Source organism: Kaistia algarum (assembly GCF_026343945.1).
Lineage (GTDB): Bacteria > Pseudomonadota > Alphaproteobacteria > Rhizobiales > Kaistiaceae > Kaistia > Kaistia algarum.
Genome location: NZ_JAPKNJ010000001.1, coordinates 951,296 through 1,181,981, shown reverse-complemented (window position 1 = coordinate 1,181,981; position 230,686 = coordinate 951,296). Strand labels below are relative to the sequence as shown.

Genomic DNA, 230,686 nt, shown 5'->3' with positions numbered 1-230,686 from the left:
ATGGGAAATCCCGCGCGACAGCGGCGAGCCGTGGGACAGCGGCTCCGCCAAGGCGCATGCCATCGCGCGCGATGCCTCGCGCCCGGAAGCCGAGCGGATCAGTGCGCTCGCCATCATTGCGCATAATCTCGGTCCGTCGTTCACGTTCGAAACCCTGCCGGAAAAGCCGCGCTTCCCCTGGCCGCAGGAGGCCGAGGCGGCGCATGCTCAATGGTGGGCGGCGCGCATCGCCCGGCAGAAGGAGATCGACGCCTCGATCGCAGCGCGCGCCGATGTCGAATATCTCTACGACAAGCCCTATGTCGACAATGCGCGCGTCCGCGTCGCTGGGCCGTTTACCGTCGAAAGCCTGTCACCGCATCGCGTTCTCCCGGCGAGCGAGGAAGAGCTGATCGACGAGATCGAGGCTGCCGAGGGCCGGCGTTCGGCGTCCGATGCCGCCCTTGCGGACCAGGACTTTGCGACCATCGTAATCGACTATCTCCGGGCCGAAGGCGTCAAGCAGCAGCAGAAGGGCGATCGCGTTACCTTCGAGAGCCTCGTCCCCTGGCCTGGCAATTTCATCGGCGCCAGCGGCACTTTCTTCGAGGGCGAGAATGGACCCGAGCGGCGGGCGGCGATCCTGATCGGCCCGGAATATGGCACGGTCGGCCGTCAGGATTTGGTGGCGGCGGCGCGCGAGGCCGTCGATGCCCGCTTCGACGTGCTGATCGCCTGCGCCTTCAATTTCGACGCCCATTCATCCGAACTCGGCAATCTCGGCAGCCTACGCATCCTGAAGGCGCGCATCAATCCGGACATGCACATGTCCGCCGAGCTCAAGAACACCGGCCGCGGCAACATGTTCGTCGTCTTCGGCGAGCCGGATGTCGACATCCTCGACGAGGGCGGCGAGATGATCCGCGTCAAGGTGAACGGCGTCGATGTCTTCGATCCCAACACTGGCGACATCCGCTCGAACGACACCAAGGGCATCGCCGCCTGGTTCATCGACACCGACTACAACGAGGAAAGCTTCTTCGTCCGCCACGCCTATTTCCTCGGCGACAACGACCCCTACAAGAGCCTGAAGACGGCGCTGCAATCGGAGATTGACGCAGACGCCTGGGCGACGCTCTACTCCGACACGTCGCGCCCCTTCGCGCGCCCGCAAAGCAGCCGCATAGCGGTCAAGGTCATCAACCACTTCGGGGATGAGGTGATGAAGGTGTTCAGGGTGTAAAATAATACTATTGAGGGGGCGCTGATAATGTCGACTACTGTCGAGTGGTATTCGAAGATTCGAAACCAGAGTTTGGCTCTCGCAGTTCGCGAGGCGGGATTTGATCTCACGATGTTTGAGGAATATTCCCCGGCGACTCAGAAAGAAATTCGTAAGCGCGCGGTAAAAATTGTCATCAGAAATATCGCCGCCGATTTCGAGAGTGTCACAAATCGCGAATTGTCCGAAATTAGACGAGGCGTATACGTTATATGCATATCAAACCCATTCACGATATCGTACGAAAAAGGCTGCAGCGAGATTATCTATATTGGCATGGGGAACATTGCTTCCCGTATTGAATCTTATTTTAATAATAGTCTGTTCGATTTCATGATGAGTGTCGCTGGCGCAAATTTTGATTTCTATCTGACAGAACCCAAAGGATCTACTGATGATTTATACTATAAGCATATAGAGTATATGCTTCTGGATAAATTCCAGTCGAAATACGGAAGCTATCCTCTTCTTAACACTAACGCGGGCAGCCGAAAGGAATTTGAAGGTGCTGGAAAGGGCTGGGACAAGCCATTGAAGGGCTCCGGCAAAAAGCCATATTGGGAAATTCGTCCGACTAAGCATAGCGATTTCGCGAATTTGGACGAATGATCTTCCTTATCGCTGACACCTTTACCGCCTCGTTCAGCCGTCTCTCCGGTCTCGACCAGAAGGCGGTGAAGGCGAGTGTCTTCGATCTGCAGATGGACACTTCCGGCAACGGGCTGCAGCTGCATCGCATCGACAGGAGCCGCGATCCCCATTTCTGGTCGGCGCGAGTCAATCGCGACATCCGCCTGATCGTCCACAAAACCGCCGAGGGCCTGCTGGTTGCCTATGTCGGCCATCATGACGAGGCCTATGCCTGGGCGGAGCGGCGGCGCATCGAGGCGCATCCCCGCACCGGCGCCATCCAGATCGTCGAGGTGCGCGAGCGCGTCGAGGACGTGGCGCCGCCGGCGACGTTCGACTTCGTCTTTCCAGAGGCGGCCAAGGGCGAACGGTCGGCGCCCGCCGCGCCCGCGCTGTTCGGTTCGCTGGACGACGATGCCCTGCTGTCGATCGGCGTGCCGGCCGACTGGCTCGCCGATGTGCGCGCGGCAAGCGAAGACGGCTTCTTCGCGCTGGCCGCCCACCTCCCGACCGAGGCCTCCGAGGCGCTGCTCGACTATGTCGCCACCGGCAGGCTGGCGGTCCCGGCGCTGACGCCCAGCATCGCCGATCCGTTCAAGCATCCCGATGCGCTCAGGCGGATCAGGCCGATCGCCGACCAGGACGAGCTGGAACAGGCCCTCGCCTTCCCCTGGGAGAAATGGGGCGTCTTCCTGCATCCCTCGCAGCGCGCGCTGGTCGAGCGTTCGTTCTCCGGCCCGGCGCGGGTCGCCGGTTCGGCGGGTACCGGCAAGACCATCGTGGCGATCCATCGCGCGGTGCGCCTGGCCCGGGACAATCCGCACGCGCGAGTACTGCTGGCCAGCTTCTCCGATCCGCTGGCGGCAGCTCTGGCGAAGAAGGTGCTGGTGCTGGCACCGGAGACCGGCGGCGTCGTGGCGCGGATCACGACGGCGTCCTTCCACGACATCGCTGAGCAGATGTTCCAGCTCGAGCACGGCGCGCGTCCTCGGATCGCGAGCGACGGGCTGTTGCGCGAACGCCTGCGCGCGGCGGCAGCGAACATTGGCCTGAAGGGTTTCTCCGAGCGGTTCCTGCTGTCGGAATGGACCAACGTCATCGACGCCTGGGGCCTGATGTCGCTCGAAGCCTATACGAGCGTCCAGCGCATGGGACGAAAGAGCCGGCTCGGCCCCAACCAGCGCGCACGCCTATGGCCGGTTTTCCAGGCCCTGCGTGAAGCGCTGGTGGCCGAGCGTTATACGACCTGGGCGGATGTCTTCACTGGCCTCGCCGAAGCTCTTGCCAAGCGCGAGAAGAAGCCGTTCGACCATGTCGTTATCGACGAAGCCCAGGACCTCGCCCCGGCCGAGCTCCGGTTCTTCGCTGCTCTCGTGCCCTCGACAGCGGATGCCCTGTTCCTGTCGGGTGACGTCGGACAGCGTATTTTCCAGCATCCCTTTTCATGGGCGAGCCTCGGCGTCGACGTACGCGGCCGCTCGCATACGCTCAAGGTCTGCTACCGCACCTCGCAGCAAATCCGACGTGCTGCGGACAGGCTGCTGCCGACCGTGCTGCGCGACACAGATGGGCTAGAAGACGAGCGTCGCGGCATCATCTCGGTATTCGACGGGCCTGCGCCTGAGGTGAGATCCCTTGCGGACGTTGCCGCTGAGACTGCCACGGTGCGCCAAGCCGTTGAGACCTGGCTTGGCGAGGGAAGGCGAACAGCGCAACAGCTTTCGCAAACGTCGGCGATATACGGAAAACGGCTGAGGAGCTGATTCGGTTTGCTCGAGCCGGTCATGAACCGGCTCGAGCAAACTTCCAAAAGGTGACGTCCCCGGAGGTGGTGTAGGAGCGGATGGCACTGGTGGTCATTGCCGGTCTTCGACGTAGGGTTGGGTTGCGACACACAACCTGATTTCGGAGACGACAATGACCGACGAGAGGATTGCACTGCTCGATCTGATCGAGAAGAGCGGCGATGACCATCTGATCCGCGACCTGCTCGGCTTTGCGGCCGAACGGCTGATGGAACTTGAGGTCGAGACCAGGACCGGTGCGGCCAAGGGCGCACGGTCGGCGGAGCGGATCGCACAGCGTAACGGCTATCGTGAGCGAGCCTGGGACACGCGGCTCGGGCGGATCGACCTGGCGATACCGAAGCTGAGAACGGGCAGCTACTTCCCGTCCTTCCTGGAGCCCCGTCGCACGGCCGAGCGGGCTTTGGCGGCCGTCATCCAGGAGGCCTATGTGCACGGGGTCTCGACGCGGGCGGTCGACGATCTGGTTCAGGCGATGGGCCTTTCCGGCGTCTCGAAGAGCGAGGTCAGCCGGCTGTGCGGCGAACTCGACGAGCGCGTTGCGGCCTTCCTCGACCGTCCGATCGAGGGCGAGTGGCCTTATCTGTGGATCGACGCCACCCATCTGAAGGTGCGCGAAGCCGGGCGGATCGTGTCCACTGCGGTGATAATCGCCGTGGCGGTCAACACCGACGGCCGGCGCGAAGTTCTCGGCATGGCGACCGGGCCGTCCGAGGCGGAGCCGTTCTGGACGGCCTTCCTGCGTTCGCTGGCGGGCCGCGGCCTCAGGGGTGTCAAGCTGGTCGTCTCCGACCACCATGGCGGCATCCGGGCAGCGATCGCCAAGGTGCTGCATGCCACATGGCAGCGCTGCCGCGTCCACTTCATGCGCAACGCGCTCGCCCACGCCGGAGCCGGCCAGCGCAACATGGTCGCCGCGATGCTCAGGACGATCTTCACCCAGGAGACCGAGAAGGCCGCCCGTGAGCAATGGTCGAAGGTCAGCGACAGCCTGCGCGAGCGCTATCCCAAGCTCGGCCGCCTGATGGACGACGCCAGCGACGACGTCCTCGCCTTTATGAGCTTCCCGGCCGGCCACTGGACCCAGATCTACTCGACCAATCCGCTCGAGCGTCTCAACGCCGAGATCAAGCGCAGGACCAACGTCGTCGGCATCTTCCCGACCGACAGATCCATCCATCGTCTCGTCGGCGCCCTGCTCATCGAGCAGACGGACGAATGGGCCGTCCAGCGACGATACATGACACTGGAAACCCTCAACCCGATCGACGATGCTGGCCTCGTCAGCCTGCCGGCAATCCCGGCATGACTGTCCTCGACCCAGGTTGAGGATCGGCGCTCCTACACCACCTCCAGGGACGTCACCCTTCCAAAATGGGGGCGCATTGCTGTCGCTCCGAAGCTCCTGGAGGAATGTCGGGATGCTGCGCACGAGCCGAGAAGCCTGCCAGTCGCCTCTTTGACCTGGTCTGATCGTTGGCGTCAATTCAACCACTCGCCGCGTCGAGTGGGCAAATCGGACAATTGTCCAAGACCCATCTCATGCCACAGCCTTGAGAGGCTGGAGTGTTAATAAGCGCGGAACTGAGGTCTCTGCCTAAAGCGACCTAACTATCTAATTTTCATCATAAATTCTGAACTCACTCGGGGTCATGATCGGCGCCGATCGAGATCCCGATAGACAAGGATTTTCTGACGTATTTTCAATGCGTTGAACTCATCCGGCGTGGGGTCCTGCTTGGGCGCCTGTTCACAACCTGGCCGGCCGAGCTGAGGCGCGAAGCTGGCATTCTAGCCAAGTCATCGTTATCAGGCTCGCCTAACCATATGAGATCAAACGAGAGATGTGGTTGGCGAACCACTGCAGACACTCTGCAACAGTGATTAACCCGGGACATCTGCATGGGAATGGGGCAAACCTGTTGGCCGTCGGGATGTCGTGATACAACCAATGATTCAGTTTGGCGTCAGATCTGCGATCTCGCGCCGTATCGGGGGCGCGGCCCCGCCGTCAATATAGCCCCAAACCTCTCCCTTTTTCACTGGCGCGAGTCCTTCGGAATAAGCATAGGCATCGTCATAGGTCGGGGCTAGCCATTCTGCAATGCGCCCGTTCGTCATGCTCACGAAGCCGCGCTTGTCGCCGCGACGGACCAGCGCAAGACCTTCGCGGAACGGATAGGCGTCATCGTAGGTCGGCTCGAGCAAAATCTTGCCGGTGCGATCGACATAGCCCCATTTGTCGCCGATACGAACCGGCGCCGCCCCTCCGGAAAATTCGCGCACGGCGTTGAAATTGCCGGAGATTGCATCCTTACCCTCCGCATCAACAAAACGCCAGGTCCGGCCGTCCGATGTTACGGCTCCCAGGCCGTTCCTGAACGGCCGCATGTCTTTGTACGGACCCAAAGCCTTGTCCAGTAGCCTACCGATTGCGTAGGTGGATTTGCCCACCCGACTGATGGTGTAGCCCTCTGAAAAGGCGGTAGCGGATGAGGCGCTTGTGGGATCTTCGGCTTCGCCTGTGCCTTGGTCCAAATTGTCTGTAGCTTCGGCTTCGGTTTCGTCTTTTTGCGGTAAGCTCAGTGACACCATTTCGCCCCGCCCGTCGAGCACTACCCACTCCGGACTGTCGTCGAATGACTTCTCGACGGCGGCGAATCCTCCCTCGCGCGCCGTTGCCCGTTGAAATTCGAACTTGATTTCCTCGCGCCCGGTCGGTCCGATGTAGCCCCACAAATGGTCCTTCAAAACGGCTGCCACACCGTCCTTGAACGGTTGTGCATCGTCATAGACCGGCTTGATGACAATCTTGCCGGAGCTATCGACAAAGCCCCAGCGTCCGTCGAGACGCACCGCAAATCGGCCGCCGCTGCCTTGGAGCACTTTTTCGTAGATTGGCTCAACAACCCATGCGCCGGTCCGGTTGATAAAGCCCCAGCGATCTCGTTCCATCGCTGGCGCGATGCCTTCTTGGAACAGGCCGGCATGCTGAAAACGAGGCTCGATGACCAAGTTCTGTGCTCGGGCCGCAGAGACCGTCACAGCAATTGCGCTTGCTAGCGCAACGGCGGGCATAACCCAGGATAGAAACACTTGAGTTCGGTTTGATCCGGCGCCTGGCATTTCAACCTCTCAAACGGATTGGACATCCTAATCTATCCTAGGCAAGAAATGAAGACTAAGTTTTATCAACTGGCGATTGCCGGACCAAGAAGATCTCCCTTGCGTTTCAGCCAAACACAGGTTTCACAATAGCGCTATGATACAATTTCATTTCCGCCACACAAAACATCTTACCGGAGTCGTGTCGGCCGGCGCCCGTCCGCTGGTGGGTTTGATCTTGGTCGCGCTAACATTGCTATCGGCGGTCGCGCCGGCTGGTAGCCAGGGCAGCGCGTTCACCAAGGATGCCTACGACAAGGCGCTAATCGAAGGCGCCATCGCCAGGGAGCGTCCAGCCTTCATGCAACCAGTCGGCATTACCGGAATCTCTCTTCCGCATCACCTCTTGGCCGCCGATCTGATGGCACGCGGTTTCTGGGCCGCGTCTGCGGGGACCTATCGGCGGATTATCGTGATCTCGCCGGATCATTTTCGCGCTGTGAAAGGCAAATACGCCGTCGGCGTAGATAATATCGATACGATTTTCGGGCGCATCGCAATCGACCGAAAGGCCGTCGACACGCTTCTTGCCAACCGCGCTTTGTTCGAACCTTTCGATCAGGTCGAAAGAGAGCACGGCCTCTATGCCTTGATGCCGTTCATCAAACATTTCTTCCCTGATGCGGAGATCGTGCCGATTGCCGCGTCGATCTTCACCAGCCAGGCAGATTGGGAGGCGGCGGTTGCTGCGATTCGCCCGTTGGTCGATGCCGAGACCCTTGTTGTTCAATCGACGGACTACTCTCACTACCTGCCGGTAGGAGAGGCGGTACTTCGCGATCAGGAAACGCTCACCACGATCGCAACGGAGACTGAGGACGAGGTTTCCAAACTCGTCCCAGTCAAGCATTTGGATTCGAAGGCGGCGCAATTTATCCAGTCTGCGCTCCAATACCGAACCATAGGTGCGAGTTCGGTGGTTATCGCAAACCGCAATTCGGCCGAGTATGGAGCCGTCCCTACCTCGACAACCAGCTACATTGTGACGGTGTATCATCGCGATCCCGGTGCGCTTGCCGTCCTGCGCTACAACGATCAGTCAGCCTATTATTTTGGCGGCGACGTATTGTTGGGCCGCTACCTCACGCCGATCCTCGCCAACGCGGACGCGCGCGACAAAGTGATCGCCGCAATTCGTCGGGTGACCGGCGGAGCCCCGTTGATTGTGAATCTTGAGGGCGTGCTCGTTCGCGAGCCAGTAACCGGGTTACCGCAAGGAGCACATCTGATGCTGTCTGACCTTGCCGAGCCTGTTTTTAAAGGCGCTGGCATTGTCGCCGCTAGCCTTGCCAACAATCACAGCTACGACTTCGGACAGGAAGGCATCTCAGAAACGAAAGCGGCGCTGGCGTCGATTGGCATTGGCGCCATGGAGAATGGCATGGTGACAGACCTTGGCCCATTGCGCGTTCTGCCACTGTCATTCCTGCGTGGCAAAAACGCCGGCGACAACTACGTCGCCGGCCCTGGCGCGCTTAATGCATATTGCGCAAAGTCCGCAGCGCCTCCGCTCGTTGTCTTTGTGCATTGGGGGAGCGAATATACGACAGTGACAGGCAATGCAGAGCGTCTGGCGGCGCAACAACTTGCCGCCTGCGGGGTTTCGCTCGTTGTCGGCGCTCACAGTCACACGGCTTCGCAGAGCATGGAAAGCGTATCCGGAACGCTTCAACTCGCCTGGTCGCTTGGAAACCTTGTTTTCGATCAGAACTCATCGCGCAGTTCGGGCGCTCTGCTGGAATTGCGGATATTCAAACAGGGCACTGTCGCCGCGCGGCTTATCCCGATACCCAACCTTTTCGAGGTTGGGCAGAACGCGCTCCGCTCCAGATAGCTCCGAACGAATGCGCCATGTCATCAAATCGAATAGAGCGCGGTTCGGCGCTCCGAGTTGGCGCATTGTGGTCTTCACACTGAAGTCTCTGCTGACCTCAGCACACAGAGCAGATCATGGTTCAGTGTCCGTTGACTCACCGGGCTCATCGGGTTCTGGCTCCTCAGGAAGAGGCTTTCCGTCCATGTCCGTGCCGGTCCTCCGCGGTTTGAAGTAAAGAAGGCTAACAGGCCGCGATTCAACCATACGACCATCTGCCAGCTGGATTCGAAGGCGGAAGTCATGGGTCGAACTCTTGGGTGCGTCCAACCAAAGCCGCCAGCGGGAGACTACGCCCGGCGGAATCGTGTCGCTCAGCGGCAACGCCACCTGGTACCCACCTGTGTCGAGCCGCAGTTCGAACGGTTTGGATCCCAGGTTGAATTCATTAGCCCCTTCGCCGCACTCACCTTGGAAGGGCAAGTGACCCATCACCAAGCTGGTCGTAAACTTTGCTGCTCCTTTCGTCGACGTATGTTCGGCGGTCGTCCACTGATAGTCCAGCGTTCCGGCGAGATTGAGAAAGAATGCGTCGTCGGAAAGAGTAACCGCCTTGCCGAGATCCCCGAACATACCGGACGCCACTTGCTCAGCAAGGCACTTGTCAGTATCGGTGCTCGTGCACTTGAGCGCATCTCTCTCTAGCCGCTCTACCTTTACGCCGCGGCGCATCAGTTCATTGCGAACATCAATGTCTTCGATATTGGAGATATCTGCCGTCGGTTGCACGAACGATGGGCCGACTGCGTTTTCGTTGCTGTCCACGAAATTTATCGTGGCGCTGACGGATCGGGCCGCCGACCAGCCGAAATTCTCAAATTCCAACCCGCTCTCGAATGCGCGGTCGCATTGAGCGCTAAAGCTTTCGTTCAACTCCAGAGCTGGGCGGAGCTCGCTAACGCTCTTGGCAACGTCGAGAAATGCCCCCTCAATGCCAATTGGCTGCCCCGAGGCATTTTCGACATTTAGCAGCAGAGGCACGGGTCCGTAGCGCACCGTCGGCCCCATGAAGTTTTGTTCTTCGAAGTCGTTGTTCGGACGGGCTTCAGAGCTCGGCGCGGTCTTGCCGAGCCAGACGTCAAGTAGTTCGGCATCGTCAGGGAAGATACGAACTTTTTCAGGTGTGTTCTCGGCTATGTAGTACAAGGGATTGATATCGGGAACACCAACCAGCGACCGGCGATCCACAGTCAGCGAAATGCGGACATCGTCGACCTGTGCCTGCAAGGTCAACGGCGTCAGGCGGAAGCCGGGAATGCGGGCGCGACTGCCGGACACTTCGACGTCGTTCAGCCATTGCGCGACATAGCCCCCGCCGCCCGCCATTTGCACACGCCCGACCCCGTTTCGCTTATCGACTAGAAATCCGCCCTCATAGACGCTGCCCAGGCGGTCCACAAACAAACCGTAGCCCTCCCGCTTGCCCGCTCGAAACTCTCCGACATACTCGGCGCCCTCGGGCGACTGGAGTCTGCCACGACCATCCATCAGGCCGCTTCTCCATTGTCCGCGGTAGGAAGCGCCTGAGCGGTGCAAGAACTCGCCTTCTCCGTGTGCTCGCCCTTCGACAAGCTGGCCCCTATACCGAGCCACTGTTGCTCTCGTATCATAAGTTGCCGCACCCTTGATCCGCCAGGTGAGTTGTCCTTCGCCGGAGATAGGGCCTGGCTTGTAGTTCCCGTCACGCGAGGTCCAGACGACATCAAGTTCATCTGCGGAAAGTGGGTCCCAGAACTTAAGGTCAACCCGCTTCAGATGCCTAACCGGAGTGTCCCAAACTAGCTGGTTGCTACTACGGAAATTGCCTGTGGCGAAGTTCGGGAAGGCCGAACCGTCGGTCGTTATAGTATCCTGCAGGAGTGGCTCGAGAGATTGCGCACGGGCAGCTATGTTCAATGGCAGAGCCATACAAAAAGAGACTCCGAAAACAACCGGCCGCAGCAGTCGGGTCAGAGGTCCCATCGTTTCGTTCACCTCTATCATCGCAGGCACGCAACGTGCCTGTCGCGCTAGTGAGTCCGGCTTGTAGATCGACATATTCGTTGGAAGGACACAGCTTGTGCTATTGAACGAGATATTAGACTAGTTCATGTTACACCAATTGTCTGCAGACAAAAGTGGCGCGCCACTAGTCTCCGGCTCGACAGTAACGCTAGCATGTTAGCTATGGCATCGCGCGTTCCGAATTCGATCAGGCACGCTGCTCGATTGCTCGCGGGCGGCGCCGTGTGAAAGACAAGAATGATCACTGTCCAGAGGAGGGGCGGGTTGTGGCATCTTGATGCAAGGGCCCTTTGTACTTTCTTCCTTAACTTTCCTAGACAGACTCGCCATCGTGAATCCCTGTGCTACGAATGAGCGTACATCGTGAACACTTAGCCTTACGAGCTTACGGCAGGTGAATTTCTATTGGCGAAACAGCGAAAAACACATCGGGTAAGCACGGAACGGCCTTTCCGCTTATTTCTGTCATCTCCGACGGACGTCGCGGCCGAACGTGACGCCGCTGAGCGCGTCGTGGCCCGCATCAACGCTGAACGAATCGATCTTCGAGTGTTCGAATTGATCCGCTGGGAGCACGCCTACTACACAGCCACCACTGCCGTTCAAGATCAGACCCCGAGATCGTCCGATTGCGACCTCGTCGTTTGCATCTTCTGGAAACGGCTCGGTAGCGATCTCCCTGATCAATACCGTCGTAAGGATGGATCGCTGCCAACCGGCACGGAGTACGAGTTCGAAACCGCGCGAGAGGCAGCATTCAAGCGGCGAAACAAGGTTCCTGACATCCTCGTGTATCGCAACCGATCCTCTGTACACTATGCCTCGGCTACCGTTGACCTGGAGAGAGCCCAGTACGAGCGGCTTCTAGGTTTCTGGAAACGATGGTTTGAGAGCGAGGAGGGGCATTTCACAGCGGGGTTCCACAATTACGATACCCTTGAGCAGTTTGAGGTTCAGTTTGAGAACCACCTGCGCCAATGGCTGGCTAGGCGAAGCGGGGCCGTGGTCTGGAGCGGTCAATCGCCATTTCGCGGCTTGAAGCCTTTCGACGTTAGGCATGCGGCAGTTTTTTTCGGGCGCAACCGTGAGGTCGACCGTATCCGGGCACGCTTTCTCGCTAACGCAAGTGCGGGTATTCGCTTTCTCGCCATTGTGGGCGCCTCCGGATCCGGCAAGTCTTCGGTTGCTCGTGCCGGCCTGCTCGACCGTTTGTCTCAGACAGGTGGGATGGGCGGCATCGCTGGTCCCGCGATTTATGCTGCCGTTACCCCATCATCGCTAGCCGCCGAAGGACGAAGCTGGAGAGCTGGCTTGGCGCAAGCGCTGTTCAGGGACGACGTGCTGGGTCCTGGGCTAGCCGATGGCGACTTCACTACCCCCCAGACGCTTGAAGATCATATGGGCAGCAGCGGTATAGGATCGTCGCTACCGCTCAAGAGAGCCTTGGCGCGCCTGAAGGTCGTTAACAAGGACTTGGCCACCGCTGCCGGAGCATCGCCGCTGGCCCTGGTCATTCTGATTGACCAGTTGGAAGAGATATTTAGCTGGAAGCGTGACGATGCCGAGGCGTTCTTGACCTTCCTTGAGCAACTGGTCAACCCCGCCGGGGGTACAATCTACGTCGTCGCCACAATGAGGTCAGATTTTCGTCTGCGGCTGACCGAATTCGCGCCCTTAGAACGCCTTACGGCGCTGAGCCAGCCGCTGAAGCAGGGCGAGTATGAGCGCGTGATCGACATTGCTGCGCCGTCGGGGCGGGACCTCAGTGAGATCATTGCGGGTCCGGCTAGCGCCGCTGGCCTACGCTATGAATCTGTCAGCGGGCGTGATCTCCGTGCGCTGATCGAAGCGGAGGCATCCCCTCAAGCCCTGCCCGCCCTCCAAATGCTGCTGTCCGAGCTTTATGCCCGCCGCGAGGGAAACGAACTGAAGCTTCGGGCTTTCGACGAGTTGCGCGGCGTCTCGGGTGTGATGGCTCAACGTGGCGATCAGATTCTGTCTGAGGCCGGGCCCGGGGCTCCGGCCGCGCTTGCACCTGTCTTCCGCGCGTTGATGGTATGGAGCGGCGCGGGCCAGCCCATTGCTCAACGGGTTCCGCTTGACACCTTCGAACCTGGATCTGAGGCGCATCGGCTGGCAGTCAGCATGGTCAATGCCGGCCTACTCACATCGGAACAAGGCATGGTGCGCGTCGCGCACGAAAGTCTGATCTCGGGATGGGATCGACTTCGCAACCTGTTCGCTGATGAGCGTCGACTCTTTGAGATCCGCGAAGTTTTGGCGGGCCTTTTTCGCCAGCATCAGGCAACACCGGCATTGAATGCAGCCAAGCAGCGCGAACGGCTATTGACGGGCGTACACCTCTCCGACGGGACTGATCTCCTGGAAAAATGGGGAGAACAGCCGCTTCAGGCTGTGGCCAGAGGGTTGCCGGACTTCATCCGGGCTTCGCAGGCCCGTGATCGGACGCAGAAACGCAACCGCCTCGCGCTGATCGCCTGTGGGATCGCGCTGGTCGGTGTCGCCATTGGCGCCGCGGGATGGTTGATACAGCGCAGGACGGTGGCGGAACTCCAAGCAGTCGTGCAGACGAACCTCGCACATACGTCGACCGCGCTTGGCGAGGGACGCTGGGATGCTGCGGTCTCGGTGGCGGCGGAGGCCTTTCGGCTGGACAAGAACCTCGACACGCGGTCGAGGCTCCTCGAAGCGCTTGCTGAGCGATCGGCTAACCACATATCCACCGTCGACGTCGAGGCGCAGGCAATCGACTGGCCGACGACGGATTCGTTGGCTGTGGTTGGCGATGGTGGCAAGCTATTCGTATATGGCGCTGCGGCTTTAGGTGACGCCGACCGAACTTCACAAACCAAGCTCAAGAGGCTTTCGTCTTCTGCCGCCGGAGATTATCTGGCCATAGCGGACGATGGCGCAATCTTGTCTCGCAGCGGTGAGGCTGGAGCGCAGTGGCGCGAAATTCTCCGAGCGAGCGGGCAGAAACTCGTCTATCAGTCACAGTCCGACATGCGGCGCGTTGGTGCTGGCTTCGTCGCTTTGGCAACTGACAAGGTTCAAGGTACAACGCTAACGAAATGCGCCAGTCTGGCTGCAGCCTCCTGCCGCCAGACGATAATCTCCGCTGGGTCGCCAGTCGCAGCCCTATCCGCCGACAGCACGCAAATTGCTATCGTGACGGGAGGGCCGGACCGGCCCATACTCGAATTGCGCCGCGTATCGGACCCGTTGACTGTCTCCGACAGTAGGCCGCTGGCGGCATTGGAAGGAAGGGACGCCATCCTAAGCCTCGGCCTGTCACGCGATGCGCAGTTCGCCGCCATCGGTGCTGGCATTTCCGGGCGTGCCGGGCGCCTGATCGTTGTTCCTCTCGATCCACGTGTCGCCCAAACCATTCCGCCCGTCGAGAGCAGCTCACCGGTCAACGTGCTAGAATGGTCGCCGACTTCGGACACCCTTGCGTTCTCTTGCAGCCAAGGTTCGATCTGCCGCGCGGCGGTAGGCCCAGGCATCGACCTGCACATGGCCGGACCGCTACGTGATGACGACAGTGCCTTTACGTCCATTCGATGGTCCCCTGATGGCGCATTGCTTGCCTCAAACCATGTTGGCGGAAAGGTGCGTGTCTGGCGCAATCTTCCGGTCGAGCCGGTCTTGATGCGGCGTCCAGTAGGAGGCGGGGCATCGCTTGAATCGGTTGCGGTGGACAGAGAGGGCGGGCTGGTTGCAGTAGGCACCGGTACTGGCGAAATCTGGGGTATTTCGGGCTACAACCTTGAGAACGGGTATCTCGCCGTGACGGGAGACGCCCGGATCACTCACCTCGTGTTTGGTGCGGATGGCCGGTTGGCTGTCGGTGACAGCAGCGGAACGTTGCGCTTGTTGGAAGGCAGTCCGCTGCAGCTGAAGCGCGATTCAAACATTGGCAATGAAGTTCAGCGCGTTGCCCTTGCCAAGAAGACGCTCGCTGCCTCTCAGTCCTCGAATTCCATTGCATTGCTTCCGCTCGTGGGTGAAAAGGCCAAACTCGTATTCGAAAGCACGCCCGACGGCCTTCTCGGTCTGCCCGACGGAACCCTCTATTCCAGTCATGTCGACGGTTCGATCCATCGCCGGAACATCGAAACCGACATCGACGAAATCGCCATCCCCGGCGACGTGGTGGCGGATCGTGGATCGGCGCTGAGTCTTGCTCTTGATCCGTCCGGCAGATGGCTTGCCGCGTCGCGGTTCGATGACAGGGTCAAACTATACGACCTAGCAGGCAAGGCACCGCCGATCGAATTGCCCATTTTCAGTCTCGGCAGCAAGACAGTCGCCTTCTCACCGTCCGGACAACGCTTCGCATTGCTAGGCGTCGAAGGGCGTCTCTATATCTGGGCCTTCGACGCTACAGACGCTCGAGCCGATCTGATATTGGCGCTGCCGGCTGTCCCCAGATCCGTCTTTCCCGCAGACGCCGGAACGGTGCGGCAAAGACCGGCAACGTGGATAGATTGGTTGGATTCCGACCGGATCGTTATTTCAAGTATCTTTGGCGAGCTACTAGCGTTGAACGTCAACGAAGAATCTTGGCGGGCCGCCTTGTGCGATGTAGCATTCGTCGGGAAACCCGAAGCATCGCTGCGCCGCGTCACTGCGACGCCCGAAAGCCAAGCAAACTGCGACGATGCAACCATCGGCAACCGAAACTGGGGCAGCGAGTAGCGCCGCCAATGCTCTTCGGGCGTGCCGGCTTTCTGTCAACTGGCGGCGTATGCAGAGCCCACCAACCCAGTGCGCGCGGACGATTTGATGGAAATATTCAAACAGGAGCCATCGCGAGTCCTGTCTCTGAATCCTCCGGGTCGAAATGAGAAAGTGGGATAATCGTTGCCGTGCCGAGCAACTGCTGGGCGACCGTTTGAGCATTCGCACGTATTTTGGTCGTCGCCACCTTTTGCCACCACAGCGCAGCGACGCCGGCAACGTGAGGGCAGGCCATACTAGTGCCGCTCATCATGGCAAATGCACCGTTCGCCGCGGCCGATACGATCTCCTCGCCTGGTGCACAGATTTTGGCACGGCCGTTCGGAAAGTCTGCGATCCGTAGGGAACCGCCTTCGTTGCGTACAGCCGCGACCGAGATGACACCGGCCGCCGCAGAGGGTAGCGACGCCGATATGACCTGCCACTGCATTTTTCCTCCACGGGGATTTAGAGTCCGGCCCTCGGAAGGACGGACAGATGAAGCGAGCAAGGTTCACGGAAGAGCAGATCATCGCGGTTTTGCGCGAGCATGAGGCTGGTGCGAAGACCGCCGACCTGGCGCGTAAGCATGGTGTCCGAAGCGACCCTCTATAACTGGAAGGCCAAGTTTGGCGGCACGGACATGTCCGAAGCCAAGCGTCTGAAGCAACTCGAGGACGAGAACGCCAAGCTCAAGAAGCTGCTGGCCGAACAACTGCTGGATGCAGCGGCGATGCGGGAGCTGCTGTCAAAAATGGTAGGGCCCCCCGTCAAGCGCGAGGCCGTCGCGCATCTGCAGGCATTGATGGGCCTGTCGGAACGGCGGGCCTGTTCAATCGTCGGAGCGGATCGGAAGATGGTCCGCTACCGATCCCGCCGTCCGCCGGATACGGCCCTGCGAGCGCAGTTGCGCGACCTTGCCAACGAGCGCCGGCGTTTTGGCTATCGGCGGCTGTTCGTCCTTCTGCGCCGCGACGGCGAACCGTCCGGGATCAACCGCATCTATCGGCTCTATCGCGAGGAGGGTCTGACAATGCGCAAGCGTCGTGCACGGCGTCGGGCCGTCGGAACGCGGGCGCCGATCCTCGTTGAAGCGAAGGCCAATGCGCGCTGGTCGCTGGATTTTGTCCACGACCAGTTTGCCTCCGGTCGGCGGTTCCGCATCCTGAACATTGTCGATGATGTCACACGGGGAATGCCTGGCGGCCATACCCGACACCTCGATCTCGGGACGGCGCGTGAATTGACGGCTCTGATCGAACAGCGTGGCAAGCCCGGCATGATCGTTTCCGACAACGGCACCGAATTCACCTCGCACGCCATGCTCGCCTGGGCGCAGGAGAACCGCGTCACCTGGCATTTCATCGCGCCGGGCAAGCCGATGCAAAACGGCTTCTGCGAGAGCTTCAACGGCCGCATGCGTGACGAACTGCTCAACGAGAGCCTGTTCTTCGGGCTCGACCATGTCCGAGCCAAGATCGCCGCGTGGGTTGACGACTACAACCTCCGTCGGCCTCACTCGGCGCTCGGATACATCCCACCGGCGGCCTACGCCGCCAGTCTCATCACCAACGCGCAATCCCGCGCAAAACCCGCCGAGGCTCTAATCGCTGCTGGATGACAAACCAGTGGCAGGTCAACGGCGTGATGGACCTCCATTCCAGGTCGACTGTCGAAATGATAGGACCTCGAAAATTCCTGAGAAATCATCGGGCACTCCGGCTGTGCGAAGCTTGCCCGAGAGTATATGAGTGTTAGCAGGGTACTGGGGGAGGACTGCATGGCTGACAAGAAAGTCGTTTTCGTCGCGTTTGCTATTGAAGACGAACGGCAACGCGACTTTCTAAAGGGCCAGTCGCTTCATACGAATTCGCCGTTTGAATACGTCGATATGTCGGTCAAGGACGCATATTCGATCGATTGGAAAGATCGTGTCCGCACGCGGATTCGACGATCCGCTGGCGTGCTGGCGCTGGCGAGCAAGAATTCGCTGAACTCGAGCGGGCAAAAATGGGAAATTGCATGCGCCCTTGAGGAAACGAAGCCAGTTCAGGGTATATGGGTTTACACGGGCGACCGCACGGCGATCCCAGGCGTCTATACGATGGAATGGACATGGCCAAATATCGCTAACTGGATTGATTCGCTTTGAGGCCGCGATGCGTAAGGCATTGATTGTCGGCATTGATCACTACCAACATATTGCGCCCCTCAAGGGGTGCGTGAACGACGCCTACGAGGTAAAGGCCGTCCTTGAGAGGAACGCCGACAGTACACTCAACTTCGTACAGCCACGCCTTATCGTTGGCACAGGGCCATCCGACATCGTCGAGCGATCCGAAATCAAGGATGCCGTGCGCGAGCTGTTTGCCGATGCGTCTGATATCGCACTGTTTTACTTCGCTGGCCACGGGTATATCGAGGACACCGGCGGCTTCCTTTGCGCCGGAGACTGTAAGACAGGCGACGATGGATTGTCCCTACATGAGCTCATGCTCCTCGCAAGTGAATCACCAGCCACCAACAAAGTTATCATACTGGACAGTTGTCACAGCGGCATCGTCGGAGATCGGCCGCGAATGGCCGAAACCAGTGAGATTGTAAGCGGGATGACAATCCTCACGGCGTCGACGGCTGAACAGTATGCTTTGGAGAAGCAAGGAGGCACTCCTGGCGGGGTGTTTACGGGCCTTCTCGTCGATGCGCTCAATGGGGCCGCAGCCAACTTGGTGGGCGATGTTACGCCCGGCAGCGTTTATGCACACATTGATCAATCGCTTGGACCCTGGACAAGGCAGCGGCCGATCTTTAAGACCAACGTCAAGAGTTTCGTCTCGCTGCGACGGGTCGAACCACCCATCCCACGAGCATCCTTACTAGCCTTGGCGACACATTTTCCGGCGGAGGGATACGAATTTCCATTGGATCCGTCATATGAGCCCGAGCGCTCTGCCGACCAACTGATGGACCCCACAATTCCGCCTGCTGATCCGGCCAAGGCGGCTGTGTTCGCTATTCTTCAGCAGTATGCTCAGGTGAATCTCGTGAAGCCGCTGAATGCGCCGCATATGTGGCACGCCGCCATGCAGCGCAAATCTTGCAAGCTGACAGCGCTCGGCGAGCACTACCGGCGACTTGTCGCGGAGAAAATGATCTAGCGTATGACCATCAACACAAGCGATATCGCTGCCACACTGGACGCCCTCCTCGAGGAGCTGGCGGCCATTGAGCATGCGAGGTGGGCGCATTGGCAACGGTATGTGCATAGCCAAGGCGTCCCTCAGGCCGGTGGCTCCTTGGTGATTCCAGCCGATTTGGTGGCGCTGTGGGAGAAGCAGATCGAAACGCCATATCGCTTCCTAAGTGAAAGTGAGCAGGAGAGCGACCGGGAGCAGGTGCGCCGCTATCTCCCGCTCATCATCGCAGCGCTCAGCGACGACTGATGCCGGGTCTCAATCAGTTTTTGCCTTGCGATAACTTTAGATTGGTGTTGAACGTCTTAAAACCTTCTGTCCGTGCATCGAGCGTGCGGCAACCACTGACGTTGCCCCTTCGCCCTAATCCGGTTTGAAGTTCGTTCTGGCCCATCGAGAGAACCAGGACATGAAGCGCAGCCGCTTCTCTGAAGAGCAGATCATTGGAATTCTGAAGGAACACGAGGCCGGTGTGTCAGTCGCCGACCTGTGCCGCAAGCACGCGGTCAGCGACGCCTCGATCTACAACTGGAAGGCCCGCTTCGGCGGGATGGACGTATCGGAGGCGCGCCGCTTGACGGCGCTGGAGCTTGGAGCCGGATTAGAAATCGATCCAGTGGATCGATTTCCCGGCGGAACGAACATACGGCTAAAGCGTCTGCTGGCCGACGTCATACTCGACAATGCGGCGCTGAAGGATCTCGTGGGAAAGAAGTGGTGACGTCCGCGTCTACCCAAGTGAGTAGCGCGGCCAGCTTGAACTCGATTCTCGACCTCAGTCCTAGAATGCCTTCTGATTGACCACCAGGGTCGTCGCCATGGTCTCAAGGTCCGGCAAACGCGTCTCGCGAGCCCTCGGATGCACACTGAAAGTGATCAGCATACCGATCTCCGCCGTGTTACCCGCCAGATAGATCGTTTCCCAACCAGAAACCTCCGAACCCTCAACCCTACCCTCTACCCATTCGATCCCGCCAATATGTCGTCGCGTCAGAGAGTTCAGCTGGGCTACTCCCTGTCCATCGACACGAGGGAGGGGATCGTGCAGATGGTCTTCATAGAAAGTGAGCGTGTCTTGCGCGTTACGGTATTTCATTGTGAGGATGACGATCGCGTCAGATGGCGGGCTGCCGATCCGACAGACGAATTCAGTCCCTTCGCGGCGGCAGGTCCAACCGTGGGGAAGGGAGAATGTGAAGGCGCTTGTAGCGAACCGCTCAAGCGGTGGAGGCACGACAGTCCTTCCAACAACGATCGCCCCGGCCGTGACGACAGCAGCCGTTATTGCAAAAGTCGCAAGGAAGGCGAGCCAGAAGGGTCGTTTCACGAGCGTGAACCCTCCCCGGCCGTTTGCTCGAGAAGCTGCCTGACGGCCTCTATTCGGTCCTTCAGTTTTTCCGCGGCGGATGGGTCCCGAGATAGGTGGCTGATCAATGCCTCTCCTCGCTCGCGAGCGGTGCCAGCCTGTTCGCGGCGTTCAAGCTTTGTCAGGAACAACACGGACAAACCTTCAGCTGTCGCGTGTTCCAGCACGAGTTCGGCGCTGTCATCCAACGTGGCGATTGCAGCCCACATAGCGGCACTGTTTCCGGCTGCGAGCGCCGCCGACTCGAACGAACCCGCGTCCCCGAGGCGCACCGCCGCCACCTGCAGCGCTTCGGCGGCAACGCGTCCGGGCGAGACTTCCTCAGGTATGCGATCGAGTACCCGCTTCGCATTGTCAACGAAGGCTACGATTTCGGCGTTGATACGTGATTGTTCAGGCCGAGCTATGGTCCTGAATAGGGCGACCCGCGCGATGTCGACCAGAGCGAGACCGTCGTCAGCGTCACCACCTTCGACAAATCGCTGTTCAATCTTCAACCTCGCTGAATCGACAAGCTTGTCCGCTTCATCATGCTCTTTGAGGTTGTCGCGGTAGGCAGCCCGCTCGGCCGCACAGGTCGCCAGCGGGCCGGAGGCTGGGTCCCGGCCTGATTCCGGAGCGAGCGAATCCAGCAGGTCGCAGCTTGACGTAAGCAGCTGGTCGCGTGTCTCGCCGTTCGCCATAGACCCGGCGACAGCCTGGATTACACGCTCAGACGCGAACATGCTGCGTGTCAATGCGTCGACTGCATGGTTTCGACTGCTGAATGCGGCGATCGACAGCACCGCGACCGCCGTCGTCACGGCCGCGCCAATTCCGGCGGTCGCACCAAGCCTGACTTGCTGGCGCCGCTCCTCCTCGCGCCGCAACGCGGGCATATCCTCCGGGCCAAACCCGAGAAGCGGCGCCACAAGCTTCACAGTCTCGTTCGCAAGGCGCGAAGCCCTGTATGGATTTAGAAAGGCGAACGGACCAATGCCCCGAAGATCGATAACTTCGACGTTGGGATGCGATTGCGACAGTCGTCCGGGCAACGGATCGGCGTCTCTGCCGCGCGCCCGAACGATCGCGATGTTGGCAGGGTTCGGGCCCGCGACGAACTCTTCGATCTCCCGCCTGATCCAATCCTGTTGCCCGGGGCCGCGATCGGCGGAATCCGGTGTGACTAGAACGATCAGATACTTTGAGGTCCGTAGAGCCGGCAGCGTGACCCTCTCAAAGAAGTCATCGGTCGCGCGCTCGTAGGTTGTATCGATGTAAACCTGCGGTCGCCGCGAGACGCGCGAACGAAGACTTCTTGGCGGACGATAATCCCAAAGCAATCGCCGTATGCGCTGGGCTGCGAAGGATCCGTCGGTGCGACGATAGGACAGAAATGCATCGAATGGTTCGCTCAATGCTGGTCACCTCTGCAGTCTTGAGGAGGGCGGCAAGCGGAGCAGGACGGCCAGTCGAACGATCAGGAACAGCGCAGTGACCGTCCCCAGCAGTACGAAGAGGGGTTCGATGATCGGGAAGAACGTCACCGAATTAGGCGTGGGCAGATCACGGGCGCCAATATGGTAGGTATTGTCGAAATAAGCCAACGGACGGCGCTGCTCTGGCAGTCCCGGTTCGGTGGGCGGCAGCGGCTTCGGGCTTACGAGAGAGAACAGGCCTGCATCGGGATGCGTGCATAGATGAATGGTTCGGACGTCGCAGGATTGCCCCATCGCCAGCAATTCACCAGTCGTGTAGCCAAATGAATCGCCTGTATAGATGTAAATCTTTGCCTGTCGATAGACGGCGTTCATAAAATGGAACTGGCAATAAAGCGGGAATACGACTAATAAAAACAAGGTGAGCGCCGCCGCCAGCCGGCTGCGGGTCGGTCGGTCGGGCATCGTCATATGGCCGAACCGCGGCAAGCGCATCCACCAGTCATGCAGGCGGAAGGCGCGTGCGAAGCGGATCAGCGTCAGCAGCTGAACCGGCAGCAGGGCGGCGCCGACCACCGCGCCGAAAAAGGCCGCGACGACCTGGTTTCCGAAACCGAGCGAAAGCGCGTCCGGAAAACCGTTTATGCGGTTGGCAAGCAGATGCGCGGTGACAAACAGGAAGAAGGCGCCTGAGAACAGGGTCCAGATCTGGCAGTAATAGGGACCGAGCGGACGCTGTTCGACCGGCACTTCAGGCAGCGAGCGGGCGATCGTTCGCGCCGGGATCATGAAGGCGATGCGCAACATCTCGCTGGTGTGCTTGGCGACGACCACGCCGATCGCCGCCTCGTGGCGGTAGCTCCAGACTCGACCGCCGCTGAAGCCGCCGGTTGCGAACGTGCCCGTCCCACCGGCGTCTTCGATCTGCACCCAGGACTGGTTGGTCTTCCCGGCAAAGCGGGCATCGAAATGGACCGCCAGCGTCGTGCCCATCGGCGCGCCGAAAATGCCTAGCTCGTCATTATCCGGCGCAACATTGCGGACATCCGCCAAAATGGTGACGCCCGCCTGCGCCGGGGCAGGCTTGTCGAGCCGCAGCAGGGCGATGTCGTCGCCCGGAAGGCGTCCCGGCGGCACGAAGCGGAGCACCCGGCCCATACGCGAGGCCATCTCCGTACGATTGTCGCGCTTCTCGTCCGGCGCCAAGGGAAATGTCACGGTGATCTCGGCCGATGGCGGGATCGGCGCGCGCTCGCCCGGATCGCGGTCGAGCGCGGCGTTGACCACATGGGCGCAGGTGACGACGAGATCCGGGGTGACGAGGAAGCCCATACCGATCGGCAAGGAGCTGCTGTTACGAATCTGGACCAGCCCCGCATCCGGGCTGGCGAAGGGTGGCACTTCCGGATTGGCAGGATCGTCGGGCTCAATTGTTTGGCGCACGGACCGCCCCCCATAAGACATCCTCCTGCCGGATATCGGGCAACAGCGAAGTGGCGTTCTGCCGCATCTGGCCGACGACGGCTTCGGCATGGGCAGGGTTGCCCTGTAGGCGCTGCTTCTGCAGCCAGAGGCAGGTGGCGCCTGCGACATGCGGCGTCGCCATACTGGTTCCGTCGAGCCTTTTCAGGCTGTGTCCAAGCCAGGCCGACAAGATGCCGACGCCCGGCGCCGCCAGCTTGGCGCCTACATTTGAGAACGGCGCCAGCCTGGGCTTGCCGTCGACCGGCCGGTCCAGCGCCGCGACCGAGACGAATTCGGCCGCCCGGCTCGGCGGAGAAGCGGAGATGGAATAATTTGGCATGTCGCTCTCGTTGCCTGAAGCGCAGACGACGATATTGCCCATGGTGAAGGGCGGCGCGCCGAGTGCCGCGCGCGAGAGGTTGTCGAACAGGCGCATATTGGCCAGGTAGGCATCGAGCGCGAGTGCGGTCGCCTGCCGATCGGGTAGCTCGTATTCTTTCATGAGTGCCTCCCGATAGGCGGGAAAGTCGATGCCCATCGACATCGAGATCACATCAGCACGTTCCGACTGCGCCCAGGCGAGCGCCCGGACGATGGTGTCGGTATCGGCCGGTTTGTCCTTCCCGAAGATCTTCCCTATGAGCGCCTTGGCCACGCCGCGGGCGATGCCGATGCGTTGCTCGTTTACGTCTCGGCCGAAGATCGTGCCGGCACAATGGGTGCCGTGACCGGATTGGTCCTCGTCAGGCTCATCAGTGAAATTGCAGCATTTCAACGTCACGCCTGTAAAGGCAGGGTGATCGGCCTCGATGCCGGTGTCGAGCACGGCCACCGTGACGCCCTTGCCGTCCCAGGGCGATGTGTCGGCACCAATATCGGTGACACCCCAGGCAACGGCCTCGTCGCCCAGGTCGGCGCCGGCCCCGCCGGTGTCCAACGCCTGGATTAGGATTAGCGGCATCTTCATCACTGCGTCGACGACATCGACCTTGCGCCGCTGCTCAGCCGCTTCGTCCCGCGTCATGGTCGCGGTTGTGATGTCGTAGCTGACGCTCCCCGTCGACTGGCTGATCGGTATCGCATTGTCGAACGAAGCATCCGCACCCGCCGAACTTGCCCCCGGTCCTCGGAAGGTTGGATTGCTGTTAACGACGATATTCTGGTGGAGCGGGCCGCTCGTCGCAGGCACCCGCTTCACGACCACCCAATCGAGTTTGAGTTTCTTCGTCACGCTGTCGTCCCCCCTCATTTGAACCATTCGGCGGGGACCGCCTCGAGGGCGATATGACCCCGCGCCGCGATGCGTATAGCGAGACCGTCCTTGCCGGTCGTCAGATCCGCGATGCGGAGGTCGTCGACTTCGGCTTGCGTCACTCGCAGACCCGGAACCGTGCCGGCGCGCAATTGCGCTAGCGCCACGCCGAGGTTGCGGCGGCTATCCTGCAAGGGGGCGGCAAGTTCGATCTTGGCCGCCGGACCGAGGAGGCCGATGAGGAGAGGCCCGATCCGGTCTCCGATCGGACCCTTCCCGGCGAGTTCGTCGCGCGAGCCGACGGTAAGCGCGAGACCATCGAGCTGAAGGATTTGCGTCGAAGCATCCAGGACGGGCCGAGCCTGGATCTGCGCCGTGCCGCTATAGGCGAGCGCCGGCAGGCCGGCCGGCCCGGCCGTGAAGTCGACTGCACCCAACACGCCATCGCGTTCGGCGGTGAGCCGTACCGCGCGGATTCTGACCTGAAGCGCGCCGTCCGGGCTTGAGAGAGGCTTGTCGGCGAGGCGGCGCGTCAACTGTTCGGACAGCGTCGCGTAGCGCGCGCTGGTGATCACGTCGAGTGTGAAACCATCGCCATCCGGCACGGTCAGGTCGGGTAGTGGCCGGCATTGCGGCTGTTCGGCAGTATCGGTCAGCCGCGTGAAGGCCGTCAGGCTCAACGTCACGCTGGCACCGTCGCGTGTGATGCGAAGTGAGCCTGCGCCCGCGGCCACGGGCTCGATGACGAGATAGAAATCGGCGGCAATGCCCTCGCCCGCGATTCGATGCGGACCGCAGAGATCGGCCCAGACTTTTTCCGCTGCGGCGCGCAGACCGCGGACGGCGGCGAGCCGCGCGTTGGCCTCGGCGATCGCCTGGTCGACCTCGTGGTCAAGCGAGGGCCGCAGCAGGTCGCGCAGGCTGATATCCCCGATATGGCCAACGTTCACATCTGCTTTTTTCAGCGTGGCGGCGCCGGACAGGTGCGGCTCGATCGTCCAGTTCGGCGCGAGCACCGGGGACGCCGTGAGAACCGCGTCGCCGACCAGATTTGCTTGCGTGCTGAACGGAATCTTGAAGCCGATCCGGATATTGCCGCGCAGTCTGACCGTCCCGCCAATGCTGGTTCGCGCGGTCAGGACGTCGTTTTCGCCTGAAACGGCAATCGGCGTCCGCCGTAAGGACCAGTCGAGGATGCCGTCCCTCCCAGGAGAGGGCAAGGAGACGCCTGGCGACCCGCTGGCTTCGACCGGCACCAGCCGCTCCAGCGTTGCGCCGATCGCCGACATCGGGACCATGATCGGCACCCGCACCACGGAAGGCTCCGGCGCCGTCGCATCCACGCTCTGCCGCGGGGCGTGCGCACCGCCCTGCGCTTCGGCCAGAGACAGGCCGGCGGCGAAGCCGACGATCACGACGAAGAACGATATTTTCATGTCGCTCATCTGCCGACCTTTCCGAGCCGCCCATCCAACGATTGCTGCGGCTGCCGCGCTTGCAGTCAGAGCCGGATATCGGCCAGCGACTCGATCGCCATCACAACCGGCTCGCCGCTTTCCAGCGCCTCGTGGCCGGCTGCCGACTTGCGGAGGGGATCGGCCGCCACATAGGCCGCAAAGTCATAGCCGGTCGCCTCGGCAAGGTCGGAAACGGCGAGCTGAAAGGTCCGGTATGGCCCGAGCACGAAACCCTCCTGACCTTCGCGAAGCGAACGCTTTTCCAGCAGCTTGCGAATAAGTTGGCCTTGGCTCAGCAGATAGGCGGTCGCATGCAGGCCGAGGTCGTCCGCGTCGAGCGACACAACGACCTTCCAGAATTCGAGCGGCACAACGGCGCCGTCGATGATGATCTCGTCCTCGTCGTCTGCGCCGCGGAGCACTGGTCCGGTGAAGACACAGCACTTCAGGCCGTGGACCCGGGTGCTGTCGAGAATGTAGTTCTCGAGGCCCTGCCACAGAGTCTTCCCCTGATTGAGACTGGCGTGCTGCGCGCATGCGTTGACGTAGTGGAATGTATCGTCATTAGCGAGGCGCGCCTCGAGATCGGATCCCCAGTTCGGATCCTCACGCCGCACCATATGGCCGCGATCGATCGAGAGATCGGCGAAATTGGCCTGGCCGAGCTGGATTCCGGGCGAAAGGCGTCCGTCGGAAAACCAGACATCGCCGCCGCGCTTGATCCGCACGCTGTGCTCCCCGTCGATATTGACCGCTGTGACGACCGGGACCTTTCGCTTCGCGCAATATTTGACGCCAAAATGCGTGTAGCGTAGCTCGTTCGGCTCGGCGGGGTGATCGCTCGGAACCGCGAGCTGCGCCGCCGCGTCGGCCGGCAGGCCGGGCCAAGGTGTGACCAGCCGGTCACGGTCCAGGAAGCGGGTGTTGAATCCGCCGCGATCCTTGAAATGGTCGGCCGGATGACGCCCGTCGGCACGTTCGGTCGAGGTGGCTTGCAACTGCGTCGCGACAGGGCGCTCGCCCCGCAGGAGCTTGAGAAGGGTGGCGGCGGTCACGGCGGAATTGTCCTTGCCATAAAGGCCCTGGAAATGCAGGCCAATCGCTTTCCCGTTCGCGAGACGGATCAGCGGCGAGCCCGAGTTCCCGCCAAGCGTCGTGCAGTCATGTGAAAACAACGCACCGGTATCGGGCGGCTGCAGAACGAAGCCGGGGGCGAGGCGCTTGACCTCGTAGAGATCGCGAAAATAGCGCGCCTGATCATAGACGTCATTGCGCGAGTCGAAGGCGGGATATCCGATTACGGCGACAAGTTCCCCGGGCAGGACCGGACCGTCGTCGATCTCGATCGCAGCCGGCAATTCGCCGTCTGCCGCCTCGATGCGGAGAAGGGCGATGTCGGCCGAAATGTCGTCGGCGAGATATTCGATACCCGAAAGCCGCAGCGTGCCGCTGTCGTCCTGCAGACGATCCGCCTCGGCGAGAAAATCGATCGATGCGCCATAGGACTGGCCATAGGGACTGCGCATGAAGATGGCGCTGCCATCCGCCTTGCGCTTTGCGACCAGTGCCGCGACATGGCGGTTGGTGATCACCAACCGGCGCCCGCCCGCCTCTTGGACGACCCAGCCGGTACCGCCCCATGCCATCGAATAGTTCAGGAATTCGATCCTGCCGACCGACGGGATGCGGCCCTCGACGGCTTGGATCATCGCGTCGGTGCCGGCCGGGAAATCCGGCAGGTCCTCCATGATCACGCGATTATTCTGGATCAGCAGAGGCGGTCGGCCCGTGCGCTGCACGATCGCCTCGAGCCCGGCAAGAGGCATGACGGTGGCAAGGTCGACAGGCGCTCGCCCCGGCGTCTCGCGTCCAAGCGTTGTGGCGTTGGGACGGAAATGCTCCAAGGCCGCCGCGCGGCCGCCTGGCCCGATATATTCGAGCGCCGGCTTTCCAATGACGGAGCGGAGCGGCGACGGCAAATTATCGGTCGCAATGGCTTTTTCAATCGCGGCCCGGACAGCAGGCGTGAGGCGCTTATTAAGACTCTCCAGCCGTTCCGCTTGTGATTCCATGGTTTTATTCCCCCCCCGGAACCGATTGACTACATCGCACCCAAATCCTGTATCTGTCAGAATAATTTAGCAAGGCGCATCGGTACAATAAGACTCAACGCAGAAGTAATGCGGGTCGAATTGCAGCTACATTGATCGTATCAATATACGAATATAAAAGAATGGAAGGCGCAGTGCGGCGATTTCCAGGCAGACAGTCGCCCCGCTCATTGATATTAGTATTTACACGCTTCGCGGGAACAATCAAGCCACATCGCGTCATGGTCATCGGCGTTCCTTGCTCGCCTCAGCATTGCGTTTGTTGCTCAAAAACTCATATCTGCTCGTGGATCCGCGAGATCATTCCCCCACTAGATCGGGCCGATCTCTGGAGGAAGAGTAGTTTTGAAGGTTGCATTGAGGGCACTAGAGGAAGCCAATGCCGCGCGCCCAAAAGCGGACATACTCGGCGACGTGGCTTCCTGTTCCAATTCATTCTTCGCAGGTCGTATTCTCGGTCAAACCGTCAAAAGGCTCAATCGATGAATCTCTGCCGCAATGGCACCGAACCTAGCGCCTGGCTCCCAATTTTTGGGGCCGTTGGAGCTTACAAAGTCCCGTGGCCCGACATCACCCCCAACCTCCGCCTAGTCCGAATTCATTTCGGGAGTTGGGTACTGCCGTCGTGAAGACGTCCGCCGCTATGAGCCGCTCGCCGTGTGCAGTGCGCGTGTTCTCCGCGTTGGAGCGCCTCGGGTCTGGCCATCTCCGAATTCGACAATCAGATACCGCAAGACGGCAATCCCTGTCCGCTTAACGGCAGGGCAGTACTGCGTAGCGACAGTGTCGATCCGGCATCCAGCAAAATGATCCCACAATCGCGCAAGCGGATCCCGTAATCGTGCAGTCCGATCCCGTTTAACGACAACGCAATCCCGCCAAACGACAATCGACTTTCCCTGATAGCGACGGCGGACACCGCTCCAGATGTCGAAAAATTGGCCCGTCAGTTCACAGAGATATTCAGGTAACGCACGGAAATCGCATCACTTTCCAGCGGGCACTCGACCCGAGGTCGCGAGGAAAGTGCTCTCTGGCGATTCTGCTCCGAACAGGGAATGAAGGCAGAGACGGGTTCGCAGCGGACTGCGTCCATCGCCACTAACTAACCAATTGATATTGTTATCTTTTTATCCTTTCGTCGCTGCGAATTCGCCCGTCGTTTCCGCGGCTTGCAGCCGCCCCATCCCCGTCGTGGTTTCAGGAGACGTTTTCCCGGCCGAATCCGGGCCGCTTTCTCTGCCCAGTCTCCCTGCCGGCTTTCGGCAGTCTGTGAATCGGCGCCGAATGGATGCCTCCGCTTGGATCGACCTAGCTATCTAATGTTCATTATATATCTCGATTACACCGAGGTCATATTCGGCGCCGGTCGAGACCCCGGTAGAAATAGAATTTCTGAAGTATTCTCAATGATTTGAAGCCATCGGGCGTGGGGCCCGCTTGAGCGCTTGTTCACACCCATCGTGCGGCGGGCGGCTCTTTAGCCTCAGCGCGGACCAGATAGAAATCTATCTGGGCTCTCTCGACGATGCCCCCAGCCATCTTGAACCCGACGTGGAGGGATGGACGAAGCGTCGTGAGGCGTGGCTTGGGGCCTTGGCGGTTCCACAGCATCGGGAAGACGCGTAGCGCTGGACAGGCCCCGCTGGCTGCGATTGAGCCGCCGGCGGCGGCTATGGCAGGCTGTGGAGTATGTGCAACCTCTACAGCATGACCTCGAACGCGGCTGAGATCCGGTTCTTCGCCCGTGCAATGCAGGACACTACGGGCAATCTGCCGACACTGCCGGGTATCTTCCGGGACTATGCCGCGCCGATTGTGCGGAACGCATCAGACGGCCGTGAGTTGGCCATGGTGCGCTGGGGTATGCCGACGTCGAGTTCTATCCTGGCGAAGGCAGCCGATGCCCGCGCCGAGAAGCTGGCCGCCAAGGGCAATGCGTTGAAGCCATCTGGTGCGGGATCTCGCTTGGCCGCTTATTCACACGCTGACTTGGCCTAATTCGAAATCCTGAGATGGACTACCTTGCCGCGCTCAAGCCCGCCAATCTGCCGATGGTCGAAGCGGCTTGGTCGCGATGACAGCTTGGCAAGTGCTGACCGATAGCGCGCAAATCAAGCAGGGGCAAAAGGTGCTGATCCACTCCTCAGCGCATCGCGGCGAGCGCTTGCTGGAAGAAACTCTTGCCGCCGAAATTGCCAGACTTCAGCGCCATGATCAGACCACCATGCGTGTCGCCGACCGTCCGTAGGATGGGGACGCCGGGGGCGATTTCAGGACCGATCAGAAAGGCGGGTATACCCAGGCGATCAACCGCCGCGCCCGACGTTTCCCCGCCGGCGACAACGAGCCTCCGGACGCCGCGCTCGACCAATGCAGCCGCAATGGCCGAGGTCGCGCGCTCGATGGCATGACCCGACGCCTCCCGGCCATGACGCGCCTGCAGCGCCGCAACGGCATCGGGCGACGCGCTGGCAGCGATGACCAAGGGGCCCTCGGCGAGATGGGCGTCGGCGAAGGCGATCGCCTTCGTAATCTCGGCCTCGCCGTCGATCAGCGCCTCCGGATCGAGCCGCAGCACCGGCATCGACCTCTGTGCAACATCGATCTGTTCGAGCGTAGCCCGCGAACAACTTCCGGCGATGACGGCTGCAAAGCCGCCCACCGGTGCCAGCGCATCGGCCGCAGAAGACGCTCGGTCGGCCGGCCGGAGCGCGCGCGCCAGGCCGAGCCCCAGTCCCGACGCGCCGGTCGAAACGGGGAACCGCGCCGCGACGGCCCCGAGGGCCACGAGATCGCGCTCGAAGACGGCGTCGGCGATCGCCGCCGTCTTTCCTTCGGCCACCAGGCTGGCAAGACGCGCGGCGATCGCCGCCTCGCCCTGCGCGATCGTCTCGAGATCGACCAGCCCGACTTCGCCTTTCGACTGGCGCCGAAGCACCCGGACGAGATCCGCGTCATGCATCGGATTGAGCGGATGATCCTTGAGCGGGCTTTCGTTGAGCAGCCGGCCGTTCACGAAGAGATGGCCGCGATAGACGGTGCGGCCCGTCTCCGGAAAGGCCGGGGTGACCAGCGCGATGTCGCTGCCCGCCGCGGCGACCAGCGCTTCCGTCACCGGTCCGATATTGCCGGCATCGGTCGAATCGAATGTCGAGCAGATCTTGTAGAAGACATGGCCGGCGCCGCGCTGCCGGATCCACGCCTCGGCCGCCAGCGCCGCACGGATGGCCTCGGATGCTGCAACCGAACGGATCTTCAGCGACACGACGACAGCGTCGACGTCCGGAAGGGCGAGCGACGCGTCCGGGATCCCGATCGTCTGGACCGTGCGCAGGCCGTTCCGCGTCAAGGTGTTGGCGAGATCGGACGCCCCGGTATAGTCGTCGGCGATGCAGCCGAGGAGAAGAGCCATGGTTCAGTGCCCTTCGAACGGCTTGAACCAGCCGAGGCCGTCCAGCGTCTTTCCGCGCGGATTATATTCGCAGCCGACGAAGCCCTGATAGCCGAGGCGGTCGAGCTCGTCGAACAGATAGGGGAAATTCAGCTCCTCGCCGTCGGGCTCATTGCGGGAGGGGACGCTCGCGACCTGAACATGGCCGATGATCGGCAACAAGGCGCGCAGCCGCATCGTCACGTCGCCATGAAGGATCTGGCAATGATAGATGTCGAATTGCAGCTTGAGATTGGGGAGGCCGAGTTCGCCGATTAGCGCCGCGGCATAGGCGAAATCGTTGAGGAAATAGCCCGGCATGTTGCGCGTATTGATCGGCTCGATGACGAGGTCGAGCCCCTGCGTGCCGAAGCGCTCGGCCGCATGGCGAAGCGCATGGCGATACATCGCACCGGCGTCGGCATCGGCGCGGTCGGCGATGCCCGCCATGACATGGACGCGCTTGACGCCGGTCGCTTCTGCGTAAAGGAGGGCCCGGGAAAGGCCGGCGTCGAATTCCTCGAAACGGCCGGCGAGGGCGGCGAGACCGCGCTCGCCCGCTGACCAGTTCCCCGGCGGCGCGTTGAAAAGCGCTTGCGTCAGGCCGTTGCGCACAAGCCTTTCCGCGATCGCCTCGGGCGGATGCTCATAGGGGAAGAGATATTCCACCGCGCGAAACCCGGCATCCGCCGCCGCGTCGAAGCGATCGAGGAACGGCCACTCGGTGAACATCATGGAAAGGTTGGCGGCGAAGACGGGCACGGGTCAACTCTCCTTCGTGGGCAGAACCGCACCGGACAACAAGGCGTAGACACGGGCGAGCGAGGCATCGTCCTCCCGTCCCATGCCAAGACCGGAGGCGGCGAGATACATCTGCAGCGCGGCAGCGCTGAGCGGTGCCGGATAGCGTTCGCCGCGCGCCATGTCCTGGACGATGCCGAGATCCTTCACGAAGATCTCTACCGCGCTGTGCGGGGCATAGTCGCCGGACAGCACATGCGGGATGCGGTTCTCGAACATCCAGGAATTGCCAGCGGAGGCGGTGATGACCTCGTAGACCTTATCGAGATCGAGGCCCAGCTTCGACGCCAGGGCGATTGCTTCGCTGGCCGCGACGATATGAATGCCGGCCAGAAGCTGGTTGATCATCTTGAAGGATGCGCCGATGCCGGCGGCATCGCCGAGTTCATGCACCGTCGCCGCCATCGCGCCGAGCACGGGGCGGGCCCTCGCAAAGGCTTCCGAAGACCCGGAGGCCATCACCGTCAGCGCGCCGGCTTCGGCCCGCGCGGCGCCGCCCGAGATTGGCGCGTCGAGATAGTGGACGTGCCTCGCCTCGAGCCGCGCCGCCAAGGACCGTGCCAGGGATGGATCCATCGTGGCGCAGGAAATGAACACGGCACCGGCCTTCATGACATCCGCTATGCCGCCGGAGCCGAACAGCATCGTCTCGGTCTGTGCGCCGCTGACGACGACCGACACGACGATATCTGCGCCCTCTGCGGCGTCAGCCGCGGAAGGGGCAACGCGGCCGCCCTGATCGACAAAGTGGGCCATCGCATCGGCCGATACGTCGAAACCGACCGCATCGAGGCCAGCCCGCAGCTGGGCGTTGGCGATTCCCATCCCCATCGAGCCGAGCCCGAGGATGGCGACTTTGACTTGAGATTGGTCTGTGGCGGAAGAACCCACGTCGAATACCCCTCGTGACAAGACGACATCTGGGATCGCGAATGGCAGCGCTGCCATTCCTTCTATCCGATTTTGGCAGCGCTGCCAATCATGGTTGCTTTTTATGTCCGCGCCGAGGACATTGCATCGGAGAGACCGCCGGGGGAGGCCATGGAGCAGAGGAGCGGGGCCATCACGCTGCTGGACGTCGCGAAGGCGGCCGGTGTCGGCGAGAGCACCGTGTCGCGCGTGCTGCGTGGGCACGGCTCGTTCTCGGAAAAGACCCGTGCTCGCGTCATGGCCGCTGTCGAGACACTCGGCTACGTGCCGAACCGAATCGCTGGGGCACTGGCCTCGACCGGTTCGCCGCTTGTAGCGATCGTCGTTCCGTCGCTGAGCAATATCGTCTTCGCCGATGTACTGCGCGGCGTCACGCAGAAGCTGGAGGCGGGCCGACGGCAGGCCGTCTTCGCCGTCTCGGAATATGATCCGTCGCGCGAGGAAGCGCTCGTCGCAGCGATGCTGGCCTGGCGGCCGGCGGCGGTCATGCTCGCCGGCCTTGAACATGGCGATCGCACGCGCAGGATGCTTCGGGCAGCCGGCTGCCGGATCGCCGAATTGCTCGACATCGACGGAACGCCAATGGATCTTGCGGTGGGTTTTTCGAACCTCGCCGCCGGGCGGGTCAGTGCCAAGCATATGGTGCAACGGGGTTATCGGCGCATCGGCTATGTCGGCCACGACATCGGGCAGGACACCCGCGCCGGCAAGCGCCTCGCTGGATTTCGTCAGACACTTGCCGAAGCCGGGCTGTCGCTGGCCGACGAGGCCATCCTGGCAGTCCGCTCCTCGGTCGGAGAAGGCCGCGCCGGTCTCGCGGCTCTGATGGCGCGACAGCCGGACCTCGACGCCGTCTATTTCTCGAACGACGACATGGCTCTTGGCGGCTATTTCCATTGCCTCGAAGCCGGCATTGCCGTTCCCGGCCAACTCGCGATCATGGGTTTCAACGGCCTCGATATCGCCCGGCACACGCCGCAGCCTCTGACAACGATCAAGACGCCGCGCGACGAAATCGGCCGGATCGCCGCCCAACTCATCCTCGACGATGCGGGGGAGCAGACCATTGATTGCGGCTTCCGCCTCGTCGCCGGCGCAACTGTGTGAAAAGGAAGACTTGCATGTCCGAAAACAGCCTCCGGGAAGACATCTGCCGCTTCGGCCGGTCGCTGTTCGAGCGTGGTTTGACGCCGGGCTCGTCGGGCAACATTTCGATCCGGCTCGATGACGGCGGCTGGCTGGTGACGCCGACCAATGCGTCGCTCGGCTTTCTTGACCCCGCCCGGATCACGCGCCTCGACGGCAGAGGCGAGCTCGTTTCCGGCGACCGGCCGACCAAGGAGATCCCGCTCCATTCGGCGGTCTACGAGACGCGTCCTGGCGCGCGCGCCATCGTTCATCTCCATTCGACGCACGCCGTCGCACTGACCATGTTGCCCGAGATCGATCCGCGCGCGGCGCTGCCACCGATGACGCCCTACTACCTGATGCGCGCCGGGCAGACCGCGCTCATACCCTACTATCGTCCCGGCGATCCGGCCGTCGCCGATGCGATCAGGGGGCTGTCGGGCCAGTATTCGTCGATCCTGCTTGCCAATCACGGTCCTGTCGTCGCCGGCGACAGCCTCGAAGCGGCCGTGTTCGCGACCGAAGAACTCGAGGAGACGGCGCGGCTCTATTTGTTGTTGCGCAATTTAAACCCGCGCTATCTGACGCCGGCTCAGGTCGATGACCTCGTAAAGACCTTCGGGCTGACGCTGCCCGCCGGTCATGCGCATCACGACCACGACGAGACACCGCCAGCCTGACGCGGCGACCGGACCGCGCCGCGTCGGGCGGATCGCGTCATCGGCGCGGGAATATCCGCAAATGCCCGTTCCGGATAAGGCGGGCCGGACCGGGCATCTCCGGCCGGGCACCTGGAGATCAGCGGGCCGACGCGCGGCCTGGGCGGCTCAGTCCAACAATGCGGCGCCGATCCGCCCGATATCGCCGTCGACTTCATCGGATGCGCCGCTCACCCCGATCGCGCCGATGATCACGTCTCCCGATTTCAGCAGCACGCCGCCATCCAGTGGTATTCCATTGGGTATGCACAGGAGTGCAAGGCGGCCTTCCCCCTCGACGACATCCTGGAAGGCCCTTGTCTGCCGACGAAAAAGAACGGCCGTGCGGGCCTTCAGGGTCGCGATCTCGACGCTGCCGACCTGTGCGTCGTCGTCGCGATGGAGCAGCATCAAATGGCCGCCTTCATCGACAATCGCAATGACAAGCCTTACCTGCAGTTCCTGTGCAGCGGCCTCTGCGGCCGCGGCAATGGCCTTCGCTGCCGCGATCGTCAGGCGGGGGCGGAGAACGAGAAGATCGTTGGCGCTCATCGAAGTATCCCACGGGTGACGCTGGTCCGCTGTTAGTACCAGTTGACAAGTGCAAGTCAACCACTAGTGTGCTCGCATCGTCGAGCGATCGGGTGACGAGGGGGATGGAGGCGACGGGGAGTGGCAGGTTTGATGCGGCCAGATCGCCGCAAGCATTCGCGCGATGGCGCATGCGCGACCGTGCCCGGCAACCCGCCCCTTCGTATTCGAATCGCCATGCCGGAGTATCAGAAACGTGACTGACACACTTCCCCCTCCAGAATACGCGCGCAACATGCGCCTCATCGGCCATTCGGATCAGGGCGGTCACCGCGACGGCATCCAGGTCATGGTTCAGAACGGCTTTGCCTATATCGGGCATCTGTTCAGTCGAGGCTTCACCGTGCTCGACGTCAAGGATCCGAAGAATATCCGTTTTTGCGCTTATGTTCAGGCGCCGCCGAATACCTGGAATGTCCATCTGCAGGTGCACGACAATCTGCTTCTGGTCATTCATGGCAAGGATGTTTTCGCTGACGCCGCGTTTGCCGACGAAGCAAGCTATTACAAGGCTTCGGCGGGTGCCGCCCTCGGCACCGCCAAGCCGCAATCGCCCCGCGATTGGGACGCGGGCATGGCGGTCTACGACATATCCAAGGGCGACAGCCCGCGCCGCATCGGTTTTATGCCCGTCTCGGGCGGCATTCACCGGATCTGGTATACGGGCGGCCGCTGGGCCTATGTCTCCGCCCTGCTCGATGGGTTCAGCGACTTCATCTTCATGACGGTCGATATGTCTGACCCAGCGAACCCGCGCGAGGCGGGGCGTTACTGGCTTCCGGGAATGAATCTTGCTGCGGGCGAGACGCCAACCTGGCCGGCCAGCAGCAAGTTTGGCCTGCACCACGCGCTTGTCGATGGCGACATTGCCTATGGCGCGTGGCGCGATGCCGGACTGGTGGTGATGGACATCGCCGATCGGTCCAATCCGAAGCTGATCAAGCATCACAACTGGTCGCCACCGTTCCAGGGCGGCACCCACAATTGTCTGCCGCTGCCAGACCGCGATCTGCTGGTCGTCCTCGATGAGGCGGTGCTCGATGACTACGAGGACGGCCGCAAAAACATTTGGATCTTCGACGTCCGCGTTCCTGAAAATCCGATCTCAATCGCCACGCTGCCGGCGCCCGCCGAGGCTGACTATCGCTATCGCGGCGCGCACTATGGTCCTCACAATATCCACGAGAACCGACCCGGGACGTTCCAGAGTTCGCAGATCATTTTCTCGACCTGGCAGAACGCCGGCGTACGGGTTCACGATATTTCCGACGCCTATTCGCCGAAGGAAGTGGGAGCCCTGATCCCGCCCGCGCCGAACGACTTGATGGACCTCAGGCCCGGCAAGAAAAAGATCATTCAGAGCTGCGATATATTCGTTGAATCGAGCGGATTGATATACGTGACCGACTACAATGCCGGTCTTTACATCATGGAATATGGCGGCTGACCGCCGTCCCATGGACATCACAAAGCACCGGACTGCCAAGGAAACGATGATGAATCTATTTGGATCCTACGACGTCGTGGTTGTCGGCGCCGGCTCCTCCGGCATTGTCGCCGCCATCCGCGCTGCGCGGGAAGGCGCCAGGACGCTGCTGCTGGAGGGAACGGGCTTCCTCGGCGGCCTGATCACTGGCGGCCGGTTGACCAAGCCGACCGGATTGATCAATGGCGGGATCTTCCAGGAAATGATCGACCGCTGCGTCGGCTACAAGGGAGCCGACGGGCGTATCCGCGAATCCTACTGGGGGAAGTACACCGGGACATTCGACGCCGAAGTGATGCAGCGCGTCATCATCGAGATGGTCGAGGAGGCCGGCGTTGAAGTGCTGCTGCGGGCAATGGCGACCGGCGTTGTCATGGACGGCGACAAGCTGGAGGGCCTGCTGATCCAGACGAAGTCGGGATCGAGCCTGGTGCTCGGCAAGGTCTTCATCGACGCATCCGGCGATGGCGACGTTGCCGCGCTCGCCGGCGCCGAGTTCATGCTGGGACGAAAGACGGATGGCCTCACTCAGCCGATCACGTCGTATTTCCGGCTGCTCAACGTCGATGTGCCTGCCCTGGTGGCCGATTGCCGCAAGCATAGCGACGACATGTGGGAGTTGGTTCATCCCAAGGAGGCCGGCGATCGCAATGAAGACTATGTGATGGCCGTCCTGCTGACCGGCTTCACGCGGCGGATCGAGGAGGCGCGCAAGGAAGGCTTCAACTGGATCATTCCGAAAGACCACATCACGATGAAGACCGGGCTTATTCCCGGCGAGATCAGCGTCAACGTCACGCGCTTCCAGGGCAACGGTCTCGACGATCGGGATCTCAGCCGCGCCGAGATCGAAATCCGCAAGCAAGCCTACTGCGCCTTCGACTTTTTGCAGCGCTATGTCGACGGCTTCGGTAAGGCGATCTTCCTTGAGGTCGCGCCCAAGCTCGGCGTGCGCGAGACGAGGCGCATCCTGGGCCAATATGTCCTGACGGAAGCCGATGTGCGCGGCCAGGCACGCTTTGCTGATGCCATCGGTCTCTGCAACTCGCCGGTCGATGTGCATGAGCCCGGCGGCAGCCGCGCCATCATGGACAATGTCGGAACTGGGTACGGGATTCCCTTCCGATGCCTGTTGCCGGCCCGCACCGGCAAGCTGATCATGGCGGGCCGCTGTATCTCGGTCGATGAAGTCGCCTACGGTTCGACGCGGAATGTGCCCGCCTGCACGATGACTGGAGAGGCCGCGGCCTATGCGGCGACGATCGCCGTGCGAGACGGTATCGATGTCGCGAAGGTGCCGGTTGCCGTGATCCAGGAGAAGCTGCGGGCCAAGGGTGCCGTCCTCGGCACGCTGGACGAGACAATGGAGACCGTCCCGGCGCAATAATTCGCGCGGGGAGTTCGTGTGGCTTGATCAGGCGACGAGCGCCGCAAGCGACCCGCAGGCTCGCAGCGTAACGGAAACGGGGTCGACGGCGCAGCCATCGACCCCGATCTGTATGGTGGGATACTCGTCTGGCCCGATCGCACGAACCGCAGCGTTCAGCTCTGCTGGTCCAGCTTGCCTGCCGCGCCCGGGGCTGCTCGGCCAGCTTCTGCCACGTAAACGGGCGAAGGATCATCGCGCGTCCGATAGACGTCGTCCTTCAGCGCCCCCATGCGATGAAGCGTGGCATCGGCTTTCGAGCGTCGGCTTCCCGTTGGATCCGCGTCGACGTCATCGCATCCGATGCGGGCTATATGCTCGATGGAATGGTTGAACGTATCGGCCGAAACTAGGACCGGGCGGCTCGAATGAACCTACATAATGCGTAGGATTGTCGCGTCGTTTCGCGATCGATTGGCCTTGAGGGAATATTGGTGTCCGGCGGGTACCCCGTCGCTGGACCGCAGGGAAGCGACACGGACCGAGACATGCACCGGGATCGGGACCGCCGATGGCTGGGCCCAGCGAAGCGTGACTGAGGGAAGGACGGCAACGGCAGCCCCTCCCTTCGCCCAGCGGTGTGCCCCAGGCCCTATCGGATCGGCTTTTTCTTTCCGAAGAAGAGCCGCCTGGTGCCGAGCGCGGTCGCCAAAATGACGATAATGCCGCGAACGATCATCTGCTGGCTGACCGTCAATCCTCCGAGGATGAGTCCGTTGTTGATGATGCCGATTAGCAGTGACCCGACAACGGCGCCAAACACGTTGGCCGTTCCGCCAAAAAGGCTGGTTCCGCCGAGGATCACCGCGGCAATAACCGTCAACTCGTCGCCCTCCCCGAAAGTGAAACGTCCCGCCTGCATGCGTCCGGAATAGAGGATGCCGGCAAAGGCTGCCGTGAAGCCGGACATCGTCATCGCAATGATCTTGACGTTTCTGACGTTCACACCGCTATAGCGCGCGGCGGCCTCGTTGCCACCGACCGCGAGCGCCTTCTTGCCGAAGGTCGTGTAGTTCATGATGAATAGGCCGATCGCGAGCGCGACCAGGGTCCAGAGGAAGAGAATCGGGACACCGAAGACCTTCCCCAAGCCGAAGATCAAATTGTAGTCGTCGATCGAGATGGGTATCGCGGTTGTGGCGGTGATCCACATTGCGAGGCCCTTAATGATCCCCATCATGCCCAGGGTTACGAGAAACGCGGGAACGCCAAGTGCCGTTATGAGAATGCCGTTCAGCGCACCGGTCAGCATTCCGAAACCGAGGCCGACGCTGACGGACAGCACGATGCTTCCGGTCGATTGCAGCATGAGCGCGACGATGAGGGACGCCAGAGCCGCGATGGACCCGATCGAAAGATCGATCTGCCCGGTCGCGATGACGAAAGTCATCGACACCGCCATGATCGAGATCATGGCGGTCTGCCGAGTTATATTGAGGACGTTCGTGATCGAAAGGAACTTGTCGCCCAAGGTTAAGGCGAAGAAAAAGACAGCAACAAAGAACGCGATATAAACAATGTTCTTCTGGATGTCGAACCGACTGATCATCGTGCGCATGAGACGAGACTCATTTCTGTATGGCGATTTGAATTTCTTCTTCGGAATGAATCGCTTCTCGCATTAATTCGCGGGTAATCTTCCCTTCGGTGAGGACGAGGATACGATCCGACACCGCCAGCAATTCGGTGATCTCCGATGACACGAGGATCACACTTTTGCCGGTGGAGGCGAAACTACGGATGAAGTCGATTATCTCGCCCTTTGAACTGACGTCTACGCCAGCAGTCGGCTCATCCAGCAGAAGAATATCCGGCGACGTGTTCAGCCATTTGGCGATCACGACCTTCTGCTGATTGCCTCCCGACAGAAGGGAGACGAGGCGATCCGCCGAGTCGGTCTTTATCGATAGATCCTTGATGTTCCCCTCGACCATTTCGGCGATGCGCGCCTTGGCCAAGATGCCGAGCTTGCTGAATCGTGAGAGCGTCGGGAGGGCGGCGTTGTCTCGAACGCTGTGGATGGCGATGAGGCCGCTTCGCCTGCGATCCTCGGGGACGAGTGCAATCTTGTTTTCGAGCGCGTCGGAAATGCCCGATATCGTGACGTCGCGGCCATGGATGCGAATCGAGCCTGCTGACATTCTTCTCAGGCCGAAAAGCGCCTCCAGGAGTTCCGTGCGTCCGCTTCCCATGAGGCCGGCAATGCCGAGTACTTCGCCCTTTTTCAGGTCGAAGCTGACGTCGCGCACCATATCGTCCTGGGAGAGCGCCTCGACTTCCAATATCGGCTCATCGCTGGCCGGCCTGGCTCGATCCTTCCATTCGAAGGCTTTCTCGAGCGCCTTGCCGATCATGCTGTCGATGACCCGACCCAGGTCGAGATCGTCCTTCTCTTCGGTTAAGACCCACCGCCCGTCCTTGAGCACGGTGATGCGGTCGGCAATCTCGAATATTTCCTTCATTCGATGGGAGATATAGATGATCGAAACGCCCTTCGACTTGAGCAGCCTGATGATGTCGAAAAGCAGCTTCGTCTCGGCAGCGGTCAGCGACGCCGTCGGCTCATCCATGATGAGAATTGACGCTTGTACCGAAAGCGACTTGGCGATCTCAACAAGCTGACAGTATCCGACACTAAGGCTGCTGACTTTCTGGTTCGGATCCAAATCGATCCCGAGCTCGTCCAAGAGCGCCTTGGTTCGCTTGAGCATCGCCTTCGTGTCGAGAACGAAACGCCAATTCACCTCCTCATGATTGAGGAAGATATTCTCCATGACCGTCAGTGTCGGAATGAGGCTCAGTTCCTGAAACACCATTCGAACGCCGTTTGCCATGGCGTCGTTGGGGGTCTCGATGTTCTTGACTTGGCCATCGATCTTGATGGTTCCGGAATCTCGCTGATAGACCCCGCTGAGGATCTTCATCAGGGTCGACTTTCCGGCGCCGTTCCCCCCCACCAGGGCGTGCACTTCTCCCTTGCGCAGATCGAAATGCATGTCGTGGAGAGCTTTGACGCCGCCAAAGGACTTGGAGACGCCTTCCAGTTGAAGAACGGGCTGCGTCGCTGCCGGCTGGCCCATTCGTCGGACTCCTGGTCAATTGGACGATCGATACTGGCATAGTTCAGTCAGCGTCACGACACCGGGTAAGCGCCGATGGCAAGGTCCAGCAGCCGGGCCTGGCGCCGAAGGTTCGTTCGCGGGGCTCCCGCAGAAATCGAACATCCGCCACGTTCCGGCAGTGCCTTTGCAGCTACCAGACGGCACTCGGTGCGCCGCCTGGTAGCTGCCTTGTCTGCGTGACCGGGTTACTTCTTCGCCACCAGGTCAGCTAGTTCCTTGGGCGCGTCCTTGTGATACGCCTCTTTCCAAGCCTGGAGCAGGTTGGCGCGCACGACCGGCAACGGCGGAACCGCAATGAACGCAGGCGCGGGCTTGTCGAGGAGGCCGTAGGCGGTCGCCATCGCGATCGCAACGCCCTGATCGTAGGGGCGCTGAGCTCCGAGGCCCTTGATCATGCCATCCTGGGCAATGATGCGGGCGACGTTGGCGCCGAGATCAATCGTCGTGATGACGAGGTCATCCCTTCCGGCCGACTTGGCCGAGGCCATCACGCCTTCCGCCGGGACATCCCAGACGGCGAAGACGCCGGCGAGGTTCGGATTGTTGGCGAGCATGCCGTCGGCAACCTCGCTCACCCGGTTCTGGTCCGTAAAGCCAGCCTCGGCGACGACCTTGATGTCGGGATACGCGTTCTTGATCTGGTACTTGAAGCCGTCGGAACGCTGCGTCGTCACGAAGAAATTGGCATCGAAGAAGATGACGCCGACCTCACCCTTGCCGCCGATCGCCTCGGCCATGATGTCGGCCGCGGCCATGCCATTGCCGAAATTATCGGCCGCTATGGCGCTGACATAGTCCTTGCCAGCCACCATGTTGGCTGCCGTGTTCTCGATGAACACGATCTTGGCGCCGGCCTTGGCCGCAGCCCTGTAGCTGGCCTCCGTGGAGACCGGATCAATGGGCGTGCTCAGGATGGCGTCGGGATGCAGCGCCATCAGGCTCTCGATGTTGGCGACCTGCGTCTCGACCTTCATCTGCGCGTCGGTGACGCCGACCAGTTCGATACCGAGTTCGTTGAAGACGTCCTTCATCGCCAGCAGCTGAGTATTGTTCATTTCATTGGAGAGCATGTGGAAGGCGATGGCCACCTTGAAGTGCCCATCCTTTAGCTTCTGCTTCTCCTCGTCGGTCAGCGACAGTTTCGTCGCCGAGACGGCCGGCTCACCATGCGGTCCGGTGCTCTTGATCTCATCCGTGGAAAATGCGGGAACCGCAAGCTCCGCAGCCGAGACCACGGGCGACAACGCCACGGTGCCGAGCAGCGCCAGTCCCAATATTGCCATACGCGTTTTCAAGTCAGTTTCCTCCCTGATGTAAAACCATGTTGCGATCGGCGATCCTCCAACCGCCGGCCGCCGCAGCTACGCAGCGGAACCTCAACGCATCGAGATCCAAGCAGCGTTCGCTGTCCGAAAGCGCACTCCCCTCCACTTTTCGCTCCGATCGCGCGCGCTTCGATCTGCGATCGGGACTGTCGCGTGAACCTGAAGGGTCGACATCTACTTGTCAACTGGTACCGACAGCAGGCCAGTCTATTTTTGCGCCGGATGGAGTAACAAGGTCACATAGAACCTGACGCCGCGATCCGCGGACGAATAGCAACCGGAAGCGCAACGAGCCTTCGGAGCACCGGAACCGGTTTCACAGTGCTCCTCTCCATATCCGCTACGCCGACAAATCCTCCGGCATGGCGCCGCGATGTCACGCAAGCATCTCAGTTGGTGGCCGTGATCGCGAGTTCATCCTCGAGGTGAACGCGGATGATCTCGTCGAAGTCGGCCTCTGCCTTGAAGCCGAGCTGCTCGGCGCGTTCCGCGCGAAAGCATCGTGGCCAACCCGCGATGATATCGGCGATCGCGGGATCGTACTCGCGCCGGATGAGCTTGGTTGCATCGTCACCGGCTACGCGGCGGAGCGCATCGATTTGGTCACCGACAGTGGCGCATAGTCCCGGCATCGTGATCGCCCGGCGCGCGCCCAGACGCTTAGTATCGAGGTTCGCGGCGTGAATCATGAAGGCTATTGCGGCTCGAGGGCTCGCGAACCAGTGCCTTACATCGTCTGAAACCGGCAGTATGGCGGGCTCGCCTATCAGTGGCTCCCGCAAGATGCTGGAGAAGAAGCCGGACGCCGCCCGGTTGGGTTTGCCGGGCCGAATCGATATTGTCGGCAGCCGGATTCCGATGCCGTCGAAAAAGCCGCGGCGGGAATAGTCCGCCAGCAACGTTTCGCAGATCGACTTCTGAGCGCCATAGGACGTCAATGGCGCGACGACATAGTCGTCGTCGATATACTCGGGCAGTGGCTCGCCATAAACGACGATCGATGACGTGAACACGAGCTTCGGCGTATAGGGTTCCGTCTCGCCCGCCTTTCGGATCGCTTCGAACAGCGAGCGCGTACCGTCGAGATTGACACGGTAGCCCTTCTCGAAATTGGCCTCGGCCTCTCCCGAAACGATCGCCGCCAAATGGAAGATCACATCCGGCCGTCTCGCCACAAGCGCTTCGGCTTTGCCTGGCTCGGAAATATCGGCGTCGAGGGTCTCGACCTCGCCGGAAAAGGCGATGGTGTCCGGTTTGATCACATCCGCCAGAACGAGACTGCTGATCGGGCGCCCGCTCAGCGACTCCGCCTTTACGAGAGCAGCGGCAAGTTTGCGACCCAGCATTCCCGCTGCGCCAATGATGAGGATACGCATCGCTCGACCTTATTCCTGGCTCAGCTGCCGTTTGCGGAGGACTTCATGTGAGGCTCGCCGGCGCTCAGCGCGACAGTTGTGTCGTATATTCTGACGATGTGCTGGTGGAATGCCCTGGCGACGCCATCCGGGTCCCGATTGCCGAGCGCCGAAACGATCGCCTCGTGATCGAGAAGGCTCTGCGCAATCGCGCCCGGCTTGCCCATCGCCGCTCTTCGGTGATCGAGCATGTATGTGTACAGGTCGACGACGAAATCAGCGAGCAATCGGTTGCTGGATGCGTAGTAAATTGTCAGATGAAATTCTCTGTCGCATATCAGAAAGCGGACGGGGTCATCCTTTGAGGCACGCTGTACCTCGAGTGAATCTTTGAGGCGTCCGATGTCGGCCACACTCATTCTCAATGCGGCGTCCCGGACCGTCGCCCCCTCCACCAGAAGGCGGGCCCCGTGCACGGCGTCCAGATCATATCCGTTGATGGCCGAAGGGTTTGCGATGCCGATCCGACGTGCGACGATATTCACGTCAACCTTGGCTACGCGGGTGCGCGCGCCTTGCGAAACATGCACGATGCCTTCGCCGGCCAGTCTCTGAATCGCGCCCCTGACGGTCTCTCGGCTGACCGACAACATGCTCGCAAGTTCCCGCTCGCTTGGAATTTCGTCGTCCATCTGCAGAATGCCCGACGCTATGAGCGCGACGAGCTTGTCGCGTATCAATTCCTTAGCCGTCTGTTTTTGAATGGATTCGCGCAGAGGAGAGAGAGGGACCGTCAATTGAGCACCGACAACTGGACCACTGACCAATCCAGTTACGGCACTTTTCCAGTTTTGTCACGCAATGAATGCTCCGTTGGCATTTGGCAGGCAAAGTTGGCGCCTTAAGATCCGGACTCAGAGGCGTGGATCTTGGTCGTCCGCCACCGCGTGTGTGAACAGGCGCGGAGTGGGAAGCCTTGGCTTGAATCGACCCAACTATCTGATTTTCATCAGAAATTTTGAACAAACCCAGGGTCATGATCGGCGCAGATCGAGCCCCGGTAGAAATAGAATTTCTCAAATGTTCTCAATGAGTTGCAGCGATCCGGTGTCGGGTCCCGCTTGGGCGCTTGTTCACAGGCTTGGAAGCCCGATCGCCTGGATCCGCATCGCGAAAAGCCATTTCATGGGAGCCTCCTCCTTCACGCGGACCAGCCCGTGGCTGTTCCCGGCCTCTACGCCGCCGTTTTGTCGAGTGCCTCGATTTCATTCGTCAGCCGCTGCGCCTCCCCCGATCCGGCCGCGGCATAATTGAGATTCTTGAACAGCCCCGTCAGCTTGGTGAAATGCTGGCGCGCCGCTTCCTTGTCGGAGAAGGCGTAGTGGCGCGTGGTGATCCGATGCACCCGATCGAACAGGGCATGCTGGCGCTCGATGGGCGAGGACGAGTCGACAGCGTCGTAGGCGTCCTGTTGCAGGAACACCATGTCGAGGAAGCGCGCCGCTTCGGCGGCGATGAAGTCCTCGAGGCTGATGCCTTCCTCGCCCGTCACTTGTTCCATTCGCGCGACCTCGTCGCCGCGCGCCAGCAGCGCCGTCATCGCCTCGACTTTCTCGCTCCAGTCCGGGGCGAGGTTCTTGGCGGACCAGGCGGCAAGCTGGCTGCGGTAGCGCGACCAGGAGATCAGCGGATCAATCGCCGGGTAGAAGCGGCGATAGGCGCGGTCATAGGAGAGGCCAAGAAAGCACTTCACCGCGGCAAGCGTCGATTGCGTCACCGGCTCCTCGAAATTGCCGCCGGCCGGCGACACTGAACCGATGATCGTGAGCGCACCCACCGTGCCGTCATTGGTCTTCACCACGCCGGCGCGCTCGTAGACGCTCTTCACAGAGCTGTCGAGATAGGCGGGAAACGCCTCCTCGCCCGGAATTTCCTCAAGCCGTCCCGACGTCTCGCGCATGGCCTGCGCCCAGCGCGAGGTCGAGTCGGCGATCACCAGGGCCCGCAAACCCATCTGCCGATAATATTCGCCGATCGCGATGCCGGTATAGATCGAGGCCTCGCGCGAGGCGACGGGCATGGACGAGGTGTTACAGACGATCACGGTCCGGTCCATCAGCGAGCCGCCGGTGCGCGGGTCCTTGAGGCGCGGAAATTCCGAGATTGTCTCGACGACCTCGCCGGCTCGCTCGCCGCAGGCCACGAGGATGACGATATCGACGTCGGAATGGCGGGCGATCAAATTGAGCAGCACGGTCTTGCCAGCGCCGAAGGGACCAGGAATGCAGGCAGCGCCGCCCTGGGCGATCGGGAAGAACACGTCGATGATGCGCTGTGTCGTGATCATCGGCGCATCGGGATAGAGGCGGCTGGAATAGCCTGCCGTGACGATGCGGCGCGGCAGCGGCTCGCGCACCGGCCAGTCCTGGGCGAGCGTCAACTCGCGTTCGGCGCCCGCTTCGGCCTTCAGCCTCGCGACCGGCTCGTTGACGGTCACGGTGCCATCGCGGATCCAGGTGATCTCAAAGCTCTCGTCGAGATCGAAAGGCACCATGATCTTGTGGGTGATCGGACCTTCGGGAACGGTGCCGATCGCGTCGCCGCCCCGCACCTTATCGCCCGAGCGCCGCGTCGCGGTGAACGACCATTTCGCGTCCGGATCGAGGCCCGGCGCCTCGACGCCGCGCGGCAGGAAGACGCCGTGGCCGAGGGCGAGGGCTTCGAGCGGGTTCTGCAGCCCGTCATAGACGCGGCCAAGCAGGCCCGGTCCAAGCTTGACCGAGAGCAGACGGCCCGTTTGTTCGACGGCATCGCCAAGGCCGACGCCGCCCGTGCTTTCGAACACCTGCGCATCCGCCTGATCACCCTCGACACGCAGGATCTCGGCCTTCAACCTTTGCTCGGGCTCGCGCGCCGGGCGTATATAGACGACCTCGTTCTTGACGAGTCGGCCGGTGGCGGCGTCATCCAGGCGCAGACGGACGATATCCTCCTGAACGGCGGTGATGCTGGAAGTGGGAGCCTCGGTCATGCTGCCTCCTCAAGGGATGCCGTGGGCGGAAGCGCGGCGTCGAGCAATTCCGCGAAGCGGACAGCAGCGGCATCGGCGTCGTAGCGCGCCCAGCGATCGGCGAGCTGCCAGCGCATCAGATAGAAGACTACGGCTTCGAAATCGAACTCATGGCCAAATTCGTGCCGTCCGGCCGCCTGCCACGTCACGTCCAGGATCAGCCTTTCAAGCCCGGCACTGTCTCCCGATTCGAGTTTTTCACGCGCCTGCGCCACCCATGGGAAGAAGCGCGCCATGCCAAGATCGGGCAGCGCCCAGCTCCGGCGGATCAAGTCGACATGACGGCCAATGCCCCAGGCGCTAGTGGAGGCGGGTGCCTCTTCGCCGGCATGGCGACGTCGGAGCGCCGCGATGAGCGTGCGGATTTCCAGCCTTTCCAGCGATGCCTCGCGCAATGTCGGGCTGCGGATTGCGGCGAGGATGCGCTCGGCGCGCGTCACATAGGCGGCATCGTCATCGCCCGTGTCGATGCGGTTCCAGGAGAGGATGGACGCAATGGCGAAAAGTTCGTCCCGATCCGCCGGCTCCAGCATTTTCATCCGTTCGGCAAGCCGCGCCGGATTGATCGGCAGCGCCTTTTCGCCGAGAAGCCGGATCGAGGGCAGACTCGCCATCAGCATCACATAGGGATCGCTGCGCGGGATCACGTCACCACCCCTTCAAGCAGGGCCCGGAACCGCGGCTGCATATGGGCGAGGAGAGCGTCGGCCACGGCCTTGTCGGTGACGTCGATCGAGACGCCATGATCGGCGAGCACGATGCGGATGCCGCCGGCACCATCCTCGGCGCGGCCGAACCGGACACCCTCGCGCAGCATCTCGCCCGTGAAGGCGGCGACCAGATGGGTGAGCGGCCCGTCGCGCAGCTCACCCGGCTTGCGGCGGAGATCATCGAGGCCCACGACGGCGCGCGGCAACAGCACTTCGACATCAGTGGATTGGTCCGTGCCGCTTTCCTCCCGCGACCGTCCAACGAGAGCCAGGATCATCCGCTTCAGCATGTCCTCGTCGCGCATGGCGTCCGAGACCGCCTTTCCGACATCGTCGGCAAAGCGTCGGGCGAGGCGTTCCTTCATTTCAAGAGTCACGTCGCGCGCCGCCTGCTTCAGCGCGTCCTCGCCAGCCCGCCGAAAGGCGTCGGCCTCCTTCCGGGCAGCGTCCAGCTTCGCCTTGGCTTCCTTCTCGGCACTTTCGAGAATGGCACGGGCCTTGGCCTCTGCCTCCGCCGTGAGGCGCTCGGCCTCGCTGCGACCAGCGGCGACGCCCTGGTCGCGCAGCCGGGCGATCAGGGTGTCGACGCCGGATTCCGTCTTTTGAACGCTGGTCTGCGCGGCCATGATCGTCTCCCTAGCCCTTGATGTTGCCGGCGAGGACGAGCGCGAAGACGAAGGTGAATACCGCGAAGCCCTCGACGATCGCCGCTGGGGCTAGCGAAAGGCCGAAGATCTCCGGCTTGCTCTTCGAGGCGGCGATGGCGCTGGCGCAGGCTTTGCCCTGCCAGACCGAGGCATAGGCGAGCGCGAGCCCCGTGAGAATGCCGATGCCGAAGAGACCGGCGCCGTTCTCCGGCGTAATCGTCCGCTGCAGCGAGAACATCACGACGATACCGTAGATGACCGTAGAAGACGGGATCGCGGCAACACCGACGAAGCGGCCGTAGCCGCTGTCGGTTTCCAGCATCGCTCCGATCGCAGCCTGGCCGGCGATGGTGACGCCGATGGCGCTGCCGATCGCGCCGAGGCCGACCGGCGCGAAGACGCCCAGCCAGCCGAGAATGACCATGAGCTCATTCATTCTGGGATCTCCCTCTTGGCGAATGCGCGGAACGGATAGCCCTCTTCCGAGAGGCCCCAACCGAAGAATTCGATGTAATTGAGCCGGAGGCCATGGACGACGCCGCCCATGATGCCGATGACGAAGTTGATGGCGTGGCCGAACAGCAGGATCAGGATCGAGGCAAGCAGGCCGAGGCCGGGGCGGGAGATCTCCAGCCCGGTAGCCATGCCATTGAAGGTGGTGGCGAGCGACGCGCTGGCGAGGCCGAGCGCGAACAGGCGCAGATAGCTGAGGATATCGCCGAAGAGCTTGGTGATCGAAGTCAATCCCATGAGGCCGTCCGTCGCCCGTAACAGCCAGTCCGCCGACTTGCGGATCGGGCGGGTGGCGGCCGAACCGACGAAGACAGCGACGAGGCCGGCAACGAAGCAAGCCGTGCCGCCATCCGAGAAGGCGCCGCCGCTGAGCCAAATCACCAATCCGCCGATAATGACGGCGAGCCAGCCGACCGGCACCAGCGCCTTGGCGCTGGCCCGCGCCAGCCAGGCCGTCGCCACGAGTGCGATGCCGATATGGACGGCTCCGATCACGACAGAGAGCTTCATCATCTCGTCGAAATTCGTGATGTGCACGATCGCGATACGCGCGAGGAAGCTTCCGGGACGCGGCGCGACGCCGAAATAGGACCCGGCCAGCACGCCATAGACGAGGCATGCCACGGTGATCGCGGCCAGCATCACCCTCGTGCGCCGGCCGCCAGCGGTCTTGCCCATCCGCTTCCAGAACCAGAGAACGACGAGCCCGATCACCGCGGCATAGCCGGCATCGGCCATGATCATCGCGAAGAAGATCGCGAAGGAGCTGAACACGATGAAGCTCGGGTCCCAGGCGCCATAGGCCGGGGTCGTATAGAAATTGGTCAAATCGGCGCCGCCCCCGAGGCGGGCGTCCTTCGGGCGCAGGAAGGTCGGCGGCCTGTCGGTTAAGGTCGGCTGTTCGGCGAGGACGGCTAGGCCCTGGTCCGAGCCGAGCTGATCGATCGCCGGGACACTTTCGCTCGGTGCCCAGCCCTGGATGGCGAAGAGACCGTCGGTGTCCAGCGTCTTGCCGGCGATGTCGTGGCGCTCGTCGGCGTCTTCGGCGCTCGCCAGTTCAGCCCCAAGCAGCAGGCGCCAGCGAGTCAACTCGCCGCGCTCGGCCCGCGCCTTGTCGAGGTCGATCTCGATCTCGTCGAATTCTGTCGTCAGCTCGTGCAGCGGCCGGGCGCCGAAATGGGTGCGCGGCACCGGCAGCAGGTCGATGGCCGGCTCGTCCGGCGTCACGACCACGACAAAGAGGCGCGTCGTATCCTTGCCGACGATCGCCCAAGGGAGCGAGACCTTGTCCAGCGCCGCCCGATCCTTGATCGGCAAGACGTAGAACCAGAGCCGCTCCCCACCGAGCGCGGCCAGGGGCGGAAGCTCGATATCGCCCCAGACCGAGACATCGCCGATGCGCTGGATCAGTTCGTCGCGCCGGTCCGACAGGCGGCGCAGCTTTTGGCGGTTATCGGTGATCTTGCGGACGATGTCAGCCAGATCGAATTCCGTCCCAGGGCGATAGAAGCGGCGCTGCTCGGGCGATTCGACCAGATGGCGGAACGCCGTCCGCGCCCGGTTGCGCTCGGCCGCATCGGTCGGCGCCAGGGGATCGGCGGTGGTGAGCGGGATCAGATGCAGGACGCCGAGACGTTGCAGCGCCTCGACCACGGCGTCCTTCTCGGCGAGCGGGCCGCAGATCGCGACCTTCTGCATAGGGACGATGCTCATGTGGCACCTCCCGCAGCGCGTTGGCGCTTGGCGATCTTGCCGCCGACGACGGCCGCCCGCTCTGCATCGCCGAGATAGACCATGATGCGGCGGATATTGGCCTCCGCCTCCGGGATCAGCACCTTGTCGAACAGGTTGACGCGCTGCGTCGTCGTCGCCACCGCCTTCTCAAGCTTGGCGAGGCGCTGCCGCGCGACATCGACCTCGATCCGCAGCCGGATCGCCTCTTCCAGACGTTCGACCACCGCGTCGACCCAATGCGGGCGCACCATCCTTCCATAGGGCACGCGGATGATCTCGACCGAGCGCAGGATTGGCAGGCTGACGCCGGCGACGTTCTGCGTGCCGTATTCGATCTTGCCGAGCGTGACGAGACCGGAGACGTCGATGCGGCTGTCGGCGAGCATCGGAAGCGCCGCGCCGGCCTCGGCGGCCGCGCCGACGACCTTCGCCTCCGCATCGCGGATCGCCCGAACGGCGTGAACCCGCTCACCCATCAATTGCTGGCGCTTCAAATCGAGCGCTGGCAGATAGCGGCGATAGGAGACGAGGCTTTCCTTCTCCTTCCGAAGTTGGGACTTGCTGAGCGGCACGCGGGCCATTTCAGGGCGCCTCTGCCGGATAATATTTGTCAACCAGTGCCTGGCGAACCAACAACTCCTCGGGCGGGAAGCACTCGGCCATCGTCTTCCAGCCGAGGTCTAGCGCCTCGTCGAGCGGCATCGACACGGCGAGGTCCATGAAGCGGGCTTCGAACAATTCGCCGAACTTGAGCGAGCGATGGTCGAGATCGGAAAGCTCGAACGCCATCGCCTGTTTGCGCTGGGCGTCCCGCGCTCCGGAATAGAGGCGGATCATCGTGTTCATCACCGCGCTGTGGTCGTCGCGCGTTTCCTTGCCGATGACATGCTGCTTGAGGCGTGACAGCGAACCGAATGGATCGATCCGGCCGCCCCGAAGATAGAACTGCCCCTCGGTGATGTAGCCAGTGTTGTCCGGTACCGGATGCGTGACGTCCCCGCCGGGCATGGTCGTGACGGAAAGGATCGTTACCGAGCCCGCGCCGGGGAAGACGGCTGCCTTCTCGTAGCGGCGGGCGAGCTGCGAATAGAGATCGCCGAGATAGCCGCGATTGGACGGAACACGATCCAGCGCGATGCCGACTTCCTTCAGCGCGTCGGCAAAGGCGGTCATGTCGGTCAGCAGCACGAGGACGCGTTTCTTCTCCTCCGTGGCGAATTTCTCGGCGACGGCAAGGGCCATGTCGGGCACGAGGAGGCGCTCCAGCACCGGGTCCGAGGCCTGGTTGACGAACATGATCGTGCGCCCGAACACGCCGGCATCCTCGAAGGCCGTGCGGTAGCGCCAATATTCGTCGAAGGTCAGGCCGAGGCCACCAAAGACGACGACGTCGGCGTCGGCCTGAATGCCGATGCGCGCCAGCAACGTGTCATGCGGTTCGCCGGACGTGGAGAAGATCGGGATCTTCTGGCTCTCCACCAGGCAATTAAAAACGTCGATCATCGGCACGTCGGTGCGGATCATGCGGGAGGCGAGGGCCCGGCGCGCCGGATTGGCCGACGGGCCGGCGATCTCGACTTCCGGCTCCTGACCAAGCTCTGGGCCGCCGTCGACGACGGAACCGGCGCCCGAAAAGACGCGGCCGAGGATGTTGGGAGAGAACGGAACGCGAGGCGCATGGCCGAGAAACTGGGTCTGCGCCCGCGTAGACAGGCCCCGTGTGCCAGGGAATACCTGCAGCGACGCCTCGCCCTCGGCGATCTTCACCACCTGAGCGAGTCTCGGACCGCTGCCGCCCTCCTGAACGAGGGCCAGATCGCCGAAGCGGGGACCCGCGGGATCATCCCGCGTCTGCGCCGGCAGCGCGACACGCATTACATCGCCAATGATCGAAAGAACGCGATCATATCGAATGGGTACTACGGACATGCAAAACTCCGCCGGCGCCCTAAAGTTCAGACTATAGAATGGATATTCCGGATACCACACATTGACCTAGATCAGTTACAAAACGAATGTAGCCGATAATCTCGAAGCGGAACGACCCGCAATTATCATTGCGATGCAGAAAGACTATTTAAGACCGCGTGCAATGCGGAACGCGTTAGCGGCGTATTTTCTATTCGCGATAGGAGGCTGAACTGATCGTTTGTTTGCCATATGATCGTGACGCCCCCACCGGCATGGATGCGGCGCGTTCAATCGAGCGCCGACAGCACTCAAGGCGGTCGATCGCATCCCGCCTTGCCGGCATTGGCTTGCTGCTGGTGGTCTCAGGCTGTTCCGACAAGGAAAAGGCAGAGGCTCCTCCGCCGCCGCGGCCGGTATCGGCCACGCAAGTCGGCGTGGCGACCGCCCTCGGCCAACGCCAGTTTCCGGGCCTCGCCAAGGCGGCACAGGAGGCCATGCTCACCTTCCGCGTCTCCGGCCAGATCTCCGCTCTGCCGATCAAGGTCGGCCAGAAGATCGAACCCGGAACGGTCGTGGCGGCGCTCGACGACAGCTCTTACCGCTCCGATGTGACGCGGCTTCAGGCCGATCTCGACCAGGCCAATTCCGACCTGCAGCTGAAGTCCGATCAGTATGAGCGCATCCTGCCGCTGGTGAAGAGCGGCACCTATCCAAAGGCGCGGGGCGACGACGCATTGAGTGCCCGGGAAGGCGCGGCGGCCCGCGTCGAATCCGTGCGTTCCGCGCTGCAGCGCGCGCAGATCGACCTGGACCAGACGATCCTGAAGGCGCCCTTCGCCGGCCGTGTCGTTGCCGTCTATCCCGAAGTCTTCGAGGAAGTCCGCGCCCAGCAGCAGATCGTCCGCCTGCTCGATCTGCGCCGCCTCGAGGCGGTGATCGATGTGCCGGAGACACTGATCGCGCTCGTGCCGCTCGTTGGTTCGATCGAAGCCCGTTTCGACGCCTATCCAAACGTCGTGCTCAAGGGCGAGGTCGTCGAGATCGGCACCGAGGCTTCGCAGCTGACGCGTACCTTCCCGGTCACCATCGCGATGGACCAGTCCACCGATGCCAATGCCGCCATCCTTCCCGGTATGGCCGGCAATTTCCGCGTCGCCAGCGTGAATGAAGGCGAAGCGGCGAAACAGATCGTCGTGCCACCCGATGCCGTACGGCCGCTGGAGCCTGGTAAAGAGCCGCTCGCGGTCTGGGTCGTCGATCCGGCGACAGCCAAGGTCGCGCTGCGTCCGGTCCATGTCGGTCGCGTCGTGCAGGGCGGCCTCCAGATCACGGACGGGCTCAAGGCCGGCGAATGGGTGGTGACCGCCGGCGCCAACAGCCTCGCCGAGGGCGAAGCCGTCCGCCTGCCGGCCGAGGCGGCGAAATCGCCGGAGGCATCCAAGCCATGAAGATCGTCGAATTCGCAGTCGACCGCCCCACGGTCACCTGGTTCGCCGCGGCGCTGATTCTGATCGGCGGCCTCGCCGCCTTCTTCACCCTCGGCCAGCTTGAGGATCCGGAATTCACGATCAAGACCGCTGTCGTCATGACCAGCTATCCTGGTGCGAGCCCGGAGGAGGTTGAGCAGGAGGTCACCGACAAGCTTGAGATCTCGCTGCAGAAGCTGAAGGAACTCGATTCGCTCGAGAGCTTTTCCAAGGCCGGGAGCTCGCGCATCAAGGTCAATATCAAGGCATCCTACGGCTCCGAGGAATTGCCCGGCATCTGGGACAAGGTGCGGGCCCGTGTCGACGAGGCTGCGCGCCAACTGCCGCCCGGTGCCGGCAAGCCGCAGGTAATCGACGATTTCGGGGACGTTTTCGGCCTACTGCTCGCCGTCACCAGCGACGGCTATTCGCCGAGCCAGCTCAAGACTTATGCCGACGATCTGAAGCGCGAACTCAGCCTCGTCCCCGGCGTTGCCCGCGTCGATCTCTGGGGCGTGCAGGATCGCCGGATCTATGTCGATGTCCGCCAGAGCCAGCTTGCCCAACTCGGCATATCGGAAGCGACTATCGCCGCCGGCCTCGCGACGCAGAACGCGGTGGTCGATGGCGGCCAGATGTTTGTGGGCGACAGCAAGCTGCGCATAGCCCCCACTGGCACCTTCAACCTCGCCGAGGAGATCGGCGATCTGGCCTTGCAGCCGACCGCGCTCGATCTTCTGCAAAACGCCAACCGTCAATCGCGGGGTGGCAACAATGAGGTCATCCGCCTGCGCGACGTCGGCACCGTTCGCGAGGGCTATATCGACCCCCCGACGCAGATCATGCGCTTCAACGGCCGTCCGGCCATCGGCATTGCGATCACCAACCGCCCCGGCGAGAATGTCGTCACGGTCGGCGAAGCGGTCGACAAGCGGCTCGCCGAGCTGGTGCTGGATCTGCCGATCGGAATCGGCGTCGAGAAGGTCAACTGGCAGTCGACGACCATCGACCAGTCAGTGAGCGGCTTCTTCATCAGCCTCCTCGAGTCGATCATCATTGTTCTCGTCGTGCTCACCGTCCCCTCGGGTTGGCGGATGGGCGTCGTCATCGGCACCGCGCTGATGCTGACGGTGATGGCGACCTTCCTGCTGATGGGCATTTTCGGCATCGACCTGCAGCGCATGTCGCTGGGTGCGCTCGTCATTGCCCTTGGCATGATGGTCGACAACGCGATCGTCATCGCCGACGGCTATGCGGTGCGCATCAACCAAGGCATGGAACGGCGCGCGGCGGCGATCGAAGCGGCCAGCCAGCCGGCCATGGCGCTGCTCGGCGCCACCGTGATCGCCGTCATGGCCTTCTACCCGATCTTCGCCTCCCAGGAGAGCGCCGGCGAATATTGCGCCAGCCTGTTCTCCGTCGTCGCCATCTCACTGCTTGTCTCGTGGGTTCTATCGGTCACGATCACGCCGCTGCAGTGCATCGCGATGTTGAAGCCGGCCAAGAACCAGAGCGCCGAAGCCTTTGGCGGCCCGTTCTTCAACGGGTTCCGCGCTCTGCTGCATCTGGCGATCCGTTTCCGTTTCGGCACGATCGCGATCGCGGTAGCGGTGCTGATCGCCGCGCTTGGATCGTTTGGCAGCGTGACGAAGCTGTTCTTCCCCGATGCCGCCATGACCAAGTTCATGGTCGACTACTGGATGCCGGAAGGCACGCGCATCGAGCGGGTCTCGGCCGATCTCGACGCGATCGACAAGCATCTGCGCGCCGATCCGCGCGTCGCCGAAGTTGCCACCTTCGTGGGAGCCGGTCCGCCGCGCTTCTATCTTCCGGTCGAGCCGGAAGCGCAGAACTCGGCCTATGGCCAGCTAGTCGTCAATGTCCACGATCTTGGCGAGATCGACGGCCTGATTGCCGACCTTCAGCCCTGGCTGGCACAGAACTACCCCACGGCTCTGACGCCGCTGCGCAAGTTCGGTGTCGGTCCTGGCGATACTTGGAAGTTCGAGCTCCGCATCAGCGGCCCTGGCACAGCGAGCCCCACCGTGCTGCGCGGCCTCGGCGACGAGGTTCTCTCGATCCTGCGCGCCAGTCCCGATGCCGGGCTGATGCAGACCGACTGGCGCCAGGCGGTGCTGGAGGTCAGGCCCGACTACAATCCCGTCCGCGCTGCCTGGGCCGGAATCAGTCGCGAAGACCTCGCGCGAACGACACGTCGAACCTATGACGGGCTGCCGATCGGCCTCTTCCGCGACGGCGACGAACTTGTCCCGATCGTGATGCGCAATGTCGCCAGCGAGCGCGATCGGCCGGGCGATATCGACGTGCTCGGCGTGCGCGGCATAGCCAATACGAATAGCGTCCCGCTGGCCCAGGTCGTCGATGGCGTCAATGTCGCGCCGCAAGAGGCGGTGATCGCCCGCTATGACCGCCGTCGGACGCTGACGGTTCAGGCGAATGCCGCGCCCGGCAAGACGTTTCCGACGCTCTATCAGGACGTGAAGGCGAAGATCGAGGCATTGCCGCTTCCGCCCGGCTACAGCTTCGAATGGGGCGGCGAACAGGAGAACAGCAGCAAAAGCCAAGCCTCGCTGCTTCCCGGCGCGATTCCGGCGCTCGGCATCACGATATTCATCATGGTGGCGCTGTTCAATTCGCTGCGACCGCCGCTCGTCATCGCGCTGACGATCCCGTTCGCGCTCGCCGGTGTCATCTTCGGCCTGTTGATCACCGGCGTACCCTTCGGCTTCGTCGCCCTGCTGGCGGCGATGAGCCTCGCCGGAATGATGATCAAGAATGGGCTGGTGCTGCTTGATGAGATCAATGCCGGAATCACGCGAGGACTGAGCCGCTATGACGCGACGATCGAGGCGGCCGTCTCGCGGTTGCGGCCGGTGCTGCTTGCCGCCGGAACGACCGTACTGGGCGTCATCCCGCTGCTGTCGGACGTGTTCTGGGTCGGCCTCGCCGTCGTCATCATGGCCGGCCTCACCTATGGCACGTTGCTGACCATGGTGCTGGTGCCGGTGCTGTATTCGACCTTCTATGGCCTGAAGCGGGGCAAGGCCACAGCCGAGGCGCCGCCGCCTTCAGCCGCCGTCGCGCTACCGTCGGCCGGAGCTGCAGCATGATCAGCGCGGGCGAAGCGAGAGAGGGCGCAATCCGCCGTCTTCTCGGCGTCGCTGCCCGTATCGACCGTTGGGCTCCAGGGATCACGGCGCTCCGCCACTACGACCGTGCGGATCTTCCGGCTGATCTCAGGGCAGGGGTCGCCGTCGCGGCCGTCGCGATCCCCGTCGGCATCGCCTATTCCGAGCTTGCCGGGTTCCGCCCCGAATATGGTCTCTATGCCTGCTTCGTGCCGCCGCTCGTCTATGCTGTCTTCGGGTCCTCCCGGCAGATGATCGTCGGTCCGGACGCTGCGACCTGCGCCGTGCTGGCCGCAGCCGTCACCCCGCTCGCCGCCGGCGATCCGGTCCGCTACGCCGCGCTCGCCGGCATGCTGACCTTGCTCGCCGGCCTGATCTGCCTACTGGCCAGTCTGCTCCGACTCGGAACGATGGCCGATTTCCTGTCGAAGCCGATTCTCGTTGGCCTCCTCAACGGCATCGCGCTCACCATCGTCCTCGGCCAGCTCGGCAAACTCACCGGCATCCCCCTTCAGAGCCAGGGCCTTGTGCTGGCGCTCGAAGCCGTGCGCCGGGCCTCGGAGGCCGTGCCGATCACCGTGGGGATCGGGCTCGCGGCCCTGCTCGTCGTCGGACTGCTGCCGCGACTTTTTCCGGCCTTGCCGGCTGGGATTGTTGCGATGGCGCTTGCCGCCTCCGCCGTCGCGCTCCTTGGGCTCGATCGGATTGGCCTTGCGACGCTTGGACCCGTGCCCGGCGGTCTACCGCATTTCGCGTTTCCAAAGGCCGGGCTCGCCGACATATCCGATCTCCTGCCCAACGCAGCCGCGTTGGCGCTGGTCAGCTATGCGAGCCTCATCTTCTCGGCCCAGTCCTTCGCTGCAAAGAATGGATACGAGGTTGATGCGGACCAGGAGTTCGCGGCGCTTGGCGCCTCCAATCTGGCTGCAGCGCTCTCCCAGACCTTCGCGATCAGCGGGGCGGATTCTCGCACCGCCGTGGCCGACGCCAATGGCAGCCGTACCCAGCTCACCGGCCTCATCGCGGCGGCGATCGTGGGCGTGGTGCTCCTCGTTTTCACGGCACCGCTACGCTACGTGCCGCTGGCAGCGCTCGGCGCGGTGCTAGTCTTCGCTGGCCTGTCGCTGATCGACGTGAAGACACTTCGCTTGGTCTGGCGTGCCGACCGGGTCGAAGCCGCTATCTCAGTGCTAGCGACGTTCGGCGTCGTCGGCCTTGGCATCACCAAGGGCGTGCTGTTCGCCGTCGTGCTGGCGCTGCTGCGGTTCATACAGCTGACTGCGCGGCCCAGCATGGACCGACTTGGGAGCGTGGATGGCCTGCCGGGCTTTCATGCGCTCCGGCGCCACAAGACGGCGCGGCCAGTGTCCGGGCTCGTCATCCTGCGCTTCAACGCGCCGCTCGTATTCTTCAATGCCGGCCATTTTCGCAAGGAGTTGCTGGCAGAGGTCGCCGCGGCGCCGGCGCCGCTCAAGGCTGTCGTCATAGATCTGCTGCCGATCACCCGCATCGACGTCTCCGGGCTGTTCACCTTGCGCGACATTGCCGATGCGCTGGCTCGGCGCGGCGTCCGCCTCGTCGGGGCGGGCCGCGCAACCGAATGGGGACACTGGCTTGGCGAGCGAGGCTTCGATGTCCCTGCCGTTGAGATATTCCCAACCTTGCGCGGAGCCGTTCGCGCCTTCCGGTCCAAGAATCCTGACGATCAGGCCGGGAAAGCCACTGTGGTGGAAGATGCGCTTGCGCCGTCGCTGTCGGGTCCGAGAGGAGGAAATCATGATTGATCCCCATGTCGAGGAACTCGCGCTCGCCATCGACGCCATAGCTCGTCGCTCGTCCGACGCCGCAGATCTCGTCGCGGCGATCCGACGAGCCTATCCGGACGAGCCGATCGTCACCCTGCGCCGCGCTATCTACTACGCCGTCACCGATCCTGACCGGACGGACGAGGTCCTCACGCTGAGGCTGTTCGACGTGGCCTTCGCCATCATGTCCGAAGTCTGTTTGCAGGCAGCCTAGGGCGGCCGCCGAACCGAGGGAGAAGCGCCATGGGCGACAAGAGCAAGGACGACCGAAACAAGGGCGACAAGAGCAAGAATGAGATGCGTGTCGATCTCAAGTCGCTCGCCGCCGAACCGGCTGTTGCCGGCGTCAAGGACAAGGTCGGGCGCAAGGTCTACGAGGAAGAGCTGGAAAAGCTGCAGACGGACCTGGTTCGGATGCAGCAATGGGTCAAGCAGTCCGGCACCAAGATCTGCATCATCTTCGAAGGGCGCGACGCCGCCGGCAAGGGCGGCGTAATCAAGGCGATCATGGAACGGGTCAATCCGCGCGTCTTTCGCGTGATCGCACTGCCGCCGCCGACGGAGAGGGAAAAGTCCCAGCTGTATGTCCAGCGCTACCTGCCGCATCTGCCGGCTGCGGGCGAGATCGTGATCTTCGACCGCAGTTGGTACAACCGCGCGGGCGTCGAGCGAGTGATGGGCTTCTGCACCGAGGAGCAGGCGCAGAAATTCCTGGCCAGCGTCGGCGGCGTCGAACGCGCCATCGTCGATTCCGGCATCATCCTGCTCAAATACTGGCTGGAAGTGAGCCCGGAGGAGCAGACCCGCCGCATCGAGGCGCGGATCGACGATCCAAAGAAGGTGTGGAAACTCTCGCCGATGGACGTGCTGTCCTATGAGCGCTGGTACGACTACTCCCGCGCCCGCGACGCCATGTTCGCCGCGAGCGATACCGGCTGGGCGCCCTGGTATGTCGCCCAGTCCGACGACAAGAAGCGCGCCCGCCTCAACATCCTCAGCCACCTGCTGTCGAAAATCCCCTTCGAGCGCATCAAGAGCGAGAAGGTGAAGCTACCCAAGCGCCAGAAGGCCGGCAGCTATGTCGAGCCGGACCAGCCGCTCCACAGGATACCGGAGCCGTTTTAGTCGGAGTAGGGGCCCGAGAACTTCGGCGTCTATGGCGTGCGCAAGGTGTGGCGGCAGATGCGCTGGGAGAACCATCCCGTCGCCCGATGCTCCGTGGAACGGCGGATGCGGGATCTGGGCCTTCAGGGCGTAATCCGCGACAAGCCGATGCGAACGACGATCAGCGACAGGGCGACGCCGTGTCCGCTGGATCAGGTGAACCGGCGGTTCCAGGCGCCCGCTCCCAACCGGCTCTGGGTCTCGGACTTCTCCTACATCACGACCTGGGCGGGCTTCGTCTACGTCGCCTGCGTGATCGACGCCCTGGAGCAGGCGATCCACGACCGCCGCCCACCCCACGGCGGCGGCCTGATCCACCACAGCGATCGCGGCAGCCAATACCTGTCCATCAAATACACCGAACGCCTGGCGGAGGCCGGCATCGAGCCCTCGGTCGGCTGCGTCGGCGACAGCTATGAACAACGCTCTCGCTGAGACCATCAACGGCCTCTACAAGGCAGAGGTGATCCATCGACGCGGGCCGTGGCGCACCTTCGAAGCCCTCGAGTACGCTACCCCCGAATGGGCCGATTGGTTCAACAACCGACGCCTGCTCGAACCCATCGGCAACATCCCGCCCGCCGAGGCGGAACAGCGGTTCTACGCAGCCGTGGACGACGTCCCCATCGCCGCATAACGTAAACCAAATGGCCTCCGGGAAACCCGGGGCGGTTCAGAACAGCCTCAAAGCTGATCCCGTCGTGGCAGCCCTCGTCCAGATGCTCAACCGCTCCGGCTCGTCGACGTGCTGAGCGACCTCGGCGATCGGCGTGCGGCGGCGCTCGAGGAGTCGGAGACCTTCCGTGCCACGCAAACTGCGGACGGCGAGATCGGGACTTCTCGGCTTTACTCCGACCGACCGGCCTGACAATCTGCGCGCCCACAACCGACCAAGGAATCCGTGAACCCAATGGGGACCGATGCCGCCCAACCGGCACTTACGGGCAGTGCGCGCGCGGTCTTTCGGCGGCTCGTCGAGGGGGGGGCCTCGACCCGGCCGCAGATAGGCTCGACGCTGGGCCTGTCCCGCCCCACCATGTCGGCAGCCATCGCCGAGCTTGAGCGCCCCCGTTATGTCGAGATGATCGGCGCGGTCCAAGGTTCGCTCGGGCGCAGCGCAGCGCAATACAGGATCGGCGGGGGCGCAGGCCATATCATCGCCGTGGATGCGGGGTCGACGCATGTGCGGGTGCGAGTCTCGACGCTGGACCGCCGATTGCTCACCAGCCGCGTCCTGCGCCTCCCCACCAGCCAGATCGCCCTCAATGAAGAAGTCAGCCGTGCGGTCGCGGCCGAAGTGGTCCTCGCCAGGGCCGCGGCTCTGCCGAGCTGGGGACCGCTGCGCGCCATGGGCCTCGCCCTGCCGACCCGGGTCGTCGGACGCGACGGCGACGTGTCCTCGACGCGGCAGGAGGTGGTGTTCAGCGCCTTCACCCCGCCGGCCGGCGTCGAACTGGTGCTGGAGAACAACGTCAACTGCGCCGCCGTGGCCGAGCAGCATTATGGCGCTGCGCGCGGTGCCGCGAGCTTCGCCTATGTCCAGATCGGGCTGAAGATCGGCATGGGGCTGGTACTGGGCGAGCAACTCGTCCGCGGCCGCAGCGGCTCGGCAGGCGAGATTGGCCATCTGAGCTTTCCCTTTGGTCCCGGCGTCAGCCCTATTCCGGGCGAGGCCGAGCATTATTTGGGAACCGAGGCGTTGATCGGGCGCGTCCGAGCTGACTGGCCCGATACGGCCGGCGATCCGCCCGGCGACACGACCGAACTCCTCGCCATGGCCGAGGCCGGCAAGGAGGCGGCGTTGCGCCATGTCGCGGGCCACGCCGCAGACATCGGCGCGATCGTCGCCACCTGCGTCAGCGTGGTCGATCCGGGGCTGGTCGTACTCGGCGGCGGTCTCGGCTCCTCGCCGCTCCTGCTGCCCGGCGTGCGCGATACGGCGAACCGCCTCTCCTACCCGGTAGAGATCCGCAACACGCTGCTGGGCGCAGACGCCACCGTGATGGGCATTGAGCGCCTGGCGATCGAGGCCGCGATGACGCGTCTGCTCGGCGAAGACGGCTGAAGACCCTTCCCGAAATCCACGCTCCCCCTGCGATATCCGCTTGACTGTCGGTCCGATGAATTTATTAGTTAACCTGCCTAACAGAGAAATCAGCCTGCCGCGCCTTCGTGCCGGAAACAACAGGAGATAATTTTGGGAACTCTCAATACGCTTCGGTCCGGTGTGGCCGGCCTCGTCGCCCTGGCGGCCCTCGGCTCGGCCGGATCGGCCGCCGCTGAGGACGTGACGCTGCAATACTGGGTCTATTCGGATTTCGCCCAGGGCGACGCCCTGGCGCTGCAGCAGGAATTCATCAAGGAATTCACCGCCAAGCATCCCGGCGTGACGATCGAGATCGTCGGCAAGGGCGATGACGATCTGACCGCCGGCCAGGTGGCCGGCGCGGCGAGCGGCCAGTTGCCGGACGTGTTCATGAATGCGCAGTCGGTCGGCGCCCAGCTGGTCGATGTCGGCGCGCTGGACAATCTCTATTCTAAATGGATGGCGATGCCCGAGACATTCCGGGCCCAGTTCGACGCCGACGCGCTGAAGGGCTGCATGCCCAAGCCGGACGAGCTCTACTGCCTGCCCTATACCGGCTTCGGCTCGCTGCTGTTCCGCAATCTGACTGTCCTCGAAAAGGCCGGCATCGACGCCAAGACGCCGCCGGCAACCTGGGACGCGTGGTTCGCCCAGATGAAGAAGGTGAAGGAAGCCGGGATGTACGCCATTCCGGACGACACGCTGGTCTTCAATTCCGTCGCCGAGATCTATGCGACCTCGGGCGGCAATGACAGCTGGGGCTTCGACTGGGCCAACCGCAAGACGCGCATCGACCCGGCGATCATGACCAAGGTCCTGCAGAAATTCGTCGACATGAAGGGGCTGAACAGCAGCACCAGCCGCAACGACCAGGCGACCAAGGACTTGTTCATCTCGAACCAGCTCGCCTTCCACAATATCGGGCCGTGGGTTAATCCGACCTATGAAGAGGCCGCCAAGGCCAGCGGGCTCAAATACGACTTCGTGCTGATCCCTGGCGACACGGCCGGCAAGACGGGCGGCATCCGCTCCTATGAGATGATCGGCGTCGCACCCGGCAAGCATGCTGACCTCGCCTTCGAGTTCGCCACCTACATCACCGAGAAGAACCAGATGGCGCGCTGGGCCAAGCTGCTGTCGCGCTACAACGCCAATGCAGCCGCCATGGCCGACCCCGAAGTCTCGGCGCTGCCGCTGATCAAGGTGTCCGTCGAAGCGGCGCATGGCGCGATGGATGTGGCTGCGCCCTATTTCATCGGCTCGGTGCCGAGCTGCTACAACTCGACGGTTACCGACGTAGCCGCGGCGACCGCCGACGGGGAATATACGCCCGAAGCCGGCGCCAAGGAGATGATCGCGCAGCTGAACGACTGCCTGGCGAAGTAGCCCTCGCCCGCAGCGCGGCAGGACAGGCTCTTGCCGCGCTGCCACTCCGCGCCGCTGCCACGGGTGAGCCGACGCGCTGCGGCCGGCCGGAACTGGCCGCAGTCCTGAAACGGAGCGCCCATGAACCTTCGCCGTCACCTGCCGCACTATCTGATGATCGCGCCGTTCATGATCCTCTTCGCGGCGTTCTTCCTCTACCCGATCCTCAGCGGCCTCTATTACAGCTTCCACGCCTGGAACGGCGTGAAGACTCCCGAATTCATCGGCCTCGCCAACTACCAGAAGATCGCGACATCGCGCGATTTCGCCACAGCGATGCGCAATCTTCTCACCTATGTCGCGATCACCGTGCCGCTGGGCATTCTGGTCGCGCTCGGGCTGGCGCTGCTGGTCGACAACTTCACCGGCCGCTGGGCCAATTTCTTCCGCAACGCCTACTTCCTGCCCGTCGTCCTGCCCGCCTTTCTGGCCGCCACCATCTGGCGCTGGATCTACGCCCCGAATTTCGGGCTGCTGAACATGATGTTGGGCTGGTTCGGCATCCCGTCCGTCAACTTCTTGAACGACACCGGCACCATGCTCTACGCGCTGGTCGCGGTGGATGTCTGGGTCTCGGCCGGCTTCAACATGGTCATCATCCTCGCCGGCCTGAAGAACATCCCGGTCGAACTCTACGAGGCCGCCCGGCTCGACGGCGCCAGCAAGCGGCAGCAGATCGTCCACATCACGATCCCGATGCTGGGGCCGGTGCTCTTCTTCGTCGTGACCTACGGGCTGATCTCGGCGATGCAGGTCTTCGACAAGCCTTGGCTGCTGACCGGATCGTCGTTCACCACCTATGGCGGGCGGCGCAACGCGCTCCTGTTCCCGGTCATGGACATGATGGGCCGGGCCTTTGGCGGCGTCCGCTTCGGCGAGGCCGCCGCCTATGGCTTCATCCTGACGCTCTCGATCGTCGCCCTGACCGCGGCCCTGTTCGCGCTGCGCCAGTGGCGGGGGTGGAGATGAGCGGCATGTCGATCCCCCCTTTCCCGACAATCCTGAAATGGGTGCTGGCGCTCTCCATTGCGGTGATCGCGCTCTTTCCGATCTGGTGGATGATCAACGTCGTCTTTGCCCTGCCGGGCGAGCCCGTCTCGCTCAATCCCCGACTCTGGCCGACCTCCATCCCGGCCGGAATCGACAAGATCCGGCTGATCCTGACCGAGACGGATTATCTGCGCGCCTATGGCGTCTCGCTGCTCTATGCGCTGCTGACCATCGCCGGCGTGCTGATCGTCGGCTCGCTCGCCGCCTTCGAATTCGCGCTGTTCGATTTTCCCTGCCGCAAGCTGCTATTCGGCGTGGTGATGCTGTCGCTGATGGTGCCGACCGCGGTCACCATCATCCCGACCTATCTACTGACGTCGAATCTCGGCTGGCTGAACACCATGCAGGGGCTGGTCGTGCCGGGCCTCGCCTCGGCGTTCGGCCTGTTCATGCTGATGCAGTTCATGCGCGCCATCCCGGCCGACATGATCGAGGCCGCGCGCCTAGATGGAGCGAGCCATTTCCAGATCTACTGGCACGTCGCCCTGCCGCTCTGCCGCAACGCGCTGATAACGCTGGCTATCCTGACCTTCATGCAGACCTGGGGCAACTATATGTGGCCGCTAATCGTCAGCTCGCGCCCCGAAATGTACACGGTCGGTCAGGTCGTCGGCCTGTTCAATTCGCCGTTGTCGCACCAGACGGTCGACATGGTCATGACCGCCAATCTTCTGGCCGCGATCCCGCCGTTGCTCTTCTTCCTGATCTTCCAGCGCAAGATCGTCGAAGGCATCGCGATGTCGGGAACCAAGGGCTGATCGGAGAACAACCATGGCATTTCTCGACATATCAGCCGTCTCGAAGTCCTTCGGCGCCCAGAGCGTGCTCAAGGACGTGAACCTCTCAATCGAACAGGGCGAGTTCGTCGTCTTCGTCGGCCCGTCAGGCTGCGGAAAATCGACGCTGCTGCGGATCATCTCGGGCCTCGAAACTGTGTCCTCGGGCACGATCTCTATCGAAGGCGAGGTGGTGAACGATGTCGAACCCGCCCGGCGCGGCACGGCGATGGTGTTCCAGTCCTACGCCCTCTACCCGCATATGACGACGTTCCAGAATGTCTCGTTCAGTCTGCGCATGGCGCATCGGCCTCGCGCGATGATCGCTGACAAAGTGCGGAAGGCGGCGGCGATCTTGAGGCTCGACAAGCTGATGGAGCGCAAGCCCGGCCAGCTTTCCGGCGGCCAGAAGCAGCGCGTCGCCATCGGCCGCGCCATTGTGCGCGAACCGCGGGTGTTCCTGTTTGACGAGCCGCTGTCGAACCTCGATGCCGAGCTGCGCGTGCAGATGCGGGCCGAACTGATGGACCTGCACCGCCGGCTCGGAACGACGATGATCTATGTCACCCATGACCAGGTCGAGGCGATGACCCTCGCCGACAAGATGGTGGTGATGAACGGAGGCCGCGTGCAGCAGGCCGGCAAGCCGCTGGACCTCTACGACGATCCCGACAACCGCTTCGTCGCCGGCTTCGTCGGTTCGCCGAAGATGAACCTCCTGCCCGCGCAGGTGCTGTCGGCCGAAGGCGGAACGCTGCGTCTCGGCCAGATCGCCGGCTCGGGCGAGGCGACTCTGGCCTTTGCCGCCCCGGGACTGACCGGTCCCGTCGAGATCGGCCTCCGGCCCGAACGGCTGCGCCTGCTGCCGCCCGATGCGCCGGAGCCGGCGGACGGCCTCGTGCTGCATGGCAAGGTCATGCTGGTCGAGGAACTGGGATCGGAGAGCTTCGTCCACATGGATCTGGCCGACGGCACGCGGGTCACCATGCGTGCGGGGCGCGACGAGCCCGTCGACCGGCAGTCGCTGCGCGCGACCGCCGACCTCCGCCACGCCCTGCTGTTCGGCCCGGACGGCGAGCGCATCCGCAGCCAGGGCGGGACCCAGCCATGAGTTTGCCCGCACCTGACACGGCCCTGATCGTCGGCGTCGATATCGGCGGCACCAAGACGCATCTGCGCGCCCAGCCTCTCGCCGGCGGCACGGCGCGCGACCTGATCGTGCCGAGCGCCGAATGGCGCAGGCGCGACTGGGAACGCGATGCGGCGGTGCTGCTGGAGATGATCGACGGCCTCGCCAAGGGAGCGCCGCTGGCCGCCATCGGCGTCGGTGCGCATGGCTGCGACGATGCCGAAGAATGCGAGGCCTTCCGCGCTGCTTTCGCCGCCCGCACCGCCACGCCGCTCCAGGTCGTCAACGACGCCGAGCTGATGCCGCTGGCCCTCGGCTTTGCCGAGCAGATCGGCGTCGTCGCGGGCACCGGATCGATCGCGGTCTGCCGTCCCTCGCCGCAGCGCATGATGGTGGCGGGCGGCTGGGGTTGGATCGTCGGCGACGAGGGCAGCGCCGCAAGCCTCGTCCGCGAGGCGGTTCGCGCCGTCGCCCGCCACTTCGACGCGGGCGGGGCGCGCGGCGAGCCGCTAGTCGAGGCGATCTTCGACACGCTGCAGGTGCCCTCCATTCCGCGGCTCGGCAGCACGCTGACCGAAATGCGCTCGGCCGCCGTGGTCGGCCGTCATGCCGCGGCGATCTTTCAGGCGGCCGAGGCCGGCTCCAGCCTGGCGGCAACCGTCATCCGCGAAGGCGGCCGCGCCTTGGCGCAGATGGCGATCCTCCTCGACGCGCGAGGCGCCGGCGCCCGGCATGCGGTGGCCGGCGGCAGCGTGATCGCCGCGCAGCCCCGACTCTGGGAGGCCTTTGCAGCCGAGCTTGCCGAAGCTTCGGCCGGGCGCATCGCCGCGCATCTCTTCACCGGCAACCCGGTCGAGGGCGCCTGTCGCCTGGCCATCAGCCTGACCCGATCTCCGGCGACGGGCGGAACGCGCTCGGCCGCCGCCCTGTCGTGATTCAAGAAGGACCCTGCCATGAGCTATCGTTCCACCATCGCCCGCCAGCCCCAGGCGCTGGCCGATACCCACGCCGTCGCCTGGGCCGAACTTTCCGGGCTGGACGTCTCGTCGCTTGACCGCCCGACGCTGGGCGTGACCGGCATCGGCGCCAGCTTCGCCGCCGCCGTCGTCATCGCAGCCGAACTGCAGGCGCGCGGCCGCCGCGGCTTCGCCATCCGCGCGGCGGACATGGCCGCGGGCCACGACCTCTGCGATGCGCTGATCGGCCTTTCGCACCGCGGCCGCAGCGTCGAGACGGTCGCCGCGCTGGAGAAGCTGCCTTCGGCCACCCGGCTGGCGATCACCAACGATCCCTCGAGCCCGCTGGCCGCTGCCGCCAATCTGCACGTGCGTCTGGCCAACGGCACGGACGCGACTCCGTCCAGCACCGGCTACACTGCGACGCTTCTGGCTGCCGGGCTGGTGGTGCAGAAACTCGTCGGGGCAGACGGCGATGCCTTCGCCGCGATTCCGGCCCTCGCGAGCGAAGTTCTGGCCGCCGCAGCGACGAAGATGGACCGTCTGGGCCAGCTGTTCGAGGATCGCCGCGCGATCGATTGCGTCGGCGATGGTGCCTCGCTCGGGACGGCGGACGGCGCCTCGCTGCTGATCCGCGAAGCCTCCCGCGTCCCGGCTTCCGCCTATGACACGCGGCACTATCTGCACGGGCCGATGGAATCGATGGACGCCGCCACCGGCGTCGTGCTGTTCGGCGCGGGACGCGAGGTCGAGCTCGCCCGGCAGCTCGAGCAGATCGGCTGCCCGGTGCTTCTCGTCACCACCGCCCAGGGCGTCGCCGACGGGGAGCTGCTGTCCGTCATCCGCGTGCCGAAATCGGACAACCGCATCGCCCAGGGCATCCTCGACATCTTCGCGGCGCAGTTGCTGGCCGCGCAGCTTTCGGATGCGGCCGGGCTGACCGACACCAAGTTCCGCTACCGCATGTCGGACACGAAGGTGCCGCAGCCCGAGGCGGCCTGAGCCCGGAAGGAAGGGAAGCCGGATGACCGCGGCACCGAAATGGGGCGGCCTTGAAGTCGGCTTCGACGTCCCGGCGCTTCCCGGGATGCGCGAGGCCGAGATCCAGACGCCCTGCCTGATCCTCGACCTCGACGCTCTCGAGGCCAATCTGCGGCGCATGGCCGAGTTCGCCGCACGCAGCGGCTTGCGTCTTCGCCCGCACGGCAAGATGCACAAATCGGTCGACATCGCCCGGCTGCAGATCGAGATCGGCGGCGCCGTCGGCCTCTGCTGCCAGAAGGTCAGCGAGGCGGAAGTGTTCGTCCGCGGCGGCATTTCCGACGTGCTGATCACCAATGAGGTGCGCAGCCCGGTGATGATCGACCGGCTGGCCCGGCTGCCGAAACTGGGCGCGAAGGTCGCGGTCTGCGTGGACGATCCCACCAACGTCCCGGAACTGGCGGCGGCCGTCCGGCGTCACGGCACGAGCCTCGGCTGCTTCATCGAGATCGACTGCGGCGCCGGCCGCTGCGGGCTGTCCGATCCCGAAGCCGCCCTGGCGCTGGCGCGCGCCATCGCGTCGGCACCGGGCCTTACCTTCGCGGGCGTCCAGGCCTATCAGGGCCGCCTCCAGCACCTGCCCACCTTTCCCGAACGCGAAGCGGCTTTTGCCGCATCCCTGGCGATAACCCGTGCCGCGGTCGACCGGATCGAGGCCGGCGGTCTGCCGGTGCCGCTGGTCACGGGCGCAGGCACGGGCAGCTATCCGCTCGAGGCCGCTTCGGGCCTCTATGGTGAATTACAGTGCGGCTCCTACGCCTTCATGGATGCGGACTATGGGCGCGTCCGCGGGCTGGACGGCGGCCGGCTTGATGCCGAATGGCGCAATGCGCTGTTTCTGCTAACCTCCGTCCTTTCCCGCCCGGCGCCGGGGCGCGCCATCTGCGATGCGGGGCTGAAGGCGCAATCGGCCGATTCCGGCCTCCCGGTGGTGTTCGGCCGCGAGGGCGTCCGCTATACGCGGTGGACCGACGAACATGGCGAACTCGCCGACCCCGACGGCCGCCTTGCGGTCGGGGAGCATTTGCGGCTCGTGCCCGGCCATTGCGACCCGACCTGCAATCTGCACGACTGGTATGTGGGGCTGCGGGGCGGAAGGGTCGAGACGATCTGGCCGGTCTCGGCGCGCGGCAAGTTGTACTGAGGCCGCTTGCTTCGGCTTTAGTAGTGTAGCCAATGTTTTCGAATTCCGGATGAAAGCTTCTGGCAATATAATTGATGCCCCGAACTAAACCGCCGGGGTTTGCGGGACGCTGAATCAGGACCCGTTTGACCTCGTCGAGGTTCACTTTCGTCTCGTCGACGATAGTAGAGCTGTGTTGTCTTCGCAGGTGAATGGTTGGCCACGGCCGCGGCCTTTTCCAGGGCGCCGCCGTTCTTCGCTGCGGGTAGGCAGTGATGCCGGTGGCACAAAAAGTGTGATGTGCCGATCCTGGATCGGTTCCCGCCAGACCCCTTCCAAATTTGACAATCGGATATCACAAGGCGGCAATCGCTGCTCGCTTAGCGGCAGGGCAGCACCGCATAACGACGATGCCGAACCGACATGTGGCAAAGCGATCCCGCAATGGCGCAAGCGGATCCCGCGAGCGGGCAGTCTGATCCCGGCTAACGACAATCGACTTTCCCTGATGGCGACTGCGAACTCAGCTCCAGAACCGTAAAATCGGCCCATCAATTGAATAGCTGACTTCGGCCAAGTTACAGAGATATCGTCGCTTTCTAGAGCAGGTGCCGTTTAATCCGGGTCATATCAAATAGTTTGCGCACTCGGCAGGTTCGAAGGCGTCCAGGAGCGATCCTGTGGCATCCCATGGATCGGAGATGGTGCGCTCGGCCTTGGCTGGGAGCAGCGCCTTGAGCTTGCCCATCAAGACAATCTCACTCTGCAGAAGCTGCGCCGTGGCCTGCCGCTGACAGCAACCGACCTCGATCAACTGGCGGGCCTTCTGCTCGCGGCCGGTGTCGGCGACCAGACGCAGATCGACAAGGCGGCCGAACTCAGCCATGGCCTCGGACGCTTCATCCGCTCGCTCGTCGGGCTGGAGCGGTGGATGACTTAATCCGATCGGTTCCGAAGGGGTAAGGCGGTCGACCTTACGGGGATTAATCGCGATCAACGGACGGCGGCAAGAGTCCGCTCTCGACGGCAACCTTGCGATATGCGGCGCCGGCCGTGAAGCCGCCATCGATGGTGAAGTCCTCACCGGTTATGAAGGATGAGGCATCTGACGCCAGGAACAGGACGAGCTGCGCGACCTCGTCGGGCGAGCCGCTGCGCGCCATCGGCGTCAACTCGATCATCGGCCGGAGATGCGCCGCATTGGCGTTCAGTCCGGTGACGATCAGGCCGGGGCAGACGCTGTTAACGCGAATGCCCCAGGTCACATATTCCATCGCCGCCGTTCGCGTCAGGCCGCGCACGCCCCATTTGCTCGCCGTATAGGCCGGGTCGTAGTGGCCGGAGAAGGCGCTGTTCGAGGCGATGTTGACGATGCTGCCGCCGCCGGTCGCGCGCATCAGCGGCGCCGCCGCCTGGATGCCGAGGAACGTGCCGGTCAGGTTGATGGCGATCAGGCGGTTCCAGCCATCGAGCGATGTGTCGTTGGTCGATGTCCGGTTGATGATGCCGGCATTGTTGACGAGGACGTCGAGACGGCCCTTCCACGCGTGCACAAGGTCGATTGTCGAGGTCCAGCTTTCGGGGTTCGCGACGTCGAGATGCGCGAAGCGCGCCTCATATCCGTCGGCGACGAGCGCCTCCGCGAGGGCGGCTCCCTCCGCTTCGAGAACATCGGCGATCAGCACGGCGGCGCCGGCGCGCGCCAGAAGGCGCGCCTCCGCCTCGCCCTGGCCGCGGCTGCTGCCGGTGACGATGGCGACGCGTCCGGAGAGATCGGTCAAGTGGCGGAGTGCGCCATCGTCATGGCGACGGCCTAGCTCTTCCTGGCCCGCGGGGCCATCGTGCAGCAGTTTCATCGGCGTCGGTGCTTCTCGTCTTTCAGTAAAACTCGGGCGCCTTGCGCAGGCCCGCCCATTGCGGGCCGTCATGGCCGGCGACGACCAGCGCATCGGTCTTGGCCTGCACGGCGCGCAGCTTCCTGACCGAGCGGACGGCGTCTATCGTCGAGTGCAGGGCACCGGGCAGGGCGCGCTCCTCCCAATGGTCGAGCGTGTCGGCGGCGTCGACGGCGAGCAACAGATGCTGCCCCGCCGAGGTACGCACCAGGATCGACTGGTGGCCGCAGGTGTGGCCGGGCGAGCGGATCAGGATGATCGAGCCGTCGCCATAGAGATCATAGAAATCGCCCCAGGCATCCTCGAGCAGGAGCCACTTCAGCGACGGATCGTCGAAGTCCTTGCGCACATAAGCGAGGACCGCGAACCAGTCCGGCGTGAAGGCGTATTCATATTCGGTCCGCTGCACGACATGGGTCGCGTTCGGGAAGCGTCCGACCGCGCCGACATGATCGAGATGGAGATGCGAGAGCACGACATAGCGTACGCTCTGCGGACTGATGCCGAGCGCCTCCAGCTGCGCGACGCAGCCCTGCTCGACGGTCAGGACCGGCTGGAAGAACTCGGCGACCTTGCCCCAGTGGCCCATCGGATCGGTAGCGCATTCGACCGGCGTGCCGCCGTCGATCACGACATTGCCCTTCGGGTGGGTAATCAGGAAGAATGGGACGGGGATGTCGAGATCGGCATCCCCGCCCTGGTTCAGATAGATGTCGTGATACTTGCACTTCAGGATGCCCGTATCGAACATGTAGAGGCGAACCTCGGTCATTTCTCCTCCCTCGGAATTCTCTGGTTCAGGCGGGCGAATAGCCGACGAGCGTCTTGTCGTCCACGTCGGGCAGGTTCACCACGATGTTGTCCGGCGTGCGCGCCGTCAGCCAGACGAGCTCCTCGGTGGTGCTCATGTTGACTTCGACATGCGGCATGAAGGGCGGCACGAACACGAAGTCGCCCTCGGTCATGTCGATGAACTCGCCATAGTCATCGCCGTAGTAGATGCGGCCATGGCCCTTCAGCACATAGCCGCCCGTCTCCGCCTCGCCGTGGTGATGCGGGAAGGAGCGATAGCCGGGCTCGTTGGAGACGCGGCCGAACCAGATCTTGGTGGCCGGGGAGTGCTGCGGGCTGACGCCCGAGACGCGCACGGCCCCGCCCGACTGTCCGGTTCCCGTATGCTCTGCGCCGGCACGGGTGACGACGGGCACGACTTTCTCGGACATGGTATCGCTCCTTGGTTCGGAGGCTGGCGCCGCGCGCCGCGCCTCACTTGATGAAGAGGTATTTCTTGCGGTCGATGGTCGAGGCGACCGCGAGGATGATGACGAGGCCCTTCACGACCTCCTGGGTGAAGCTCGACACCTCGGTGACGTCCATGCCGTTCGACAGGATGGCGATGACGAGCACGCCGAGGATGGTGCGCTGGGGACCGCCAATGCCGCCGGACAGCGCCGTGCCGCCCATGACGATCGCCGCGATCGAATCCAGAAGCATGTTGGCACCGGCTGCCGGCGTGCCGGCGCCGACCTGCGCGGTGAGCAGGACGCCCGCGAGCCCACACAGGCCGCCCGACAGCATGAAAGCGTAGACCTTGTACCGATTGACGGGGACGCCGGTATTGGCCGCGACCACCTCGCCGCCGCCGATCGCATAGAGATAGCGCCCGAGTACGGTCTTGAAGGCGATGAAGGTCAGCACGGCGGCCGTGACCAGCGCGATCAGGATGATGTTCGGGATGCCGGGGACGAACTCGGAATTGACGAGTTCGGTCAGGCTCTGGTCCATGAACATGATCGACGAGCCGCCGCAGATCATGTTCGCGATGCCCGAGAGCACGGAGAGCATGCCGAGAGTCACGAGGAAGGACGGAACCTTGAGCGCGATCAGCGTCAGGCCGTTGACGAGACCGACGGCCACGCCGGTGCCGACGCCGGCCGCGATCGCGATGCCCGGTCCGAACGGGTCGATGGCGAGCGCGGTGACGATACCGGCCAGCGTCACGATCGACCCGACGGAGAGGTCGATCGAGCCGATCATGATCACCATGGTGCCGGCTAGCGACACGAGCAGCAGCACGGATGACTGCCGGCCGATATTCATGGCGTTGTCGAAGGTCGCGAAATAGGGGTTCTGCACCCCGAAGAACGCGATGAGCGCCAGGATGACCAGCAGCGGATAGAGCGAGACGCCATGCCGCGCGAAGAAGGATCGCAGGTTCATGGTGCCGGATGCCGTGTGGGGGACGGTTTGGGACAAGCGAGGCTCCAGTTCGGCCGTTCAGACCATGTTCGTCACGACGGAGGTTTCGGACGGCTTGTCGTGGGTGGGGGCCGGGATCTCGGCCGATATGGCGCCCGCGCGGAAGGTGACGATGCGGTTCGACAGGCCGATGATTTCGGGCAGATTGTCGGAGATCAGCACGATGGCGACGCCCTCGCGGGCGAGGCTGCGCAGGAGCGTGTAGATCTCCTCCTTGGCGCCGACATCGAGCCCGCGTCCGGGATCGTCGAGGACGAAGACGCGGACGCCGCGCGCCAGCCATTTGGCGAACACCACCTTCTGGGCATTGCCGCCGGAGAGGTTGCGGATCTGCTGGCTGCGGCCGGCTGTCTTGACGCGCAGCCGCTCGATCCAGCGATCGGTCGTCGCGGCCTGGCGCCGGCCGGAGAGGATCGGCAGGCGCGGCGCGCGAAAGCTCCGGATGCTGGGCAGGACCAGGTTCGACTGCACCGAATGCATGCCGATGACGCCGGCGATGTTGCGCTCGGCGGGCACGGAGCCGATATCGGCCGCAAGCGCCGCCGCGCGGGAGCCCGGCCGAAGGCGCCGGCCATGCACGTGGATCTCGCCACGGCTCGGGCGAAGGGCGCCCGTGATCACATGGCCGAGCGCCGTCTTGCCGGAGCCGAGGACGCCGGCGACGCCGACGATCTCGCCGGCCCGCACCGAAAGCGACACCGCGCGGAGCTGGCCGGGGACGTCGACATCGGCAAGTTCCAGCACGACGTCGCCGAGCGACTCGCGCTGGTCGTGTTCCTTGTAGTAGCCGGCCGAGCGGGGGCGGCCGACGATCGCCTCGTGCAGCAGATCGGGCGTAGCGTCGCCGATCGGCCAATGGCCGCTGACGCGCCCGTCCTTCAGTGTCGTTACCGCATCGCAGACGGCGAAGACATCGGCGAGGCGGTGCGAGACGAGGATGATCGACGCCTTGCCGCGCCAGCGGCGGATCGAATCGAACAGGATCTCGGTCTCGCGATCCGACAGCGCGCTCGTCGGCTCGTCCAGCAGGACAATCGGCTCGACCGGATAGAGATGGCCGAGCGCGAAGGCCTTGGCGATCTCGACGAGCTGCCGCTCGCCGAAATTCAGGTCGCCCGTGACGGAGAGCGGGTCGATGGCGATGCCGAGTTCGTCCAGCACCTTGCGGGCGAACTGCCGCATCGCCGTCGCGCCGAGGATGCCCGCCCGGGAGAATTGGCGCTCCCGGCCGAGCAGCATGTTTTCATGGACGCGCAGGTTGGCGACCAGCCCCTGCTCCTGGAACACCGTCGCGATGCCGGCGCGGGCTGCCTCGGCGGGACTGCCGAGGCTGACCACGCGGCCATTGACGAGCAATTGCCCTTCCGTCGGCCGCGCGGTGCCGTTGATCACCGAGATCAGCGTGGACTTGCCGGCGCCGTTCTCGCCCACGAGCCCCAGCACGCCATGGCGGGGGAGGACGAGGTCGACGCCGTCCAGCGCCGTCACGGCGCCATAGCGCTTGGTGACGGCCCGGAGCTCGAGGGCCGGGGCGGGGCTGTTCATGCTGGGGCGCGTCAGGCCTTGACCGGGCCGGACTTGTAATGCGCCGCATAGAGCGCATCGACCTTGGAGAACTCGCCGCGCTCCGCCGCGCCCTTGTAGATCGGATTGAGGCGATCCTTGCCGTCCGGGAACGGACCCCAATAGGTGTCGGGATCGATCGCCGTGATCTTGTTCTGCGGGTCCCAGGTCTCGGGATTGAGCGCGCGGCTCATCAGTGGCCAGTCGAAGGGCTTCGAATCCTTGCCATAGATCGCCGCCTCGATCTTCGCCGCGTTCTCAGCCGTCGCCAGCGCCGAGCCGGTGAAGAGCAGCCGCTCGCCGAGCGTCGGCTTCCAGCCGTTCAGCGCGTCGAAGGCGAGCACGGTGGTGAAGCCGGCGCCATAGGGCGGCAGCGAGGTGTGGGTCGCCACCATCTGCTCGCCCTTCGCAACCTCCTTGAGGCCTTCCGGCAGTCCGTCGACGCCGGAGACCTTCACACTGGTCAGCTTGCGCTCGCGCAGCACGGAGAGGACGCCGAGCGCCATATTGTCATTCTGCGCGAACACCGCCTTCATGTCCGGGTGCGCGGTGACCATGGACAGCATGACCTTGCGGGCCTGCTCGCGGTCCCAGTTGGCGCGCAGGCCCCCGACGATCTGGATGCCCGGATATTCCTTGGCCGCCTGCATGAGGCCGAGCGTGCGATAGGTGTCGGTCGGCGTCGCCATGCCGGCGATGTGCACCACCTTGCCTTCGCCGCCGATGCTCTCGAACAGCGCCTTCGCCACCTCATAGGCGCCCTCGATCGAGTTCGGCGTCACGAAGGAGACGTAGTAGTCGCCGATGTCCGGCGGCGTGAACCAGGCCGGCGATTCCCAGCTCGGCACGTAGAAGATCTGGTTCTCCTGGCAGAAGCGCGCGACGGTCGGCAGCGAGCCGGCGGGCTCGACGCAGCCGATCAGCATCTTGGCCTGGCTCGCCGGCAGGCTGCGCACCTGCGCCAGCTGCCGGGCCGTATCGTTCTGGTGGAAAAGCTCCTGCGTCTCAAGCCCCAGCGCCTTGGCGGCCTCGTCGAAGGCGCGGGTCCAGACGGCCCAATAATCGTTCGCCGGTGTCGAGACCTGGTTCGCGATCTTGCCGCGGACGATCTCCGCTGCCTCGGCCATCCGGCTGACCGCCGGAGTCATCGCCAGCGACACGCCGGCCGCACCTGCCAGCTGCAGGAATACGCGCCTGCTCAGGCCGGACGGCAATGCCAATCCGGTCGCAACGATGTTGCGCTCTTGGTCGCTCATGGGTTCCTCCCCCGTTAGAAAGCAACGAATTATCGCTATTCAATAAATTCTGAATTCTCTATATGTCAAGCGGCTACGTTGTCAGCGCTCAGACACCCGGGGGCGGACCCTGATTGTGAGGCGCGCGCGACATACGCGGAGAAGTGCGGAATTGCTGCATCTGCGTTATTGCTTTGCAGCATGGAGCAGGGCGTTCCCAGCCAGAGTGCGCGTGCTGTGAGCCGCTTGACAGGTCAATATATTAAAGATTTATCACAAAACAATAAATTGGAGGAATTTATGAGTCAGCTTGACGGTCAGGTCGCGCTCATTACGGGGGCCGCTCATCCGGCGGGGATCGGCTATGCGATCGCGCGCACCTTGCTGGCCGAGGGCGCCGCGGTTTCGATCATCGATCTCCGGCAGGAAGCCTGCGACGCAGCGGTCCGGCAGCTCTCGGCCGAACTGTCGGAGCGGGGGAAGAGCCACGTCGCGCCGCTCGCTTTGGCTGCCGATGTGCGTGAGCGCGATGCGCTTGAGCGGGCCGTGCGCCTGACGCTCGACCGGTTCGGCCGGCTCGACGTCCTGGTCAGCAATGCCGGCATCGCCCAGCCGCGGAAGGTGATGGACATCAGCCCGGAAGACTGGTCGTCGACGCTCGACGTCAATCTGCGCGGCATGCTCAACCTGACCCAGGCGGCGCTGCCACATCTCTCCGATGGCGGCCGCATCGTTGCGATCGCGTCGATCGCCGCCCAGCGCGGCGGCGGTTTGCTCGGCGGACCGCATTATGCGGCATCGAAGGGCGGCGTCTTGTCGCTCGCCAAGAGCATGGCGCGCGAGTTTGGCCCGCGTGGCATCCGCGTCAATTGCGTCAATCCGGGCGTCATCATCACGGCCATGAACGCCAATGCCTTCGACGAGGAGACGCGGAAACGGCTGATCGATTCGATCCCGCTCGGCCGCTTCGGCACGCCGCAGGACGTCGCCGATGTCTGTCTCTTCCTCGCCTCGGCGCAATCGGGCTACCTGACTGGCACGGCGATCGACATCAATGGCGGTATGCACATCCATTGAGCGGGCGTCGCTTGACCTTCGCCATGCGCGCTCCCTAGGCTCGCGGCTCAAGAGCGGTTACATGCCAGGGCCGTCTATCGAGGGGATATCGTCTGATGGACAGCCTGAGCCGGATGCTCGGCATCTTCGATCTCTTCGACGGGGATCGCACGGTGGTGACGGTCGAGGAGGTCGCCGCAGCGCTCGATTGCTCGATCCCGACCGCCTATCGCTATCTGAAGACGCTGAGCACGGCCGGGCTGATCGCGCCGGACATCCAGGGCGGCTTCGGCCTCGGCGCGCGCATCATGCAGCTCGACCGGCAGATCCGCCTCAACGATCCGCTGCTGCACCGCGCCGGCGACGTGATGAGCCGCCTGATCCGCGAGATCCGCGGCAATCTCATGGTCTGCGCCTCCTATGGCAAGAATGTCGTGTGCATCGCGCAGGCTTGGCCGGACCAGACGGTCCTGACGAGCTATGACCGGGGGCGGCCGATGCCGCTTCTGCGTGGAGCGGCCGGCAAGGCGATCCTCGCGCATCTGCCGGACCATCGCCTCCGCAGCCTGATGCTCGCCAATGCGGCCGAGATCGCCGCCGCCGGCCTCGGCCGGGACTGGACGGAGTTCCGCAAGACGCTGAAGGCGATCCGCAAGCAGGGTTATTCCGTCAGTGTGGGCGAGGTGGACGAGCGCAATGCCGGTATCGCCGCGCCGATCCTGAGCCCCGAGAAGCGCGCGATCGGCTGCCTCGTCCTCGTCGTTCCGCGAACCGATCTCGACCAGGACCAGATCCCGGACATCGCGGCCAAGCTGGTCGCGGGCGCACAGGAAATCTCTGGCTGACGGGACCAGCCAGACACCTGCATCTTTTTAGGCGCGTGGTGGGCGGGTGCGTAGGTTGTATAGACCTGCGTCGGCGTCGATCCGACAGTCCCGCGAGCCGCTTGCGTCCTCGGCGCTTTGCTGCTCCAACGGGCATTCGGATCGGGGCGGGGCGGTGCCGGATGGGAGAGCATTTCGAGCCGCGGCGATATGCCAACGCTATGCCGGCCGGATGGGAACCGGCGGATGAGCCGTCGGCGGTGGAGCCTGGGCTGCCATGACATTCCGCTTCCTTCATACTGCCGACTGGCAGATCGGAAAGCCCTTCGCCAATGTTCCGGGCGACGCCGGGGCCGCCCTTCGCGCGCAGCGGATTTCGACTGTCGCGGAGATCGCCCGCCTTGCAGAGACGCGGCAGCTCGACGCCGTGCTGGTCGCTGGCGACGCCTTCGACAGCAATGAGGTCCACGACCGCACGATCCTGCGCACGCTCGACGCGCTGAAGCTCTTCTCCGGCCGCTGGATCTTCCTGCCGGGCAATCATGACGCCGCGCTGGCTCACAGCGTCTGGACGCGGATGCGGCAGATGGGCCTTGAGGAGAACATCACCATCGCCGACCAATCCGTGCCGATCGAAGGCTGGGACGGCCGCGCCGTGATCCTGCCGGCGCCGCTCCGCCGCCGCCGCGAGAGCCTAGACCAGACGGAATGGTTCGAGGGAGCTGCGACGGCCGAAGGGGCGCTGCGTATCGGGGTCGCCCATGGCAGTGTCGCCAACCGGTTGCCGGGCATGGCCGAGGCCGCCAACGAGATCCCGGAAACCCGCGCCGAGACGGCGGGGCTTGGCTATCTGGCGCTTGGCGACTGGCATGGAGCGTTGAAGATCGCGCCGCGCACCTATTATTCCGGCACGCCGGAGACGGACCGCTACCGCGCCAATCAGTCCGGTTTCGTCCAGATCGTCGAACTCGCCGGCCCACGCGCGCCCGAGCAGGTCGAGACGATCCGGACGGGTCATTATGACTGGCACGATTGGGATGCCGAACTGGTCGACGGCACCGCCAACGCGCCGTTGGCGTTGCTGGAAAACATGGTGAGCGATCCCGCGCGCGCTGTCGTGGCGCTTCGGCTGACAGGCAGCCTCAGCCTGGCGGAGCGCTACCGGCTGAACGGCGAACTCGAAAACTGGCGCAACCGGCTACACCATCTCGATCTCGACGATTCCGGCCTCTTGGAAGACCCGACGGAGGATGATCTCGATGCGCTCGATACATCCGGCTTCGTGCGCCTCGCGCTGGAGCGGCTGAAGGCGCGGGCCAGTGACCCTGCAGATCCGCTGGCGCCGGCGGCGCGCGTGGCGCTGCGCATGGTCTATCTCGACCATCGGCAAGGCGGGTCGTGACATGAAGCTGCGTCGCATCGAGGTTCGCGATTTCCGCAAGCTCGGCCATGCCGTCGTCGGCGACCTCGCCGATGGCCTCAATGTCGTGGTCGGCGATAATGAGGCGGGCAAGTCGACCCTGCTGGCGGCGTTGCGCGCCGTCCTGTTCGAGCGTCACCGCGTGGGCGGCAGCGTCGCGGCGGGCATGCAGCCCTATGGCCAGACGGTCCGACCCCAGGTGTGGCTTGAATTCGAACGGGGCGGTGTTCCCTGGCGGCTGCACAAGGCCTTCTGCCAGAAGCCGGAAGCCGAACTGGAGGGCGGCGGTGGGCGCTGGACGGGCGACGCGGTCGAAGAGCGGCTCGCCGAGATGTTCGGCTTTACCCCGCCGGGCCGCGGGGAATCGAAGCCTGGCGAGCATCACGGTGTCTTCGGTCTCCTCTGGGTGGAGCAGGGCACGTCGCATCAGGCGCTGGGCATCGGCGCGGGTCGCGATCACATCGCCGCTGCGCTGGAACGCGAGGTCGGGCAGGTAACGGGCGGCGATCGCGGCCGCCTCCTGCTGGCGGCGGCCGAGGCTCGCAAGGCAGCGTTCTGGGACAAGCGCAACAATCCGCGCGACGCCTTCAAGGCGCTCGGCGCCGAACTCCTCGCCTCGCGTGAGCAGAGGACGATCATCCAGCGGCAGCTCGCTGCCTATGAGGACAAGGTGGCGCGGCTCGCGATCCTGCAAGAGCGCCTGAACCGCCAGAGGCGCGACGACAGCCTGCGCATCGCGGAAGATCGTCTCGCTTCGGCACGCCGCGCGGCTGCCATCTTGGCGCAACATCAGGATGTGTTGCAGAAAGCGGAGATCGCGCTGGAGCGCGCGAAGCAGCGTCATGAAGCGGAAACCGCCAGACTTGACGCTCGCGCGAAGCTGAAAGCGGATCTCGATCGCGGCGCCCTCGACCGCGATCAGGCGAACGCCAATATGGCAGAGGCGCAAAACCAGACCGGCAGGCTAGATCAGGCCGCCGATGTCGCGACCAGCCGTGCGGCAGCTGCGGAGAAGGCGGCGCGCGAGGCCGAGGAGGCCGTGCGCCGGATCGAGAGCGCAGCCGCCCGGCGTCAGGCCCGCGAAACCGCGGTTCGATTGGCCGGACAGGTCGTGGCAGCGGAGGCTGCGGATGTATCGCGCCTGCGGGCAGAGGCCTTCGTCGCTGCCGCGGCGTTGTCGCCCGAGGATCTCGCCAGGATCGAAACACTGGAACGCAATGCCGATCAGGCCCGCCTGCGGCTGGAGGCGGCAAGCGCCCGTATCACGCTGCTGCCCGATGGAGCCAATGCGGCGCGCATCGAGGGAAGCGCCGATTCCGTCGGCTCGGAATTTCTGATCGCGCGCGACACGACCCTCGTGCTGGAAGGATATGGCCGCATTCATATCCAGCCGGGGGGCGGAATCGCGGAACTGAGCCGTGCCGCCGAAGTAGCGGATCAGGCTCTGGCGCGCGATCTGGCCAAGCTCGGACAGGCCGATGTTGCCGCAGCGCGATTGGCGCTGCAGCGCATCGCCGATGCCCGCGTCGAGGCAAGGAACCATGCACAGACGCTGAAGGGCGTGGCGCCCGGGGGGCTCAATGCGCTCCGCCAGGAATTGGCACGCAGCGTCCTGCTGGCCGGCGAAGATAGCGTTGCCTCCGACACGGAGCCTCTTGATCTCGATGCCGCGCGGGCGGGTTCCGTTGCGTCAAAGGCCAGTTTCGAGGCGGCCGCGACTGAAGCGACGTCGGTTCGTGCCGCGGCGGACGCTGTCCGGCGGGACCTTGCCATATTGACCGAGCGCGCCAATGTCGCTGCTCGCACCCACCAGCGCGTGCAGGAAGACCTGATCGCGGCGCGCGAGATGATGTCCGATCCGGCACTCGACGACGAGGTATCGCAAGCCCGGCTCGGTCGCTCGGAGGCGGAAGCGAAATGGGCCGCCGCGCGCGATGCCGTCGCCGTTGCGGATCCGGAGGCGACGGCCCTCGCCATCGAAAGCGCAGTCCAGGCCGAGAAGGCCATTCGCGAGGATATGGAGAGGACCGAGCGGGAGCGGCGCGATCTCGATGTCGAGCTCAGGGCGCTCGGCAAGGATGGGTTGGGCGAGGAACTCGAAACACTCAACGGGAAAATCGAGTTGCTGGAGACAAGACTGCAGACGGCGACGCTGGAGGCCGAAGCGGCTCGGTTACTCGCCGACACGCTCGCCGAGGCGCAGCGCGAGACCAAGGACAAGTGGCTTGCGCCGGTCCGGGAACGGTCCGCGCCCTATCTGCGTCTCATACAGAACGAGAGCAGCATCGTACTGCGCGATGGCAGTTTCGAAATCGACCAATTGGTGCGCAACGGCGTCGCGGAGCCGTTTGACGGGCTCAGTGTCGGCGCCCGCGAGCAGATCGCCGTCATCACGAGGCTGGCGCTCGCCGACATCCTGCGGGAAGGCGGCCAGGAATCGTGCATCGTGCTCGACGACGCGCTGGTCAACACGGACGAGGGCCGGCTCGAGCGCATGCACCTCGTGCTGCACAAGGCCGCGCAGCGCCAGCAGATCCTGATCCTGACCTGCCGCGAGCGCGACTTCCTCCAGCTCGGCGCGCCGATACGGCGGATGTGAGCATCCGTCCGGCGGAATCCGCTTGTCAGGCCGGCTTCTCCAATTGCCGCACCAGGCTGTCGCGCGAGATGTCGGAAATCGAGCGCGCGCCCGTCAGCGTCATGGCGACGCGCATTTCCTTGGCGACGATGTCGAGGAGGTTCTCGACGCCCTTCTGGCCGGCGGTGGCCAGCGCATAGACGAAGGCGCGGCCGAGCAGCACGCCATCGGCGCCCTGCGCCAGCATGCGCACGACATCGAGACCGGAGCGGATGCCGGAATCGGCCAGAATGGTCAGGTCGCCCTTCACGACGTCGGCGATCGCCGGCAGCGCCCGGGCCGAGGAGAGCACGCCGTCGAGCTGCCTTCCGCCATGGTTGGAGACGACGATGCCATCCGCGCCGAAGCGCACCGCATCCCGCGCATCCTCCGGATCGAGAATTCCCTTGATGACCATGGGGCCCTTCCAGAAATCACGGATCCACTGCAGATCGCTCCAACCGATCGAGGGGTCGAAATTGGCGCCGAGCCAACCGATATAGTCGGCCAGTTTCGTCTTCTGGCGGCGATAGGCCGAGATGTTGCCGAGGTCATGTGGTCGGCCGAGAAGTCCGACGTCGACGGCCCAGGCCGGATGGGTGAAGGCCTGCAGCACGCGCCGCAGCGGCGCGTTCGGGCCGGACATGCCGGAATGGGCATCGCGGTAGCGCGCACCGGGAACCGGCATGTCGACGGTGAAGACCAGTGTGCGGATGCCCGCCGCCCAGGCGCGCTCCAATGCATCCTTCATGAAGCCGCGATCCTTCAGCACATAGAGCTGAAACCAGATCGGCCGGCGCGACTGGCTCTGCACCTCGTCGATGGGGCAGACCGAGACCGTGGAGAGAGTGAAGGGGATCCCTTTCGCCTCGGCGGCGCGCGCCGCCTGCACCTCGCCGCGGCGGGCGTACATGCCCGTCAGTCCGACCGGCGCCAGGGCGACGGGCATGCTCAGCTTCTCATCGAATATCGTGGTCGAGAGATCGACATCGCCGACGCCCTTCAGGACTCGCTGGCGCAGCGCCAGCCAGGCGAGATCCTCGACATTGCGCTTCAGCGTATGTTCCGCATAGGCGCCGCCGTCGATGTAATGAAACAGGAAGGGCGGAAGGCGCCGGCGCGCGGCCTCCCGATAGTCGGTGGAGGATGAGATGATCATGTCAGCTTGGCCTTCTGCGGCTGTTCAACCCTGCGGGTCCCGGAGGCGGCGTCCGAATCCCTTGGCTTGATGATGTAGCTTACGGCCGATCGGATTTCTTGATCGTTTCGGCGAGGAAATCGACGAAGGTGCGGATACGGGCAGCGAGATGCTCGTGGCCGACATAGACGGCGTGAATGCGTTCGATGTCGTCGGTGTTGAACGTCTCCAGCACAGGAACAAGCCGCCCCGCGGCGATATCGGCGGCCACGTGAAAGGCGCCGAGCCGCGTCAGGCCAAGACCGCCGAGCGCGAGCTGGCGCAGGATGACGCCGTTATTGCCAAAGGCGTTGCCGGTGATAGGAAGCGTGTAGGTTTCCCCGCTGGAGGGATCGCGAAACGGCCATTCGTCCAGGCTCCGCCGGAAATTGAAGCGCAGGCAATTATGGCCGGCGAGGTCATGAGGTATCCGCGGAATGCCGCGGGCTTCCAGATAGGGGGGCGAAGCGACGATCACGCGGCGGGTTTCGAGAAGCTTGCGCGCCATCAAGGTCGAGTCGCGCAGGGGTCCGGTTCGGATCGCGATATCCGTGCGCTCGTCGACGAGGTCGATGACGGCATCGGTCAAGGAAATGTCGAGTTCCACGTGCGGATGGAGCCGCAGAAATGTCGGCATCAAGGGCAGCAGGCAATGCTCGCCAAAGGCTACCGAGGCGCTGATCCTGAGCCGCCCGCGCGGAAGGATGCCGGCGCCGGCCGCGACCATCCGATCCGCCTCATCGATATCCGCGAGGATGCGGCGCGCCCGCTCCAGATAGAGCGCGCCTTCGGCGGTGAGCTGAAGCGTCCGGGTCGAGCGCACCAGCAGTGGCGTCCCCAGCCGGTCTTCCATGCGCGCGACCAGCTTGCTGACCGCCGAAGGCGAAAGCCCGAGCTTGCGGCCAGCTGCCGAAAATCCGCCGCTCTCCGCCGTCGCGACGAACACGGCCATCTCGCCCGCTCGGTTGTCCATGATCGATCCTATGAATTGAATTCATAGTCACTGTTACACTACCGAATATTCATTCTCAAATTCAGGCACGTCATATGAGCGGCACGACAACGATCCGGCGATCGGCCGGACGGGGTCCTCCTGGCTAGTCGATGTATTGCCGGCGCCTATGGGCCGGAGAAAGGACGCCGCAATGCCTGTTGCGCTCTATGCCCTGACGATCGCCGCCTATGCGATCGGAACGACTGAATTCGTCATTGTCGGTCTGTTGCCGACGGTAGCGGCGGATCTTGGCATCACGCTGCCGCTGGCCGGACTGATCGTCAGCGTCTATGCGCTCGGCGTCACCTTCGGCGCCCCGATTCTGACTGCGCTGACCGGCCGAATCGATCGCAAGCCGCTGCTGCTCGGCCTGATGGTGCTGTTCATCGTCGGCAATTCGCTCGCCGCGCTCAGCCCCAGCTATGAAATGCTGCTGGTCGCCCGCGTCCTCTCCGCCTTCGCTCATGGCGTGTTCTTCTCCGTCGGCTCGACCATCGCCGCCGATCTGGTGCCGGAGAACCGCCGCGCCTCTGCGATCGCGCTGATGTTCATGGGGCTCACCGTCGCCATTGTTACCGGTGTGCCGCTTGGCACCCTTATCGGGCAGACCTTCGGCTGGCGCGCTACCTTCTGGGCCGTCGCCGCGCTCGGTATCGTCGCCTTTGCCGGTATCGCCGTTCTGTTGCCAAGTTCGATCCGCAAGGCGCCGCCGGCCTCGATCCTCGATCAGGTCCGCGTGCTGGGATCAGGACGGCTCTTGCTGGTCTTCGCCATGACCGCGCTCGGCTATGGCGGCACCTTCGTCGCCTTCACCTATCTCGCGACCATTCTGGAGACAATCACAGGCTTCGCCGCGTCGCAGGTCAGCCTCATCCTGATGCTCTATGGCGCCGCCATCGCCGCCGGCAATTTTCTCGGAGGGCGTATCGCCAACCGCGATCCGGTCAAGGCGCTGACGCTCCTGTTCTTCGCCCAGGCGATCGTGCTCGTCATCTTCACCTTCACGGCTGTCAGTCCCTATGTGGCCCTGGTGACTCTGGCGGCGCTCGGATTCCTTTCCTTCGCCAATGTGCCGGGCCTGCAGCTCTATGTCGTCCAACTTGCCAAGATCCATCGTCCCGGGGCGGTCGATACGGCCTCGGCGCTCAATATCGCCGCCTTCAATCTCGGCATCGCGCTTGGCGCCTGGATCGGCGGGCTCGTCGTCGCCTCCAGCCTGGGCCTCGGCGCCACCCCATGGGTCGGCGGCATCATGGTTGCCGGTGCCCTTGCCCTGGCGCTTTGGAGCGGCGCGCTCGACGCATACGGCCATCGGGCGGTGCTGAGCCGGGCCTGACGCCGGGGCATTGGCTGGCGAAGCCGCAGCACATCCCCCAATCACCGCATATGCAAAGGAGGGACCCGATTGGACACTGTCACCGCCAAGGGCGCCACCTTCCCGCGCTCGGCTTCCCATGTTCCGCATGCGGGGGCTCGAGGGGCTCCGGATCATCCAACAGACTCTGAAGCGCGGCCTTCGCCGGGTCGAAATCGCGCAGATCTACGGTAATAAGGCCGAGGTCGGGGCCTCGAAAAATAACGCCGGGGTGAGGCTGGCGTTTTCTTTGGAATGCCCGTAAAATTCATCGTCATGTGGAGCGTCGAGGGAGAGTCGACAGCTCAAATAAAGTGTCCTTCCTACATTGAATTGAGCCGTATCGATGATGCCTGATTCTATTCGGGAAATCGGTGCGGCGGATTGTTCCCATAGTCTTTGTCTTCAAGCGGCTGGTTGACTCCAAGCTTGGGGATTGTTGCGGTGCGGTAGAGATGCCGGCCGAAAAATTTGACTCAAAAAGAGCTGAACCATGCAGCCAACGCGTCGGGAATTGATGAAATGGGGCGTCGCCAGCGGCATCACGCTGGCCCTGTCGCGAATTTCTGCGGCTGAGTCGCTTAGCTTTCTCGATCGCGAGACCCTGCCGGGACGCGGCGTGCCGCGTCTGGCGAAGGGGCGCGTCGATGGTATTGCCAAGGTAACTGGCGCCAAGCTCTATGCTTCCGATTTCCGCGCCGCCGACATGCCCGGCTGGCCTGCTGAAACGGCTCACGCGCTGCTGGTGCGGACACCGGACGCATCGCACATTTATCTCGGGCTCGACCTCGACCAACTGGATGCAGCGGCGAAGCCGACCGTTATCGTCACGGCCGCCGATCTGGAGCGGATCGGTACGCGGGTCCCGGAGTTCTACGCCGGCGATCTCTTCTGTCCGGTCGGCAACACGCCACTCTATCTCGGCCAGCCGGTCGCCCTGCTGCTGTTCGATACGTTCGACGCGCAGGATCGGGCCCGGCTCGCGTTCCGCAATGGCAATTTGCTCAAGTTCGGCGCCGAGACCGGGCCGTTGACCGGTCCGAACTATGCTGCCTTCCGCTTTACCCGCGTCGCCGGGGCAACGCCGGATGCGCCCGATGTCTATTCGCCGATCCAGGAAGGCTGGATCAGCCCCGGCTTTCTTGAGAGTTCGGGCCGGCCGATCTGGAAACCGCTGCCTGTCGCCAAGGGCGGCGAATATGTGAAAGGGGCGACTTACGGCGAAGCGATCCGTTCGTCGCTCGCGGCGCCGGATTCCGGAACGCTGGCGCTTGCCCGCGATTTCGAAACGCAGTCGATCGATCCGATGTTCCTTGAACCGGAAGCGGGCCTTGGTTGGTACGATACGGCCGGCAAGGAACTGCATCTCGTGCTTGGCGTGCAGTCGCCCTTCGAGGCGGCGAGTGCCGTCGCTTTTCTGCTGGGCGAGGCGACCGCCGATTTCAAGCCGGAGCGCATCGACGCCAATTTCGCCTATCTCGGCGGCGGCTTTGGTGGCCGTGACCACACCCCGTTTCCGCTCTACATGGCTTTGGCGGCGCTGTTCTTTCCAGGACGGCCCATCCGGCTCGCCCATGATCGCTACCAGCAGTTTCAGGGCGGCATTAAGCGCCACGCCTTCAAGATGCATAGCGAGATCGGCGTCGACCGGGCGAGTGGCAAGATCACCGCCTTTGCCGCCGACCATGTCCTCGATGGCGGTGGGCTCGCGAATTATTCGCCCAGCGTAGCCGTGGTCGGCGCGACCGGTGCGATCGGCATGTACAGCGTGCCAAAGGTCGATGTTACGACGGTCGCGGAGCACACGCGCGGCGTAACCGCCGGATCGATGCGCGGCTATGGCACCTTGCAGACCATGACGGCGCTCGAAGTGCTGATCGACGAGGCCGCCGCCGGGTTGCCACTGGACCCGATCGAATTCCGTCGCCGCAACGCCCTGACGGTGGGCGAGCGCACGCTGACCGGCAATCCCTATTCGGTGTCGGTTCGCACTATCGAGATCCTCGACAAGCTTGAGCGCCACGAGATCTGGCAACGTCGCGCCGAGGAAAAGGCGAAGGCGCGGGAAGGCTTCCTGGTCGGGACCAGCTTAGCCTGTTCGGCCAAGGATTACGGCACGGGCGCCGATTGCTCGCTCGGCACGGTCGAGATACGTCCCGACGGAAGCATTTCGATCCACGGCGATGCGGTTGAAATGGGTAACGGCATCGGTACGGCGCTGGCGAACCGCGTTGCGCAGCATCTTGGCGGCATCGCCGACGCTGTAACCGTTGCCGAAGTCAATGTGTTCGGCGCCTTGGAACTCGTAACCTCGGGCGATCCCTATTCGATGACGCAGGCCGCGCAAGATGCAGCCGCTGCGAATCCACGCTGGGTGCCGGCCATAAGCTCGGCTACCAGCGCCTCGATCGGCGCCCATGTCGGGACGCAGGCGGTGGCCGAGGCGGCACGGATCGTGTTCCGATTTGGGCTGTGGCCGGCCGCGCTCGACCTCTGGGGCATCCCGGCCAGCGACCCTCGAAACCAGCAGTTCGAAGAAGCCTTCTGGCAGGATGGCTGGCTGGTCTGGTCGGGACTCTCGCCGCTCCCCCTGGCGAAGATCGCAGCGAGGGCGCACGCGATGAAGGGCGTCACTGGCGCGATGGCCCATTCCTTTTCGCGCTGGGCCTGGGCGCAGGCGACGTTCCCGATCGGTACTGACACATGGTCGGCCGACATCGACGCCCTGGCGATACGGCGGGGCGCCGACCCGTTCCAGCGGCTCGACCGCTCCGTAGTGACTTTTCCGCCAACGGACTACAACCGGATCGGCACGTCCTTCGCGTCGGCCTGCGGTACGCTTGTTCGCGTCGAGATCGAGAAGGCGACGGGTGCGCTCCGCATCGCCAAGGCCTATAGCGTGGTTGAATGCGGCCAGGCGTTGGTGCCGGAAGTCGTCATCGGCCAGTCGCAGGGCGGCTTTGCCATGGGCGTCGGCTATGCGCTGCTGGAGACCCTGCCGCCCTTCGAGGATGGCCCCGGCAACGGCCAATGGAACCTGGAGCGCTATTTGGTGGCGCGCGGCTCCAACCTGCCGCTGCACGATCTCGAGATCGAGCTTTTGCCGCCACTGTCGCCCAAGGAGCCGCCCAAGGGCATGGCAGAAGTCGTGATGATCCCGGTCGTTCCCGCGCTGCTGAATGCGATCAACGACGCCATCGGCCACCGTTTCCAGTCGCTGCCGGTGACTGAAGCCATGATCAAGGGAGCGCTCGCGTGACGACCCTCGCCCTCACCATCAATGGCCGCGCCTATGGGCCGACGGAGATCCGCGACGATCTCTCGATGAACGACTTCCTGCGCGAGGTTCTGGGCCTGACCGGCACCAAGTTTGGCTGCGGTGCTGCGCAGTGCCTCGCCTGTGCCGTGATCGTCGATCGGGAGGATGGCACCAGCTACACCAATCCGACCTGCATCGTTGCGGCGGCGAACTTCAACGGCAAGACCATCCGCACCGTCGAGGGCCATGCGCAGAACGGTGAACTCACCGCGCTGCAGAAGGGTTTCATCGAGCACTTTTCCTTCCAGTGCGGCTATTGCACTCCCGGCTTCCTCAATGAGAGCCAGGTTCTGCTGGAGAGGCTGGCCAAGACGAAGGTAGCGCGCGCCGATCTGGAAAAGACGATCGCCGAAGCGCTGGACGGGCATCTTTGCCGCTGCACCGGCTATGTAAAATATCACCAGGCGGTGCGCGACGTCGTGCTGGCCGATCCAGATCGATATCTGGCCTGATCGCCGGCCGGCACATGTCGGTGCCGGGTTCCCGCAAAGTATCCGTCTCGCGCAGCGAGGTTCGAAGGAGAAGCGACGATGCGTTCCGGATGGCGGCCTTTCGTCCTGGTCCTCCTGTCAGCTTTGGCGAGCGGCGCGACCGTCGCCGTCGCTGCTTTCGCAGCCTCGGGAACGGCAACGAACAGCCTCGCCCCCGTCGAGAGCTTCGCTTCGATCGCCGATCCGGCCAAGCGGTCGGCGGCCTATTTTACGGAACTCGGCAAGGTCCTGACCAATCCGCGCTGCACGAACTGCCACCCTGCCGGAGACCGCCCGCGCCAGGGCGACGACGCGCATCTGCATCAGCCGCCGGTCTTCCGAGGCGTCGACGGCATGGGGCTGCCCTCGATGCGCTGCTCGACCTGTCACCAGGCGGCCAATTTCGATCCCGGCCGTGTTCCCGGTCATACGGTATGGCACTTGGCGCCGATCGAAATGGCTTGGGAAGGCAAGACGGTCTCGCAGATCTGCGCCCAGATCAAAGATCCGGCGCGCAATGGCGGCCGCTCGCTCGACGACCTCATCGACCATATCGGCAAGGACACGCTGGTCGGATGGGCCTGGGCGCCCGGCGTCGGACGCACGCCCGCCCCCGGCACGCAGGCCGAGGCCGGTGCACTGGTCGAAGCCTGGGTGAAGTCCGGAGCCGCCTGTCCGTAAGAGCTCTTCAGCATCACGGAAACGGGCGTTCACGCGGCCGGGTTCGCCCCGCCCGTCTGTCGCGGCAACATTATCTCGGCGCGGAGGCCGCCTTCTGCCCGGTTGGCGAGCGTCAACGTGCCGCCATGCGCCTTCACGATGCTCCGGGCGATGGCGAGACCTAGGCCGATGCCGCCGGTCTCGGCGTTGCGCGACGGCTCGATGCGCACAAAGGGCTGGAAGGCTTCCTCGATCCTGTCCTCGGGCAGGCCAGGGCCCTCGTCCTGCACCGCGATTTGGACTTCGCCGTTGGCCGCATGGATTGTAACATCCGCGCGCTGGCCGTAGCGAACCGCGTTCTCCATGAGGTTCCGAACCGCGCGCTTGAGCGAGACCGGCCGGCAGGCATAGGCGACCGGACCGGTCGCCGTGACCGTGACATCGGCGCCGCCGAGTCTCAGTTCTTCGGCTACGTCGCCGACGAGCCTCTCCAACTGGACGCTCACCGTGTCCTCCGCCGTTGCCTCGGCGCGGGTGAAGGCGAGCGTGGCCTCGCAGATCACCGTCAGTTCGTCGATCGTGGCGATCAGATCTTCGCGCATCGTCTCGTCGTCGATGAATTCGGCCTTGAGGCGCAGCGTCGTCAACGGCGTCCGCAGATCGTGGCTGATGCCGGCGAGCAGGCGCAGGCGATCGCGCAGAAAGAGGCTCAGACGTTCCTGCATCGTATTGAAGGCACGCGTCGCGGCCGCTACCTCGGCCGGGCCGTTCTCAGGCAGCGGTGTCACGGCTTCGCCGCGGCCGAAACGGTCCGATGCCTCGGCAAGGGTGCGCAGCGAACGCGTTTGGCTGCGGATCGCGACGACGGCGACCGTCCCAACTGCCAGCGAGGAGAGCAGGAACGACAGAAGCGCCGCCCGATTCCAGCCGGGAGGAACCCCCAGCGCCGACCGCATCGTCAGCCAGCGCCCGTCATCGAGCGGCACACGCGCCGAAACGGCGATGACACGGCGTGGATCCGGTCCGGGTCCGGACGGTGGCGGTGGTCCGGTCCCCACGTCGGTTCCGGCGCCGATATCCATTCCGTCCGGCCGGTCCGTAGGAATGCAGGGGCGGTCCGAACCGCGCATCCGCTCGATCGCGATCTGCGGTGGTCCGGCTTCGACGCCGTGCAGCATCCGTCCGAGGAGACGCGCTAGCCGCGCTTCCGTCGGGTTCATCGCACGGGGCGCTGGGGTGACGCGTGAAATGTCGGCGCAGGATTCCCGAGATCCGAACGCCTTCGCCAGTTCATCGCCGCGATCGGGAGGCAGGGCCGCCAGCAGCCGCGTTAGTGTGACCGCCTGGTTCAGCGCCTGGCCATGGACGACCTGGTCGAGGATGGCATCCTGCTCCGAGCGCAGGGTGAAGACGAGACCCACCTGCGCAAGAGCGAGGGCTGCGACCAGCAGGATGACGAGGCGCCCGGCGAGGCCCGCCGGCCACAGCCTGAAACGGCTCAAGTCTCCATCTCCACCTTGGCGGTGAAGGAATAGCCGTCGCCCCAGACGGTCTTGATCAGCGTGGGGTGCTGCGGATCGCGCTCGACGCGGCGGCGCAGGCGGCTGACCAGATTGTCGATGCTGCGGTCGAAGACCTGCGCCGAACGGCCGGCGGTGATGTCGAGCAGCTGGTCGCGCGTCAGCACCATTCCGGGCCTGTTGATGAAGGCAAGCAGCAGGCGGAACTCGGCCGTACCGAGCGGCACCTCGTTCCCCTCCTCGTCGAGCAGCGCGCGGCGGCTGGCATCCAGCAGCCAGCGATCGAAACGATAGCGCTCGCCAGGACCCTCGGCGGCAGGTTTCGGCACGCCGGCCGAGCGGCGGAGAATGGCCCGGATGCGGGCGAGCAATTCGCGCGGATTGAACGGCTTCGTCACATAGTCGTCCGCACCCAGTTCGAGCCCGACGATGCGGTCCGTCTCTTCCGAGACGGCCGTCAGCAGTACGACAGGGATGTCGCTGGTCTGCCGCAGATGCCGGCAGAGCGAGAGACCGTCCTCGCCCGGCATCATGATGTCGAGGACGACAAGGTCGATCGAAGCCGAGCGCAGGACCTGCCGCATTTCGGGTCCCCCGGAGGCGACGCTGACGCGCAGCCCGTTCTTGGCGAGATATTTCGCCAGCAATTCGCGGATCTCGCGGTGGTCATCGACGACGAGGATGTGGGGTGTGCGGTCCATGATGCTTCGAGGTGGCTGGCTGAGCGGAATGCGGCAGGCCCGTTGCGCCGAATGAGCCGGGTTCGCGCGCGGAAGGCCAGAACGAAATTGTATCAGGATGTCGCGCCGAATGGCGGCTGAGAGAGTTGACGACAAAGAAGTCATTCAAGGGGACATTCCAGCGACATCGCCTGGATAATTTCCGGTCCGTTCGATCCGCCCCATTGCGGATCTCGAGCCTGGAAACCCTCGATGTCTTTGTCCCACGTGAAGCCATACCTCATCAGCCTTCATCGCTGGGCCGGCCTCGTGCTGACCCCCCTGTTCCTCATGATCATCCTCTCCGGCACGGTCCTTTCCTTCCGGCCGATCCTGGCGAATAGGGCGACATCCTCGACGATGGGGGCGAGCATAGACGTCCCGGCGTTGGAGACGCTGCTCGACAAGCTGGGAGCCGGCGGCGCGGTCAGCTCGATTTCGGTGACCGGCGGGGGCGCTGCGGTAGACGTCGCCAGCAGCACGACGGCCGTCGCCGGCACCTGGGACATTGCCACCGGCACGAAGAGTGGCGCGGCGAGTTCCGGCATCGATGTCTTCGGCATCGCCGAGCGCTTCCACAAGTCGCTGCTGCTCGGCCTCGGCCTCCTCGTCGAGGCGGCGAGCTTCGTCATGCTGGCGATCATGATCGTCGGGCCGCTGCTGTCCTGCCTGCGTTTCCGCAATTCGGTTATAGGCTGGCACCGGGCGCTCGGCTGGTGCCTGTTGCCGGTGACCATCCTTGCACCATTGACGGCAGTCCTCATGGTGCTCGGCATCGGCGGCGGAGCGCGGGTGGCGCTGCCGGTCGCGTCGCACACGGTCTCGGTTTCGGAGGCCCTGACGGTCGCGGCCCCGACGGTCGATCTCGCGCAGCTCCAGTCCGCCCGCCTGTTCCGGGGCGGCACCGTGATGCTGCAGACCGCGGGCGAAAATGGGGGGACGTTCGCCGTCACGGATACGGTGGCGGTGCCGCTCACTGGCGGTCCGGGTCTTGTCAAGGAGATCCATGAAGGCATCTGGGCCGGGGCCTGGTCGGGCGCTCTCAATTTCGGCATCTCGGTGGTGCTGCTGGCCCTGACCGTCACCGGATTCCTCTCATGGTTCCGCCGTTGGCGGCGGGAGGGGCGCCCGGTTGGGACTATGGCTGGCGGCAAATGGTTGATCGTCCATGCCAGCCAGACAGGGACGGCCGCCAGGCTCGCCGAGGCGACGGCGCGCGTATTTTCCGCCGCAGGAATCCAGGCCGTCAGCGCCCCCCTTGGCAGCCTCTCCCCAGCGGCGCTGGCCCGCTATGCCAAGGTGCTCGTCATCGCCGCGACGACGGGCGAGGGCGAAATCCCAGATCCCGCGCGCCGTTTCTGGAGGCAGCTGACGCCAGGCTCGGCGCGCGGTGTCCATTTCGCGATGCTGGGTCTGGGCGACAGAAGCTATGAGCATTTCTGCGGTGGTGCCGAGACGCTGCGCAGCGCTTTTCTTGCCGCTGGCGCCAGCGAGTTCGCTCCATTCATGAGGGCCGATCGCGACCCGGCGCCTGTCTGGAACGACTGGATGGCGAAACTCGGAGAGATCGCCGGGATCGAGGCTCGCTCGCAGGTCGTCGGGGAGGACGAACCATCCAAGCCATTGACGTTGACGCTCACCGATCGCCGCCGCCTCGATCATCCCGAGGCGGGCGAGACGCAGGAGACATGGGCGATCGTACTGACGAGCGACACGGATCTGGCTTTTCGTCCGGGCGACCTGCTCCGCCTGATACCGGCGCCAGGCCAACGGCCGCGTTCCTATTCCGTCGGAAGCTCGAGCCGCGTCGATCCGCGCCTGATCGAGCTGACGGTGCGCCTGCATCAGTGGCAGGAGGCGGATGGTGGTTCCGGATACGGCGAGATGTCGGCGCGGCTGATCCGCAGCCTTCCCACCGGGGAAGAACTCCGCGGCCGGCTGGAGGCGCATGCTGATTTCAACCCGCCCGCTGATCCGTCCTGGCCGATCGTCATGATCGGCGCCGGATCAGGGGTCGCACCGTTTCCCGGCTTTCTCGCCGAGCGCCAGGCATCCGGCCGGGCCGGGCCTGCCTGGCTGTTCTACGGCAACCGTCATCGCCGGGCTGACTTCCTCTGGCAGGACCGTTTCGAGACGGCGCTGCAAAGCGGTGCGCTGACGCGCCTCGACACCGCCTTCTCGCGCGACCCCGGCGGCTTGCGTATTCCGGCGCAGATCGAGGCGGCGGGGGATGAACTGCGGCGCTGGCTGAAAGAGGATGGTGCTGTCGTCTATATCTGCGGACGCCGCGAGATGGCCCGCGACGCCCTGACGGCCCTCGGCAAGGTCCTCGCCGGCCCCGACAGGACGAGCGAGGTCGCTGCCGGGCAGATTGAGGCTTGGCTGGCCGAAGGCCGCATCCGGATCGATGCCTTCGACTGAGGTCAGCGGCTTGGGCGGACGGCGAAGGTCTCGGCGAGGTCGACGAGAATCTCCGCCGCCCGCACGACCTCTTCCAAATCGACATGCTCGTCAACGCTGTGAGCCATGGCGATGTCGCCGGGCCCGAAAATGACGCTGGGCGTTCCGGCGCGCGTCATCTTGCTGGCGTCCGAACCGAACGAGGCGCCGAGGATCCGCCCGGAGCCAGCATGACGCTGCGTCGCCGCGAGGAGCTCTGCGACGATGCCCGCTTCCGCCGGCACTTCCATCGAGATCGAATCGATGAAGGTCGGATGCATGACGTAGCGATAGGCGCTGCTCGCCTCGAAGCCGGCGACGGCCGCTGCGATCTCCGCCCAGATTTCGGGGCCGGTCTGGTCGGGCAGGGGCCGGCAGTCGAACGTCAGGCGCACCTTCGAGGCAAGGCTGTTCGGACCCTCGCCACCGGCGATCATGGTGCAGGTCAGTGTGCGACCGCCGAGCAGATCATGTTGGTGGGCCGAGTTCGTCCGCGCCATATAACCCTTCAGAAGTGCCAGCAGCTCCGATGCACCCTGGATCGCATCGAGCCCTTCCTCGGGCCGTGACGCGTGCGCCGCCTTGCCGATCACGTCGATATGCCAGCGCACCGCGCCTTTGCAGGCACGATAGATGTCGAGCCCGGTCGGCTCGCCGGCGACCCCGCCATCGTGGCGGCCATGGTGCCTCAGGTGGTGGGCGACACCCTTGAAGGTCACCTCCTCGTCGATCGCCGCCACAAAGGTGACGCCGACGGCGCTGCCGCGCTGCTTCAGTTCCCGCAACGCCAGCATGAACATGGCAAGGCATCCCTTGTCGTCGACAGCGCCGCGGCCATAGAGACGGTTGCCCTCGCGACGCGGCAGGAAGGGCGCGTCCATGCCGTCCACCTGCACCGTATCGAGATGGCCCTCGAACAGCAGCGTCGGCGAACCGGGCGCCCCGGCAAGCTCGGCGACAACATTGGGGCGCCCCGGCTCGACCTCGTCGAGACGGGCAGCCACCCCGACCTCTACCAGCCATCCGGCCACGAAGTGCGCCATTGCTGCCTCGCCGAACCATTCCGCCGGTACACCGTCGCGTTTCAGGTCCGGATTAATACTGGGAATGGCGATCATGGCCGAGAGCAGCTCGGCCGCAGATTCAATGTCGATCAATCGGGTCTATCCGTGTGCATTCCAGGTTTGAGCCGCCGGCTGGGCACCGCCGACGCTCCATCTTCATCCTAGTCGAGGCCGAAGCCATTGGCGAAGGGGCGGCTATTCCGATCGAGGATTTCGGCCGCCCAGGCGACTGGCTCTCCCGGAGCTGACGGCGGTGAGATGAGCTGCTACGAGGGCCGCATGGTACGGCCGGCGGCCTCAGCCGCCTGCCCTCAGCCGGGCATGGGCGCCGCCCATGAACTCGGCTCCGGCGGGCAGCAGCGCCTTGGGTACTGTGCAGGCGACCGTGAACAGCGGGTTGACCAGATTGCCGATTTTCAGGCGGCAGATCTGGGTGACCAGTTGCTGCGCATCGAATAGATCGAGCCCGCAAGCGTCAGCCACCCAGCGGATCAGACCGGCGCTGGCAATCCGCGCCGCATCCTCCAACGGCCGCGCCGCGCCGATGACGCCGATCTCCGCGTCGGTCTCGATGCGCGGCCAGTCCATCAGCGCGTCTGCAGGAAGGCGATCCAACACCAGCGTGGTGTCGAGTGCGCCCTCGATGGCGGTTCCGGCGATTTCGCCGTCGCCCTGCACAAAATGCCCGTCGCCGATATAGAGGTCCGCACCGTCGACATTGGCCTTCAGATAGAGCGTCGTGCCACCGCCCAGCATGGGCAGGTCGAGGTTTCCGCCGAAATCGCCGGGGACAACGCTGAGCCGCACCTCGCCATGGGCCGGCGCGACGCCGACCGTGCCGTGGAACGGCCGGAAGGGGACGCTGAGCGGCGGACCTGACAAGGTCGGCGTCGAGAGCGACTTTCCGTCCTCCTCCAGTTTCCAGATCCAGACGCGCTCCGCCTGCTCCGCTTGCAGGTTCGGATTGCCGCGATTGCCAGAGAGCAGGCCGAAATTCGGCGAGATCGTCGCAACGCCCCAGTTCCGCGCCGGCTTCAGCTCGATGAGGTGCACCGCGAGGATCTCGCCAGCTTTGATCCCGGTAAGCGCGATCGGGCCGGTAAGCGGATTGACGCGCGGATAGGGCGCGACGATTCGAGGTTCGCCATCGGTCGAGGTGAGCTTGCCGGAGAAGCAATCCTCGGTGAAGACCGAGAACGGCACACCGGCTTCGACGGTACGAACAGGCGCATGGCCGCCGAAATGGAAGACATAGTCGCTCATCATGCGAACCAGCGGCCATCGGCGAGCTTCTCGACGATGTCGACGAAAAGCTCGGTCGCGTCGCGATGGACGCTGTGGCCGACATCCGGCAGCGCCACGACGGCGCGATTGCCCGCCTCGGCTCGTAGCCGCGCCTGATCGGAGGGAGGAATGAAGCGGCTCGATTCCGGCAGGATCCAGACCGTCGGCACCTTGCGGACCAACGCCTCGGCCTCGCCGCGAAGGTCCCAGGGAGCGTTGCCGGCAAAGGCGGCGCGGGCGTCGTCGAAATCGATCTGCGTCAGTGAGACCACCTTCCACGCGGCGTCGAGCTGCGACCAGCCGGGGTTCAGGGTGCGGATGCCTTCGATCGTGTGCGGGAGATTGACCTCGTCCCAGTCGAGCATGCCCTTCGGCGTTTCCTTGTCGGCGAAATGCGACACAGGATCCTCCAGCACCAGCACCTTCGGGGCGATGAGGCCCGAAAGCACGGCCTGGATCGCCAACGTGCCGCCGAAGGAATGGCCGATCAGCACATCGGGGTCACGTGGGACCGCGCCGGCGATGTCGGCGAGGAGGCTCGGAAACGAGAAATCCCCGTTGCCGCGGCTGCTCTCGCCATGGCCGCGCATGTCGGGGGCAATGAAGTGCCAGCCGCGCGCAGCCATGAGCCGCGCCGGCTCCGTCATCGCGCCGCCATTGGCCGTGATGCCGTGCAGCCCGACGGCGACGCGGCCCGCCTTCGGATCACCCCAGCGGAAGACATTGAGCGGAACCGGCGTGGTCATGGTCTTGCCCTCAGATCTTGCTCGCCGACCAATCGGCCATCTGCTGCCACAGCTTGGCGTAGCCGGCCCATTCGACGAAGGGAGGCGGCGCCCAGTGCGGGCCGCAATCCGAGGCGAACGCGACCGAGCGGCCCTTGCCATAGGTGCCGGCGACGATGAGCGGGTCCTCGCCGACGGTCGCCACGACGCTAGCGTCGTCCTTGGCGGTCAGCTTGTTGTAGCCGAGCAGTGCCGGCCAGGCGCCCGAAAGACCGGCGACGATCGGATGTTCGATGGCGACCTTCGGTTCGATGCCCTGCGGCAGTTCGCGCCGGTCGTCGAAGCGATCGATCCAGACGGGGAGCGCCTCTTCGGTCGGGGAGCCGGCATATTGGCCCTTCGCCTCAATGCCCTGGAACGTGAGGTAACCGCCGACCATGATGAAGCCGCCGCCATTCGCCACATAGTCGCGGATCGACGCCAGGCGGTTCGGTAGCACCTTGGAGCGCACGAAGGTGTCGGGATGCAGCAGCAGCGTGTTGGCGCCGATATCCGAGAGGATGACGCTGTCGAAGGCGGCGAGATCTTCCGCCGTCATCGGAAAGTCTCGCGCCGCGACATGGGCCGGCTGATAGACGACATCCCAGCCGCCGGCTTCGAGCGCGTCCTTCAGCCAGCGCACGCCTTCGGCATATTCGGTCGTGGTGAAGCTGTCGAAGCCCTTCTGGTGGATCGAATGGACGGTCCAGGATTCGCCTGCGATGAGGATGCGGCGTCGTTCGGTCATGCTGTCTCTTTCGTTGAGGTTGCTTGGGAGGAGAGCCGCTCCAGCGCGGCAAGAAAGGCGTTCCGTGTCGCGGCGATGTCGAAGCCGAGCGCGATATCGGCATTAGCCGGGGCGAAGCGCATGGCGAAATCGATGACGCTGCGGCCATAGGTATGGCGGCCGGCCAGTTCGATGGCGACATGGGCCAGTACAGTCTCGGCCAGAGCCGGGTTCGCCGCCAGGAGCGGCGCGAGCGGGTCGTTGAGCGGCATGAAGGGTGGCGAGAAGCGGCCGGGGCGGAACGTCGAGACCAGCGAGCGCAGCAGCTCGCCGGCAAATACACCGGCGGCTCCGTCGGTCGCCTCGGTCTGGACTATCAGTTCTGAATCAATACCGACTGTCGACGCTGCCTCGTAAGGGATCAGCGTCCAGGGAATGCCGGCACCGGCGACGATCGCGGCGGCCTCCGGATCGCAGAGCATGTTCCATTCCGCCGCCGCCGTCTTGGTGCCGAGCCCCCAGGCGCCGGCAAGCGAAACGATGCGGCTGATTTCCTTGGAGATGGCAGGATCACGGCGAAGAGCGAGCGCCAGATTGGTGAACGGTCCGGTGGTGACGATGACGAGGCCTGGATGCGAGCGCACGCTGTCGACGATCATGTCGGAGGCGGGGCGCGGATCGAGCGGCACGGCGGCAAGATCCGGACGCTCGGGGTCGAGCGCGCTCGTGAGGTCGAGTACACCGGCGATCATCCGCTCGCGCACCAGCGGCACCATGGCGCCCGCCGCCACGGGAACCGTGCCGCCGCCGACCGCCATGGTGATCGCAGCGTTGTGCGCCGTGCGTTCAGCCGCCAGATGACCCGCGCCCGTCGTCACGGCGACGAGGTCGAGATCGGCATGGCCGAGCGCGACGAGGATGCCGAGCGCGTCGTCATTGCCGGGGTCGCAATCGAGCAGGATGCGCGTCGTCACGAGGAAGCCTCTACCACCGATGCCGGCCGGCTCTGCACGCGCTTTCGCCATTTCGCAAAGACAAGGGCAAGGATTGCCGCGACATAGGGGATCATCAGCACGAATTGCGACGGCACGGAGAATACCTGCAGCCGGTCGCCGAGGGCGCCGAAGAAGCCGAAGACGAGTGAGGCTGCCGCCGTGCCGAAGGGAAGACCCGCGCCGAACAAGGTCGCGGCGAGGCCGATGAAACCACGCCCGCTGGTCATGTCCGGCAGGAAGAAATGCAGCCGGTCCATCGAAAGCCCGGCCCCGGCAACACCGGCGAGCAGCCCGCTTATGGCGACGGCCAGTGCCTTCATCCGCCCGACATGGATGCCGGCCGATTGCGCCGCGTGCTCGTTCTCGCCAGCCGCGCGCAGGTAGGAGCCGGTGGGCGTGCGGTAGAGAAAGAAGAATGTTGCCGGTACGGCGAGCGCGGCGAGCAGAACGACGATACTCTGCCCCTCGATCGCCTTGCCGATGATAGGCAGAAAGGACAGCGAGTCGTCGGGCACATGCCAGATGTCGGGGAAGGTGAACGGCCGGAGGCCGCCGGGGTTCTGGTAGACCATCTCCAAGAGGAACAGCGTGCCGCCCGCCGCGAGCAGGTTCAAGCCCAGTCCGGCGACGATGAAATCGGCGCCGAAGACCAGCGTCACCATGGCGAGCAGCATCGAAACGCCGATCGAGGCGACGATCGCCGCGAGAAAGGCAAGGCTGGCACTGCCCGTCGCATCACCGACGGCGATCGCCGTGAAGGCGGCCGTCAGCATCATGCCCTCGACCGCGATGTTCAGGATGTTGGCTCTGAGCGTCACCATCGCCGCCAGCGCCGCGAGCAGGATCGGTGCGGTCTGTTCCAGCACGGAGCCGAGGAGGGAGGACATGTCCACGGCCTACCCCCTCGCCGCCGGCCGCAGCCGGGCCGTCATCAGGAACACCAGCAGGCCGGTGATGAGGTTGACGAGCGAGCGCGGCACGTCGGTCATGATCTGCATATAGGCGGCCCCGTTCAGCAGCATGGCGTAGAACAGCGCGGTGGCGAGCGCGCCGATCGGATGGATGCGAGCGAGCAGGGCCACGGTCAACGCGACAAGGCCGTAGGACGGCGAGAAATTCTGCTCGAAGCGGTGGCCGATGCCGAGCACATAGAGTGCCCCCGCCAACCCGCCAAAGCCACCCGAGACCAGCATCGCTCCGACGACGCGCTGTTTGGCGGGAATGCCGACCGCATCGGCGAAGCGCAGATTGGTCCCGGCGGCGCGGATTTCGGCACCCCACTCCGTGCGGAACAGCACGACCCAGGCGACAAGCGCCAGAACGAGTGCCGCGAGGAAGGCGCTGCTGGCCGCTGGGACGCCGGGCATGGGTGGCAGCCAGATCGATTGCGGGATCATCAGGCTGATCGCACCATAGGTGGTCGTATCGCGGATGACGTGATTGACGATGTAGGAGGTGATCAGCAGCGCGACGAAATTGAGCATCAACGTCGTCACCACCTCGTCGACTTCGAGGCGGACCTTCAGGACCGCGGGGATCCAGCCCCAGGCGGCACCCGCGGCGATGCCGGCGAGGACGGTGAGCGGCAGCAACAGGAAGCCGGGCAGGCCGGGGAGAGCTAGGGCGGTGAGTGTCGCTGCCATGGCGCCGAGATAGAGCTGGCCCTCGCCACCGGCATTGAAGAAGCCGGCGCGGAAGGCGAAGACCACACCAAGCGCGATCAGCGCGATCGGCGTGGCCCGGTTGAGAAACAGGGCGAAATTGCCAAGCGAATCGAAATTGGCGAACAGCAGTTCGCGGAAGGCCGCGACCGGCTGGTCGTTGATGGCCGCGACCAGCAGGAATCCGAGCCCGAGCGTGAGCGCGATGGCGCCGAGTGGCGCGCGGAGCGGGCGGAGGAGATTGGCGAGCGCTTCCATTACGCAGCCTCTCCCATCTCGTGCGGCTTGCCGCCATTCATCAGATAGCCGATCCGCGTCTCGTCGGCGTCCTTGCGATCGAAGACATGGACGAGGCGGCCGGAATACATCACGCCGATGCGGTCGGAGAGCGCGAACACCTCGGATAGCTCTGAGGAGATGAGCAGAACGGCGCAGCCGGAATCGGCCGCCGCCATCAGCCGCGCATAAACGAATTCCGAAGCGCCGATATCGAGCCCGCGCGTTGGTTGGGCGACGACGAGCACCTTGGGCGAGCGGGCGAGTTCGCGCGCGATCACGACCTTCTGCATATTGCCGCCCGAAAGCCAGCCGACGGGGATCGAGGGCTTGGCGCCGCGCACGTCGAATTCACTGATCTTGGCTGAGGCGAACGCGTCGCGCCGCGCGGTCGAGACGAGGCCATGCCGGACGAGGCCGGCGCGTTCGTAATTCGTCGCCGCGACATTCTCGGCGATCGACATGGTGGCGGAAAGGCCGCGGTCTAGCCGGTCCTCCGGGATGAAGCCGAGCCCGGCGGCATAGCGGCCGGAGACATCGACGGCGCCGACGTCGTGGCCATTGATAGCGATACGCCCGGCCTGGATCGGCATCAGCCCGACGATCGCCTCGGCGAGTTCGGTCTGGCCATTGCCGTCGACGCCGGCAATTCCAACGATCTCGCCGGCCCGCACGTCCAGCGAGACGGAATCAAGCCGACGCCTCCCATGCGCTTCGGTCATCGTCACGCCGGAAAGCGAAAGGGCAGGGGTGCCGAAGCTGCGCGCCTTGCCGTCATCCTTGCGGCCGACGAGGAAGACGTCGCGGCCGACCATCTCGCGGGCAATTTCGCGCTCGGAAATATCGGCGGTCCGATGCGTGCCGATGCTCTTGCCGAGCCGCAGCACCGTGACGCGGTCGGAGACTTCCTTCACCTCGCGCAGCTTGTGGGTGATGAAAAGGACGGTGCGGCCACGAGCGCGCAGGGCGTCGATGATGACCAGCAGTTCGTCGACCTCGGGCGGGGTCAGCACGGCGGTCGGCTCGTCGAGGATCAGGAGTTCGGCGTCGAAGGCCAGCGCTTTCAATATCTCGACGCGCTGGCGCTGTCCGACGGAGAGCGTTCCCACCGGGGCGTCGACATCGAGCCGGAAGCCATAGCGCTCGACGAGTTCGGCGGCGCGGCGCCGCATGCCCGCGCGGTCCGTCAAAAGGCCGAACCGGCGCGGCTGGCGGCCGAGGAAGAGGTTCTCCGCTACGCTCATCGACGGCACGAGCATGAAATGCTGATGCACCATGCCGATCCCGAGGCGGCTCGCCGCGATCGGGTCGGGCACGGTGATCGTCTCGCCCCGGAGCGCCATCGTGCCGCCGCTCGGCTGGTGGATGCCGACGAGGATGTTCATCAGCGTCGACTTGCCGGCGCCATTCTCGCCGGCGACGACATGGACCTCGCCTGCAGCCACAGAAAGATCGACATGCTCCAGCGCCACCTTGTCGCCGAAACGCTTGGCGATGGCGGAGAGCGTCAGGAAGGGTGGCGCGGGAGGCATGTGGTGGTCCAGTCGACAGAACAGATGAATCAAGGTCTGGTCGCTTGCAACGGGCTCTGCATGAACCCGCCCTCCAGGGGCGGGTTCAAGGTCCACGGAGAGGTGAAAGACCCTATTTCTTGAACGCCGAATCGACGCTTACCTCGCCCGCGACGACCTTCGCCTTGACGGCGTCGATCTTGGCGCGGACAGCGTCCGGCACCAGCGCATCGTTGTAGACGAGGCCGACGCCGTCATTCTTCAGGCCATAGATGACCAGCGTGCCGAAGGGCGCCGTGCCGGCTTTCACCTGACCGATGGAATCATAGATCGAATTGCCGATTTGCTTCAGCATGGAGGCGAGGATGTTCTTCGGGTGCAGATCGTTCTGGTTGGAATCGACGCCGATCGCATAGCGGTCGAGGTCGGCGGCAGCCTTGAGAATGCCGAGACCGGCGGGGCCGGCGACGTTGTAGACGACATTGGCGCCATTCTCGATCGCGCCCTTGGTGAGGTCATAGGCCTTCTGCGCGTCGTTGAACGAGCCGATGAAGATCACCTGCACTTCGGTCGCCGGGTCGATCGCTGCTGCGCCCTGCTTGAAGCCGACGATGAAGTCCTGGATCACCGGGAGATCCATGCCGGCAACGATCGCGATCTTCTTTTCGCCGGTCGAAAGCGGGAAAGTCGCCTTGTCTCCGGCCGCGGCTGCTGCCAACGCGCCGGCGAGGTAGGAGCCCTCGTTCTGCGCATATTTCACCGAAAGGACGTTCGGGGCGGCCAGTTCGTCGTCGAAGAAGACGTATTTCTGGTCGGGATGCTGCGGCGCCACGGCGGCGAGGTTGTCGTGCATGTTCGGGCCCGTGAAGATGACCTTCCAGTTGCCGGCATTCGACACGGCCTCGAGGTTCTGGCGCCATAGGCCCGGATCGCTCGGCGAAGCCTGCAGCAGGCGCACCTTGACGCCTTCCTTCTCGGCGCGGTGGAAGCCCTCGGCGGCGCTGTCGTTGAAGCCGTGATCGCCGAGATTGTCGCTCATGACATAGACAGCGCTCATGTCTTCAGCGACCGCCGGTGCCGCGAGGAGGCCGACCAGCGCGGCGACCGCAAGGCTCTTCCATAGTGTCTTCGACATTATCTTTCCCTCTGATTGCGACTGTCCCGCGCGGATCGTTCGTCCGCGCGTCAGTCTCCTGCATGGCGCCGGGCGACGGATTGCCGCTCGACGAGTTCGACGGCGAGCCGCGTCACCGGATCGGCGGCTTGCTTGTTGATGAGGCGCAGCAATTGCCGGACGCCGACGCGGCCGATCTCGGCGGCGGGCTGGCGCACCGTAGTGAGCGCCGGGTCGAGCAATTGCGAGAACGGCATGTCGTCGAAGCCGACCAGCGACACGTCGGCGGGCACGCGGGTGCCCATGCCGCGCGCCGCTCGCATCAGGCCAATGGCGATGAAATCGCTGCCGGCGAAAATCGCAGTGGGCGAGCCGGACGAGCCGAGAAGCCGCTCGGCGGATGCGGCGCCATGCTCGCGCGAATACGCGCCGAGATGGACGGCCGCCTCGGCAAGTCCCGCCTCGGCCAGCGCTCTGCGGAAGCCGGCAAGGCGCTCGCGCGTCGAGAACAGGCCCTCGGGGCCGCCGACATGCGCGATGCGGCGATGACCGTTCTCGATCAGGTGGCGCGTCGCCAGATAGGCGCCGACCTCGTTTTCGGCAAAGACGCGCGGTACCTCGGCGCCGGGTACGTCCTCGTCGAGCAGAACGACATTGGGGACGGCGGAAATGGCGCGGGCCAGCGTGCCGTCGTCAACGCGGTTGGTAAGGACGAGCAGGCCATCGACATGCCGATCGCGAAGGCGCGAGAGCGCCGCCACCTCGCGCTCGACGCTGCCGCGCGTGCTCGACATCAGCACGGCGAAGCCCTGCTGGTCGGCCTCGTCCTGAGCCGCCGCCGCCAGCTCCGCGAAGAATGGATTGGCAATCTCGGGCGCCATCAGGCCGATCGTCTCGCTTGTACCGAGGCTCAGGCGCTTGGCGAGGAGGTTTGGGCGATATTGAAGGCGCGCCACCGCCGCATCGACGCGCGCCGCCGTCTCCGTCGGCAGCTCGATGCGGCCGTTCAGATGACGCGAGACGGTCGTCGTCGATACGCCAGCCTCGCGGGCCACGTCCTGGATCGTCGACATGAAAAAGCCTCCGTGACCGAAAATTAGAGTGCGCAAGCGGTTTAGTAAAGCGGTTTGTAAGCGCAGTCTTCTTCCCAAGATTTGTTCTGGCCGCCCAGCTGGCAGGCGGCGCGGCCATTTCGGGGCTCGACTGGATTGTCGGCCTGCGGGCATAGTCCGGGCGCGCGGGGAGGGTGCTGACGGCATCGGCGCAAGGGTGAGGAGCGGGATATGACGGCATCGCAGCGGCCAGCCGGGCCGCGGGCTTCGCTCGCGCCGGAGCGGGACGGGAAGGGGGCTGATGGCCGCCCGATCCTGAGCGTCGGCGCCTTCACCTGCGATCTGATGTTCCAACTGCCGGCGCTGCCGGCGGGGCCGGGCAAGTATATGGCGCAAGGGGCGACGATGGTGGCGGCCGGCATGGCGACGAGCGCGGCGATCGCCGTTGCGCGGCTCGGCCGGTGCGTTGGGCTCTGGGCTTCGGCCGGCGATGATGGCATCGGCGACTTCCTCGTCGGCGAGATCGTGAAGGAAGGCGTCGACGCGAGCCATGTTCGCCGCATCCCCGGCATCCTGTCGGCAACGGCCTCGATCCTGGTTGCGGCCGATGGAGAGCGCATCGTTGTGCCTTTCTATGCGCCGGCGCTGATGGATGCGCCCACGCTGGTGCCGCCGATCGCCGAAGCCGCCTTCGCGGCGGTACTTGCCGATGTGCGCTGGCCGGCGGCTGCTGGCCTCGCGCTTGACGCCGCCCGCGAGGCCGGCGTGCCGGGCATTCTCGATCTCGATGTCGGCAAGGCTGAAATTCTCGCTGATCTGGCCCCATGCGCCAGCCACATCGCCGCCTCGCTCGCCGGAGCGGCGATTCTGACGGGCGCCAACGAGCTCGAGGCAGCGGCGAGGGGACTGGCGGGACGGTTCGGATCAACCGTGATCGTCACCGGCGGCGAAGCCGGCTGCGCCTTCTGGGAACCCGGCGACGGCGCAGTGCGATTCATGCCGGCCTTCGCGATCGAGGCGGTCGACACCAATGCGGCCGGCGATGTTTTCCATGGCGCGTTCGCGGTCGGTCTCGCCGATGGACTGTCGCTGGAAGGCGCGCTGCGCTTTGCGAGCGCGGCGGCGGCGATCAAATGCACCCGTCATGGCGGGCCGCGTGGCGCGCCCAGCCGGGCGGAAGTCGAGGCGTTTCTGTTGGAGAGGGCGAAATGAGTGATGTTCTGGAGCGGCTGGCGGCGGCGCGGATTGTCGCGATCGTCTCGGTCGGCGATGTCGAGGGGGCGGTGGCGCTGGTCGATGATCTGGCGGCGGCGGGCGTGGAGACGGTGGAGATCCTGTTTCGCAACGCGGACGCACCCAAGGCGCTGGTCCGCTGCCGCGCCCGGCATCCCGAAATGCTGCTCGCCGCTGGCACGATCGTCACGGCGGATCTCTGCCGGCAGGCCGTCGAGGCGGGCGCCGATCTGATGATCAGTCCGGGCCTGACCCCGGCGCTGGCGGCGGCGTCACGCACCGTGCCGCTGCCGCTGATCGCAGGCGTGCAGACGGCGAGCGAGGTCATGGCCGCCGCCGAACTCGGCCTCCGCCTCGTCAAGTTCTATCCGGCGGAGCCGAACGGCGCGCCGGCGATCCTGCGCGATTATGCGAATGTCTTTCCCGCCATGCGCTTCGTGCCGACGGGCGGCATCGGCGAGGCGCAGCTTGCCGCCTATGGCGCACTCAAGAACGTCGCTGCCGTCGGCGGCAGTTGGCTCCATGCCGGCCTTGATCCGGGGCCGGAGCGCGTGACGATCCTCACGCAGCGTGTCGCGCGCGCCAAGGGGCTTATGGGTGCGGACGGCTCATAAGGCTGACCGCCTCAGGCGCCCTCGATGAAGCGCGTCGCCGCCGCCATGTCCTCGATCATAGCGGCGAGGCTGGCGCCTAGATGGTCGAGCAGCTTGCGTCCCGCGTCCGCCGTGGCGGCCGCGGCGTTGCCGGTGACACCGCTTGGCTGGAGGTCGGCCGATTTCCAGCCGAAGCCGCCGAGGCGGCCATAGCCCGGATTGGCGGAAAGATGCCGCGTCAGCCTGTCGAGCTCGATGGCGCTGGACGGGAAATCGGCGAGATTGTCGCTGCGGACAAGCTCCGGATGGAGATGCATCATCAGGCTGGTCTCGATCGTTCCGCCGTGGAGGCCGTAGCGGACCTCCTCGTCGGTGAAGAGACCCTCCGGATAGCCGGCGTCGAACCAGCTCGCATAAGCGACGAGGAGGCCGAAGCGCACGCGCAGATCCAGCGCGGTCGGCGCCAGCAGGCCGGTCTGGCCGCCATGGCTGTTGAAGAGAATCAGCCGGCGCACCGGCGTATTGCAGACGCAGGCGAGAACGTCAGTCCAGATATCGATCAACCGGCCCGGCCGATGCGACAGGCTGCCGGCGAAATCGAGATGCTCCTCCGACGTGCCGACCGTCTGCTCCGGCAGCACGAGGAACGGAACCTCCGGTGGCAACAGTTCCAGCGCGCGGCCGATGATGCCGCGGTTGATATAGGCGTCGGTTCCGAGCGGCAGATGCGGCCCATGCTGCTCGACGGCCGTGACCGGCAGCAGAGCCACCGTCTCCGGCGGCAAGGCTGCGGCCTCGACCGTGGTGAGGTCAAGCCAGCGGCGGGACGAGGGAAAGGCGGCAGGCATCAAAAGCTCCTTGGCGAGTTCCGCAGTGCGTTTTCAGAAGTCTTGCTGTCCTTGCCGGGCAGCGTGCTGGTCTGGCGATCACGCCTCGACGATCAACGCCTCCAGACTCCCCGCCCTATTCTCGACGTCACCCCAATCGTGCGGCTCGCCGGCGATGTGCAAGCCGGCCGCGGCTGTGGCGAGACGGAGCGCGCGTTCAAAGGCGGAGCCGACGAGCAGCGCGCGGGTGAGGGCGGCGAGGAAGCGGTCGCCGGCGCCGGTTGTGTCGCGCGGCTGGATGGAAAGAGCCGGGACGAACAGTCGGCGCGAACCCTCCCGCGCCAGAACGCCGCCGGCTCCCAGCGTCACACACACCCGGTCGCCCGCCGGCTTCAGCGTCTGCGCCAGCGCCCAGGCCGCTTCAAGATTCGGCTCCATGCCTTCCCGCTCGGCGAAAGCGCGCAACACCTGGCTGTTGGTGGCCACGACACTGGCCTCGCTGGCCGCTTCACTCGCGGCTTCCCAGCCCCAGCGGTCGATTTCCGGCCATTCGAGGTCGAGCAATGTCAGCGCGCCACCTTGCCGGGTGCGGCCGAGCGCTTCGGCGGTTGCGGTCCGGTGATAGAGGTTGCTGACAACCGCGTCGCCCGGCTGCGGCGCGAGATCGGCACCGATCGCCTGCAATATCTCGTCCGGAACCGGATCGATGACGATGGCGCGCTCGCCGGCACTGTCGACGAGGATGATGGTCGTCGCGGTCTCGAAGCCGGCGACGAGGCGGGTTTCCGACGCGTCGATACCGGCTTCGCCGAGGCGCGCCAGGAGATGGCGGCCGATCAAATCGTCGCCGACCGCCGAGGCGATCGACACCGGATTGCCCCAAATCGCGAGGGCAGCCGCGACGTTGCGGGCCGGCCCTCCGGCGGCCTCGCGCTTCGCCTTGACGAACACCTTGTCGTCGGGGCCGGGCAGGCGGTCGATCTCGATCACGCGGTCGAGCACCAGCGTGCCGAGGCAGTAGATGCGCGGCTCGGTCATGGGTCGAGCCTCTCCCCCGTCTCGGCGTCGAACAGCATGACCGAATCCGGTTCCGGCAGCAGGCCGATGCGCTCGCCCGTCTTTGGGATAGCGCTGCCGGTCAGGACGGAAACGCGCTCGCCCGCGACCTCGGCATGAACGAGCCGCTGGCCGCCGAGATATTCCGACGATCGCATCTCGGCCGATATTGCGCCGGGAGCCTCCGCAGCGACGATCTGGATGCGCTCGGGCCGGAGGCCGACGATGATTTCGAGACGGCGAATATCTTGGAGCCGCGCCGCGATCGGCGGCTCCGGCCGCCACTCGGTTTCGCCGAAGCGCCAGCCTCCTTCGAAACGCTGCATCAGCGGCAAAAGCGAGGCTGGCGGGTTGCCAACGAAGCCGCCGACAAAGCGCGTCGCCGGTTGCTCATAGATCGCCTCGGGCGTGCCGAGCTGCACGATGCGCCCCTCCGCCATGACGGCCACGGTATCGGCCATGCTCATCGCTTCTTCCTGATCATGTGTCACCATCACCGTGGTCGTGCCGACGCGATCATGCAATTCGCGAATATCGACACGCACGCTTTTCCGCAACACGGCGTCAAGGTTGGAAAGCGGTTCGTCGAGCAGGAGCAGGCGGGGGCGGATGGCGAGGGAGCGGGCGATGGCGACGCGCTGCTGTTGGCCGCCGGAAAGCTCGGACGGCATGCGCCCGCCATAGCCGGCAAGCTTGACCAGTTCCAGCGCCTCGTCGACGCGAGCGGCCGATTCCGCCTTGCCGAGGCCGCGCATGTCGAGCCCGAAGCGGACGTTCTCGCGAACGCTCATATGCGGGAAGAGCGCATAGCTCTGGAAGACGACGCCGATGTCGCGCTTATAGGCCGGCATTCCGTCGAGCGGCTGGCCGGCGAGACGAATCGTGCCGCCCGAGGCATCTTCCAGCCCGGCGATGATCTTGAGCAGCGTGGACTTGCCGCAGCCCGACGGGCCGAGCAGCGCCAGGAACGCGCCCTTCGGAATAGCGAGCGATATGTCCTTCAGCACCTCGGTCTCGCCGAAGCGCTTGGAGACGCCGTCGATCTCGAGTTGTGGGGGCAGGGTCTGCGTCATGCCGCGAGCCGTGCCAGCGCCCCGAGTCCGACGCGGATCGCATAGTTCTGCCCGGAGCCCGAGCGGTGATCCTCGCCAGTGACGACATTGTCGCCGACCGAGCAGACTGAGCCGCCACGTCGGCCATAGAGGGCAGCGAGGGTCAGCACGGCCGCACTCTCGCGGTCGGTATTCAGGATACCGGCGCGGTGCCAGTAATCGATGATCTGCTTGTGTTCCTCCTGCAGATAGCCGCCCGGTCCGGGCTTGCCCCAGCCGGTATATTCACTGTCGCCCGAGCGCGTGACGCCCACATGATGCGGCGCGCCCAGCGCTTCGGCCTCGGCGACCATGGCGGCCACGACGCGGTAGTCGGCGACCGCCGGGTATTCGGCCTTCACATGCGCCTTGGTCATGCCCTCGTCACGCACGGCGCCGGAGGAGATGACGACGTCGCCGACACGGACATTCCGGCCCCAGCCGCCGCAGCCGCCGATGCGGATCACCGTGTCGCAATCCGTGTAGTTGAACAGATCCATCAGCGCGAGTTCCGCCTCGGGCGAGCCTGAGCCGCCGAGCACGACGGAGATCGGCACGCCGCGATATGTGCCGGTTAGTGTGGTGAAGAGGCCGGTGCGGGCGACGAGCTTTGCATCGTCAAGCTCGGAGGCGATCTGGTCCTCGCCGGCGCCTTCGCCGACAACCAGCGGATCGCGGACGGCCAGCACCACCGAGCGGGCAATGCTCTCGCGGCGGAAGCCGGTCAGCGACGGGATGCCGTCCTTCTCGAATTTCGGCATGCGGGCGAGATAGGGATAATCGGCGGTCATGGCATGTCTCACAGATGGCGCGACCATTTGAGGGCGTACTCGCCGACAATGGCCGCGAGAAGGATCACGGCGATGATGGTGGCGCCGATGGCGAGCGTGATCGGATCGACGCCCTCGCTGCGGAGCTGGGCGAACAGGCGCACCGGAAAGGTGATCCAGCGCGCCCCGGCGATCAGCGACGAGACGATGACGTCGTTGAACGAGATCAGCAGCGAGAAGGCGGCGGAGGTCGCGAGGCCCGGCATGGCGAGCGGGATCGTGATCCGCCTGGCAACGGCCAAAGGCGGCGCGCCGAGGCTGGCGGCGGCGGCTTCGAGGTTCGGGTCGATCCGTTCGAAGGTCGAGACCATGATCCGCACCGTATAGGGCACGGTGATCACGGCATGGGCGAGGACGAGCCCGGCGAGCGTGCCGCTCATGCCGAGCGCGGCGTAGATCTGCAGCAGCGCGATCGCCCAGACGATCAGCGGCAGCACCAGCGGCGCCAGCAGCACGGCTTCGACGAGCCGCTTGCCGGGGAAGGTGAAGCGCGCCAGCGCATAGGCGGCGAGCGAGCCGACAAGGATCGAGATAGTACCGGCGCAAAGCGCGATGATGGCGCTGGCGGACAGCGCGCTGCGATATTCGCCGCTGGCCGCCGCCGCTTCGTACCAATGCAGCGACAGGGTTTGCGGCGGAAAGCGGAAGAACTTGGCCTCGTCGAAGGAGGCGAGGATCAGCACCAGGATCGGCGCCAGCAGCAGGAGATAGGCGAGGGCGGTCCAGACAAGCTGGAGGGCGCGGGCGATCTTCATGCGAGCGCCCTCCGCCGCTTCGTCAAACGGTCGAACTGCGCCGACAGGATAAGCGTGAGGCCGATGGCGACGAGCACGACAACGGCGAGCGTCGAGGCAAACGGCCAGTCGAGCACCAGCGCCGCCTGCTGATAGGCCACGGTGCCGAAGGTGGCGATCTTGCCTTGGCCCAGCACCTGCGGCGTGACGAAGGCGGTGAAACCGGCGCAGAAAACCAACACCGCGCCGGCAACGATACCGGGCATGGCGAGCGGTAGGATCACCCGGCGCCAGACGCGGATGGGCGAGGCGCCGAGCGAGGCGGCGGCGGCTTCGACGTCGCGCGGCAGGCGCGACAGCGTATTGACCAGCGGCAGGACCATCAGCGGCAGGAACGCCTGCACCATGCCAAGGATGACGCCGCCGGTCGTGCCGAGGAGCTTGATCGAACCGCCGATGAGACCCAGCATTTTGAGGGTTCCGTTGACGACGCCCAGCGACCCGAGCAGGTGGATCATGCCGAGCGAGGGCAGCAGGGCCCCGCAGACCAGCGGCACCAGCATCAGCGCCAGCAGCAGGCCCTTCGCCCGTCCCGATCCGGTCGCGATCAGCCGCGCCACCGGCAGCCCGATGACCAGGCAGAGGAGCGTCGACACGGCGCTGAGCCACACGGTCCGCCAGAGCGCCGCAGCGAAATAGCTGTCGGTGACGAGACGCATATAATTGGCGACCGACAGCCCGTCCGCCATCAGCAGCGAGCCCTGGCCCTGCACCTTGAAGCTCGCATAGACGAGCCAGCCGAAGGGCAGCAGGAAGACGACCGTGGAGAGCGCGACGGCCGGGAGAAGGAAGAGGACTGCCTTGGAGGATGGGCCGTTCATGGCGTCTTCTGCTGTTCATCCGTTTCGATCGGATTTCACCGGCCGGCCCTCTCTCCCGCGAAGCGGGGGAGAGTTGGAGAGGGGGCTCTCCGGCAAGATCGGAGTAGGCTGGCCCCCTCCCGGCCTCCCCCTCAAGCGGGAGAGGGGAAGCAAGGACCTACTGCCCGAGCACTTCCTTGTTCCAGCGCTGCGTCCAGTCGGAGCGCTGCGTGATCACATAGGGCCAGTCCATCTGCAGCAGGCCCTTGACCTCTTCCGGCGTGTCGATCACGTCAGCCGAGACGCTTTCGGGCAGCTTCACATTCTTGTTGGTCGGGCCGAAATAAAGCTGCTCGGCATAGTCCGTCTGGTTCTTCACGCCCAGCGCCAGCTCGGCGAACTTCTTGGCGAGCTCGGGATTGGGCGAGTTCTTGACGAGGCAAAGCATGTCGCGGACCAGCACCGGGCCCGGGCTCTTCGGGAAGGAGAAACCGATATCGGGATGGGTCTTAAGCGCCGCCAGCACATAGCCGGAGATCATCGGCGCCATGGCGACCTCGCCCGCATCCATCATGGCGAAGGCTTCGTCGAGATTGGTATAGGTGAGCGCGATCGGCTTCAACTCGCCAACCTTGGCGAAGGCCGCATCGGCGTCATGCTCGTCCTTGCCGGCCAGGCGCGCGGCGACGCCGAGCAGGCCGTCGCCCTCGGAGCCCGGATAAGCGGCAACGGCGATCTTGCCTTTATATTCCGGCTTCCACATGTCGGCCCATTCGGGCGGGCTGGAAACCAGCTTCTTGTTATAGGCGATGCCGAGGCCGACGAGCGACATGGCGTAGCAGCCATTGTTCATCCCGTCCCAGATCTCGGTATAGAGCGGGCTCTTGGGGTCGGGCGCCTCGACAACGCCGTCCTTCAGCGCCTGCGGCGCCTCATAGATGTTGAGGAAGGCGATATCCATGGTCGGATTGGCCTTCTCGGCATAGATGCGCGCGAGGCGGTCGCCCGTGCCGCCGAGCACCAGCTCGACCTTGGCGCCGGTCTCGGCCTCGAGCGGGCCGACGACGTTTTGGCGCAGGAGGCGCTCGATGTCGCCGCCCCAGACGCCGACGACCAGCGTCTTGCCCTTGAAATCCTCGGCGAGAGCCGGCGCGATCATGGCCGGCAGGGCGATCGAGGCCGCAAGCGCAGCCGCAATCGCACGATTGGAAAGCGTATCCCGCATGGTTTGGGTCCTCTGGTTCTTGCGTGAACGCCATGGATTGGACGGCGATCGGCCGGGCAGAGGAAGTAGGCTTGCGCTGATAGACGGTATCAGGCGGCCAGTATGTCGCGCGGCTCCAACTTGAGCGATGGTAGCGCGCCGAAGTCGTTGAGTTCGCCAGCGACGCGGCGAACCAGGCCCCGTAGCCACCGGTTGCAGGCCGAATGTTGAGCCCGATCATGCCAGAGCATGTAGAACTTCATCGTGTGGAAATCGGCCGGCGCATCGACCAGCGCGAAGGGCATGACCGCCGCCATCTGCTCGGCGAAAGGCCGGCTCGACGTGAAGACGAGGTCGGTCCGCGCCAGCGTCGAGGGCACGAGCGCGAATTCGGGCACGGTCAGCGCGATGCGGCGCTTCTTGTCGATCTGGGCGAGGCGGCCGTCGACCGGGCTGATCTCGGCGCTGATATAGGGCGTCGGCGAGAGATGGTCGAGCTCCAGATATTCGTCGAGCGTGAGGCGGGCGCGGCCGGCCATCGGATGGTCCTGCCGCATGACCAGCACCATGTCGGTCTCCAGCAAGGGCGCGAAACGCAGGCTTTCGCGCGGCAGCGGCCAATTGCCGATGACCAGATCGATCGAGCCGGCTTCGAGCTCGCAGAATATCTCGCGCTCGTTCTGGGTCCCGCAGAAATCAACCTGCATGCGCGGCGCCTCGCGCCGGAGCATCTCGACGATGCGCGGCATGAAGAAGATTCCGAGGCAGTTGACGGCGTGGATGCGGATGGCGCGTTCATCGGTCGCCGGGTCGAAGGGCCTGTCTTCGATCACCATGCCGTCGATTTCGGCAAGGACGCGCTCGATCCGGCTGCCCAGTTCGAGACCGCGCTCCGTCGGCACGAGGCGGGCGCCGCTGCGGACCAGCAGCGGATCGCCGATGATTTCCCGAAGCCGCTTCAGCGCCAGGCTCACCGCGGGCTGGCTCTGGCCGAGGATCGCCGCCGTGCGCGACACGCTGCATTCATCGAGCAAGATTTGCAGGGTCCGCAGCAGGCGGATATCGAGGCCGTGATCCTGGTGGGCGAAAAATCATGGGACCGCCCTTTCCTGTCGACCGGCGGCGCGTTGCCGCATTCCTGCCGATTCACAAAGCACGAAACGTGCCGCATCGCCGCGGCCTGCTGAAATTCCCTTGAGAACGAGGACCGTCCGATGCCCATCCTGATCCGCCAAGGCCTGATCCATACCAATGACGGGGCCGGCACGGTCCTGGAGCGCGGCGACGTTCTGATCGTCGGCAATCGCATCGCTGCGATCGGCCCGGACCTCTCGGCGGAAGCATCGGCGCATCCGGGGATCGAGGTCATCGAGGCGGGAAACCGCATCGTCATGCCCGGCTTCGTCGATGCCCATATGCATTCGAACGAAGGCTTCGAGATGGGGCGCTACGACAATCTGCCCCTCGAGATATGGCTTTCGGAGGTCTATCCGCCCTTCGGCGCGCCGACGCTGACCTGGCGCGAGCATTATCTGCGCGCCATGCTGGTCGGCATCGTCTCGATCCGTTCCGGCGTCACGGCGCTGCAGGACGACGTCATCAACATGGCCTTCACGCCCGACGCGGTGGATGCGACGGCGAGCGCCTATCGCGACCTCGGCCTCAAGGGCTGGCTCACCGCCTCGATGTGGGACGAGGGCTTCCTCAAGAGCCTGCCCTTCCTGAACGAGATCATGCCGGAAGAGTTGAAGGGACGGCTGAACGCTCTGCATACGCCGGGCCGCAAGGAGCAGATCGAATTGTTCCACGAGCTTCACGGCAAGTGGCACGACAAGGACGGCATGCGCATCATCCTCGGCCCCTGCGGTCCGCAGCGCTGTTCGCCGGAACTTCTGGAAGAGGTCGCGGCGCTGTCGGAGGCGATGGACCTGCCGATCCATTGCCATGTGCTGGAGACCAAGACCCAGGCGGTCACCGGCGAGGTCAAATATGGCAAGACGCTGCCGGCCTTCCTCGCCGAAGTCGGCTGCATGACGCATCGCCTGACGATGAACCACGCCATCTGGCTGACCAATGACGACATCGCCATGATGGGCACTGCCGGCGCCTCGATCACCCATAACCCGCTCGCCAATCTGAAGCTCGGCTCGGGCGTCGCGCCGGTGAGGAAGCTCAAGAATGCCGGCGTCAATGTCGCGCTCGGTTGCGATGGCGTCGCCTCGGCCGATTCGGCCGATATCTTCCAGGCGATCAAGGCGGCGTCCGGCATCCACAAGATCGGTACCCACGACTATCGCGAATGGGTCTCGGCGCATGAGGTCTATGAAATGGCGACCAAGAACGCCGCCCGCTCCAGCCTGATGCAGGACGAGGTGGGTTCGATCGAAATCGGCAAGAAGGCCGACATCGTGCTCATCGACCGCTTTGACTGGGGCTTTCTGCCCTTGCACGACCCGATCCAGCAGATCGCGTTCAGCGCCAATTCCGACAGCGTCAAGACGTCGATCGTCGATGGCCGGATCGTCATGAAGGATCGCAAGCTCGCTCTGATCGACGAGGAGGCGATCCGGAGCGAGATTTCGGAAGCGGCCGAGAAGTTCCGGCGCGATTATTGCCCGGCGATGAGCGAGGGCGCCGCCGTGGTCCGCCCCTATCTTGACGAGATGCACTTCAAGGCGACGGGCCGCACGGTTCCCGCCGGCCATCTGCCGCTGCGCATGTCGCCGTCCGATGCCAAGGATCGCGGCTATCCGGTCGCCGCCGAGTAAGCTCGGCCCAAGGAGAATCGATCATGAAGGCTTTCAGTTCCGAGACGGTCGCCAGCGCCAGGGCGTTCCAGATCTCACCGACCGACACCAATTATTTCGCCATCCTGTTCGACGGCGAGAAGGATGCGATCGACAACATCTTCGTCATCGAGATTTTCAATCGCGGCGGCGCCACGCCACCGAACGAGCATTCGCATGCGCATGAGTTCTTCTACGTGTTGCATGGATCCGGCATCGCGGTTTGCGACGGCAAGGAACTGCCGATCGGGAAGGGCGACGCCCTGCTGCTCAACCCGGGCAATGAGCACGTCGTACGCAACACCGGCGACAGCAAGCTCTACACGCTGACCGTGATGACGCCCAATCAGGGTTTCGCCGAACTGATCCGCGGCGGAACGCCGGTAGTGCTGGACGCGGAGGATATGAAGGTTTTGACCGGCGCGGCGTGACGCCAGTCGAAGCCATGACGACAAGAAACCTTCCAGCGGCCTTGTGGACCGCTGGAAGGTTCTCCACCGCCGGGACGATCAGGCATGTGGGGCGCTGTTGTCGTCCTGGCGACGAAACTCGAACAATCCGACGTCGATCGAGCCGGCGCGGAATCCGCCCTCGCAATAGGCGAGGTAATAGTCCCAGAGCCGGCGGAAGCGTTCGTCGAAGCCGAGCCGCGCGACGGTCGGCCAGGCGTCGTGGAAGCGTGCGCGCCATTCGGCGAGCGTCTGCGCATAGCTCGACCCGAACGGCTCGGATCGGACAAGCTTGAGGCCGGCCTCGGTCGCTCGCTGTTCTAGGATGGCAACGGTCGGCAGCATGCCGCCGGGGAAGACATGGCGCTGGATGAAGTCCGGGCGACGCCGGTAGGTTTCGAAGCGTCCAGGATCGATCGTGATCGCCTGGAGGACGACGCGCCCGCCGGGCGCCAGGCGCTGGCGCAGCCCGCCGAAATAGAGCGGCCAGTATTTTTCGCCGACCGCTTCGATCATTTCGATCGACACGATGCGGTCGAACGTGCCGGTGCAGTCGCGATAATCCTGCAGGCGCAGATCGGCGGCGAGACCGCCCTTCGCCAGCCTGTCGCTGGCAAAGGCGAGCTGCCGTTCGGAGAGCGTCAGCCCGGTAACGCGGCAGCCGAGCCCGGCGAGCTTTTCGGCGACCGCCCCCCAGCCGAAGCCGATCTCCAAGACGCTCTCGCGAGCGCCAATGCCGAGCCAGTCGGTGATCCGGTCGAGCTTGCGCTGCTGCGCGGTCTCCAGCGTGTCGCCCTCGGCATAGATTGCCGAGGAATATTGCATTCCCCGATCGAGCCAAGTCTCGTAGAACTCGTTGCCGAGGTCGTAGTGGTAGGCGATGTTGCGCCGGCTGCCGCGCCGATGGTTCTCGTTGGCGCGGTGCCGCAGCCGGGAGGCGAAGGTCGCGAGCCGCCCGCCGCCCGCCGTCGGGCCGAGATGCGGCGCGTTGATCGCCAGGATCTCGATCAGCGCCGGCAGATCGGGGCTGGACCATTCGCCGGCGATATAGGCATCAGCGAAGCCCAGGCCGCCGCCAGCTAGGGTTCGCCGCAGCGCGCTCCATGTCTTGAGGCGGATCGTTGCTTCCGGGCCATTCTCCGCCGCCTTGATCGTCACCAGCCGCCCGGAAGGCGTTTCGACGTGGAGACAGCCGTGGCGAAGCCCACGCAGCAGGCGGCGGAGAAGCCGCTCCGCGAGGTCTGTACTGAGCGGGGACAGCCAGCCGGCGGAAAGGACGGAATAGCGTTCGCGGGTCGACATGTCTCTCCTCATGCGATCCGGGTCGATCGGCGGTCGGCGGAGCGCGGGCGTTTCGTCAGCGGCACGCCCTTCAGCCACAATTTCAGCGCTTCCCAGTGGATGCCGGCGATGACCTTGAGCGTCAGCAACGGAAAAGCGAGAGCGGTCTTCAGTACGGACGGATCGTCGAGCGGCGCCCGCTCGCCAACCATCGAGGTCGCGATCAAGGGTCCGGTCTCGTCCGAGACGTTCACCGACAGCACGACGCGCTCCCCCGGCGGGGCGATCTGGAAGCGGTAGGCGAGGTCCATGCCAAGGAAGGGCGAAACGTAGAAATCCTTGGCACAGCCGTGCCGCAGCATCGCGCCGGGCGCCGCGTCGGCGTCCACCGCCGCGACATAGAAATGACGTTGCCCGAAGGTGTTGTTGACCTCATAGAGCACGGCGGCGGGGTGCCCCTCGGCATCGTCGCAGAAATAGACGCTGATCGGATTGAAGACATAGCCGAGCACGCGCGGCATGGTCAGGATACGGATGCGCCCGCCTGCCGCTTCGATGCCGGCGTCGCGCAGCTTTTCCTCGACGAAGGCGCGCAGACCCCACCGGCTACCGTCGCCATGGTCGGAAGCATGAAACGAGATCAGGTTGAAGCGATCCAGCGAGAAGAACCGCAGCCTCTTGCCGAGCGCGCCGACTTCATCGAGGTCAAGCAGCGTCCAGAACACCCGATAGCGAAGCCGGTGCGCCTTCGGCCGGATGCGACGATGCAGGACGGCGCCGCGATAGAGAGCGGAGGCTTGGCTCATCGGGCCGTCTCAAGACCGGGGCCGGCGGGGACCAGATGAATGCGCCCGCTCTCATTGGCGACGTTCCAGGGTCGGCGCACGCCGCCCAATTGTTCGGCAACGGCGAGCCCCGATTGCAGCCCATCCTCATGGAAGCCGGCGCCGAAATGCGCGCCGCAGAACCAGGTTCGCCGCCTTCCCTGCAGCGACCAGAGCTGGGCCTGCGCCGCGGCAGCCTTCGCATCAAGGATCGGGTGCTCGTAGATTTCGCTGTGCAGCAGCCGGCCGGCGCGCGGCGCGCGCGGCGGATTGAGCGTGACGAACAGGTTCAGGCCGGGCAGTCCCTGCAAGCGGTTCATCCAGTAGGTAACGTTGAGCCCGGCGCCATCGACATAGTTCCAACTGGCCCAGACGGCACGCCGCTTCGGCATCAGCAGCTCGTCGGTGTGTAGTACGGCGAGGTTCCGGCTGTAGCGGAAGGCGCCGAGCAGGCGCCGCTCCGGCACGTCGGCATCCGCCAGCATCGCGAGCGCCTGATCGGCATGGGCCGCGATCACGACGTGGTCGAAATCCTCTTCACCACCGCTCACGTCGCGAACCCGAACATGGTCCGGATAGCGCTGGATGCGCGCGACGCCGGTCGAGAGCCGCCGGGCCGGGCCGAGCCGTTCGGCAAGGCGCTCGACATAGCGCCGGCTGCCACCCTCGACCGTGCGCCATACCGGCCGACCTGTCAGTTGCAAGAGGCCGTGATTGGCACAGAAGCGCAGGAACGAGGCGGCGGGATAGTCGAGGATGGCCTCGGCCGGTGCCGACCAGATCGCCGCCGCCATCGGCAGCAGATGATCATCGATTAGCGCCCGGCCGTAGCCGCCTTTCGCGAAATAATCGCGAAGCGTGAGTGTTTCATCCAGCCCCGAGGCCATGGCAGGGCCGGCCTCCCGGTAGAAACGGGTGAGCTCGCGCAGCATCGACCAGAAGCGCGGGCTTACGAGATTTCGCTTCTGTGCGAACAATCCCGAGAGGCCGCAACCGGAGTATTCGAGCGCCCCCTTGCGGAGCGAAACGCCGAAGGACATGTCCGATGCTTTGGTCTCGACGCCCAGATGGGCGAACAGGGCGGTCAGGTTTGGATAGGCCGGTTCGTTGTAGACGATGAAGCCTGTATCGACGGGGACGACGCCCTCCGCCATGCGGGCCGACACGGTGTTCGAATGGCCGCCGAGCCGATCGGCCTTCTCATAGAGCGTCACCTCGTGCCGGCCGGCGAGAAGCCACGCGGCTGACAATCCGGCAATTCCGGATCCGACCACGGCGATCTTCAGGGGCCTGCCGCTCAGTTGTAAGTTTTCGCTCATCGGGAAATCGTGCCATTGCTCGTGTTATCCTCCAATACGGGCGACAACAGCATTTGGATGACCGGGCGTGATCCAAATTCAGGATCGCAGCGTAGAAGGGGCATGAGTGACGATCGTCGCACCAAAAGAACAAGGGCGGGCGGAGAGACCGGGCTGGCGCTGATGCAGCACGAGGCTCCTGACTTCGGCCGATGGATCGAGGCGGTCGCGCTTAACCGCGACCGTGAGGCTTTTGCGCGGCTCTTCGACCATTTCGCCCCGCGGTTGAAGGCCTACCTGCTGCGCGCCGGCGCCACGCCGGGAGCTGCCGAGGATTTCGCGCAGGAGGCGATGCTGATCGTCTGGCGCAAGGCCTCTCTCTTCGACGCGCGCCGCGCTGGGGCCTCTACCTGGATCTTCACCATCGCCAGGAACTTAAGGATCGACGCGATCCGACGCGAGAAGCTGGCGCAGCGCGAGCCGGACCCGTCGGAAATGCCCGACGATCCCTTGCGCCCCGATCAGATCTATGGCGAGCGCGCCGATGGGGACCGCATCCGCTCCGCACTCGGCAACCTTTCGCCGGAGCAGTTTCGCATCGTCGAGCTCTCCTATTTCCACGACAAGCCGCATTCCGAGATCGCTCGCGAGCTCGGAGTCCCGCTCGGAACCGTCAAGTCGCGCCTGCGGCTCGCCCTGATCCGGCTGCGCGGCCTATTGAGCGACACGCCATGACCCTGGTTAAACATCACCCAAGCGAGGAATGGCTCCTCGGTTATGCCTCTGGAACGCTGCGAGCGCCGGAGGCGGCCGTGGTCGAGGCGCATCTTTCGTTCAGTCCCATCTCGCGCGGCTTCGTCCGCGATCTCGAAGCCGTGGGCGGCGAGATGCTCGAGGAAGGCCTGGCTCCTGCCTCGATGGATGGCGACGCATTGCTCCGCGTCATGGCGCGCATCGATGCCGATGGCGGTGAGGCGCTGAGCGCCGGCCCGCTCAATGACATGCCGGAACTTCCGGATTCGCTGCGCCGCTTCCCGCTCGGTCCCTGGCGCTGGCTGGGTCCGGGAACGCGTATGCGCTCCGTCGGAGCCCCGGCGGATGGCGATTGCCGGCTGATCCTGTTCAAGATCGATCCGGGCCGGAAGATGCCGCAGCATAGCCATGACGGCGTCGAGCTCACCTGCGTGCTCACGGGCTCCTATTCGGATGCGAGCGGCCGCTTCGGCCCGGGCGATTTCGAGGAAGCCGACCAGGCTACGGACCACCAGCCGGTCGTTGATTCGGACGTGCCCTGTCTGTGCCTGGTGGCTCTGGACGGCCAGATTCGTCTCACCGGCGCGCTGGGCCGCATCCTGCAGCCTTTCGCGCGCCTTTGATCACGGCGCTCCATATCGCTGTCACGAGCCTTTTGGCGCTTGTTCTGATCGCAGCGGCGGCCTTCATCTTTCGGGATCCGCTGCTGCGCCTCGTAACGCCCGACGGCGGCGCAACCCTTCATCGCTCGCTTGCGTATGGCGATGGCCCGCGCCGCACGCTCGACATCTATGTACCGAAGGGTGCCAGCAACGCGCCGGTCGTCCTCTTCTTCTATGGCGGCAGCTGGCAAACGGGGCGCAAGGAACTCTACGGCTTTGTCGGCAACGCGCTCGCTGCGCGCGGCATGGTCGCCGTCCTGCCGGACTATCGCGTCTATCCCGAGGTCAAGTTTCCGGATTTCGTGCGGGACGGTGCCGCGGCGACGCGCTGGACCCATGACAATATCTCCCGCTTCGGCGGCGACCCCTCTTCCGTCATTCTGATGGGGCACTCAGCCGGCGCCCATATCGCCGCCATGCTGGCGCTCGACGGCGATTATCTTCGTGCCGAGGGGCTCGACCCGGCGCGCGATATCAAGGCCCTAGTCGGACTGGCTGGGCCTTATGATTTCCTGCCGCTGACGAGTTCAACCTTCATCGACATGTTCGGCGGCGCCGAGCGTGCCGAAACTCAACCGATCCACTTCGCGACGGAAAGCGCGCCGCCTGCCTTTCTGGCCGTCGGCGATGCGGACACGATCGTCTCCCCGCGCAATACGGCCAATCTCGCCGCGAAGCTTCGGGCGCTGGGTGGGGCTCCGAAGGAGATCATTTATCCGGGCAAGGGGCACTTTGGCCTGATCCTGCCGTTTATCGGCCCTCTGCGGTTTCTGGCACCCGTCGTCGATGATGTCGCTGACTTCATCAAAGCAACCGTTGCGAAGGGGAGGCCGACATGACCTGGCCGATCGTCGCTATCGCCGTCGCGGCGATCTTCCTCGTCCTCGTCATGACTGCAGCGTGGATGACGGGTCGTACGACCGGCAATGCCGGGTGGTCGGATGCATTCTGGTCCTTCGGCGTCGGGGCGGCGGGTGTCGGGGTAGCCCTTCTGCCGGATGGGACGCCCGGTGGACCCACAGCGCGTCAGCTCGTTATCGCGGTCCTGATCGCTCTCTGGGGGCTGCGCCTCGGCCTTCATATTGCGGGGCGCTCGCGAGGCGGACCGGAGGACGCTCGCTATGCCGAGCTTCGGCGCGAATGGGGCGCGAATTTCTCGCGCCGGCTCTTCGTCTTCCTGATGATACAGGCGGCGGCCGGCACCTTCCTCGTCGTGACGTTCCATATCGCCGCCCACAATCCCGCGCCTGGCCTTCGGCCGCAGGACTATGCCGCGATCCTGCTTCTCGCAATTGCGGTTATCGGCGAGACAATTGCCGATCGCCAGCTCCACGCCTTTCGCCGTGCCGGCCATCGCGGCAAGGTCTGCGATGTCGGCCTCTGGAGCTGGTCGCGCCATCCGAATTATTTCTTCGAATGGCTCGGCTGGTGCGCCTATCCGCTGTTCGCGATCGATCTTTCGGGGAGCTATCCGTGGGGCTGGATCGCGCTAACGGGGCCGGCCTTCATGTATTGGCTGCTGGTTCACGTCTCTGGCATACCCCTGCTGGAGGCGCATATGCTGCGCTCGCGCCCCGAAGCCTTTCGCACCTATCAGCGCCGTGTCAGCGCGTTCTTTCCCTATCCGCCGCAATCAGGCGGATAGGCCGAAGACGCGAAACAGCCAGCCGCAGGCGAGAATAGCGAGAGCCGAGGCGAGCCCGCTGACAAAGGTGCCCCAGGCCATGTCGATCAGCGTGATCGCGAGGCCCCAACTGCGCAGCGTGGCGAAATTGGTCAGATCATAGGTCGCATAGGCGAAGAAGCCGAACAGCGCGCCAAAGGCGAAGGCGCTGAGGACAGTCCCGCCCCTCAGGGCCGGTGCGACAGCGAAGACAACGAGGCCGGCCGCGTAGAGAAGGTAGAAGGCGATCGCCGGGCCGACCCGGAAACCGTCCAGCAAAATGTCCCCGATCAGCGGCCGATAGATGCGCCCGGCCATGGAGCCGAGCCAGACGGCATCGATCGCGGCAAAGGCGACCAGCGTGACGAGATAGGCGAGGGCGATGGCCATGGTGTTGTCCTTTTGAGGTCAACGAGAAACGGACGGCAGGAACCATCGGATCAGTCGAAGGCAAAATGCCGCGACCCTTGGCAGAGGCCCGCTTACCTGACGCGGTATCGTGTGCTGCCATCCGTGGGCGGGACATCCGGGGCGGGCTTCCCCCTGTGCTCATGCCGCCAATATCCCAGATGGCGGACTCAGTGCCCATATTGGCGATACAATCGACCCGCCGAAGCGCCTACTAATCGGGAAAGGCCGTCGCAGAACGGCAGCGCAAGGAAGGGGAGGCATCCATGGCGGATCGCCCTCTCGCCGGGAGGAAATCGCCATGACGTCCTACCTTTTCAGGAATGTGGAGATATGGGACGGCGATCGCGACGATCGCTATCCAGGTGAGGTTCTCGTCAGTGGTAACCGCATCGCCAAGGTCGCACTGGGCCGTAACCAGATCGCGGCCGAGCAGGCGGCGGAGGTGATCGATGGCGGCGGCATGACGATCATGCCTGGCCTCGTCGAGGGCCATTGCCACCTTTCCTTCGTCGGCCCGCGCCGCAACCAGGATCTCGGCGAGATTCCGCCTGAGGAGCATCTTCTGCGGACCTGCCGCAACGCGACCTTCATCCTCGATCACGGCTTCACCTCCTGTTATTCCGCCGCCTCGGCGAAGCTGAGGATCGACGTTGTCGTCCGCCAGGAGATCGAGGACGGCTATCTCGCCGGCCCGCGCTATCGCGCCGCCGGTCCGGAGATCACCGTCACCGGCGGTCTCGGCGATGAGCGGAAGCAGCACATGCATGCCGAGAGCTTCGGCATGATCGCTGACGGAGTCGACGAGATCCGCAAGGCGGTGCGCCTTTGCTGCCGCGAGGGCGTCGACAATGTGAAGCTCAACATTTCCGGCGACGAATTCGTGGGCCATGCTCGCGCCGAGGTCGTGTCGATGACCCAGGAGGAGGTCGATGCCGCCGTTGCGGTCGCGCATGACTGGGGCAAGCGCGTCGCCTGCCACAGCCGCGCGGCGGAATCGGTCAAGCGCGCCGTCCGCGCTGGCGTCGATTGCATCTATCATTGCGACTTCGCCGACGAGGAAGCGCTCGACATGCTGGAGGCGGTCAAGGACCGCGTCATCATCGGCCCGGCTTTCGGCCTCGTGCATAATTCGGTTTTCGAAGGCGATGTCGTCGGTCTCTCTAAGGCGGTCGTGGAGCGCATGGGCCTGCCGAGGAAGCTCGAGCACACGGTCGCGACCTATCACGAGATGAGGAAGCGCGGCATGAAGGTTGTCGTCGGCGGCGACTATGGCTTCACCGTCACGCCCATGGGCCAGAACGCCCGCGACATCGGCCATTTCGTCAAATTCTTTGGCTATTCGCCGGCCGAGGCGCTGCGCTGCGCTACGGCGGTCGGTGGCGAACTGATGGGCCATAAGGGCGAACTCGGCCTCGTCAAGGAGGGCGCGCTCGCCGACCTGCTGCTCGTTGACGGCAATCCGCTGGAGGACCAGTCGGTGCTGGTCGGTCCCTCGCTCCTTGCCATGGTGATGAAGGACGGCGTCCTGCACCGCGATCCGCGCCGCTATGTGGCGCCAGAGCGCCGCCTCGCCGCCGAGTGAGCCGGATCTGACGCATAGCCGGCCTTGGCCCGTCGATTGTACCGAGCTTCCGCGATCCTATGGAGTCCCCACCTTGTCCATAGCCGGAATCGCGCTGGAAATGCGCGATATCACTAAGTCGTTTCCCGGCGTCCGTGCCCTCGAAGCTGTCAGCTTCGATTGTGCGGCCGGCGAGGTGCATGCGATCTGCGGCGAGAACGGCGCGGGCAAGTCGACGCTGATCAAGGTGCTCGGCGGCATTTACCAGCCCGACGCCGGCTCGATCCTCGTCGAGGGCACGCCGGTCGCCTTCACCCATCCGGTGCAGGCCCGGCGCGCCGGCATCAGCATCATCCATCAGGAACTGAGCCTGCTGCCGCATCGCTCCGTGGCGGAGAACGTGTTTCTGGGGCTGGAGCCGACTCGTTTTGGCCGTCTCGACCGCAAGGCGATGCAGGTTGGAGCGCGGTGTCTGCTAGACCGCCTCGGTTCGACGATCGCCGCCGAGGCCCGCGCCGGCGAACTCTCGATCGCCGAGCAGCAGATCGTCGAGATCGCCAAGGCGTTGGCCATCGACGCGCGCATCCTCGTCATGGACGAGCCGACGGCGGCGCTTGATGACACCAGCGCCCGCCGCCTCCTCGATCTCGTTGGCAAGCTCCGCGGCGAGGGCGTCGCCATCGTCTATGTCTCGCACCGCATGCCCGAGATCGCTGCGATCGCCGACCGGGTGACGGTGATGAAGGACGGGCGCAAGGTCGAGACCGGCGCCGTCGCCGACATGCCGATCGAGCGCATCGTCCGCCTGATGGTCGGCCGCGAACTCTCGGATTTCTACCCCGCCAGGCCGAATGCGACGCAGGGCGACGTGCTGATGGAGATCGAGGGTGGCGGCAACGCCGCGCTCGCCGACATCGATCTCGTTCTCCGCGCCGGCGAAATCGTCGGCGTAGCCGGGCTGGAGGGCTCCGGCAAATCGGCCTTGGCGCAGGCGATCTTCGGCGATCGACCCTTCACGCGCGGCACCATGCGCTTTGCCGGGCGGCCGATTGAATTGAAGCGCCCGCGTGCCGGCATCGAGGCGGGGATCGGCTATCTCTCGGATGATCGCAAGCGCGAGGGTCTGATCCTTCAGCAATCGCTGCGCGACAATGTCCTTCTGGTGCGCCGCGCCTTTGCCGGACCACTCCGTGCCGCCGCGCGCGGTGCGCTCTCCGATGAATTCGCCGACGACATGCTGCGCCGGCTCGACGTTCGGGCCGCCCGCTTCGACCAGGAGATCCGCCAGCTCTCCGGTGGCAACCAGCAGAAGGTGATCCTGGGCCGCTGGCTGGCGCGCGATCCGAAGCTGCTCATCTTCTGTGAGCCGACCCGAGGCATCGACGTCGCTGCCAAGGCGGCGATCTACCAGCTGATGCGCGACGTCGCCGCGCGCGGGCGCGGGGTCTTGATGGTCTCGTCCGATCTTCCCGAGATCGTCGGCGTTTCCGACCGCATCGTCGTGATGCATCAGGGCCGCATCGCGGGCGAGTGCATGCCCGATGCCGGTGAGGAGAGCGTCATGGCTCTCGCCGTTGGCCACCGCCCGGCCATCCTCGCTTCGAACGGAGCCGCGCTGTGACCATGGCCGACGCCTCGCTTCCATCCCCGGCCCGCCGGCTCGCCTTTCCGGTGCCGCTGCTGCTCTTCCTAGCCTCAGCGGTCCTCTATATCGGCGCTTCGCTCTATAGCGGCCAATGGAACCAGCTCGGTGCCACCGGCCTGATCGGCCTCGCCCAGCGCATGGTCGGATTGGGCATCGTCGCGCTCGGCCAGACCTTCGTCATTCTCTGCGGCTCGATCGATCTGTCGGTCGCCAACCTGATCAGCGTCGCGGCGGTGCTGGCTTCCTTTGTCATGCAGGGCGATCCTTCGATGATCGCCCCGGCGGTCGTTCTCGTGCTCGTTGTTTCGGCGGCCGTCGGTTTCGCCAATGGCGTCATCGTGGCCAAGTTGGGCGTCAATCCGCTGATCGCGACGCTCGGCGTCGGGTTGATACTGCAGGGGCTGCTTTCGGCCAGCTTCAACAATTTCGCCGGTTCGGTTCCCGAAGCCTTCCAGGCGCTTGCCTATGGGACGGTCGCCGGTGTTCCCTATTCGGTGATCGGCCTTCTGGTCCTTGCGCTTCTCGGCGCCGGGCTGCTGCATTCGACCCGTTTCGGCGCCCATCTTTATGCGACGGGCGGCAATGTCGATGGCGCTCGTCTCGCCGGTATCCGCACTGACCGGGTCACCATTCTCGCCCACGTGATCTGCAGCCTGACGGCCGGCGTGACCGGGCTCTATCTGGCGAGCCGGCTGCGTTCCGGCGCGCCCTGGGTTGGCCGTGACGGCGTCTATGATCTTGAATCCATCGCGGTCGTCGTCATCGGCGGCACGCTGCTCTCCGGCGGGCGCGGCGGCGTGTGGGGCACGCTGGCCGGCGTGCTGCTCTTCGCGACGCTTGACGCCGTCTTCAACATGCTGGGCGTGCCAGCCTTTCCGAAGCAGGTGTTGCGCGGCGCGATCGTCGTCCTCGCCGTCGCCGCCTATGCGGTCCGCAACAAGGGAGCGGTCGCATGAGTTCGGCGGCAGCCAGCGAACCGCGCAAGGGTGGCGTCGTGAGCGTTCTCAGGAAGCTCAACATCGCGGTGATCGTCTTCGTCGTTCTCTACGCGGCCATTGCCATCCTGCAGCCGAACTATATCGAGCCCGCAGGATTCATGAACTTCCTGAAGCGGGCGACGCCGCTCGCCGTGCTGGCTTGCGGACAGATCTTCGTGCTCGTCTCCGGCGGCTTCGACCTTTCCATGGGTGCCCTAGTCACATTGACCGTGATCGGCGGCTCGATGCTGACCGACAATGATCCGGGAAATACCGTCTGGGCCATCGGCGTGCTCTATGCCATCGGCATTGCGGTCGGCCTCGTCAACGGCTTCGTCGTCACGGTGCTGCGCGTCCCCTCGATCATCGCGACGCTCGGCATGCTGCTGTCACTGAACGGAGTCGCCATGATGTGGTCCGGCGGGTCGCCGCGCGGCTATCTCCCCGACAATCTTCGATTTTTCGGCCGCTACGCCTTTCGTGACGTGCCCCTGATCGGAACCTTCCCGATCGCCGTCATCGTGCTGGCCGTCGTCGCCGTCCTCGCTTTCTGGGGACTGCAACGCACCGTCTTCGGCAAGCGGGTCTTCGCGATCGGTGACAATCCGCGTGCCGCCGAACTCTCGGGCGTTCGTGTCGATCGGACCCGTTTCGCGGCCTTCATCCTCTCGGCGCTCGCCGCCGTCACCGGGGGCATCCTGCTTGCGGGCTTCGGCGGCGTGTCGGTTGACGTCGGCTCGGGCCTTGAATTGCAGGCGATCGCCGCCTGCGTGATCGGCGGCGTCCAGCTTATGGGCGGTCGCGGTAGCGTCATTGGTGCCGTTGCCGGCGCCCTGACCCTGTTCGCCTTGTTCACGCTCCTGAATCTGCTGGGTCTACCGCAGCCACTCAAGGACACGGCACAGGGCGTCATCCTGATTTCGGCCGTCGCGTCCGGCGCCTGGCGCCGGCGCCGCGCCGGATAGAGAGGGCCGATAGGCTCGCAACGCCGCGCCAAGCGGTATCGAACGGGAGGATTGCAATGACAAGACGATGGATTGGAATCGTGGTGGCGGCGGCGAGCCTTGCGTTCGCCGGGACCGCCATGGCCCAGAACTTCGACGATCCGAAGGAGTTCGAGGCGTCGAAACAATTGCTGGAGATGAAGCCCCAGGGTCCCGAGGGCAAGCCGTGGGAGCAGAATCTAGGCGGCAAGGAGGTCGATACCTCCCAGTATAAGAAGGCCGGCCCTTACCACATCTGCTTCTCCAATGCCGGTGTGAACAATCCATGGCGCGTCGTCGGCTGGACCGACATGCAGGCTCAAGTCGAGATCCAGAAGGCCGATATCGCCTCGTTCACGGCTGCCGATGCCGAAGGCAAGGACGACAAGCAGATCTCGGACATCAACGCCTTCGTTTCTTCCGGCAAATGCGACGTGCTGATCGTCTCGCCGAACACGACGGCGGCGCTGACGCCGGCGGTGGAGGCGGCGTGTAAGGCACTGCCCGTTGTGGTCTTCGATCGTGGCGTTCTGACCGAATGCCCCGTCACCTTCGTCAATCCCATCGGCGGCTATGGCTGGGGTATCCAGACGGCGAACTTCATCGCCGAGAAGCTGCCCAAGGGCGGCAAGGTGCTGGCGCTCAGGATCCTGCCGGGCGTCGACGTGCTGGAGACGCGCTGGTCGGCGGCGAACCGCATCTTCAAGGAGAAGGGCATCGACGTGGTCGGCGCCGAGTTCACCGATGGCGACAACGCCAAGACCAAGGCGATAGTCGAGGACTACATCAACCGCTTCGGCAAGATCGATGCGATCTGGATGGATGCCGGCGCCACGGCCGTCGCCGCCATCGAGGCCTTCGAGGATGCGGGCCAACCGTTCCCGATCATCACCGGCGAGGACCAGGAAGACTTCCTGGTGAAGTGGAAGAAGGAAGGGCTGACGGCGTTCGGTCCGACCTATCCGACCTATCAGTGGCGCTCGCCCATCATCGCGGCGGTCAAGATCCTCAAGGGCGAGCCGGTCATCGGCCCGACCTGGAAGCTGCCGCAGCCGGTGATCACGCAGGAGACGCTGGACCAGTACGTCAATGAGAAGATGCCGCCGCTGCACTACGCCATGTGCGGCTGCGAGGACATGCCCGGCTATCCGGAGACGTGGGGCGGCAAGAAATAACGAATAAAAGTGGGGCAAAGACTGGGGCACCGAGAGGTGCCCCTTTTCTTGCGCGGGGAGCGGACAGTTCAGCGTGTAACCGGATCGTCATCCATGAGGCCGGATCGGCCGTGCCTTAAGGCTTGCATGATTGCCGCCATGATTTGCACCCTCATGTAGTCGGCCCGATCTTCTTCCGACGCGGCGAGGCCGACGGCCGTAATCTTATCAACAGTGTGCTGTGCCCATTCTGAAAAGGTCCAATAGCCGTCAATCATCTCGTTTCCCCCCTTTCACCCTCGCCGCATTTTCATGAGCTCGCTGGAGAGGCAAGCGGCTACCCGCTCCAGACAGGCAGTGGCCGAACGCACTTCGCCTTCGCTGGCATTTGGTCGGAGGCCGAGCCGGAGGGCGCAGGTGAAGCCGAGCCCGGAGCGGCCGATGGTCGTCTCGACGAGACGGGGAGGGCTTTCGCCGCCGCTATCCCAGGGTGCACGTCTTGTTGCGACAATGAGCTCGCTGTCGTCATCGCGAAGTACTAGGAACGCCGAAGCATCGGTATCGTCGCGCAGGATCGGCAGCAGGGCTTCCACCCCCGTGGCGATCCCGCCAAAGCCGAAGCGCGCCAGGCCTAGTCGTCCCCCCGCTATGCCCGGCATGAGCACGCCGCCCGCGTCCCGCTCGACAAGGCCTGCGGCGTCGAGTTCTGCCACCACGGCGAACGCAGTTGAGCGTCCGATGCCGAGCTCGGTCGCTAGCTCAGCGACAGAGCCGCCCGGCGCGTCGGCGAGGCGAGACAGCATTCGCGCGACGGCGGCGATACCGGCGGTCTCATCCATTCTCTGCGCTCCTCGTCGGCTCGATCGCGGCGGAGCGGTTATAGCGATTGCCCTTGTAGTGGATGCGGAACGAGCGTGGATCGTAGGAAGGCCAGAGGCCGCTGGCGAGGATCAGATCGTCTGGCAGGTCCCAGCGCACATGTTCGTCGGCCCAAAGATCCGGCCTCACCGAGCGCGTCGCATGGCCGCGTGTCACCACGATCTCGGTTGCGACATCGACGCGGCGCGGCACCGAACGCCCACGCAATACGTCGAGGAGCACATCGACGGATCGAAGTCCCATAGCCGGCGGATAGTCGACGGCGGCGAGCGCCACGCCGTGCCGGATCGCCAGCTTGTAGGCGAGGTTGAGATCGCCGCCCGTATGAGGCGGGATTGAGCCGGAACGACCGGCGGCGATGAAAGCCCTGAGCGAACCAACCGCCTGCAGGCCGGAATCGCACCAGACGCCGTCAATCGCCGTGCCGCCTCGGGTGAGCCTCTCCCCCACAATCTCGCGGCCGCGCTGTTGCTGCCAGCCGGTCCAGCCGATGTCGAGAATGTGGATGCCGGGATAGCGCGAGAACACCGACACCGCACCCTCAAGACGCCGATGCGCGGGGTCGGCATCGAAGAGGCCCGGCAAAAGCAGGATCGAGCCATGGCCGCGCAGCCGCTCGGAAAGCCATCGCGCGGTGATCTCGCCGATCGTGCGGTCGTCGCAGGTCACGAAGCAGGCGTTCGCCAGAATATCGGGCCGGCCGCGATCCACGAGCACGGTCGGCACGCCCCGCCTCTCGGCTTCGCCGATTACCTCAATGAGTGCTTCCGATTCATGCGCGCTCAGCACCAGCCCGTCTATCCCGGCCTCCAGAAGCGCCCGGATGTCGGCAATCTGCCGCGCGGCGTCGAGACCGGCATGGTGGACCGCGAGCGAGGAGACCAGCCTCTCATGCCGAACCGCGCCATATTCGACGCTGTGCACCAGGGCAGTTCGCCATGGATGGTCGATCGAGGCATTGGAGAAGCCGAGACGAAATTTCGGCGTTCGGCGGAAGCGGCTCGTGTCGGAGACGATCGCGCAGGCTTCGTTCCGCAGCAACACATAGCTGGCGCCGGGCGCTCGGGTCAGCCGCTTGTGGCGAGGCACGAGGCGGCGTTCGTCCTCCTCGCGCAGTTGCTCCTCCCGGCGAAGCGCCAGGCGCGCCGCCGTTGGCCCGATCGAAAGGATGCCGCGAACCGAAAGATCGAGGAGGCCGTATTCCTCAAGGATCCGGCTGATGCGGCGGAGCGTCGATCGCGCGATGGCGAGGCGCCGCAAAGCCTCTCCGGTCGCGAGCTGTCCATTCGAAGCTGCCAGCAGCATCAACAACTCGATGGCAACCGAGCGCCCGATCCGCTGGTGCTGGGGCGGCCCCGGCTGGCCAGCGTCCGGGGCCGCCGCCTCGACTCTAACGCGGCCTTGGGCCGGACCGGTTCGATCCATGTGGCAAATCCTCCCCGTCCATAGGAAGGGAGAAGCCGCCCCGGCTCAAGCCCGTCGTCAATGATCGGCCGGAGGACTTCAGTGGCCGCGCTGAAGGCGGGCCGGGACGGCGGGGAGCATTGCGGGCGGAAGCGAGGAGGCGAGCAACTCGCGGATCGCTCGGGCGGGCAGCGGAACGCTGAACAGGAAGCCCTGGACCTCGTCGACTGCCGTCTCCGCCGCCACGACGTCGAGTTGCTCGGGTGTCTCGATCCCTTCGACGACGACCTTCATGCCAAGGGCGGCGCTGAGTTCAGCGACGCCGCGCAGCAGGATGAGGGCGCGGCCTGCCGTATCGACATCGTGCACGAAGGAGCGGTCGATCTTGACCGTATTGAGCGGGAAGGCGTGCAGATAGGAAAGGCCCGAATAGCCGGTGCCGAAATCGTCGAGTGCGATCCGGACGCCGAGGTCGCGCAATTGCTGCAGCGTCTGCCGGGCCTGCTCCGTGTCCTGCAGAAGCACCGATTCAGTGATCTCGACTTCGAGCCGCTCGGCGTCGAGCCCGCTGCGCCTGAGCGCCGCCGAGACGGTCGCGACCATGTCGCTTCGCTTGAACTGCACCGAGGAGAGATTGACCGAGACGCGCACGTCGCTCGGCCAGCGGCGGCATTCGGCACAGGCCTGGTTGAGAACCCAGTCGCCGATCTCGACAATGAGCCCCATCTCCTCGGCGACCGGAATGAACTCCGACGGCGGGATCATGCCGCGTCCCGGATGATTCCAGCGCAGCAGCGCCTCGCAGCCGACGATCTTCATGGTGCGGATGTTGAGCAAGGGCTGGAAGTACAGCTCGAAGCCGTCCTTCTCCAGCGCCTGGCGCAGGTCAAGTTCCAGGGCCCGCCGGGCCCGCACGGCGACATCCATAGCCGGTTCGAAGAAGCGCCAGCACGATGTCGCGGTCCCCTTCGCATGGTAGAGGGCGAGATCGGCGTTCTTGAGCAGAAGATCCGTATCGCCGCCATCGCGTGGCGAGATCGCGATGCCGACGCTGGCGCCGATGATGACGGTGTGATTCTCGATGTGATACGGCCGCGAGACGGATTCGACGATGCGTTCGGCGAGTCTCGCCGGGCCCGCATCATCGCCGAGGCGCATCTGCAGCACGGCGAACTCATCGCCGCCGAAGCGTGCCACTCGCTCGCTGGCCTTCAGTGTGCTGCGGAGCCTGTCGGCCACGGCGCACAGCAGCAGGTCCCCCGTCGGGTGGCCCAGCGTGTCGTTCACCTGCTTGAACTGATCGAGATCGATGAACAGAACGGCGAGCTGGTGCCCTGCCTCTTGATCAGCCAGCGCATTCTGCAGCTCTTCATGGAAGACGGAGCGATTGGGAAGACCTGTCAGCGCGTCGAAGCGGGCGAGCTGGCGGATTCGCTGCTCGGCATTGCGACGCTCGGTGATGTCCTCGACCACGACGACGGAACCGCCATTAACCATCGACTCTGTCGTGAAGGAAAGCGACCGTTCGCCCTCGACCTCGGAGTAGAATTCGACGCCGGCGCCCGAAAGCCGATGCTCGAACTCCTGGATGAACTCCCCGAGGTCGAGATCGCGGGCATGGCGCAACGAGCCGCTCTCGCGCAGCAATTCATGCACATTCTTGCCGGTCAGGTCCATGTCGGGCGGAAGTTCGAGCAAGGCCGAAAGCTGCCGGTTGGCGATGCGGATCCGCTTCTTCTCATCGAACATGCACAGCCCATGCGGCATGTTGTTGAGCGCCGTATCGAAATGATGGGCAAGGTCGCGCACCTCGCGCTCCGAGATCACGGCGGAGAGCAGCGTCCCGCGCAACCGTTCGGAAATGAGCTTGAGACCCAGGAAGAACGGCATCACGACGATGCCGAACATCACGTAGTAAAGGCCGCCGACATAGAAGAGCGCCGCTGACAGCGGGATGCCGGCCCCGAGGATCTGCGACATCACGAGCGATCGGCTCGCGAAATTGCGACCCGACGTGCCGATCATGTAGGCGAGTACGACTGAGAAGCTGAACAGGCGCACGAATGGATCGTCGGAAACGACGAAAGCTGCGAGGCACCAGCCACCGAGCAGGCCGACATAGATCGCCGCCCCGACGACGTAGCGTCGCTCCCAATGGCTGAATTCCTCCGCCTTGGTGAAGCTCGGACGGATCCTGCGATAGGTGCGCATGTCGAGGGCGCGAAGATAGGCGACAAGAGCGATGACGATGCCGAACGCGAGCAGCAGTGGGCTCTGCGCCTTCCAGCCCGTAATGATCGCGGCGAGCGACGCCGCGGTCGACCCAACGAACAGCGAAGTCTGTACCTCGAACAGGGCGTCGACCAGGGAACCGTAGATATCGAGCGGGATTGCGGTGTCGGACCGGCCGGTTTCCTGCCGCTGTGTTTTTTCTGTGGCCTGCGAAATCATGCGCGTCCCATCGGAGGGGTCGTCCTCACTACGCGTCGCCCGCGCGGCGCCCGGCCCTTTCTGAGGCGGCTTCGAACCCATCTCGGCACATCTCCTCGATCCGTTCGGACAGCGTCAGGCTGCCGCGGCGCCCTTGGCAGCCTTACCCCGACGCCGGGCGGGCTGGATAGACATGTCCGCAGCAAAGCGCCCGAAGATCGGATCGAAGCGGTCTGGATGGGTCAGGAAGGCGGCGTGTGCGGCTCCGCGCAATTGGAAGCAGTGCTTTTCCCAGAGGCTGGGCATGGAGAGGCCCGCGATGTAATCGAGGTTGATGAACGGGTCGAGCGCGCCGTCGACAATGGCGAGCGGAACGTCCGTTGTCTCGACGATCGCGCGCTGGTCTGCGGTCCCCCCGGTGAAGAGATTTTGCATCATCATCAGCCGCGCGAGGCCGTCTGTGCGTCGGAGCGCCGCCCGGAACTCAGCCGTTTCGGCCTCGCCATAGACGGCCTTGGCGAACGCATCGACTTCCGCTTCGCTCAATTGTTCCTTGCCGAAGAGTGCTCCGACGGGTTCGGGCCGAAAGCCAGCCTGCAGCGATTCGGGCGTCGGCCGAACGGGCGGCGTACCGCTGATCATCAGACCGGCCAGGCCGGGAAAGCGGGCGATGAGGTCGATGCCGATATGGCCGCCAAGCGACCAGCCATAAACCGCGGCGCGCTTGAGGCCCAGTTGCGCCAGCACTTCCAGCACCGTCTCAGCATAGCCCGGGATCGAATAGGTTCGTGCCGGGTCATGCGCATTGCCGGACGCGCCGTGGCCGGGAAGGTCGATCCCGACCAGTTGATGCGTGGTGCCGATTGGCCCCGCGAGCAGAGGACCGAACACCTCCTTGCAACTCGAATTGCCGTGCAGCAGAATTACGGGAAACCCTGTGCCCGAACTCAACCGTACCGCGATGTCGGCATGGCTTGTCTGGATTGTCTGCTCTGATGTCATTCTTGCCCCCTGCGCTTCTCGGTCCGCTTGGCGTTTGCCACCCGCCGCCAGGTTTCGAAACCGCCGGTTGTGTATCTACGCGCGAAACGCGTGGCTTTGAGCTGATCGTAGGAAAGGTTGACTACCAAACCTTTAAGAAAATTGCGGCTGCGTCGAGCGCCACCCGACTTGATCTTGAATATTTGCGAGCGCGATTGTTTTGATTTTATTGTCCGGGCTCTTCGAAGCGTCGTTTGATTGCAACTCCAGTGCATTCACAAGAGGCTCATTGAAATCGAAATGAAGATTGGCAGCGAGTTGGAAAGCTATGTATTGGGCCATTCGGACGAGGAACTCGTCCGGCTGGAAAGGCAGGCCGAGATATTCAGTGAGGCAACGGAAGCCATCCTGTCTCTCGCGGGTCTTCGGACTGGAATGCGCGTTCTCGATCTGGGCTGCGGCGTCGGTGATGTGTCGCTGATTGCTGCCCGTCTCGTCGGAGCCGAGGGCCGGGTCGTCGGCATCGATCGCGCGGAAGAGGCGCTGTCGACCGCCCGCCGCCGCGTCGCGGCCGCCGGCTTGTCCAACATCACCTTCGAGAGCCGCGACATCGAGGCGCTCCAAGATGTCGAACCTTTCGACGCCGTGATTGGCCGCTTCATCCTGATGCATCTGCCGCGCTCCGCCGCGATCCTCGCCGATTTGAAGTCGGTCGTGGTGCCGAACGGTCTCCTGGCCTTTATCGAGATGGACATCTCGTCCTCTTCCGCGGTGCCGCCAATGCCGCTGTTCACTCGCTGTCTGGATTGGATCACTACGCTCTACCGCCGCGCCGGCATGGAGCCGGACATGGGATCGAAGCTCTACGGCGTCTTCCGGGCGGCGGGTCTGGCTCCGCATCTTCACGGGATCTGCCGTGTCGAGGGCGGCCCGGACGCTACCGCCTACGACTATGTCGCGGAAACGATCCGCACCATGTCGCCCAACCTGCAGAAGCTGGGCCTCGCCACGGCGGAGGAACTGGATGTCGAAACGCTTTCGGCCCGGCTCCGCCAAGCGTCGCTTGAAGCGGATACCTGCTTTGTCTTCCCGCGCTTCGTGGGCGCCTGGGCCCGCACCTGACCAAGCCGTACCGGAACGGTGGGAAGCGCCCACCCAGCCAGTCTTTCACCATTGAAGCGGCCGCCGCCTTCCGCTATGAAACGCCCGGCGGTCCACCCGCCCCAGCGACGCACCCGTAGCTCAGCTGGATAGAGCGCTGCCCTCCGAAGGCAGAGGCCAGGGGTTCGAATCCCTTCGGGTGCGCCATTTCAGTACAGAACTGCGAACCGCAGAAGCCGCCGTTTCCCCGCTCGAAGCGGCGACGAGGCTTTGCAGCAGGTTCGATTTTGTCCCCATGATGCGAACCTCATCGTCTGCGACCTCAACGCGCTGGGCAAACGCGCGCAGGTGATCCCGCCGATAACCGCCTCCTTCGATCCGAAGGCTGCTGCGCGCGGCTTGCGAAAGCGCGTCGATCATCTCCGGCGTAACGCTTTGGTCGCCGGAGCCGTCGAGCGCCACCCGTATCCGCTCGGCGTCGGCCGTGGCCTGATCGCGGATTGCCTTCAGACTGGCGATCCGGTCTTTCAATCCCGCATCATCCAGCGCCGCGACGCCTGATTCGATCGCGTCATAGAGCCGGTTGAGGCGCTGATCGGTTTCCGTGATTCGCCGGTTCAGTTCTGTCAGATGCTCGCGGCGGCGCTCGGTTCGCTCCTGCCGGCGATCGAGAAGGCTCGACAGCATCGTCTCCAACCGCTTCGGTTGAAGCAGGCGATCTTCGAGATGGCTCACGACCAGATGGTCGAGCTTGTCCATTCGGATCGAACGACCTTTGCAGCCAGTGGCTCCTTGCCGAGCTTTGGTCGAGCAAGCATAATACGTGTATTGCCCGCCATTGCCCCGCCCGGTGCGCATCGTCATCGCGCCTCCGCACTTGGCGCAGAAACAGATGCCGGTGAGCAAGGTCGGGCCGCTGGTAACCCGCGCAGGCACCACCATCGGATTGCGGGATTTGAGGCGCGCCTGCACCGCGTCGAAGGTATCGCGCTCGATCAGCCGCGGCACCGTCATAATTGCCACTTCACTCTCCGGCTTCTTCTCGCGGTTCTTGAAAGAGCGCGTATTGAACCGGTGCTCGCCGATATAGGTCGTGCGGGTCAGGATCGCATGAATTTGCGCCAGCCCCCATTTCCCGCCGTCACGGGTAAATATGCGGCGTTCATTGAGGTAGGTTGTGATGGCCTTGACGCCCTTCGGGCCGGAGATGCCATCGCCCTCAAGGAACAAGCGATAAATGAGCCGGACCGTTTCCGAGTGCAGCGGGTCGATCTCCAGCTTCTTCTTGGTCTTCGATCCACGCTGTTCGGCCGCAACGATACGATAGCCGATCGGCGGCCGCGCGCCGTTCCAGAAGCCCTGACGCGCATTTTCGTTCATGGCGCGCAGGACGTGCTTGGCGTTTTCCTTCGACTGGTATTCATCGAACAACGCCATGATTTGCCGCATCATGACGTGCATGGGATCGTCGCCCATCTCCTGTGTGATCGAGACCAGCTTTACGCCGTTCTTGGCGAGCTTGCGGACGTAGAACTCCAGCTCGAAATGATCGCGGAAGAAGCGCGAGAAGCTATGAACGACGACGACATCGAAGGGGGCCGGCTTGGTCGTGCCCGCCTCTATCATGCGCTGGAATTCCGGACGACGATCATTGGTGGCGGAAGCTCCTGCTTCCACGAAGGTCTCGACCAGATCATAGCCGCGTGCCGCGCAATAGGCTTCGCCCTGCTTGCGCTGATCGGGAATAGAAACGTCATGTTCGGCTTGGCGGGTGGTCGAGACACGGAGATAAAGAGCGGCACGTTGGGCGACGTAGCGAGATTGCATGTTCATGCGCGACCTCCCTTCGCTTCCTGTCGTTCGAGGATGGGCAGGTCGAGCGCTACTCGATCGTACAGCACCTTCGGCATGAGTTTCCGGCCCTGGCCCGGCTCCATGCTGACGAGACCATAGCTCGCCATGGTCTTGAGGGTGCGCGAAAGGCTGGATTTGGCACGGCCGGTGATCTGCGCCAGCTCCTCCAGCGATCCGGGAGCCTGTGCATGGATCACGCGCAGCAGCTCTCGGTTCCCGCTGGAAAGAACCTGCGCGAAGGATTCGGTCGAGGTGAACCACACCTTAGGATCGTCCGCAGACGGCTTTTCCTCGCCGCGCGCAATCCGCTGGGTACGGGCTTTCATCTCATCATAGTCGGCAATCCCGATCTTCAGTGTGGTCATAACACGCCTCGTTCCTTCAGCACTGCGTCCACCACCTGCCAAAAGTCGGCCAGCAGCGTGGCCGCATCCTCGTAGGCATATGGCTTCACGGTCTGGAACCGGTGGCGATGATCCTGCGGCTCGCGCTTCTTCTGACGACCGACGGGATGGGCATTATCGAACCCGACCAACCGTTCGCCCGAAGGCCCGTGAAGCGTGAGCGAGTAATCGAGGCCATGTGGCTTTTCCGACGAAACCGGGACGCAGGTGACAACGAACTTCACCCAATGACCACCCTCGGGATCGACGACGAGAACCTGACCATGAAGGTCCAACAGCGTATCGAGGCTCGGGTCACGATCCTCGCTCATGGCCGATTGTTAACATCCGGTGTTAATGATGGCAAGGCCGGCTTTGAATGCTCGGCGGCGGCGGCGCTGAACAGACGGTCGAGGACATCGCCGAAATACCGCTCGAAAACGTCCACCTCGGCTTCGGTGACGGGAAGGAACTCCGGCCAATCGTCGACGACGGCCATGCGATCGATGCTGGGATCAGCATCACCGGAGGCACGCGATGCACTACGACTTTGCGGATGATCATCGGCGTAATCATAGAGATCGGCCGGAAGGATCATTGGCACCGATTTGCGGGAACGTTGTTTCCGGGGGCGCTTCATGTTCCCGGACATCACTCACCCTCAACGGTCGGCGTTCGTCGCGCCCTTGCCTTGGCGAAGCCTCGATCGGTGGCGATGAACCGCTCCAGCATGGGGACGATCAGTCGGACGGGATCGGATGCGGCCTGCCCTGCCTCACGGCCGAGGATTTCGGCATAGGCGGTCAGGTCGCGGTGCAAGCTGGCGGGCAGCTCCAGCGTGACCTTGATGGGCTTGTCGTCAGCGATCGGACCGAGCTTCAGCTTGGTCATGGCGTTCCCCCATAGGGTTCGAGCACCAGGTCGCGGGTGACGATGACGCGGACGGGAAAGCCCGGCCGGATGGTCAGCGTCGGGGCGATCTGCAACTGGCGCTGAACGATCTGCTGTCCAGCCTGATTGATGGTGTCCTGTGCGCCGTTGCGGATCGCCTGCACCAGTCGGTCATTGTCATCGGTGGCGAGTTCGGCGCCGATACCAAGCAGCGTCGAAAGGGCTGCTGCCTTGGCGAGATCCCACCAGTGGTAATCGACGCCATCCTCCAGCCCGGCATAGCCTTGCGTGTCCGCTCCCGGCTGGCGTTCCAGCACGATTGACCGGCCGTTCGGGAAGATCAGCCGATTCCAGACAAGGAGGATGCGGCGCTGGCCGAAGCCGACGCCATTGTCATACTGGCCGATGACGCGCGTGCCCTGCGGGATCAGGAGGATGCGGCCGGTCGGGCTGTCATAGATATTCTCCGTCACCTGAGCCGTGATCTGGCCGGGCAGATCGGAACGGATGCCGGTGATGAGTGCTGCGGAAATCACCGCACCAGCCTGAAGCACGTTTGGCGACGCGGGCGCGGCTACGCGATCGGAGGAGACGGTGCGCCTGTCCGGTGTCTGGTCGAGGAAGGCAAGTTGCCGATCCTGCGCCGAAGGCGTGGCCGGCTGGACACCAAGGCCAAGGCTGGCGAGGTTCGGTACAGCCGCCGTCACCGTCGCTGTCGGCGCAGCGTTGCGGGTTTCCGTCGAAGCGAACAGCCGCGCGGTCCTCGCCGCCTCCAGTTCCTGCAAGCGGCGCTGTTCCTCGGCGCTGAGGCCGGGTTGCACGGCAGGATTGGCGGGCGTGCCGACGAGCGGCGGCGTGACGGGTTGCCCGCGGTTCCGGGCGTCGAGAATCGGTCGGCCGAGATCGCCGGGAAGCGGCGGGCCAAGCACCGGCCCGGTATAGTCGCGCGGCAGGCTGTTAAGACCGTCCGGCGTCGCCCGGTTATCGGTCGAAAGCAGTTCCTCGTTCTGGCGACCGCCCTGCGATGTCTGGAGCGCGTAGATCAACGCGCCACCGACGCCGAGACTGGCGACAAGGCCAAGACCGGCAAGCACCTTGCGCGACAGGCGGGTGACGCGCGGCGGCTCGGAGCGCAGACGCATAGGCGCAACCGGCTCGCCGGTCAGCGGCCGGGCGTCGTCCGACGTTTCCGGGCCTTCGGGTTTGCGACCTTCTTCCTTTTCGGGATCGACCTCGTTCACGATGCGGGCCTCCCATCCGTGCGCGAGATGCGGACGCGCTTCTGGTTACGCTCAGTGCCGAAGCGCAGTTCGGCGGCGGCGAAGAGCCGGTCCACGATCATGTAATTGCCACGCACGCGATAGTTCACCAGTTCTGAGGTGTTGCCCTCCGGGCCGACGACGAAGAGCGGCGGCATTTCGCCCTGACCGATGCCGCGCGGAAACGCGATGAACACCTGACGGCCATCGTCGAAAGCGCGTAACGGCCGCCAAGGCGCACGATCGCCGGAAACCTCGTAGCGGAAGTTGACGCGAGAGAGATCGACGCCGGAGGCGACGGGCTGGGTTGCCTGCGCCTCGGCGTTCTGGCGGCGCAGCGCGATAAGCTGGTCCTGCGGATACTGCCAGGACACCGACGCCATATAGGTCCGCTCGGTCGAGCGCAGTTCCATATGGTAGGTACGCAGGTTGGTATTGATGACGAGATTGGTCATCAGATCGGTGCGTGTCGGCTTGACGAGGATATGGACCTGCCGTGCGGCACCTGTGCCGCTTTCTGTATCCCCGATGATCCAGCGCACCGTATCACCGGCCGCGACCGGGCCGGAGCCGACCAGCGTTTCACCGGGCTGAAGCGCGATGTCGGTGATCTGCCCGACGGCAGTATAGACCTGATAGAGCGCGCCTTGCGTGAAGGGATAGACCTGCATGGAGTTGATGAAGCCGTCGCGGACGGGCTGGATGCGGGCGGCGGCATTGGCCTGATTGACGCGCGTTGCTGGATCGGTGGACTCCGGCGTCCGGCGCGAGGTCTCGACGGGCTTCATCTGTCCGGGCAATGGCAAGGGGCGCGGCAGTTCGACCACCGTGACTGGCGCAGGCGGATCGACCGCCTGCACGGCCGGCGCGGCGTCGTCATAGGAAATTTCGGGCGGCGGGGTCGTGGTGGCGCAACCGGCAAGGGCCGTGGTGCAGATGAGGAGAGCCGGGAAAGCGGACTTACGGAAAGCCGGCCTCCCGAATTTACGGAAGGCGGGTGTCATTGTCCAAGCTCCTTCGACCAGTTGATGGCGTTGACGTAGATTCCGAGCGGATTGACCCGGAGTTTTTCCGCGTCGCGCGGGGTCTGCACGACGACGGTGAGGATGGCGGACCAGCGTTCGGTGGCGGCGAGCGAGCCGTCCTGATAGCGCCGCTCGATCCAGGCGACGCGGAAGCTGTCGGGCGAAGCCCGGATCACACTGGAGACTTCCACCGCGATCTGCTGCTTGCCGACCTTGGTGAACGGGTCGTTGGCGCGGGCATAGTCGTTGAGCGCCAGCGCGCCGGCCTGCGTCGTGAACTCATAGGCGCGAAGCCAGTTCTGCCGCACGATGATGGCGTCTGCCGGGATCGCGCGAACCTGTTCGATGAAGCGGGCGAGATGGAACGCGATCTGCGGATCGGTCGGCCGGTAATCGGCCACGGCGGGGGCAACGGCCTGCGCCTGACCGAGCTTGTCCACCTGCACGACCCACGGCACGATAGAGCCGCTGGTGGATTGCCAGACCAGTGCGGCGGACAGGCCCGCCGACAGGGCGAGCGAGCCGAAGGCCATGAAGCGCCAGTTCCTCGACTGCACGCGAGCGGAACCGATGCGGTCGTCCCAAACCTGCGCTGCCCGTTGATAGGGCGTCTCGGGCTGAGGGGATTTGCCGTAGTGGGTGGAAGGTCGTTTGAACATCAGCGATCACTTTCGGAAAGGTTGATGGAAGAGCCGCCGCCGTGGCTGTCGCCGCTGCGCACGGAATGCGCTGCGGCCTGAACGCCGTGCGAAAATTGCTGCGAACGCTTCATGCGTTTGGCCCAGGCGGGCGGACCATCGGCGGCGGATGCCGACGGTGCGGCACTGGACCCGGCTTCGGTAGCCTCTCCCCCGATGGTCCCGGCAGTCGAAGAACCGCCCGTGACCTCGAACGCGCTGCGCGCGCCGGCCTTATAGCTCTGCTTCATGCTATCGGCGGCTTTCGATGCCGCACGCTTCAAGGGGGAGACGGCAGCCTGCGCGCCGGTCGAGGCGACATTGCCGAGACCGGAGGCGACGGCGGATGCGCCGCTGTGACCGGCCGCGCCGAGGCTGTAGGCGGTCGAAGCACCGCCCGCGAGCGCAGCACCACCACGGGCGGCGGCAGCGGCTCCTCCGGCAAGAACCCCGGCTCCGCCAGCGGCGGCACCCAGAGCTGCACCACCCGCCATGACCATGCCACCTGCGGCGAGACCTGTTCCAACCGCTGCGCCCGCGCCGAGTTGCGGGCCGCCAGACACGAGACCATTGGCGATGCCGGGGCCAAAGATGCCGAGGCCCAGCAGTGACAGCGCGGCGAGCACGATCGCCATCGCGTCGTCGATCGTCGGCGTCGCGCCGCCGAAACCGGCAGTGAACTCGGAAAACAGTGTCGAGCCAATGCCGATGATGACGGCCAGCACCAAAACCTTGATGCCCGATGAGATGACGTTGCCGAGCACCCGTTCGGCCATGAAAGCGGACTTGCCGAACAGGCCGAAGGGGATCAGCACGAAGCCGGCGAGCGTCGTCAGCTTGAACTCGATCAGGGTGACGAAGAGCTGAACGGCGAGAATGAAGAAGGCGAGCAGGATCAGCGCCCAGGCGAACAGCAGGCAAGCGATCTGGATAAAGTTCTCGAAAAACGAAACCCAGCCCATCAGGTCGGATATGGATTCCAGCAATGGGCGGCCAGCGTCGAGGCCGGTTTGCGCCACCTTGCCGGGGCGCAGCAGGTCGGCGACGGAAAAGCCGGTGCCCGACGCCTTCAGGCCGAGACCGGCGAAGCTCTCGAAGACGATGCGGGCGAGATTGTTCCAGTTGCCGATGATATAGGCGAAGACGCCAACGAACAGTGTCTTCTTCACCAGCCGGGCGATGATGTCGTCATCGGCACCCCACGACCAGAAGAGCGCCGCCAGCACCACGTCGATGACGATTAGCGTCGTGGCGATGAAGGCGACTTCGCCGGACAGCAGGCCGAAACCGCCGTCGATATATTGGGTGAAGACTTCAAGGAAATGGTCAATGACGCCAGTGCCACCCATGTCAGCGCGCTCCCTCATCAGGAGAAACGGGCGGTTTCGCAGGCTCGGGCTGGATGACCGGCTCGGCTTCCTTGCGGATCGGATCTTCGGTGGGGGGCGATGGCCACAATGTCGTCGGAGCGTCCGGCGCGTCTGACGCCTGCGCACCCTGTTTCAGGAAGCGGTCGCGACTCTCTGCCCATATGGCGAGGCAAGCTGGATCGCGTGTCGCAGCTTCGCCCATGTCCCGGCACTGGCGAAGCCGCTGGCGCAGTTCGGCGGCATTGCCGCGTTCACGGGTGAGTGGGCTAACCTCTGCCGGTGCGGGCTGGCGCGTGAACTCGATCACAGCGGCGGTGATGGCGACGCCGACGAAAGCGACGGCACCAAGCCGGGCAAGCATTTTGCCGTCCATTGGCGTCGCCTCCCTCAATTGCCGCTGCCGGGGAACATACGGGCGTTGCCCGGCTGATAGCCCGCGCCCGGCGTCAGGAAGCGGCGGCGCTGCTCACGGCCCTGTTCCGCAGCGGCGGCCCGCTCGGCATCGTTGAGCGCCTGTGCGCGGCCATTGGCGGCGATAACAGCGGTGAGATCGGCGAGCTGCTGGGTCTGGAGCGCGAGAAGCTGGTTGCCGGCCTGTGTCGCCTGAAGCGCACCGGTTGCGCTCTGGCTCGCGCCCACTAATCGCGACATCTCCGTGCGGTTGGTGTCGATGTTGCCGACGACGGTGGCCTGCACCTTCATCGCGTCCTGAAGGCCACCAACCGTGTTCTGCCAGCGCGAACGGGCGTCGGAGACAAGCTGCTGGTCAGTAGCCGACAACGAAACGCTGCCGTATTTCTGCTGGAATATGCGGTCGATCTGGTGAACATCATAGGCGATGTTTTGCGCCTGATTGAGCAATTGCTGTGTGCGCTGCACCGACTGCTGAAGCTGCTGGAGGGATGAGATCGGCAGGCTCGCCAGATTGCGGGCCTGATTGATGAGCATCTGCGCTTCGTTCTGAAGCTGTGTGATCTGGTTGTTGATCTGCTGTAGCGCGCGGGCGGCCTGAAGCACGTTCTGCGCATAATTGGTCGGGTCATAGACGATGATGGCGTGCGCCGGCGTCGTCAGGATGGGAGCAACGGCGACGGATGCTGCGAGAAGCGCTGACGCAACGCAGCGGGCGCGCGAACGGGACGAGATACGAATCATGGCATGATCTCCTTGATTTCAGTGGACGAAATAGTGTTCGGGGGGACGACATTGGTGAGGTCGCCGATCATGTCGGCGGCCCAGGCAAGGCGGTTCTCGCAGAGCCATTCGTAGAGGAAGCCGTTCGTGCCCACGCGCGCATGAATATCGGCAATGAGTTGCTGATGCTGGCGCGAAGACGCGGCGCAAAGCGACAGGGCCACGTCGCTGAGGCCAAGATCGAACAGGCGATTGCCGCGCCGCGACTGGCAGTAATAGTCGCGCTTGGGCATCGCCCGTGCGATGATCTCGATCTGGCGATCGTTGAGGCCGAAGCGGCGATAGATGGCGGTAATCTGCGGCTCGATCGCCCGTTCGTTCGGCAGAAATAGCCGGGTCTGGCAGCTTTCGATGATGGCGGGCGCGATGGCCGAGCCGTCGATGTCCGATAGCGACTGCGTGGCGAAGATGACGCTGGCGTTCTTCTTGCGCAGCGTCTTCAGCCACCCCCGGAGCTGGCCGGCGAACCCTTCGTCGTCGAGCGCCAGCCAGCCTTCATCGACGATGATGAGCGTCGGCGATCCGTCGAGCCGGTCCTCGATCCGGTGAAACAGATAGGCGAGAACGGCCGGGGCCGCATCGGTGCCGATCAACCCCTCGGTCTCGAACGCCTGGACCGTGGCGGTGCCGAGATGCTCGGATTCCGCGTCGAGCAACCGGCCCCAGGCGCCGCCAATACAATATGGCCGCAGCGCCTGTTTCAGATCGTTCGACTGGAGCAAGACGCAGAGGCCGGTGATGGTGCGCTCTTCCACGGGCGCGGACGCCAGCGAGGTCAGCGCCGTCCAGATATGCTCTTTCACCTCCGGGGTGATGGCAATGCCTTCGCGGATCAGGATGGCTACGATCCAGTCGCCCGCCCAGGCGCGTTCGGCCGTCTCCTCGATGCGGGCGAGCGGCTGAAGACTGACGGAGGTTTCCGAACCGTCCGTCAGCCCGCCGCCCAGGTCGTGCCAGTCGCCGCGCATACAGAGCGCCGCCGCACGGATCGAACCGCCGAAATCGAAGGCGAAAACCTGCGCACCCCGGTAACGGCGGAACTGGAGCGCCATGAGCGCCAGCAGCACGGATTTTCCCGCGCCGGTCGGGCCGACGACGAGCGTATGGCCGACATCGCCGACGTGGAGGGAAAACCGGAACGGGGTCGAGCCTTCGGTCTTGCCGAAGAGCAGTGGGGGCGCTGCAAAATGCTCGTCCCGTTCCGGCCCCGCCCACACCGCCGAAAGCGGGATCATGTGGGCGAGATTGAGCGTGGAAATCGGCGGTTGCCGGACATTGGCGTAGACATGGCCGGGCAGCGATCCGAGCCAGGCATCCACCGCGTTGGTGGTTTCCGCCATCGCGGTGAAGTCGCGACCCTGGATGACCTTCTCGACCAGCCACAGCTTCTCGTCGGCAATGCGCGGATCGGCGTCCCATACCGTCACGGTGGCCGTGACATAAGCGATGCCGGCATAGTCCGCGCCGAGTTCCTGAAGCGCGAGATCGGCATCCGCCGCCTTGTTCGACGCATCCGTGTCCACCAGCGCGGATTGCTCGTTGGTCATCACCTCCTTGAGGATGGCGGCGATAGACTTGCGCTTGGCGAACCACTGCCGCCTGATCCTGGTCAGCAGTTTCGTCGCATCGGTCTTGTCGAGCAGGATCGCGCGGGTGGACCAGCGATAGGGAAAGGCCAGCCGGTTCAGCTCGTCGAGCAGGCCGGGCGTCGTCGCGGTCGGGAAGCCGGTGATGGTGAGAACGCGCAGATGCTGATTGCCAAGGCGTGGCTCCAGCCCGCCGGTCAGCGGTTGGTCAGCCAGCAGCGCGTCGAGATAGATCGGGGTTTCGGGAACGCGGACGCGGTGCCGGTGCGTGGAAACGCAGCCATGTAGGTAGGTCAGCGTCTCGGTGTCGGACAGCCACGCACATTCCGGCATGAAGGCTTCGATCAGCCGCAACAGCCGGTCGGTGCGATCGGCGAAGCCGCTCATCACCTCATTGGGGTCGATCCCGGTCTTCTCCCGGCCCTCATAGAGCCAGGTTTCCGCGCGGGCGGCGTCCTCGGCGGGCGGCAGATAGGTGAAGGTCAGGAAGTAGCTGGACTCGAAATGTGCGCCGGCTTCCTCGAAATCGGCCTTGCGCTCGGCATCGACCAGCGCCGATGCGGAATCCGGGAAAATACTGTTCGGATAGGTCGCGGCGGCATGGCGCTGCGCTTCGACGAAGATCGCCCAGCCGGAACCCAGACGCCGGACGGCATTGTTGAGACGGCCGGCGACGGCCACCAGTTCGGCGGGCACGGCTGAATCCAGATCGGGGCCACGAAACCGCGCGGTGCGCTGGAAGCTGCCATCCTTGTTGAGCACGATGCCGGGGCCGACGAGTGCGGCCCAGGGCAGGAAGTCGGCAAGTCGGCTGTTGCGATTGCGATATTCGGCGAGGTTCATCATCTCGGGCGCTCCCCTCAGACTGAAAGATGCGCGGGGATGCGCAGATGGCGGCGAGCGACATCGACGAAGAGCGGATCGCGCTTTGCCGCCCACACCGCCGCGAAATGGCCGATTGCCCAGATCGCAAGTCCGACCAGCCAGAGGCGCAGGCCCAGGCCGACCGCACCTGCCAGCGTTCCGTTCATGATGGCGATGGCGCGCGGAGCGCCGCCGAGCAGGATTGGCTCGGTCAGCGCCCGGTGGACCGGCACGGTGAAGCCCGGAACCTCTTGTCCCTGTTCGACGACGCCCACCATCAGACCAGCGCTCCGCCGCCGAACGAGAAGAACGACAGGAAGAAGCTCGACGCGGCGAACGCGATGGACAGGCCGAACACGATCTGGATCAGACGGCGGAAGCCCCCCGACGTATCGCCGAAGGCCAGCGCGAGACCGGTGGAGATGATGACGATCACGGCGATGATCTTGGCAACCGGGCCTTCGATCGACTGGAGGATGGATTGCAGCGGTGCTTCCCACGGCATAGACGAACCGGAGGCATGGGCGGGCGCTGCCATCATCAGGCTCACGATGGCGACAGAAGCCGTCATGGTAAGCTGATGCGGGAGGTGGAACAGCCGCCGATGGGCAAGCGATATAGGGCGCGAACGTGGGATCATGGATGGTCTCCTTCGTGGTTGAGGGCTTGGGTTGAGGATGCCGCAACGCCGTTGCCCTCGATGACGGCGGGCACGACGCGGTAATCGCCGTCCGGGCCAAGACCCTTGACGCGAGCGAGTTCGCAGAGCCGGCGTGCGGAACCACGGCCGGACAGGACAGCTACGAGGTCGATCGTCTCGGCGATCAGCGCACGCGGCACGGTGACGACGACTTCCTGAATGAGCTGTTCCATCCGGCGAAGCGCACCAATGGCGCTGCCCGCATGGATCGTCCCGACGCCTCCTGGATGGCCGGTGCCCCATGCTTTCAGCAGGTCCAGCGCCTCCGGGCCGCGCACCTCGCCGACCGGGATGCGGTCGGGGCGCAGGCGCAGGCTGGAACGGACAAGATCGGACAGGGACGCGACGCCGTCCTTCGTCCGCATGGCGACGAGGTTGGGCGCGGCGCATTGTAGTTCGCGCGTGTCCTCGATGATGACGACGCGATCGGATGTCTTCGCCACCTCGGCCAGCAGGGCATTGGTGAGCGTCGTCTTGCCGGTGGACGTGCCGCCCGCCACGAGGATGTTGGCGCGGGACGCAACGCCATTGCGCAATGCCTCGGCCTGTTCGGCGGACATGATCCCGGCCGCGACATAATCGTCGAGCGTGAACACGGCGACGGCGGGCTTGCGGATGGCGAAGGCCGGGGCCGCGACGACGGGCGGCAGCAGCCCCTCGAACCGCTCCCCGGTCTCGGGCAGTTCAGCCGAGACACGCGGCGCTCCGGCATGAACTTCCGCGCCGACATGATGGGCGACAAGGCGCACGATGCGCTCGCCATCGGCGGGCGACAGTCGTTCGCCGGTGTCGGCAAGCCCTTCGGAGAGCCGGTCGATCCAGATGCGCCCGTCCGGGTTCAGCATCACCTCGACCACGGCGGCATCTTCGAGAAACCGGGCAATGGCCGGACCGAGCGCGGTGCGCAGCATCCGTGCGCCCCTTGCTGAACCTTCCGAATGGTGATGTGAAGCGGCCATCTGATCCCCGTGTCCGCCGGGGAGACATCAGACGGTCCCCGGACGGGGATGACTAAAAGAGCCGGAAATTAGGCCGATTCAACAAGTATCTAACGCGCGGCGGCCATAGCGAAGAAACGGCGGTAATCGGCGGGGTTGAATATTGGCGGTGACCAACCAAAGATCACGGCTCTTCTCAATTTTCGCCTCCGTTTCGTCGCGAGTCGATGTCACGGGACAGGTCCTTGAGGAACCGATCGCCGGTCGCCAGCTTCCGGCCGAGCGTTTGCAGGAAGCCGTCGAACCTCTCCGTGCCTTTCGCCTTGGCCGACGCCTGCGCGCTATCGGGCAGCGGCGGCGTGACGATCATCCAGAAGCGGATGAACAGTGATAGCGTTTCGCCGAGAATGGCGAGGTCTTCGTCCATGCCGTCGATCTGTCGGCCGATCCGGTCCATGCGGCGGGCGAACACCGCCTCCAGCCGTTCCGAGGCGTCGGCGGACAGGAAGGACGCCACGGCAGCTTCGATGACAGCGGATTTGGAAACGTTGCGGCGCAGCGCCAGCGCCTCGACCTTTTTCAGAAGTTCCGGCTCGAAATAGACGTTCATGCGGGTTTTCGTCTGCATGGTTGCCACCTCACAACTCGATGCCGTCAGCGGGGTCCATCGTCGCCTGCCGGGCAACCGAAGTGACCTGCTGGCGGAGGCTACGGGCCTTGGCGGCGTCCACGTCCGGTTCATCGTCCAGCACGTCGAACTCGCCGATGGCCGGGCGTTCGACCGGCGCGATGTCCTCATGCTCCGGCAATTCCGGCTCGCGGCGGATGCCGGCATTGGCCGGATCGGCAATGGCGCTATCCGTATGGCCGGATACGGCTCCCGCAGTCGCAACCGGGATCGCCAGCGCCGACCAATCATCGGCGGGCGGCTTGGCCGGGTATCTCGCAGCGGTGGATTTCGGCGGCGGCAGAACACGTTCGCGGAACCGTGCATCCTCGTAATAGCGGGCCTTCTTCGCCCGCACCGGCGGTACACCCGCTACCAGCAGCAATTCGTCAGCGGGTGGAAGTTGCATCACCTCGCCGGGGGTGAGAAGCGGCCGGGCCGTCTCCTGCCGCGACACCATGAGATGACCAAGCCAGGGCGAAAGCCGGTGGCCGGCATAGTTGGTGGAATCGCGCATTTCCGTCGCGGTGCCGAGCGCGTCCGACACGCGCTTTGCGGTGCGCTCGTCATTGGTGGCGAAGGCAACGCGCACATGGCAGTTGTCGAGCACACTGTTGTTCGCGCCATATGCCTTTTCGATCTGGTTGAGGCTCTGTGCGATCAGGAAGCTTTTGATGCCGTAGCCCGCCATGAAGGCCAGCGCGGACTCGAAGAAATCCAACCTTCCCAGCGCCGGAAACTCGTCCAGCATCAGCAGGAGCCGATGGCGATTGGCCGATGTCTTCAGGTCTTCGGTCAGTCGCCGTCCGACCTGATTGAGCAGCAGACGGATCAGCGGCTTGGTGCGGTTGATGTCGGAGGGCGGCACGACGAGATAGAGGCTGACGGGTCTTTCGCCTGTGACAAGATCGGCGATGCGCCAGTCGCAGCGCGCCGTCACCTTCGCCACGACCGGATCACGATACAGGCCGAGAAACGACATGGCGGTCGAAAGCACGCCCGACCGTTCGTTGTCGCTTTTGTTCAGCAGTTCGCGTGCCGATGATGCGATGACAGGATGCACCCCGGCTTCGCCCAGGTGCGGCGTGCTCATCATCGCGCGCAACGTCGCCTCGACGGGACGCTTCGGATCGGACAGGAAATTGGCAACGCCAGCGAGCGTCTTGTCGGCCTCGGCATAGAGGACGTGCAAGATCGCGCCGACCAGCAACGAATGGCTGGTCTTTTCCCAATGGTTGCGCTTGTCGAGAGCGCCTTCGGGATCGACGAGGATGTCGGCGATGTTCTGCACGTCGCGGACCTCCTTGTCGCCGCGCCGTACCTCCAGCAGCGGATTATAGGCCGACGAGGTTGGATCGGTCGGATCGAACAGCAGCACGCGGCCGTGCCGCGACCGGAAACCGGCCGTCAGTCCCCAATTCTCGCCCTTGATGTCGTGAATGATTGTGCTGCCCGGCCAGGTCAGCAGTGTCGGCACAACGAGTCCGACGCCCTTGCCGCTGCGGGTCGGTGCAAAGCACAGTACATGCTCCGGGCCGTCATGGCGCAGATAGTCGCGGTCGAGACGGCCGAGCAGAACGCCATCGGGATCAAGCAGCCCGGCAGCCTTGATCTCCTCCGGCTCGGCCCAGCGCGCCGATCCATAGGTGGCGACGTTCTTTGCCTGCCGTGCCCGGATGACGGACAGGCCGATTGCGACGGCGATGGAACTGAAGCCGCCTGAAGCTGCAATGATCGCCCCTTCGATGAATATCGACGGTGCATAGGCGTCGTAGAAATACCACCACCAGAAGAAAGCGGGCGGATAGTAGATCGGCCAGCCCGCCAGGACCAACAACGGCTCGCCAAGTTGCGCCTGAAAGCCGAGACGCCACGCCGTCCATTGGGTCGCGGCCCATGTCGTCAACCCTATGATGGTGAAAACGAGGGCGATCTGCCCCCAGAGAATCTGACCTCCGCGCATACAGGCTCCGATCGGCAAGAGAGACGGAGCCGATCAGAGAATAGCCGTTCCCGCGATAGGCAACAGAAAATCCGGCAGATCGGGGTTTCGGATACTATAGCGAAAAAAAAGGATGGTCAGTTCAGCGTTGATCGCGCTTCGGCCGTCGCTTGTTCCAGTATCTTGAGGTAGCCGGTCTTGGTCATCCAGTGCGCGCGCTCAAGATGGCTTTGCCAACAGAGGCGTGTGTGTTCGGCGGATGGGTCGCGGTGCAACACGATTTGCGCCACCTCCTGCCAGTCGGCTCCGTCCGCCTCGGCGTCAAGCAGGCGCAGATAGGTGACGAAGCGCCGCTCGTCATAGATCGTGATCTCCGGCTCGGTCGGAGCCAGGTCATCGACATCGGGGTCAAGCTCAGGGCGTACCCGCATCGCTCGGCCCTCCTTCGGACCTCGTGCCAGATAAAATCCCGAAATGGGATAATCCTGAATCAGGATTAGCGGATCGGCTCCCCCTTTTCAATGGAGAGCCGTCCGGAATGCAGAAATCCCTGCGCACGCCCCGACAAATACTATTGCAATCTCTTCTTGTCGAAGCGCGCAAGGCCAAGGGGCTCACGCAGGCCGAGTTGGCGGAGGCGCTGAACAAGCCGCAGTCGTTCGTCGCCAAGTATGAAAACGGCGAACGACGGATTGATGTCGTCGAGTTTGTCGACATTACTTCGGCGCTTGGCGTCTCCACCGCCGATTTCCTTGCCAGAATAGAACCTGTCGTGATCCGATCGCGACAACCGGGCGATTGAATACCACGACCTGCGTAGAATCCGCCATGATCAAGACATGACGCAATAGGAACTGGCCGATCAAGCTGGCCTGACTGCGTGCTATGTAGGCGCGATCGAGCACCCGGACGTGTCGGCGAGCCTTACGGTGTTGGGGCAGATTGCCGATGCGCTCGGGATCGAACCGGGCGAGCTATTGAAATCCTCAAGCGGCTCGGGCTGACGATTCCATCTGAATCGCGAGGTCGAGAAGGTTCTTGAGCGCAGGGCTGCCGTTGTGCGGCGACCAGACAGCGCTGAATCGGGCCGCTTCGGGCTCATCGCCGATCGGGCGAAACACCACGCCGGGGAACGTGACATGGCTCGCGGCCTCGGTCGTCAGGGTGATCCCGTCGCCCGTTGCGACCATGTGCATGAGCGTATCCCGGCCAACATCGCGACGATGGACCTGCGGAGAAGCTCCGCGCTCGGCGACGCGACGCACCACATGGTCGAACACTTGCGGGCCGGAGGCTCCCGTGCGGACCAAAAAGGCTTCCTGCACAAGGTCGCGCCATAGGACCGAGGAAGATGAGGCCAGCGGATGAGAGATCGGCAAGGCCGCGACGATAGGCTCCCGCCACAACTCTCGGGAATGGCAATCTGGCGGCGGCGGCGTGTTGACGACGAAAGCGACGTCGAGCTTGCCATCCCGGACCAAACCGATCGTTTCCGATGACCGCCCCTCGGCGATGATTTGCTCGATGCCGGGATAGGCGTCGCGATAGCGCTGCCGCAACTCAGCGAGGAATCCGGCGGCGATCGAAGTGTGCAGGCCAATGTGAAGCCTTCCTTCGGTCCCGCGGGCAAAAGCGCCGACAGTCCTGATGACATGATCGAGATGCCCGATGCCAGCCGAGACACCGGCCACGAACTGACGCCCGGCTTCAGTCAGCCGGACGCCGCGATGACGTCGTTCGAAAAGCTGGACGCCGAGCGTCTCTTCGAGCGCCTTGACGCGCGCGCTGACGCTTGACTGCGTGACGCCGAGAACGTTCGCCGCGTGATGGAAATTTAGGTGCTCAGCGACCGCCAAGGTTTGAACCAACGATATCATTGGAATATGGCCCGTCATCAGCAACGATGTCGCTGACGATATCAGCTCTGCCTGACGGTTCCTTCTTCGCAATCCTGTCCAACCTAATGTTATTGCGCTTCTGCCTCGGAGGTCCGCGCCAGCACCTGCGTGTCAATCTACTCTCGGATAAGTGCCAGTTTGGCTGATGATCAAATTTGCTCAGTCGGCAGAACGAACAACTCGGCAACATTGACATGGGCGGGGGCCTGCGCCGCAAAGAGCAACGTGTCGGCGATGTCTTCCGGGTCGAGAAATCTGATGGCGGCTCTGTAGTCATTGAGCTGCCTGCGCTTTTCCGGATCTGTGGTCTGTTCGGGCAATTCGGTGGCGACGGCTCCCGGCTGGATGCTGGTCACGCGGATGTTGTGCTTTTTCCCGACCTCCATCCGCAGTCCTTCGCTGAAGGCACTGACGGCGAATTTCGTTGCGGAATAGACCGTGTAGCCCGGCCCGAATACCTTTCGTCCGGCGATAGAGGAGGTGTTGAAGATATGTCCGGAATGCTGGCGGATCATGTGTGGCAGAACGGCGGCCGTCATGTTGAGCACGCCCTTTATGTTTATATCGACCATAGCATTCCACTCGCCGACCTTGAACTGATCGATCTCCGCCACAGGCATGACACCGGCATTGTTGAAGAGGATGTCAATCGCGTCGAACGTTTGTATGAAACGATCGACGCCCGAGCGGACCGCATCGGGATCTGCCACATCAAGGTCGAGAGCGAGCGCCTCACCACCTTGGCCGACAATCTCCGCCTTCAGAGCATCGAGCCGATCGGCCCGCCTTGCTGCGATGCCGACCTTAACGCCGGCCTTTGCCAGTTTCAGCGCCGTTGCCGCGCCGATGCCGCTCGATGCCCCGGTGATGAGGGCAGTCTTTCCTTTGAGATTAGTCATATACATTCTCCACTTTTTTGAGAGTTCACGCGGGCGGTCCTGCCAGCAGGTATCGGTTCAATCAGGTCTTGAAAGGCGCAGCAGCCGGCCGCCAGAACCATCCTCGACCACCCAGACTGCGCCATCCGGAGCAACGGCGACATCGCGGATGCGTGCGCCCATGGCCCAGCGGTCGAGTTGGCGCGCGCGGCCTTCTGCATCGACCACGATCCGAGCGAGCGCTTCGCCGCGCAGCCCGGTGATGAGAGCGGCGCCACGCCAATCTGGGAACATATCTCCCGCATAAAATGTCAGTCCGGCCGGCGCGATAATCGGCGTCCAGTAGATCGCCGGTGCCTTGAAATCTGGCCGCGTCTCATGGCGCGCGATCGGCGGCCCGCCATAGTCGTTGCCATTCGAAACGAGCGGCCAACCGTAGTTCCCACCCGCTTCCAGCAGGTTGAACTCGTCGCCACCTTCCGGCCCCATCTCGTGTTCCCAAAGCCGACCATCGGGCGCGAACGCTAGGCCATATGCAGTGCGATGACCCACTGTCCAGACTTGGCCCCGACGACCTCCAGCAGCGCTGAACGGATTGTCTCGCGGCGTTGAGCCGTCGAGGTTAAGACGCAGGACCTTACCCAGATCGCGGTCGGGATCTTGGGCACCGGACGGATCTGTCGAAAGCCGCGAGGAATCGCGAACGGCGAGAAAAATGTGTTCTCCGTCCGGAGCAAGCGCGACTACCCCGCCCCAGAATGAGCCGTTACGATCGGTTGACTGGCGCCAGATGACCTCCAACCCATCCAGACTGGGCGCGCCCGCCGCGGTTTCGAGCAAGCGGGCGCGTGCTAGCGCGAGGCCCCGCTGTGGTTCCGAGAAGGTGAGAAAGACTGTCGGCGGAGAGTCATGGCGGCCATCGACCGCCACGTCCAGAAGGCCGTTCTGGATGCCAGCGGCCACCGAGGGAACGCCGCCTACCTCCTGTCGCTGGCCGCTCTGGGACACGAGAAACAGACGTCCTCCGCGTTCGGTGATGAGCATCCGACCGTCAGAAAGGAATGCGATTGCCCAAGGCTGTTCGAAGGTGGCGACCGATGCCGTTGCGAACGGCTTGTTCGTGTTGGGCTGTATCGCCCCAGCGTTGACGCTTTCACTTGGGGGAATCGCCCGTGCGGAGCCAACAGTCAGCGCAAGAGCCGCGAAAACGCCGATAGCCATCGCAGATGGCGTTCGACGTGTTGACGGAGCGGGGCGGACGTGGACACGCGCGTTGCTCTCCGGGCAATGTTTGGCCATGCGAACCCTCCTAACCGACGGCGCTAATCACGTTGGACCGTTCGGATAATGGGGGTTCGCTCCCCTAGAGCGGTAGCTTGAAGCTGCCTGTTTCTTGCCTATTACTCTGACAGCCAAGAATTTGCTCACGGGGTATTCAGAATCTTGGAATCAGTTGCCTCTCAGGGCGACGTTGCCACCAGTTCGCCAACCGCCACACTCTTGGACAGGATAGCAGTGACATCGCGCTTCGGCGGCGCACCAAACAGCCTGCTGTATTCGCGATTGAACTGGGTCGAACTCTCGTAGCCGACCTTGAAAGCAGCGAGGCCGGCATCGATCCGATCGTTTACCATCAGCCGCCTGGCTTCGTGCAGGCGCAGATGCTTCTGATATTGCAGAGGGCTCATCGCGGTGATCGCCCGGAAATGATGGTGCAAGGTAGATTCTCCCATACCAGCCATCGCGGCGAGCTCTTCGATCCTCAGTGTTTCGGCGAAATTGTCGCGGATCCACTGAATTGCAGTCGCGACCCTGTTTGTGCGCGCTTCAAGCTGCACGGCTTGGCGCAGACGATCTCCAATCGGGCTGATTAGAACGTGATAGAGGATTTCACGCTGGAGCGACCGCGCAAGGACTGGAATGTCCTGAGGTCGATCGAGCAGTTCGCTCAGGCGCATTGCCGCAAGGGCAAGAGAGGGTGTTACTGGACCGATAGCCATGCCCGTACTGGCGATCGTCGCTTCCGCGCCGTATTGAGCGAGTTCAGAAATAAGCTCACGCGCCAACTCGAGGTCAATGGTCAATTTGATCGAATAATAGGGCTGCGATTCGGAGGCATTCAGAACCTGAACAATGGTTGGGAGACCGACCGCCGTCATCAGGAAATGAGATTCGTCGTACACATAACTCTCGTCTCCCAGCACAACACGCTTCGATCCGCGAGCGATCAGGGCGAACGACGGATCGTAGAAGAATGATGTCGGCTCGGCGGGACCTGTCTTCCCATGAATGGTAAGGCCAGCCACCGCTGTTTCAGGTTGCCTGTTAATGTCGAGGTGACGCTTGACGATTTCGGCGATCCGGTCGCGTGCGAATGCGACCATCGGGTCTTGAACAGTGGTTTTGCTTCTGACGACGGTCATTCCAAGCCCCAAGGGATTCGCTCCACAACGATGTGATCGATCTCAAGCGTCGGCACGCATGACATACCTAGCCCTGCGCGCCGTCGAAGTTTTGCTGCGCGTCTCGCACAGCGTCCGCGTGCTCGGACGTCCATTGCAGCAGCGAGGCGACAGGTCGGTCGAGCGACAGCCCGAGCGCGGTGAAGCTGTATTCCACACCGATCTGTCGCCCCTCCAGAATGCAGCGGCGGACGAGGCCGTTGCGCTCCAGACGGCGCAGGCAGAAGGACAGGCTGCGCTGCGAAATATCGGGAATGTCGCGCTTGATGGCGTTGAAGCGCCGCACGCCGCCATGGTCGCACAGCGACCCGAGGACGAGAAGCGTCCACTTGTCGGCGAGGAGATCCAACAGGACACGGTCGCGCCGGAGGTCGGGGTCGATATCGACTGCCAGAGGTAAACTCCATGATACCAAGGGTATGTCAGGTAAGTAATTTACATCAGGTATCGATTAGTTACTAGTGGGCGAAACAAAGGAACATCTCAATGTCCACGTCCTCCCCCAAACGCATCCTCTTCAAAAGTGCCACCCTGCTCACTATGGATCCCGATGTTGGTAACTGCGACCATGCCGACCTTCTCGTCGAGGGCGCGAAGATCGCCGCCATCGGACGGAACCTCGTCGCGGATGGTGCCGAGCTTATCGATGCCTCCGACGCCATCATCCTACCGGGGTTCATCGATGCGCATCGCCATGCCTGGCAGGGCGTGTTGCGACAACTCATGCCCAACGTCGCCAGCCTGGATGCCTATGTGCAGGATACCCACATGACGCTCGGACCGCATTTTCGACCACAGGACCATCATATTGGCAACCTACTGACCGCTTGGGGATCGCTCGACGCGGGAACGACGACGCTCGTCGACGCCTCCCACAACGCGCGTAGCCCGGAGCACACCGACGCCTGCCTCGACGCGCTGGCCGAAACTGGAATTCGCGCCTTGCACATGCCGGGACGGCCACTGGCCGGCGCCTGGGCCGAACACTGGCCGCATGATCTCGAACGGCTGAAGGCCCAACGCTTCGCCTCCGACGACCAACTGCTGAGCCTCGGGATTTTTGTGACGCCCGACCCGGCGCTCTGGACCGTCGCGCGGCGAATCGGCCTGCGCATGCTGACCGAGTTTCTCGGCCCGATGGCACCCATGCTCGCGGGGGTTAAGGATCACCTCGGACCGGATAACATCTTCAATCACTGTACCGCGCTGCCGGACGATGCCTGGCAGTTGCTGGCAGACAAGGACGTCCGCGTCACGGTCGACCCACGCTCGGACGCGCAATACGCGCTGGCGGACGGTATCTTTGCCTGGCAGGCGGCGATAGATCACGGCATTCGCCCCGGCATCGGCACCGATCTGGAAACCGCCTATGGCGGCGACATGCTGACTGAGTTGCGCGTGGCGTTCTCGCTACAACGCGCCTTGGTGCAAAGCCGGCGCTATCGCGGCGAGGAGACCGCGCCCGCCCCGGTGACGGTCGAGGCACTACTTCGGGCGGCCACGATCGATGGCGCTCGCGTCGCCGGACTGGATCACAAGACCGGTAGCCTGACCATCGGCAAGGAGGCTGACCTCATCCTGATCCGGACCACCGATATCGGCCTGGTCGCCACCAACAATGCGGTCGGTGCCGTCATGCATGCAGCAGATCGGTCCAACATTGATACCGTGATGGTCGCCGGACGCTTCCGCAAGCGAAACGGCAAGCTTCTGGATGTCGACCTCACGCACCTGAGACAGGCGGCCGAGGCATCCGTTCAGCATCTCTTCGCCGCAGTCGGCTACAGGCCAGACCGGCTTGCCGAGACCTTCGGCCCTCTCTCTTCCGCGGTGCATCCGGTCTGGACGGGTGGCTGACCCCAAACCCGGCGAGATCGATAGAAGCGGCGTCAGACGTCCACGGCGAGTCCGCGCAGAACCACGGTCATCATTCTCTCGGCCTGCTGGCGTCCCTCGGCGTCGGCAGGCAGACGCCACAGGAAGCCCATCAGAATCAGGATGTCTCCACCTCGCACGCCGGCGCGCATACTGCCCTCGGCGACGCAGGCGGCGATCAACTGGTCGATGGCGGCGATCACCGGGGCGTAAGTGCTCCTGATCGCCTCCTGGGCCGCCGGGCTGTGCAAGGCTTCGCCTAAGCCATGCTTGATGCGGATGTAATCGGCCAGTGTACTGAACCACGAGCGGAACGCTTCAATAGCCGGTCCAGCCGCGAGAAGATCGGCAACGGAGGCGACAAGGCGGTCGATGTCGTGGCCGTAGACGGCGAGGATCAACGCCTCCCGCGTGGGGAAATGCCGATAAAGCGTGCCGGCGCCGATACCTGCCCGCTTGGCGATCTCGTTGAGCGAGGTTTCCCCGGACTGGGCGAAGGCATCATGCGCTACCTTGAGGATATGGTCCCGGTTCTTCAGGGCGTCGGCGCGCTTCGGTGCTAGGGCCTTGCCATCATTCGTCTCTGTCACGATCGTTCCATCAAATGGGCCTCATGCCGTGGCACTTGATAAGCGGAGAGTTCTCCGTTACGACTCCACACGAAGCGGAGAGCTCTCCGTCTGCCCGTCACAGTAGGAGACACCATGGACTACATCAAGCTCGGAACCACTGGCCTCGACGTTTCGCCGATTGCCATCGGCGCCATGACCTACGGTGAACCGAAGCGCGGCCACCCCGTCTGGTCGCTGCCGGAAGAAGAGAGCCGTCCGCTCATCAAGCACGCGCTCGAAGCCGGGATCAACTTCTTCGACACAGCTAACTTGTACTCCCAGGGGTCGAGCGAAGAGATTCTCGGGCGAGCGCTGAAGGACTTCGCCGACCGCGACGACGTCGTGGTCGTCACGAAGGTTCGCCATCCGATGCGGTCGGGCCCCAACGGCAAGGGATTGTCGCGCAAAGCCATCATGACGGAAATCGACCACAGCCTGCGCCGGCTCGGCACCGACTATGTCGACATCTACATGCTCCACCGCAACGATCCCTCGACGCCCCTGGAAGAAACGCTGGAGGCGCTCCACGATGTCGTCAAGGCCGGCAAGGCGCGCTACATCGGCGCCTCATCCATGCACGCCTGGGAATTTTCAAAGGCGCTCCATATGCAAAGGGCCAATGGATGGGCGCGATTCATCACTATGCAGAACCACTACAACCTCCTGGCCCGCGAGGAGGAGCGCGAGATGCTACCGCTCTGCCGCGACGAAGGCGTTGGGACCATCGTCTGGAGCCCGCTGGCCCGCGGCCGGCTCGCTCGCGCCTGGAGCGCGGCGAAAGCAACGATGCGCTCCGGTAGCGATCCCTTCGCCGACATGCTTTATACGGCGATGACCGTTGACAGCGATCGTGCAATCATCGACGCCGTCGGCAGCATTGCCGAAGCGCGTGGCGTCTCCCACGCCCAGATTGCGCTGGCCTGGTTGCGGCGGAATCCGACTGTCGCCGCTCCCATCGTCGGCGCCAGTTCGACGTACCAGATCGACGACGCCGTGGCGTCTCTGAAGATCACCCTCACCGACAAGGAGGTTTTGCAGTTGGAGGCCCCCTACACGCCTCGCTACGACTTCCAGGGTATTTCCGACGATCGCGAACTCCAGGCGATCATGGCGAAAATCCCCGGATTCACGACGACGCGGCCATGAACAGACGCCTTACGGCGTACAATACCGCCGTCGCAAGATCATAGTCCTAACCCGCGCTGCCGCCCCAACTGCCACGACACCGATCCGCCCTGCACGATGCCCGCGACCTCTCGGCCAAGCTGGCGGTCGATGACCGGACGCCACGGGACAAGGGTGAACTCATAGGACTTCTCGACGATGGCGAACTTGCCGCTGGATAGCTGCGCCGTTCCGGTAAGGGTGCCGGTGACGGTCTCGCCGTCAGTAGCCATGCGGAACGGCAGCGACTTCTTCGCTGCCAGTTCCTCGCCCGTGCGGGCAACCTCACGCTCCTGAAGCGCGGGGATCAGGTTGCGGCGATAGGCGATGCGCCCATCTGGCTGACGGGCGGCGTCGCCATGCTCGACATGATGTTCGTGGCGGCGGTTCATCGCCTCTCGCACCTGCTCGCCGAAGCCTGATGGCGACAGGTCCGATCCGTCGGCGCCGAGGAGCCGCCGGTCTAGCCAGGTCGCGCCATCCGATCCGATCTGACGTTCAAGGTCGAAGGTCGAGAGGACGCGGATATTGGCACGACCGTTCCGCCCCGCGTCATGGGCGGCGGCGCGCGCCTCGAAATCCTCCGGGATGCGCCATTGATCGACGTCGATACGCTCCGCGATCCCGTTGCGCCGTAGCGCCTCCAGCCGCCGGACATGGGCGTCCACGAAACCTTGATAATCGCCGTTCGGCACATGGCCGTCGAACCGCGCCTGCTCAAGATGGCGGCTCGGCCGATAGACGCCGTCCTCGGCCATGCCGGCGATGGTGCGGTCGGATGGGCGACCGGCGCTGTCTGGTGGCCCGATCTCGATCACACTGCCGATGCGTGCGTCCTCGACGCGGGCGGGGTCGATGCCGGAAACATGGTGCGTCCGCCCGTCGATGCCATCGACCACCAGCGTCAGTTTCTCGCCCAGTTCGTCGGTGAGATGCTTGTCGATGATGCGGCCGACGATCGGCGTCGCGGGCGCGGCGTCGTGAATCTGGAAGGTCATGGGATCGCGTTCGGCACCATCGGCCAGATGCGCTTTCTGCATGGTGCGGATGATGTCGCCGCGTTCGCCCAGATCGCGCAACGTCGGCTCCAGCCGGTCGTTCAATTCCCAGACGCCGGGGACGTGTTCGGCGGCAAGGCCCATGTCGCCGAGCTTGCCGAGACGGCGCAGGCGCATCGTCCGATCGGACTGGCCGCGTAAATTGTCCGGCACATGGCGCAGATCAAGGAGGCGATCTTCTGCCTCGGCGATCATCGCCCGGTCGATGCGGGTGAGCCGGTCCTGATCGATCTCCGCCATCAGCTTGCGGCGCTGCTCGATCTCGGTGACGGGGCCAAGTTCCAGCGTCGCCAGTTCGCTTGCCCGCTCACGGATGCCATTGGCGAGATAGTCGCCATTGATGACGAGATCCTCGCCCAAGGCGTCGCGGCCATTGACGATGACATGCACATGCGGATGGCCGGTGTTGTGGTGATTGACCGCGACCCAATCGAGCCTGGTGCCAAGGTCGGTTTCGACCTGCGCCATGAGTTCGCGGGTATAGCCGGTCAGGTCGGCAAGATCGGTGGCGTCCTCCGGCGAGACGATGAACCGAAACTGGTGTCGATCGTCCTGACCACGATCGAGAAAAGCACCACCTTCGGCGCGATCCTCGTTCGCCGAATAGAGGTGGCCGCGCTCGCCGTCGCGGGCCGTGCCGTCGCGCTGAATGTAGCGCAGGTGGGCGGCCGCCTTGCCGCTGCGCCCGGCGGCGCGAACCGACCGGAATTTGACGATGACGCGGCGGCTGCCGGATTGGCGATGGCTCCAGCCGTTCGACAGATTGCGCGCGCGCACGAAGGATGCACCGCGCCCGCGCTGCACACCCCGGCCGGAAGCTACGACACTCTGACCGTTCGCCGTCCGGCCGGGGCCGCCACCCTTCACCAATCGACTGCGGCCGGTCCCGGCCTGCTGCTGGCGGGCGATCTTACGAACCTTGCTGAGAAAGCTCTTGGCCTGTCCCGCCTTCACGCCGCTGGAGCGGACGCGGCCGGGCTTCGGCCGAAAATGATCGTCGTCGTCGCTCATGGCCGCCGATCCGACAGAATCCGGCGATTTCGGGCAGGAGTGCCACGAAAAACGCGGGAAATGCAGGCTTTGCCGCGTCTCGCGGCACTATGACGGCCCCGAGACGGTGCCGCCCCAAACAGTGTGCAGACAAGGGCTTGCCCTGCGGATCGGACCCATAGGGTGCCGTCCGCTTTAATCTTGCCCTCCCACCTTCCTTCCCGTTCGGCCCCTCCTGCCGACGAATGAGACTGTCGCCAGCCCCATCCGCTGCACACTGAAACCTCTCGCTGGACGGCCGCGACCACGATCTTCATGGCCACTGTCCGGCATCGGCGCGCGCAACGAACAGGCCGCCGGATTGCGGCACGATGGCAGAGACATCGCGCACCGTGGGCGTCGAAGATATGTCTTTCGGCGGCGTTCCGCTTCGTGCAGGATCGGCAACGGAAACGCGATCTCCCTGCGCGATGAACAGCGGTGCTCGTGTCCAGGACAGCGGATCGGCCGCCGCGACGACGGTGACACCGGGGTCGCCTGCACCGTCGATATGGGGCGCGACGGCGGTGACATAGGCGCGGGTTTCCGGCGGCAGCGAGCGTCCTTGCAGCGATGCCTCATAGCGACCGGGACCGGCATTATAAGCAGCGATCCAACCCGGCGAACCGTAGCGATCGAACAGTTCGCGAATATAAGCCGCGCCGGCGATAATGTTGTCATGCGGGTCGTAAGGATCAGCGCCGAGACGATGACGGTCGCGAAGGTCGCGCCAGGTCTCCGGCATGATCTGCATCAGCCCGATAGCGCCCTTGGGCGAAATCGCGCGCGGATCACCGTTGCTTTCCGCCTTGAGCAACGCGCGAACCCACGCAGTGGGAAGCTCGAAGCGCTGTGCCGCTTCGGCAATGTGACCGGCGTAGGCCTCGCGCGGCGATGGTTGGGCGACGGACGCGTTTTGCGCCAGAGCCGTGGTCGCGATGTTCGGTAAGAAGCCGGTGAACAGGATGAGCGCCAGTCGAACTGGCGTGCCGAACTGCGGCATGAAAGCCTCCTTGGGATAATGGTGATTGACAGAGCGGGCGCGGCTCAGCGCGTGGCGGCACGCCAGACGTAACGGCCATCGCCGTCCTCGTCGGTGTAGCGCGGTGTCGCCTTGCCGATGACGGTGCGCGCCGGGATCGGACCGAAGTAGCGCCCGTCGAGACTGTCCGGGACATCCGGGTTCATGAGGAAGATGTCGCCGTCTGTGATGCGGTGACAGCCCTGCCAGACCGGCAGCTCGCGCCCACGTTTATCGCGGTCGAGTGCGTTGCCGAGCAGCACGGTATCGACGGTGATGGCGGTGCCCGTGCGGCAGACGATCTGTCCCGTCACCGCGGCGATGTGCTTCATCAGCGGCACGCCGCGACCGATATAACCGCGCTCAACCATGAAATCGGCGAGCGGCTTGTCCGGCATGACGGCGACCAGATCGCCGACCGCCAGGTGGCGCGGCGGATCAAGGTCATAGAGACCGATCGGCACGCTGGCCGAGGCGTTCCAGACGAGGCGCAGCGGCGTCGGGATGATGGCCGCGACAGCAACGCCGAGCACCGCGAAATAGGTCGCCATGACATAGCCGAAGCGGGTCATTGTTCGATCTCCCGCCGCTTGAGCCATGCTCGATGACGCTCCGCCGTGTAGGGACGCGGTTCATGGCCAGTGCCGATCCGGTTGCCGACATGCCGCCAGTGATCCGGCGCGACCTCGTTCGGCTCGATGTTGGCGGCTTCTATCGCGTCGATATGCCGGAGCACCTGTTCGACCTTGGGCCAGCCGTCGAGCGTCAGCAGGATGTCGCCGCCGGGACGGACACAGCGTAGGGTCTGATAAGGCTCGCCCGGATCGACGGCGCGCACGATGTCGATGCGCGAACTGACGGTGCCGAAGTCGTTCGCCGCCCATCGGACGAAAGCGAAGACGCTCCCGGGCCGATACGAAAACACGCGGCGGCGGCGATCGAAGATCACTTCACGCATATGCCGCCCGAACCTGATCCAGTTCTCGATCCGCTTCTCGATATGCGTCAACTCGACATGGGTCAGGCTGTCGGAGGCCGATGCGGACGGCATCAGATCATTCCGTGCGCATGGTCGTGCGGCGCTGATCATGGGTGCTCTCCTTGAGTGGTTGGGGGAAATTCGCGCGCGAGCAACTCGCGCAGCATGTCGGCAACGGTGACGTCCCGCCGGAACGCGGCGATCTTGATCCGCCCGCGCAGGTCCGGCGTTACGTCGATGGTCAGTCGCGCGGTGAATGACGTGCGCTCACCGGCGGACGGCGGAACGTCCGCTGCCTTGATCCAGTGCTCGGGATCGGCGGGACGCGAGGCGAACCCACGACGGGGCGGACGTTCGCTCATGGCGTCGCCCTCCCGATGTCGAGAGCTTCGATCGCCGCCGCCAGCGCCGCTATCTCGCGCGCGGCGGGCGTGTCGTCATCGAGTTCCGGCACCAGCCGGCCCGACTGTGCGGCGACCGCGAAGGCGATGCGCTGCCCGATTGTGGCGGCAAGCACCGGCGGGTCGTGGTCAGCCAGTGTCTCGGCCGTCTCGCAGGCCAGCACGGTACGCGCGCCGCAGCGGTTGAGGATGAAGCGAGCGGCAAGCTCCGGCCGGTAGATGCGCGCCTCGGCGACGAGCGCCAGCATCTCGGCCGAGGCCCAGCCATCGAGCGGCGACGGCTGCACCGGGATCAGCACCAGGTCGGTAGCAAGCAGCGCCGATCGCATCAGGGCTGCGACACGCGGCGGGCCGTCGATGACGACATGATCGGCGTTGCGGGCCAGCTCCGGGGCTTCCCGGTGCAGCGTGTCACGTGCCAGGCCGACGACACCGAATGGGCGCGGCAGCCCCTCACGCGCACGCTGCTGCGACCAGTCCAGCGCCGAGCCTTGCGGGTCGGCGTCGATCAGCGTGACGCGCTTGCCCTGCCGCGCCCATTCGCCTGCTACATTGAGCGCCAGCGTCGTCTTGCCAACGCCGCCCTTCTGATTGAGGAGCGCGACGATCATGACGCACCTCGCCTGACGGCACTGGCACCGTGCCTTTCATGTGCGCGCGCCAACAAAGAAGAGTTAGATTCTTTGTTAGACTCTAAGTTAGCAGTCAGATTTTGCGTTTCAGGCCAGAGATTTAGCTGCGGTTCGTGCGCCCGAAGTCCCGATAGTGCTGCGCCCGAAGTCCCGATAGCGTTTGCGCCCGAAGTCACGAGCGTTTCCACAGCGCCGTCCACAGGCACTGTGGACAGCTTACAGGGTCGAACTTGCAGCATCTCGCGCCGCCCTTCGCGCCAGATATCGAGCCGGTAGCCGGGCAGCGGCTGGCGGGCGGCGATGCGGCGGAGATCCAGCGCGAAATCGGAGATGCGCGCGATGCTGCCCGACTTCTCGTGTAGATGCGCGACCTCAAACAGCCAGCCATGTTGCTGGTGCCCGGCGTGCTTGCGAGCGACGCGGTAGAGCCAGCGTTCGATGCCACCGGTCAGCCGGAAATAGGCGGGATCGATGGTCAGGACCAGCGAGCGGTCGATGACACCGCGATAGAACCAGTCGGGCAGGACGAACTCCATGCCTTCGACGCGGCCGTCGCGGGTGGTCAGTTCCTCCCATTCGTTGATCCAGGAGAATTGATGCCGCCGCCAATGTTCGCCGTGGCGGATCGTCGTGCGGATCACGGTCGATTGCAGACGAGCGAGCGCGCCTTTGAGCAGGCGGTATTCCCGCGCGCCTGTGGCGCGGCCTATCGCCGGCAAGAGCTGGTAAGGCGTGAAGCGCAGGAAGCGCGAGGTGCGCAGGCCGTGGTTCTCAGCCTCGACGATCTGGCTGGCTGCCCAAATCAGCACATCGGCGTCCCAGATCGTCGCCATGCCATGCTCGGGCATCCCGAAGACCTCGACGCGCTGGCCGCCAGCCTCATAGAGGATCGGGGCGACGCGCTTGGCCTTGGCGAGCGAGAAGAACGGCCGCTCCATGAGGTCCTGTTGGTCGCGTGGGCTGGCGTCACCCGTGGCGATCACGAACGGATCGAGCCGCTGGCGCTCGCTGCTGGCGGAAAAGCGTCGGCCATGGTGGTGATCGGCGGCCGACATTCAGCGGGACGCCTTCTCGGCCGGGGTCAGCGGGCGGGCCGGAAAAACGCGGGTGGCAGTTTCCTCGCGGGTCGATGTGCGGACGCCGATCTCCGTCCATGCCTGGAGATCATCGACGGAATAGACGATCCGTCCCCCGATCTTGCGATAGGTCGGACCGGTGCCATAGGTGCGGTGCTTCTCCAGCGTGCGGATGGAAATACCGAGGAAGCGCGCCGCATCGGGCGCGCGTAGGTATCGGGGCGGCAGCCCCGTTTTCGGGTCGATCATGATCGGGTCTCCGGTCGGGTTCGGCGGCTGTCAGCGGCGACAGCGGGCTATGGCGAACCGTGGCGGAGAACCGGCAGCGGCGAGCGTGCCGGAATCAGGAGGGTAGCGATTCCGGCACCCCGGCGGTCGTAACGACATGCAAGCGCTACGGCGATCAGCGGCGGCGCGGCAGGCGAAGAGGATATTGCAGAAGGTCGCGATAGCCGCCGCGCATGTAATGTTTGCCATCGGCGAGCAGCCGACGGGTCTGGTTCTTGCGCGGATCGGCTTCCCAATCTGCCTTGGTGCCACGAAACCCAAGCAGCGTTTCGGCGATCTTGCGATAGCTCGCGCCGTCACTGTGGCCGTCGAGCGCGCGCAGGATCAGGATATGACGGCTGCGGGTTTGCAGCGGCAGGATGTGGGCATATTCACCTGGCGGTCGTCCGACCAAGGCCCGCCAGAAGCGCAGGATCGCCAGGGCGCGCAATTCCGTGAATGCGTCCAGCGGCAGCAATACGACATAGGACGTTGCAACGCCGACCGTGGCATCGGTCATCCAAAACTGATGTGCGGTATCCCCGTGCCGCCAGAGGCCATGTTTTGCTCCATCCACGGCCGCGTGAAGATCGATGTTGGGCAAGTGGACGAGATCGATGGGCATCGCCATCCGATCGCCGGAAGCGGCAGCGACGGACTTCAATTCGAAGGCGTCAGGAAGCAGCGCCGGAAGCCAGAACACCGCAGCGGAACCGGCCGATTGATCGGGATCGGCCGGGAAATCGCAACCCCCAGCGTTCAGAGAACGCGCTGAGGGTGTCCGGCTCGTCTGTTGAACACTCGCTCACCCGACGAAAATCGCAGCGATAATCTTCGTCGCGGCGGAGATATTCCCAGGCAAAGCCGGCGGCAGGAATGCTCTTGGCATGTGCATAGGCTGCCGGCGAGCGCCAATCAGAACTCGGCATGGCGTCACCTTTCCAGTCATGCGCCTGTTAGGCGGCGCTTGAGCTGGACAGCATGAACAACCATGGGCTTATTTTGGAGAGACTGTTTCGAGATATGTTGATCGCGCAAGACGATCAAAACGGGTTAATGATTACGATCAGTTCAAACAGTTTTTGGCGAGCCGGGCCGCGCCCGGCGAGCCGCCGTTATTTGGCGCAGCCAAAATGCCGCCGATCCGCAGAGCCGGATCGGCGCAAAAACTGAAAGGCGTATGACCTGAAAGAAGGAAAGCCGTAGAACCGAAAATCCGGCTCTACGGCTTTACGGTCAGGCGGATTTCAGGCGCTGCATTCCTTCGGCCAGTGTCCACAGGGCGCGGTTCAGCCCGACATTCTGGTCGATGCCGTTGATGGGCCGGGTTTGGCTGCGGCGGATGCGGCCATCCGCGGTCTGGCGGCGTCCGGTGATCCCGCCCCGGATAAGGTTTTCCTGAATGACGTTGAAGGTCTGCCACAGGCTTTGCCCGACATCCTCACGGCGGCGGGGCTGAATGATCTGGTCCGGGCGGATCGGGCTTTCGTCCTCGCCATAGCGGGCGACAAGGCTCGCCTCCGCCAATATCCGCTGTTCGTCCTGCGAAAGCCGCGTTTCCTTCATGGTCTCGGTCGCGTCGATCAGGCGCGGGAAATCTTCCGCCACGGTATAGACGCCCTCGATGATCTGGTCCTGTATCCCGCCCTTGTGGGGCACGCGGACTTCCTCGAACCGCTCGCCCGCAATCATGCTGTTGGTGCAGACGAAACGTAGGACGCCTGCAAACATCTGATACGCCGAGGTCCCATCATGCGAATTGACGATGATGACTTCCGCCGCCTCCGGCTTGCCGATGCCGTCATCACGACGCAGACGTAGCATATGCTTGGCGTGACCCATGCGATCGCCATCGCGCGGAACCGCCTGCACGGCGAAAAACGGGAACCATCCTTCCCGGCGTAACCCTTCCACGATCTCGATGGTGGGAACGTAAACGTATCGCTCCGAACGGCTGTCATGCGCTGCGCGCGCGAAGACGGACGGGACGTGGCGAAAGAGGGTTTCGTTGTCGAGGGCTTCGCGCCCGCTGATCTGGTGGGAGTTGCGGCCGAACCGGGTGGCGAGAGTATGATGCATGATCCTGTCTCCTTGTTGGGTCTGGGTTTCCGCGCGAGCGGTACTGCCGCGCTGAAACCTTGCCCGTCGGCGAGACCGGGGGTGCAAGGTGCAAGGGTGGCCGGGGCGGAGGGGGATCACCCGGCCTGCACGGAACGGAGGAACGACGTGGAGGAAGGCTGGGGATACCGTCCCGGACGAGCGTCAGCGATCCCTTGCGCCGCGCCGGGGGCAGAGCCCCAAGCCTTCCACGTTAGCGATCGATGCCGAATGGCGGAAACAGGCCGCATGGCGTGGTTCCGGCGCAGCCGAGAGCGCGGCCCGTAAGGGTAACGCCAGTCATCCATTCTTTCGAAATCATCAGTGGAATGAAAAGCGTGCTTTCTGGTAGAGCCACGGCGAGACCTGTCGACCCTGCCGGTCGGTGCGGTTCTGCACGATCTCCTTTGACAGCGTGTCGTCGATCCGTTCACGCGCGGCGTTCTCGCGATCAATAAGTTCCCCGCGACGCATGAATTCATGTTCCCACAACAACGCTTCCTGGCATTCGAGGACGCTGGCGCGCTCAATCAACACCTTCGGATGCGTATAAAGCCAGCGCACGAAAGGGATCGCGCCTGGCGTTCGTCGCCAAAGGTCGCCGCAATACTCCAGATAGTGGCGGGCTATTTCCGGTTCTGAGAAATTCGAGCCGTGCCAGATGGCGAGCGGTGCCGGATCTGGATGGCCGGACAGAATTTCAGCGACATAGAGATTGCTCACGAACCCATGTCGCAGACTGGTCGCGGCTGCAACGGGATCGCCAGCGCGAAAACGCAGCAAGGCGCGTTCGTAATGATAGGGCGGATAGTGCGCCGCCTCGTCCGCGAAGAAACGGTCGGCTTTCTCGATATCGCCAGCGCGCAGATATTCCGAGCCGATCAGGGTGCGGATGCCCTGATTGTCGTTCGGATTCCAGGCAAGCATCTTTTCCATGAGCGCCAGTGCTTCCCGGCGCTGGCCGAGCCTGAGCTGGGAGAGCAATACGCCATGCGCGGCACGGAGAAAGGGCCGGTTTTCCAAGAAACCCCATTCGATCGGCCCTGCGAAACCGGCGGGAATAGCACGCTCGCCCACCTCGAGGCCGCGCAAACAGGCCTGAAGCGCCAGTTTCGGCTTGCCCTCCTCCATCAACGCATTGCCGAGATGGGCATAGCCGTCGATGAATTGCGGATGGTGCTCGACGATCGCCTTCAGGGTCTTCAGATATCTGGCGGGTGTGACCGTTCCAGAGTCTCGCTGGTCCAGCGCTTCGTCCAACTCATCCACGATCTCATCATAAGCATCGCCGTGGCGAAAGACGCCGCCGTCCTCGAAAATCTCCAGCGTGATCGTATCGTCCATCCTGTCCAGCCCCCTCCATACGGGCGATTGCGGGTTCTTCGATCCGCCGGTCTTGGATCAAGCGAATCAAACCCCAGATAGTGTAGCAAGGTTATCCGGGAGGTCTGTGTTTTGGCAGACTATCTTGTCACTTATGATTTCAAGGACGGCGCAAGCAAACAATGGGAGGAGTTCGTAAAATGTGCTGAACCCGAAGGTCTCGTCTATGTCTATGACCTCGGAGAAAATCTGGCTCGGCTGACAAACACAACCTTATGGGGCGTGTTCGAGAACAAGGAGGCCGTGAAGTCCGCTTTCGAGCGGGCGCAATCGGCGGCGGAAAAGAAGCTCGGCCGCACCATCACGCTGGAGAAGCGCGTCATCACGAAGATGACGGATGTGTTCGTGCGCTCCGACAAAAAGAAAAAGCCGGATGCTCGCTGGAAAAAATCGACCTCGTTCGAGACCTGTCGCACGCATCAGAAGAACGATCCGTTCTTCGCCTATTAGCCTGAGGACACTCAACCGGGGGGATTGAGCATGACGAAAGTGACCACGACGACAGCCTATGTCGATCTCGACGGGGATTACGGAACGGTCGAAGGCGTCGAAGTGACCTGTGATCGCTGCGATCATTCGGAGGAGAGTTTCGGAACCGGCGACGGATCGCTCAAGCGCTGCGCTTTTCTCCTGCGGGAAAACTGTCCGCGCGGCGAGACCAACTATTACGAAGTGGGAGCATAGGTCGCAGGCAAAGCCTGTGCCCCAGCCGTTTCTGGCGGCCCCGAGCAAGATCAGGCCCCGCTTTCGCGGAGCCTGATGGCGTGGCCGTCTCAGTTGGACGCGCGACGGCGCGACCAGATCAGCGCCCATTCCTCGCCTTCCGCCTCGACCAGGCTCGCGTAGATCGGAGCGGCGAAACTTGGGTCGTCCAGCTTCACCGAGAGGTAAGCGTTGCCCTTGTCGGACTGCTTTTTCCACGCTGCTCCGAATTCCGTCGCACCGCTGAACACGCGGAAGTCCGGAGCGCTGTCGTTGTCGCCCTCGGCGGGCACGAACTTCACGGCCTTGACGTTGAGGTTGAGGGTCTTAACCGAGCCGTTGAAGCCGCTTTCGGTGCGGGTGAAAGTGCCGATCGTCGCCATGATGCAATGTCCTTCTGCTGATCGGGCCGCGCCCACCGCGGCCCCGATAGCGGTCGCCCGGCCGGGGACGATCGACCTGCACCCATGGGCCGTAACGCAGTGAAGGGCGGCCGGCGGCCGCTTTTTGGATCGCGATGCAAAGCGCGCTGGCGCGCGGCGGAAAAAAGGGGACAGCGGACGTTGCTGGATCGAGATCGAGATGGAGCCCTCAGCGAGATCGGTCTTCGGTCAGACCAGCGTTATCGGGGCTGCATGGGTGCGGTTCTGTCAGTAGCGCCAGGGAACATTGCATCACGCCCATGATCGGCCAGCGCTTTTACCTGATCGCACTGGAAATGGCTTCTGTCGTTCGCTCGATCGAAAGACCCTTCACCTCGACGATCCCCCGGGGAAGTTGGCCCGCCGTCTTTTTTGGCGACAACGGCAGTGTTCCGGACTTGCGCCTCGATGGTCATCGGACTAATCGCGGGAGTCGGAGCCGCGTGGGCGAAGCTGTCCGCGCACATCGGGCGCAACCCTCGCTCTCGGCCATCGAAAAGCAGGATGATCTGGGTTTCCAGTTCCGACCGGTTTCACTGAGAGTCTGGTCAAGGTGGAAGGCGAGGCATCAGTATGCACATGATCTCCCATGATGTTGCGCGTAACTGAGACTTGCTGCAATCAGGCCGGGTGAAAGCGGGGCCCAATCTCGCGCAAGGTCCGCCGCCGTGCTTCCGCTAGCGATCGAAGCCGTATGGCGGAAACCCGCATTCTGGCGTGGTTACGGCGCAGCCGAGAGCGAGGGCTAAAAAAGGCAACGCACATCTTGAAACGAATTGAAGGGATGCGCAAATAACTAGCAAAAGTTGAAATACTGGGAGGGGCTCTTGGCGATCTACAATCTCTGCATTACCGATGTCACTTGCTACGGCGCGCTTTATTGTGTCGCCGGCTGGGATATCGATGACGGAGGCATGGTGCGGCCGGAACCGCCGGGAGCCGATCCGGCCCATGAGCCGTCTCGTTTCTGGGACGCGCAATACGCTGGCCCTGGGAAAATTTTTGCGGTTGGCAACATCGTGCGCTTCGATGCGTCAGGGCCACCGAACTCCTTCCCGTTTCCCCATGCGACGGAAGATCGGATTGTTAAGGCGGGCAGCCAATTGCAGATCGTGAAAAGCCTCTCTGCCGCCCAGCTCGTCGAAGCTGCCGCGGACAGTGTGTCGGAATCGCTGCAGGATGTGTTCGAGGGACATCTGGTGCGCGCTCACAGCGGCAAGGCCTATGTGCCGGCTAACATCAAGACCAACTCGTTGGGTGCGATCGAGATCGATCCCGGCCGAATTACCTTCCACGAGGACGTGACCGGCGCCGGGAAGCGGCGGCTGCGCGCCGTCGTCGATCAGGATGGTGTCGGTTACGATCTCTCTGTGCCCGCCGATCTCGCGCGCACGCGCTTTCTGACTGCAGGCTTGGATGCTTTGCAGGCGGATGCGAATTCATGCGATTCGATCCACGTTCGCGTCGGTCTCTGCCGCCCATTTCCCGACATTCCCGATGCCTGCTACGCGCAGGTGAACGGTCTATATTTTCTCTGACAAGACTGGATTGGCCCTTTTATCGACTAGTAGACTTGTTTATTCGTCCATTAGCCAGCGTTTCCATGAAAAGAACGTGCGGTTCGTCTTGCAGGGCGATATACTGGGTGGCGCATAATTCAGATGCGGGGCCGCACGCTCTTTAAGCGCTGGCAGGAGTGTGACGTCCCCGCTAGGATGGACGCACCGAAAACATGGAGATCGTATCGAACGAGCGGTCGTTGCGTGAAGGAGGCCAGAATTTGGCGGATACGGCTGTGGAGATTCTGACGATCGGGCATTCGACGCTGCCCTATGAGCGTTTTCTGGCGCTTCTCCGGGACGCGTCCGTGACCGCCATCGCCGATGTCAGGACCGCCCCGTTTTCGAGGCATTTCCCGCACTTCAACAGGGATAGCCTGCGCGACGAACTGCGTCAGGACAACGTGGCCTATGTGTTTCTCGGTGAGGAATTGGGTGGCCGTCCGAAAGGACAACGGTTCTATTGCGACGGCGTAGCCGACTATGAAAAGATGGCCGAGACGGCGGATTTCGCGCGGGGGCTGGAGCGTGTCATCGAAGGGGCGAAAAAGTTCCGGATCGCCATGATGTGTTCGGAGCATGATCCGTTGGATTGCCACCGTTGCCTTCTGGTCGGTCGAGCGCTTCACGAGCGCGGTGTTAATGTCCGTCATATTCTGAGTAGCGGGCAAATCGTCGATCATCGGCAGATCGAAGACAAGCTGATGGACATGTCGGGCAAGAGCGACATTGATCTTTTCGAGCCGCCTGAGAAGCGTCTTGCCGCTGCGTACCGGGACAGAGCTATGAAGGTTGCGTTCTCCGAGAGACCGGACAATGCTCGAAAGACAGCGGCTGCGGAGTAAGAGATTTGAGTGGTGTCAACCTGGCGACTATCGGCTTCACCAAGACCACGGCGGCGAAGTTTTTCGACCGACTGAAAAGTGCTGGCGTCAAAAAGGTAATCGACGTTCGCCTGCACAACACGTCTCAACTGGCCGGGTTCGCGAAGGCCGATGATCTTGCATATTTTCTGAAGGAAATCTGCGGTGCGCACTATGTGCATCAGCCGCTTCTCGCGCCGACGGACGATATCCTGAAAGCGTTTAAACGCGACAAGGGCGATTGGACCATCTACGAAAACTCGTTCATGCGGCTGATGGAACTGCGCAAGATCGAAGAACGGCTCAAGCCGGATATGTTCGAGGGTGGGTGCCTGCTCTGTTCCGAGGATAAGCCGCACCACTGCCATCGGCGACTCGTCTGCGAATATCTCAACACCAAGTGGGACGGCACGTTGAAAGTCCGTCACCTCTGATCCCGTTGAGCTACCGCACCATCACGCCCGTCGTTGAGGTTGATTCGCGATTCGCACCAGCGCCGACAGGCCGGTGAAGCCGCCGCCGATCAGGCAGAAGATTATGCGCCAGATTTCGGATGGCACGGCCTCGCGCGTGATGCCGTGGACCAACGCGAAGCCTGCGATGGCGGCGGGTGTGGCGAAGGCGAGCGCCACGGCAAGGCGCAGGATCGGCGGGCGGAGCACCATGAACAGGACAACCAGCAAGCCATAGGCAGCGGCCCCCGCCACCAGCCCGACCAGTCCTGCATCGATCAGGCCGGAGGCGTAGGCCCATTTCGCGGCTTCGACGCCGAGCATGAACGGCAGCGCATAGACGGCGAGCGTATAGGCCAGGACACAAAGACCGGCGACAAGCGCGACGGCCATCAGCATAAGCAAGATCATCGAACGATCCTCCTGAATCCGATGACCCTGATGGGCATCGGATCGGTCGCGCGGGGTCGATCCCCGCGCGACGCGATTTTTTGGGGTGATAGGAAAGCAGGAAGACCGGGACCGCTTGCGCGATCCCCGCCCAATCCTCACTCGGCGGCTTGCAGGTAGGCGTCGGCTTCCGGCGCGGCATCGAGCCACGCGGGCCGCGCGGTGCGCAGCACGGACGGGAGCCAGGCGGTACCAGTGAGAAGCTGTTCGGCGGCTTGCGCCATCTCCGTCTTCTTCAAGCCCGCGATCCGCTCGGCGGCGTCATCGCCGACACCATCGCGCACGGCGGCGAGGATATGCGCTTTGGTGATGCGACCGAGATAGGTCTTCTCGGTCGGGGTCCAGTGCGCCGTCATGTCCAGCGCCACCGCACCCGCCAACTTCTCCGCCGTGACACGAGCATTCGGCTTCTGCTCCCACGGCACACGAACCGCGTTGACGGTCAGCGATGCGCAATGCGCGAGCAAGGCTATGAGGCTCGCGTGATCCAGACCGACGACGAAGGCCCACAGGTCCGCCACGTCGCGCGGCATGTCCGACGCCCATCCGGCATGACGATCCGCCAGCGCCTTCGCGGCGGGCGTATCCTCGATCCCGTCCGCATGGGAAGCGAGGTAGGCGCTGGTCAACCGGATTTCGAGGCAGGAGGCTTCCCCGCCACGATAGAAGGTCTGCGCCGCCAGCGCATGAACCACGGCGACAAGCGCCATATCCGGCTGCTCGCAAAGAGCGAGACGAAGGCCAAGAGTGCGATGGGCCGTCAGATCGCGGATGAGAAGGTCCGACAGCGGCTTGCCCGCATCCCCAGCGTCCTCGTTTTCCGTCTGCGGCTCCGCTTCTTGGTCCTCGCCGCTTCCCGCATCCCCGACGATCTCCCCGTCTTCGGTCACGGTCACGCCGTCCACCGCATAGGTGGCGCTGTCCGCGTCCTTCGGCTCCGGGGCTTCGTCCTCGGCGCGGATGAAACCCCGCTCAATGCGGGCTGTACCATCATGGTTCAGGATGACGAACACCCCGCCACGGGCGATCTCGTCGGCGTCATAGGCATGGCGCTTGGCGTCGATACGCTCGATCTCGGCCTCCAACTCCGCGAGGCGCTGGTCCACCTCGTCGGGCAGGTCCAGGTCCGCGTCCTGCCATTCCGCCGATAGCGTCTCCAATTCCTCCTGCGCGGCGTCATAGGCGGCGGCATCTTCCCCCGACAATTCAACCGGATGCGGATAGCTACGGCGCAAGCCGTGCGCGTGTGGGTAGTCGATGTGAACCGAAGTCCACTTCCACCCCTCTGCTGCCTGAACCTCGGCGGCAACCTCTTCCAGCCCGGCGATAACGAGCAAGTCCAGCAGCGCGGCGTCCTCGAAATAGCCGCCCCGATCCTCGGTGAAGAGGTCGCGGATGATGATCCCGCCAGCCTCGGCATAGGCATCCGCGCCAACGAAGATCGCCCGCCGGTCGCTCGCTTCCACGTTAGCCTTAGTCAAGTCACGGCGGATGATCCACGGCTCGCGGTTATAGGACAGATTGTCGAACACCTGTTCCTGCCGGTCGTGATCCTCGGTGATGGCGAAGGCCATCAACTGCTCCAGCGACAGACCGCCATCGCGATAGACCTGCATCAGCTTGGGGCTGACCGCGCCGAGGCGAAGCCGCTGCCTGACGACATGAGCGCTGACGCCGAACCGGGCGGCAATCTCTTCAGCGCCCCATCCCCTGTTCTCTGCCAGCTCGCGGAACCGCTCGTACTGATCGGCGGGGTGCATCGCCTCGCGGGTGACGTTTTCATCGAGGGAGATTTCCGCCGCGTCGTTCTCGGTATCCAAAACGCAGCGGATCGGTTCGGTCTTCTTGATCTGCTTGCGCTTCACACGCAGCATTTGCGCCAGCCTGCGGCCTTCGCCGATGGTCACGAAATAGAAGCTGGTCGGTTCGCCTTCCGCGTTCGTCTCCGGCTCCACCACCAGATTTTGCAGCATCCCCTTGGCGGCGATGCTGGCCGCCAGCGCCTCGATATGGGCTTCGCTGTGTGGGGTCTTGCGGGCGTTGCGGGGCGACTTCTTTAGCTTGTTCAGCGGCACGAACAGCACCGCGCCATTAGTGGCGGGGGCTTCGGAAGCCGTGGGGGTGGTATCAACAGTATTGGTCATGGTCTTGATCCTTTGGCTTGGGTTGGAGCGCAGCGCTGCGCTGCAACCTTGGCCGTCGCCGAGACCGGGGGGTGCAAGGCGCAAGGGCGACCGGGACGGAGGGGGATCACCCGGCCTGCACAAGCGGATCGAAACCATTGGAGAGAGTGTGAAGCACGCATCCGCGCGGAAGGCCGGGGAGACCGTCCCGGTCGAGCGTCAGCGATCCCTTGCGCCGCGCCAGGGGGCAGCGCCCCCAAGCCATCCGCCCGGCGTGAGCGAAAGCAGAAGCCGGGCAGGAAGCCCGATCAGGACGTATAAGACTGCAAAACCTGAAAACTGTGCATCCTGATTGTCGCATTTTCTGCTACAATAGATTGCAACGATTCCGCCACTCTTTCCGGGAGAGCAGTGTTTTAGATGCCGAACGCATATTCGACGACCGCCGCGACCCCGGCGGACCGAAATAGTCCAAGAGCAATAGGGAGGTAATGCATGGCCCGGAAGGTTTTCTTCAGTTTTCACTATGCGCGTGACGTTCGCCGCGTCGTTCAGGTACGCAATTCTTGGGTTGTTCGTCCGAATAGCGAAGCACAACCCTTCTACGATGCTGCTGAGTTTGAGGAGGCCAAGAAGCGCGCCGGTGGCATCGAGAAATGGATTGAGGAGCAGCTCAAGGGGACGTCGGTCACGGTAGTGCTGTTCGGTGCCGAAACCTATGACCGCGAATGGGTACGACACGAAATCAAGCGGAGCTACGAACTCAAGAAAGGCATCCTCGCCATCGATATCCACCGGATCAAAGATCCGCAACTCGGGGCCGACGTTCAAGGAAAAAATCCTCTCGATTACTGGCATATCGAGCAGAATGGCAGGAAGGTTCCGTTCAGCAGTCTCTACAGCACCTACGACTGGGTCAATGATGACGGTTATGCCAATATGTCGGCCTGGATTGAGGCTGCGGCCGTGGCAGCAGGGCGTTGAGGTGAGGCATGAGCCTTTACGAGCTTGCAATTCTAGGAAGCCCAGCCGCCGAGGAGCGTGAAGCCCTAACCGCGACTTTGCGCGGTATGTTGGAAGATTTTGGTCTCGTGTTAGGCACCGACGTGGTCGTTTATGACGGAGCGACGGTGTCGGGTCGCGACAAGCGCGCCGCCTTTGCGGCAGCGTTTTTCGGCGCGGCTGCACACACCGACATAGAGGCAGCGCACGAACTGGTACTTGCGAGCGCGCCGATCATCCCAACTATCGCCGCCAATGGCGATTTTGCCCTGCATGTGCCAGAGTTTCTACAGTCAGCTAACGGTCTGAGGCGTCGTGCAGATGATCCAGCAATGACCGAACTCGCGGCGGCGATCCTTGAGTGCGTTGGTTTGCTACGCAGGCAGCGCCGCGTATTCGTAAGTTATCGACGGGTTGAATCTCGCGCTGCAGCGCTTCAGCTTCACGACTTGCTCAACGCTCGCGGCTTCGACGTCTTTCTCGACACCCATGACATCCGTCCAGGTGATCCCTTTCAGGACGTGCTATGGCACCGCCTAGTCGACTCCGACGTGATGGTCATGCTCGATACCCCTGGCTATTTTGATAGCCGCTGGACCCGACAAGAGATCGGTCGGGCGCGGGCGAAGGATATTCAAGTTCTTCGCGTGATCTGGCCTGAGCATGTGCCGAGCAAGCTGACCGATATGGCCGAGACAGTGTATCTCGACCCTGCCGAACTGACTGCATCGGATGGTCCGATAGCCGACCAGACGGTCGAATCGATCGTGCTTCGGGTGGAACGGTTGCGGAGCCGGAGCATTGCGGCCCGATTTATGTCGATCACGGGCAAGCTTCGCGCCGATGTTGAAAAAATTGGCGCTTCTATCGAAGGTGTTGGCGCACACCGCGCAATCGCTGTGCGGTTGATTGGGGACCGTAAGGTTTGGGCCTATCCGATTGTTGGCGTGCCGACCGCCGAGATATTGAATGATGTCGCGGAGAAGGCACGACGCGCCGAGCAAGGCGAAGTGCCGGTTCTCGTGTACGATCATGTCGGCATTCGCGACGCTTGGAGCGCTCACCTACGATGGTTGGATGAACAGATTTTATCCGTTCGCGCGATAAAGGTGTCTGAAGCAGGCTGGGCACTCGCGGCATGGGAGGGCTGAGCTTGGCCGATGCTATCTTCCTTTCCGCCGGCGTTCCCGACCCGAAACGGGGGGCGAAATATGCTGCCACAGCCGATAGTGTGGCGATAGGGGCCGCCGTGTCTGCGCTGGTCCATATTACGCTGGGACGTCGCCTTCTGGTCTGGGGCGGTCAGCCAGCAATCACACCAATGATTTGGGTGGTCGCCCATGACATTGGCGTCGATTACGGGCGCTGGGTTCAACTCTATCAGTCGAGACACTTCAAGGACGAGTTCCCTGAAGACAACGAACGCTTCCAGAACGTCACCTACACGGACGACATCGAGGGCGACCGTGAGAAAAGCCTGTTGGCTATGCGAGAGCGCATGTTCTCCGAACATGTGTTCAAGGCTGCCGTGTTTATCGGCGGCATGGGTGGGATCATTCAAGAGTACGAACTGTTCCGTCGCTTGCAGCCGCAAGCCTCCGTGATTCCAATCATATCAACGGGAGGGGCGACCTTGGAGGTGGCGCAACGAATCGGCGCGTTGCCCGCCGATCTCACCGATGAACTAGACTATGTGGCACTCCTTCATCGCCATCTTGGCGTATCGGTCAAAGAGGAGCGCTTCAGAAGTCCCGCCGAGCAGCCAGCCGCCGAGGACGAACGTTTCTGGAGACCTCGTGCAAAGGAGTAAGCGCGAGCAATGGCTTTTCTAAGGAAGAACGAGATGCGCGCACGTGCCCAGAGTCGTGCCGCAGCGCAGGGGGCGACGGTTGAAGAGGTGCTCAGTCGTGCGTCACGGCAGCGGTCTGCACATTACGACATCTTCTTGTCCCAAACGATACGCGACGCCGAGATCGTGCTTGGAGTTTATGACCTTCTCACTTCTGCGGGTTACAAGGTCTTTTGCGACTGGATTGAAGCTCCAGCAGCCGATCGCAGCGAAGTCACACCGGCGAACGCGGCGTTTGTGCGAGCGACGATGGGCGTGAGCGATTCCCTCTTGTTTCTCGATACCGAAGGCGCGGTCCAATCGCTCTGGATGTGCTGGGAGCTAGGATGGTTCGATGCGGCTAAGGGCACGGTCGGCGTTCTTCCAGTGCTGGAGAAACACGAGCGCTACTATCGTGGGCGAGAATTTTTAGGTCTCTACCCTTACGTCGAACTTGACGAGGAAGGTCGCCTTAAAGTGGTAAGGCCGGTAGTCGCAGGGCCAAGCGGTGTCATGATGTTTGAGGCGCCAAACTCCCGCTCATTCGATGCCTGGCGGGCAGATCCTCGAGACTTCATGCGTCCGCGCGTGGTCGGAGGGCTTGGACGATGAAGTGTCAAACTTGCCGTATTCGGCGAAGACACCGCGCGCGCCAGTTGACCTCCGACGCGACTAAATGGCGACTAGTTCTGCTATTTTAGACGCGACATCTGCCATCGACTCTTCGGCGGTGCTCAGCCCGGCTCGGGAGGCTAGCAGAAGACTGACCTGCTCAAGCTCTTCATAGGTGGTTCCGTGAACAACCGGGACCAGACGTTCGCGTCGAAGGAGCGCCGAAAGTTCCTTGTCGGCGATGCCTTCTGCCGGAAGGCGTCGCAGCATAGCCGGCGTCACTAAAACGATACCGACACGCGAATTCACCAAGCCCCTGTCGATCGCCCGCATCATCGGCACCCCGAGGCCGAGGTCCTTCTCGCTGAACCACACGCGGACACCGCGTGCTTCGAGCAGATCATGCAGTTCTTTGGCGGAACCCTGCCTGTCATCCCATGCGTGGCAAAGAAATACGTCTCGAAGGTCAGGCTGCGAGGCTGCCAGATTCTCAACGTTCTCTCGAACGGGCGTCAGCGCCTGCACTTGTTCGGGCGTGTACCACACAGCCGAGCCAGCTCCTGACCAACGCGGCTTTGAGGTGCGCCTCCCCGATCCGCCGCTGCTCCTTGAGGGTGAATATGAAGGGGCCGAGTATGATCCAGAGCTGCCATATCCGCTGCCGTACCCACCGTAACTGCTATAACGGCCGTACCGGCTCCCGCATGCAGGACAGTCGGCTGCGGCGGCCGCTGAACGATGCCCCTTGACTGGGGCAGTGCATCTAGCCATGTCTTTTCCTCTCCTTCATTATTCCGCCAACTTGCTGATCATGTTTTTTTCGCTTTGTGGCCCATCTAAATTGACTGGTAAATCGCATCACGGAGGTCGAAGACGAGCAATGCCTCACGCCTCACGCCTTCAATATCTCGGACAGACGGATGGCAAAGATGATCTTTGAATCCACATCCTATCCTGTAGTCACGGCCAATCTTGGAAACGCTGACCACGACGTCAGTTCCATCGGGTGCCTTTCCTCTGAGATAACCAACTCTCTTCTCTTGTGAACGAGCCAAGTGATTTCTCCTAGACGAGACCCTAGATCCGCGGCGTGATACGGGCTGCGGTGCGAATGTCTGCGATCTGCGTACCAATAGCCTGAAGGCTTTGGCGCATATCATTAAAGACCGGCTTTTCGGCGTCAGGGTCGCTGATCGTCAGGATCGCAGTGAAAGGAACGCCTTCATCAGGCATAACTTCACCGGCTCGTGTCAGATATTCAATGAACAGACGCCAGTTTGACGATGGCCCAACGCCCTGTGGGAACGTCTTTCCAAATACCTTGACCGGGCTCCACTTGAGATCATGCTCGATACGCTCAGCCTCCACCGCATGGGCACCACGAGAGGGAGGGAGGTACAATGGGTCCAATCGCCCCTTCCAACCTTTGGCTTGTTCTTGCTGGAGGGCTGCATCGATATTGATCCTTACGAACTCCGAGCCAAATCGCGCGTCCAGCGGAGGTGTAGTTACGAGAGTGAGCTTCGCGCGCCCCCGGCACTTTCCTCCTGGGCCGACAAGTGAGGCCGGCCACGGAAATCGGAAATTAATCTGCTGGCCGTGCTGAATACGAGAGGCAAACACCAGAGTGATGGAGTGATCGCCAGTCTCCAAAATTCGCTCCGCAGAAGGCGGCATTCCAAAGCCGACCAAATGTCGAGCTACAGCTCCCAATTCCTTGGCGCGTAACGGCTCAGGTATCTCCGCATGGTGGACAAGCAAACCAATCAGCGTTTCGCGGGAAACTTCACCTTCGATTGCATGATCCAGAGCCGCCGCAGTTTTGGCGACCAATGGCGAGGCGTAACTTGTCCCACAACCATCAGTGACCGTGCCATCTGGCAAAATAGAGAATAGGCCATGCCCTAATGTCGGATGCAACGTACCAGAGCCACCGACATGAGCGAGATCAGGCTTGACGCCAGAACGAAGCCCTGGCCCCCTGCGGCTGAAGCGGGTGGGCGCGAATGGCAGGCAACCCGCATGATCAGGCGGGTTAACAGCCGCCACAGCGACGTTCCGGGCGCTTTCTGCCGGAGTGAGAAGTCCATCGTTACGAGCAAGCGCCAGGTTAGCTAGAGCTGTCGCGGTGTCAGACGGCCACTCCGCCCGTAGATCCTGCGGCTGGATATTGCCTGCCGAAACGAACACCACAGCGTTGTTTTCCTCCGCGAGGCGATCCAGACGGACGGCGTGCGGACTATACCTGTCGGGCGCAGCAGGCTGAAGAATGTTCAGGCTCATGTTAAATACGCGTACACCGTGTCGCGCACGGGCATCTGCCACGGCGGCGTCCATTTCATCGAAGAAATGTGGGAGGCCGCCGGAGTAATAGGATGCGAAAACACCTGCTTTTCTCTCGTTGGGAAAAATCGCGAGATCGACAAGCTCCGTCCCATCTGTCTCCGGGCATGTGGCTGTACCGTTGAGGCTGGAGCCCGCCACAGCAAGACCGCCAATAAATGTGCCGTGGGACAGGTCCATGTCTTCATCCGCAAGAACATCCCATCGATCGATGACCCAATCCGCCAATGCCGGGCTGAGACCTCCGTCAATGATTCCCAACCTCGGATGAGAGCGCCGACTATCGCGAACGGGCATGGTGGCATTGGGCGGGCGGACACGCGCAGGTGCCGGAGGCTGAGCCGAACGCACGACAATGCCAGGCAGTTCAATGCGCTTTACCAGCGGGTGCTTGTCCAGAAAATCCAGCAGTCTACCGTGGCGCTGACTATCTGGATCGAAAGGAGCCAGATCACGTCGCTCTTTGGTCGGCGTTCCTGTAAGGCGCAGAATTGCACCATCACCGGCCTGATCAAGGCGTACCGCCAGCATCGGCAACTTGTTTCGGCCGATGGGCAAGCGCTCGACTGACATGCTGTAACCGAGGCGGTTAAACCCATTTACGAAGGATTCAACGAGACGGCGATGGGAGGGGTCAAGACGATCCCACTCAGATCGGGGGGGCACCGCGTCGAACAACTCCACCTCATATCCACTGCCGGTCATCGGGTTAGAAAGCCAAGCAACGGCGTCCTCGACGGAAAACCTTCGTTTGTCGGATGCCCCATAGAGTTCGATCCGCTCGATGGCCCCGGCCTCGCTCTTCTGAGCAGAAGGGTTAGGTACTTCCTTTCCTTTGCTTTCGTCGAACTTCATGCGCGTCAGCGTTTCGGCTTTCCCGATCTCAGCCTTGATCTTCGCAAGCGCCGATGGATGCCCCTCGACAATCATGACGCCAAGGTCGCCACCTCCAACGACTGGTGCGCGGTCATTTCGGAACAGCGCCCCGACGGGACGATGACTTTTGGCCCAAGCCTCGCGTTTCAGGATTACCTTCACATAACCGATCGGACCTTGCGATTGCGCAGAAAGGACATCGGATATCGTGTCGAGCTGGCTCATGAGCGCAGCCTTGTGTGCGCCAAAATCGCGATCCCGGTTGGCGAAGAAATCCTTGCGTCCGCCGCCGCCGCCGGCCTCGCGCGCCTCCTCAAAATTCTCCGGGTTGAGGACGATCTGAATAGGACTAGCCATGCGTCACCTCGCCATCACCCGATTTTCCGCCCTGACGACCAAGCCATCTGCTGATTGTGGATTTATCCTTCCCGGCGATATCCCCAATATCGCCCATGGAAAACGCAAGTGCGGGATCCTCATGCATCGCTCGAAAGAGGTTGGCCGGATCGTCAAACAAAAGTGCTCGCCGCTCGCTTTGAATGCGAGCTGCATTAAGCGTTGCGAATTGCCGGAGCGTATCTAGCAAGCCGCGACGATCCTCCTCTCGAACCGTCGTGGCTTTCTTGTAAGTACGGACAAGCGCCTCGATTTCCGCGCCAGTTGACCCTTCGGTAAACCACGCAATTAATCGGAGATGACTGTCCGGAGCCTGGACCGGCGGCATGAAGTGCTGCGCTATTGCCTTTCTCACAGCAAAATCTGGCTTCGGAATCTCTAGCTGGATCTCAAAGCGGCGCCAGACCGCAGGATCAAGAAGCTTGGGATGGTTGGTGATACCAATGGTGAGGCCAATATTCTGACGCACGTCCAAGTTTTGAAGCAGCGCATTTACAACACGCTTTATTTCGCCGACCTCTTGCGGATCGTCCCGCACCTTCGCAATTGCGTCGAATTCATCCAGCAGCAGAACACAGCGATAGCGGTTGGCGAACGTAAACAGATTTCCGATGTTTCTGGCCGTCGTCCCAAGGAACGAAGAGACCAGCCCATCCAGCTTAACAAGTATAACGGGCAAGTCCAGCTTGCGCGCAATCCAGAGAGCCAAACGCGTCTTCCCGGTGCCTGGTGCTCCATAAACCAAGCAGGTTTTCGCCGGCGAAATATCAACGACTGACAGGGCTTCAAAATTTGTCCACTCATCAATGATCGTGCTCACAGCTTGAGCAACGGTTGGATTGAACAAGGGCGAATCAGCATTGATCTCTGCTGGAAAGATAATTTCCGCCAGCGGTGCCGAAGTTTCACGATCTACGGGCACTGGCGTATTACGGCCCAGCACTTCACCGGAAAGCGTTGCGCGAGAGCGCTCGATACGGCTGGGGGCCATCTCCTTCAGGCGCTCTGCCGCAGCCAGAATGCTCCCAAGGGACGCCGCCTGCTTCTCTTCCCCATCCTTACTCAACGCATCGCGCAAGCGCTCGACCTGTTTGCGCAATGCCGGGGACGGCTCCGCCATGGCTGCCCGACAAAGGGCCTGAATGATTGAGAAGTGCTCCATGTGCGCTTAATCCGTGATTTGATGCATACTTTATGTCGTGCGATGCATATAGCGCGACGATTGTTGCGCGTCAATCGAAATCGTTGTATGAACCTTCTTGTCCGATGCGCATCGCCGAGCATTCGTTGCACTCGAAGTGAGGCTTGTTGCAAAATCGGACATGGATCACGGCAAAACGAAAGGAACTCGCCAATGTCCAAAGGTAAGAGCAGCGGGGGCACCCATCACGTAGTCCCGAACCCGAACGGCGGATGGGATATCCGTCGAGGAGGTAGCGACCGATCGAGCGGCCACTTCGACATCAAACAGGATGCAGTGGATCGCGGTCGGCAAATCAGCAGAAATGCCGAGACGGAACTGAAAATCCATAACCGAGACGGTCGGATCGGTCAGTCAGACTCCCATGGAAATGATCCCCGCAACATCAAAGGGTGACCAAAACCTCTCCATGGCTACCCAAAGACGGGCGGTCACCGCCGATAACCACCGACCGCCCGTTTTGTTGGGGGGGCACTCCGCGAGACGTGAGGAATTTAGCCCAGCTTAAAGGAGGGCTATAGCGTAGGCATAGTTCTCGTCTTCACCCGGTGCGGCGCGCCAAATTCCGCCGATTACCCTCCGCAGTACGCCATAGCCACCGAACCTACGCCTTTATGTCTGGCAGGGGTCGGATCGCGGGAAAGAGCGTAGGAACGGCGGCATTCGGCGGCGGAAAAGTTCGAATCGCTTTCGGTCGAGTGATTGTCACAAGAATACGTTGCGGCCTAGTATGGCGGGAATGTGTCCTCATTCCGGCCGTTCGACGGACACTTGAGACCTCCCAAAAGCCGACATTGCTTGTGAAGTAGCCAAGCATCAGCCGATTACGTCGGCGTCTTTGTTCGAATCTCACGCGGTCAGCTACATACCGCCGATTATGCTCTTTGATCCGATCGACCTCGACTGTGGGTATTGGGGGCCAACTGTTGCCAGCAGACGTCATCCTCGTTTGGTGGCAGGAGCTGATCCCTGAAATGGGCGCCGTTCCATCGAAAGTGGATCGAATAATTTTCAGCGCGCTGGTGCCGCGAGTCGGCGCAGGTCATTATTCTCATGAATGTTATAACCGGATGCCGCCTGTCCGATGAGTGTGACGATTGCATCGGCCACGGTATCTGCGGGGATAGCGCCGTACCGCGACAATGGGCCAACCAGTATCGGCGTGAGCACTGCGAAAATCCTTTGGCCAATCGCTTCCAACACTCGCCGCTCGCCGCGTGTGCCGAGTAGGAAGCCGGGGCGGATAATATCGACCCGTTTGAAGCCGAGAGCCGCGACGGATTGTTCGATCTTGACCTTGGTCTGAAGATAGAATCCCGGTCCGCCGGCCCCTGCCGCGGTCACGAGGATGAACTGGCGCGCGCCGAGCGCTCTCGCACCTTGAGCGACCGCGAGAACATAGTCGTGATCAACGCGGAACATCGCGGCTTGCGAGCCGGCCGTGGCTATCGTCGTTCCCAGGCAGGAGATAGCGATATCGAAGCCGTCAGGCGCGACCGACTCCAATACGCCTGCGGGCTCCTGGCAAAGCCGCTCGAAATCGATAGCATGATCGGACGCCCCTTTTCGTACGAGGCGGATAAGATCAACGTCGGGTCTGCCAGCCAGCCGTGTGCCAACGAGGCCGCCCACCAATCCGGTGCTACCGGCAATCAGGATGCGACGGGTCATCTGGCTGCTCCTTTTCCAAGAGGATTACAATCAAGCCCCTCCCGCGCGGCTTCACCGCGTCAATGGAGACCGGCTGTTTCAGGCGCGTGAGGCCTCTTCATGTTCGATTCGCGCCAGCGGTTCGGCGGCATACCTTCCCATTCCCGGAATGCGCGGTAGAAGGATGTGGTGTCCTGATAGCCGAGCAGGCAGGCCACTTCATCGATGTCCGTAGCCGGGTCGATCAAGAGATGGCGACCCAGATGCCGGCGCGCTTCTGACAGCAAGTCACGGAAGGTCGAGCCTTCTTCTGTGATGCGACGCTGGAGGGTTCGATCGCTCATGCCCAGTTGCTTCGCCACGTCGGAAAGGCTAGGCTGGCCGCTCGCAAGGCTGCGCTTCAGCACGATCTTCACCTGTTCAGAAATGGAGCTTTGCGCTTCCAACTCACCGAGCGCCGCGCTCAGCGCCGGGGTCAGCATCTCGAGCATCTCGGGATTGTGTCCCGGGAACGGACGATCGAGGTCGGCGGTGTCGAGTACCAGAAGGTTGCGCGGAGCCTCGGTGCGGATTGGGCAGCCGAAATAGTCCGCATAAATGGCGCCCACCGGTCCCGGTCGGGTTAGATCCAACCGTCGTGGCACGATGGCGCGCCCGGTAGCGCGCCTTCCCAGCTCCACCAACGTGGCGAACGTAATATCGACGGAGATGCCGGGTTCTGCTGCGATGGCGAAGGGCCATTCTGCGGATATGATGCAATCTCCATTAGCCTCGACAATCTGCAATTGCTCCGGCGTGCACAGGCGCTTGAACCGCGCGAGCCGGGTCAGCCCGTCGCGATAGTCGCGGGCATAGAAGGCAGCGAGGCTCGACGGCGGATGAACCGCCGTATCGACCGATTGCACCATCCGGATGCCAAGCGCGGGGTCGCCTGACAGGTCCGCTATTGCCTGCATCAGTGCAAAATATTGCGCCGTGGTGACGAAGGCCTGTGCGCCTAGATGAAGCGTTGCCGGCAGCCGGGCCTGCCGCAACAGCGCGGCGGGCGGGACACCGAACTGCTCAGCCGCCCGCCAGAACGCTTGCGGGACCTTGCATTTGTCGACCTGCACCATCATCGACCTCCTACGATCGCCTTCGTCTCCAGATATTCTTCAAACTCGCCAAGCCTGGCGGCGGCCGTTGCCGGATTGCTTTCAACCAACGGAAAGGCACCGCAAGAGCGAGCCTGAGCGCCATTCAGGATCACCTGAGCCGCTCGCAGTCGACTCGTCACCGGGCAGGTGGCCGGATTAATGATGTCCTGCGTATCAACTCCCGCTGAAGCGACCCGGGCGTCATCGATGTCGTTCTTCAGAATATCGCGCATCAAGGACACTCCGACTAGACTTTCTGGCTCTTCATGGCCTTGGCGATGCCGGTCGCCATCCGCATCATGCCGTCGAAGGCGCGATCGGACAGGATGCCGCGCATGAAGATCATGGGCTTGGCCCCAAAGCCGATCGCATAGCGGGTCTTGGGCTTTGGCGCAGTCACCGCCTTTGCGATCGTGTCGGCGATGATTTGCGGCGGAGACTGGCGCTTGACGCTGGCTTCGCCGATCATGGATTGCGCCATGGCATTGGCCTGCACGGCGTAAGGGCCGTGACCGGACGTTTGTTTCAGTTTGTCGGCGGCAATGCCGGCCCATTCGGTCTTGATACCGCCGGGTTCGATCACGACGACATCGATGCCGAAAGGCTGTACTTCCATGCGCAGGCAATCGCTGATCGCCTCCAACGCAAACTTCGTGCCGTGATACCAGGCGCCGAGCGGCGTATGGATCTTGCCGCCCATCGAGGTGATGTTGACGATCGTGCCCGAGCGCTGCGCCCGCATATGCGGCAGGGCAAGCTGGATCAGCCGCACCGCACCGAAGACGTTGACGTCGAACTGGGCGCGCGCCTCTTCCATCGGCACGTCTTCGACGGCACCGTAGGAGCCGTAGCCGGCATTGTTGACGAGAACGTCGATGCGGCCCGCCTCGGCAATGATCGTGTCGATCCCGGCCTGCATGGAGGCGTCATCGGTGACGTCCATCGCGAGGATCCGGATATCGGACTTCGTCAAATGCTGCATCCGGTCGACGCGGCGGGCCGCGCCATAGACTGTGTAGCCAAGCTCCTTGAGCTTGAGCGCGGTGGCTTCACCGATACCCGACGAAGCGCCGGTGACGAGTGCAACTTTGGTGGCCATGTGCGTCGTTCCTTCTGTTTGAACCGATTGCTTTTGCCGCCGTGCCAAGGCGGTAATGTCTTCTGGACATCAAATAGCGAAGACGACACGCCATCACATTGGCGCAGTATGCCACAAAACTTGCTCATTGCGCCAAGATATTGACGGGAAGCACTCGCTCTGCGGCGCGCATTAAGGTGCCTGTCAGCGAATGCTGTCTCATAGAGCCATTATCGAGCGCAGAAACGGCGATAGCCGAGCGGGCGACACCGTTAGCCAAGTGTCGCAGCAGGGAGCAGAGCGCTCAGAGGAGCGCGGCGGACAATACGATAGACCGCGGCAGGCGGCACGTTCTGCATGGTCTTACCGACGAAGCTCGCCTTGAGGCCGAGCCGATCGAGGATCGGGCGTGATACAGGGCAGCGCGGGCCGTAGGTGAACTGATAGAATGCGCCTCCGGCTCGCAGATGCCAGAACGATCCCGCAAGGATTGCCATGACTTTACGAGGCGGCATGCTGAGAAGCGGCAATCCGCTTACCACGGCGCCGACCATCTGCGGTTCGTCGAAGCTGACGCCTTTAAGTCGGGCTGCATCCATCTGGATCACTCGTGCACCGGGAAATCGCGAACCGAGGAGATCGGTAAATGCGGAGCCGTACTCGATCAGCGTGAGGTCGTGCGGCGCCACGCCACGTCCCAGAAGGGCACGGGTAAAAACTCCCGTTCCAGGGCCAAGTTCGATCACCGGCCCGGTCGAGGGGCCGATCTCACGGGTCATCAGATCGGTGAGCGCGCGGCCCGACGGCGCAATGGCGGCCACTTGAAGCGGCTTTGCCGCCCAGGACTTGAGAAACGTCAGCATATCGCTTTGCAAATAGGTCTCCGGCGGGTTGGAATAGGGTGCGCAAGTGGACGCCTCCCAAACTCGCAGTGATGCAGTCACTTGATTGGAAGCGGCGATCCGCTTCGGCTTCCAGGTAAAATGGCCCGCCGCCGCCACGTTAGCCGTGGCGGCGTGGGGACAGCGTGGCTTCAAAAGCGGTGAAACTCTCTGGTCTGCCCCAGAAGCGAAATACCGAGATAGCCTCTGAGCAACATTTTGTTGCCCTTCATCTCGACGTTGCAGCGATAGGTCCTTCCAGACGAGGCGTCATAAAGCGAGCCTCCGGTCCATTCGCCATTATCCCAACGCAGTCCTTGGATGAATACGATGTTTTCGAGCGAACGGCTTCGCAGGGCAGGATAAGGGTTCTTGGCGTCTCTCTTGAAGGTCGTATTGTCGCCTTCCATGATCTGGTTCCCGAAGAGAAGGTGCGCCTGAAACTCTGCTCCCGCTTTGAACATCTCGAGCTTTACGCTGCCGTCATCTGCCGCCCACTTGCCAAGTACGGCTTCTTGCTGTGTCTGCTGAGCGAACGTGGAGCCAGCCATGGCCAAGCTTGTCATGGCCAACGCCGCGAGAAGCAGCGATCGGCGGGATGCCGTCAATGTATGCATTCTAGTAATCCTCGGTACTTGGCCGTATGGCGTGAATGTTTCTGGTCGATCGGCTCTTACAGCGCCGCAATGGCATGCTGTTTGCCGTTGCCTTGAGCGGCGTTGGATTCGGCCTCCCATGCCTCCCAGGTCGAAAGCCGCGCCGAATAGGCGGCGCGTGCCACCGGCAGACCTTCGGTGCCGAGGAAAAACCGCAATGGCGGGGTTTGCTCATCCACCAGCTTAAGGATGGCTGCGGCCGTCGCACGCGGATCGCCGAATTCCATCTTCGCTCCGGCGGCGAAGGCTTGCTCCCGCAGCGGCGCATAAGCCTCAAGGCCTTCTGAAATCCTGAGGGAGGTTGCGCTGGCAAAGTCCGTGGCGTAAGCGCCGGGCTCGATCAGCGTCACCTTGATGCCGAAGCCTTCGACCTCCTGGGCAAGCGCCTCGTGCATCGCTTCCACCGCCCATTTGGACATGTTGTAGGCGCCTGCGATCGGATTTGCGACGATGCCTGCCACGCTGGAAACGCTGACGATGTGACCGTTCCCCTGCGCCCGTAGATAGGGAAGAGACGCCCGGATGACGCGGAGCATTCCGAACACATTGGTGTCCAGCTCGGCGCGAAGATCCCCTTCATCGATTTCCTCGATCGCACCGACCAATGCATAGCCGGCATTGTTGAGGACAATGTCCAGCCGTCCGAAGTACCGGTGCGCGTCTGCAACGGCTTGCCTGACGCCATCGGCATCGGTGACGTCGAGCGGAAGGGGCAATACGTGATCGCCGAAACGGCTGGCGAGTTCCGAGAGGCTCTCCGTGTTGCGGGCTGTGGCGGCAACCTTGTCGCCACGTTTTAGTGCAGCTTCGGCCCAGATGCGGCCGAAGCCCCTGGACGCACCTGTAATGAACCAGATTTTTTCCGGCATGCTGTTGATCCTTGTTGCTAACAACGCCAACAAGAATGGCAGGCGGACCAGGCGGAAGCATTGGCGCAAGGCGCCGACACTTTTGCGTAAGACGCCAATCGTGGCTTTGGCTCAGCTCGCATCGAGCCAATAGTCGCTCCGGGCACTCCCGCCCTGCAATTGACTGAATGCCATCCCGCAGCGGAGCATGTAGGCTTCGAACCGAGTTAAAGGAGTGCTATAGCGTAAACGTAGTTATCATCTTCACCCGGCGTGGCGCACCATTACTTCGCATCGGACTGCATCCCGTGTTTTGCACTCCGTTTTGCAGAATTCGTTTCTAAGACGTTCTCGAGTCTGGCGATCGCGCTGCCAGCATGGTGCTCGGGCGAGCCAGACATCTATCGAGGATTTCCTGGGCTCGGCGTAGCGTCAAGCCCGTGAACGCGACGATCTCGCCGAGATGGCAGCCCGCCTGAACCAGCATCGTGACCGTCGTGCCGCGGATATCGTGGAAGTGCAGGTCATCGATTCCGGCCGCCCTGCACGTCGCCTTCCATTGCTCCGCAAAATAGCGCTTCTTGAATGCGCGTCCGGTCTTCGTGGTCAGGATCAGCGGGGAGCGCTTGGCCAGTCCCTCCAGCGTCGCCTTGAGGGCGTTTGTGCAGCGAATCGTGATCAGGCGGCCCTCGCGCCCGCCACGCCGCGCCTTGCCCTGCCTCAGTCGGATATGGGTGCCATCATAGGCACTCCACGCGAGGTTCAGGATATCGGCCCGTCGCTGACCCGTGTGCAGCGCCAGGATCAACGCGAGCCGCATCTCCGTCGAAGCTGCGGCCATGAACGCTTCGGCATGCTCGGGAAGCCAGATCTTCTCGGATCGGTCGCCATGATAGGCGCGGTCGAAACTCTCCAGAGCGTTGGAATCGAGTGACCCATCCTTCGCTACCCAAGACAGGAGACAGGAAGGATCGTGATGCGGTTGTCCGCCTCCCTCGGCTTGTCTGCCGAAAAGCCGTCGTGCCACTTCAGCACGTCGCGCCGAAAGGCCTTGTCCTCAAGCGCGGCACGGGGGCAGGTGCCGTATTCATCTTCCCAGAAACGGAAAACGCGACGGTATTCAGCTTCGTGCTTTCAGCGAAGCGTCGCCATTTCGCGATCTGCTCCTCGTCCGAGCGAGCCGAGGCCATGCCTGCCTCAATCGACGAATACAACGCGCGAAGACCACACTCGGCACTCAATGGCATCCCGCCATTCCAACGGCTGAACAACTCTCTTGGAAACGACACCTAAAGCGGGCTGTCGTCGCCCGCTCCTGCGCCATCGCCCATCGTTCAATATGAGACAAACAGTCGGCCCTGGATGTTGATGTCGCCCGCCTTCGTATAGACGGCGTCGGAGAGGGCGACGCCGCCGACGAGGGTGGCGGAGACATTGTTGGCGAGCTGATAGTCGACGCCGAGGCCCGTGCCGGCGAGGTCGAAATCCTGCGTCTGGATTGCGCCGATCGAACTGGCATAGCCATAGGCGCGGCCCCAGCCGACATCGAAGAAGGCGAAGGGCGACAGGAGATCGGTGACGCCCTTGGCTCCGAAGGCCGAGAGCATCGGGAAGGGCAGGTGCAGTTCGTTGCGCCAGACGATGCCGGTATCCGCCGCGCCGTCGTCGAGCGTATAGCCGCGCGTCGCATAGAGGCCGCCGAGCGCCAACTGGTCGGTGTCGGGCAGGCTCTGGCTGGCGATGAGCGCATTGACCTGCGTGACCCAGGAAAGGCCGAGCGGGAGGCGCGTCGTGCGCGTGACGTCGACGGTGCCATAGCCATAATCGACATCGTCGACGCGCCCTGCGCTGAAAGCCGACCAGGCCGCATCGTTGTTGCCGCCCATGACGCCGCCGGGATTGGCATAGACGCGCAGATCGATGGACGTCGCGCCGAGCGCATCGCTGCGCTGAAGAGACCAGCCTAGATTGACCTCGAACAGCTCGGCATCGGCGCCGCCGATATCCTGGCCGTCGAAATAACTGGTGCGCGACAGCGTCGTCGCAGTGGCGCCGACAAGCAGATCGCCGGCATAGACGCCAGGGAGGAGATTGGAGATGGCGGTGCGGTAAGTGACAGGGATCTCGAATGTCGTCTCGTTGAAGTCGAACAGCTCATTCGTGCCCGCCTGCCGCGTCGCGACATAGTTCGGGACGAACTCGAGGCTTTGCCGCGCGCCGGTCGAGATCACGAAGCGTGCCGCCTGGCTGTAATAGTTGGGCTGATCGGCCCCCGAACCGACGCTGCCGGGATCAGTCCAGAGATCCGAGCTGCCGGTCAATTGGTAGGAGACAAAGCTGTCCGACATGCCGGGGATCGCGGCGCCGAAGCCGGCGAAATAGCGATCGAAGCCGGTCGTGTGCGTGCCGGTGTTCGACCAGCCGCCGAAGACCTGCCACGGCTTCTGCTGCGTCACCTCGAGCGTCAGCGTCGAGAGGCCGAGCGCATCGCCCGGCGCGAAGACGCCCGAGACGGAGCGATAGGGGCCGCGGTTCAGCCAGTCGAGATCCTCGTTGAGAGCGTCCGCCGAGATGCGGCCGCCCTGGGCGACGCGGACGCGGTTCAGGATGTCGGCCGTCGCGCTCGCATCGGCGCCGCTGACCTTGACGCCGCCGGAACGGAACTCGATGACGCGCAGCACCAATGTCCCGCCCGTCACCTCCTGCGGCGGCACGGTGACGGAAACGAAGGGATAGCCGGCGGCGCGATAGACCTTGGCGATTGCCGCCTGGATGTCGGAGATGCGCTTGCGCGACAGCGACTTGTTCAGGAATGGCGAAAGCGCGCTGCGCAGCGGCGCGGCGTCGATGCCGCCGATCGCGCCGACGCGCACGCCGCGCACGGCGCCGGGCGGAATCTTCTCCTCCGGACCGATCAGGACGATGCCGGCGATGTCGACGCCGAGCGGGGTATCGTCCGGGCTGCCGGTCAGCGCCTGCGGCGAGATCACGAGGCCACCGCCGCCACCGGAGACGGCGGGCGGGGTATTGCGCTCGAGCGGCGCGCGAGCCTGCGCGGCGGCCGGGAGTGCCGGCAGCGCGAGCAGCAGGCCGAGGCCTGCCAACAGGCTGAGATCTGCCACAGGGGGGCGGGTTGCTCGAGCGCAGGAGAGGAGGTTCCGCATCATCGACCTCCTAATGCGCCGCGAAGCGGAGCCATGGGCTCTGCGGCAGATTCTCGGGAAGGGGCAGGATCGGGCAGTTGCCGGACTCGGCGCCGCCGGGGCAGGGAGCCTCCGTCTCGCCGGTCTGCGCATTGCCGCCGGCCGTGAGCGCGAGGAACTTGGCGCTGAGCAGAGCTTCCCGCCAGTCGTCGATCGGCGGCTCGAAGACCGGCAGCCATTCGCCCGGCGGCAGCGCGGCGGTGACGAGGAGCGTGCCCGGCTCATAGGTGACGGCGTAATTCCCCGAGGCGGCCAGCGAGCCCTGCAGGATCGAATAGGCGCCCGGCTGGGAGGTGAGCGTCGCATCGGTGGCCAACCCGCCGGTGAGCGCATCGCCATTGACCAGACCGAGGCCGCCGATCTCATAGGTCAGCGCCGGATTGGCCACGCGGACGCCACGGCTTTGGTCGTCGGCGGTGATGGTGAGCGGGCGCTGCGTGATCGTCAGCTGGTTGCCGACATAGGTCACAGCGTAGTTGGACGACGCGGCGAGGGAACCCAGTGCGATGGCATAGAAGCCGACATCGGCCGTCGACGAGCCGGCGGTTGTGAGCCCGCCCGAGAGTTGGTCGCCATTGACGAGGCCGAGCCCGCCGATCTGATAGGTGAGGCCGGGCACGGCATTGCCGTAGATCATCGACTGTGCATCCGCCGTGATGGTGAGCGGGCGCTGCGTGATCGACAGCTGGTTGCCGACATAGGTCAGAGCGTAGTTGGACGACGCGGCGAGCGAGCCCTGCGTGATGCCGTAGCCGCCGACATTCGAGGTGGAGGAGCCCGACGTCGCGAGACCGCCGCTGAGCTGGTCGCCATTGACCAGCCCCAGCCCGCCGATCTGATAGGTCAGGCCAGGCACGGCGTTGCTATAGATCATCGTCTGCGCGTCGGCCGTAACCGTCAGCGACCGCTGCATGACCTCGAAGCCGCCATCGACATAGGAAATCACGTAATTGCCGGTCGCCGCGCCGCCGAGCGCGCCACCGGTCGCCGCGGTGATGTAGCCATTGCCGACATTGGAGAGCGAGGTCGCATCGGTCGAGACGCCGACGCCGGTCAGGAGTGCATCGGTCTGGCTGTTTTTCCAGCCGGCGACGGAATAGCCGAGCGCGCCGGGCGCATCGCCATAGATCGCCTGGCCATTGTCGGCGGTGACGGTGAGCGTCGCCGGCTTCACCTCGAAGCTGCCGTTCACATAGGAGAAGGTGTAGTTGCCGGTCGCCGCGCCGCCGAGCGTGCCGCCGCTCGCTGTCGTGATGTAGCTCGTGCTGACATTCGAAAGCGCGTTCGCGTCGGTCGCGACATTGACCCCGGTGAGGAGCGCATCGGTCTGGCTGTTCTTCCAGCCGGAGACGGAATAGTCGATCGCGCCGGGCGCATCGCCATAGATCGCCTGGCCATTGTCGGCGGTGACGGTGAGCGTCGCCGGCTTCACCTCGAAGCTGCCGTTCACATAGGTGATCGTGTAATTGCCGGTCGCAGCACCCCCGAGCGCGCCGCCATTCGCCGTCGTGATGTAGCCCGTACCGACATTGGAGAGCGCCGTAGCACCGGTCGAGACATCGACCCCGGTCAGCAGCGCGTCCGTCTGGCTGTTTTTCCAGCCGGCGACGGAATAGCCGATCGCGCCGGGCGTATCGCCATAGATCGACTGGCCGTTATCGGCGGTGACGGTGAGCGTGGCCGGCGTCACCTCGAAGCCGCCATTCACATAGGTGATCGTGTAGTTGCCGGTTGCGTCACCCAAGAGAACACCACCGGTGGCGGTGGTGAGGTAGCCGCCCACATCGGAAAGCGCCGTAGCACCGGTCGAAACAGCGACACCGGCCAGCAGCGTATCGGTCTGGTTGTTCTTCCAGCCGGAGACGGAATAGCCGAGCGCGGATGGCGTATCGCCATAATCTATCTGGCCATTGTCGGCGGTCACCGTCAGCGTCGCCTTGTCGACGCTGACGGTCGAACCGGCATTATAGGTGAAGACGCGATAGGTGACCCCGCCGGTGCTGGTCTGGCTGGAATTGCCGTTTGCCAGCGTGACAAGCTGGTCGCCGGCCGAGAGCGTCGGGTCGACGGCGATCGAGGTGCCGAGCGGATCGAGGCTGTCGCCGGCCGGGCCGAAGACATAGCTCGATGGCCCGCCGGCGCCCGAAGTCGATGTCACGGTCGCGGTCGAATCGCCATAAGTCGAGCTTGCGGTGGCGGACTTGACCCAGACGACGGGCGTCATGGCATAGAGTTCGGGATAATAGCCGGCGCTCGGCGGCGCCCAGGCCGTGTCGAAATCCCAGCCGGCGGCCGAGGCCAGCGTCATGAAGGAGGCGGTGTCCTGGAACTGCGCCGTCGTCAGGCCGGTGACCCCGGCGACGCCGGCGCAGGCGGTGCCGACCCCGCAGGACTGACCTGTCGCATCGGTGTCCCAGAAATTGCCTGAATAGCTGGTTGCGCCGGTATCAGATCCCACCAGCCCGCCGACCGTATTGAAGCTAGTGACCTGGTTGGCGGCATAGCTGCGTTCGATCTTGACGGAGCCGTACAAGATGCTTCCGACCAAGCCGCCGATATAGATGCCGCCGTCGACCGAGCCCACGGCATAGGAGTCGGCGATGCTGACCGTGCCGCCAGACGTTGCGTAAGTGAAACCAACGAGGCCGCCTGCAAAGCCGCCCGCTTTGATGTCGACATCGGCATAGGATTGCTCGATCTTCACAGTTCCGAGCCTCGCGTACACTTCACCGAAGAACCCTCCGGCCTCGCCGAAATAGGTGTCTAGAGTGCCTGTCACATAGGTCCGTGCGACGGTGAGGTCGCCCCCATCGGCTTTGGCGAAACCGACCAGGCCGCCGATTGTGCGCATGCCGGTGACGTCGATATTGGTCAGCCCCAGATCGAGGATCGTCGCGTTCCCCGCGCGCCCGAACAGGCCGACATTCTCGCTGTCGGGACGGTCGATGGTCAGTCTGTCAATCACATGGCCCTGACCGTCCAGTGTCCCGTAGAACCCGTTGTTCGAATTGACGGCCTCCCCTTGACTGTCGGTCCCGAGCGGCACGAAGCCTCTGGTGCTCCACATGCCGGCGGCGTCGGAGCCATCGGTCGCGCTGGCGTCGACATCGGCGCCGAGCGTATAGGTCGCGCCGAGGTCCAGCGCTATCAGCTGCAGCTGGTGCGCATTGGTGATCGTCGTCTGGTATTCCGAGCGCAGGAACGGGCGGGTCTCGCCGTCGATCATGTACCAGTCATGGGTGAAGTCGAGACTGGCATAGGTCGACTGCTTGTAGCGGTTCGAAGCATCGATGCCGACGACATTGACGGCGGTTCCGTCGCCATCCCCGGCAAAGGCTGCGCCCTGTCCCGTCGAATCGATGTCCCAGTAGCTGTTGCTGATCGAACCGTTGTTCAGTGTGGTGATGCCGCCGGCCATGCCGGATCCCGATACCGCTCCGGAAGCATAGGAAGTGGTGATCGTGCCGCTGTTCAGTCCAACGAGGCCGCCCGCGCCGGCAGAGACACTCGTGACGTTAGCCATCGAATAGGAGTCGGAGATCATGCCTTCATGGTCGTTTGTGCCGACAAGTCCGCCGGTCGACCCTTCGCCCTGCACCGAACCGGAGGCATAGACATCGGTGAGCGTGCCCGCATTGTATCCGACGACAGCGCCGACGGAGTAGGCTGAGCTGCCGACTATGTCGACGTTGGTCACCCCGACATTTCGGATCACCGTGTTCGAATTGGTATAGCCGAACAGGCCGACGAACTGGATGCCGGAGTTGTCGATCGTCAGGCCGTCGATCACGTGCCCCTGGCCGTCGAAGATGCCGGTAAGGCTGGTGCCGAGGGTCGTCCCGATCGGCGCAAAGCCGGCGCCGCCATTCCACGTGGCGGTCGCGCTCGCGTCGATGTCGCGGCCTAGCGCATAATTGGCGTCCAGATTGCTATTGATCGCCTGCAACTGGTCGACATTGTTGACCAGCATATAGGCGGTCAGCGGGACCCCACCGCCCATATCGCCGGAATAGTCGGTCGGGTTCGCATAGCTCGACGGGTTGTAATAGATCGTAGCGCCGCCATAGGTAAACAGATGTGTACCTGTGCCGAACGAGACCGTGCCCGCGCCCGTGCCGGTATTGTCCGCCCGCAGGACCAGCGCCCCACCTCCAGGGCTTGAGATGTTCCAATTGACCACGATGTCGTGATAGGCGGAGAGTTCGAGCGTCGATGAGCTATTCCAGCTGATGACAGCATCGACCGTGATGTCGCCGGCCTGGCTGCCGCCAGAGCCGGTCGTGACCTTGACATTGGCGCCATTCAGCGCCGCGACGAGCGCACCAGCATTGAGCACGCTGTCGTCGGCATTGGCATTGAAGCCGGACATGCCGCTCGAGGCGCTGTTCGAAATCGTCAGATTATAGGGATCGAGCAGCAGCCAGCCGAAGGCGCCGCTCGCGCTGGTGAGATTGACCGTACCGGTGAAATCGAGCACCGCCTTGCCGGAGACCTCCGCGTCGCCGCCGGCGCCGGAGCCCGACCCGGTCGCGACAATCGAGCCACCGAAGTCGGTATATTTGTCCGACCACACGACGACGTTGCCGCCGGCGCCTTCGCTGCCGCTCGCATCGAGGATGGCGCCGCTCTCGACCGTAGTCGTCTTCGCATTAGCGACGGCTTCGGCGAGATATTTGGTGTCGGCATTGGCGCCGCCCTGATAGTCGCCGCCGACCAGGATCACGCCGCCGAGCGCGCCGCTGACATCGAGCTTGGCTGTCGAGAGGATCGAGACGCCCGCGCCGGTGGCGACGATGGTGCCGCCGGCATCGGCTTCGCCGGCCGCGTCGAACATCGCGGCGATCATGACGTCGCCACCCGAGATGCGGATATCGCCGCCGGCCGCCTTGCCCTTACCGGTGATCCGCTTGGCGGAGAGCTTCTGCGTCACGTTCACCGTGCCGCCGTCGCCGGCGGTGAGGAAGATGCGCCCGTCCTTGCTGGCGACGCCGGTCGCCTTGGTGACGCCGCCGGTATTGCCGGCCAGCGCATAGACATTGCCGCCATTGGCGCGCAGCTCGACATTCGCCGCGCGGATGGCGCCCGAGGTGCTCGCCTCGGTGTCGCCGCCGCCGACCTTGACCAGGAACTTGCCGTCGGAGAGCGCCTGGTCGCGCATCAGGACTTCATAGCCGGCGGCGAGCGCTGCCGTGCCGTTCGGCGCGTCGATCGAGCCCTCGTTGACTGCGCGCCGCGCGATCAGCGCCACGTCGCCGCCGAGCGAGCCGATCGCGCCGTAATTGATCACCGCCGCCTGGCTACCGCCCTTGAAGGTCATGGCGCCCTGGGCGTTGAACTCCTCGTCTGACACGTCGAGCGTCGAGGCGATGAAGGAGCCGCCGGTCGAGATGATGCCGCTCGACCCGACGACGATGCCCGAGGGATTGACCAGATAGACGCTGCCCGAGGCCGAGAGCAGGCCGTCGATCTGCGAGGCGGAGAGGCCGGTGACGCGGTTGAGGGTCGCGCCGGATCCATTGGCGAAGGTGACGGAATTGCCGGCGCCGATCGAGAAGCTGTCCCAGTTCAGGATCGCCGTCGGCGAGGATTGGTCGATCCGCAGGCTGGACGCCGAGGGCGAGGCGATCGAAGCATTGCCCGAGACGACGGAGCCGCCCGTCGGAAGCGCTCCGTCGGCGAGGCTCAAGGCGGGCTGCACCATCGATCCCAGCCATGCCGTGCCGGCGAGAAGCGCGGCCCGCATCGGCCCCGGCTCCTTTCGGTGCGTTTTCGCAAGCAGCCGCATCCGATTCCCCCAGCCTAAGACGAGACCCGGTCGGATCCTGGCTCGGAGGATAGGAGTCGAGGCCCGTCCGCTCCTATCCTCTAATCAGGGGGAGCGGCGCAAAAAAGGATCGGCTAGCGACGCAAGGGGTTGAGCCAGACGCTCATCAGCCCGGCGCGGCTGCGCACGCCAAACTTGCGAAAGACGCTGGAGACATGCTGGTGCGCGGTCGATGGAGCGATTTCCATGTTTCGGCCGATCTCCTTTTCCGAAGCCTCGGTCAGGAGCAGTTGCAGGACCCGCCGCTCGGTCGGCGTCAGCGGCGTCGATGCGGTCAAAAGGCCATGGGACAGCATCAGCCGGCGATGGAACCATTTGATGCCGCGCATCGCATAGACAAGGCGTCGGCCATCCGCCTCGGAGAACGGCTCTCGCGCATAGAAGCCGAAATGAGATTCGCTGTCTTCGTTGATCGGAAAGGCGACGAAGAGCGCATCGCGGATCCCCACCGATTCATAGTGGCGCTGGTAGAAGGCGGAGGTGAACCATTCGGCCGGAAGATCGCGCCGGAAGGCATAGCTGCGAAACGTGCCGACCTCGCGCATCGGCAGCAGGAAGGACGGGTCGATCTCCCGCTTCTCCCACACCTTCAATATGTCGCGGAAATGCTGCTCCTCCGGCGCCGAGGCGACGGGGAGCAGCGCTTGGACGGCGCCGACTCGCCAGCCCTGCAGCGGGTCGTTGCGCGCCGAGCTGTCGAGCCGCATGGCGCCAGCCCATGTCGCGTTCCAGGCACCCGATAGCGCGCAGAGCTGCTGCATGAGAAAGGTTGCCGCCTGCTCTGTCTGGCGTGCCTCGAAATCGGACAGCGTATCCCAGAGGATGTGGATACGTTCCTGCATGGCGTCGTTCATATCGGTACCGGATCGTTGCGGCTCCGACGCTAGGCGATTCGCGCCATGCATTGAAGCCAGCGCGCCGACAAGGGGCGGCCGGACGACCACACCGCGCCACGCCGCATCGACCTCTCCGTTTTCAAAGCGATCTTGGGAACTTTCCGTTTCTCGCCCCATGTCGAGCGCTCAAGCTATGCGAACGCGCCGACCGCCTGCGGAAGAGGACCAGATCGCGCCCTTGGGCATAGTCAGAAAGAAAAGGCAGGCCGGCGGCTGAGGCCGCCGGCAACTCGCATTATTTCGCGGGCAAAGCAGCGATGCAGTCGATCTCGACCTGAATTCCGATCAGTTGAGCGCCGACCGTGGTCCGCGCCGGCGCGCGACCATTGAAGAACGTCTTGTAGATCTCGTTATATTCGCCGAAGCGCGTCACATCGGCGAGATAGGCATTGACCTTGACCGCGTGGGAAATGTCGGTGCCGACACCCTTCAGGATCGTCTGGAGATTGGCTAGCGTCTGCTTCACCTGGCCGGCGAAATCATCCGGCATCTTGCCCGTCGCCGGGTCTACGGGCCCCTGGCCGGAGACGAAGGCAAAGCCATTCGCCACCACCACATGGGAATAATGGCCGCCAAGCGGCGCGGCGCCTTCGATATTCATTGCGTCAGGCATCTCAACCTCTCACCGGGTCACGTCGAAAGTGACCGTCTTCAGATCGCACATCTCCTGCAGCGTATGGCGGCCGCCGGTGCGGCCGAGGCCGCTTGCGGTGCCGGCCGCGCCGCCGGCCGGGATGTGTGGCTCCCAATAGCAGCTCATCTCATTGATGTTGACGATCCCGACCTTGAGCGCTTCAGCGAAGGTGAACGCGTTCTTGACGCTCGCCGTAAAGACCGCCGCGGAGAGGCCGTAGCGCGAGGAGGCGGCGAGCGCCAGCGCTTCCTCATCTGTGCGGAAGGCCAGAACCGGCGCGATCGGTCCGAAGGACTCTTCCTTGTTCAGGAGACTGTCGACGCCGAGGCCGGTCACCACCGAGGGCTGGACATAGAGATTGGTGGCAAGACCCTCGGCGCGGCCGCCACCTGCAACGATATTGGCGCCGCGAGCGCGCGCATCGTCCAAATGCGCCAGCACCTTGTCGACGGTGGCGGCATTGTTGATCGGACCCATGGTCGTGTCGGGGGCGAAGGCATCGCCGAGCTTGACTTGGCCCGCCACCTTGACGAGCCCTTCGACGAAGCGGTCATGGATCGATTCATGCACCAGCAGGCGCTCCGTCGCCGTGCATATCTGGCCGGCATTGGCAAAGCAGCCGGCGCCCGCCTGCGCGGCGGCCATGTCGACATCGGCGTCGGCGAGCACGATGGTCGGGCCGTTGCCGCCGAGTTCCAGCATCAGCGGCTTACCGGCGCCGCGCGCGGCGATGACGTTGCCAGTCGCCGACGAGCCGGTGAAGCAGACGGCCTGGGTGCCGGGATGCACGACGGCCTCGTCGCCGACTTCTGCTCCCTCGCCGAGCACGAGATTGATGGCGCCTTCTGGCAAACCCGCCTCGATGAAGCATTCCATCAATTTCACGGCGATCAGCGAGGTGGTCGGCGCGGGCACCCAGACGACCGTATTGCCCGAGGCGATCGCCGGCCCGAGATAGTAAAGGTTCGGCAGCGCCGCCGGGAAGTTCCACGGCGTGATCACCGCCAGCACGCCCTTCGGCTGGTAGAACGAGACCGCGCGCTTGTTCGGGTCCATCAGCGGGAAGGAAGCGCCTTCCAGCCATTTCATCTGCTCGGCGGCATTGCGCCAGCCGAGCGAGGCCGCGCCAATCTCGCCCTTGGCTTCCCGGTGGAAGGGCTTGCCCTGCTCCAGCGTCAGCAGGCGGGCGAGTTCTTCGGTCCTCGCATCGATCGCGTCGGCAACCTTCATGCAGAGGGCGGCTCGCGCGAAGACGCCCATGCGGCGGAGGCTCTCGCGCGCCGCCTCGGCTGCGGCAACCGCCTTGCCGACATCGGCGCGGGTTGAGAGCGCCAGATACCCAACGCGTTCGCCGGTCGAGGGGCTGTCGATCTGCAGGAACTTGCCGGACGAGCCGGGGAGCCACTGGCCGCCGATATAATTGGTGCCGACGAAGCTGCCGGTGGCCGGCGCATCGACGATTGGCACGCCGCGGAGATGGAGGCCGGGAAGCGAGGAATGGAACTGGAAGCTCATTGGCTCTGTCTCTCTCAGGCGTAGCGGGTGTGGATTTCGCGCAAGGCGGCGCGTGTCTTTTCGGTGGCGACAGCAAAGAGCGCGGCGCCGCGTTCGGCGCTTGCATCGGACGGGATGCCGATGACGCCGGTCGGATTGATGGTTTCGAAGCGGCGCCAGACATTCACCGGAGCGCCGGAATAGAGATGCGGGTCGGGCCAGCCTTCGGGTGTCCCGCCCTCGGGGATCCGGTCGGCACGGACTGTTCCCGCATAGAGATGCATCATCAGCGAGGTTTCGAGCGCGCAGGCATGCCCCGTGCCGGAGGCGGCGTCGGGGAGGATCGACGCTGCTTCCCCGGCGATCAGGTCGAAATAGGAGAAGCCGGCGGTGAGGATGTCGTCGCGGCCAAGCGTTGTCGCCGCAACCTGCATCGCGGCGCGATTGCCGCCATGGCCGTTCATCAGCACCGGCAGATAGCCGTCGTGCCAGAGCCCGGTACAGAGATCGACCAGAACGGCAATGAAGGTTGCCGGCGCGAGGCTCATCGTGCCGGAGAAGGAGCGGTGATGCTCGGACGAGCCATAGGGCAGCGGTTCGCAGACGACCATGTCGGACTCGCCTTCGGCCGCAGCGTCGGCGACGGCGGTGGCGAGCCAGATGTCGACGCCGAGCGGCAGATGCGGCCCGTGCTGTTCGACCGACCCGATCGGCAGGATGGCGAGCGGGCGCTTGCCGGTGGTGGAGGCGAGCGCGCGGCTTTCCGGCGAGGTCAGGCGAGCCTGGCGCGAGGGGCCGGGTTGGTTCGGCAGGCTCATCGGGCCACTCCGTCCAACTCGGTCTTGAGCCGGGTCATGCCGGAATCGGCCAGAAGCGCAACCATGATGATGAGGCCCTTGTAGAGATCTAGACTGGAAGGATCGACACCGAAGACGCGGAGCGCCGTGGTGAGCAGGCTGACGATGATCGCGCCGATGACGGCGCCGGTAACGGTGCCGCGCCCGCCGAAGATCGAGGTGCCGCCGATGACCGCCGCGGCGATTGCGTCGAGGAGGAGCGACGAGCCGCCGATGTTGGGCGTCACCACCGGAACGCGGCTAATCATCAGGGCCGCGGTCAGGAACACGAACAGACCCGAAACGGCATAGACGAGAATGGTGTGGCTCTTCACCGGAATGCCGGCGAGTTCTGCCGCGGCGGGATCGGAGCCGAGCGCATAGGTCCGCAGGCCGAAACGGGTGCGCCGCATCAGGATCAGCGCGAGGACCACGACGATCGCGGTGGCGAAGATCGAGTTGGAGATGCCGAAAGAGCGGTCGATGCCGACGAACTTCAGCACCGGCTGCTTCAGGACCAGCACGCCCTTCGACGCGACGGCAAGCGTCGCCCCCTGAAGCGCCACCATCGCGGCGAGCGTGGTCACGAAGGCCGGGATCTTCAGATAAGCGATAACCCAGCCATTCAGCATGCCGATCGCGATCATCGCCGCCATGCCGCAGGCGAGCGCCAGCGGCAGGCCGAGCCCGGCATCGATCAGGCTCGCCATGAACACGGCGCAGAAGGCGACGCCGACGCCGGCCGAAAGGTCGATGCCGGCCGTGAGCAGCACGATCAGCGCGCCGATCGCGAGAATTGCGATCGGCGTCGCCTGCGCCACGATGTTGACGAGGCTCTCGCCCGAGACAATGCGCGGATCGATCGCCGCGAAGAGGGCGGTGAGGACGACGAGCAGGATCAGCGGCGCAAAATCGAGCGCTTTCCTGAGCCTGTCGCGAGCGGGAGCCTGCATGGATCTGTCCTTTCGGGATCCGCGAAACGTCAGATGCGCCAGTCCTCGACGGTTTCCTGGACGCCGGACTGGACCGAGCGAAGGATCGCGTCATTGACCGCCACGGCCCGCATAGCCTCGTCGATCGTCAGGATGAAGTCCTTGTCGTCGCGGACGGCGGTGGCGAAGTGGCGGACCTCCTCGAAGAGATCGCCGGTGATGTGGCCATTGGTCGTCGGCCAATGCAGGCCATCGGGCAGGCTCCAGGAGCCGCGCGACAGCATGCGCAGGCCGTGATCGCGCACGTCGAGATCGATGACGCCCTCGGTGCCGATCACCTCTGTGCGCGCCCAGATGCCGGTCGGAATGTTCGACGGCAGGCTCCAGCCGAAATAAAGTTGGCCGGTCATGCCGTTGGTGAGTTCGCAGGTCGAGAAGATCGCGTCCTCGGACTGGACTCCGAGCGAGGGCATCAGCTTGGAGACGGAGCGCGAATAGACGGTCTTCACGTCGGCACCCGAGATCCACTGCAATGCATCGACGTCGTGGACGCCGAGATAGAAGCAGACCGAGGACGTACCGTTCATGCGCGTTCCGATGTCGCGCACGGTGAAGCGGCCCGAGGTCGCGTGGATCGGCTCGCCGATCCGGCCGGCCTTCACGGCAGCGGCGGCTTCGCAATAGCGCGGGTCGAAGCGCAGGATATGGCCGACAAGCAGCCGCCCGCCACCCTTCTTCGCCGAAAGGGCCATCGCGCGCGCCGCCTCCAGCGTATGGGCCATCGGCTTCTCTACCAGCACGGACTTGCCGGCCTCCAGCAATTGGCAGACCGCGTCGCGGTGCAGCTTGTCGGGGAGCGCCACGATATAGGCGTCCGCGACGTTCTTCTCGATCGCGTCGGTGATGCTGGCGACATAGGTGGAACCGAAACGCTCGGCCATCGGCTTGCCGGCGGCGGCGTTCAGATCGACGACGGCGGAGAGTTCCGCCACGTCGCTCTCGGCCACGACCTGCGCATGGAATTGGCCCATGAAGCCGGCGCCGACGAGGGCAATGCGAAGCTTGGTCACGATGATATCTCCGTCTGTGCTCAGGGGGTGGCCGGGAGGCCGTTTCGGGAAAGGATTTCCAGGGAAGCGCCGGTGTCCGCACCCGCCGCTGGGCCGGCGGCCTTGGCGAAGGCGAGGTTCATGACGTCCTTTTCGCCGGCGCCGCGCGGCAGTTCGCCGACCGAGACGCCCTCGCGCATGACGACGATGCGGTCTGCTACGCCGAGGACTTCCGGAAGCTCGCTCGACACCATCAGGATGGCGGCGCCCTTCTCCTTGAGCCCCGCGATGAGACGGTGCAGCTCGGACTTGGCGCCGACATCGACGCCCCGGGTGGGCTCGTCGAGCAGGATGACCTTGGGTCCGGTCGCCAGCCATTTGCCGATGACCACCTTCTGCTGGTTGCCGCCCGAAAGCTCGATCACGCGCTTGCCGGGCTGTGCCGGGCGCACGCCGAGGGCTGTGATCAATCCGTCGACCAGTGCGGCGATTCGGCGGCGCGGCAGCAGGCCGAAGCGCGAATGGCCCCGCATCCAGACGAGCGAGAGATTGTCGAGGATCGTGCCGGGCCCGACGAAGCCTTCGAGGTGGCGATCTTCCGGAATATAGACGACGCCCGACCGGCTGGCCGCCAGGGCATCGCCGCGGCCATGCGTCTCGCCGAAGATCCTGACCTCGCCGCCATCCGGCCGGTCGAGCCCGGCGATGGCGCGCAGCACCTCCGAGCGGCCGGACCCCATCAGTCCGGCGAGCGCCACGATCTCGCCCTCGCGCACGCTGAGCGAAGCCGATTTCAGCAGGCGGCCGGAGGAAAGGTTCTTCACCTCGATCGCGACGCGACCGATCCTGGCCTCGACATGCGGGAAGACATTGCCGACATCGCGGCCGACCATCATGGAGATGATCTCCGCCTCGCTCGTCTCTCTGATCGGCCGTTCGCCGATGAAGCGTCCGTCGCGCAGGACGACGACGCGGTCGCACTGGCTGAAGATCTCCTCCATCTTGTGCGAGATGTAGAGAATGCCGGCGCCCTTGGCCTTCAGGCTGTGGATGACGCCATAGAGCTGGTCGCGCTCGCGGTTCGAAAGCGCGCTGGTCGGCTCATCCATGATGAAGAGCCAGGCTTCGGACAGCACGGCACGCGCGATCTCCACCATCTGCTGCCGGCCGACCGTGAGCGAGCGCAAAGGCGCGTGGAGATCGATGTCGAGGGCGAGCTCGCTCATCACGCGGCGGCCCTCGCGTTCCATCCTCGCCCGGTCGAGCAGGCCGAGCGCCGTGCGCGGTTCGCGGCCAACGAAGAGGTTCTCGACGACCGTCAGATCCGGCGACAGACTGAAATGCTGGTGGATGACGCTGACGCCGATGGCGTCGCGCGGCGAGGCGAAGGATACGGCCTTGCCGTCGATGACGATCTCGCCCTCGTCCGGGCGCTGAACGCCCGAAATGCATTTCACCAGTGTCGATTTGCCGGCACCATTCTCGCCGGCCAGCGCCACGACCTCACCCGCCCGGATCGAGAACGAAACCGCGTCGAGGGCTTTGACGCCCGGGAAGCTCTTGCCGACCGAGACAAGGCTGAGGCTGTGGGTCGTGGAGGCGGACGGCCCCTGGGCATTGCCGCCATGGCGCGCGGCGCGGGCGGCGGCACGGCGGAAGAGCGCCGTCAGCGCCTGTGGCTGGCTCGACAGCACGGCCGCCAGGATCAGACCGCCGGTGATGAAATATATGATCGTCTGCGGCGCTTGCAGGAAGGATAGGCCGGTATTGATGACGCCGAGCAGCAGCGCGCCTAGCGCCGTGCCGTAGACGGATCCCTGACCTCCGGAGAGCTTGGTGCCGCCTACGATCGCCGCGGTGATGGCGACGAATTCAAGTCCCGTCCCGGCCAGCGGCTGTGCCGAGCCGAGGCGGCCGATGGTCAGGATGGCGCCGAGGCCGGCAAAGAGCCCGGCGAGGCCGTAGACCGAGATACGGATCGCACGGACCGGGACCAGCGAGGCCCGGGCCGCGTCGGCATTGCCGCCAACGGCATAGATCCAGCGGCCATAGACGGTACGCGACAGGACGAACTGCCAGAGGAGCAGGCAGATGGCGGCGACGATGACGGAGGCTGGCACGCCGGCGACATCGCCCGCGCCCAGGAAGAGAATGGCGGGATCGGCGACCGGAATGCTGGAAGCGCCGGAAAGGCTGAGCGCCAGCCCCCGGCCGGCGGCCATGGTGGCGAGGGTCGCGATGAAGGGGGAGATGCCGGCAACGCCGATCAGGAGGCCGTTAACGATGCCGATGCCAGCACCCGCGATCAGACCCGCCAGGATGCCGATCGCCGCCGAACCGCTGGCCTGGAAGGCGAGGCCCGCGACGATGCCGGCGGCGGCGAGTGTCGAGCCCACGGAAATATCGATGCCCCGCGCGATGATCACGGCCGTCATCGCGAACGCGACGATGGCCGTCACCGCGCTTTGCCGCGCAATGCTCGACAGATTGTCGAAACCCAGGAAGCGCGGATCGATCAGGCCAAAGAGGGCAAGCGCCAGGACCAGCAGGAGGATCAGAACCGGCTCGTTCCGTCGCATCAGGGCCGAGACTTTGTCGAAGGTCATGCCGATGTCCGCTCTCTCGGCGCAGCCCGGGAAGGGCTCGCGCAGGCTTCGGAAACCGATGGAGAAAGTCGGGAGGCGGCCGCCAAGGAGGCCGCCTCCCTTTGTGGGCGAAGCCTACTTCGCCGACGTCATCGCCGAAGCCGGCAGGCTCGGGCCGAGCTGCTCGGTATAGTTCTTGGACTCGATCTTGGCCTTGGCCGTGTTGATGTAGGGGAAGGTCAGACCGTCGGCCTTGAGCTTCTCGGCCGTGGCGTCCGAGGTCACGAAATAAGTCGGCATATAGAGATCGTAGGGAAGCTTCTCGCCCTTGCCGAGGCGAGCAGCGACCGCGATGTTCCAGTAGCCGACGCGATAGGCGCCGGTCAGCACGTCGATGACCTGCTTGCCGTTGTCGATCAGCTCATGCATCTCCTCGTCGCCGTCATAGCCGCCATAGAGGAGGTTCTTGCCGAGAGCGCTCGCCACCGAATCCGCCGCCAGGCAGAGGCTGTCGGAAATGCAGCCAATGCCCTTCAGGTCCGGATAGGTCGTGAGCCAGGTCTGCGCCGCGTTGGTGGCCTTGGCGGCATCCCAGCCTGTCGGCTCAATGCCGACGATCTTGATGTCCGGGAACTTCTTGGCCATCGTATCGACGAAGCCCTTCTCGCGGGTATCGGACACGAAATTGCCGCGCGAACCGACGAGCAGCGCGACCTCGCCCTTGCCGCCGATCGACTTGCCGAGCGCCTCGGCCACGACCGACATGTTGTCATAGTCGGGATAGAGGGTCGAATAATTGGTGCCGGCTTCCACCTTGTTGCCCATGGTGATGACCGGGATGCCCGCCTCGGCGGCCTTCTTCAGCACCGGGATGACGGCGTTCTTGTCGATCGGATCGACGAGGATGGCCGCGACCTTCTGGTTGATGAAGTTCTCGATGATGGCGACCTGCTTCTCCAGGCTGCCCTCGGCGCTCTGCCAGGTCGTCTTGACGCCATAGTCCTTGGCAGCCACGTCGCCGGCTTCCTTCATGCGCACGAAGAAGGAATTCTGCAGGTCGATCGCCGCCAGGCCGAGAACCGGCTCCTCTGCGAAGGCGGGGGCGGAAGCGGCTAGCGCAGCCGCGACGATCAACGCGGCGGTTAGCTTCTTGGTCATGGATCTTCTCCTCTGAAAGACTGTCGGGTTCACTCGCGCGGCTTTACGCCGTCTCGATTCTTGCGCTGCCGGGGCGTCGAGGCTCCGGCAAGCGACGGCTCAGGACGGGAAAATCCCGTCCGTACCTGCACCGCAGACAAGGCCGGCGATCCGCTCTCCTTTGGCGGGCCGAACGGCGCCGGAAAGCAGCGCCGCAAGCGACGCCGCCCCGGAAAGATCGGCCGCCACGCCATAGTCGAACCAGAGGACCTCGGCGGCGGCCTGCATGTCCTCGTCCGTGATCAGCACGATGTCGTCGACCTGAGCCCGAACCGTGTCGAAGATCCGCTCGTCGGTGCGGCCGCAAGCCATGGTCGCGACCCGCGTCGTCACCCGCGGCAGGCGCACCACACGACCGGCGTCCAACGAGGCCTTCAGCGTCGGCGATCCGACCGGCTCGACGCCGATCACCCGCGCCCCGGGGCGCAGCGCCTTGACGACGCTGGCAAGCCCCGAGATCAGCCCACCGCCACCGACCGCGATGATGAAGCAGTCCGCATCGGGGAGCTGTTCCACGAGTTCGAGCGCGACGGTCGCGTGGCCGGTCACGACCGCCTCGTCGCAGAAAGGATGGACATAGAAGGCGCCGATGCGCTCGGCCTCGGCCGAGGCTGCCGCATGCGCTTCGTCCCAGACCGAACCGGCGAAGCGTACCTCGGCACCGAGGCGGCGGAGCTTCTCGGCCTTGATCGGCGCGGCGTTCTCCGGGAGATAGATCGTCGCCTTCACCCCGGCGAGACGCGCGACAAAGGCATTGGCGAGGCCATGATTGCCCCCTGATGCAGCGACGAGGCCCCCCGCCAACTGCGCGGGGTCGATCGTGCGCAGCCGGTTGAGCGCACCGCGAAACTTGAACGAGCCCGTGACCTGCAGGCTCTCGAGCTTCAGCGAAACGGGATTGCCCATCCCCAGCACGACGTCGCGGTCGAGATGCAGCACAGGCGTGCGCCGCACCAGAGATTGGACGCGCTCCTGCGCGGCGAAGACGGCGTCGAGGCTCGTCACGACCATTCCTCCGCCGGATAGTCGGTCGCGAGCACATAGACGCAATTGCCCGGACGCACCTTGCCCGGCTGGCGCATGGCGAAGGCGACGCCGTCGCCCGCGTGTCGCAGAACGATCGGCTCGCGCTCCGGCCGATGCAGGAAATGGATGCGTCCAGCCACATCGCCGGCTCTCACATCGGCGCCGAGAGGTGTCAGTGGCTCGAAGACACCTTCATCCTCCGCAATCATGTAAGCGGGGCCGCCGGCCACCTTGAGAATGCGGCTGTTGGCGTCTGGCGGCAGATCGATCTCGCCCTTCAGCACCCCGGCATGGATCAGCACGTTGCGGATGCCGCGCCGGCAGAGCGCCAGTGCGCCTTGGCTGACAAGGCCGCCGCCGGCCATCTCCGTGCCGACTACCGTGAGACCCTGGCGGTTCGCGGCGGCCGTCGAGGTGCGCGTCTCGCCGAGATTGTCGACCATCACGACCGTCGAGGCGCCGAAGGCAAGCGTCGCCTCGATATTGCGGCGATGGTTCTCCGGCGTCGTGCCGCTTTCGATAATCGCGCTCGGCAGGATCATGAGCGACGAGCCGCCCGAATGAAGGTCGAGGAAGTAGTCGGCCTCCGGGAAGAGGCAGTCATTCACATAGGCTGCGATCTGGCGGGTAAGCGTACCGTCGAAGTCGCCCGGGAAGGATCGGTTGAAGTTGAGGCCATCCACCGGCGAGGTGCGTCGGCCCGCCTCGACGGCGCGGATGTTGATGGCGGGGATGGCGATGATCCGCCCGGTGATCTCGGCCGGGTCGATCTGGCGCAGGAATTCGCCGAGCGCGATCGGCCCTTCATATTCGTCGCCATGATTGCCGCCCTCGATCAGGACGGTCGGGCCCTCGCCGTTCTTCACCACGGCAAGTGGTACGCGGACGGTTCCCCAGGCATCGTCATGGGGAGACTGCGGCACATGGAAATAGCCCATCTGCTTGCCGTCGCGGGCAAGGTCCACCGTCGTGAAGATGCTGTGGCGCCGCGGCTCCACTCTGGGCCGGCGCGCAGCATGGGGCTCTCGTGAAAGCGCTCGCGCGCCCACGGCCTTCAAGTCCGTCATCGTCCCACCTGGATTGTTCTATGACGGCATCATGTCGGTTTTATATTTGGTGTCAAGTTCAAATAAGAAACTGTGGCGGAGCGGTTCGATCCTGCTTAAGCTCGCGGGGAAAGAGGTGGCGATGACCGAACTGACGCAGAAACCCGCAGATCGACCGGCCTATTCCGCACCGGCCCTCACCAAGGGGCTCGACGTGCTCGAACTGCTGGCGGCGAACAACGAACCGATGACGCTGAAGGCGATCGCCGAGGGCCTGTCCCGCTCGAAGAACGAGATATTCCGGATGGTCATGGCGTTGCAGGAACGCGACTATATCGAGCGCGATCCGGTGACCGACGGCTACCAGCTCACCGACCGGCTTTTCAAACTCGGCCTGCATACGCCGCGCGTGCGCGACCTCGTGGCCGTCGCCTTGCCTGAAATGGCGGACCTTGCCGAGCAGATCGGCCAGTCGCCGCATCTGGTCGTCGTCCATAACGGCTTCACCGTCGTGACGGCCGTGGTGCCGGGCGGCGCCGACATGTCCTTCACGCTGAAGCTCGGCTATCAGCGGCTCGCCGTCGACGCGACCTCAGGCAATGTCATCATCGCGCATCAATCGCGGCCGGTGCGCGACCGGATGGTCGCCGAAAGCCTCGCCCACGCCAAAGTTCCGATAGACCCCGCCGAACTGGACGCCCGGCTCGATGCGATAGCCGCGCGCGGCTATGACATGCATGACAGCCGCGATTTCGTCGGCATTACCGACATCTGCTGCCCAGTGGTCGGCATCGACAACCAGGCGGCTGCGAGCATCATCATCTCCTATGTGAACCGGCACAACCGCGAGAACCGCCAGGACGCGGCGCTCAGGACTCTGAAAGCGGCCTGCCGGCGCATCTCTTTTCGCCTCTCGGCGGGGATTCACAGCGAAGCCTGACGCTAACCCGATGAACCGACATCGAATTGGCGGCCGATCTGCTCCCGGCCTTCATGTTCGCCATTTCAGCAGGGGACGGCTTTTGCACCAACGCCAGTGACACGGCCGAGCGTCAGCTATGGGATACGCGAACGGAGTGATGAAGGCGGCCAGGGGCTTCGCGGCCTTCGGAGGCGACTTGGAGAGGGCTTGGCCGGGTATCGAACAACTAGGCAGAGAGCTTCTTGGCGTTCATCGTCAGCGTGACGATGATGCCTTCCTCGGACCAGTCGGTCTTCATGGTGCCGCCAAGCTGGCCGGTCACGCTTCGATTGAGCAGTTTGCTGCCATAGCCTTCGTCCGTCGGCGGCTCGACCAATGGGCCGCCCCTCTCCGTCCAGACGATGCAGACTTCGCTGTCCGTGTTCGTTCCGGAGATATCCAGCATCCCGGATTCAGTGGAGAGAGCGCCGTATTTCAAGGAGTTGGTCGCCAGTTCATGGATCACGAGGGCGATGGTTGTGGCGGACTGTTCGCCTATTCCCATGCGGGGAACTGCGACGCGAATTCGTCCGCTAAAGGCACTTGTGTCATCGTAGGGAGCCAGGAGCACTGCGATGATATCGCCGAGCAGGGCGGCGCGGCCCTGATGTCCCGGCAAGGGACGAACCGCGTCATGCGCTCTGCCCAGCGCAGCCAGGCGGCCGGTCAGATCCTTCGCCATCTCCTGGACCGTCGCCGTCGAGCGCGATGTGATCGTCGTCAGGGCACTGGCGATGGCCAGCAGGTTCTTCACCCTGTGGCTCATTTCCCCGGCGAGGAGTTCGTGTCCTTCTTCGGCCTGCTTGCGTCCCGTGACGTCCAGGAAGACACCGGACATCTGCCCTTTGTGCAGCCCTTCATCATTGCCGAGGCCGCGCGCCGAAATCCAGCGGATCTCCTCGCCGCGGAGAATTCGGAAGTCTATCTCGTAGGAGCCGACGATGGCGCGCGTCGCGGTGAACGCTGCCCGCACCCGGTCACGGTCCGCGGGGTGTATCCTGGAGGACAGATCCTCGAAGGTCACCCGATGCGTCGGCGGCAGGCCCCAAAGTCCGAAACCCAGCTCGTCCATTGCGAAAGCGTCGGTTTCGACAGCCCATGACCAAAGCGAAACCCCCGCAGCGTGAAGGGCGCGCTTCAGATTGGGCACCTCCCAAAGAGGATGATTCGGGTCGCTGAAGGGCATGTCGGTCTCCATCTTCCCTGAGTTGAGCAGATCGCACTCGGGGGCGCCAGCCGCTGTGCCGTTCACCTATGGGAATTCGGGTGCGGCGCTGATGATGCTCGTGGACGTTGCGTGACCCGGCCAACCATATCGATGAAATCCGAGGATTCGCCGACTTGGATTCCTGGCTGCGTTTCGAGGCGGGTTCGACGGGCAGCCCGGCCGTCAGACAAGAACCATGGCGAGGATCGATTCGATGTTGAAGGCGAGGCGCGCGGCGAGTGCGTCCGGCGACATCATGTCTCGCTTGTAGACGATCGAGGCGGTGTGGCGGTTCGTCAGGTAATAATATCCAACGGCACTGATGGTGATGTTGAGCTGGATCGGATCGATACTGCGGCGGAACATGCCGGCGGCGACGCCTCGTTCCAGAATTTTCTGGACCAGGTCGTTCGACTGACGCGCATCGGCCTCGATGATCTCCGACCGCCCGAAATACCGAGCTTCATTCAGGTTCTCGCTGTTGAGCAGCGTGATGAACTCGGGATGGGCGAGGTAATAGTCCCAGGTGAAGGAGACCAGCCGCCGCAGGGCCTCGTCCGGCGGAAATAGATCGAGTTCCAGCGCCGCTTCTGCCTCCCAGATCTGCAGATAGACGGTCTCGACGACGGCCTGGAACAGATCCTCCTTGCTGCCGAAATAATGGTAGAGCATGCGCTTGTTGACGTCCGCCCGGTCGGCGATCTCGGCGACCCGGGCGCCCATCAGGCCCTTGGCAGCAAATTCGGCCACGGCGGCTGCCAGGACGCGGGCACGGGTTGCGTCGGCATCACGTGGCTTGCCGGGCGGCTTCGGGGCCGCCGCCTTCGCGGAGCCCTGCCGCTTGGAAGCCGATTTTCGGGGCCGCCCCGTTCCGGATGGTGCGACGACGCCGGGCCTGCGGCGCGCGCGACGGCGCGGCATCGGCGTTTCCCCATCGGGTGGAGGTGTCATGGCCGCGACACCCTTTCGATTGGCACCGTCTCCCAGCCGCGCTTGGCGCTGAGGCATTGGATCGATCGGTAGCCCGCCGTGGCGGCTGCGGCCAGCGATGCCTCGAGTCCGACCCCGACCGTTTCGGGCCCGTGGCTGTCGTCCCCAAGGGTAACCCCGACGCCCATCCGCTCCGCCATGTCCAGAAGGGCCGGCTGGGGATAGGCCGCCCCGTAGCCGTTTCGAACCGGAGCACAATTGAGATCGAGAACGCCGCCGGTCGCACGGACGGCCTCCAGAAGCCGTTCGGCGGCCAGCAAGGCGCGAGGACCGAAGGCGAAGCCCCGAGGCTCGAACTTGCGAATGAGGTCGATATGGCCGACGACTTCGGGGCGCAGCGCCTCGACCATGGCGGTCATCTGCTGAAACCATGCGAGATGCAGGGCCTCGGGGCCGCCGAGATCGGCCTTCAGGCGCTCGGTCTCCGCCCGGCTGAAATCCACCCATCGGCCATCAATGTCGTGGACGCTGCCCACCATATAGTCGAACGGGTTTTCCTCCCGCAGCCTCCGCATCGTGTCGGGCCATATAACCGGCGGCAACGTTTCGGTCTCGAAACCGATCAGAAGCTCGATCCGGTCCCCATATTCGCTGCGCAGCGCGATGGCTTCGGCGACATAGGCCTGGAAGGCTCGCTCCAGGCCCGTGGTTCCAAGCGCTTCCTCGCCGGGATAAAGGTCGACATCGCGAAAGCGTGGCGCGTGTTCGCTGAGACCGTAGTGGGTGAAGCCAAGGGCGATCGCGCGCTCGACGACCTCGCGGAGCGTACCCTTGGCATGCGCGCAGAATTGGCCGCTGTGCCCGCCGTGAAAGCTGAACCAACTCATCGCGCGGGCGCCGGATAGAGCGTGCCGTTGAAATCCTCGATATAGAAGGTCTCAAGGCTTGGAATCGGATCGAAGCCGACGGAAAGGCCGGCCTCGGCGAGGTCGAGGAATGTCACGCCGGTCAGCGCGGTGCCGTCTTGGGCGGGCATCGAAACATCGCGCGTCAGGAAGCTGGTCGCCGGAGCCCAGATGATGGACGGCCCGTCCGAATGGATCAGCGCCAGAGCCCGATGAATATGGGCCGATACCGCCGCAACCGCTCCGGATCGGGTCAGTTGTTCGCGCAAGCGCCGCCGCGGCTCGCCCGCGATCGCCCAATACGGCCGGTCCCCCTCGTCCCAGTGCTTCAGAAAGAGTGGCTGGTGGGTGAAGAGGACGGGCCGCCTGTCGCCGCTTGTCAAGGCGTCCTCCAGGAAGGCCCACTGATCCGTCTCCTCTGCCAGCCCGGTACCGAGGATCTGGCTGTCGATTCCGATCAGCCGCCAGCCGGGAACCGCGTCGCTGAACCAGCGGTCCGCGCCAAAATGACGGGTCCACCGTGCGATCCGTTCGGAATTGGACGGTTGCCCGCTCGCCCGGTCGGTGTCGCCGATATCGTGATTGCCCGGTAGCACCAGACAGGGCGCCTTCAGCGCCTCAATCGCCTGGCGGGCGAAGGCGCAATCGGCCTCGGAATTGGCGCCGTCGAAGGTCAGGTCGCCGAGGATCACGGTCAAGACCGGGGCGCGGGCATTCACATGTGCCACGGCTCGCTTCCAGTTGTCGACGAAATGCGGCTTCCCGACCCCGATATGCGGATCGGCAATCACGGCGATCTTGGTCACTCTCGCGCTCCGGTTCGTCCGGCCCCGTGCCGGACCCTCTTCCTATGCCTCAACGGGATGCAGTAACCAACCGGTGATTTAGGAAGAATGGCGAATATTATCACGCAAAGTCAGATGCTTGTCGCGTTCATGTCATGATGCCTTCATGGAGCCGGTGATAGGCGTATCCCGCGATCCGAACGATCCCTCGACGCCAGGTCGAGGCCTCGGCGGAACCGACCGATATCATTCACGACGATCGTCAAAGGAACCGACATGGCCTCCTTCTCCATCAGCCGGCGTGCGCTGCTCGGCGGCGGCTCCCTCGCGCTGGGCGCCGCCCTGCTCAATCCGAGAATGTCCGGACCGGCCTTCGCAAGCCCGGCGCCGCTCGCTGATCTCGTCGCAGCTGCCCAGCGCGAGAAGGTGCTGAACACCATTGCGCTGTCCCCCAATTGGGTGTTTGGCAAGCTGATGACGGACTTCGCAGCCCAATATGGCGTCGAGGTCAACCCGACGAATCCCGAGGGCAGCTCCGCCGAGGAACTGCAGGCCATCCGCAGCCTCAAGGGTCAGGATCGCGCGCCCGACAGTCTCGACCTCGCCCCGTCCTTCGCCCGGCAGGCCGTTTCCGAAGGGCTGCTCGCGCCCTACAAGGTCGCGACATTCGGCGAGATTCCGGATTCGGTGAAGGACGCCGATGGCCGCTTTACCGGCTGCTACTACGGCATCATCTCGTTCGCGGTGAACAAGGCGGTGGTCGGCACCGTGCCGCAGAGCTGGGCAGACCTGCTGAAGGCGGACTATCGCGGCATGGTCGCGATGGGCGGCAACCCGATGCGCGACGGCTCGGCCTTCGCGGCGGTCATGGCGGCGTCGCTCGCCAATGGCGGCAGCTTCGACGACATCACGCCGGGCGTGGAATTCTTCGCGCGTCTCGCCGCCGCCGGCAACTACAACCCGGCCCAGACGGACAAGGGCACGATGGTCAGCGGCCAGACGCCGATCGCGCTGCGCTGGGACTATCTCAACCTGACGATCCGCGACGAGGAAGCCGGCCGAACGCCGTTCGAGGTGATCGTCCCGAAGGACGGCGCGCCCTTCGGCAATTATTATGTCCAGGGCATCAGTGCCTTCGCCCCACATCCGAACCTCGCGCGCCTCTGGCAGGAATTCCTGTTCAGCGACGAAGGCCAGCTCGGCTTTCTCGCCGGCTACGCTCATCCGATGCGTTTCGGCAGCATGCTCGACCAGGGCGTCGTGCCCAAGGCGATCCTCGACCGGCTGCCCTCGCCGGAAGCCTACAAGCAGGTCCGCTTCGCCTCCCAGGCCCAGCTCGACAAGGCAAAGCAGGTGGTCGCCGATCTCTGGCCGAAGGAAGTCAGGATCTGACGCTCGGATGAACGGGATCTCTATCCTGTCTCGGAAAGGGGGCGTCGCCGCAATGCCGCGTCGGCGTCCTTCCCGGCGGCTTGTGCTTCTGGCCGCCGCGATGATGGCGCCTTTCCTGCTGCTCGCGGCCTTCGTCATGGTAGCGCCGGCCGGCATGCTGGTCGTCCAGTCTATCCACGGGCCGGATGGCTTCACGCTGGATCCCATCGCCCGCCTCGCCGGCGCCACCTATCGGCTGGCGGCATGGAATTCGATCCTGCTGTCGCTGGCGTCCGCCTTTGTGGCCCTTGTCCTCGGGACGACGATGGCGCTCATCGCGAGCCGCGCGGACTCCCGTCTCGGCACCGTCATGACGAGCTTCAGCGCAGTGGCCGCTCAGTTTGGGGGCGTGCCGCTCGCCTTCGCCTTCGTCTCGACCCTCGGCATGTTCGGGCTCGTCACGCGCGGTCTGAAAGTCATAGGCGCCGACATCTATGCCATGGGCTTCTCGCTCTACTCGGTAGCAGGCCTGACGCTGGTCTATACCTACTTCCTGGCGCCGCTCGCGGTCGTCATCCTTACCCCGGCCATCCGCGGCGTCAGGGCTGACTGGCTGCTGGCGGCCACCAGCCTCGGCGCGAGCCCGGGTCAGCGGTTCCGTCTCGTGGTGCTGCCGATCCTGGCGCCGGCTCTGGTCTCGTGCTTCACGCTGCTGTTCGGCTCCGCCTTCTCTGGCTATGCGACGGCCTATGCGCTGACATCGGGCAACATCGTCCTCCTCACCACAGAGATCGGCAATGTGCTGACCGGCGATGTCGTGAGTTCGCCGGAGACCGGGGCGGCGCTGTCGATCGCGATGATCGCCGTCATGGCGCTGCTGCTTGGCCTCGGAAGCCGGATGCGTCGGCTTTCCCGCAGGGGGCGTGGATGATCGGCAAGACTGCGCGCTCGATCTTCATCGCCCTGATCGGTGCCTTCTTCGCGCTTCCTCTGATCATGACGGCCGTCTTCAGCCTATCGCAGGGACAGGCGGGTTACGGCCTTGCCGCCTATGCGCAGCTGTTCCAGCGCGCTGACCTCCTCGATCCGCTGCTCCTTACGATGAAGCTTGCGGTGGCGACGATCGGCCTGATTTTCCTGGCGATGGTGCCGGCTGTCATTGCCGTGCATCTCTTCGCTCCCCGGCTGCATGGCCTTCTCGAAGCGATCGCCATCCTGCCTTTCGTCGTTCCGGCGATCGCGCTCGTCGCGGGTCTCACGGCTCTCATCCAGGGACCGGGATGGCTGGTCGGGTCGCCCTATTATCTGACCCTGCCTTATTTCGTCCTGGCGCTGCCTTATGCCTACCGGGCCATCGACGTGGCGCTCGGCACGATCGACCTGCCACAGCTCCGCCTGGCCGCGTCAAGCCTCGGCGCCCATCCGCGCCAGATCATTTTCTGGGTGGTGCTCCCCAATCTCCGTCCTGCCTTGGTCAATGCCGCGCTGATGACCTTCACCGTCGTCCTCGGCGAGTTCACGATCGCCAATATCCTGCTTTTCCGGACCTTCCCGGTCTCCCTCGGCCTGATCGGCCGCTCCGAACCGACTGTGGCGGCGGCCCTGTCGATCGTGAGCTTCCTTCTGACCTGGGCCGCGCTCTTCGGCGCGCTGCGAGCCGGCCGCGACCCGGCCGCCCTGGGCGCACGTATAAACGGAACGACATGACGAGCCTGACCTTCGACGCTGTAAGCTACCTCTATCCCGGCACGGCAACCGGCGTGCACGAGCTGTCGCTGACAATCGCGCCGGGCGAACTGGTGGCGCTGATCGGTGCCTCGGGGTCGGGCAAGACGACGGCGCTGAAGCTGCTGGCGGGCTTCGCCGAGCCACAGGCCGGCCGCGTCCTTGTCGGCGGCGAGGACAGGACGGCAGTCAGCGCCGAGGCGCGCGGTCTCGGCGTCGTGTTTCAGAACTATGCCCTGTTTCCGCATCTGTCCGCCTGGGAGAATGTCGCCTTTCCTCTGCGGGTCCGCGGCATTCCAACGGCGCAGCGACGGGCCCGCGCCATCGACATGCTGGAGCGAGTCGGTATGGCGGGAAGGGTCCGTGCCATGCCGCATCAGCTTTCGGGTGGCCAGCAGCAGCGGGTGGCCCTCGCGCGCGCCCTGGTCTTCGGTCCGTCCGGACTGCTGCTGGACGAGCCGCTGTCGGCGCTCGACGCGGCGCTCCGGGTCGAGATGCGCGACGAGATCCTCCGCGTCCAACGCGAGGCCGGCATCGCCACGCTGCTGGTGACGCATGACCAGGAAGAGGCCCTGTCTCTGGCCGATCGGGTCGCCGTGCTGCGCGACGGCCGCCTCCTCCAGCTTGGGACCCCTCGCGAACTCTATGATGAGCCGATCGACGCCTATGTCGCGGGCTTCGTCGGGCAGTCAAACCTGTGGCCGGGAACCGTGCTGCAGGCCGGCCTCGTAGCGACAACCGTTGGCTTGATCGCCTGCGATACTGGCGCCCGCGCCGCTGGCGAGAGCGTAGTCGCCCTGGTCCGGCCGGAGCGGATCGAACCGCTGTCCCATCCTCCCCGGCTCGACGTCGCCGGTGAATTTGCCGGCTCAGCATCGGCGGATCGGTTCCTTGGTTCCGTCAGGCGCGTCGATCTCGCCGTTGGCGCGGGCCGGGTCCGGGTCGAGACGCATCGGCGGGAACCTGTCGTCGCTATCCGGATCCCGCCCGAAGCCGTCCGTCTGCTCCCGGCTTGAAACGGCGTGAGCCCTGCCGGCAAAGGATCGGGCGATCCTTCTTCAGCCCTTCACGGATCCCTGCAGCAGAGCGGCGACGAACTGGCGCTGGAAGATCAGGAACAGGAGCACCGTCGGCGTCAGGATCAGCAGCGCGCCGGCGCAGAGCAGCGGCACGTCGGTGCCCCACTGGCCCTGGAAGGCGCCGAGCGCGCCCGCCATCGTCCGCTGTTCGGGATCCTGCACGAGGACCACCGGCAGAAGGAACTGGTTCCAGGTCCACAGGAACAGGAGGATCGACAGCGACATGATCGCCGGCCGGGCGATCGGCACCTGGATCAGCCAGAACTGCCTCCATTCCGACGCGCCGTCGACTTCGGCCGCTTCGCCGAGTTCCTGCGGCACGTTCAGGAAATGTGCCCGCATCCAATAGACCGAGAAGGGCATGAACAGGCCGATCAGCGGCAGGATGAGCGCCATCCGTGTATTGAGGATGCCGAGCGCCTTGACCTCGTAATAGAGGGGCGTGATCACGGCCTCGACGGGCAATGTGAGGCCGAGCACGAAGATCAGGTAGAGCCACTTGCCGCGGCCCTTGTCGACACGCGACAGGCCGAATCCCGCCATGGTCGCGATCAGCACGGATACGGGGACGACCCCGAGCACGATCAGCGAACTCGACCACAGCAGCTTCGTCATGTTGGCGAGTTCGAACGCGCGGGCGAAATTGCCCCATTGCGGGTCCGACGGCCATTGCAGTCCGGCCGGATAAGTGCCGGAGGGTGCCAACGCCGCTGAGAACATGCTGAGGAAGGGCAGCAGCGTCACTGCCATCAGGGCGATCAGCATGAAGCGAGCGAGAAGCTTGTTGGACTGTGCTTCGATCATCGTTTCGGCCGTGCAAACCACTGGATGGGGAGGACGCAGACGAGGACGAGCACCATCAGCACGATGGCCAGCGCCGAGGCGAGGCCGACCTGGCGATGCGCGAAGGCGAGGCGATAGATCTCGAGGCCCGGAACCATGGTCGAGATGCCCGGCCCGCCGGCCGTCGCGATGTAGACGATGTCGAAGCTCGCCAGCGCCGCGATCACGGTCACCGTCACGCAGACGCCGATCTCCTGCCTGAGGGCGGGAATGGTGATGTAGATCAGCTCCTGCCATTTGCCGGCGCCGTCGAGTTCGGCTGCCTCATAGATGCTGGCGTCGATTTTGGCGATGCCGGTCACCAGCAGCATGGTGCAGAGGCCGAGCAGGACCCAGGCGCCGATCATGCCGACCGCTGGCAGCGCGAAGGTGAAGTCGCCGAGCCAGCCGCGCGCGAGCGAGCCGAGGCCGACCGCAGTCAGAAGCTGATTGACGAGACCCGTCGAGGCGAACATCCAGCTCCAGGCGATGCCGGCCGCCACCAGCGGGATCACCTGCGGCAGGAACAGCACCGTGCGGGTGATCGTACCGAACGGGCCGGACATGTGGCCGCGAATGACCGAGGCGACGGCGAGCCCGAGCGCGATCGGGATCAGCGTGAAATAGAGGATCAGGTTGAACGCATTGCCGATGATCTGGATGAGGTCCGGATCGGTCAGCACGATGAGGTAGTTCTTGAGGCCGACGAAGCGCAAGCGCCCGATGCCGTCCCAGCGCTGCAGCGAATAGAAGACGGACATGCCGAGCGGCACGACCACGAAAGCCGTATACATGGCCAGCGCTGGCGCGATGAATAGGGCGGCGACGAACCCGTTCCGCCGGTCGCGGCCATTCGGGACGCGGCGCTTGACGCCGGGTTGCGGCGGCAGGCCTTCGGCCCGCCGCTGCGTGTTCCTGTTGGGCAGCGCGTCGCTCAACGCGAGAGTTCCTGCTCATATTCCTTCTGGACGGCCTTCAGCAGCCCGTCGGCCGTCTGCTTGCCGCCGACGAGCTTCTGCAGTTCCGGCGTCCAGCCGGCCGAGAAGATCGCGCCGGTCGCGTTGGCGATGAAGTCCATCGCGCCGTTCTCCTTGGCGATGACGGAGCCGGCGGCCAGCGTTGCCTCGGTCACCGATCCGGGCGCCACCGCCGGGATCGGTAGCGAGGTCGGGCCGCCGGGGTTGGAGCCGCCGACCTCGACATTGATCTTGCGCGCTTCCGGATCGGTCGCCACCCAGTTCAGGAAGAAGGCGGCACAATCGGCATGGGGCGACTTAGCGCCGATGCCGTAGGTGAGCGGCGCGGACATGGCGGCATGCCGCCCGCCCGCCTCGGCCGGCGGCATCAGGAAGAAGCCGACCTTGCCGGGCAGCTGTTTGTCGAGATTGCCCGATTCCCAGTCGCCGTTGAACATGAAGAGGCCGTCGCCCTTCAGGAAGCCGCTCATCATCGCGAAATAGTCGATCGCGTTGGTGTCGGGCGCGAAATAGCCCGCCTTGACCCAGTCTTCGAGATGCTCGGCCGCCTTGAGATTGGAAGGCGTATCGATGGTGGCGCCTTCCTTCTGGAAGATCCAGTCATTGACCGGCTCCGGCGGACCATAGGCGCCCATCAGGTCCTGCAGCGGGAAGGCGAGACCGCCATTGGTCTTGTTGAACTGGATGATCGGCGTGATGCCGGCCGCCTTGGCCTTGGCGAGGAGCGCGTCGAGCTCGGCGAGCGTCGTCGGTGCTGCCGTCATGCCGATCTTGGCGGCTAGCTCCTTGTTGTAGAAGACGCCGGTCATCGAATAGTTGAGTCCCATTGCATAGAGCGAACCGGTGCCGCGCGGGCGTCCTTCCGGCTCGACGCGAAGCTGGATCAACTGCGAGGCCGGGAACTGGTCCCAGCCGAAATCGGTGTAGTAGCCGTCGAGGTTCTTCAACAGCTCGTTGGCGACGAGGTCGCTCATGCTGGGCAGCCGCACGAGATCCGGCGGCGCATCGCCGGCCAGGAGGCGCGGCGTGTTCTCCATCAGATTGGCGAACTGGTCTTCCTTGATGTCGAACTTGACGTTCGGGAACTCCTTCGAGAAGGCCTCGGCCAGCTTGCCGGGCAAGGGGAAGCCCGTCTCGAAATAGGCGCTGAGCGTGACCGGGTCCGTGCCGCAGCTCGGTGCGGCCAGCGCCCCGGTCGAGGCTGCAACCGACAGCGTCAGTGCCACGCCGGCTGCTTTTAGCGATCTGATGGTCAAGATGAAGTCCTCCCTGCCGCAAATCTACACTTGGATCAGCGTGCTAAAAGGATTTAGCACGAGAGTATGTTTGCGGGCAAGATTGCCGCCCGCAAAAGGGTTCAGACCGCGCCGCGAAGGGCGTCGATAATCCGCGTCGCGCGGAGATCGCCCGGCCCGATCATCCAGTTCGTCACGTAGGCGAAGCCGATGCGCGCGTCCGGATCGGCGAAGGTGACCTGCCCGCCGGCGCCGTCATGGCCGAAGCTGCGCGCCGTCAGATAGCGGCGCGCCTCGGAATCGAGCTGGAAGCCCATGCCCCAGCGGGCGTGCGGCGGCGGCTCGGGGAACACCGGCGCGCCCTCGGACTGGACCGCCGTCGCGAGCGCGAGCGTGGCGGGTTCGAGCAGGCGGATGCCATTCGTTTCCGTCACGGTTGCCGACCAGATCGTAGCCAGCGCATCGGCGGTCGCGATGCCGCCGGCGCCCGGAATCTCCGCGGCCTGGACCCGTGGGTCGTTGAAGCCGCCATCGGACGTGACGAGTTCTGCCGGCAAAGCGCGGCCGAGCGTCATCGCGCGATAGGTCCAGTTGACCGGGCCATCGACCGGCTTTGCCGCCTCGGCGGCCCAGAGGTCGCGAAGGCCAGGATCGACCTGGAGATGAGCGACGCGGCTCCGCTCGCTTGCCGGCAGTCCGATCCAAGCCGCGGCCGACAGCGGCGTGGCGATCGTCTCGGCAAAGAAGGTTCCGACCGACATGCCGGCGACGCGTCGAATGAGTTCGCCCGCCAGCCAGCCATGCGTGAGCGCATGATAGGCGTGGCCCGAACCGAGCGGCCAGATCGGCGCCTGGGCGGCGAGCCGCGTCACCATCGTCTGCCAGTCGAGGATGTCGTCGAGTGTCGCATCGACATCGGGCGCCGATAGGCCGGCCTTGTGCGACAGGAGATGCTTGACCAGGACCTCGCCCTTGCCGGCGGCGGCGAACTCCGGCCAATAGCGTGCGACCGGCGCCTCATAGTCGAGACGGCCTTCCTGCACGAGGCGGGCGGCGAGGATCGAGGCGAGGCCCTTGGTGCAGGAGAAGACGACCGACGCGGTCGTCTCCTGCCAGGGCGCGCCCGTGCGCTCGTCGGCGGTACCGGCCCAGAGATGGACCATGCGCTCGCCCTTGACGCGAACGGCCAACGCCGCGCCCATCGTCGGCTGGCCCGCGAAGGCATCCGCGAAGGCTTCGGCGACCGGCTCGAAACCGGGGGCGAACTGTCCTTGGATTGAAATCGTCATGCGTTGGTCTCGATCTGCAGCGTTCCGTCGCGCTCGACCAGCGGCAGCGGATCGCTGACGCCGCCGGCGAATGAACCATCGTCCTGGATATTGTGGAAGGCGAGCAGGACGGGTCGCCCGTTCCGATCCTCGATGACGCGCGCGCTGTAGAGCCGCTCCGGCGCGATCAGGCTCGCCGCCGCGATGGGGTAGGGGCCCTCTGCCGCATCGGCGGCGACGCTCCAGATTCCTCCCTTGCCGCCGCTGCGATGGCCGGCCAGCTTGGCGCTGTCGCAGGAGAACAGCAGATATGTCCCGCCCGCGAGCGTCACGACCTGCGGCACTTCGAGATGGGCGAAGCCGGCGCCGGTGTCGCTCAGGGGCGGCTGGACCTCCCAGCGTTCGAGATCGCGTGAGGTCGCGTGGCCGATGACGCCGCGGTCGAGTTCGTCGCCGTGATTGGCTCTCGCCGTGACCAGCATGTGCCAGGTTGTCCCGTCGGCGGATGGGAACACCCAGGGATCGCGCCAGGCTTCCTCCGGCCAGGAGGAACTGCCGAGCGTCTCGTACCAGCGCGGATCGGCGCGGCAGATCGGGCCGGGGGCCTTCGTCCAATGAAAGAGGTCGGGCGATGTCGCGACGCCGACGGTCTCGACATTGGGATGGGCGTCCGGCGCGAGGAAACGCGTGCCGGTATAGAACATGCGCCACAGCCCGTCCGGCCCGCGGACGACCGAGCCGGTCCAGGTCGCCGTCTCGTCGAAGGCGCCCGTGTCGCCGGGCTCGAAGACGCGTCCGTGAAAGCTCCAGTCGGTGAGGTTGGACGATGTCGCATGGCCGATCCGGGCATTGCGATGGCGCAGGTCCGGATTGCCCAGCGCGCGCGGCGCATGCAGGAAGTACATGTGGAACAGGGCGCCGTCGTCGGCCAGCCAGAAATCCCAGACCCAATGATCGTCCAGCGAGAATGCCATCAGCCACCAACATTGCTAAAAGGATTTAGCAGATGATAGAGCGGCAGCTCGTTTGTCAAGCTCGGGCCCGCTCCGCTATGAGGGGGCGGTACGCCGTCTTCGGGTCGCGGCTGCACAGGGGTTGGTTTTCTTGAGCAAGAAACGCGTCACGCTCGCCGATGTGGCTCGATTGGCGGGGCTGTCGCCGACCGCCGCCTCGATGATCCTGACCGGACGTCCGGATACGCGCCTTTCGGCCGAGGCGCACGCCCGCGTCCATGCCGCTGCGCTGGAACTCGGTTATCGGCCCAACCTCGCAGCGCGGGCGCTGCGCACCGACAAGACGCGGACGATCGCGTTCATTTCGGATGTCGTCGCCACCACGCGCTTCGCCAACGGCCTCATCCGCGGGACGCTGGAAGCTGCCGACGAGGCGGGCCATGTCGTGCTCGTGCTCGAAACCGGCGGCGAGCCTGCCCGTGAGGTTCAGGCGATCGAGGCGGCGCTCGACCGGCAGGTCGACGGCTTCATCTTCGCCGCTATGCGCGCGCGCGAGGTCTTCGTGCCGGCGCTTCCGGCGGCGACGCGCGTAGTGATGCTCAATGCCACCAGCCGTCATCATCCGGTCTGCGTCCTTCCCGATGAATTTGAGGCCGGCGGCGCTGCCGTGCGGCTGCTGCATGATACCGGCATTCGCGATGGCATTGCCCTGATCGGCCACAATCCGGCGGTGGAGCAGGGGCTGTTCCGCTCGGAAACCGTATCGCGACGTCTCGCAGGCATTCGAGCCGAGCTGGAACGGCTCGCGATCCACTTCGTGGCTGAGGAGAGCTGCTGGAACTGGGAAGCACCGCATGGCTACGAGCTGGTCAAGGGTCTGCTCGACCGGCAGACGCCCTTGAAGGCCTTGCTCTGCCTCAATGACCGCCTAGCCTTTGGCGCCTATCAGGCGCTGGGCGAGGGCGGGCTGCGCATCCCATCGGATATCTCGGTCGTGTCATTTGATAATGACGAGCTTGCCGCCGATCTGCGACCCGGCCTGACGACCTTCGCCCTACCACATGAGCAGATGGGGCAGGAGGCGGTGCGGCTGCTGCTTGCGGAAAACGTAGAGCCGGGCGAGCGGCTGGTGCCGATGGCCGCCGTCCTTCGCCAGTCGCTGTGGGTGGCCGGCAAGGCGGACTAATCGCCGATCCAGGCGGCAGGGAGGATGGCCCCGGCACGGCGTGCCGGAACCATCGCTTGTCATTTGCCGCCAAGTCTCAGTTGTGGCGGATCTCGGTCCCGAGGACCTTCAGGCATTCGCGGATGAACGCGGCCAGCGCCGTCCAGCCCTTGGCCGAAACCATCGTGCCGTCGACATAGGCGTCGGTCGGCGACAGGTCGATATAGGTTCCGCCGGCCAGCGTGACTTCTGGCTCGCAAGCGCCAAGCGCCGCCACCTTCTTGCCGCGCACGACGCCATCGACGGCGATCAGGATCTGCACGCCGTGGCAGATCGTGAAGATCGGCTTCTGCGTCTCGTGGAAGTGGCGCACGATCGCCTGCACGCGCTTGTCGGTGCGGATATATTCCGGACCGCGGCCGCCGGCGCAGTAGACGGCGTGATATTGATCGAGCTGGCGCTCGGCCTCCGAGAAGGTCTTGTTGATGTCGGCATAGTGGCCGAGCTTCTCGGTATAGGTCTGGTCGCCTTCGAAATCATGCAGCGACGTCTTGATTCGGTCGCCGGCATTCTTGTCGGGGCAGACGACGTGAACCGTATGGCCGACCGCTTCCATCGCCTGCTGATAGACGAAGATCTCGTATTCCTCGGTGAATTCACCGGTCAGCATCAGAATCTTCTTGCCGGGCATAATCCTGTCCTTCGCGTTGGAGGAGTTGCGGGCGAGCCGTGGCTCGCCCGCGCTCGTTGGAACTAGAACGGGGAATCGGGGAAATAGAATTCCGCCGCGTTCGCCTGCGTGATCAGCGGCGCGTCGAGCTTGACGTTGCCGCGCACCGGCGCATGGCCGGAGAGATTGGCTGCGGTCAGGTAGATCGCGGTCTTGATCATGGACGGCGGGTAGGGGGTCTCGACCGGCGTCATGGCGTCGCCGTCGATCACCTTCTTGACGATCTCCTTCATGCCATTGCCGCCCAGCGCGAACTTGATGTCGGTGCGGCCGGATTCCTTGATGGCTTCGAGCACGCCGAGCAGCATGTCGTCGTCATTGGCCCAGACGGCGTCGATCTGCGGATATTTGGCGAGATAGTCCTGCATCAGCTTGAAGGCTTCGTCGCTGTTCCAATTGGCATATTGGATGTCGAGGATCTTGAGATCGGTGCCCGCGATCCCGTCCTGGAAACCTTTGATGCGCTCGTCGTCGATGACGGTCGGAATGCCGCGCAGGACGACGAGGTTGCCCTTGCCGCCGAGCTTGTCGACGAGGAACTTCGCCGTGTTCTTGCCGACGGCGATGTTGTCGCCGGCGACATAGAGATCCTGGATCGCCGGGTCGTTGAGGCCACGATCAACGACGGTGATGAAGGCGCCGCTGTCCTTCACCGCCTTGACCGGCATGGTCAGCTCTTCCGAGGTGTGGGGAAGGATCACCAGCGCGGAAAGCTTGCGGCCGGCGGAGAGATCCTCAAGCGCGCTCACCTGTGCCGTTGCCGATGGCGAGGTCTTGACGATAACTTCGATGTCCGGGAATGCGGCGTTGATCTCCTTGGCTGCGGCCTGGGCATGATAGACGACGCCGGCCGTCCAGCCATGGTCGGCGGCGGGGATCGAAACAGCGATCACCTTCTTGTCGGCGGCGGCGGCGGAGCCGGCCAGCAGCAGGGTACCGATCGCCGCGGCGGCGATCCATTTCGTACGGGTCATTGAAATTCCTCCCATTGAGTTGGACCGATCGAGAACGACACCCGCGTGGTCCGGACGCGGGGCTATTTCGAAAAGCGCTGGATGAGCATCGCGATTATGATGATGACGCCCTGAACGGCGGCGACGAGGTACTCGGAGACGAAGTCCGACAGCACCATCAGATTGGCGATGAGTTCGAGGATGACT

The 230,686-nt window shown here is 63.9% G+C and carries 204 protein-coding genes, 1 tRNA gene and 6 pseudogenes (2 of these 211 cut by a window edge); 74 read left to right on the top strand and 137 right to left on the bottom strand.

Annotation, left to right across the window (positions count from 1 at the left end; genetic code table 11):
- The 4 genes from OSH05_RS05700 to OSH05_RS05685 all read left to right on the top strand — a co-directional run.
- On the top strand, positions 1 to 1,222 hold the 3' portion of the coding sequence (locus tag OSH05_RS05700; protein ID WP_104217164.1) for a DNA methyltransferase. The gene continues 695 nt to the left of window position 1, outside the view; only the last 1,222 of its 1,917 coding nucleotides appear in the window; the start codon falls outside the window, past its left edge; it ends in the stop codon at positions 1,220 to 1,222.
- A 27-nt stretch (positions 1,223 to 1,249) separates the two neighbouring features.
- Positions 1,250 to 1,870: a hypothetical protein gene (locus OSH05_RS05695; RefSeq protein ID WP_104217165.1), complete on the top strand. Its 621-nt coding sequence runs from the start codon at positions 1,250 to 1,252 to the stop codon at positions 1,868 to 1,870.
- The gene (locus tag OSH05_RS05690; RefSeq protein ID WP_104217166.1) at positions 1,867 to 3,654 is read left to right on the top strand and encodes a UvrD-helicase domain-containing protein; all 1,788 of its coding nucleotides are present in this window, start codon (positions 1,867 to 1,869) and stop codon (positions 3,652 to 3,654) included. Before OSH05_RS05695 ends, OSH05_RS05690 begins: the two co-directional genes overlap by 4 nt.
- A 154-nt stretch (positions 3,655 to 3,808) precedes the next feature.
- A complete protein-coding gene (locus tag OSH05_RS05685; protein WP_104217167.1) occupies positions 3,809 to 5,005 on the top strand; it encodes an IS256 family transposase in 1,197 nt (398 codons plus the stop codon).
- Positions 5,006 to 5,652: 647 nt separating this feature from the next.
- Here OSH05_RS05685 and OSH05_RS05680 read toward each other — a convergent pair.
- Positions 5,653 to 6,711, bottom strand: coding sequence for a WG repeat-containing protein (locus OSH05_RS05680; protein WP_165801431.1), 1,059 nt, complete (start codon positions 6,709 to 6,711; stop codon positions 5,653 to 5,655).
- A 247-nt stretch (positions 6,712 to 6,958) separates the two neighbouring features.
- On the opposite strand from OSH05_RS05680, the gene amrB reads away from it, so the two are divergent.
- The gene (amrB, locus tag OSH05_RS05675) at positions 6,959 to 8,695 is read left to right on the top strand and encodes an AmmeMemoRadiSam system protein B (protein ID WP_104217169.1); all 1,737 of its coding nucleotides are present in this window, start codon (positions 6,959 to 6,961) and stop codon (positions 8,693 to 8,695) included.
- A gap of 114 nt (positions 8,696 to 8,809) precedes the next feature.
- On the opposite strand, the gene OSH05_RS05670 is transcribed toward amrB, so the two are convergent.
- Complete coding sequence (locus OSH05_RS05670; protein WP_266352350.1) at positions 8,810 to 10,642, bottom strand: MORN repeat-containing protein; 1,833 nt, start codon at positions 10,640 to 10,642, stop codon at positions 8,810 to 8,812.
- A gap of 609 nt (positions 10,643 to 11,251) precedes the next feature.
- Here OSH05_RS05670 and OSH05_RS05665 point away from each other — a divergent pair.
- A complete protein-coding gene (locus tag OSH05_RS05665; RefSeq protein WP_165801433.1) occupies positions 11,252 to 15,460 on the top strand; it encodes an NACHT and WD repeat domain-containing protein in 4,209 nt (1,402 codons plus the stop codon).
- Between the two features lie 97 nt (positions 15,461 to 15,557).
- Here the strand turns inward: OSH05_RS05665 and OSH05_RS05660 are convergent, their stop codons facing one another.
- Positions 15,558 to 15,932, bottom strand: a complete 375-nt coding sequence (locus tag OSH05_RS05660; RefSeq protein WP_104217172.1) for a S8 family serine peptidase — start codon at positions 15,930 to 15,932, stop codon at positions 15,558 to 15,560.
- Positions 15,933 to 15,979: 47 nt separating this feature from the next.
- Between OSH05_RS05660 and OSH05_RS05655 the strand changes: the two are divergent.
- The 6 genes and pseudogenes from OSH05_RS05655 to OSH05_RS05630 all read left to right on the top strand — a co-directional run.
- Positions 15,980 to 16,130, top strand: a pseudogene (locus OSH05_RS05655) (transposase); the annotation flags it as partial.
- Positions 16,125 to 17,102: an IS3 family transposase gene (locus OSH05_RS05650; RefSeq protein ID WP_407660381.1), complete on the top strand. Its 978-nt coding sequence runs from the start codon at positions 16,125 to 16,127 to the stop codon at positions 17,100 to 17,102. The pseudogene OSH05_RS05655 and the gene OSH05_RS05650, both read left to right, overlap by 6 nt.
- A 159-nt stretch (positions 17,103 to 17,261) precedes the next feature.
- A complete protein-coding gene (locus OSH05_RS05645; RefSeq protein WP_104217663.1) occupies positions 17,262 to 17,633 on the top strand; it encodes a TIR domain-containing protein in 372 nt (123 codons plus the stop codon).
- A 7-nt stretch (positions 17,634 to 17,640) separates the two neighbouring features.
- Positions 17,641 to 18,639, top strand: a complete 999-nt coding sequence (locus OSH05_RS05640; RefSeq protein ID WP_104217664.1) for a caspase family protein — start codon at positions 17,641 to 17,643, stop codon at positions 18,637 to 18,639.
- Positions 18,640 to 18,642: 3 nt separating this feature from the next.
- A complete protein-coding gene (locus OSH05_RS05635) occupies positions 18,643 to 18,924 on the top strand; it encodes a hypothetical protein (protein WP_104217173.1) in 282 nt (93 codons plus the stop codon).
- Between the two features lie 160 nt (positions 18,925 to 19,084).
- Positions 19,085 to 19,390: pseudogene (locus OSH05_RS05630) on the top strand (transposase); the annotation flags it as partial.
- A gap of 66 nt (positions 19,391 to 19,456) precedes the next feature.
- Here the strand turns inward: OSH05_RS05630 and OSH05_RS05625 are convergent.
- Genes OSH05_RS05625 through OSH05_RS05600 form a run of 6 tightly spaced genes read right to left on the bottom strand, consistent with a single transcriptional unit; the run spans position 19,457 to position 27,704 of the window.
- Positions 19,457 to 20,002, bottom strand: a complete 546-nt coding sequence (locus OSH05_RS05625; RefSeq protein WP_104217174.1) for a hypothetical protein — start codon at positions 20,000 to 20,002, stop codon at positions 19,457 to 19,459.
- Positions 19,999 to 21,438, bottom strand: a complete 1,440-nt coding sequence (locus OSH05_RS05620; RefSeq protein WP_133163037.1) for a hypothetical protein — start codon at positions 21,436 to 21,438, stop codon at positions 19,999 to 20,001. Before OSH05_RS05620 ends, OSH05_RS05625 begins: the two co-directional genes overlap by 4 nt.
- Before the next feature lie 6 nt (positions 21,439 to 21,444).
- On the bottom strand, positions 21,445 to 22,902 hold the full coding sequence (locus OSH05_RS05615) for a trypsin-like peptidase domain-containing protein (protein ID WP_165801434.1): 1,458 nt from the start codon (positions 22,900 to 22,902) through the stop codon (positions 21,445 to 21,447).
- Positions 22,886 to 24,154 (bottom strand): S8 family serine peptidase, encoded by a 1,269-nt coding sequence (locus tag OSH05_RS05610; protein WP_165801435.1) that lies wholly within the window; start codon positions 24,152 to 24,154, stop codon positions 22,886 to 22,888. Before OSH05_RS05610 ends, OSH05_RS05615 begins: the two co-directional genes overlap by 17 nt.
- A gap of 14 nt (positions 24,155 to 24,168) precedes the next feature.
- Complete coding sequence (locus tag OSH05_RS05605; protein WP_104217178.1) at positions 24,169 to 25,620, bottom strand: DUF4403 family protein; 1,452 nt, start codon at positions 25,618 to 25,620, stop codon at positions 24,169 to 24,171.
- Between the two features lie 56 nt (positions 25,621 to 25,676).
- A complete protein-coding gene (locus OSH05_RS05600; RefSeq protein ID WP_104217179.1) occupies positions 25,677 to 27,704 on the bottom strand; it encodes a DNA/RNA non-specific endonuclease in 2,028 nt (675 codons plus the stop codon).
- A 1,731-nt stretch (positions 27,705 to 29,435) separates the two neighbouring features.
- Between OSH05_RS05600 and OSH05_RS05595 the strand changes: the two genes are divergently transcribed.
- Positions 29,436 to 29,744: an SOS response-associated peptidase family protein gene (locus OSH05_RS05595; RefSeq protein ID WP_104217180.1), complete on the top strand. Its 309-nt coding sequence runs from the start codon at positions 29,436 to 29,438 to the stop codon at positions 29,742 to 29,744.
- A 145-nt stretch (positions 29,745 to 29,889) separates the two neighbouring features.
- Here the strand turns inward: OSH05_RS05595 and otnK are convergent, their stop codons facing one another.
- Genes otnK through ltnD form a run of 3 tightly spaced genes read right to left on the bottom strand, consistent with a single transcriptional unit; the run spans position 29,890 to position 32,808 of the window.
- Positions 29,890 to 31,158: a 3-oxo-tetronate kinase gene (gene otnK, locus OSH05_RS05585; RefSeq protein WP_104217181.1), complete on the bottom strand. Its 1,269-nt coding sequence runs from the start codon at positions 31,156 to 31,158 to the stop codon at positions 29,890 to 29,892.
- Between the two features lie 3 nt (positions 31,159 to 31,161).
- Positions 31,162 to 31,938, bottom strand: coding sequence for a 2-oxo-tetronate isomerase (otnI, locus tag OSH05_RS05580; protein WP_104217182.1), 777 nt, complete (start codon positions 31,936 to 31,938; stop codon positions 31,162 to 31,164).
- A gap of 3 nt (positions 31,939 to 31,941) precedes the next feature.
- Complete coding sequence (gene ltnD / locus OSH05_RS05575; protein ID WP_407660380.1) at positions 31,942 to 32,808, bottom strand: L-threonate dehydrogenase; 867 nt, start codon at positions 32,806 to 32,808, stop codon at positions 31,942 to 31,944.
- A gap of 210 nt (positions 32,809 to 33,018) precedes the next feature.
- Between ltnD and OSH05_RS05570 the strand changes: the two genes are divergently transcribed.
- Positions 33,019 to 34,014 (top strand): LacI family DNA-binding transcriptional regulator, encoded by a 996-nt coding sequence (locus OSH05_RS05570; RefSeq protein WP_104217184.1) that lies wholly within the window; start codon positions 33,019 to 33,021, stop codon positions 34,012 to 34,014.
- A gap of 14 nt (positions 34,015 to 34,028) precedes the next feature.
- Positions 34,029 to 34,715 (top strand): 3-oxo-tetronate 4-phosphate decarboxylase, encoded by a 687-nt coding sequence (gene otnC, locus OSH05_RS05565; protein ID WP_104217185.1) that lies wholly within the window; start codon positions 34,029 to 34,031, stop codon positions 34,713 to 34,715.
- A gap of 147 nt (positions 34,716 to 34,862) precedes the next feature.
- On the opposite strand, the gene OSH05_RS05560 is transcribed toward otnC, so the two are convergent.
- The gene (locus OSH05_RS05560) at positions 34,863 to 35,285 is read right to left on the bottom strand and encodes a GlcG/HbpS family heme-binding protein (RefSeq protein ID WP_104217186.1); all 423 of its coding nucleotides are present in this window, start codon (positions 35,283 to 35,285) and stop codon (positions 34,863 to 34,865) included.
- Between the two features lie 274 nt (positions 35,286 to 35,559).
- Between OSH05_RS05560 and OSH05_RS05555 the strand changes: the two genes are divergently transcribed.
- Together OSH05_RS05555 and OSH05_RS05550 are read left to right on the top strand one after the other, a co-directional pair.
- The gene (locus OSH05_RS05555) at positions 35,560 to 36,771 is read left to right on the top strand and encodes an LVIVD repeat-containing protein (RefSeq protein WP_104217187.1); all 1,212 of its coding nucleotides are present in this window, start codon (positions 35,560 to 35,562) and stop codon (positions 36,769 to 36,771) included.
- A 49-nt stretch (positions 36,772 to 36,820) separates the two neighbouring features.
- A complete protein-coding gene (locus tag OSH05_RS05550) occupies positions 36,821 to 38,197 on the top strand; it encodes an FAD-dependent oxidoreductase (protein ID WP_104217665.1) in 1,377 nt (458 codons plus the stop codon).
- 631 nt (positions 38,198 to 38,828) lie between these two features.
- On the opposite strand, the gene OSH05_RS05545 is transcribed toward OSH05_RS05550, so the two are convergent.
- The 12 genes from OSH05_RS05545 to OSH05_RS05490 all read right to left on the bottom strand — a co-directional run bounded on the left by OSH05_RS05545 (position 38,829) and on the right by OSH05_RS05490 (position 52,641).
- Positions 38,829 to 39,794: an ABC transporter permease gene (locus OSH05_RS05545; RefSeq protein WP_104217188.1), complete on the bottom strand. Its 966-nt coding sequence runs from the start codon at positions 39,792 to 39,794 to the stop codon at positions 38,829 to 38,831.
- 10 nt (positions 39,795 to 39,804) lie between these two features.
- On the bottom strand, positions 39,805 to 41,316 hold the full coding sequence (locus OSH05_RS05540) for a sugar ABC transporter ATP-binding protein (RefSeq protein WP_104217189.1): 1,512 nt from the start codon (positions 41,314 to 41,316) through the stop codon (positions 39,805 to 39,807).
- A gap of 227 nt (positions 41,317 to 41,543) precedes the next feature.
- Positions 41,544 to 42,653, bottom strand: coding sequence for a substrate-binding domain-containing protein (locus tag OSH05_RS05535; RefSeq protein ID WP_133163038.1), 1,110 nt, complete (start codon positions 42,651 to 42,653; stop codon positions 41,544 to 41,546).
- A 419-nt stretch (positions 42,654 to 43,072) separates the two neighbouring features.
- Positions 43,073 to 44,059, bottom strand: coding sequence for a D-erythronate dehydrogenase (gene denD / locus OSH05_RS05530; RefSeq protein ID WP_104217191.1), 987 nt, complete (start codon positions 44,057 to 44,059; stop codon positions 43,073 to 43,075).
- A 20-nt stretch (positions 44,060 to 44,079) separates the two neighbouring features.
- The gene (locus OSH05_RS05525; protein ID WP_266352072.1) at positions 44,080 to 44,835 is read right to left on the bottom strand and encodes a FadR/GntR family transcriptional regulator; all 756 of its coding nucleotides are present in this window, start codon (positions 44,833 to 44,835) and stop codon (positions 44,080 to 44,082) included.
- Between the two features lie 437 nt (positions 44,836 to 45,272).
- Positions 45,273 to 47,069, bottom strand: coding sequence for a V-type ATP synthase subunit A (locus OSH05_RS05520; RefSeq protein ID WP_104217193.1), 1,797 nt, complete (start codon positions 47,067 to 47,069; stop codon positions 45,273 to 45,275).
- Positions 47,066 to 47,755: a hypothetical protein gene (locus OSH05_RS05515; RefSeq protein WP_104217194.1), complete on the bottom strand. Its 690-nt coding sequence runs from the start codon at positions 47,753 to 47,755 to the stop codon at positions 47,066 to 47,068. Before OSH05_RS05515 ends, OSH05_RS05520 begins: the two co-directional genes overlap by 4 nt.
- Positions 47,752 to 48,444, bottom strand: coding sequence for a hypothetical protein (locus OSH05_RS05510; protein ID WP_104217195.1), 693 nt, complete (start codon positions 48,442 to 48,444; stop codon positions 47,752 to 47,754). Before OSH05_RS05510 ends, OSH05_RS05515 begins: the two co-directional genes overlap by 4 nt.
- A 10-nt stretch (positions 48,445 to 48,454) precedes the next feature.
- Positions 48,455 to 48,901 carry an ATP synthase subunit C gene (locus tag OSH05_RS05505; protein WP_104217196.1) on the bottom strand — a complete coding sequence of 149 codons (447 nt, stop codon included), beginning with the start codon at positions 48,899 to 48,901 and terminating at the stop codon, positions 48,455 to 48,457.
- On the bottom strand, positions 48,898 to 50,691 hold the full coding sequence (locus OSH05_RS05500) for a V-type ATP synthase subunit I (protein WP_104217197.1): 1,794 nt from the start codon (positions 50,689 to 50,691) through the stop codon (positions 48,898 to 48,900). Before OSH05_RS05500 ends, OSH05_RS05505 begins: the two co-directional genes overlap by 4 nt.
- Complete coding sequence (locus tag OSH05_RS05495) at positions 50,688 to 51,293, bottom strand: V-type ATP synthase subunit D (protein ID WP_104217198.1); 606 nt, start codon at positions 51,291 to 51,293, stop codon at positions 50,688 to 50,690. Before OSH05_RS05495 ends, OSH05_RS05500 begins: the two co-directional genes overlap by 4 nt.
- Position 51,294: 1 nt before the next feature.
- Positions 51,295 to 52,641 (bottom strand): V-type ATP synthase subunit B, encoded by a 1,347-nt coding sequence (locus OSH05_RS05490; RefSeq protein WP_104217199.1) that lies wholly within the window; start codon positions 52,639 to 52,641, stop codon positions 51,295 to 51,297.
- 254 nt (positions 52,642 to 52,895) lie between these two features.
- Here OSH05_RS05490 and OSH05_RS05485 point away from each other — a divergent pair, with 254 nt between their 5' ends.
- The 14 genes and pseudogenes from OSH05_RS05485 to OSH05_RS05420 all read left to right on the top strand — a co-directional run bounded on the left by OSH05_RS05485 (position 52,896) and on the right by OSH05_RS05420 (position 69,814).
- Positions 52,896 to 54,071, top strand: a complete 1,176-nt coding sequence (locus OSH05_RS05485) for an efflux RND transporter periplasmic adaptor subunit (RefSeq protein WP_104217666.1) — start codon at positions 52,896 to 52,898, stop codon at positions 54,069 to 54,071.
- On the top strand, positions 54,068 to 57,220 hold the full coding sequence (locus OSH05_RS05480) for an efflux RND transporter permease subunit (RefSeq protein WP_165801436.1): 3,153 nt from the start codon (positions 54,068 to 54,070) through the stop codon (positions 57,218 to 57,220). The genes OSH05_RS05485 and OSH05_RS05480 overlap by 4 nt, the downstream gene beginning before the upstream one ends.
- Positions 57,217 to 59,022: a SulP family inorganic anion transporter gene (locus tag OSH05_RS05475; RefSeq protein ID WP_104217201.1), complete on the top strand. Its 1,806-nt coding sequence runs from the start codon at positions 57,217 to 57,219 to the stop codon at positions 59,020 to 59,022. The genes OSH05_RS05480 and OSH05_RS05475 overlap by 4 nt, the downstream gene beginning before the upstream one ends.
- Positions 59,015 to 59,257 carry a hypothetical protein gene (locus tag OSH05_RS05470; RefSeq protein ID WP_104217202.1) on the top strand — a complete coding sequence of 81 codons (243 nt, stop codon included), beginning with the start codon at positions 59,015 to 59,017 and terminating at the stop codon, positions 59,255 to 59,257. Before OSH05_RS05475 ends, OSH05_RS05470 begins: the two co-directional genes overlap by 8 nt.
- A gap of 83 nt (positions 59,258 to 59,340) precedes the next feature.
- Positions 59,341 to 60,168 (top strand): polyphosphate kinase 2, encoded by an 828-nt coding sequence (gene ppk2 / locus OSH05_RS05465; RefSeq protein ID WP_207778696.1) that lies wholly within the window; start codon positions 59,341 to 59,343, stop codon positions 60,166 to 60,168.
- A gap of 15 nt (positions 60,169 to 60,183) precedes the next feature.
- Positions 60,184 to 60,844: pseudogene (locus tag OSH05_RS05460) on the top strand (DDE-type integrase/transposase/recombinase); the annotation flags it as partial.
- A gap of 273 nt (positions 60,845 to 61,117) precedes the next feature.
- On the top strand, positions 61,118 to 62,272 hold the full coding sequence (locus tag OSH05_RS05455) for an ROK family transcriptional regulator (protein ID WP_104217204.1): 1,155 nt from the start codon (positions 61,118 to 61,120) through the stop codon (positions 62,270 to 62,272).
- A gap of 132 nt (positions 62,273 to 62,404) precedes the next feature.
- Positions 62,405 to 63,679: an ABC transporter substrate-binding protein gene (locus OSH05_RS05450; RefSeq protein WP_104217205.1), complete on the top strand. Its 1,275-nt coding sequence runs from the start codon at positions 62,405 to 62,407 to the stop codon at positions 63,677 to 63,679.
- 120 nt (positions 63,680 to 63,799) lie between these two features.
- A complete protein-coding gene (locus OSH05_RS05445) occupies positions 63,800 to 64,687 on the top strand; it encodes a carbohydrate ABC transporter permease (protein ID WP_104217206.1) in 888 nt (295 codons plus the stop codon).
- Between the two features lie 5 nt (positions 64,688 to 64,692).
- Positions 64,693 to 65,526 (top strand): carbohydrate ABC transporter permease, encoded by an 834-nt coding sequence (locus OSH05_RS05440; RefSeq protein WP_266352070.1) that lies wholly within the window; start codon positions 64,693 to 64,695, stop codon positions 65,524 to 65,526.
- A 13-nt stretch (positions 65,527 to 65,539) separates the two neighbouring features.
- Positions 65,540 to 66,655, top strand: coding sequence for an ABC transporter ATP-binding protein (locus OSH05_RS05435; RefSeq protein ID WP_104217208.1), 1,116 nt, complete (start codon positions 65,540 to 65,542; stop codon positions 66,653 to 66,655).
- The gene (locus tag OSH05_RS05430) at positions 66,652 to 67,608 is read left to right on the top strand and encodes an N-acetylglucosamine kinase (protein WP_104217209.1); all 957 of its coding nucleotides are present in this window, start codon (positions 66,652 to 66,654) and stop codon (positions 67,606 to 67,608) included. Before OSH05_RS05435 ends, OSH05_RS05430 begins: the two co-directional genes overlap by 4 nt.
- Positions 67,609 to 67,626: 18 nt before the next feature.
- Positions 67,627 to 68,631, top strand: a complete 1,005-nt coding sequence (locus OSH05_RS05425) for an SIS domain-containing protein (RefSeq protein WP_104217210.1) — start codon at positions 67,627 to 67,629, stop codon at positions 68,629 to 68,631.
- A gap of 22 nt (positions 68,632 to 68,653) precedes the next feature.
- Positions 68,654 to 69,814, top strand: coding sequence for a DSD1 family PLP-dependent enzyme (locus OSH05_RS05420; RefSeq protein ID WP_104217211.1), 1,161 nt, complete (start codon positions 68,654 to 68,656; stop codon positions 69,812 to 69,814).
- A 604-nt stretch (positions 69,815 to 70,418) separates the two neighbouring features.
- Here the strand turns inward: OSH05_RS05420 and OSH05_RS05415 are convergent.
- From OSH05_RS05415 to OSH05_RS05385, 7 genes and pseudogenes are all read right to left on the bottom strand, one after another.
- Positions 70,419 to 70,535, bottom strand: a pseudogene (locus OSH05_RS05415) (IS630 family transposase); the annotation flags it as partial.
- Positions 70,536 to 70,776: 241 nt separating this feature from the next.
- Positions 70,777 to 71,649 (bottom strand): SDR family NAD(P)-dependent oxidoreductase, encoded by an 873-nt coding sequence (locus tag OSH05_RS05410; protein ID WP_104217212.1) that lies wholly within the window; start codon positions 71,647 to 71,649, stop codon positions 70,777 to 70,779.
- Between the two features lie 22 nt (positions 71,650 to 71,671).
- Positions 71,672 to 72,460 (bottom strand): AttM family quorum-quenching N-acyl homoserine lactonase, encoded by a 789-nt coding sequence (gene attM, locus OSH05_RS05405; protein ID WP_104217213.1) that lies wholly within the window; start codon positions 72,458 to 72,460, stop codon positions 71,672 to 71,674.
- A 25-nt stretch (positions 72,461 to 72,485) separates the two neighbouring features.
- Positions 72,486 to 72,911, bottom strand: coding sequence for a cupin domain-containing protein (locus tag OSH05_RS05400; RefSeq protein ID WP_104217214.1), 426 nt, complete (start codon positions 72,909 to 72,911; stop codon positions 72,486 to 72,488).
- Between the two features lie 43 nt (positions 72,912 to 72,954).
- Positions 72,955 to 73,944 (bottom strand): ABC transporter permease, encoded by a 990-nt coding sequence (locus OSH05_RS05395; RefSeq protein ID WP_266352069.1) that lies wholly within the window; start codon positions 73,942 to 73,944, stop codon positions 72,955 to 72,957.
- 21 nt (positions 73,945 to 73,965) lie between these two features.
- Positions 73,966 to 75,492: a sugar ABC transporter ATP-binding protein gene (locus OSH05_RS05390; protein WP_104217216.1), complete on the bottom strand. Its 1,527-nt coding sequence runs from the start codon at positions 75,490 to 75,492 to the stop codon at positions 73,966 to 73,968.
- 11 nt (positions 75,493 to 75,503) lie between these two features.
- On the bottom strand, positions 75,504 to 76,766 hold the full coding sequence (locus OSH05_RS05385) for a sugar ABC transporter substrate-binding protein (RefSeq protein ID WP_104217217.1): 1,263 nt from the start codon (positions 76,764 to 76,766) through the stop codon (positions 75,504 to 75,506).
- Between the two features lie 279 nt (positions 76,767 to 77,045).
- On the opposite strand from OSH05_RS05385, the gene OSH05_RS05380 reads away from it, so the two are divergent.
- The 4 genes from OSH05_RS05380 to OSH05_RS05365 all read left to right on the top strand — a co-directional run bounded on the left by OSH05_RS05380 (position 77,046) and on the right by OSH05_RS05365 (position 82,644).
- Positions 77,046 to 77,822, top strand: coding sequence for an SDR family NAD(P)-dependent oxidoreductase (locus OSH05_RS05380; RefSeq protein ID WP_104217218.1), 777 nt, complete (start codon positions 77,046 to 77,048; stop codon positions 77,820 to 77,822).
- Between the two features lie 95 nt (positions 77,823 to 77,917).
- Entirely contained in the window at positions 77,918 to 78,646 is a 729-nt protein-coding gene (locus OSH05_RS05375) for an IclR family transcriptional regulator (RefSeq protein ID WP_104217219.1), read from the top strand.
- A gap of 256 nt (positions 78,647 to 78,902) precedes the next feature.
- Positions 78,903 to 80,027 (top strand): metallophosphoesterase family protein, encoded by a 1,125-nt coding sequence (locus OSH05_RS05370; protein WP_104217220.1) that lies wholly within the window; start codon positions 78,903 to 78,905, stop codon positions 80,025 to 80,027.
- 1 nt (position 80,028) lies between these two features.
- Entirely contained in the window at positions 80,029 to 82,644 is a 2,616-nt protein-coding gene (locus OSH05_RS05365) for an AAA family ATPase (RefSeq protein ID WP_104217221.1), read from the top strand.
- A 25-nt stretch (positions 82,645 to 82,669) separates the two neighbouring features.
- Here OSH05_RS05365 and lldD read toward each other — a convergent pair whose 3' ends face one another.
- The gene (gene lldD / locus OSH05_RS05360) at positions 82,670 to 83,821 is read right to left on the bottom strand and encodes an FMN-dependent L-lactate dehydrogenase LldD (protein WP_104217222.1); all 1,152 of its coding nucleotides are present in this window, start codon (positions 83,819 to 83,821) and stop codon (positions 82,670 to 82,672) included.
- A gap of 79 nt (positions 83,822 to 83,900) precedes the next feature.
- Positions 83,901 to 84,812, bottom strand: coding sequence for a LysR family transcriptional regulator (locus OSH05_RS05355; RefSeq protein ID WP_104217223.1), 912 nt, complete (start codon positions 84,810 to 84,812; stop codon positions 83,901 to 83,903).
- Between the two features lie 172 nt (positions 84,813 to 84,984).
- On the opposite strand from OSH05_RS05355, the gene OSH05_RS05350 reads away from it, so the two are divergent.
- From OSH05_RS05350 to OSH05_RS05335, 4 genes are all read left to right on the top strand, one after another.
- A complete protein-coding gene (locus OSH05_RS05350; RefSeq protein WP_104217224.1) occupies positions 84,985 to 86,169 on the top strand; it encodes an MFS transporter in 1,185 nt (394 codons plus the stop codon).
- Positions 86,170 to 86,680: 511 nt separating this feature from the next.
- Positions 86,681 to 89,446, top strand: coding sequence for a xanthine dehydrogenase family protein molybdopterin-binding subunit (locus OSH05_RS05345; protein WP_104217225.1), 2,766 nt, complete (start codon positions 86,681 to 86,683; stop codon positions 89,444 to 89,446).
- A complete protein-coding gene (locus OSH05_RS05340) occupies positions 89,443 to 89,958 on the top strand; it encodes a (2Fe-2S)-binding protein (protein WP_104217226.1) in 516 nt (171 codons plus the stop codon). Before OSH05_RS05345 ends, OSH05_RS05340 begins: the two co-directional genes overlap by 4 nt.
- A 78-nt stretch (positions 89,959 to 90,036) precedes the next feature.
- Positions 90,037 to 90,657: an Isoquinoline 1-oxidoreductase subunit gene (locus OSH05_RS05335; RefSeq protein WP_104217227.1), complete on the top strand. Its 621-nt coding sequence runs from the start codon at positions 90,037 to 90,039 to the stop codon at positions 90,655 to 90,657.
- A gap of 29 nt (positions 90,658 to 90,686) precedes the next feature.
- Here the strand turns inward: OSH05_RS05335 and OSH05_RS05330 are convergent, their stop codons facing one another.
- A complete protein-coding gene (locus tag OSH05_RS05330) occupies positions 90,687 to 92,138 on the bottom strand; it encodes an ATP-binding protein (protein ID WP_104217228.1) in 1,452 nt (483 codons plus the stop codon).
- Entirely contained in the window at positions 92,135 to 92,857 is a 723-nt protein-coding gene (locus tag OSH05_RS05325; protein WP_104217229.1) for a response regulator, read from the bottom strand. Before OSH05_RS05325 ends, OSH05_RS05330 begins: the two co-directional genes overlap by 4 nt.
- A gap of 231 nt (positions 92,858 to 93,088) precedes the next feature.
- Here OSH05_RS05325 and OSH05_RS05320 point away from each other — a divergent pair, with 231 nt between their 5' ends.
- Complete coding sequence (locus OSH05_RS05320) at positions 93,089 to 95,296, top strand: flavodoxin domain-containing protein (protein ID WP_104217230.1); 2,208 nt, start codon at positions 93,089 to 93,091, stop codon at positions 95,294 to 95,296.
- A gap of 2 nt (positions 95,297 to 95,298) precedes the next feature.
- Here OSH05_RS05320 and OSH05_RS05315 read toward each other — a convergent pair whose 3' ends face one another.
- From OSH05_RS05315 to OSH05_RS05270, 10 genes are all read right to left on the bottom strand, one after another.
- A complete protein-coding gene (locus OSH05_RS05315; RefSeq protein ID WP_104217231.1) occupies positions 95,299 to 96,471 on the bottom strand; it encodes a M20 family metallopeptidase in 1,173 nt (390 codons plus the stop codon).
- Between the two features lie 204 nt (positions 96,472 to 96,675).
- Positions 96,676 to 97,641 carry an acetamidase/formamidase family protein gene (locus OSH05_RS05310; protein ID WP_165801437.1) on the bottom strand — a complete coding sequence of 322 codons (966 nt, stop codon included), beginning with the start codon at positions 97,639 to 97,641 and terminating at the stop codon, positions 96,676 to 96,678.
- A complete protein-coding gene (locus OSH05_RS05305; protein WP_104217233.1) occupies positions 97,641 to 98,408 on the bottom strand; it encodes an alpha/beta fold hydrolase in 768 nt (255 codons plus the stop codon). Before OSH05_RS05305 ends, OSH05_RS05310 begins: the two co-directional genes overlap by 1 nt.
- A 10-nt stretch (positions 98,409 to 98,418) precedes the next feature.
- Positions 98,419 to 99,174, bottom strand: coding sequence for a glutamine amidotransferase (locus tag OSH05_RS05300; RefSeq protein WP_104217234.1), 756 nt, complete (start codon positions 99,172 to 99,174; stop codon positions 98,419 to 98,421).
- A complete protein-coding gene (locus tag OSH05_RS05295) occupies positions 99,171 to 100,127 on the bottom strand; it encodes a nucleoside hydrolase (RefSeq protein ID WP_165801438.1) in 957 nt (318 codons plus the stop codon). Before OSH05_RS05295 ends, OSH05_RS05300 begins: the two co-directional genes overlap by 4 nt.
- The gene (locus tag OSH05_RS05290; RefSeq protein ID WP_104217236.1) at positions 100,124 to 101,035 is read right to left on the bottom strand and encodes an ABC transporter permease; all 912 of its coding nucleotides are present in this window, start codon (positions 101,033 to 101,035) and stop codon (positions 100,124 to 100,126) included. The genes OSH05_RS05295 and OSH05_RS05290 overlap by 4 nt, the downstream gene beginning before the upstream one ends.
- 9 nt (positions 101,036 to 101,044) lie before the next feature.
- Entirely contained in the window at positions 101,045 to 102,067 is a 1,023-nt protein-coding gene (locus OSH05_RS05285) for an ABC transporter permease (protein ID WP_104217237.1), read from the bottom strand.
- Complete coding sequence (locus OSH05_RS05280) at positions 102,067 to 103,617, bottom strand: ABC transporter ATP-binding protein (protein WP_104217238.1); 1,551 nt, start codon at positions 103,615 to 103,617, stop codon at positions 102,067 to 102,069. The genes OSH05_RS05285 and OSH05_RS05280 overlap by 1 nt, the downstream gene beginning before the upstream one ends.
- Positions 103,618 to 103,729: 112 nt before the next feature.
- Positions 103,730 to 104,731 carry a BMP family lipoprotein gene (locus tag OSH05_RS05275; protein WP_104217239.1) on the bottom strand — a complete coding sequence of 334 codons (1,002 nt, stop codon included), beginning with the start codon at positions 104,729 to 104,731 and terminating at the stop codon, positions 103,730 to 103,732.
- Between the two features lie 50 nt (positions 104,732 to 104,781).
- Positions 104,782 to 105,783, bottom strand: a complete 1,002-nt coding sequence (locus tag OSH05_RS05270) for a LacI family DNA-binding transcriptional regulator (protein ID WP_104217240.1) — start codon at positions 105,781 to 105,783, stop codon at positions 104,782 to 104,784.
- Between the two features lie 210 nt (positions 105,784 to 105,993).
- Here OSH05_RS05270 and OSH05_RS05265 point away from each other — a divergent pair, with 210 nt between their 5' ends.
- Both OSH05_RS05265 and eda read left to right on the top strand, forming a co-directional pair.
- Positions 105,994 to 106,974 carry a PfkB family carbohydrate kinase gene (locus OSH05_RS05265; RefSeq protein ID WP_104217241.1) on the top strand — a complete coding sequence of 327 codons (981 nt, stop codon included), beginning with the start codon at positions 105,994 to 105,996 and terminating at the stop codon, positions 106,972 to 106,974.
- Positions 106,971 to 107,609, top strand: a complete 639-nt coding sequence (gene eda, locus OSH05_RS05260) for a bifunctional 4-hydroxy-2-oxoglutarate aldolase/2-dehydro-3-deoxy-phosphogluconate aldolase (protein WP_165801439.1) — start codon at positions 106,971 to 106,973, stop codon at positions 107,607 to 107,609. Before OSH05_RS05265 ends, eda begins: the two co-directional genes overlap by 4 nt.
- A gap of 11 nt (positions 107,610 to 107,620) precedes the next feature.
- Here the strand turns inward: eda and OSH05_RS05255 are convergent, their stop codons facing one another.
- From OSH05_RS05255 to OSH05_RS05220, 8 genes are all read right to left on the bottom strand, one after another.
- Positions 107,621 to 108,436 carry a creatininase family protein gene (locus tag OSH05_RS05255; RefSeq protein WP_104217243.1) on the bottom strand — a complete coding sequence of 272 codons (816 nt, stop codon included), beginning with the start codon at positions 108,434 to 108,436 and terminating at the stop codon, positions 107,621 to 107,623.
- Positions 108,437 to 108,514: 78 nt separating this feature from the next.
- Entirely contained in the window at positions 108,515 to 109,453 is a 939-nt protein-coding gene (locus OSH05_RS05250; RefSeq protein ID WP_104217244.1) for a carbohydrate kinase family protein, read from the bottom strand.
- The gene (locus tag OSH05_RS05245) at positions 109,450 to 110,544 is read right to left on the bottom strand and encodes an ABC transporter ATP-binding protein (RefSeq protein ID WP_104217245.1); all 1,095 of its coding nucleotides are present in this window, start codon (positions 110,542 to 110,544) and stop codon (positions 109,450 to 109,452) included. Before OSH05_RS05245 ends, OSH05_RS05250 begins: the two co-directional genes overlap by 4 nt.
- Positions 110,541 to 111,353 (bottom strand): nucleoside phosphorylase, encoded by an 813-nt coding sequence (locus OSH05_RS05240; RefSeq protein ID WP_165801440.1) that lies wholly within the window; start codon positions 111,351 to 111,353, stop codon positions 110,541 to 110,543. Before OSH05_RS05240 ends, OSH05_RS05245 begins: the two co-directional genes overlap by 4 nt.
- A gap of 8 nt (positions 111,354 to 111,361) precedes the next feature.
- The gene (locus tag OSH05_RS05235; RefSeq protein ID WP_104217247.1) at positions 111,362 to 112,147 is read right to left on the bottom strand and encodes an ABC transporter permease; all 786 of its coding nucleotides are present in this window, start codon (positions 112,145 to 112,147) and stop codon (positions 111,362 to 111,364) included.
- Positions 112,144 to 113,007, bottom strand: a complete 864-nt coding sequence (locus OSH05_RS05230) for an ABC transporter permease (RefSeq protein WP_104217248.1) — start codon at positions 113,005 to 113,007, stop codon at positions 112,144 to 112,146. Before OSH05_RS05230 ends, OSH05_RS05235 begins: the two co-directional genes overlap by 4 nt.
- 157 nt (positions 113,008 to 113,164) lie before the next feature.
- The gene (locus OSH05_RS05225) at positions 113,165 to 114,211 is read right to left on the bottom strand and encodes an extracellular solute-binding protein (RefSeq protein WP_104217249.1); all 1,047 of its coding nucleotides are present in this window, start codon (positions 114,209 to 114,211) and stop codon (positions 113,165 to 113,167) included.
- A gap of 89 nt (positions 114,212 to 114,300) precedes the next feature.
- Positions 114,301 to 115,242, bottom strand: a complete 942-nt coding sequence (locus tag OSH05_RS05220) for a LysR substrate-binding domain-containing protein (RefSeq protein ID WP_104217250.1) — start codon at positions 115,240 to 115,242, stop codon at positions 114,301 to 114,303.
- 162 nt (positions 115,243 to 115,404) lie between these two features.
- Between OSH05_RS05220 and OSH05_RS05215 the strand changes: the two genes are divergently transcribed.
- Positions 115,405 to 116,958: an amidohydrolase family protein gene (locus OSH05_RS05215; RefSeq protein WP_104217251.1), complete on the top strand. Its 1,554-nt coding sequence runs from the start codon at positions 115,405 to 115,407 to the stop codon at positions 116,956 to 116,958.
- Positions 116,959 to 116,981: 23 nt separating this feature from the next.
- Positions 116,982 to 117,407 (top strand): cupin domain-containing protein, encoded by a 426-nt coding sequence (locus OSH05_RS05210; RefSeq protein WP_104217252.1) that lies wholly within the window; start codon positions 116,982 to 116,984, stop codon positions 117,405 to 117,407.
- A 78-nt stretch (positions 117,408 to 117,485) separates the two neighbouring features.
- On the opposite strand, the gene OSH05_RS05205 is transcribed toward OSH05_RS05210, so the two are convergent.
- The 3 genes from OSH05_RS05205 to OSH05_RS05195 are packed head-to-tail and all read right to left on the bottom strand — an operon-like array spanning position 117,486 to position 120,849.
- Positions 117,486 to 118,727, bottom strand: coding sequence for an SAM-dependent methyltransferase (locus OSH05_RS05205; RefSeq protein ID WP_207778680.1), 1,242 nt, complete (start codon positions 118,725 to 118,727; stop codon positions 117,486 to 117,488).
- 8 nt (positions 118,728 to 118,735) lie between these two features.
- Entirely contained in the window at positions 118,736 to 119,512 is a 777-nt protein-coding gene (locus OSH05_RS05200) for a DUF1365 domain-containing protein (RefSeq protein ID WP_104217254.1), read from the bottom strand.
- Positions 119,509 to 120,849 (bottom strand): NAD(P)/FAD-dependent oxidoreductase, encoded by a 1,341-nt coding sequence (locus OSH05_RS05195; protein ID WP_104217255.1) that lies wholly within the window; start codon positions 120,847 to 120,849, stop codon positions 119,509 to 119,511. The genes OSH05_RS05200 and OSH05_RS05195 overlap by 4 nt, the downstream gene beginning before the upstream one ends.
- Before the next feature lie 102 nt (positions 120,850 to 120,951).
- On the opposite strand from OSH05_RS05195, the gene OSH05_RS05190 reads away from it, so the two are divergent.
- Genes OSH05_RS05190 through OSH05_RS05175 form a run of 4 tightly spaced genes read left to right on the top strand, consistent with a single transcriptional unit; the run spans position 120,952 to position 123,888 of the window.
- Entirely contained in the window at positions 120,952 to 121,563 is a 612-nt protein-coding gene (locus OSH05_RS05190; protein WP_266352068.1) for a sigma-70 family RNA polymerase sigma factor, read from the top strand.
- Complete coding sequence (gene chrR / locus OSH05_RS05185; RefSeq protein ID WP_104217257.1) at positions 121,560 to 122,204, top strand: cadmium/peroxide/UV radiation responsive anti-sigma factor ChrR; 645 nt, start codon at positions 121,560 to 121,562, stop codon at positions 122,202 to 122,204. The genes OSH05_RS05190 and chrR overlap by 4 nt, the downstream gene beginning before the upstream one ends.
- 32 nt (positions 122,205 to 122,236) lie before the next feature.
- A complete protein-coding gene (locus OSH05_RS05180; protein WP_133163042.1) occupies positions 122,237 to 123,082 on the top strand; it encodes an alpha/beta hydrolase in 846 nt (281 codons plus the stop codon).
- A complete protein-coding gene (locus tag OSH05_RS05175; RefSeq protein ID WP_104217259.1) occupies positions 123,079 to 123,888 on the top strand; it encodes a DUF1295 domain-containing protein in 810 nt (269 codons plus the stop codon). Before OSH05_RS05180 ends, OSH05_RS05175 begins: the two co-directional genes overlap by 4 nt.
- Here the strand turns inward: OSH05_RS05175 and OSH05_RS05170 are convergent.
- On the bottom strand, positions 123,877 to 124,296 hold the full coding sequence (locus OSH05_RS05170; protein WP_104217260.1) for a DUF2177 family protein: 420 nt from the start codon (positions 124,294 to 124,296) through the stop codon (positions 123,877 to 123,879). The two genes, OSH05_RS05175 and OSH05_RS05170, sit on opposite strands and share 12 nt — an antisense overlap.
- A gap of 319 nt (positions 124,297 to 124,615) precedes the next feature.
- Between OSH05_RS05170 and OSH05_RS05165 the strand changes: the two genes are divergently transcribed.
- From OSH05_RS05165 to OSH05_RS05145, 5 genes are all read left to right on the top strand, one after another.
- Positions 124,616 to 125,899, top strand: a complete 1,284-nt coding sequence (locus OSH05_RS05165) for a metal-dependent hydrolase family protein (protein WP_104217261.1) — start codon at positions 124,616 to 124,618, stop codon at positions 125,897 to 125,899.
- 73 nt (positions 125,900 to 125,972) lie between these two features.
- Positions 125,973 to 127,499, top strand: coding sequence for a sugar ABC transporter ATP-binding protein (locus tag OSH05_RS05160; RefSeq protein WP_266352067.1), 1,527 nt, complete (start codon positions 125,973 to 125,975; stop codon positions 127,497 to 127,499).
- Between the two features lie 2 nt (positions 127,500 to 127,501).
- A complete protein-coding gene (locus OSH05_RS05155) occupies positions 127,502 to 128,479 on the top strand; it encodes an ABC transporter permease (RefSeq protein WP_104217262.1) in 978 nt (325 codons plus the stop codon).
- Positions 128,476 to 129,465, top strand: a complete 990-nt coding sequence (locus OSH05_RS05150) for an ABC transporter permease (protein ID WP_104217263.1) — start codon at positions 128,476 to 128,478, stop codon at positions 129,463 to 129,465. Before OSH05_RS05155 ends, OSH05_RS05150 begins: the two co-directional genes overlap by 4 nt.
- A 56-nt stretch (positions 129,466 to 129,521) precedes the next feature.
- The gene (locus OSH05_RS05145) at positions 129,522 to 130,658 is read left to right on the top strand and encodes a substrate-binding domain-containing protein (protein WP_104217264.1); all 1,137 of its coding nucleotides are present in this window, start codon (positions 129,522 to 129,524) and stop codon (positions 130,656 to 130,658) included.
- Positions 130,659 to 130,726: 68 nt separating this feature from the next.
- On the opposite strand, the gene OSH05_RS05140 is transcribed toward OSH05_RS05145, so the two are convergent.
- The 5 genes from OSH05_RS05140 to OSH05_RS05120 form a co-directional block, all read right to left on the bottom strand.
- Positions 130,727 to 130,915: a hypothetical protein gene (locus tag OSH05_RS05140; protein ID WP_104217265.1), complete on the bottom strand. Its 189-nt coding sequence runs from the start codon at positions 130,913 to 130,915 to the stop codon at positions 130,727 to 130,729.
- A gap of 15 nt (positions 130,916 to 130,930) precedes the next feature.
- Positions 130,931 to 131,476: a MarR family transcriptional regulator gene (locus OSH05_RS05135; protein WP_104217266.1), complete on the bottom strand. Its 546-nt coding sequence runs from the start codon at positions 131,474 to 131,476 to the stop codon at positions 130,931 to 130,933.
- Positions 131,469 to 132,821, bottom strand: a complete 1,353-nt coding sequence (locus OSH05_RS05130; protein ID WP_266352066.1) for a substrate-binding domain-containing protein — start codon at positions 132,819 to 132,821, stop codon at positions 131,469 to 131,471. Before OSH05_RS05130 ends, OSH05_RS05135 begins: the two co-directional genes overlap by 8 nt.
- Before the next feature lie 198 nt (positions 132,822 to 133,019).
- Positions 133,020 to 135,452 carry a putative bifunctional diguanylate cyclase/phosphodiesterase gene (locus tag OSH05_RS05125; RefSeq protein ID WP_104217268.1) on the bottom strand — a complete coding sequence of 811 codons (2,433 nt, stop codon included), beginning with the start codon at positions 135,450 to 135,452 and terminating at the stop codon, positions 133,020 to 133,022.
- 33 nt (positions 135,453 to 135,485) lie between these two features.
- Complete coding sequence (locus OSH05_RS05120) at positions 135,486 to 136,352, bottom strand: alpha/beta fold hydrolase (RefSeq protein ID WP_104217269.1); 867 nt, start codon at positions 136,350 to 136,352, stop codon at positions 135,486 to 135,488.
- 279 nt (positions 136,353 to 136,631) lie between these two features.
- On the opposite strand from OSH05_RS05120, the gene OSH05_RS05115 reads away from it, so the two are divergent.
- Positions 136,632 to 137,453, top strand: a complete 822-nt coding sequence (locus OSH05_RS05115) for a class I SAM-dependent methyltransferase (RefSeq protein ID WP_104217270.1) — start codon at positions 136,632 to 136,634, stop codon at positions 137,451 to 137,453.
- A 109-nt stretch (positions 137,454 to 137,562) separates the two neighbouring features.
- Positions 137,563 to 137,639: transfer RNA gene (locus OSH05_RS05110), tRNA-Arg, on the top strand.
- Here the strand turns inward: OSH05_RS05110 and OSH05_RS25180 are convergent.
- The 18 genes and pseudogenes from OSH05_RS25180 to OSH05_RS05020 all read right to left on the bottom strand — a co-directional run.
- Positions 137,610 to 139,265 (bottom strand): annotated as a pseudogene (locus OSH05_RS25180) (recombinase family protein); the annotation flags it as partial. The gene OSH05_RS05110 and the pseudogene OSH05_RS25180 sit on opposite strands and share 30 nt — an antisense overlap.
- A complete protein-coding gene (locus OSH05_RS05100; RefSeq protein WP_104217271.1) occupies positions 139,262 to 139,651 on the bottom strand; it encodes an HVO_A0114 family putative DNA-binding protein in 390 nt (129 codons plus the stop codon). The pseudogene OSH05_RS25180 and the gene OSH05_RS05100, both read right to left, overlap by 4 nt.
- Positions 139,648 to 140,001: a toxin-antitoxin system TumE family protein gene (locus tag OSH05_RS05095; protein WP_104217272.1), complete on the bottom strand. Its 354-nt coding sequence runs from the start codon at positions 139,999 to 140,001 to the stop codon at positions 139,648 to 139,650. The genes OSH05_RS05100 and OSH05_RS05095 overlap by 4 nt, the downstream gene beginning before the upstream one ends.
- Entirely contained in the window at positions 139,998 to 140,321 is a 324-nt protein-coding gene (locus OSH05_RS05090) for a hypothetical protein (RefSeq protein WP_104217273.1), read from the bottom strand. Before OSH05_RS05090 ends, OSH05_RS05095 begins: the two co-directional genes overlap by 4 nt.
- Positions 140,321 to 140,560 (bottom strand): DUF2274 domain-containing protein, encoded by a 240-nt coding sequence (locus OSH05_RS05085; protein WP_104217274.1) that lies wholly within the window; start codon positions 140,558 to 140,560, stop codon positions 140,321 to 140,323. The genes OSH05_RS05090 and OSH05_RS05085 overlap by 1 nt, the downstream gene beginning before the upstream one ends.
- A complete protein-coding gene (locus tag OSH05_RS05080; RefSeq protein ID WP_266352065.1) occupies positions 140,557 to 141,801 on the bottom strand; it encodes a TrbI/VirB10 family protein in 1,245 nt (414 codons plus the stop codon). The genes OSH05_RS05085 and OSH05_RS05080 overlap by 4 nt, the downstream gene beginning before the upstream one ends.
- Complete coding sequence (gene trbG / locus OSH05_RS05075; RefSeq protein ID WP_104217275.1) at positions 141,798 to 142,823, bottom strand: P-type conjugative transfer protein TrbG; 1,026 nt, start codon at positions 142,821 to 142,823, stop codon at positions 141,798 to 141,800. The genes OSH05_RS05080 and trbG overlap by 4 nt, the downstream gene beginning before the upstream one ends.
- Positions 142,820 to 143,503, bottom strand: coding sequence for a conjugal transfer protein TrbF (gene trbF, locus OSH05_RS05070; RefSeq protein WP_104217276.1), 684 nt, complete (start codon positions 143,501 to 143,503; stop codon positions 142,820 to 142,822). Before trbF ends, trbG begins: the two co-directional genes overlap by 4 nt.
- Complete coding sequence (trbL, locus tag OSH05_RS05065) at positions 143,503 to 144,870, bottom strand: P-type conjugative transfer protein TrbL (RefSeq protein ID WP_104217277.1); 1,368 nt, start codon at positions 144,868 to 144,870, stop codon at positions 143,503 to 143,505. Before trbL ends, trbF begins: the two co-directional genes overlap by 1 nt.
- A 1-nt stretch (position 144,871) precedes the next feature.
- A complete protein-coding gene (gene trbK-alt, locus OSH05_RS05060; protein ID WP_104217278.1) occupies positions 144,872 to 145,264 on the bottom strand; it encodes a putative entry exclusion protein TrbK-alt in 393 nt (130 codons plus the stop codon).
- A gap of 14 nt (positions 145,265 to 145,278) precedes the next feature.
- Positions 145,279 to 146,046, bottom strand: coding sequence for a P-type conjugative transfer protein TrbJ (trbJ, locus tag OSH05_RS05055; protein WP_104217279.1), 768 nt, complete (start codon positions 146,044 to 146,046; stop codon positions 145,279 to 145,281).
- Entirely contained in the window at positions 146,043 to 148,517 is a 2,475-nt protein-coding gene (gene trbE, locus OSH05_RS05050) for a conjugal transfer protein TrbE (RefSeq protein ID WP_104217280.1), read from the bottom strand. The genes trbJ and trbE overlap by 4 nt, the downstream gene beginning before the upstream one ends.
- 14 nt (positions 148,518 to 148,531) lie before the next feature.
- Positions 148,532 to 148,813 (bottom strand): VirB3 family type IV secretion system protein, encoded by a 282-nt coding sequence (locus OSH05_RS05045; protein ID WP_104217281.1) that lies wholly within the window; start codon positions 148,811 to 148,813, stop codon positions 148,532 to 148,534.
- A complete protein-coding gene (locus OSH05_RS05040; RefSeq protein ID WP_104217669.1) occupies positions 148,813 to 149,106 on the bottom strand; it encodes a TrbC/VirB2 family protein in 294 nt (97 codons plus the stop codon). The genes OSH05_RS05045 and OSH05_RS05040 overlap by 1 nt, the downstream gene beginning before the upstream one ends.
- Positions 149,107 to 149,171: 65 nt before the next feature.
- Complete coding sequence (trbB, locus tag OSH05_RS05035; protein WP_104217282.1) at positions 149,172 to 150,194, bottom strand: P-type conjugative transfer ATPase TrbB; 1,023 nt, start codon at positions 150,192 to 150,194, stop codon at positions 149,172 to 149,174.
- Positions 150,195 to 150,369: 175 nt separating this feature from the next.
- Positions 150,370 to 150,801, bottom strand: a complete 432-nt coding sequence (locus tag OSH05_RS05030) for a ribbon-helix-helix domain-containing protein (protein ID WP_104217670.1) — start codon at positions 150,799 to 150,801, stop codon at positions 150,370 to 150,372.
- 10 nt (positions 150,802 to 150,811) lie between these two features.
- Positions 150,812 to 152,803 (bottom strand): conjugal transfer protein TraG, encoded by a 1,992-nt coding sequence (locus tag OSH05_RS05025; protein ID WP_104217283.1) that lies wholly within the window; start codon positions 152,801 to 152,803, stop codon positions 150,812 to 150,814.
- Positions 152,804 to 152,919: 116 nt separating this feature from the next.
- Positions 152,920 to 153,213 carry a DNA -binding domain-containing protein gene (locus tag OSH05_RS05020; RefSeq protein ID WP_104217284.1) on the bottom strand — a complete coding sequence of 98 codons (294 nt, stop codon included), beginning with the start codon at positions 153,211 to 153,213 and terminating at the stop codon, positions 152,920 to 152,922.
- A gap of 107 nt (positions 153,214 to 153,320) precedes the next feature.
- Here OSH05_RS05020 and OSH05_RS05015 point away from each other — a divergent pair, with 107 nt between their 5' ends.
- The gene (locus OSH05_RS05015) at positions 153,321 to 153,584 is read left to right on the top strand and encodes a helix-turn-helix domain-containing protein (RefSeq protein ID WP_104217285.1); all 264 of its coding nucleotides are present in this window, start codon (positions 153,321 to 153,323) and stop codon (positions 153,582 to 153,584) included.
- A gap of 184 nt (positions 153,585 to 153,768) precedes the next feature.
- Here OSH05_RS05015 and OSH05_RS05005 read toward each other — a convergent pair whose 3' ends face one another.
- From OSH05_RS05005 to OSH05_RS04985, 5 genes are all read right to left on the bottom strand, one after another.
- Positions 153,769 to 154,677, bottom strand: a complete 909-nt coding sequence (locus tag OSH05_RS05005; RefSeq protein WP_266352064.1) for a LysR family transcriptional regulator — start codon at positions 154,675 to 154,677, stop codon at positions 153,769 to 153,771.
- Between the two features lie 152 nt (positions 154,678 to 154,829).
- Positions 154,830 to 155,579 carry an SDR family oxidoreductase gene (locus OSH05_RS05000; protein ID WP_104217286.1) on the bottom strand — a complete coding sequence of 250 codons (750 nt, stop codon included), beginning with the start codon at positions 155,577 to 155,579 and terminating at the stop codon, positions 154,830 to 154,832.
- Between the two features lie 57 nt (positions 155,580 to 155,636).
- Positions 155,637 to 156,779, bottom strand: a complete 1,143-nt coding sequence (locus tag OSH05_RS04995) for a PQQ-dependent sugar dehydrogenase (protein ID WP_104217287.1) — start codon at positions 156,777 to 156,779, stop codon at positions 155,637 to 155,639.
- A gap of 239 nt (positions 156,780 to 157,018) precedes the next feature.
- Entirely contained in the window at positions 157,019 to 157,981 is a 963-nt protein-coding gene (locus OSH05_RS04990) for an AraC family transcriptional regulator (protein ID WP_104217288.1), read from the bottom strand.
- 67 nt (positions 157,982 to 158,048) lie between these two features.
- The gene (locus OSH05_RS04985) at positions 158,049 to 158,369 is read right to left on the bottom strand and encodes a winged helix-turn-helix transcriptional regulator (RefSeq protein ID WP_266352063.1); all 321 of its coding nucleotides are present in this window, start codon (positions 158,367 to 158,369) and stop codon (positions 158,049 to 158,051) included.
- Between the two features lie 137 nt (positions 158,370 to 158,506).
- Between OSH05_RS04985 and OSH05_RS04980 the strand changes: the two genes are divergently transcribed.
- Positions 158,507 to 159,877, top strand: coding sequence for an amidohydrolase family protein (locus OSH05_RS04980; protein WP_104217289.1), 1,371 nt, complete (start codon positions 158,507 to 158,509; stop codon positions 159,875 to 159,877).
- Positions 159,878 to 159,909: 32 nt separating this feature from the next.
- On the opposite strand, the gene OSH05_RS04975 is transcribed toward OSH05_RS04980, so the two are convergent.
- Complete coding sequence (locus tag OSH05_RS04975; protein WP_104217290.1) at positions 159,910 to 160,485, bottom strand: TetR/AcrR family transcriptional regulator; 576 nt, start codon at positions 160,483 to 160,485, stop codon at positions 159,910 to 159,912.
- 114 nt (positions 160,486 to 160,599) lie between these two features.
- Here OSH05_RS04975 and OSH05_RS04970 point away from each other — a divergent pair.
- Positions 160,600 to 161,565: pseudogene (locus OSH05_RS04970) on the top strand (aldo/keto reductase); the annotation flags it as partial.
- 125 nt (positions 161,566 to 161,690) lie between these two features.
- On the opposite strand, the gene OSH05_RS25175 reads toward OSH05_RS04970, so the two are convergent.
- The 12 genes from OSH05_RS25175 to OSH05_RS04910 all read right to left on the bottom strand — a co-directional run bounded on the left by OSH05_RS25175 (position 161,691) and on the right by OSH05_RS04910 (position 171,574).
- Positions 161,691 to 162,845 (bottom strand): DUF3363 domain-containing protein, encoded by a 1,155-nt coding sequence (locus OSH05_RS25175; protein ID WP_407660379.1) that lies wholly within the window; start codon positions 162,843 to 162,845, stop codon positions 161,691 to 161,693.
- A gap of 1,186 nt (positions 162,846 to 164,031) precedes the next feature.
- A complete protein-coding gene (locus OSH05_RS04960) occupies positions 164,032 to 164,760 on the bottom strand; it encodes a lytic transglycosylase domain-containing protein (RefSeq protein WP_104217293.1) in 729 nt (242 codons plus the stop codon).
- Positions 164,761 to 164,804: 44 nt separating this feature from the next.
- Positions 164,805 to 165,350 carry a S26 family signal peptidase gene (locus OSH05_RS04955; protein ID WP_104217294.1) on the bottom strand — a complete coding sequence of 182 codons (546 nt, stop codon included), beginning with the start codon at positions 165,348 to 165,350 and terminating at the stop codon, positions 164,805 to 164,807.
- Positions 165,347 to 165,868: a DUF2840 domain-containing protein gene (locus OSH05_RS04950; protein ID WP_104217295.1), complete on the bottom strand. Its 522-nt coding sequence runs from the start codon at positions 165,866 to 165,868 to the stop codon at positions 165,347 to 165,349. Before OSH05_RS04950 ends, OSH05_RS04955 begins: the two co-directional genes overlap by 4 nt.
- Positions 165,865 to 166,119 carry a hypothetical protein gene (locus OSH05_RS04945; RefSeq protein WP_104217296.1) on the bottom strand — a complete coding sequence of 85 codons (255 nt, stop codon included), beginning with the start codon at positions 166,117 to 166,119 and terminating at the stop codon, positions 165,865 to 165,867. Before OSH05_RS04945 ends, OSH05_RS04950 begins: the two co-directional genes overlap by 4 nt.
- Positions 166,116 to 166,769: a ParA family partition ATPase gene (gene parA / locus OSH05_RS04940; protein WP_104217297.1), complete on the bottom strand. Its 654-nt coding sequence runs from the start codon at positions 166,767 to 166,769 to the stop codon at positions 166,116 to 166,118. Before parA ends, OSH05_RS04945 begins: the two co-directional genes overlap by 4 nt.
- On the bottom strand, positions 166,766 to 167,845 hold the full coding sequence (locus tag OSH05_RS04935; RefSeq protein WP_104217298.1) for a replication initiator protein A: 1,080 nt from the start codon (positions 167,843 to 167,845) through the stop codon (positions 166,766 to 166,768). The genes parA and OSH05_RS04935 overlap by 4 nt, the downstream gene beginning before the upstream one ends.
- Positions 167,846 to 168,115, bottom strand: a complete 270-nt coding sequence (locus OSH05_RS04930) for a helix-turn-helix transcriptional regulator (protein ID WP_104217299.1) — start codon at positions 168,113 to 168,115, stop codon at positions 167,846 to 167,848.
- 154 nt (positions 168,116 to 168,269) lie between these two features.
- Positions 168,270 to 168,764: a DUF2285 domain-containing protein gene (locus OSH05_RS04925; protein ID WP_104217673.1), complete on the bottom strand. Its 495-nt coding sequence runs from the start codon at positions 168,762 to 168,764 to the stop codon at positions 168,270 to 168,272.
- A 43-nt stretch (positions 168,765 to 168,807) separates the two neighbouring features.
- Complete coding sequence (locus tag OSH05_RS04920; protein ID WP_104217300.1) at positions 168,808 to 169,062, bottom strand: transcriptional regulator domain-containing protein; 255 nt, start codon at positions 169,060 to 169,062, stop codon at positions 168,808 to 168,810.
- Between the two features lie 307 nt (positions 169,063 to 169,369).
- Positions 169,370 to 170,212, bottom strand: coding sequence for a DUF932 domain-containing protein (locus OSH05_RS04915; RefSeq protein ID WP_104217301.1), 843 nt, complete (start codon positions 170,210 to 170,212; stop codon positions 169,370 to 169,372).
- A 339-nt stretch (positions 170,213 to 170,551) separates the two neighbouring features.
- Positions 170,552 to 171,574, bottom strand: coding sequence for a tetratricopeptide repeat protein (locus OSH05_RS04910; RefSeq protein ID WP_104217302.1), 1,023 nt, complete (start codon positions 171,572 to 171,574; stop codon positions 170,552 to 170,554).
- Positions 171,575 to 171,685: 111 nt separating this feature from the next.
- On the opposite strand from OSH05_RS04910, the gene OSH05_RS04905 reads away from it, so the two are divergent.
- Both OSH05_RS04905 and OSH05_RS04900 read left to right on the top strand, forming a co-directional pair.
- Positions 171,686 to 172,063, top strand: a complete 378-nt coding sequence (locus OSH05_RS04905) for a hypothetical protein (protein ID WP_104217303.1) — start codon at positions 171,686 to 171,688, stop codon at positions 172,061 to 172,063.
- Between the two features lie 30 nt (positions 172,064 to 172,093).
- Positions 172,094 to 172,297: a hypothetical protein gene (locus tag OSH05_RS04900; protein WP_104217304.1), complete on the top strand. Its 204-nt coding sequence runs from the start codon at positions 172,094 to 172,096 to the stop codon at positions 172,295 to 172,297.
- A gap of 89 nt (positions 172,298 to 172,386) precedes the next feature.
- On the opposite strand, the gene OSH05_RS04895 is transcribed toward OSH05_RS04900, so the two are convergent.
- Positions 172,387 to 172,698, bottom strand: a complete 312-nt coding sequence (locus OSH05_RS04895; protein WP_104217305.1) for a DUF736 domain-containing protein — start codon at positions 172,696 to 172,698, stop codon at positions 172,387 to 172,389.
- Between the two features lie 866 nt (positions 172,699 to 173,564).
- On the opposite strand from OSH05_RS04895, the gene OSH05_RS04890 reads away from it, so the two are divergent.
- The 3 genes from OSH05_RS04890 to OSH05_RS04880 all read left to right on the top strand — a co-directional run bounded on the left by OSH05_RS04890 (position 173,565) and on the right by OSH05_RS04880 (position 175,593).
- A complete protein-coding gene (locus OSH05_RS04890) occupies positions 173,565 to 174,275 on the top strand; it encodes a dual OB domain-containing protein (RefSeq protein ID WP_104217307.1) in 711 nt (236 codons plus the stop codon).
- A gap of 194 nt (positions 174,276 to 174,469) precedes the next feature.
- The gene (locus tag OSH05_RS04885) at positions 174,470 to 175,141 is read left to right on the top strand and encodes a DUF488 domain-containing protein (RefSeq protein WP_104217308.1); all 672 of its coding nucleotides are present in this window, start codon (positions 174,470 to 174,472) and stop codon (positions 175,139 to 175,141) included.
- 5 nt (positions 175,142 to 175,146) lie between these two features.
- A complete protein-coding gene (locus OSH05_RS04880; protein ID WP_104217309.1) occupies positions 175,147 to 175,593 on the top strand; it encodes a DUF488 domain-containing protein in 447 nt (148 codons plus the stop codon).
- Between the two features lie 21 nt (positions 175,594 to 175,614).
- Here the strand turns inward: OSH05_RS04880 and OSH05_RS04875 are convergent, their stop codons facing one another.
- A complete protein-coding gene (locus OSH05_RS04875; RefSeq protein ID WP_104217310.1) occupies positions 175,615 to 176,022 on the bottom strand; it encodes a hypothetical protein in 408 nt (135 codons plus the stop codon).
- A gap of 137 nt (positions 176,023 to 176,159) precedes the next feature.
- A complete protein-coding gene (locus tag OSH05_RS04870) occupies positions 176,160 to 178,205 on the bottom strand; it encodes a ParB/RepB/Spo0J family partition protein (RefSeq protein WP_104217311.1) in 2,046 nt (681 codons plus the stop codon).
- A gap of 474 nt (positions 178,206 to 178,679) precedes the next feature.
- Between OSH05_RS04870 and OSH05_RS04865 the strand changes: the two genes are divergently transcribed.
- The 4 genes from OSH05_RS04865 to OSH05_RS04850 are packed head-to-tail and all read left to right on the top strand — an operon-like array spanning position 178,680 to position 181,626.
- Positions 178,680 to 179,168, top strand: coding sequence for a TIR domain-containing protein (locus OSH05_RS04865; protein ID WP_104217312.1), 489 nt, complete (start codon positions 178,680 to 178,682; stop codon positions 179,166 to 179,168).
- Positions 179,169 to 179,176: 8 nt separating this feature from the next.
- A complete protein-coding gene (locus tag OSH05_RS04860) occupies positions 179,177 to 180,337 on the top strand; it encodes a toll/interleukin-1 receptor domain-containing protein (RefSeq protein WP_104217313.1) in 1,161 nt (386 codons plus the stop codon).
- Between the two features lie 2 nt (positions 180,338 to 180,339).
- A complete protein-coding gene (locus tag OSH05_RS04855; RefSeq protein ID WP_104217674.1) occupies positions 180,340 to 180,996 on the top strand; it encodes an SLOG domain-containing protein in 657 nt (218 codons plus the stop codon).
- A 33-nt stretch (positions 180,997 to 181,029) separates the two neighbouring features.
- Positions 181,030 to 181,626 (top strand): toll-Interleukin receptor, encoded by a 597-nt coding sequence (locus tag OSH05_RS04850; RefSeq protein WP_133163043.1) that lies wholly within the window; start codon positions 181,030 to 181,032, stop codon positions 181,624 to 181,626.
- A gap of 60 nt (positions 181,627 to 181,686) precedes the next feature.
- Here the strand turns inward: OSH05_RS04850 and OSH05_RS04845 are convergent, their stop codons facing one another.
- From OSH05_RS04845 to OSH05_RS04835, 3 genes are all read right to left on the bottom strand, one after another.
- Entirely contained in the window at positions 181,687 to 182,172 is a 486-nt protein-coding gene (locus tag OSH05_RS04845) for a toll/interleukin-1 receptor domain-containing protein (protein ID WP_323181365.1), read from the bottom strand.
- 531 nt (positions 182,173 to 182,703) lie between these two features.
- A complete protein-coding gene (locus tag OSH05_RS04840) occupies positions 182,704 to 185,202 on the bottom strand; it encodes a S8 family peptidase (protein ID WP_104217316.1) in 2,499 nt (832 codons plus the stop codon).
- On the bottom strand, positions 185,195 to 186,403 hold the full coding sequence (locus tag OSH05_RS04835; protein WP_104217317.1) for an AAA family ATPase: 1,209 nt from the start codon (positions 186,401 to 186,403) through the stop codon (positions 185,195 to 185,197). Before OSH05_RS04835 ends, OSH05_RS04840 begins: the two co-directional genes overlap by 8 nt.
- A gap of 21 nt (positions 186,404 to 186,424) precedes the next feature.
- Between OSH05_RS04835 and OSH05_RS25100 the strand changes: the two genes are divergently transcribed.
- Positions 186,425 to 186,838, top strand: coding sequence for a DUF2188 domain-containing protein (locus tag OSH05_RS25100; protein ID WP_323181444.1), 414 nt, complete (start codon positions 186,425 to 186,427; stop codon positions 186,836 to 186,838).
- A 615-nt stretch (positions 186,839 to 187,453) separates the two neighbouring features.
- Here OSH05_RS25100 and OSH05_RS04825 read toward each other — a convergent pair.
- The 20 genes from OSH05_RS04825 to OSH05_RS04730 all read right to left on the bottom strand — a co-directional run bounded on the left by OSH05_RS04825 (position 187,454) and on the right by OSH05_RS04730 (position 213,434).
- Entirely contained in the window at positions 187,454 to 188,113 is a 660-nt protein-coding gene (locus tag OSH05_RS04825) for a Rossmann-fold NAD(P)-binding domain-containing protein (protein ID WP_104217319.1), read from the bottom strand.
- Between the two features lie 59 nt (positions 188,114 to 188,172).
- Complete coding sequence (locus OSH05_RS04820; protein ID WP_104217320.1) at positions 188,173 to 189,207, bottom strand: AraC family transcriptional regulator; 1,035 nt, start codon at positions 189,205 to 189,207, stop codon at positions 188,173 to 188,175.
- A complete protein-coding gene (locus OSH05_RS04815) occupies positions 189,207 to 189,461 on the bottom strand; it encodes a hypothetical protein (protein WP_104217321.1) in 255 nt (84 codons plus the stop codon). Before OSH05_RS04815 ends, OSH05_RS04820 begins: the two co-directional genes overlap by 1 nt.
- Before the next feature lie 14 nt (positions 189,462 to 189,475).
- Positions 189,476 to 190,327, bottom strand: a complete 852-nt coding sequence (locus OSH05_RS04810) for an oxidoreductase (protein WP_104217322.1) — start codon at positions 190,325 to 190,327, stop codon at positions 189,476 to 189,478.
- A gap of 251 nt (positions 190,328 to 190,578) precedes the next feature.
- Positions 190,579 to 191,169 carry a class I SAM-dependent methyltransferase gene (locus tag OSH05_RS04805; protein WP_207778699.1) on the bottom strand — a complete coding sequence of 197 codons (591 nt, stop codon included), beginning with the start codon at positions 191,167 to 191,169 and terminating at the stop codon, positions 190,579 to 190,581.
- A 170-nt stretch (positions 191,170 to 191,339) separates the two neighbouring features.
- The gene (locus OSH05_RS04800; protein WP_104217323.1) at positions 191,340 to 191,804 is read right to left on the bottom strand and encodes a DUF2147 domain-containing protein; all 465 of its coding nucleotides are present in this window, start codon (positions 191,802 to 191,804) and stop codon (positions 191,340 to 191,342) included.
- 56 nt (positions 191,805 to 191,860) lie between these two features.
- On the bottom strand, positions 191,861 to 192,712 hold the full coding sequence (locus OSH05_RS04795; RefSeq protein WP_104217324.1) for an SDR family oxidoreductase: 852 nt from the start codon (positions 192,710 to 192,712) through the stop codon (positions 191,861 to 191,863).
- A 319-nt stretch (positions 192,713 to 193,031) separates the two neighbouring features.
- On the bottom strand, positions 193,032 to 193,718 hold the full coding sequence (locus OSH05_RS04790; RefSeq protein ID WP_104217325.1) for a tyrosine-type recombinase/integrase: 687 nt from the start codon (positions 193,716 to 193,718) through the stop codon (positions 193,032 to 193,034).
- Between the two features lie 307 nt (positions 193,719 to 194,025).
- Entirely contained in the window at positions 194,026 to 195,813 is a 1,788-nt protein-coding gene (locus OSH05_RS04785) for a ShlB/FhaC/HecB family hemolysin secretion/activation protein (RefSeq protein ID WP_266352062.1), read from the bottom strand.
- A gap of 52 nt (positions 195,814 to 195,865) precedes the next feature.
- Entirely contained in the window at positions 195,866 to 201,637 is a 5,772-nt protein-coding gene (locus OSH05_RS04780) for an MBG domain-containing protein (RefSeq protein ID WP_165801442.1), read from the bottom strand.
- 155 nt (positions 201,638 to 201,792) lie between these two features.
- Positions 201,793 to 202,560: a helix-turn-helix transcriptional regulator gene (locus OSH05_RS04775; RefSeq protein ID WP_266352061.1), complete on the bottom strand. Its 768-nt coding sequence runs from the start codon at positions 202,558 to 202,560 to the stop codon at positions 201,793 to 201,795.
- Positions 202,561 to 202,849: 289 nt separating this feature from the next.
- The gene (locus OSH05_RS04770) at positions 202,850 to 203,227 is read right to left on the bottom strand and encodes a RidA family protein (RefSeq protein ID WP_104217330.1); all 378 of its coding nucleotides are present in this window, start codon (positions 203,225 to 203,227) and stop codon (positions 202,850 to 202,852) included.
- A gap of 9 nt (positions 203,228 to 203,236) precedes the next feature.
- Positions 203,237 to 204,763, bottom strand: coding sequence for an aldehyde dehydrogenase family protein (locus OSH05_RS04765; RefSeq protein WP_104217331.1), 1,527 nt, complete (start codon positions 204,761 to 204,763; stop codon positions 203,237 to 203,239).
- A 14-nt stretch (positions 204,764 to 204,777) separates the two neighbouring features.
- Positions 204,778 to 205,560 carry a creatininase family protein gene (locus OSH05_RS04760; protein ID WP_104217332.1) on the bottom strand — a complete coding sequence of 261 codons (783 nt, stop codon included), beginning with the start codon at positions 205,558 to 205,560 and terminating at the stop codon, positions 204,778 to 204,780.
- Entirely contained in the window at positions 205,557 to 206,531 is a 975-nt protein-coding gene (locus OSH05_RS04755; RefSeq protein WP_104217333.1) for an ABC transporter permease, read from the bottom strand. Before OSH05_RS04755 ends, OSH05_RS04760 begins: the two co-directional genes overlap by 4 nt.
- Positions 206,532 to 206,560: 29 nt before the next feature.
- Complete coding sequence (locus tag OSH05_RS04750; protein WP_104217334.1) at positions 206,561 to 207,580, bottom strand: Gfo/Idh/MocA family protein; 1,020 nt, start codon at positions 207,578 to 207,580, stop codon at positions 206,561 to 206,563.
- Positions 207,581 to 207,600: 20 nt separating this feature from the next.
- The gene (locus OSH05_RS04745) at positions 207,601 to 210,165 is read right to left on the bottom strand and encodes an ATP-binding cassette domain-containing protein (protein ID WP_104217335.1); all 2,565 of its coding nucleotides are present in this window, start codon (positions 210,163 to 210,165) and stop codon (positions 207,601 to 207,603) included.
- Between the two features lie 114 nt (positions 210,166 to 210,279).
- The gene (locus OSH05_RS04740) at positions 210,280 to 211,302 is read right to left on the bottom strand and encodes a sugar ABC transporter substrate-binding protein (RefSeq protein ID WP_104217336.1); all 1,023 of its coding nucleotides are present in this window, start codon (positions 211,300 to 211,302) and stop codon (positions 210,280 to 210,282) included.
- Between the two features lie 99 nt (positions 211,303 to 211,401).
- Positions 211,402 to 212,346, bottom strand: coding sequence for a threonine ammonia-lyase (locus OSH05_RS04735; RefSeq protein ID WP_266352060.1), 945 nt, complete (start codon positions 212,344 to 212,346; stop codon positions 211,402 to 211,404).
- Positions 212,343 to 213,434, bottom strand: a complete 1,092-nt coding sequence (locus tag OSH05_RS04730; protein ID WP_104217338.1) for a succinylglutamate desuccinylase/aspartoacylase family protein — start codon at positions 213,432 to 213,434, stop codon at positions 212,343 to 212,345. Before OSH05_RS04730 ends, OSH05_RS04735 begins: the two co-directional genes overlap by 4 nt.
- Before the next feature lie 121 nt (positions 213,435 to 213,555).
- Here OSH05_RS04730 and OSH05_RS04725 point away from each other — a divergent pair, with 121 nt between their 5' ends.
- Entirely contained in the window at positions 213,556 to 214,353 is a 798-nt protein-coding gene (locus OSH05_RS04725; RefSeq protein ID WP_104217339.1) for an IclR family transcriptional regulator, read from the top strand.
- Positions 214,354 to 214,561: 208 nt separating this feature from the next.
- Here the strand turns inward: OSH05_RS04725 and OSH05_RS04720 are convergent, their stop codons facing one another.
- The 4 genes from OSH05_RS04720 to OSH05_RS04705 form a co-directional block, all read right to left on the bottom strand.
- Positions 214,562 to 215,560 carry a sensor histidine kinase gene (locus OSH05_RS04720; RefSeq protein ID WP_104217676.1) on the bottom strand — a complete coding sequence of 333 codons (999 nt, stop codon included), beginning with the start codon at positions 215,558 to 215,560 and terminating at the stop codon, positions 214,562 to 214,564.
- A gap of 204 nt (positions 215,561 to 215,764) precedes the next feature.
- Complete coding sequence (locus OSH05_RS04715) at positions 215,765 to 216,502, bottom strand: TetR/AcrR family transcriptional regulator (protein WP_104217340.1); 738 nt, start codon at positions 216,500 to 216,502, stop codon at positions 215,765 to 215,767.
- Between the two features lie 26 nt (positions 216,503 to 216,528).
- Complete coding sequence (locus tag OSH05_RS04710; RefSeq protein WP_104217341.1) at positions 216,529 to 217,398, bottom strand: histidinol-phosphatase; 870 nt, start codon at positions 217,396 to 217,398, stop codon at positions 216,529 to 216,531.
- Complete coding sequence (locus OSH05_RS04705; protein WP_104217342.1) at positions 217,395 to 218,222, bottom strand: metallophosphoesterase family protein; 828 nt, start codon at positions 218,220 to 218,222, stop codon at positions 217,395 to 217,397. The genes OSH05_RS04710 and OSH05_RS04705 overlap by 4 nt, the downstream gene beginning before the upstream one ends.
- Positions 218,223 to 218,477: 255 nt before the next feature.
- Here OSH05_RS04705 and OSH05_RS04700 point away from each other — a divergent pair, with 255 nt between their 5' ends.
- Genes OSH05_RS04700 through OSH05_RS04685 form a run of 4 tightly spaced genes read left to right on the top strand, consistent with a single transcriptional unit; the run spans position 218,478 to position 222,313 of the window.
- The gene (locus OSH05_RS04700; RefSeq protein ID WP_104217343.1) at positions 218,478 to 219,593 is read left to right on the top strand and encodes an ABC transporter substrate-binding protein; all 1,116 of its coding nucleotides are present in this window, start codon (positions 218,478 to 218,480) and stop codon (positions 219,591 to 219,593) included.
- Between the two features lie 52 nt (positions 219,594 to 219,645).
- A complete protein-coding gene (locus OSH05_RS04695) occupies positions 219,646 to 220,503 on the top strand; it encodes an ABC transporter permease (protein WP_266352059.1) in 858 nt (285 codons plus the stop codon).
- The gene (locus OSH05_RS04690) at positions 220,500 to 221,279 is read left to right on the top strand and encodes an ABC transporter permease (RefSeq protein ID WP_104217344.1); all 780 of its coding nucleotides are present in this window, start codon (positions 220,500 to 220,502) and stop codon (positions 221,277 to 221,279) included. The genes OSH05_RS04695 and OSH05_RS04690 overlap by 4 nt, the downstream gene beginning before the upstream one ends.
- The gene (locus OSH05_RS04685) at positions 221,276 to 222,313 is read left to right on the top strand and encodes an ABC transporter ATP-binding protein (RefSeq protein WP_104217345.1); all 1,038 of its coding nucleotides are present in this window, start codon (positions 221,276 to 221,278) and stop codon (positions 222,311 to 222,313) included. The genes OSH05_RS04690 and OSH05_RS04685 overlap by 4 nt, the downstream gene beginning before the upstream one ends.
- A gap of 42 nt (positions 222,314 to 222,355) precedes the next feature.
- Here the strand turns inward: OSH05_RS04685 and OSH05_RS04680 are convergent, their stop codons facing one another.
- From OSH05_RS04680 to OSH05_RS04660, 5 genes are all read right to left on the bottom strand, one after another.
- The gene (locus OSH05_RS04680; protein WP_104217346.1) at positions 222,356 to 223,180 is read right to left on the bottom strand and encodes a carbohydrate ABC transporter permease; all 825 of its coding nucleotides are present in this window, start codon (positions 223,178 to 223,180) and stop codon (positions 222,356 to 222,358) included.
- Positions 223,177 to 224,136 carry a carbohydrate ABC transporter permease gene (locus tag OSH05_RS04675; protein WP_266352058.1) on the bottom strand — a complete coding sequence of 320 codons (960 nt, stop codon included), beginning with the start codon at positions 224,134 to 224,136 and terminating at the stop codon, positions 223,177 to 223,179. The genes OSH05_RS04680 and OSH05_RS04675 overlap by 4 nt, the downstream gene beginning before the upstream one ends.
- Complete coding sequence (locus OSH05_RS04670) at positions 224,133 to 225,431, bottom strand: ABC transporter substrate-binding protein (RefSeq protein WP_207778682.1); 1,299 nt, start codon at positions 225,429 to 225,431, stop codon at positions 224,133 to 224,135. Before OSH05_RS04670 ends, OSH05_RS04675 begins: the two co-directional genes overlap by 4 nt.
- A gap of 101 nt (positions 225,432 to 225,532) precedes the next feature.
- Positions 225,533 to 226,699, bottom strand: a complete 1,167-nt coding sequence (locus OSH05_RS04665) for a serine hydrolase domain-containing protein (RefSeq protein ID WP_104217348.1) — start codon at positions 226,697 to 226,699, stop codon at positions 225,533 to 225,535.
- Positions 226,696 to 227,652 carry a glycoside hydrolase family protein gene (locus OSH05_RS04660; RefSeq protein ID WP_104217349.1) on the bottom strand — a complete coding sequence of 319 codons (957 nt, stop codon included), beginning with the start codon at positions 227,650 to 227,652 and terminating at the stop codon, positions 226,696 to 226,698. Before OSH05_RS04660 ends, OSH05_RS04665 begins: the two co-directional genes overlap by 4 nt.
- A gap of 130 nt (positions 227,653 to 227,782) precedes the next feature.
- Between OSH05_RS04660 and OSH05_RS04655 the strand changes: the two genes are divergently transcribed.
- Entirely contained in the window at positions 227,783 to 228,817 is a 1,035-nt protein-coding gene (locus OSH05_RS04655; protein WP_104217679.1) for a LacI family DNA-binding transcriptional regulator, read from the top strand.
- 76 nt (positions 228,818 to 228,893) lie between these two features.
- On the opposite strand, the gene OSH05_RS04650 is transcribed toward OSH05_RS04655, so the two are convergent.
- The 3 genes from OSH05_RS04650 to OSH05_RS04640 all read right to left on the bottom strand — a co-directional run.
- Entirely contained in the window at positions 228,894 to 229,487 is a 594-nt protein-coding gene (locus OSH05_RS04650; protein WP_104217350.1) for a DJ-1/PfpI family protein, read from the bottom strand.
- Between the two features lie 62 nt (positions 229,488 to 229,549).
- Positions 229,550 to 230,500, bottom strand: coding sequence for a substrate-binding domain-containing protein (locus OSH05_RS04645; RefSeq protein ID WP_104217351.1), 951 nt, complete (start codon positions 230,498 to 230,500; stop codon positions 229,550 to 229,552).
- Positions 230,501 to 230,562: 62 nt separating this feature from the next.
- Positions 230,563 to 230,686, bottom strand: partial view of an ABC transporter permease gene (locus OSH05_RS04640; protein ID WP_104217352.1) — the final stretch only. 869 nt of this gene lie beyond the right edge of the window; 124 of the gene's 993 nt are visible here — the last part of the coding sequence; its start codon lies beyond the right edge, outside the window; it ends in the stop codon at positions 230,563 to 230,565.

Coding starts and splice junctions, on each gene's coding strand:
- OSH05_RS05225 (WP_104217249.1), bottom strand. CDS start 114,211: ATGCGGGATACGCTTTCCAATCGTGCGATTGCGGCTGCGCTTGCGGCC.
- OSH05_RS05370 (WP_104217220.1), top strand. CDS start 78,903: ATGACATTCCGCTTCCTTCATACTGCCGACTGGCAGATCGGAAAGCCC.
- OSH05_RS05270 (WP_104217240.1), bottom strand. CDS start 105,783: ATGTCGACGATCCAGGACGTGGCCCGCGAGGCTGGCGTATCGACGACG.
- lldD (WP_104217222.1), bottom strand. CDS start 83,821: ATGATCATCTCATCCTCCACCGACTATCGGGAGGCCGCGCGCCGGCGC.
- OSH05_RS04795 (WP_104217324.1), bottom strand. CDS start 192,712: ATGCCGGAAAAAATCTGGTTCATTACAGGTGCGTCCAGGGGCTTCGGC.
- OSH05_RS05020 (WP_104217284.1), bottom strand. CDS start 153,213: ATGCGGGTACGCCCTGAGCTTGACCCCGATGTCGATGACCTGGCTCCG.
- OSH05_RS04710 (WP_104217341.1), bottom strand. CDS start 217,398: ATGAGTTGGTTCAGCTTTCACGGCGGGCACAGCGGCCAATTCTGCGCG.
- OSH05_RS04925 (WP_104217673.1), bottom strand. CDS start 168,764: ATGGCGATGCCCATCGATCTCGTCCACTTGCCCAACATCGATCTTCAC.
- OSH05_RS05670 (WP_266352350.1), bottom strand. CDS start 10,642: ATGGCTCTGCCATTGAACATAGCTGCCCGTGCGCAATCTCTCGAGCCA.
- OSH05_RS04770 (WP_104217330.1), bottom strand. CDS start 203,227: ATGCCTGACGCAATGAATATCGAAGGCGCCGCGCCGCTTGGCGGCCAT.
- OSH05_RS05245 (WP_104217245.1), bottom strand. CDS start 110,544: ATGACGCAGACCCTGCCCCCACAACTCGAGATCGACGGCGTCTCCAAG.
- OSH05_RS05145 (WP_104217264.1), top strand. CDS start 129,522: ATGACAAGACGATGGATTGGAATCGTGGTGGCGGCGGCGAGCCTTGCG.
- OSH05_RS05390 (WP_104217216.1), bottom strand. CDS start 75,492: ATGAACAGCCCCGCCCCGGCCCTCGAGCTCCGGGCCGTCACCAAGCGC.
- OSH05_RS04950 (WP_104217295.1), bottom strand. CDS start 165,868: ATGATCAGCGCCGCACGACCATGCGCACGGAATGATCTGATGCCGTCC.
- OSH05_RS05280 (WP_104217238.1), bottom strand. CDS start 103,617: ATGCCTCCCGCGCCACCCTTCCTGACGCTCTCCGCCATCGCCAAGCGT.
- OSH05_RS04685 (WP_104217345.1), top strand. CDS start 221,276: ATGACGAGCCTGACCTTCGACGCTGTAAGCTACCTCTATCCCGGCACG.
- OSH05_RS04805 (WP_207778699.1), bottom strand. CDS start 191,169: ATGCTGACGTTTCTCAAGTCCTGGGCGGCAAAGCCGCTTCAAGTGGCC.
- OSH05_RS05210 (WP_104217252.1), top strand. CDS start 116,982: ATGAAGGCTTTCAGTTCCGAGACGGTCGCCAGCGCCAGGGCGTTCCAG.
- OSH05_RS05635 (WP_104217173.1), top strand. CDS start 18,643: ATGACCATCAACACAAGCGATATCGCTGCCACACTGGACGCCCTCCTC.
- OSH05_RS05480 (WP_165801436.1), top strand. CDS start 54,068: ATGAAGATCGTCGAATTCGCAGTCGACCGCCCCACGGTCACCTGGTTC.
- OSH05_RS04885 (WP_104217308.1), top strand. CDS start 174,470: ATGGAGATCGTATCGAACGAGCGGTCGTTGCGTGAAGGAGGCCAGAAT.
- OSH05_RS05440 (WP_266352070.1), top strand. CDS start 64,693: ATGTCGATCCCCCCTTTCCCGACAATCCTGAAATGGGTGCTGGCGCTC.
- OSH05_RS04740 (WP_104217336.1), bottom strand. CDS start 211,302: ATGACCAAGAAGCTAACCGCCGCGTTGATCGTCGCGGCTGCGCTAGCC.
- OSH05_RS05430 (WP_104217209.1), top strand. CDS start 66,652: ATGAGTTTGCCCGCACCTGACACGGCCCTGATCGTCGGCGTCGATATC.
- OSH05_RS05195 (WP_104217255.1), bottom strand. CDS start 120,849: ATGAGCGAAAACTTACAACTGAGCGGCAGGCCCCTGAAGATCGCCGTG.
- OSH05_RS04755 (WP_104217333.1), bottom strand. CDS start 206,531: ATGCAGGCTCCCGCTCGCGACAGGCTCAGGAAAGCGCTCGATTTTGCG.
- OSH05_RS05285 (WP_104217237.1), bottom strand. CDS start 102,067: ATGGAAGCGCTCGCCAATCTCCTCCGCCCGCTCCGCGCGCCACTCGGC.
- OSH05_RS04930 (WP_104217299.1), bottom strand. CDS start 168,115: ATGATCGACCCGAAAACGGGGCTGCCGCCCCGATACCTACGCGCGCCC.
- OSH05_RS05085 (WP_104217274.1), bottom strand. CDS start 140,560: ATGACCAAGCTGAAGCTCGGTCCGATCGCTGACGACAAGCCCATCAAG.
- OSH05_RS04915 (WP_104217301.1), bottom strand. CDS start 170,212: ATGCATCATACTCTCGCCACCCGGTTCGGCCGCAACTCCCACCAGATC.
- OSH05_RS05695 (WP_104217165.1), top strand. CDS start 1,250: ATGTCGACTACTGTCGAGTGGTATTCGAAGATTCGAAACCAGAGTTTG.
- OSH05_RS05335 (WP_104217227.1), top strand. CDS start 90,037: ATGCGTTCCGGATGGCGGCCTTTCGTCCTGGTCCTCCTGTCAGCTTTG.
- OSH05_RS05175 (WP_104217259.1), top strand. CDS start 123,079: ATGACCTGGCCGATCGTCGCTATCGCCGTCGCGGCGATCTTCCTCGTC.
- OSH05_RS05400 (WP_104217214.1), bottom strand. CDS start 72,911: ATGTCCGAGAAAGTCGTGCCCGTCGTCACCCGTGCCGGCGCAGAGCAT.
- trbJ (WP_104217279.1), bottom strand. CDS start 146,046: ATGATTCGTATCTCGTCCCGTTCGCGCGCCCGCTGCGTTGCGTCAGCG.
- OSH05_RS05240 (WP_165801440.1), bottom strand. CDS start 111,353: ATGACCGCCGATTATCCCTATCTCGCCCGCATGCCGAAATTCGAGAAG.
- OSH05_RS05300 (WP_104217234.1), bottom strand. CDS start 99,174: ATGACCGAACGACGCCGCATCCTCATCGCAGGCGAATCCTGGACCGTC.
- OSH05_RS05130 (WP_266352066.1), bottom strand. CDS start 132,821: ATGCTGCTGGCAGCTTCGAATGGACAGCTCGCGACCGGAGAGGCTTTG.
- otnK (WP_104217181.1), bottom strand. CDS start 31,158: ATGGCTCTTCTCCTCGGCTGCATCGCCGACGACTATACCGGGGCGTCC.
- ltnD (WP_407660380.1), bottom strand. CDS start 32,808: ATGGGGATGGGAATCGCCAACGCCCAGCTGCGGGCTGGCCTCGATGCG.
- OSH05_RS05505 (WP_104217196.1), bottom strand. CDS start 48,901: ATGAATGAGCTCATGGTCATTCTCGGCTGGCTGGGCGTCTTCGCGCCG.
- OSH05_RS04775 (WP_266352061.1), bottom strand. CDS start 202,560: ATGCAGGAACGTATCCACATCCTCTGGGATACGCTGTCCGATTTCGAG.
- OSH05_RS05095 (WP_104217272.1), bottom strand. CDS start 140,001: ATGAGCGAGGATCGTGACCCGAGCCTCGATACGCTGTTGGACCTTCAT.
- OSH05_RS05690 (WP_104217166.1), top strand. CDS start 1,867: ATGATCTTCCTTATCGCTGACACCTTTACCGCCTCGTTCAGCCGTCTC.
- OSH05_RS04910 (WP_104217302.1), bottom strand. CDS start 171,574: ATGGACGATACGATCACGCTGGAGATTTTCGAGGACGGCGGCGTCTTT.
- OSH05_RS05230 (WP_104217248.1), bottom strand. CDS start 113,007: ATGAACGGCCCATCCTCCAAGGCAGTCCTCTTCCTTCTCCCGGCCGTC.
- OSH05_RS05305 (WP_104217233.1), bottom strand. CDS start 98,408: ATGACCACGCCGGTTCCGCTCAATGTCTTCCGCTGGGGTGATCCGAAG.
- trbF (WP_104217276.1), bottom strand. CDS start 143,503: ATGTTCAAACGACCTTCCACCCACTACGGCAAATCCCCTCAGCCCGAG.
- OSH05_RS05255 (WP_104217243.1), bottom strand. CDS start 108,436: ATGCCTGCCGCCTTTCCCTCGTCCCGCCGCTGGCTTGACCTCACCACG.
- OSH05_RS05355 (WP_104217223.1), bottom strand. CDS start 84,812: ATGGACAACCGAGCGGGCGAGATGGCCGTGTTCGTCGCGACGGCGGAG.
- OSH05_RS05150 (WP_104217263.1), top strand. CDS start 128,476: ATGAGTTCGGCGGCAGCCAGCGAACCGCGCAAGGGTGGCGTCGTGAGC.
- chrR (WP_104217257.1), top strand. CDS start 121,560: ATGACCCTGGTTAAACATCACCCAAGCGAGGAATGGCTCCTCGGTTAT.
- OSH05_RS05200 (WP_104217254.1), bottom strand. CDS start 119,512: ATGAGCCAAGCCTCCGCTCTCTATCGCGGCGCCGTCCTGCATCGTCGC.
- OSH05_RS04810 (WP_104217322.1), bottom strand. CDS start 190,327: ATGGCCACCAAAGTTGCACTCGTCACCGGCGCTTCGTCGGGTATCGGT.
- eda (WP_165801439.1), top strand. CDS start 106,971: ATGAGTGATGTTCTGGAGCGGCTGGCGGCGGCGCGGATTGTCGCGATC.
- OSH05_RS05325 (WP_104217229.1), bottom strand. CDS start 92,857: ATGGACCGCACACCCCACATCCTCGTCGTCGATGACCACCGCGAGATC.
- OSH05_RS05090 (WP_104217273.1), bottom strand. CDS start 140,321: ATGTCCGGGAACATGAAGCGCCCCCGGAAACAACGTTCCCGCAAATCG.
- OSH05_RS05685 (WP_104217167.1), top strand. CDS start 3,809: ATGACCGACGAGAGGATTGCACTGCTCGATCTGATCGAGAAGAGCGGC.
- OSH05_RS04960 (WP_104217293.1), bottom strand. CDS start 164,760: ATGCCGCAGTTCGGCACGCCAGTTCGACTGGCGCTCATCCTGTTCACC.
- OSH05_RS05120 (WP_104217269.1), bottom strand. CDS start 136,352: ATGACATCAGAGCAGACAATCCAGACAAGCCATGCCGACATCGCGGTA.
- OSH05_RS25100 (WP_323181444.1), top strand. CDS start 186,425: ATGCATACTTTATGTCGTGCGATGCATATAGCGCGACGATTGTTGCGC.
- OSH05_RS05015 (WP_104217285.1), top strand. CDS start 153,321: ATGCAGAAATCCCTGCGCACGCCCCGACAAATACTATTGCAATCTCTT.
- OSH05_RS04840 (WP_104217316.1), bottom strand. CDS start 185,202: ATGGCTAGTCCTATTCAGATCGTCCTCAACCCGGAGAATTTTGAGGAG.
- OSH05_RS05350 (WP_104217224.1), top strand. CDS start 84,985: ATGCCTGTTGCGCTCTATGCCCTGACGATCGCCGCCTATGCGATCGGA.
- OSH05_RS05275 (WP_104217239.1), bottom strand. CDS start 104,731: ATGTCGAAGACACTATGGAAGAGCCTTGCGGTCGCCGCGCTGGTCGGC.
- OSH05_RS05040 (WP_104217669.1), bottom strand. CDS start 149,106: ATGACGGCTTCTGTCGCCATCGTGAGCCTGATGATGGCAGCGCCCGCC.
- OSH05_RS05560 (WP_104217186.1), bottom strand. CDS start 35,285: ATGAGCGCCAACGATCTTCTCGTTCTCCGCCCCCGCCTGACGATCGCG.
- OSH05_RS04990 (WP_104217288.1), bottom strand. CDS start 157,981: ATGACCGTCGTCAGAAGCAAAACCACTGTTCAAGACCCGATGGTCGCA.
- denD (WP_104217191.1), bottom strand. CDS start 44,059: ATGCGTATCCTCATCATTGGCGCAGCGGGAATGCTGGGTCGCAAACTT.
- OSH05_RS04800 (WP_104217323.1), bottom strand. CDS start 191,804: ATGCATACATTGACGGCATCCCGCCGATCGCTGCTTCTCGCGGCGTTG.
- OSH05_RS04825 (WP_104217319.1), bottom strand. CDS start 188,113: ATGACCCGTCGCATCCTGATTGCCGGTAGCACCGGATTGGTGGGCGGC.
- OSH05_RS05100 (WP_104217271.1), bottom strand. CDS start 139,651: ATGACCACACTGAAGATCGGGATTGCCGACTATGATGAGATGAAAGCC.
- OSH05_RS05235 (WP_104217247.1), bottom strand. CDS start 112,147: ATGAAGATCGCCCGCGCCCTCCAGCTTGTCTGGACCGCCCTCGCCTAT.
- OSH05_RS04650 (WP_104217350.1), bottom strand. CDS start 229,487: ATGCCCGGCAAGAAGATTCTGATGCTGACCGGTGAATTCACCGAGGAA.
- OSH05_RS04715 (WP_104217340.1), bottom strand. CDS start 216,502: ATGCCGCGCCGTCGCGCGCGCCGCAGGCCCGGCGTCGTCGCACCATCC.
- OSH05_RS04680 (WP_104217346.1), bottom strand. CDS start 223,180: ATGATCGAAGCACAGTCCAACAAGCTTCTCGCTCGCTTCATGCTGATC.
- OSH05_RS04900 (WP_104217304.1), top strand. CDS start 172,094: ATGACGAAAGTGACCACGACGACAGCCTATGTCGATCTCGACGGGGAT.
- trbE (WP_104217280.1), bottom strand. CDS start 148,517: ATGATGAACCTCGCCGAATATCGCAATCGCAACAGCCGACTTGCCGAC.
- OSH05_RS04745 (WP_104217335.1), bottom strand. CDS start 210,165: ATGACCTTCGACAAAGTCTCGGCCCTGATGCGACGGAACGAGCCGGTT.
- OSH05_RS05005 (WP_266352064.1), bottom strand. CDS start 154,677: ATGACGGGCCATATTCCAATGATATCGTTGGTTCAAACCTTGGCGGTC.
- OSH05_RS05605 (WP_104217178.1), bottom strand. CDS start 25,620: ATGAGCGACATGAAAATATCGTTCTTCGTCGTGATCGTCGGCTTCGCC.
- OSH05_RS05030 (WP_104217670.1), bottom strand. CDS start 150,801: ATGCAGACGAAAACCCGCATGAACGTCTATTTCGAGCCGGAACTTCTG.
- OSH05_RS05205 (WP_207778680.1), bottom strand. CDS start 118,727: ATGTCGACCCGCGAACGCTATTCCGTCCTTTCCGCCGGCTGGCTGTCC.
- OSH05_RS05165 (WP_104217261.1), top strand. CDS start 124,616: ATGACGTCCTACCTTTTCAGGAATGTGGAGATATGGGACGGCGATCGC.
- OSH05_RS05540 (WP_104217189.1), bottom strand. CDS start 41,316: ATGGGCCAGCCGGCAGCGACGCAGCCCGTTCTTCAACTGGAAGGCGTC.
- OSH05_RS05490 (WP_104217199.1), bottom strand. CDS start 52,641: ATGTCCGTAGTACCCATTCGATATGATCGCGTTCTTTCGATCATTGGC.
- OSH05_RS04995 (WP_104217287.1), bottom strand. CDS start 156,779: ATGGCTATCGGCGTTTTCGCGGCTCTTGCGCTGACTGTTGGCTCCGCA.
- OSH05_RS05380 (WP_104217218.1), top strand. CDS start 77,046: ATGAGTCAGCTTGACGGTCAGGTCGCGCTCATTACGGGGGCCGCTCAT.
- OSH05_RS05345 (WP_104217225.1), top strand. CDS start 86,681: ATGCAGCCAACGCGTCGGGAATTGATGAAATGGGGCGTCGCCAGCGGC.
- OSH05_RS04765 (WP_104217331.1), bottom strand. CDS start 204,763: ATGAGCTTCCAGTTCCATTCCTCGCTTCCCGGCCTCCATCTCCGCGGC.
- OSH05_RS04695 (WP_266352059.1), top strand. CDS start 219,646: ATGCCGCGTCGGCGTCCTTCCCGGCGGCTTGTGCTTCTGGCCGCCGCG.
- OSH05_RS04870 (WP_104217311.1), bottom strand. CDS start 178,205: ATGACCAATACTGTTGATACCACCCCCACGGCTTCCGAAGCCCCCGCC.
- OSH05_RS05520 (WP_104217193.1), bottom strand. CDS start 47,069: ATGACCGAGGCTCCCACTTCCAGCATCACCGCCGTTCAGGAGGATATC.
- OSH05_RS04980 (WP_104217289.1), top strand. CDS start 158,507: ATGTCCACGTCCTCCCCCAAACGCATCCTCTTCAAAAGTGCCACCCTG.
- OSH05_RS05365 (WP_104217221.1), top strand. CDS start 80,029: ATGAAGCTGCGTCGCATCGAGGTTCGCGATTTCCGCAAGCTCGGCCAT.
- OSH05_RS05510 (WP_104217195.1), bottom strand. CDS start 48,444: ATGGCCGCGCAGACCAGCGTTCAAAAGACGGAATCCGGCGTCGACACC.
- OSH05_RS05640 (WP_104217664.1), top strand. CDS start 17,641: ATGCGTAAGGCATTGATTGTCGGCATTGATCACTACCAACATATTGCG.
- OSH05_RS04815 (WP_104217321.1), bottom strand. CDS start 189,461: ATGCGCGATATTCTGAAGAACGACATCGATGACGCCCGGGTCGCTTCA.
- OSH05_RS05550 (WP_104217665.1), top strand. CDS start 36,821: ATGAATCTATTTGGATCCTACGACGTCGTGGTTGTCGGCGCCGGCTCC.
- OSH05_RS05250 (WP_104217244.1), bottom strand. CDS start 109,453: ATGACCGAGCCGCGCATCTACTGCCTCGGCACGCTGGTGCTCGACCGC.
- attM (WP_104217213.1), bottom strand. CDS start 72,460: ATGACCGAGGTTCGCCTCTACATGTTCGATACGGGCATCCTGAAGTGC.
- OSH05_RS04850 (WP_133163043.1), top strand. CDS start 181,030: ATGCGCGCACGTGCCCAGAGTCGTGCCGCAGCGCAGGGGGCGACGGTT.
- OSH05_RS04820 (WP_104217320.1), bottom strand. CDS start 189,207: ATGGTGCAGGTCGACAAATGCAAGGTCCCGCAAGCGTTCTGGCGGGCG.
- OSH05_RS25175 (WP_407660379.1), bottom strand. CDS start 162,845: ATGCGCCTGCGCCGTCTCGGCAAGCTCGGCGACATGGGCCTTGCCGCC.
- OSH05_RS05475 (WP_104217201.1), top strand. CDS start 57,217: ATGATCAGCGCGGGCGAAGCGAGAGAGGGCGCAATCCGCCGTCTTCTC.
- OSH05_RS04645 (WP_104217351.1), bottom strand. CDS start 230,500: ATGACCCGTACGAAATGGATCGCCGCCGCGGCGATCGGTACCCTGCTG.
- OSH05_RS05495 (WP_104217198.1), bottom strand. CDS start 51,293: ATGGCCCGCGTGCCGCTCAGCAAGTCCCAACTTCGGAAGGAGAAGGAA.
- OSH05_RS04935 (WP_104217298.1), bottom strand. CDS start 167,845: ATGTCGGCCGCCGATCACCACCATGGCCGACGCTTTTCCGCCAGCAGC.
- trbL (WP_104217277.1), bottom strand. CDS start 144,870: ATGGGTGGCACTGGCGTCATTGACCATTTCCTTGAAGTCTTCACCCAA.
- trbB (WP_104217282.1), bottom strand. CDS start 150,194: ATGGCCGCTTCACATCACCATTCGGAAGGTTCAGCAAGGGGCGCACGG.
- OSH05_RS05570 (WP_104217184.1), top strand. CDS start 33,019: ATGGAGCAGAGGAGCGGGGCCATCACGCTGCTGGACGTCGCGAAGGCG.
- OSH05_RS04725 (WP_104217339.1), top strand. CDS start 213,556: ATGACCGAACTGACGCAGAAACCCGCAGATCGACCGGCCTATTCCGCA.
- OSH05_RS04780 (WP_165801442.1), bottom strand. CDS start 201,637: ATGCGGGCCGCGCTTCTCGCCGGCACGGCATGGCTGGGATCGATGGTG.
- OSH05_RS05600 (WP_104217179.1), bottom strand. CDS start 27,704: ATGGAATCACAAGCGGAACGGCTGGAGAGTCTTAATAAGCGCCTCACG.
- OSH05_RS04920 (WP_104217300.1), bottom strand. CDS start 169,062: ATGCCGAGTTCTGATTGGCGCTCGCCGGCAGCCTATGCACATGCCAAG.
- OSH05_RS04720 (WP_104217676.1), bottom strand. CDS start 215,560: ATGCCCTTCAGCGACCCGAATCATCCTCTTTGGGAGGTGCCCAATCTG.
- OSH05_RS04700 (WP_104217343.1), top strand. CDS start 218,478: ATGGCCTCCTTCTCCATCAGCCGGCGTGCGCTGCTCGGCGGCGGCTCC.
- OSH05_RS04690 (WP_104217344.1), top strand. CDS start 220,500: ATGATCGGCAAGACTGCGCGCTCGATCTTCATCGCCCTGATCGGTGCC.
- OSH05_RS05045 (WP_104217281.1), bottom strand. CDS start 148,813: ATGGTGGGCGTCGTCGAACAGGGACAAGAGGTTCCGGGCTTCACCGTG.
- OSH05_RS04865 (WP_104217312.1), top strand. CDS start 178,680: ATGGCCCGGAAGGTTTTCTTCAGTTTTCACTATGCGCGTGACGTTCGC.
- OSH05_RS05545 (WP_104217188.1), bottom strand. CDS start 39,794: ATGCGCACGATGATCAGTCGGTTCGACATCCAGAAGAACATTGTTTAT.
- OSH05_RS04660 (WP_104217349.1), bottom strand. CDS start 227,652: ATGGCATTCTCGCTGGACGATCATTGGGTCTGGGATTTCTGGCTGGCC.
- OSH05_RS05650 (WP_407660381.1), top strand. CDS start 16,125: ATGTCCGAAGCCAAGCGTCTGAAGCAACTCGAGGACGAGAACGCCAAG.
- OSH05_RS04875 (WP_104217310.1), bottom strand. CDS start 176,022: ATGATCTTGCTTATGCTGATGGCCGTCGCGCTTGTCGCCGGTCTTTGT.
- OSH05_RS05435 (WP_104217208.1), top strand. CDS start 65,540: ATGGCATTTCTCGACATATCAGCCGTCTCGAAGTCCTTCGGCGCCCAG.
- OSH05_RS04760 (WP_104217332.1), bottom strand. CDS start 205,560: ATGAGCCTGCCGAACCAACCCGGCCCCTCGCGCCAGGCTCGCCTGACC.
- trbK-alt (WP_104217278.1), bottom strand. CDS start 145,264: ATGGACGGCAAAATGCTTGCCCGGCTTGGTGCCGTCGCTTTCGTCGGC.
- OSH05_RS05555 (WP_104217187.1), top strand. CDS start 35,560: ATGCGCCTCATCGGCCATTCGGATCAGGGCGGTCACCGCGACGGCATC.
- otnC (WP_104217185.1), top strand. CDS start 34,029: ATGTCCGAAAACAGCCTCCGGGAAGACATCTGCCGCTTCGGCCGGTCG.
- OSH05_RS05660 (WP_104217172.1), bottom strand. CDS start 15,932: ATGCAGTGGCAGGTCATATCGGCGTCGCTACCCTCTGCGGCGGCCGGT.
- OSH05_RS05265 (WP_104217241.1), top strand. CDS start 105,994: ATGACGGCATCGCAGCGGCCAGCCGGGCCGCGGGCTTCGCTCGCGCCG.
- OSH05_RS04955 (WP_104217294.1), bottom strand. CDS start 165,350: ATGACCCGCTTCGGCTATGTCATGGCGACCTATTTCGCGGTGCTCGGC.
- OSH05_RS05310 (WP_165801437.1), bottom strand. CDS start 97,641: ATGAGCGACTATGTCTTCCATTTCGGCGGCCATGCGCCTGTTCGTACC.
- ppk2 (WP_207778696.1), top strand. CDS start 59,341: ATGCGTGTCGATCTCAAGTCGCTCGCCGCCGAACCGGCTGTTGCCGGC.
- OSH05_RS05375 (WP_104217219.1), top strand. CDS start 77,918: ATGGACAGCCTGAGCCGGATGCTCGGCATCTTCGATCTCTTCGACGGG.
- OSH05_RS04945 (WP_104217296.1), bottom strand. CDS start 166,119: ATGAGCGAACGTCCGCCCCGTCGTGGGTTCGCCTCGCGTCCCGCCGAT.
- OSH05_RS05385 (WP_104217217.1), bottom strand. CDS start 76,766: ATGAGCGACCAAGAGCGCAACATCGTTGCGACCGGATTGGCATTGCCG.
- OSH05_RS05190 (WP_266352068.1), top strand. CDS start 120,952: ATGAGTGACGATCGTCGCACCAAAAGAACAAGGGCGGGCGGAGAGACC.
- OSH05_RS04730 (WP_104217338.1), bottom strand. CDS start 213,434: ATGACGGACTTGAAGGCCGTGGGCGCGCGAGCGCTTTCACGAGAGCCC.
- OSH05_RS05025 (WP_104217283.1), bottom strand. CDS start 152,803: ATGCGCGGAGGTCAGATTCTCTGGGGGCAGATCGCCCTCGTTTTCACC.
- OSH05_RS05320 (WP_104217230.1), top strand. CDS start 93,089: ATGTCTTTGTCCCACGTGAAGCCATACCTCATCAGCCTTCATCGCTGG.
- OSH05_RS05485 (WP_104217666.1), top strand. CDS start 52,896: ATGGATGCGGCGCGTTCAATCGAGCGCCGACAGCACTCAAGGCGGTCG.
- OSH05_RS04665 (WP_104217348.1), bottom strand. CDS start 226,699: ATGACGATTTCAATCCAAGGACAGTTCGCCCCCGGTTTCGAGCCGGTC.
- OSH05_RS05500 (WP_104217197.1), bottom strand. CDS start 50,691: ATGAGCATCGTCCCTATGCAGAAGGTCGCGATCTGCGGCCCGCTCGCC.
- OSH05_RS04895 (WP_104217305.1), bottom strand. CDS start 172,698: ATGGCGACGATCGGCACTTTCACCCGCACCGAAAGCGGCTTCAACGGC.
- OSH05_RS05645 (WP_104217663.1), top strand. CDS start 17,262: ATGGCTGACAAGAAAGTCGTTTTCGTCGCGTTTGCTATTGAAGACGAA.
- OSH05_RS05215 (WP_104217251.1), top strand. CDS start 115,405: ATGCCCATCCTGATCCGCCAAGGCCTGATCCATACCAATGACGGGGCC.
- OSH05_RS05170 (WP_104217260.1), bottom strand. CDS start 124,296: ATGGCCATCGCCCTCGCCTATCTCGTCACGCTGGTCGCCTTTGCCGCG.
- amrB (WP_104217169.1), top strand. CDS start 6,959: ATGATACAATTTCATTTCCGCCACACAAAACATCTTACCGGAGTCGTG.
- OSH05_RS05155 (WP_104217262.1), top strand. CDS start 127,502: ATGGCCGACGCCTCGCTTCCATCCCCGGCCCGCCGGCTCGCCTTTCCG.
- OSH05_RS05445 (WP_104217206.1), top strand. CDS start 63,800: ATGAACCTTCGCCGTCACCTGCCGCACTATCTGATGATCGCGCCGTTC.
- OSH05_RS04860 (WP_104217313.1), top strand. CDS start 179,177: ATGAGCCTTTACGAGCTTGCAATTCTAGGAAGCCCAGCCGCCGAGGAG.
- OSH05_RS05455 (WP_104217204.1), top strand. CDS start 61,118: ATGGGGACCGATGCCGCCCAACCGGCACTTACGGGCAGTGCGCGCGCG.
- parA (WP_104217297.1), bottom strand. CDS start 166,769: ATGATCGTCGCGCTCCTCAATCAGAAGGGCGGCGTTGGCAAGACGACG.
- OSH05_RS05410 (WP_104217212.1), bottom strand. CDS start 71,649: ATGAAACTGCTGCACGATGGCCCCGCGGGCCAGGAAGAGCTAGGCCGT.
- trbG (WP_104217275.1), bottom strand. CDS start 142,823: ATGACACCCGCCTTCCGTAAATTCGGGAGGCCGGCTTTCCGTAAGTCC.
- OSH05_RS04835 (WP_104217317.1), bottom strand. CDS start 186,403: ATGGAGCACTTCTCAATCATTCAGGCCCTTTGTCGGGCAGCCATGGCG.
- OSH05_RS05125 (WP_104217268.1), bottom strand. CDS start 135,452: ATGGGTTCGAAGCCGCCTCAGAAAGGGCCGGGCGCCGCGCGGGCGACG.
- OSH05_RS05425 (WP_104217210.1), top strand. CDS start 67,627: ATGAGCTATCGTTCCACCATCGCCCGCCAGCCCCAGGCGCTGGCCGAT.
- OSH05_RS05595 (WP_104217180.1), top strand. CDS start 29,436: ATGTGCAACCTCTACAGCATGACCTCGAACGCGGCTGAGATCCGGTTC.
- OSH05_RS05290 (WP_104217236.1), bottom strand. CDS start 101,035: ATGTCCTCCCTCCTCGGCTCCGTGCTGGAACAGACCGCACCGATCCTG.
- OSH05_RS05140 (WP_104217265.1), bottom strand. CDS start 130,915: ATGATTGACGGCTATTGGACCTTTTCAGAATGGGCACAGCACACTGTT.
- OSH05_RS05420 (WP_104217211.1), top strand. CDS start 68,654: ATGACCGCGGCACCGAAATGGGGCGGCCTTGAAGTCGGCTTCGACGTC.
- OSH05_RS05115 (WP_104217270.1), top strand. CDS start 136,632: ATGAAGATTGGCAGCGAGTTGGAAAGCTATGTATTGGGCCATTCGGAC.
- OSH05_RS05135 (WP_104217266.1), bottom strand. CDS start 131,476: ATGGATGAGACCGCCGGTATCGCCGCCGTCGCGCGAATGCTGTCTCGC.
- OSH05_RS05470 (WP_104217202.1), top strand. CDS start 59,015: ATGATTGATCCCCATGTCGAGGAACTCGCGCTCGCCATCGACGCCATA.
- OSH05_RS05000 (WP_104217286.1), bottom strand. CDS start 155,579: ATGACTAATCTCAAAGGAAAGACTGCCCTCATCACCGGGGCATCGAGC.